Here is a 230,686-nt window from a genome sequence, read left to right as displayed (position 1 = left end):
GCCAGGAAATAACTGGGTATGGTTGGCGATGTTGTCGTGATAAATTTCGAGGAAGTGCTGACGTTTTTGTTCCAGTTCATCGCCTTCCAGTTCGGGAAAGGCCAGTTTAGTCATTGCCAAGCCGCCTTGGGAGACGGTTTTGCGGATATCTTGATAACGTAACTGAGGACGGCCGAAATCGCTGAGTGTGCGGTTCAAAGCGTAGGCGAAGTCGTAAGAGGTATCCAGCAGGGTACCGTCCAGATCAAATAAGATGCATTCTGTGGTGTTCATTGATTATTCCGCTTTCTGGTAAGCAAGCAAGTAGTTGACGTCGACGTTTTCGGTCAAGCCGTAACGGTTCAGTAGCGGATTGAATTCGATGCCGCTGCTGTCGCGTAGGTAAAGATCGGCTTGGCGGGCCATTTCGTCCATTTCGGCCGGCGTGATGAACTTTTCGTAGGTGTGCGTGCCTTTTGGTACCAGGTTCATGATTTGTTCGGCGGCGAAAATCGCCAGCAGATAGGCTTTATAGTTACGGTTCAGGGTGGAGAAAAACACCCATCCGCCCGGCTTAACACAATCGGCGGCCGCTTTAATGATGGCGGCGGGATCCGGTACATGTTCCAACATTTCCATGCAGGTGACGATGTCATGAGATTCCGGGTTGTTTTGCGCATATTCTTCGGCGGCAATCAGTTGATAGTTCACTTTGACGCCGGAATCCAAACCGTGCAGTTTGGCAATGGTCAAGACCTCGTCCGCCAGATCGATTCCGGTCACTTCGGCACCCGCTAACGCCAGCGATTCGGAAAGAATGCCGCCGCCGCAACCTATGTCTAAAATGCTTTGTTTTTCAATTGATTGGTGTCGCCTTATAAAGTCTAGTCGAAACGGGTTGATTTTGTGCAGGGCGCCAAACTCTCCCTCGGTGTCCCACCAGGTGTTGGATAGACGGTTGAAGTTATCCAGTTCCGCTTGGTCGGCGTTACCTTTGTGAAAAGTCGATTCGGTCATAGTCTCTCTTTCGTAACCGGTTTTGCTAAGTGTTTGTGTTTCTCTTGGTTTCATTGTTCAGGCTTGCAGGCCAAGCTTGATGTTGATGAAAAAAGAGTCCGGTAACAGGCACAAAACGGTTGTTTTTAACTTTGAAAAAATAAGTCCAAAATTATACCTTTTTGAGCGGGTTTTGTCGGTCTAAATTCTTGAGTAATCTTTGGGTGGCTATAAGAGCTTTAAATAACCTCAAAAAGTTGATGGTACGGCGTTGAATGCTTGCTATTAATGTCGCTTTGAGCGAAGAATTTGAGTATAATGACGGCTTTAATTTGGTTAACAAATAGATTGGATGATTGATGTCTGAATTTGCACGTGAAATTATACCCATTTCGCTCGAAGATGAAATGGAGCAGTCCTACCTGAGCTACGCCATGAGCGTTATTGTAGGGCGAGCGCTTCCCGATGTAAGAGATGGTTTGAAACCGGTTCACCGTCGCGTTCTATACGCAATGAATGAATTGAGTAACGATTACAACAAGCCTTATAAGAAGTCGGCACGTATTGTCGGTGATGTAATCGGTAAATATCATCCCCATGGGGATACCGCAGTATATGACACGATTGTTCGTATGGCGCAGCCTTTCTCGTTGCGTTATATGTTGGTTGACGGGCAAGGTAACTTCGGTTCGGTCGACGGCGACTCGCCTGCCGCGATGCGATATACCGAGATTCGTATGTCGAAAATCGCCCATCATTTGTTGGCCGATCTTGATAAAGAAACCGTTAATTTTGCTGAAAACTATGACGGTTCCGAGTCGGAGCCGGTCGTACTTCCTACCCGTATCCCTAATTTGTTGGTCAATGGTTCTTCCGGTATCGCGGTGGGGATGGCGACCAATATTCCTCCGCATAACTTGAACGAAACCGTTAATGCGTGTTTGGCTTATATTGAAGATCCCGATATCGATATCGCCGGATTGATGGAGCATCTGCCGGGGCCGGATTTCCCGACTTACGGTATTATCAATGGTACTAAAGGGATTCGCGAAGCTTACGAAACCGGTCGAGGCCGAGTTCAGATTCGTGCTAAAACCAGTGTCGAAACCGACAAAAATGGTAAGAGTCAGATTGTCGTTCATGAAATTCCTTACCAGGTAAACAAGGCACGCTTAATCGAGCGTATTGCTGAACTGGTTAAAGAGAAGAAGATTGAAGGTATTACTGCGCTGCGTGACGAGTCGGATAAAGACGGTATGCGTATCGTTATCGAGTTACGACGCGGTGAAGTACCAGAAGTCATTATTAACAACCTGTACAAGCAAACGTCTATGCAGACGGTATTTGGTATTAACATGGTTGCCTTGATTGATGGTCAGCCTAAGTTATTGAATCTTAAGCAGGTTATTGAGGCGTTTGTTAAGCATCGCCGCGAAGTAGTGACTCGACGTACGATTTTTGAATTGCGTAAGGCTCGAGAAAAAGCACACATCTTGGAAGGTTTGACGATCGCGTTGAATAATATCGACGAAATGATCGAATTGATCAAGGCGTCTCCAAGCCCTGCGGTCGCTAAAGAACGCATGCTTGAGAAAGCCTGGCCGGTCGGGAATGTCATCGACTTTCTGGAACGTGTCGATATGAGCGACATCCGTCCGGAAGATTTGCCGGAAGGTTTTGGTGCGGACGGCGACGCTTATAAGTTGTCTCCTGCACAAGCGCAAGCGATTTTGGAAATGCGTCTGCACCGTTTGACCGGGTTGGAGCAAGATAAGATTGTTGAAGAGTACAAAGGCTTGATCGAGAAGATTGCCGAGTTCTTGGAAATTCTTAGAAATCCGGATCGTTTGACCGAAGTAATCAAAGAAGAATTGTTGGAAGTAATCGAGTCGTTCGGTGACGGGCGTCGTACCGAAATCGATTTCAGTTACCAAGATTTGGATGCGGAAGATCTGATCGCGGTCGAAGACCGAATCGTGACTTTGTCGCAAGACGGTTATATTAAAACGCAGCCGTTAAGTGATTATCGAGCGCAAAAACGCGGCGGGCGCGGTAAGTCTGCAACGGCGATGAAAGAAGAAGATGAAGTAGGTCAGCTATTCGTGGCAAGTACGCACGATATGTTGTTGTGCTTCTCGAACCGCGGTAAGTTGTACTGGCAAAAGACCTGGCAGTTGCCTTTGGCGAGCCGAGGAAGTCGCGGTAAGCCGATCGTGAATGTTTTGCCGTTGGAAGAGGGTGAACACATTACTTCGGTATTGCCGGTAGATGAGTTTGACGATGAGCGTGTGGTGTTTATGGCGACGCGTAATTCGGTCGTTAAGCGTGTCGCACTTAAAGATTTCTCTCGTCCGCGTGCTAACGGTATTATCGCCGTAGACTTGTTGGATGACGACGAGTTGGTCGGTACCGCCTTAACCGACGGTGAGCAGGAAGTCATGTTGTTCAGTAATATCGGTAAGGCGATTCGTTTTAAAGAGAACGATGTTCGTGTGATGGGTCGTACTGCCCGTGGTGTTCGCGGTATGAAGTTGCCGGAAGGTGCTCATGTTATCAGTATGCAGATCGCTAAACCCGATTCACTGATTCTGACGGCAACCGCCAACGGATTCGGTAAGTGTACGCCGGTGGATGATTATTCGACCATTAACCGTGGTGGACAAGGTGTTATCTCGATTAAGACCACCGAACGTAATGGTGACGTCGTTTCTGCCGTTTCGGTTACGCCGGATCAAGAGATGGTCTTGATCACCAATAAGGGAACGTTGGTAAGAACCCGTGTTGCTGAGGTTTCGGTTGTCGGTCGTAACACTCAGGGTGTGAAGCTGATTAATGTCGGTAAGGGCGAGCAGGTTGTCGGTTTGGCTGTTGTCGACCTCGAAGAAGAGGACGAACTGGAGATGGAAGGTGTCGAGGGCGAAGTTAATTCTTCTGCCGAGGAATCCGTTACCGAAACTCCGGTTGTAGACGAACAGGCGGATGAACCGGGAGAGTCCTGATCTATCCATTTAATTTTGATTAAGATAGGGCGACTCCATTTGTGGAGTCGCCCTGTTTTTGTTACCTAGGAAAAAAATAGAATGACACGTGCCTATAATTTTAGTGCCGGACCGGCTATGTTGCCTGAAGCGGTAATGACGAAAGCCGCCGGTGAGTTTTTGAACTGGAATCAGACCGGAATGTCGGTGATGGAAATGAGTCACCGCAGCAAAGAGTACATGCAGGTAGCTCAGCAAATGGAAGCCGACTTACGTGAAGTTATGGCGATTCCGGATAATTATAAGGTGTTGTTCATTCATGGCGGCGCATCGTTACAGTTTGCAGCGATTCCTTTGAATTTAACCGAGGAAGGCGATACGGTCGATTACATCAATACCGGTGTTTGGTCTACCAAAGCGATTAAAGAAGCAAGCCGTTACGTGAACGTTAATGTCGTGGCAGATGGCGGCGGAGACAACCCGACCGCGATTCCGGATCGTTCGGAATGGAAGTTCAGTCCGGACGCCAAGTACATTCATTTGTGTGCGAACGAAACCATTACCGGTCTTGAATTTCAAGAAGACGATCTTGAGTTCGTATTTGCTCAAGGCAAGCCGGTCATCGCCGACATGTCGTCCAATATCATGTGCCGCGAGATCGACGTCAGTAAGTACGGTATGATCTACGCGGGTGCGCAGAAGAATATCGGTCCGGCCGGGCTGGCGATTGTTATCGTCCGTGAAGACCTGGTGGGGCAAGCGCGTGACATGACGCCAACCCTTCTTAACTGGCAGACTTATGCGGATAACGAGTCTATGTTCAATACGCCGGCGACTTTCGCTTGGTATTTGGCCGGTCTGGTGTTTGCATGGATCAAAGAGGTTGGTGGTGTTTCCGAAATTGCCAAGGTCAATCAATCGAAAGCACAAAAATTGTATGACTATATTGATTCAGCGGATTTTTATCACAACTGCATTGTTCCGCACAACCGTTCCTGGATGAATGTAACGTTCAGCTTGAAAGATTCGTCTTTGGATGCAAAATTCCTGGAAGAGTCAAAGGCGGCCGGTTTGCTGAGTTTGAAAGGGCACAAGGCATTTGGCGGTATGCGTGCCAGTATTTATAATGCGATGCCTGAATCGGGTGTGGATGCATTGATCGAATTCATGCGTAAATTCGCAGCTGAAAACGCTTAATTTTAAAAATAAAGAGTGGGACCGGGTCAGGCAATATGACAGAGCAAAACACAGAGCAGCAGCAACTAACAGAAATTCGCAATAAGATTGATTTGATCGATCAACAGATCCAGGAGTTGATCGGCCAAAGAGCGGCTTGCGCGCAGAGAGTTGCAGATATCAAGACTCAGGGCGGGAAGGTTGAAACCATCTTTTACCGCCCTGAACGAGAAGCTCAGGTGTTGCGTGCGGTAAAAGAGCGTAATACCAGTCTATTGCCCGATAATGAAATGGCTCGCCTGTTTCGTGAAATCATGTCTGCCTGCCTGGCTTTGGAACAGCCGATTTCAGTCGCTTATTTGGGGCCGGAAGGCAGTTATTCTCATGCGAGTGTGATTAAACAGTTCGGATCGTCGGCACACCCCGTAGCGGTTTCATCCATTGAAGAAGTGTTTGCTACGGTGGAGAAGGGTGAAGCGAATTACGGGATCGTGCCGGTTGAAAACTCGTCTGAAGGCGTGGTCAAAAATACCGAAAACGAGATGATTCATACCGGATTGACGATTTCCGGCGAGGTGGATTTAGCCATCCATCACTGCCTTTTGTCTAAAGGTGGCGATATTGAGAAGGTGCGCAAGGTTGTAGCGCATAGTCAGGCTTTGGGGCAGTGCGAGCACTGGTTGAAAAACAATATGCCGTGGGCGGAGTTGGAAGCGGTGGATTCGAATGCATTGGCCGCAAAAATGGCGCAGGAAGACGATACCTTGGCGGCGATCGCTTCCGAACAGGCGGCGCAGCTGTATGGCCTGAAAATACTGGAATCGCATATTGAGGACCGTCGCGACAATACTACAAAGTTTTGGGTGGTCGGCCGTGAAAGTACTCAGCCGAGCGGTCAGGACAAAACGGCAATGATTGTTTCCATTCCGAATAAATCCGGTGCTCTGTTGGAATTATTAGCTTGTTTTGCCGATCGCAATATCAGCATGACACGTATCATTTCCCGTCTATCGACCGATAAAAAATGGGATTATCTGTTCTTTATCGATATTTTGGGTCATCAGGCAGACGAAAACGTGGGTCAAGCGTTGGAAGAAGTGAAAGCGAAATCTTCTTTCTTTAAACTGTTGGGTTCCTATCCGGTTTCCCCGTTTGAAGCTTGAAGAGGGATTGCTTGAATCAGATACGGCCCAATATAAATAAATGCAATATAAATAAATGCGATCAATGCGCCCGAATCATATTGATGCCTACCCGTTAGTCAATAAACTCTTATCGAGAATTTAATATATGAAAAACGCTTCTAGTCAGTTTTGCGATGTCGTTCAGCCTCAGATTTTAGGGATTCATCCCTATATCCCGGGCAAGCCTGTGGAAGAATTGCAAAGAGAGCTTGGGTTAACCAAGGTGACTAAGTTGGCGTCCAACGAGAATCCGTTGGGTGCCAGTCCTAAAGTGTTAGCCGCCTTGCAGGCAGGTTTGAGCGAGATCGCACGTTATCCCGATGGTAGTGCCTACCGTTTAAAGCAGGAGTTGGCGGGTTTTCTTTCGGTCGGTAGTAATCAGCTTGCGATCGGTAACGGATCGAACGAATTATTGGAATTGGCTGCTCGTGTCTTCGCCGGTCCGGGTGACGAAGTCATTTATTCCCAGTACGGGTTTGCGGTTTATCCGATTTCGGCTCAGATTGTCGGTGCAACCGGTGTCGAAGTGCCCGCGAAAAACTGGGGGCATGATTTGCAGGCGATGCTTGAAGCCGTGACGGATAAAACTAAGATGATTTTTATCGCGAATCCGAATAATCCGACGGGAACGGTATTTGGCAAGCAGGAGTGGGAGGAATTTATCTCTCGAGTGCCTGAGCGTGTAGTGGTTGTTTTGGATGAGGCTTACTTGGAATTTTGCGAGTTTGACGGTTATCCGAACGGTATGGATTATATCGAGCGTTATCCGAATTTATTGGTTTCAAGGACATTCTCAAAAGCGTACGGATTGGCGTCTCTACGTATCGGATATATGGTTGGTTGTGTCGAGATAATTCAGTATATCAACCAGTTAAGAGAAGCATTTAATGTTAACCATTATGCTCAAATCGCTGCGATTGAGGCCATTAAGGATCAAGATTTTGTACGCCGGAGTGTCGACGTCAATCGAAACGGGATGAAGCAGATATGCGATGCTTTAACGGAACTTGGTGTTGAATGGATTCCATCCAGTGGTAACTTTGTTTGCGCGCATTTTGGCGATCAGGCCAAACAAGTTGATCAGGCTTTGTTGCAACAGGGTGTGATTGTTCGTCCATTGGCGAATTACGGCATGAGCAAAACTTTGCGTATTTCAATTGGAACGCATGAAGAAAATCAGCATTTTATTGATGCTTTGAAAACTATTTTGAATGAATTGAACGTAGCTTAAGCGACGAAAGAATTAAATGAAATTAAATAAAATAACGGTTGTCGGAGTCGGATTGATTGGCGGTTCGTTTGCCAAAGGGGTGAAGCAGGCTGGCTTGGTCGGTCAGGTTGTCGGTTTCGGACATAATGAAGATAATTTGAAATTGGCCGTCGAATTGGGCGTGATCGACAGCTATTCGACCGATATATCGGAAGCAGTCGGCGACAGTGATCTGGTCATGTTAGGCGTGCCTTTAGGGGCAATGGCGCCTGTATTGGAATCGATGCGTCCATACCTGAAACAGTCAGCGATTATCTCCGATGTTGGCAGCTCTAAAATGAGTGTGATTGACGCGGTTCGTGAAGTGTTTGGCGAGTTGCCTGTTAATTTTGTCGCCGGTCATCCTATCGCCGGTAAAGAAAAAAGTGGCGTCACCGCCGCTACGGCTGACTTGTTTGTGGATCATAGAGTGATTTTAACGCCGACCGACGAGACCGCTGACGAGGCCGTTCAGATTGTCGGTGATTTGTGGCGGGCATTGGGGGCGAATGTGGTCAACATGGCGCCGGATTATCACGATGAAGTTTTGGCGGCAACCAGTCATCTTCCGCACTTGTTGGCTTTTAGTCTGGTGGAGTTGTTGAATGAGCATCCGGAGCTGGGCAATGTTTTTCAATATACGGCAGGCGGTTTCAGGGATTTTACCCGTATCGCTTCAAGCGATCCGGTTATGTGGCGAGATATCGCGGTGAATAATTCCGAAGCAATCGCTAAGTGGTTAAAGCATTACCAGCAGGCACTGACCGAGTTGATTCATCTGGTCGAGGGTAAGGATGCAGATGGTTTGTATCACTTATTTAATGAAGCTAAACAAGCTCGCGACCTCCATATTGTGAATAAAGATAGATAATCTAAACAGTTTTAATTATTAAAGAAAAAAGAAAAGCTTATGGCAAACGTAAAATTCATCGTTCAACCTGGAGGCCGCATTCAAGGCCGCATTCGTGTGCCGGGAGATAAGTCGATTTCCCATCGTAGTATTATGCTGGGCGCTATCGCGGAAGGCGTCACGACTGTGACCGGCTTTTTGGAGGGCGCGGATGCACTGGCAACCTTACAGGCATTTAAGGATATGGGGGTTCAGATCGAAGGCCCAGATAACGGCAATGTGACTATTCACGGAGTTGGTTTGCGTGGTTTGAAAAAGCCTGAAAAACCGATGGATATGGGGAACTCCGGGACCTCTACACGTTTGTTGGCCGGTATTCTTGCCGGACAGGATTTTGATTGTGAATTAATTGGCGATGCTTCTTTATCCAAGCGTCCGATGAAGCGCGTGACGGATCCGTTGGCCGAGATGGGGGCTAAAATCGAAACCGCCGAAGGCGGGACTCTGCCAATGAAAATATTCGGTCACGGCCAGACTTTAAAAGCGATCGATTATGTTTTGCCGATGGCGAGTGCGCAGGTTAAGTCATGTGTATTGCTGGCAGGTCTGTATGCGGAAGGTGAAACGTGCGCGGAAGAGCCTGCTCCGACTCGCGATCATACCGAACGTATGTTAAACGGGTTTGGGTATGAAGTGGTTTCTACGAAATTAGACGAGAACCGCACAAAAGCATGTCTGCAAGGCGGGGGAAGCTTAAAGGCGCGTCATATCGATGTGCCTTCCGACATCTCTTCGGCGGCGTTTTTTATGGTTGCTGCAGCGGTTTCAAAAGGCTCTGATTTGGTGATCGAGCACGTCGGAATGAATCCGACGCGTACCGGTGTCATTGAAATTCTTAAATTGATGGGTGCCGATATTACTTTGGAAAATCCGCATGAAGTCGGTGGTGAGCCGGTTGCGGATGTACACATAAAATATGCTCCTTTAAAAGGGATCGAAATTCCGGAAGCATTGGTGCCTTTGGCGATCGACGAGTTCCCTGTATTGTTTGTCGCTGCGGCGAGTGCGGAAGGGCAGACTGTTTTAACCGGTGCGGAAGAGCTGAGGGTTAAAGAGTCCGATCGTATTCAGGTTATGGCGGATGCGTTGCATACCGTGGGTATCGATGCCCAGCCGACCCCGGACGGTATGGTCATTAACGGCGGTCAGCAAATAGTTCAAAACGGTGAAATTCAAAGTCACCACGATCACCGTATTTCGATGGCGATGACGGTGGCCGGTTTGAATGCGGTATCCGAAATCGTGATCGACGATTGTGCCAATGTAAATACCTCTTTTCCGACGTTCCTCGATTTAATTAATCAGGTTGGTATGCAGGTTAAAGCGGTTGAGGAAAACTAAATGACAGTTCAGCAACAATCGATTCCGGTTATTACGATTGACGGGCCAAGCGGGGTAGGAAAAGGCACTCTGGCTCAGTATTTAACCTGTAAAACCCGTTTTCATCTGCTGGATAGCGGTGCAATTTACCGTGCGTTGGCCTATGGTGTAGTAAAGCACGGCCTTGAATTGGATGATGTGGTTGCGTTGCAGGCAATGGCGGAAAAATTGCCGGTGGAGTTTGTCGCGACCAGTATTCTTTTTGAAGGTGAGGATGTGACTTCAAAAGTGCGTACGGAGGAGGTCGCTGCGGTGGCTTCTAAAGTGGCTTCGATTCCTGAAGTTCGTTCGGCACTGTTGGCGCGTCAACAGGATTTTGCACAGGAGCCGGGATTGGTTGCGGACGGGCGTGATATGGGGACGGTGGTTTTCCCCGATGCGGCGGTAAAACTGTTTTTGACGGCTTCTGCCGAAGTAAGAGCAGAAAGACGTGTTAAACAGTTGAAAAACCAAGGAGTTAGTGCTAACATTAATCAAATAACTCAAGACATTAAAGAAAGAGACGAGCGGGATTCAAATCGTTCGGCTTCGCCTTTAAAGCCTGCGGATGATGCAATTATCATTGATACCAGTGATATGGACATTGAGCAGGTATGTCGTGAAGCGGAAAATCTTCTGTGGGAACGGGGCATTTTAAGTTGATGTCTTGATAAACACTACTTATTATTAAGTGGTTGAAATAAAAGAGTTTATTGATCCTTGTTTTGATTTCAAAACAAGGATTTTGTTTTTTCTGTCGATTGTTTGGGAAATCGACAATTGTTTAACTGACCCGATTGTTTTTGGAAACCCCAATTCGAAATTGATAGTCGGCTATGTACAACTATTGGTACTTTATCCATGAGTGAATTATCTTTCGCTGAATTATTTGAAGAGTCTTTAGAACAAGACAGATTTAACACAGGTTCTTTAATTGTTGGAACCGTTGTCGGCATCGACAAAGAAACCGTTTTAGTAGACGCAGGTATGAAATCTGAGTCCGCTATTCCTAAGAGCCAATTCTTAAACGCTGAAGGTCAACTTGAAGTTGCCGTTGGTGATGAAGTAGAAGTTTTCCTTGAGTCTCTAGAAGACGGAATGGGTGAAACTCGTTTGTCACGTGAAAAAGCTAAGCGTGCTAAGACTTGGGATCGTCTTGAAACTGCTATGGAAGATGGCGAAGTTGTTATGGCTTTCGTTACTGGTAAGGTTAAAGGTGGTCTAACGGTTGATGTTGACGGTGTTCGTGGTTTCCTACCTGGTTCACTTGTGGATGTTCGTCCGATTCGCGATTTCGGTTTCCTTGAAGGGAAAGAAGTTGAGACTAAACTTGTTAAGCTTGATCGTAAGCGTAACAACGTGGTTGTTTCTCGTCGTGCCGTTATTGAACAAGAAAACTCTGCTGAGCGTGAAGCGCTTCTATCTAACATGGAAGAGGGCAGCGTTCTTAAAGGTATCGTTAAGAACCTTACTGACTACGGTGCATTCATCGATCTTGGTGGTGTTGACGGTCTTCTACACATTACTGATATGGCTTGGCGTCGTGTTAACCACCCATCTGAAATCGTTCAGGTTGGTGATGAGATCGAAGTTAAGGTTCTTAAGTTCGACAAAGAGCGTAACCGCGTATCTTTAGGTCTTAAGCAGCTTGAAGAAGATCCATGGGCAGATATGGTTGCTCGTTACCCAATCGGTGCTGAAGCATCCGGTAAGGTTGCTAACATCACTGATTACGGTGCTTTCATCGAAATCGAAGATGGTATCGAAGGTCTTGTTCATACTTCTGAATTGGATTGGACTAACCGTAACATCCACCCATCTAAAGTGGTTCACTTGGGTCAGGAAGTTCGCGTTAAGATCCTTGATGTTGATCAAGAGCGTCGTCGTATTTCTCTATCTATCAAACAGTGTACTGTTAATCCTTGGGAAAGCTTCTCAGCGACTCACGCTAAAGGCGACAAGATTTCCGGTAACATCAAATCAATCACTGACTTCGGTATCTTTATCGGTCTAGACGGTGGTATTGATGGCTTGGTTCACTTGACTGATATCTCTTGGAATCAGACTGGTGAAGAAGCGATCCGTGAATTCAAAAAAGGTGATGAGCTAGAAACGGTTATCCTTTCTATCGATCCTGAGCGTGAGCGTATCTCTTTAGGTCTTAAGCAGTTGGAACAAGATCCATTCGGTCAGTTCGTGGCTGATAACGGTAAAAACAGCATCGTTGAAGGGACTGTTAAGTCTGTAGACGAAAAAGGTGCTGTTATCGATCTAGCTCCTGAAGTTGAAGGTTACTTGCGTGCTTCTGAGTTGCTTGAAGATACTCGTGATGCATCTTCAGTGCTTAAAGAAGGTGATAAGGTTTCTGCGAAGATTACTAATATCGACCGTAAGAACCGTTCTGTTTCACTTTCTATCAAAGCGAAAGAAGCTCAAGAAGAAGCTGATGCGATCAAGGATTACACTGGTCAGCAGCCTTCTGCAGCAAGCACTTTAGGTGATCTTTTCAAAGACAAAATGTAATCTGGCAGTAACGGCCTAGCCAATAGGCCGTTGTGTTTGTGGCTTTGTTTTTTGAAGTCACATTTTGGTCTTTCTGAACATTTATTTTCATAAAATTTAAGTGTTCAGATTTATTGGAATCTCTCTTTTTCGAGAATATAGATAATAAGAGCATTATCGTATGACCAAGTCAGAACTTATTGAACTTATTGCAAGAAAGCAGACTCAGTTTAGTCAGAAAGATGTTGAGATTGCAGTAAATAAAATTCTCGATTCTATGATTAACACCTTGTCTCAAGGTGAAAGAATTGAAATTCGCGGTTTCGGGAGTTTTAGTCTGCATCATAGAAAAGCTAGGATTGGCCGTAACCCTAAAACGGGTGAAACGGTTAGGTTGTCGGATAAGCGCGTACCGCACTTTAAGCCTGGAAAGACTTTAAGGGAACGTGTCGATTCTTCAAAAGATACAACCGATATCATAGTTTAATTTAAAAAAGGGGCGCCATTCGGTAGCCCCTTTTTTATTAATCCTCTATAATTTCCCTATCCTTCCGATAGAGACTTTCCACAAAATGTTCAAAATAATTTCTTTAATGGTGACCGCACTTTTTCTAGTGACAGGGGTTGCTCTCGGTGTATTGAATCCGCAGTTGGTTACGATTGATTTATTTTGGTTTCAGCAAACTATTGCATTAAGCGTTGTTATGGCGGTCGTGTTTATCGCCGGTATGTTGATGGGGTCGGCAATTATGTTGTTTCAGGTTACCCGTCTAAAGTGGCGATTGTCACAACAGAAGCGTGAAAATCAGAAGCAGGCGGATCAGGTAATACAGTTAAAGAAAACCCATGCGCGTTCTATGTCTACTTTAGATAAGAATCGTAATGCATTGATTCAAAAAGATAAATAATAGGTTTAATAGATGAGTTTGGTTCAAGGTAAAAATGTAGATCCTAAGGTATTGGTTGCTTTGGATTTTGATAATGCGGATTCGGCGATCGAGTTTGTTGATCAGTTGGATTCCGACTCTTGCCGTTTGAAGGTGGGTAAGGAGTTGTTTGCCGTTGCAGGTCCTGAGTTTGTAAAAACTCTGGTTGAAAGGGGGTTTGATGTATTTCTGGATTTGAAATATCACGATATTCCTAATACAGTGGCGAAAGCTGTGCAGGCAGCGGCTAGATTGGGTGTGTGGATGGTCAATGTGCATGCTTTAGGCGGGCGTAAAATGATGCAGGCCGCTCAGCAGGCCTTGAACGAGATGGATGCGGAACGTAAGCCGTTACTGATCGCTGTGACGGTTTTGACCAGTATGGAGCAGGCGGATCTTGAAGAAGTCGGCTTAAGCGGATCACCTAAGGATAATGTATTGCGTTTGGCTAAGCTTGCTCAAGACTCAGGCTTGGATGGTGTGGTCTGTTCCGCTCAAGAAGCGGCCGAGTTGCGTCAAGCTTTGGGAGGATCGTTTTGTCTGGTCACTCCGGGAATCCGACCTGCCGGCAGTGATGTGAATGATCAGAAGCGCATTATGACGCCGAAAGAGGCTATTGAAGCGGGTTCAAGTTATTTGGTTGTGGGTCGCCCGATCACTAAAGCCGATAATCCGCTTGAAGTTTTACGTGCCGTTAATCAGAGTATCAGTTAGTCGGATTGGGGCTAATGGCCTAAATTTCGTATATTATTACCTGTATTGATTTTAAGTATTTGAATCTTGATGGGTATTCGGTTATAATTCGCGCCTTTCAGACTAAGTGTTTGAATTTCCTTGTCTCACCGCGCCATTTTGGCGACGGGAGACTGTATTATCATCCATAAGGAGAATATGAATGCGTCATTATGAAGTCGTATTTCTAGTGCACCCTGATCAAAGCGAACAGGTTCCTGCAATGCTAGAGCGTTACCGCGCCCTTATCGAACAGTCTGGTGGTCAGATCCACCGTTTAGAAGACTGGGGTCGCCGTCAACTTGCTTACCTTATCAACAAGGTACACAAAGCTCACTACATTCTAATGAACATCGAGTGTAACCAAGAAGCACTTGATGAACTTGAGAATGCTTTTTACTACAACGATGCAGTTCTTCGTAGCATGTTTATCAAGCGTAAAGAAGCCGTTACTGAGCCTTCTGTTATGGTTGGTAAAAAAGATTCTAAGGAGTAAGAGATGGCTAGAAGCTTTGGAAGAAAAAAATTCTGTCGTTTTACAGTAGAAGGCGTTAAAGAGATTGATTACAAAGATTTAGATACTTTGAAATCTTACATCACTGAAACAGGCAAAATTGTTCCTAGTCGTATTACTGGAACAAGTGCTAAGTATCAGCGCCAATTAGCAGCAGCAATCAAACGCGCTCGTTACATTGCTTTGTTGCCATACACTGATCAACACAAATAATTTTGAAGATATAGAAATTAACAGGTAGCACATGCAAGGAATCGCAAAATTTGTCATGAAGGGGCCGATGCAGGCCCTGATTGCAGCGGTTCTATTTTCTGCATTAAGCGTGTGGATTGCACCTTTCGGCTTGATCGTCGGTGCAGTCATCGGCCTAGTTACCCTGAGAGTCGGGGTGATCGACGGCTTAAAGCTACTCGTATGGAGTATGCTGGCAAATGTTGGATTGACCGTATTGATGACTGGTTCCTTTTTACCAGCTTGGATTTCGGTTGTTGAATATATGTTGCCGGTTTGGTTGATGGCGGTGGTATTGAGAAATACCAACTCATTGGCTTTGTCATTACAGTTGGCAATGGTTTTAGCCGGTTTGGGAGTGGTTGCGTTACATTTGCTCGTTCCCAATCCGGCTGAATGGTGGATGGACTTGTTTAACCAGCAAGTAAAACCAATGTTGGAAGCTTCTGGTGTTGAATATCAACCCGATGCAATTTCGGCATTCGCAAATATGGTAACCATGCTTTTAGCGATGTTTGCCGTTGCGCTTTGGTTTTCAATTTTGGTCTTGGCACGTTGGTGGCAAGGCAACTTGTACCATCCCGGGCAGTTCCAGTCTGATTTTTATCAGATGGCGTTACCTAAATCGACCGCTTATGTCGCTATTGTTTTAGCGATTGCCGGATTGGTTTCGGGGACGGGGTACGGAATTGTCTACGATTTGTCCGGTGTAATGGTAGCCGGTTTGATGTTTCAAGGCTTGGCCATTGCGCATCAGACGGTTGCCGTAAAAAAACTCCATAAGGCGTGGTTGGTGACATTGTATGTACTGTTGTTTCTGTTTCCTCAAGCTATGCTGATACTCGCAACCATTGGTTTATTGGACATTTGGATCAATTTTAGAAACCGATGGGAGCAAGAATAAATAAAGAGGTTTAAGCTATGAATGTTATTCTGCTTGAAAAAGTACAAAACTTAGGAACTTTAGGTGACCAAGTTTCAGTAAAAGCTGGTTATGCGCGTAACTTCCTTATTCCACAAGGTAAAGCTAAGCCAGCCACAAAAGAGAATGTTGCAGAGTTTGAAAAAATTCGTGCCGAGCTTGAAAAAGCGGCTGCAGCTGAATTGGCGGTTGCTCAAGGTGTTTACGAGAACCTAAACGGCCAAGTTGTCACAATCGAATCGGTTGCTGGTGATGAAGGTAAGTTGTTCGGTTCTGTGGGTACTCAGGATATCGCGGATGCTTTGGCAGCTGCAGGTTTCGAAGTTGCTCGTCGCGACGTTCGTATGCCTGAAGGTGTTTTGCGCCACGTTGGTACTTACGAAATTGATGTTCAGTTGCACACTGATGTAGTTGCGTCAATTACAGTTGAGATCAAAGCCGCTCAGGAATAATTTCCTCGACTTTTGTCTTGATGAAAAGCGACGGTGCGTTTTGCACCGTCGCTTTTTTTTTGATTAAAATTTTGTCGTTTTTCTTTTCTTTTTGTCGCCGGTTATTTTTCGGGCGCATAAACATTTCATCTGTACATTCCGCTATAATATCGCTTTCTCAATTGTGAATACCTTAATACAGGTGAGTATGGATTCAACAAACACCAGACAAATTTCAGGCTCGGCTCAGAACGCAACCGATGCCTTGTTTAAAGTTCCTCCGCATTCCATCGAGGCTGAACAGTCTGTGTTAGGCGGGTTGATGCTTTCGAATGATGTGTTTGAAGACGTTGCGGTGGTTGTGAATGCGGGCGATTTTTACACTCAACAACACAAAGCGATTTTTAGTGCTGTTGTCGAATTGAGCCGTAATAACAAGCCGTTTGACTTGGTTACCGTCGTTGAGTATTTGTCTTCGGTTGGTCAACTTGACTTGGCCGGCGATAAAGAATATCTTGCCGAGTTGGTCAAAAATACGCCGGGATCCGCCAACATTCTTTATTACGCTCGAATTGTGCGTGATAAGTCTATTTTGCGCAGTTTGATTCAGGCAAGTAACGAGGTTACGGAAACTGCCTATTTTCCGCAAGGTAAAGATATTCGGGAGATTTTGGATATCGCCGAATCCAAAATCATGTCGATTGCCGAACATGGCGAAGGTAAAGAGCGCCAGTACAAAACCATGGACGTTCTTTTGGAAGCGGCCATTAATAAGATCGACGAACTGTTTAATACCGAAGGTACCATTACCGGACAGGCGACTCATTTGACGGAGTTTGACGAAATCACTTCCGGTTTACAGAAAGGTGACCTGATCATTGTTGCCGGTCGTCCGTCGATGGGTAAAACAACGTTTTCGATGAACATGGCGGAAAACATCGCCACTAAAAATAATACGCCGGTCGCTGTATTCAGTATGGAGATGCCGGGCGAGTCCTTGGCGATGCGTATGATCAGTTCGATCGGGCGGATCGACGCCGGACGCATGCGTACCGGTAAGTTGCAACAGGAAGACTGGCCGAAACTGAACAAAGCCATTAACGTCTTGTCTCAGGCAAAGGTGTACATTGACGATACGCCTGCATTAATGATTACAGAGTTGCGAGCTCGCGCTAGACGTATCGATAAGGATATTCGAGACTTGCAGCGTAAAGAGGCGATTAAAGAAGGCGTTGAAAACCCTGAATCCAAGGTGACCGGTTTAGGCTTGATTGTCGTGGATTACCTGCAATTGATGCGAGGATCCGCGGGTGCGGAAAACCGAGTTAACGAAATTTCGGAAATCTCCCGTGGTTTGAAGGCTCTGGCAAAAGAGCTTGAGATTCCGGTTATTGCGTTGTCGCAGCTGAACCGAAGCCTGGAACAGCGCCCCAATAAGCGTCCGGTTATGTCGGATTTACGTGAGTCGGGTGCGATCGAGCAGGATGCCGATTTGATCATCTTTATTTATCGTGACGAAGTTTATAACAAAGAGAGTGAAGACAAAGGCATCGCTGAAATCATTCTCGGTAAACATCGTAACGGTGCTCTGGGGACGGTTCGTCTGACCTTTATCGGAGAGTACACCCGTTTTGAAAACCATGCCGCTTACGCTCCTGAAGATGCGCATTATTAAGTTAGGAGTCGTGACATATGTATCGCCCCGCTAAAGCGTATATCCACTTGCCGGCCTTGCGGCACAATCTTCAGGTCGTGAAGAATCTTGCGCCGCAAAGTAAGGTGTTGGCAGTGATTAAGGCGAATGGTTACGGTCACGGTATTAATCGCGTCGCACATCAGTTTAATTCTGCGGACGGTTTTGCCGTGGCGTGTATTGACGAGGCGATCGTCTTGCGACAAAAAGGTTTTTTACACCGTATCTTGTTGCTGGAGGGGTTGTTTTCGGAAGCCGAAATTCCGCTGGTTTATCAACATCGTTTGGATTTGGTGGTTCATTCATTCCACCAGCTTGACTGGTTGCTAAACTCCCAATATCAGGCTGCAATCAATGTTTGGGTCAAAATTGACAGTGGAATGCATCGTTTGGGGTTTGATCCCGAGGACGTCAGTGGCGTTGTCGAACAGCTCGAACAGAGTGATAAAGCGTTTCAGATTCATTTGATATCACATCTGGCTTCGGCAGATGAATCCGAAGCGTTCACGATGAAGCAGATCGACTGTTTCGAATCGACAACCAAAGTGTATTCTTATCCGAAAAGTCTTGCCAATTCTGCGGGTCTTCAAGAGTTTAAACAGGCTCAGTATCAATGGGTACGCCCGGGTATCATGTTGTATGGTGCCGGACAGTGCGAAAGTTGCCATCCACATTTAAAACCGGCGATGACGTTGGTTTCTGAAATTATCGGTTTGAAAAAAGTCTCTAAGGGCGAATACGTCGGTTATGGCAATACCTGGCAGGCGGAGCGGGATACGGAGGTAGGGATTGTCGCTATCGGTTACGGCGACGGTTACCCGCGTCACGCACCAAGCGGCACGCCGGTTTTGATCCATGGGCAGCGAGTGCCTTTAATCGGCCGTGTTTCTATGGATATGATCTGTGTCGATCTGACCGATCTTTCTAAAAAGGCGCATATTGGCGACGAGGCGATTCTTTGGGGGGATAAATCCCTGAGTGTCGATGAGATTGCCGAATGTGCCGGAACCATCGGGTATGAATTACTTTGCGGGATTACCCAGCGGGTTCCGATTATTGAAGTTCAGTAAGTTCGTTAGAGTACGGCGGGTAAGAGTGTGTCTGAGTTAAAAACTGAAAAAAAACGTTTTGAAATCAAGTCGATAGACAGTGGTTATGACGGTTTTTTTAAAATCGATTTGATTGATTTTAAACACACTCTTTATCAGGGTGGCTGGACGGGCAACATTCGCCGTGAGTTGTTTGGGCGTGGTCAGGCTGTTGTGGTTTTGCTGTACGATCTGAATAATCAAGTTGCCGTATTGGTCGAACAGTGCCGTGCAGGCGCTTTGGGTCATGCACATGCATCCGGTGAAGCCGAACAGGCCTGGTTGTTGGAGCCGGTTGCCGGCATGATCGATTTGGGAGAGAGCGCCCAGCAGGCGGCCTATCGTGAAGCTCGTGAAGAGGCGGGTGTGACGCTCGACAACCTTGAATATGTTTGTCAGTTCTATCCAAGTCCGGGTGGAAGTGATGAAATCCTGCATCTGTTTGCCGCTGAAATAGATAGCGCTGATTTGCCTGAATATGCCGGATTGGCCGAAGATCACGAAGACATAAAAATCGTTCGCTTGCCTTTTAACCAGGCGAGACAGCAATTACTGCAAGGTCAATTTAATGTAGCCAGCACTATCATTGGATTGCAGTGGCTGCTTTTTCAAAAACTGGGCTTAGCAAGCTCGAAATAATTACGGATATTGCGATAAGTCTATGTTTTGTTTATTTAAAAACTCTCACATCAATCCCGCTTTGAATCGGTATGTGATACTCGTTAGTTGGTTGGGTGTGGTTGCCTGGCTCTATTTTGCTTTTGTTGAGAAAGAGCTGGTAATGAAATTATTTGAAGGTCAGGCTATCATGGTCGACCTGTTATTAGGCATTCCATTGGTGCTCATGCTTGCCGTTGTGGTTTATGCCACGATCTACTGGTTTATTAAGCTGCTGATTATTTATTTGCTTCCTCATGCAGTGGTTCCGGCAGATCAAGGTGAATTGCCCGATTCGCTGGAGGATCAGGCGAAATTGGAAGAGGAGTTCGGTCAGGAATATTGGCGTCAGATCGATGAATCAAATAAAGAGTCGATGCCGGACAACAGCGCACCATCCATGCCGGTGATCGAACCCGACGCGGAGCAGAAAAAAGATTCTCATAAGTCTGTGGAGTCGGAAGAATCCGTTCAAACACTTACCAATCAACATAAATCCTGATTATGAGTTTGGCTCGCCAGCTGCTGGATGAAAGCAAGCTTCTGACTAAGTTGGCTTTGCCGATTTTTTTTGCTCAATTGGCGTTAACCGCCTTAGGGGTGGTTGATACCATTATGTCCGGTTGGGTTGGTACCGATGACCTGGCGGCCATTGGTTTGGGGTCCAGTATTCTATTGCCGGTCTTTATTTTCTCGACTGGAATCTTATTGGCGTTGACGCCATTGGTGTCTAAGCAATATGGCGCCGGCAATCCGGCTGCCGTTACCCGTTATTTTCATCAAGGCCTATGGTTGTCCATCCCTTTGGGAATCATTTCACTCACCGTGCTGATGAACTTGGAAGGTATTTTGGTTTGGTTGGAGTTGTCGAAACCGGTTTACACTCTGACCGACGATTATTTGTTTTATATTGCTTTCGGAATGCCCGGAATTGTTTTATATCAGGCGTTACGTTTCTTCTGGGAAGGTTTGGGTACGACCTTGCCTTCTATGTGGATCAGTTTTATGGCATTGGTGGTGAACGTGCCCCTGAATGCATTGTTCATTTACGGCTACGGGATCGTCGAACCGATGGGGGCAGCGGGTTGCGGCGTGGCCAGTGCGATCTCGATGTGGTTGATGTTTGCAGTCGGTCTTGTCTATGTCATGCGCGCTTCGCTTACACGTTCCCTGGTGCACTTCAAGCAGCTGCGTTGGCCGGTATGGAAGCAGGGCGTTGCTGACATTTTTAATCTTGGCGTTCCTAACGCTTTGGCGCTGATTTTTGAAGTCAGCCTGTTTAGTTTTATTGCCCTGTTTATCGCCCAGTTGGGTGCGGTGGTGATTGCCGGACACCAGGTGGCGATCAGCATTACATCGGTTACTTTCATGTTGCCGTTAAGTATCGCCATGGCGATTACCGTTAGGGTCGGAAAAGGATACGGTGAAAACAATCAACAAGCTGTTTTAATCAGTTTGTACGCGGGAATTGGTTTTGCCGCTTTGCTTGGTTTTGTGATGTCATTGTTTACCTATCTACTGCGCGATCAACTGGTTGCCGTGTATTCAAAAGACAACGAAGTGATGTTATTGGCAAGTATATTATTGGTGTATGCTGCCTGTTATCAGGTCTTTGATGCCGTTCAGGTTGCTTGTGCCGGCGGCCTGAGAGGGTTGCACGATACTCGAGTGACAATGGTGGTGACCTTTATTAGTTACTGGGGAATCGGTTTGGCCGGTGGTTATGCTTTGGCGTTTACGAATTGGTTTACCGAAACGCCGATGGGCGTACAAGGGTTCTGGTTCGGTATCGTGATCGGTTTATTGCTGGCGGCCATTCTATTGTTGTGGCGTTTAAAAGGGCAGTTTTATGCACGTTTCCATTGATCAGGAAAGCGATCGAAAGGCGATGTGTCCATGTGGTTCGGGCAAAGTCTACGGCGAGTGTTGCGAACCGTTGCACGATGCCCGAGCGTATGCGCAAACAGCGGAACAACTAATGCGCTCGCGCTATACGGCTTACGTTAAGCGTTTATCGGATTATTTGAAGCAAACTTGGGCGGAATCCACACGACCCGACGAAATCGATTTTGAACCGGGATTAAGCTGGCAGAAATTGACGATTCTGAAAACCAAAAAAGGGCGCCCCAAAGATCAAAAAGGCTGGGTGACGTTTTGTGCCGAAAATCAAGTCGGCCTTGAGCGGTTCAAAATGACCGAAAAAAGTGAGTTTATTCGTGATTCTGACGGTCGTTGGGTGTATCTGTCAGGCGAATTTGAGGATTAGGTTTGGTGAGCTGATTAGCCGGATCGTTATTTTTCTTCTTGTTTGGATTTGGCATCGTCGTGACGGAAAAAACGGTATAACCACCACATGGCCAAGCCTACGATCAGGATTGAAATGCCAAGTAAGCTTAAGGTCAGAAGCAGGGCGGAACCAATGTTGTCTAAATCCAGCATTTTTTATCAATCCTTGCGTTTATGATGTATCTTTTTACGATAAAGCATTTTACAATAAATTCTAATTTTGACTCGGATATTGTCTTATTTTTATGGCGCAAACAATCTCAGAACTAGAAAAAGAACGTGCTGAATTATTAAAAGCGATTGAAAGCCAAGCACAAAACATCTCATCAAATCGTTCTAGCGAAAAAAATAACGAAACTGGCCATTCATTAAATGATTGGTTAAATGCTGCAGAGGAAGTTATGCCCAGTACCAAACCGTCATCAAGTTCCACAGCCAGTGCCACTAGCCATTCAACTGCGTCGGCATCTAAACCGGCTCCGAGTAAAACTTCTTTTTTCGGTATCATCATTTTACTTTCGGTTTTATTGACCATGCTTGGTGTGCTGTACATTGCCTACACCACAATCAATAAAGAGCTGAAATCCGTTATTGAAGTGAAAGAAAGCAGTCAAGCCGAAACCCAGCGTTTGCAGCAATCGATGGACGAATTGCAACAAAAACTGGTTACCGGCGGCAAGCCTGAACTGTTCACTGCACTTGAACAGCGAGTTATGGATCTTGAAAAGCAACTGGATGATATTCAACAGCAACAGCAGGCGTTGTTGGCAAGACTGGATTCTATGCCGACACAATTGCCATCTGCCAAGGATGCAGGCGTCGTGGCATCGGTTGTTACCGAAAAGTCGGATTCGGAAGCGGTTGAAGAGAATGCCGGAGTTGTTTCTGAAGCCAAAGATAAAGTGGTGACAGAGTCAATTTTAGATGAAAAATTAAAGAGTTACACTTCGAAGTTAGAGCAACGTATTGACGAAAAGCTTGAGATTATTTTGAGGCATTTGACCAAAGATGATCCTAAGACCGAATTAAGCGAGCAGGTTCTACTGAATGCGGATAAGGATAATGCAAAAGCACCGCAAGAAAGTGTTGTCGTTGAAGAGAAAGTTGAACAGCCGGTTGAGCCGCAAGCCCCTAGTTTGGAAGTTCCGCGTATTGAGCAACCGATTGTAAAACTGGTTGATGAGATTGCCGAGCCCAAGCCGGCTGAAATCGATACTAAACCGCTTGAAGCGTATAGTTCGGATGAGAAGTGGTTGTTGGAACAGCCGGCTCAGTATTATATTTTGCAGTTGGCGAGTATGGTGGAAAAAGACACTTTAATGAGTATGGTTAAACAAAAAGGTTTGATGGATACTCGAATCGTCGTTCAAAAACGTTTGGATAGCGTTCGTTATGTTTTGATTACCGGTGGCTATGCAAATAAGGCCGATGCTGACAAGCGATCCAAAGAGATTAAGCAGCAGTATGGGATTTCTCCATGGGTTCGCAAGGTCAAAGACTTGACCTCTAAATTGCCTTAATCGAGAGTTTAATCGAATCTTCTGAAATCAACCGTGTTTGACTTTAAATTATGTTTGAAAAGGAATGATTTAAAGTCTGGTTGCCATGGTCAGCCGGCTCTTCTGGGGCCGGTAAGAGTGGATCACTCTAATCACATCCGTTGATGGGATTTATTTGTATCTTTCTTCTCTATTCAGCTTTTCTAGGCGCTGAATATTTACGTCATTTCCCAGAATTTATTTCAATAACAAACGATTACGTTTTATTGTTGGTTGGCTGCTTAAGCCGGTTTTTGATTCATTAACGGTAGTTCAACCGTGAATTTCACGCCGGGTAAGGTTTGTTGCGAGTCTAGAAATATGTTTTCCGCATAGACGTTACCATTATGGAAGTCGGTAATCAGTTTGACGATGTACAGACCTAATCCCAAATGTGCTTGATCGTCCTGGTTAAGCGTTCTGATTGATGTCATACCGTCAAAGATCTGTTTTTCATAACCGGCAGGCAGGTTTGGGCCGCTATTTTGAACGGCGATGCTGATCATACGATTTTGTTGGCGGCAAGTGACTTCAATCGGTCTTTTACCGTCGCTGAAATCTTTCGCATTACTTAATAGTTTGTCCATGAGCTGTTCGATCATGAATCCGTCGCCTAATACCATCGCATTTTTAGGAATCCAGTTTTGGTATACGAGTTGGTATTCCGGGTGCAAGGTCGCACTGTTTTTTAGATAGTGTTCCAACATTTCGCCAATCGGGAAAGCTTCCGGTTCCTGTTGGTTCAAACTGTCTTCGATACTGGTCGCTTCGGAAAGCGAAGCTATGATCTGTTTGAGTTGTACTACCGCATGTTGCGCGTATTCCAGTTGGGTGTTTTGAGTCTCTTCTTCCAGTAAGGTCAGAGCCATGGAGAGCCGGTTTAAAGGATTGTGCAATTCGTGTCTTAAGGTTTTGGGCAATTGCTTTAGATACCGCTCGTAAGCCGCCAGCTGCCCAAGCATCTCGTGAATATGATGGCGTAAATCGGAAAGTTCGTCGTTGTAGAAAAAGCGCTGAGAGCGATCCGGAAAAACATGATCCTTGAGTCGACCCTGCAAATTGAAAGTTCTTTTAACGTCGTTATCGAGTCGTAATATACGGTTGGATACGGAAGCGGTGTGAAGAATCGCGCCAATGGTGACGATTAGGAAGATCATAGCCCCAATTCCCATTAGACGATAGAAATAATCGAGGGTGTCGCTGAATAAGGTTTCCATTTTCTCTTCGAGAACCAAGCCGCCGATAATGTTGTTTTTAAACATTAGCGGTGTGGCCGACATCAACGATATGGGTTGCTGATTTTTATCCATACGATATTGTTGAATGGTTTTACCTTGCAAGGCGTTGACGATCAGGTTTTGTTCCGGTGTTCGGCTTTGAGGATATGGGTAGGGTAGAGAGTAGGGGATGACTGTGGCAAAGGTTTTTATCAAAGTTTTACCGATCGCGGTAAAGACGTCTTGTTCGTCGATGCTGTGATCGGTTTCCGGCAAGTTCCCGACGACATAGGTCGTACGGCCGTATTCATTAACAATCCATAAAACAGAGTTTTGCAGGTTTAGGTGCGTCAGATGAGTCGGGTTCCCCGATTGAATTTGCAGAGCCCAAAGATCAGTACGGTTTTGTAGGATCAGAGCCAGGTTTTCAACGGTTTGTTTTTGTACGATCGCCTGATTATTTAAAAGCAAACGATGTAGGTCGATAGCGAATCGATAAGCTAGAAATGGCAGAAATGTCAGGAATAACAACAAGATAAAGAATCTTGTTCTTATAGATAGTCGGAGGTTTAATGGCTTGAAAGGCATTGAACTCTAGCTGCCGTTTCTACGGATGATGGCCCGATCGATACGTTTAGTCATCTTTGTTTTGCCAGCTGTAACCACGACCGTATTCGTTATGAATCAGGTTGAATTCAGGAGTGATTTTCTTAAACGCGTTACGGATTCGACAGATGTGTGTATTGATGGTGTTGCGTTCAACCACGCCTTGTGTGGACGATTGAAGGCTGTCATAAGTGACTACACCGCCTTCGCCGCTGGTTGCGAATTGTTTTAACATTTCAAATTCGGTTGCGGTTAAATCCAATGGTTTGTTGTGCCAGTATGCTTTGTACTGATTAGGAACGATTTCCAGGTTCGGAATCAATGACTTTTCTGTATTGTTGGCCGAAGCCTCTTTTGACGGTGTTGTAATTCTAAGTAGGTTTTTGACCTTGACGATTAATACGTTCAGGCTGATCGGTTTTGGCAGATAATCGATTGCGCCTAAAGCGTGACCGGTATAGATGTCGAATTCCGACTGTCTTTCCGACAAGAAAATAATTGGAATAGGCTGGTTATAACTGAGCAAATGTTTGGCCAGATCAAAACCGCCATCCATCTCTCGTCCAAGAATAATATCGGATATGACAAGATCCGGTAAGGTTTGTTCGAAGTACGCTTCGGCAGAAGGGCGGTCGGCAAAAGAGACGACTGAAAACCCCTGTTGCTCAAGTGCGGTTACCAGGGTTTCTCTTTGAATGGAGTCGTCTTCGATGATTGCGATTTTGTAATCTGTATTTTGCATAAAACCCTTCACCTTAAATAGCTGAAATTTCAAACCACCTGAATTCGTTGATCTTCTGTTTCGATTAACGAATGTATTGGAAGTCTAGAACTTGCATGTTCATAATAAGTCCGGCATCCTGAATTGGCAATACGATTGCATCTTCATCGGATTCGTTGTGGTGAGAGTGCCACCAGCCCGGAGGCGTTACAAATACGGAACCCGGAGTCCACATCGCTTTGATCGGATCGACGATGTTACCTTCTTCGTCAATTTCTTTACCGATTAAAGTGTAAGTATTTGGGCCGGCTGAAACGCAGTAATCCAGTGCGATCGAGTTGTGACGGTGCGGCTTTTGCATCACTCCGGCAGGCAGTGCGTTATATAAAGACCATAGCGTATGCGTCAGTGTCATGGTCAATGGAAAGTTCGGGTTGGAAAGCAAAATCCCGGTTCTGTTACGACCGATTGCTTCTTTTCGTACTGCTTCAAGTTCGTTGTTTAGACGTTCTTTGGTGTAAAGAACCGGTGTGAATTTCTCTTCGCTTGGTTGTACGCCTAAATACTTCAAGAGTGGAGCATCATGAACCCAGTAAATAGCGGTATCGGCGGTTGCGCTGTGAAGTGCGTCCGGTACGGCCGGTAGTGTGAAAAGATCGCCTTCATTCCATTCGATCGTGCCGTGCTTCATTTGGGTTTTCCCTGAGCCGCGAATCACGTAGAACATTTGCGAAGTAGCTTTGACGTCGGTTTTGATAGTTTCGTTTGCGCAAATACGAATGAAGTTAGCCATTAAGTTAGGCGAAGTAGCAGGGTACTGAGTTTGGATCTGTGCAGATAAATCGAATGGAATGACTCGTGTTTCACCTTGTTCATGCAGTTCGCTAGCGTAAGCGATGACGTCGATTTTAGGCATCGGAGGGTTGACCGCGGACATATACTCTTTAAAGTCTGCTTGCTGTTCCCACTGTTGCTGGGCGACTTGTTGAACTTGTTCTACATTCATTCGATTCATGTTTTTAAACACCTACTGAAATTGAGTTTAAATAAATAAGTGTGGATTATAGTGCGAGACTCGGGAAAAATCACCCGAGTTAATGTGTGGTTAAATGGGCTCAAAGTTTAAATTTATTGAGTTTTTTGCGTTCGCTGGACGATGGAATACCGAGTGATTCACGGTATTTTGCAATCGTTCTGCGGGCGACGCTGATCCCTTTTTCACTTTCCAAAAGCTCCATTAATTTACTGTCGCTTAGCGGTTTTTTCGCATCTTCTTGGTCAATTAAGCCTTTGATGTGGGCTTTAATGGCAATGGCCGACTGATCGGCGCTGCCGTATTGGCTGACACCGGAAGAGAAGAAGTATTTTAATTCAAACGTTCCACGCGGCGTTTGGATGTATTTTTGGTTGGTCGCACGGGAAATAGTCGACTCATGCAAATTGAGATGTTCGGCAACGTCACGCAAAACCAGCGGCTGCATTGCCAATTCGCCTTCTTCAAAGAAAGCTTGTTGTTTTTCTACAATAAAGCTTCCTACCTTAAGTAAGGTCTCACCGCGGCTATGAATGCTCTTAATCAGTCCTTTCGCCTCAATCAGCTGTTCTTTGATTTTTTTGGACTGCTCCGTATCGTCTAAGGTTCCGGCCAACTCAATATAGGCGCTGTTCACCTTTAATCGCGGGAAAGCGTCGCTGTTAAGTTCTACTAACCAGCCTTCCTTGGTGCGCTTCAGGCGCAGATCCGGGATGATGATTTCGGAGTTTGTAGATGAAAAGTCGCGACCCGGTCTTGGGTTCAGCGATTGAATCAGTTTGAATAATTTGGTCAGTTCTTCGTCGTTCAAACCATATAGCTTTTTGATGCGTTTGTGGTCGTGGAAAGAAAGCCAATCAAAGTGTTCCGAAATAAGCTGTCTGGCCGTTACCACGTAAGGAGTTTGCTGCATATTCATCAATTGCAACAATAAAGATTCTTGTACGCTACGTGCGCCAACGCCCGTCGGCTCAAACTGCTGAATGATGCCGAGCACGGTTTCCAGCATTTCCAAATTGAATTCGATTTCTGGATACTGATTTTCCAGTGCCTGCAATAAGTCCGGGAGCGGGGTGGTTAAATACCCTTCATCATTGATATCGTCAATGATGAAGTCTGCAACCAGGTCTTGATTTTCGTCCCATACATAGATGTCCGATTGCCAATAGAGGTGGTCGTGTAAGCTTTTTTCTTCAGAGGTGTAGTTTTCTGCACTGACGTAGTCGTCGGAAGACTGTGTGGTTTTACCGGATGAGTAATCTGAATACACTTCGTCCCAGTTACAGTCGATTTCTAAGTCTTCAGAAATTTTGTCGTTGGTGTTGATGTCTAGCGGTTGCTCGTCGCTGAGTTCGGTGTTTGCCGATATAGGTTCTTCGCGGTTCTCGCCGAGCAGTTCGTCTTCGGAAAGTCCGTCGTCTTCGACTTCAAGCATGTAATTGGTTTCGAGCGTTGCCTCGACGGTTTGCTGTACCTCAAGTGCCGAATATTGCAGAATCTTAATTGATTGCTGTAGTTGCGGCGTCAGCTTAAGCTGTTGACCAATATTAATTTGTAAACCAGGCATCAGTGCCATTCAGTTGAACTCCAAATTACATCTAAAGTAGGGTGTTTAAAATTTTCCGGTATAACATTGTTTAGCTTGGTTATATTTGGCTTTAGGTGAGAAAAGCCAGCTAGTAAAATACTGCAAGTTAACGATATAATAATCTAAAATTAAATAAAAGGTAACGATTGCTATAAGGTTTGGCGCGATTTTTGAATAAAAAATGAATGTCCTATATCTTATATACAAACAAATACTTACCTGTGTGATTTAATATATGCTGATAAATACTTAATAAATAAATGCTTAATAATTAAATAGTTACTTAATAAAGAGATGGCTCACGGGAGGAGTTGTATGTCTATTAAACAAGAAGCGCATCAGATTGTTGATGAGTTGGCGGAAGATGCAACCTGGAATGACTTGGTAAAGGCGTTATACACGAATAAAAAAATTACGATCGGTATGACGGATATCGAAGTTGTACAGGATGAGTTGACGGATGCCGACATCAGTGCTGTGATGGCGCGTCTTCAGTCTTCAAGTTCAACTCCGGACGACATGCGTAATACCAAAAAGTACAACCCGAGTAATAGCATTACCGCCAGTTGGGTTTTGGTTGCATTAGCACCGTTGTTGTTTATTTCGATCTTGCTGGCACCGGTTTCTTACTTTTTGGCCTTAGCCGGTATTTTTATGGGTGCGAAAGCATTAACCGAAAAAGCCGAGCATGCATGGTACCCAATTCTGGTTGGTGTAATCGAATTGATCTTGTTTGTCGGGTTGCCGATTATCGGTTCTTAATTCGAGAGTCGAAACGACAGCGAGTAATAGAATCATGTAATAACCCAAGTTTTGCGTGAGAATGATAAGCCGGGATTTTCCCGGTTTTTTTATGTCCATTGAAAGTTAATAATGATCATGTTGTAAATTTGGGTTGGGTTGGTACTAAATGAAGAAACAGGCTCTGGAGTCGGTTTAGCGGGGTTTGTTGTTGCGTATGTAATTTTTATACATTCGTATAATATATATTATGTTAAATTGGAGATTTGCTTAAAATGGCGTTGGCGGCCTCTTCTTCTGTTTGGTGAAAACTGAGATGCTACGAGTTTTTTATTTTGGTGTGTTTTAGTACTTTGGTTCGGATGATTTTTTTTAATACGAGGATCTATCCGAAACTAAACAAGCCGGTTCGGTTTCGGATATTTGGCGTGAAATTGAATGAGATTTTCCTGGATGGATTTTCTCTAGGTATGATCTTCATAGCCTGATGGCTATTGTTTTAGGAATTGATGATACTCAAAACATTTTCCGGCGGTCTGCCGATAACGGCCTGATTGTCAATTTTGACGATCGGCCGTTCAATTAACTTTGGATTGTTTACCAGGATATCCAGCCATTCGTCGTCACTCCGGTCGTCGTTTTTGTCTAAACCCAGTTCCTTGAATAAACTTTCTCCAGTGCGAGTGATTTCTATCGGCTTTTTAGCCAGGAGTTCGCACAGTTGTTTAAGTTCTTCTTTGCTTGGTGGCGTGTCCAGATAACGAACTTCTTGAATCTCAAGATCGTGTTCTTGCAGTAGTTCCAAGGTGTTTCGGCTTTTTGAGCAACGTGGATTGTGATAAATGGTCGCTTGCTGGGTCATGACTTATTCATTCTCGCTCGGTTTCGAATCTTCGTTGGTTTCGCTGTCTAAACGCTTGCTTAGCGCGCTTTCCACTGCTTCTATACGAGATTTGCATAGCTGGTAAGCACGTGTCGCTTCATCTACCATTGGAACCAATTCGTCAATATCGACTTCTTGGGTGTTTGATAGTTTCTGGGCAATTTCTTGGAGTTTGGCGTAGTTGGCCTTGAAACTTTCTGATGTTTGACTCATAGGAAAAATCCTCTATCTATTAATCTGTTCTGTATGGAATCGATAAGTTTATTGGTTTGTATTCGGTTCAATGACGGCATCGGGTTTTACTTCCGCAGAGACTTCGCCGTCTATAAACTGGAGTTTAAGGTGCCCTATTTCTTTGGCCTGTTCGGCTGTTTTAACGGGTTTTCCTTGATCTGTTTTGGCGATGACAAACCCTCGGTTCAGCTGGGTTTTCGGTCCGGAACTGAGGATGAAGGCAATCCACTGAATGATTTGGTCGTGTTGGTATGCTACGCTGCGTCGGGCTTCATTCAGTACAGCCGCTTGATTCTGTTCGAGCGTGACTTTTACGGTGTCGACCTGTTTGATCACCGCAGTGTTAATGTTCTGATGTAATTGTTCAAGGCGTTGTGCGGTTACTTGAAGTTTTTGCTGGCCTTGTCTTTGTAGCTGGTACTTCAAAGGCTCTAGCTTGTCTTTCCAGAAATATAAACAAGCTTGGCTATTGGTTTGCAGTAAATGATCAAACTGTTCCAGCTGGTTTTCAAGTTGTCTGACTTTGAGACGACTGGCCTGTTCGATTTGTATCCAGTTCTGCTTCGCTTTGTGCGCTTGCTGGAAGATGTGATTACGTATATCTGCAATCACTTTACTTGGCGTGTCGTAACGAGTATGTGCCACTTCGTCGAGAATGGTATTGTCGCGCTCGTGCCCAATCCCCGTTAATACCGGTAGTTTAGATTCACAGATCTTTCTGGCGATCGGATAAAGATTAAGCATGTTTAAGTCAAGCTTGGCACCGCCGCCGCGTAAAATCACCAAAGCGTCGAACGGGTTGGCTGCATGCAGGGATTGAATGGCGTCAAATGCGGCCAACATTTCCGTTTCCACCTGATCACCTTGAAAGGCACTGTAGAAGTATTTGAATTCGCACAGCCCGGCTTGTTGCAGTGCATCGGCATCGGCTCTAAAGTCGCCTAAACCGGCCGCGGCCGGTGGAGCAATGACCGCTACTCTAAAGAAGTCGTCTGCCAAAGTAAGTTGTTTGTTGAGTTGGTATAATTTCTCTGAAATCAATTGCTTACGAATTTCATTTAGGTTGGCTTCAAGCTCGCCTAGTGTGAAGCTCGGGTCGATGTCTTGAATGACTAATGAAAAACCGTACTGTTCGTGAAAGTTTACTTCTGCCAGAAGGAGTACTTTCTGTCCCACGGCCAGTTCGCTTCCTGTTTCCAGCTGGAAGCGCCCTAACAAACGTTCTACATGCGATTGCCAGAGCATCGCGCGACAACTCGCTAAGGTTTGTCCTTGAGAGTTGGTTTCGGAAAGTTCCAGATAGAGGTGTCCGCGATTGCGGTTGATGTTGGCGATTTCGGCAATTACCCAGAGGGCGCCGGGAAAGCTTAGACGTAACGCAGACTGGACGTTTCTCAGTACAACCGAGAGTCGAGCACCCTTTTGTTCTTCTTTTAATAAGTCGCCCTGTTGAGTATTTTGAGGCTGGATGGCCGCCTGTTGTTCCAAGGGCAGCCAGCGATCGAACAATTCCAATTGGTCGGCAAGTTCGTTGGGCACATACCATTTACGGCTCACGCTATCCCAGCGTGCGCCTAATGATTTAGCTTGGTCTTTTTCCTTGAAGGGGACGTCTAAAAAAGTCATAGCGTGGTATTTTGCCTTTCTTCCATGCGAGCAATTTCTGCGGTAACCAATTGGTATGCCTGTTCCAGAACCTCAATCCCCGCCTCTTTCATGAATGCATTTTCCGAGAGGTGTCTGCGCCATAAACGGCCGCCAGGCAGTCCATGAAACAATCCTAACATATGGCGGGTGACTTGGATAAGCTTGCCCCCCTCCATAAGATGTTTTTCAATATAGGGTTTCATTTTCTCTATAACGTCCGCACGACTCGGAGGTGTTATATTGCTTCCGTAATAGAGGCGATCCACTTCGCTTAATATATAAGGTTGTTCGTAAGCCGCCCGTCCTAACATGACGCCGTCTACGGCTGGAAATTCCTGGTATGAATCCAAATGGAGCAATCCAGCTTCAAGGGTCTTGATGCCGCCGTTGATAGCGACTTCCAGTTGCGGAAATTCGGATTTAATCCGATGTACCCAATCGTAGTGCAAAGGCGGAATTTCGCGGTTCTCTTTGGGTGAGAGCCCTTGTAGCCACGCTTTACGGGCATGAATGATGACGCCGTCGACATCCGCTTCAACCAAGCTTGCAATAAAGCTTTGCAGGCTTTCAAAATCTTCTTGGTCGTCGATGCCGATCCGGCATTTGACCGTGACCGGGACTTCCTTAACAGCCGATTTCATTGAAGAAACCGCTTCTGCCACGATGTGCGGGTGGCCCATCAAGCAGGCACCGATCATATTGTTTTGCACGCGATCGCTTGGGCAACCGACATTCAGGTTAATCTCTGAATAACCCCACTCTTCCCCTAGTCTGGCGCACGTTGCCAAGTCTTTAGCGTCACTCCCTCCCAGTTGCAAAACGACAGGGGCTTCTTCCGGGTTGTGCCCTAAAAAACGCGGCAGATTATCACCGTAAATAATAGCTCCGGTTGTGACCATTTCTGAATACAGCCAAGCCTGTTGAGTTAGTTGGCGATGAAAATAACGACAGTGTTTGTCTGTCCAATCGAGCATGGGGGCAACTGAGAAGCCTTTGGCACTACTTGTGTAAGAGTTTAGAGCCGGCGTTGTTGAAGGGTTCGTGTTTTGCAATTTGAGGTTACTTCTTGTGTTTGGGTGGGTTTTTCATTTTAACTTCCATTTGAAGGTCAAACAGATGTTTTGCGTTATGCCGGTTATTATAATCGTTTAAGCTTAAAATGACCTCTTCCCTATTTTTTAACAGGCCAAAATCGTGAGTCTATCGGTAATTTTATATAAAAATGTCCGTACAGAATGCATGGAATGGCATCTAAATCCTGCCAAATGGGTTTAATTCACTATATTGTCGTAAAAAATATGGATTCTATTGGCTCAGGCTATAAAATAAAACCATCTTTGAATTAAACACTGAAATTGACCGTACATGACTAAGGCAACCGAATTATTTAAACTGCTTTTTAAGGCAAACGAATTGACTGGCACTCAGTTGGAAAAATGCCAACTGGCCTGCAATATTGCTCTTGAAGCGCAAAATTTGCCTGAAAAAACGATTGTCAGAAGTGTCGATGTCGCAAAAATTCTTTCCGAGCTGAAGGTGGATGCCGATACTTTGATCGCCACCCTCTTGAGCGATGGTAATGTAGCGGATTTTTACGACCTTGAATATATTAAAAAGCATTTCGGCAGTTCTACTGCCGAGCTGGTTGACGGTATTCGTTGCTTAAACCAATTTAAAGAGCTGGATTCTCCTAATCGTTCGGATGTTCAGAATGAACGTCTGAGACAGATGTTGTTGGCGATGACCTCCGATATCCGCATTATGATCGTGAAGCTGGCCTACCGTGTCGCCCGTTTACGTCATTTAAAATTTGAAGAGCCGAGCGTCCGTAAGCAGATCGCCGAGCAAACCCAGTTGATTTTTGCGCCTTTGGCTAACCGTTTGGGGATAGCGCAACTCAAATGGGAATTGGAAGACCTTTCTTTTCGCTTTCTGGAACCCGATCAATATAAAGAAATTGCCCAGCAGCTCGATTCGAACCGTTTAGGTCGCGAAGCCTATATTGACTCGGTTATCGAAGTTTTAAGAACCCTGTTGGAATCTCAGAATATCGAAGCCAAGATTACAGGCCGGCCTAAACACATTTATAGTATTTGGAAAAAAATGCAGCGTAAGAAGCAGCCGATTGATGAGCTTTTCGATCTGCGTGCGGTGCGAATTTACGTTGATTCGATCAAACAGTGTTATGAAGTATTGGGGTTGATTCATAGTCATTGGAGTTATATCAAAGAAGAGTTTGATGACTATATCACCTCCCCTAAAGATAACGGTTACCAGTCGATCCATACGGTGATTTTAGGTCCGGAGGGGAAAACGGTCGAAATCCAGATTCGTACTTTCGAGATGCATCATCATGCCGAATATGGGGTGGCGGCACACTGGCGCTATAAGGAAGGCAATAAAAAAATCGATAAGAACTTGGAAACCAGTATTGCCAATGTTCGCCAGTTGCTTGAAAACGCCGATGATCCGGAGGTATTTAAAGAGATTAGTACCGAGCTGCAAAGCCAGCATATCTATGTGCTGACTCCGCAGAACGAAATCATGACGTTGAGGCAAGGATCCACCCCGTTGGATTTTGCCTATACAATTCACACGGAGCTTGGGCACGGATGTCGCGGTGCCAAAATCAACGGCCGTATTCAACCATTGACGACGGTGTTGAAAACCGGCGACAAGATTGAAATCCTGTCGGTTAAAAATGGTGCGCCGAGTCGTAATTGGTTGAACCCTAACTTGGGTTATCTCAATAGCAGTAGCGCGCGTACTAAAGTAAAAGGTTGGTTTAACAAACAGAATAAAACCCAGAATATTCAAGCGGGTGAAACCCTGTTCAACCGCGAGATAAAACGTTTGCATGCCACTTCGGTTAAGCCGAAAGTAATCGCTCGCCGCTTCAAATACGAGACTGAAGAGGATCTATACGAAGCGATTGGTAAGGGGCAGATCAATGAACGTCAATTAGCGAATGCGATTCAAGAGAAGCTCAAGCCCGAACAGAAGTCTTTACGTTTTAAAGGACTTCAAAGACCTGAGCCGATTCCTGAAGGTCAGCAAGTATATGTAGTCGGTGCGACGCAATTAAAAACCAATTTGGCCCCCTGCTGCGAGCCTAAAAAAGGCGATGATATCGTCGGTTATGTCACACGTGGCCGTGGTATTACCGTGCATCGCAGTGACTGCCCTAATATGCTGAACCTGACTCATGAGGAGTTGCAGCGTATTATCGAAGTTTCCTGGAATTACGTTGAGGCGGACAGACGTTGTTTTACTGCCGAGCTCTCTATCATGGCGTTTGACCGTAAAGGTTTGTTGCGCGACGTCATGTCGGTGTTAACGGATTTGGATATTAACTTGATTAATTCTGAAACCCATACCGACAGTAGTGAACGTACGGTATCAATGAAGTTGACGCTTGAAGTTGATCCCGGGACGCAACTGGGTGAAGTGTTGGATCATATTGAACGAGTTCAAAACGTGGAAAGTGCTTCAATTTCAAAGATTTAACCTATTGTTCTTATTTTTCTTCTAAACGGTGAAGAGTAGTGTTGAACTTAGATTGTTTGTTCGTATGTTACGGCAGGCTGTCTTCACTGATGAAAATGGTGGTTTGTTCCCCTCTTACGGTTGCAATAGGTAAGTCCATTCCCGATAGCCATTGTTTGACAGCCTCTTTTTTACCGGCTCCGGTTACGATTTTAAATAGATATCTGCTGTTTCCCAAGCATTGAGCTGACAAGGTTACTCTTTCAGCCGGTGGTTTTGGCGAGTCGAATTCTGTTTGAACCAGTTGCGAGGCTTCCGCCTCGTGACTGTGTCCCGGAAACAGGCTGGCCGTGTGTCCGTCCTCACCCATGCCAAGCATCACGACGTCGAATACGACGCCTGAAACGATTTCTTCATAAGCTTGAGCCGCTTTCTTTGCTCCGAGTTCGGCGGGCATATAGTGAATTTGGTTTTGAGGGATTCGACTGTGTTTTAACCATGTTTCGTACAGTGCCAAACTGTTACGTTCAGGGTCGTTAGCAGGCAGGCAGCGTTCGTCCCCCATATAGATGTGCCACTTTGACCAATCTATCATCTTTCCATCAGGCGAGTTTTCAAGCTTAGCTAATAGACTATAAACTTCGAGAGGAGTTGTACCGCCGGCCGTGACGAAGTGAAAAGCTCCGTTTCGTTCTATGGATTCCTTAGCCACTTCGCAAACGGCTTCAACTGTTTTCTGCGCGACTTTAGACGCGCTGTCGAACAGTTGCCAGTTGGAAGGTAAGGAGTCATACTTCATGCTTGTCCTCGTCAGGCTCGTCATTATGACGCCATTCCTGTTCGGGATGATCGAACAGTTTGTTGGCGTCTTTCGGTCCCCAGCTTCCGGACGGATAAGTATCGATATAGCTTGTATTGGACGCCCAGGCTTGGATGACGGGATCGACAATGCTCCACGCCGCTTTCACTTCGTCGTAGCGTAGGAATAAAGAGCGGTCGCCTTTGATGACATCAAGCAATAATTCCTCATAAGCGTCTACGGTGAAACCTTCTTTGTGGCTAAGACTTGCATCCAGGCTGACTTGGCGCGTATCGATCTCTAAACCGGGCTGTTTTGCAGTCATCTCTACCTTGATGCTTTCTTCAGGCTGGATGTTGAAAATAATCCAGTTAGGTTTCATTTTCTTGACCTGGGAAGCTTTGAAAAATTGTTGTGGAGGATGTTTAAAGCAAATTGAAATCAGGGTTTGGCTTTTAGGCATGTTTTTACCGGTTTGCAGGTAAAAAGGCACGCCTTCCCAGCGCCAATTGTCGATATACAATTTTAGCGCGGCATAAGTCTCGGTAACGCTCTCTTCACTAACGCCCTCTTCTTCCAGGTAGGATTTCACGGCTTGACCATGAATGGTTCCTTTACCGTACTGGGCGCGGTAGGCCTGTGCATTGACGTTCTTTTTCAAGATCGGTCGGATCGAATTCAGGAGTTTTACCTTTTCGTCGCGTAATGCCTCGGCATCCATTGAGGCCGGCGGTTCCATGGCCACCAGTGCAAGAAGTTGCAAAAGGTGGCTTTGTATCATGTCGCGCATGGCACCACTGGTATCGTAATAGCCTGCTCGGCTACCTACCGGACGGTCTTCGGAATGCGTTATTTGGACGTGATCGATGTAATTACGGTTCCAGAGCGGTTCCATCAATAAGTTGGCGAAGCGGAAGACCATGATATTTTGTACCATGCCTTTTCCGAGGTAATGGTCGATGCGATAGGTCTGTTCTTCAGTCAAATAGTGGTTAAGCTGGTATTGAAGTGCTTTAGCGGAATCAAGATCGTATCCGAACGGTTTTTCAAGTACGACGCGCTTCCAACCTTCCGATTGATCCAGCAGGTCTGCTTCACCGAGGTTTTTGACGACGGGGCCAAAATCCGAAGGGCTCATGGATAGGTAGAAAGCCATGTTTGAAGACCAGCCTTTTTCGGAGATGAATGACTTGAGTTCCGGGTAGCGGCTTTTATTGTTGGTGTCCATTTTAAAATAGGACAGGCGTTGGGCGAATTTAGCGAAAGTGGCTTTGCTTATACCGCCCCGAGCCGTTTTTTCAACGGCTTCGAGAATTTTTTGTTGCCATTCGGTGTCGGTAATCTCGCGGCGACCGATAGCGACGATGTTAAGGTCGTCGGCGAGGCGTCCTTCCGTTTCCAAGTGATAAAATGCGGGCATTAACTTGGTTAAAGAAAGGTTTCCGGTTGCACCGAAGATGATATAGGTACAAGGTATGTTGTTGACGGGCATAGATGTTTATACCTCGTAACTTGTAGAGCTAATATTTCCGCCGGATTGAATCCAGTCGGTATGGAAACGTTCGCCTCTTGGCGCGTCTACACGTTCATAAGTGTGTGCGCCAAAATAATCACGCTGAGCCTGAAGCATGTTGGCAGATACGGTTTCGCTACGATAACCGTCGAAGAATGCCAGAGCGGAGCTTAGGGCCGGTGTTGGAATGCGCTGCTGGATGCCGAAGATAATCGCTTCTCTCCAGTTGGATTCGGCAGCTTTAATGGCGTTTTCAAAGAAACTGTCTTGCAGTAGGTTTTGCAGGTCAGGCACTTCGTCGAAGGCGCGTTTGATTTCACCCAAGAAAGTACTGCGAATAATACAGCCGCCACGCCACATCAAGGCGATTCCGCCATAGTTTAAATCCCAAGCATAAGCTTTAGCCGCTTCTTTCATCAGCATGTAACCTTGCGTATAGGAGATGATTTTTGAAGCGTATAGGGCGTCGTGAATGGCTTGCAGAACCGTTTGTTTATTGTCTAGTGTCGGAGCTGGCTGGCGAGGATAAATTTTAGAGGCTGTAACCCGTTCTTCTTTTAAAGAAGAGAGGCAGCGAGCATAGACGGATTCGGTAATCAGGGTCAAAGGAACCCCCATTTCCAGGGAGTTGATTCCCGTCCATTTACCGGTTCCTTTCTGTCCTGCGGCATCGAGGATTTTATCGATCAGCGGCGAACCGTCTGCGTCTTTAAACGTCAAAATGTCGGCGGTAATCTCGATTAGGTAGGAATCCAAAACTCCTTTATTCCATTCCGCAAAAACCTCATGGCACTCTTCGGGCGACATTTTCAGCCCTTCACGCATTAATTGGTAGGCTTCTGAAATAAGTTGCATGTCGCCGTATTCGATACCGTTGTGTACCATTTTGACGTAATGTCCGGCGCCTTCGTCCCCTACCCAGTCACAACAAGCTTCGTGATCTACATGCGCCGCGATGGATTGGAAGATCGGTTTGACAGCCTCCCAGGCAAGTGGATTTCCGCCGGGCATGATCGATGGACCGTTACGAGCGCCCTCTTCTCCGCCGGAAACGCCGGTACCGATAAAGAGAATCCCTTTTTCTTTGAGTGAGTGTGTGCGGCGGGTTGAGTCGATGTAAAGCGAATTTCCGCCGTCTATGATGATGTCGCCTTGGTCAAGCAGCGGTACAAGTTGATCGATAAACGCGTCGACAACGTCGCCGGCTTTAACCATAAGCATCACTTTGCGAGGTGCTTTCAACGAATCGACAAGTTCTTGTAGTGAATAGGTGCCGATAATCGATTTATCGGACGCTTCTCCCGCTAAAAAGTCGTTGGTTTTTTCTGGACTGCGATTGTACACCGCTACGCTGAATCCGTGATCAGCCATGTTTAACACCAGGTTTTGTCCCATGACTGCGAGACCAATTAATCCAATATCCGCTTGCGACATAATCACTCCGTAAGATTAGGTTGAAAAATCATTGTAACCGCGGTTTATGACAGAATGATTGTAAAAACATACGGGCAGCATGATTTTTCGTTATTTATTAGTTTGTTGAGACTACAACGTTGTAGGTGGGAGTTCAGTTGGAAAGTTTACTGATGTTTTTTAGTTTAACAGTCGGAAGTTTTAAAGGCTAGAAATAAAAAAAGCCCACGTAAAGTGAGCTTTTAGTATGTGGCGTCCCGTAGGGGAGTCGAACCCCTGTTACAGCCGTGAAAGGGCCGTGTCCTAGGCCTCTAGACGAACGGGACAGATTGTTTGTTAGCATCTCAGCTAACAGTCGGTTGAATTCAGTAATGCTGGCCTAATAGCCTGATTTCAACCCACTTAAATATGGAGCGGGAAACGAGGATCGAACTCGCGACCCCAACCTTGGCAAGGTTGTGCTCTACCGCTGAGCTATTCCCGCATAATGGCGTCCCGTAGGGGAGTCGAACCCCTGTTACAGCCGTGAAAGGGCCGTGTCCTAGGCCTCTAGACGAACGGGACGCATTGTAAAAGCGACTTTTAATTTCTTAAAAATCTAAACTGAAATGCCTTTCAGTTTGGTGAAGTTCTCGCTACCGAACTTCGTGAACTATATTATCAACTTGGTGGAGCTAAGCGGGATCGAACCGCTGACCTCAACACTGCCAGTGTTGCGCTCTCCCAGCTGAGCTATAGCCCCTCGAGCTGATGGGTGCGTATTATATAGATATGCTGGGAAGCGTCAAGACTTTATTTAAAAAAATATGACACTTTTTTAGCAATTTTATCGAACTTACGTTAAGTGTTTGATTTTAGGTTTGTGGAAATGGTGGGTTCGCTTAGGCAAGTGAATATTTCGATTAATTTTATTCCGGTGAAGATGCTTTTATTTGCCCTGAGAGTCGGGGTTGATTGCTCGGGTTAAAAATAAAAAAAAGGGGCTTTCACCCCTTTTTATCATTCAATGACTGAATAAACGAGACCTTAGCCGATCGGCTATCGTTTATTTATTCAGTATTAAGAAGCCTCTTTGCGTGCTTCGATGAAATTCAATGCAAGATGAATACGTTCAATGCTGCGTGATTTTCCGATCAGTTGGGCCGTTGCATCAATGGCGGGTGACTGCCCTCCTCCCGTGATGGCAACACGTAGCGGCATCCCGATTTTACCCATGCCGATTTCAAGTTCTTCGGTTGTGGCCTGAATTGCCTCGTGAATCGCTTCCGCTTTCCAGTCTTGAATGGCTTCCAGTTTAGTCAGTAGAACTTTTAAAGGTTCTTCCGCAACCGGGCGAAGGTGCTTCTTAGCGGCCCCCTCTTCAAAGGTTTCAAAATCGTTATAGAAATACGTCGCAGATTGGGCCATTTCTACGAAAGTCTTGGCACGGTCTCTTAATAGATCCGCAACATCGGCCAAATCCGGTCCTTGAGATAGGTCGCATCCGTGCTGAACCATAAATGGTGCAAGGTGTTTGGCTAAATGTTCGGCCTTCGCCATTTTAAAGTGCTGTTCGTTGATCCAGGTCAGCTTGTCGCTGTTGAAGGTCGACGGAGAGCTGTTTACCGAGTCTAAATCGAAAAATTCTACCATTTGATCGATCGTGAAAATTTCTTGATCTCCGTGTGACCATCCAAGACGTACAAGGTAGTTCAATAAGGCTTCAGGTAGGAATCCTTGCTCTTTGTATTGTAAAACGCTGACGGCACCGTGGCGTTTCGATAGACGGCTTCCGTCTTCTCCTAGTACCATCGGGATGTGAGCGAATTTAGGCACGTCGGCACCGATTGCTTTATAAAGGTTGATCTGGCGCGGTGTGTTATTTAGATGGTCGTCTCCGCGAATAACGTGAGAAACGCCCATATCCCAGTCGTCAACGACCACGGTCAGGTTGTAAGTCGGCGTACCGTCCGATCGGGCGATAATCAGGTCGTCTAGCTCTTTGTTGCCGATAACGACTTTACCTTTGACCATATCGTCGATGACCACTTCGCCGTCAATCGGGTTTTTAAAACGGATAACCGGTTCGACTCCGGCAGGTGGTTCTCCGGTGAAATCACGGTAACGACCGTCGTAACGTGGCTTCTCCCCTGCCGCTTTTTGCGCTTCTCGCATGATGTCGAGTTCGTCGGGCGTTGCGTAACAGTAGTAAGCTAACCCTTTTTCGAACAGCATATCGATCACTTCTTTATAGCGTTCGAAACGGTGAGTCTGATAGAAAGGCCCTTGGTCATAATCAAGACCTAACCAGCTCATACCTTCAAGGATAGCGTTAACAGACTCTTCAGTGGAGCGCTCCAAGTCGGTATCTTCAATTCTTAAGATGAAGTCACCGCCAAGTTTTTTGGCATATAACCATGAAAACAGGGCCGTTCTTACCCCACCAATGTGTAAATAGCCCGTTGGGCTAGGCGCAAATCGAGTACGAATCACAAAAAGTTCCTTAAAGGTATCTCAAAATAAAGGCCTATTATAAACGCTCGAAGATTAAATCTCACGACTTGATGATGTGCATTATCAATAGACCTGACAATAAACTGATAAATAAAGTAACAAGGGCGAATATTGAGATGCTGGCGGCATATAAAAGTGAACTGTCGAGTATTTGAGCCATGTATTGGGTTGCATAGCCAAAGGCGGCTAAAGGATAAACATAAGCCCACCCTGCCGTCGTTAACCCTCCTCCGATAAAGTGTCGTGCCGACACAAACCATAAAAGAAACATGAAGGCCGCGAAGCTATACAACATCCAGGTCAACATTGGCAGATCACTTTCCAGTGGTAGATAAAAAGCCAGATCGGGTTCGATTAAAAACAGCGAGGCAATCGTGGCCAGGGACGGCGGCGCCAGAAAGATAAACAAGCTGGGACGTAGAGAGGTTTCGAGGCTGGATTCGAAAAACAGGCGGTAAAACTGGCTGACGGCAAAGCTGAACCAGATTAAGAGACCGGCTGAAAAGTAAAGCCAGAGTAATTCGCTCCATATCGGCCACGCTTCAAGTTGTTGTTGGCTAAACAATGTCGAGCCGGAAATGACAACGACGAAGTTACCGGATAATAGAATAAACCAGGTCGGTTTGTGATTTTGGATCGGAACGCTTGGCTCGAAGATCCAGCGGTTGATGAGCAGGCCGTTGAGTACGGTATGCAAAAACACGACACTGAAATATGCGCCGTATAGCCAGGTTTGTTGAGTGGCGGTGAGTGTAAAGGTTTCCTGTATGGTGACGATGCCCAGTATGAGGGATAACGTAATTGAGGGAAACAAGGAAACCTGAAAGCTGTTTAGCCATTCCGCCTTAAGTTTTTGGCGGCTTGGCGTGAAAAATCCGAACAGGAAACCGAGGCTGACGACAATCAGCGCAATCCAACCGTACCAGAGTAACCAGTCGACATAGAATATCTTAATCCCCAACATACTTTCGAGGTGACGGCCGTTTAGCACGCTTCCAAGCAGTCCCATCGGGATACCGAAAAAAATGACTGAAGGTGAAAAGCGGATTTTCATCAGGCTCTCGTATTAAATGACTGTCGGGTTACGGTTTTATTGGTCGATTACATTAACCGATCATGGTTTTGCCGCGGCAAGGATTTATTTAATGTTTAGATTATGATTATAAGGCGAGTCTTATATGGTTCAATCTATATTAACCTTAAATTAAACGTATAATAAATTTCAAAAGATTTTACATCCTATCGGGCTAAGTCAATATTCAGTATGTTTCAGAAATTAGTATTACAATCTGCGGAATTTCCTATCAGTCTGTTCGGCGTCGTTGTCGGTTATCTGGGGTTGGCGTACGGTTACCAGTTGTTGGAACGGAATATGGGGTTCGCTTGGCCCATAAGCGAGCTGTTGTTATTGATTGGTGTTTTGTTGTTTATCGCCTTTACCTTTACTTACTTTCTAAAGTTGTTTTTTCATTTCACGCGTTTCGTAAACGAATTGAAAGGCGCATCTGAAGGAAATTTCTTTTCCAGTATTAGTATTAGCATGATTTTGTTGGGTGTTATGTTCCAGCCCCTTTCCGAAATAGGATCAATTGTGTTCTGGAGCGTCGGTTCGATTCTGCAATTCGTGATTACCATTTACATAGTGAGAAACTGGATTTATCAGACGCATTGGCAGGTAACCGATTTGAACCCCGTCTGGTTTTTACCAGTCGTGGGGGTGTTGGTGATCCCCTTGGGATTGCCGCAATTCTTACCGGTTGAATTGGGATGGTTCTTTTTAAGTATCGGCCTGATTTTCTGGCTGATTCTATTCAGCTTGATTTTATACCGACTGTTTTTTCATCCGCCACTGGCTTCTTATCTTGAGCCGACCCTGTTTATTTTGATTGCGCCGCCTGCTTTAGGGTTTTTATCTTATTTGGCGTTGAATGTGCCTTTGGCTTCGGATGGTGCGCTGGAAGTGGATCTGGTTGCACGTGTTTTGTTTTATACCGGTCTGTTTTTGAGTTTTTTACTGTTAAGTAAAACTTTGCGTTTCAGTAAAATTCCATTCAGTTTAGCTTCCTGGGCGAGCGTTTTCCCTTTAACCATGATGGCCGTCGCCAGCCTGGTCATGTTTGAGCATTTAAACCTTGTTTTTTACGGTTATTTGGGCGGATTGTTATTGTCACTGTTATCGGTATTGGTTTTACATTTAACGCTGATGACCTTTTTGGCCTGGAAACATCAATCGCTTCATATTATGAGTAAACAATCTTAACTTTTGAGTATTGCATTATGTCCAACCCCGCTTTACAGAACCACTCTTCGAGTATTGAATATAGAATCATTCCCGCCGATCCAAACGGACATTTGTTTGAAGTCGAATTGACGATCCCAAGCCCTACCCAACCGATTCAAACGGTTTCGTTGCCAAATTGGATTCCGGGCAGTTATTTGATTCGCGACTTTTCCAAACATCTGATCGGTCTTTCTGCAATCGATGTCGAGCAGAATCCACTGCATGTGAGTTCGGTGGATACTTCAACCTGGGAATTTGCCAGTGACGGTCGGCCTGTGACGTTGAAGTACCAAGTGTATGCGTGGGATTTATCGGTTCGCGGCGCTCATTTCGATCAAAGCCATGCATTTTTCAACGGTACGTCGGTTTTTTTGGCTGTGGACGGTCAAAGGGATCAGGGTTGCCGGGTTGAAATTTCTGCGACGAACTTTTGTCGCGAGCATCGCTGGAAAGTGGCTTGTGGCATGCCCCGTGTCGACATCGATGAATCGGGTTTTGGATTTTACCAAGCGGATAGCTATTCATCTTTAATCGACTACCCGGTAGAGATGGGAGATTTCGTCGATATTCATTTTGAAGCTTGCGGTATCCCACATAGAATGGTGTTGACCGGTGTTTTTGAATGCGATACTGAACGTCTAAAACAGGACTTGGTTAAAATTTGTGAAACCGAAATTTGTATGTTCGGTGGTGCTCCTATGGAAAGTTACCTGTTTCAGGTTATGGTGACGGGAAGTGATTATGGCGGTTTGGAACACCGCAATTCCACTGCCTTGATGTGTAGCCGAGACGATCTGCCCTATCCGGGAATGCAGGAAGCGACGGATGGATACTTACAGTTTTTGGAGTTGTGCAGTCACGAATACTTTCATTTGTGGAACGTCAAGCGTATTCAGCCTAAGGTATATCAAGAGTCCGATCTGAAAGAGCCAGCTTACACCAATCAATTATGGTGGTTCGAGGGAGTGACCTCTTATTACGATGCGTTGATCTTGTTACGGGCGGGTCTTATCGATCAGAAAAAATATTTGCAATTGCTAGCGGAACAAATGACACGTGTCTATCGTATGCCCGGGCGTTTGCATCAGTCGGTGGCGGAATCCAGTTGGTTAACCTGGACTAAGTTTTACCAACAGGACGAAAATGCACCGAATGCAATTATCAGTTATTACACGAAAGGCAGTTTGATTGCGTTAGGTCTGGATTTATTGATTCGCCAACGCACGCAACATCAAAAATCACTCGATGATGTCTTGTTACATTTGTGGCAGTTTTATGGCAAAGCGGGTGTCGGTTTGGATGAGTATCAGATTGAATCGATTTGTTCGCTGGTCAGCGGAGTGGATTTGGAAGACTTTTTTAAAAGCTATCTGTACGGCACTCAAGATTTACCGTTTGAAGATTTGTTTAAGGCCGAGAATATCGAGTTTAGTTTGCGCGGTGCCACGACTCTGAGCGACAAAGGCGGTGAGACGAAAGCCGAAGTATTGCTGTCAAATCTAGGTGCCAATGTAATCGATACCGAGCACCAAACCGTGAAGTTGACGCATGTTTGGAATCATCAACCTGCTTATCAAGCAGGATTGGCGGCTGGAGACGAAATTATCGCGCTGAATGGTTTGAAAACCGCGAACGCAGCTTCAATCGAAAACCGTTTGAAACGATTAAATCCTCAGGGCGAATTGCCAGTCTGGGAGTGCCACTATTTTAGAAGGGATGAATTGAGAAAAACACAGATTCAATTGGCGCCGGCGCTTGAAGATCGTGTGCAATTGAATTTGGATGCAAATTCTTCATCACTTTGGTTGGAAAAACAAAATATGACGACAGGAACGGATGAATGAGTTCTGAATTACAAGAAAGATTACACGCCATAGAAATCACCCAAGCTTTTCAGGACGATGTGATTGAGGCGTTGCAAAAGACGGTTGCGCAACAACATCAAGAAATTCAGACGCTGCAAACTCAGTTGCGTTTACTGTCCGAATATTTAAAGACGTTGCGTGAAGAAGGAATCAAAGACCCTACCCAAGAAGTGCCTCCGCCTCACTATTGACCGAGTGGAATCCGTTGATCGCTTCTCTGGCGAGTTGGTCTGCGATAAGGTTGCCGGGTGTGTTTTTATGGCCTTTGACCCATTTAACGGTGACCTTTAGAGTATTCGTCAGATGCTCCAAGCGCTCCCATAGCGAACGGGATTCAACCGGACGACCGGATTTATGAATCCACTTTTGCTGCCGGTATTGGCGGATTTTGTAATCCAATCCTTCGATTAGGATTTTAGAGTCGGTAAACAGTTGGATCGGAATGTCGTTTTGTGACGATTCGCGGATGTGCTCAAGCGCATGCACGGCGGCTTGTAGTTCCATTTCTAAACTTGAGGTGTGGCGTTGCCAGCCCGAGAATCGTTGATGTTGATTGTTTTGATCGATAATGACGACACCCCAACCGCCGATATCTTGTTTCGCGACATAGCCGCCGTCGGTGTATACCGCCAGGTGTCGCATAGGTTCGGGATTCAAGTTATATAGGTTGTTGGAGTGGTTTGAGGTCAAATTGCCCATACCACCATTCTAATCAAATTAAGTGGTAAATCAAACAGATCGATAATTTTCATTGTTTAATACCAGGCGATGTCCGGATGTCGTTGGTGTTTTGTTTGAAGAACTACTCGGATTATTCTATTAATTGGAGTTTTATGGAAGCTTATTTAGGTTTATTTGCCGTTTCGTTCCTTGCTGCGACATTGCTTCCCGCTGCTTCCGAAGTCATGCTGACCGGTTTGCTGGCTTCGGGTTACGATCCTTTTATGTTGTGGTTGTGTGCCACCTTGGGCAATAGCTTGGGATCGGTGGTGAATTATGCGTTAGGACGTTATTTTTTACACTATCAAGACCGTAAATGGTTCCCTTTCTCTGGTAATAAACTTGAGACCAGCCAAGTTTGGTTTAAACGTTATGGAGTATGGTCATTGTTGTTTGCATGGGCTCCGGTTTTTGGAGACTTGTTGACGTTCATTGCCGGTATCATGCGGGTGAATTTTGTCCTGTTCGTTTTGTTGGTCTCTATAGGAAAAGGCGTCAGATATGCCGTTTTGCTTGGTGCGTTCCATGTTTTTACAGCGGGATGATTAAGTGAGTAAGAAATTTAGATACATGGTCCGTTTGGTAATTTAGTATGATGTCTTAATGAGTAACGAATCAGTAATGATTAGAATGAAATTATGAAAAAAATTATCCTTTTAGCCATTCTCGGATATTTTGCGTGGGATTACTTCAAACCTGTACCTCCGGTTGAGTTGCCTCCAGGCGAAGAAGCATATAATGAACCTCAACAGCAGAATCTCGCTTATCCGGATACGTTTAATTTCAAAAACCATGAAATCACTGCAGTCGCCGACTTTGAAATCGAAGCCAAGGTGCTTAGTCAGGAGAGGTATTATTTAGATCGCGCTTCTAAATTGTCACCGGTTGATTTTGTATTAGGTTGGAAAGCAATGTCCGATCAGGAAATTGTGAATAAATTTACTTTTAATCAGAGTGTGAGATGGTACAACTGGTATAGCAAAGTTCCCCCTATTTCTAAATATTATGTAATGATTCAAACCGCGAATGTTCATTTGATTCCCTCTAACGAATTCATTGCCGAGAAGATAAAAGCGGTTCGTACCGGAGAGGTTGTCCATATGGTCGGAAAGCTAGTAAATGTTCAAGGTAAAGACGGTTGGTTTTGGAAAACGTCCCTAAGTCGTTCGGATCATGGTGATAATGCGGACGAAATTCTCTGGGTGGAGGATATCGAAGTGACGAAGACGGCGGAAAAAGCTGCGTCGGCTGATTAGTGAGGGAATGGTAAAAGGCTCAATCCTATGATTGAGATTTTTGCTGAGTTTATAGCGTGTAAAAAAGCCGCGCAAGAATTGTTAATTTCTTGCGCGGCTTTTTTGTTATAAGCGAATCTATATGGCAAAAATGCCGTTATAACTTGCTTAAGTCGTGAATCGTGCGTTTTTTGCCCATCAACGCTCGTTGTGCGGAACGGGAGTTTTTAACAAACTTCTTTTTATCGGGTGCTGTATTTTGACGCAGATCCGGGCGCGGTTCTTCGGGCAGATCGACGCTCTTTAATAGCTGGTTGACCTGTTTCCATGTCAAAGCTTCTGTTTTTCCTTTACGCAAGTTTCTAGGCAGTTGGAATTGTCCGTAGCGAACGCGTTGCAAGCGACTGACCTGAACACCTTGAGATTCCCACATCCTACGGACTTCTCTGTTGCGCCCTTCTTTGATGGTGACCCTGAACCAGTTGTTCATCGATTCGTCATCGGATTTAAAGCGACTGATCTGTTCAAATTTTGCCGGACCGTCATCCAGCACGATGCCGGCCTTAAGCTGATTGATGACTGAATCCGGTACTTCGCCGAAGACTCTGACTAAGTATTCGCGCTCCACTTCAAAAGAGGGATGTGCCAGGCGATTGGCCAGTTCACCGTTGTTGGTCAAAATCAACAGGCCACTGGTATTCAAGTCCAAACGGCCGATACTGATCCAGCGACCGTTAAAAATACGTGGCAGTTGGGTGAAGATGGTATCACGACCCTTCTCGTCGCTACGGGTACACAGGCGCCCTTCCGGTTTATTGTATAGGATGACTTGTGTTGGTTGCTTGGCTAAACGGGTCGCTTTAACGGCTTGATCGTTGACTTGAATTTGATCCTTTTCCGTCGCTCTGTCGCCTAGTTGAGCCGTTCGTCCGTTGACTTTAACCTTACCCTGAGAAATCATGGTTTCAATGGCACGTCTCGAACCATATCCGGCTCTGGCTAGAATTTTTTGTAACTTTTCATCTGTTGTGTGATTCATAACAACACTCTGTATTAGTAAATCATGACTTAGTGGAGACCCACTAGGCTATAAATTAATTGCTGAATAAAGGTATACGGCCCAATCAATATCGGCGTCAAAAGCCCCATCACCATCAATACGATTAGAATGATAAAACCGAAAGGCGCTATGCGGTTGTATTGCCACGCCAAACGTGGAGAAAGTAGTGCGGAAACGACGTGACTGCCGTCTAAAGGCGGAATGGGTAATAAGTTAAGCACCAATAGAATAAGGTTGATGCTGACTCCCGCCAGGCCGCTATAGGTTAAAAATAAACCTACTTCCGGCACGGAGCTCTGTATGGTTACGCCAATTTTGATGACGATCGCCCATAGGATTGCCATGATTAGATTGGAGAACGGTCCTGCCATGGCAACCCAAGCCATGTCGTGACGAGGGCGTTTGAAATTGCGCGCATTGACCGGAACCGGCTTAGCCCATCCGAAGATGAATCCGCCAAGCATTAGTAACGCTAAAGGGACGACGATCGTACCAATCGGATCGATATGCTTAATCGGATTAAGTGTTAAACGCCCAAGCATACGGGCAGATTGATCCCCGAATTTTGAAGCCGCCCACCCATGCGCCACTTCGTGAACCGTAATTGCGAAAATAACCGGTAAGGCCCATACGGCGATTTTTTGAATGAGGGTGAGTTCGTTCATGCGTCAAAAGCTCCTTGTCCTTGGCGGACCAGAATAGGTTCTTCATCGGTGAAATCGATAATGGTGGTGGGTTCGAAACCGCTGAAACCACCGTCTAAAACAGCATCTAAAGCATGTCCGAAATCTTCGCGAATTGTCCAGCCATCGGTCATAGGATGTTCCTCACCGGTTTTAATCAAGGTAGAACTTAATAGCGGCTTATCAAAATAAGAAAGCAGTGCATTGGCTACCGTATTGGGGGTGACTCGAAGACCGATGGTTTTTCTTTTGGGGCTTTGCAGGCGCCTTGGTACTTCACGGCTGGCCGGGAGGATAAAGGTGTAAGGTCCGGGTAAGTAGCTTTTTAAATAACGGAATTGAGTATTTCCGACTTTTGCATATTCGGACAGATTGCTTAAATCGCGGCAAACCAAAGTCAGGTTGTGATCTTCCCCTACACCACGGATCGCACGAATGCGTTTCGCTCCCTCGCTATTATCAAGTAGGCAGCCTAATGCATATCCGGATTCTGTCGGATAGGCGATAACCCCACCTTTTTCAAGTATTTCAACGACTTGTTGAAGTAGTCTAGGTTGAGGGTTGTCGGGATGGACGGAAATATATTGACACTCTTTGCGCACGGTAATGTTTATACTCGTTGTTAAAAGCTGACTAAGTTTGGAAGAAGCGTCTTTTGAACACCGCTTCGCAATTATCATTGAGCGCTATTATAGCACTTACTGTTGAGTACGTGCGTGCGTAAACCGGTGTGAAAATGACTGTCGATTTAAAAAAGGGGGTTAGGATAGAGTCTTTAGCGGATTTCTGAAATGTTCCCAAACCGGTCGGCATTGATCAGGCAAAGGCGCTAACCATCCTAGGCCACGCCAATTGTGCTCGGGGCGATGAAAATCCGAGCCGACGGAAGCCAATAGTTCGTAGCGCTGGGCGCGTTCAGCCATGCCGATGATTTCGGAAGACGGTCGAGGTTGATTAACGACTTCAATCCCACGTCCTCCGGCGGCAATGAAATCCTCTATGAGGCGGTTTAATTTTCGGCTGGTGAACTTGTAGATGCTCGGATGCGCGATGACGGCAATACCATTGGCCTGTTTAATCCAATTCACTACTTCAACCAGTTCCGGCCATTCACTTTTTACGTAACCGACGCGTCCTTTTTTTAGATACTTATCAAAGGCTTGTTGTGAATTTTTGACGTAATTCTGTTGGATTAAGAGTTGCGCGAAATGTCCCCTTCCGACTACGCCGTCCTGTACCTGCTCAGCTAATAATGCAGCCAGATCGAGTTTGCTGAAATTGGGACGGGATGAGAGTTTTTCGATCATCGCGTCGGCACGTTGTTGTCGTAAATGACGGATGTTTCGTAAGCCGTTCTGCAATGTCGGGTGATCGTGATCGAAATCCAAACCGACGATATGGATAGTGTGTCCTTGCCAGTCACACGAAGCCTCGACACCACTAATAAGCCGGATGTTTTTTTGGCTAGCGTATTCTAAAGCGTCGCTGTAACCCTGCGTGGTGTCATGATCGGTGATTGCCAAAGTGGCAACATCGTATTGAACTGCAAGATCTATCAGCTGTTGGGGTTTAAGGGCGCCGTCGGAGGCCGTGGTGTGACAATGGAAATCGACTTTCATAAGGGGATTCAGGACTACTTTCTTTGCGACTGTAAAATAAATTTTAGGAATGTTTTTGTCTTTGCTTTTAATCTGCTCCAAACGCGGCTAGAATCGTGGATAATTAACGTTTCGAATTATGTTCGATAATATGTTCAGCAATCGGTTTAAGCAATCGACTGAATTAACTTAACACAAATAAAATAAAAGTATTCATGAAACTACTATTCGATTTATTCCCCGTCGTTCTCTTTTTTATCGCGTATAAGATGTATGACATCTATGTCGCAACGGCGGTGATCATTGTCGCCACCATTCTCCAAGTCGGTTATGTGTTCCTCAAACATAAGCGCATTGAAAAAATGCATGTGATCACGCTGGTATTGATTTTGGTATTGGGTGGACTCACGCTGGCGCTTCAGGACGAGGATTTTATTAAGTGGAAGCCGACGATCGTCAACTGGGGCTTTGCGCTGGTGTTTTTGGGCAGTCACTTTATCGGCAATAAACCGATTATCCGCCGAATGATGGATCAGGCGATACATTTGCCTGATGCGATCTGGACAAGACTGAGTTTGATGTGGGTCGTTTTCTTCTTGATTTCGGGTATCGTCAATTTATATGTCGCTTTCAATTACGACACCGATACGTGGGTCGACTTCAAGCTATTTGGTTTGATGGGGATGACCATTGTCTTCATCTTGTTGCAAGGTCTTTATATCAGTCGCTATATCCAAGAATCGGATTCCGAAGCCGAAGCCGATAAGTTGCTGGATGGCGGTGAAGTCACCCACGATATGTCGTCTGTCGATAAGGAAGACGAAGTTTCCGGTAACAATAAGAGATAAGTAAAGCTCTGCTACGCAGAATAAAAAGGAAATATTTCATGCTTTATTCGATTTATGCATTTGATGTTGAAAATAGCCTGCCTTTGAGACAACAGGCCCGCCCTGCCCATATTGCCCGTTTAACGGCTTTAAATGAGGCGGGTAAATTGATTTTGGCTGGCCCAAACCCAGCTGTAGATAATAATGATCCGGGTGAAGCCGGATTTAGCGGCAGTTTAATCGTTGCTGAATTCGATTCTTTGGAACAAGCGCAGCAATGGGCTAATGCCGATCCTTATTTAGAGGCCGGCGTTTATGAGAAGGTCATTGTTAAGCCGTTTAAAAAAGTTTTACCATAATTCTTTCAATTGAAAATTGAGGTGCTGTATGAGTAATCTAGCCTATTTGATTCCGACGCGTAACCAAAAGCTGCATCTTCATCCGACGGATCCTGTGGAGTTGGTCGAAGAGGATTTTGTGGAAATTCCTTTGTTGGGGTGGACGTCTGCCGGTGAACCGATTCAAATGGAACTGGATTACGATACGGTGTCGGTTCCTTCCGCAATGGTTAAGAAAGAGACTTTTGCATTACGCGTCAAAGGTAATTCGATGATCGAAGAGAATATCGAAGACGGGGATATTGTCATTATCGAACGTCGCTCCAATGCCGAAAACGGCGAATCGGTGGTGGTTCGAATCAATAATGAAGAAGTGACCATGAAAAAATTGTATATCGAAAAAAGCGGTGTACGTTTGCAGCCTGCCAATCCGGATATGGAACCGATCATTCTACGTAACGAAGAAATCGAGATTTTAGGTATCGTTACCGGGATTTTGAGACAGCCATGAGCCCGATCTTTTCCGGTAAAGAAGAGATTCAATTATTCATCAGCGGCGGCACCATCGATAAAGATTATGATGCCGTTCTAGGCGAATTGATCTTTCCTGCGACCCACATTCCCGAATTGCTCTCCGAAGCCAACAGTACCCTGCCGATAACGGTGGACGTATTGATGCAAAAAGACAGTTTGCAGATGGATCAAAATGATCGCGAAAAAATCAGTCAAGCCTGTCAAGATTCTGCATGCGCTAAAATCGTGATTACCCACGGTACCGATACCATGGTCGAGACGGCTCTTTGCTTGCTGGCCAATCCGGACTTGGTGGATAAGACCATTGTATTGACCGGAGCCATGCGTCCTTACAAGCTTGGGAAATCCGATGCCGCCTTTAACTTGGGCGCCGCTTTAATGGCGGTGCAAACCGCTCAAGCCGGTGTTTTTATCTGTATGAACGGCCACTTATTCCGCGCCGATCAGGTACAAAAAAATCGCTCAGCCGGTTTATTTGAATCCCGTTAATTGATTGCAGTGAAAACCGGTCACCTTTCAGACATGTTTATTGTCGCTTTCGTAGTTGTTGATTAATGAAAATCATCCTTGCCTATATTTCTATCGTCATAATTTGGACCACTACGCCGCTTGCGATCAAATGGAGCGGCGAAACCGATTGGTTATTTGGTGTAGCGGCGCGTACTGCATTGGCCGCCCTATTAATTCTGCCAATCTTATGGTGGTGGTCAAAACAGCGATTTTCATTTTCATGGCCGGATATCAAGGTTTATCTGGCTGCGAGCATTCCTATTTTAGGCGGTATGACGTCGATGTACTGGGCATCTCAATATCTGCCGTCCGGTTGGATTGCGATTTTATTTGCATTAACTCCTGTGGTGACCGGCATTATGGCGCACTACTGTTTGCCGAATAGCCGTCTAACGTTGAAAAAATCGTTGGGCGTGTTGATCAGCTTGGCCGGATTGCTGGTTATCTTTACTCCCAACCTAAAACAGCAATATGTACAAATGCAGGTTATCGCCATTTTAGTGGCGATGCTTTCGGTTGTTTTCCATTCTTATGGCACGGTGCTAGTCAAACGTCTTAATCATCAATTATCGGCCGTTCATGTGGTTGTCGGCGCTTTATGGGTGACGGTTGTCGGTCAGTTTTTGATTGCGCCAGGAACCTTGTTTCATTGGCCTGATATCGGACTTCGTGAAAGTTCCGCGATTATTTATGCGGCTTCGATCGGATCGGTCGGTGGTTTCTTATTGTATTTCTATCTATTGAAAAATGTTGAGGCGATCAAGGTCGCATTGATTCCGGTAATTACTCCGGTGTTTGCTTTGTTATTAGGCCATTGGCTGAATCACGAGGTATTAAATGCAACGGTATGGTTTGGAACGGCTTTGGTGATTTTGGGCTTAGTAATTTTTGAATGGCGTTTTCAGGGTGTCTGGCGACGAAGATAAAGATTCAAAGCCGAACTGGCTGTCCGGCTTTAAATGCATTAAAAATCATATTGTTAGGGTGGTTTTGTTAATTCGGTTTGTAGGCGGTTAACAAATCAATAATGACTGACCTTAAAGTGATTTACAGTGGTTTTACCACTCTAAACCACGTAAATATTTAAACATTAGTCGAGCCGATTTCGGCGGTTTGTTGGTTTCCTGCTCTTTCTTGGCATTGCGAATCCACTGGCGTAACTGCTGGCGGTCCGCCTGAGGGTAGCGATCCATGAATTCACCGAGGGCTTCGTCGCCTTCAGCAATCAAACGGTCTCGCCATTTTTCCAATTGTTGGAAATGGGCGTTTTGCTGTTTGGTTCTGGCTTCAATTTCGGCTAATTTGTCTTTGATTTCAACAATCAACGGCTCGTTTTGACGAAGATATTTACCTAAAAACAATTTTTGGCGCTTGATTGCCGGCCCTTTATCCATGGTTTTCAATAAAAGAACGGCTTGTTCGAATTCGCTAGGCAACTGTAATTTTTTAATTTCAGTTTCCGTCATCGCCGCGATTTGTTCACCTAAATCTGTGACGGCTTGAGCCGCTTTTTTGATCTGTGTACGGCTTTGAAATTCCTCTTGTTCCCAATCCGGAATTTCCGTAGATGCCTTGATACGGCCGACGTTACGTGGTCTAACCATTATTTTCTCCCATCATTTCTAGCCACTGCTCTTCGCTTAACACCGTTACGCCCAATGATTCCGCCTTGGTCAGTTTCGATCCAGCTTTTTCTCCGGCAATGACGAAGTCGGTTTTGGCTGAAACGCTACCGGTGACAGTGGCGCCCAGAGCTTCTAATTTTTGTTTGGCCTCGGTGCGGCTGCCTTGTTGTAAGGTTCCGGTTAAGACGACTACTTTACCATTAAAGGGGGAATCTTGCTCGACCTTCATCTCTTGAGGCGTTGGCCAATTAACACCCGCATCCAGCAAACCATTAATAACTTCAAGGTTATGTGGTTGTTTAAAGAAGGTTAGGATGTTTTCGGCAACCACTTCGCCCACATCTTGAATGGAGATGAGTTCTTCCATATTCGCTGTTTGCAATTGATCAAGTTCTTTGAAGTGTTGGGCGAGGTGCTTAGCGGTAACCTCTCCTACTTCGGGAATGCCTAAGGCGTAGATAAAGCGTGCAAAGGTGGTCTGTTTGGATTGTTGAATGGCGTCGACGACGTTTTGCGCCGATTTTTCCGCCATACGATCCAGACTGCTCAACTGAGGAATACTCAAATTAAAGAAGTCGTCCGGGTGTTTGACCAAACCTGCATTCGCTAACTGATCAATGAGTTTATCGCCTAAACCTTGAATGTCAAAGGCTTTGCGGGAGACGAAATGCTGTAAGGCGCGCTTGCGCTGTGCCGGGCAAAATAGACCTCCTGAGCAACGATAAACCGCCTTGTCGTGTTCTTTGACAACTTCCGAGTTACATTCAGGACAAAGCGAAGGCATTTCAAATAACCTGGTGTCATCACTGCGTTTAATGAGAACCGGTCCGACGACTTCGGGAATGACATCCCCTGCACGGCGAACAATAACGGTATCACCTATACGGACGTCTTTGCGACGAATTTCGTCAAGGTTGTGCAAGGTGGCATTGGAGACGATAACCCCACCTACGGCTACTGGCTTAAGACGGGCGACCGGGGTTAAAGCACCGGTTCTACCGACTTGGATTTCAATATCGAGTAAGTCGGTCCAGACCTCTTCCGCCGGGAATTTTCGGGCAATTGCCCAGCGCGGAGCCTTGGCCGTAAAGCCCAGAGTGGGATAGAATTCGATGCGATTGACTTTGTAGACGATACCGTCGATTTCATATGGCAGTTCAACACGTTTGGCTTTGAGTTTATCGTAATACTCGGCCATGCCATGAGTGCCGACAACAACCTCTGCATCCGGGTTGGTCGGCAGTCCCCAGGTTTTAAGCTGTTGCAGAATTTCGCTATAGAGCTCGGGCAGCTGCCATTCTTCGCTGACCTCTCCCCAACCGTAAAGATAGAAGCTAAGATGGCGTTGCGCAGTGATTTTCGGATTAAGTTGTCTTAAGGTACCGGCTGCAGCGTTTCGAGGGTTGGCAAAGGCTTTTTCGCCGTTTTCGATTTGGGTTTGATTCAGTTGCTCGAAAGTCTTTTTAGACATGAAGACTTCGCCGCGCACTTCGAGAATCCGAGGCCAGCCGTTGCCGAGTAACTTTAGAGGAATCGACTGAATGGTACGGATGTTGTGCGTGACATCCTCTCCGGTCGTTCCGTCGCCACGAGTGGTCGCCTGATGAAGGCGCCCGTTTTCATAACGTAGGTTAATCGCCAATCCGTCCATTTTAGGTTCGGCGGCATAATCGATCATTTCGATTTTGGGTAAGCGTTCCAAAACGCGTTTCTGGAACGCGTCCAAGTCTTCCTGGCTAAAAGCATTGTCCAGCGAAAACATCGGAACTGCATGCGTAACTGAAGTGAATCCCTTTAACGGCTGATCTCCAACACGTTGAGTCGGGGAGTCTTCGGTAACCAATTCGGGGTGTTCTTGTTCCAATTTAACCAGTTCGCGATAGAGTAAATCATATTGGGCGTCACTGATTTGAGGGTTGTCGAGGACGTAATAAGCGTAGTTGTGTTGTGCGATTTCATCGCGTAGCGCTAAGATTTGTTGTTCAACTGAATTCATGGTGGTGTTTAGTCTAAATGCCGGAAGTGTGATGGGTGAAACGCTTCGCCCGGAACGATTGTTCGGACGAAGGAATTAAGTTATAGCGGTTCGGATTCGTATTCTACAGCTGCGTCACGCATGGCTTGAAGATCGGATTCTTTGATTAAGTGGCGCTCCATATTGTAGAGGCGTCCATTCAATCGCTGCGATAATTTACGTGCCATCATGATTAAGTCATGCATGGCTGCCGGTGCACGCTTTGTCGTTGGAAGCTGTAAGATCAAAGCCAATCCCGGTGTGGTGTAGTTATGTAAATTTTCGGTCGGGAAAGTACCTGGTTCGAGAATGTTGGCTACTCGAATGATTTCGTTGCCTTTGTTATCCGTTGTCGCGTAAATCTGGCCGGAAGTGTAACTTAAGCCGACACCAAGCAGCGCTTGGTTAACGGTATCCATACTAAATTCTTGGCCTGAACCGCCGGTACTCAATACCAAAAGCGCAAAAATTTGCGGCTCGGTTTTTTCGCCCTTTGAAATGCCGGGAGAAATCCCTTCCTTTTCTTTCGGGATGCCGAAGTTTACTTTGCTATCGACATCGGGCGCCATGCCGACTTCATCAAGTGTGTACAGTTCTTCCACTTCCAATACGTGATGTTTAGGGCCTTTCGTTTCGATATTTGTGTCGGCTTCGGGAGTAGGTTCAGGGGGCTGTGGAGTCGGTTCGACTTCAAACTCATCCCCAAACGGCAAACGCGCTTGATTTTCAGGAACGCCTGGTTCTTGAATTTGTAAACGTGCCTCGGTCTGCGGGGACAGAGCTTCGTGCTGTTCGCTTAATGCATCCAGGACGCTTTCAGATTCGCGGCTATCGGCGATTTGCTCCGCGGCATCCAGATTGATGGTTTGTTCGGTTGCTTGATTGGCGGGCGTGGGCTGTGGTTGTTGTTCAGCCTGATCTTTGGATTTAATTTGTCGTTTTTTACTTAAAAAATAAAGTACCGCAATGACAATCACTGCAAACACCAGCAAGACTTGCTGTAACTCATTCATGAAAACGGCTCCAAAATATGCGTCTTAATCAATTGCTCTCGAAACGGGATGAGATGTATTAAATAATTTAAGATTGTACCTTTTATATGCACGGAATTTCCAGTTAAAGTCAGCTAAAATTCGGTTCAATCGATATGATTTGTTAAACTGCCGTCAATTATTTAGAACGATTTATTTCCGGTTAAAGCTAAGCGCTTGAAAGTAACTGTTTTTTTAATGGCTTGAACGTTTGGTACGACCTTTCCCCTGAAATTTGGATGATGATATGACCTTACAACAAACGGAAGCATTCGATGAATTGATTCTCGGCTTGGATATTGGTACGAGCGGGATACGCGGCAGTATCGTTTCTGTAAGAGTCGAAAAAGAAAGGAATTCATCGAATTCTCATCGAGAATTGTGGAGCGATAAGGTGGAACTACCGTTTCCCGAGAAAAACGACTTAAATCGCCAAAGTGTGCAGGATGCGGAATTATGGTCTGAGGCATTAGCGAGTTTATTCGACAAAATGTCAGCTTCTCCCTATTGGAAAAATATCCGGCATATCGTTGCGGATGCTACTTCGTCGACCGTATTGCTCTGCGACGTTCAAGGCAAGCCTTTAACCAGGGCGATGATGTACGACGATCAACAGGCGCGAAACGAAGCGGAACTTGTCAGCGAAGCGGTCAATCGCGCCGGAGTCGAAACCGGTGCATTGGGAGCAAGCTCGACTTTGGCTAAAGTCATTTTTTTAATGCGGTCAACGCAGTGTAAGTCGGTTAGATCTTCGGATGTTTTGATCTGCCATCAGATCGATTTTATTAATTGCTGGCTGACGGGCCAGAGCGGCATAACCGACGAAAATAATGCGCTTAAATTAGGCTATGACTCGATTAACCGTTGTTGGCCGGCTTGGGTTGAGAATTTGATCGTTAAAACCGCACAGGAAAACGCTATATCGGTAAAGCTGCCTAAGGTCATTTGCCCCGGCGAGTTTTTGGCGAAAATCCAACCGGATTTAGCGAAACGTTACGGGTTGTCGGACGAAACGCAAATCTATGCTGGAACGACCGACAGTATTGCTGGTTTTTTGGCCTCCGGTGCTTCCGAAATTGGTGACGGCGTAACTTCTTTGGGGTCAACTATCGCACTTAAATTGATTTCGGATAAACCGATTTTTAATGCGGAATATGGTATTTACAGTCATCGATTGGGAGATTCCTGGTTGGTTGGCGGTGCCTCAAATGCCGGCGGAGCGGTCTTACTCGAGTTTTTTCCACTTGAAGAAATCAAACAACTGATCCTGGCTTTGCAAAAGCTGCATCTACCTAACGACCAGGATTTTTATACAGATCGGTATTACCCCCTTCTCCGCCCGGGAGAGCGATTTCCGATTGCGGACGGTCAAAAGCAGCCGCAATTGCCCGGTCCGGCAGTTAACGAAAATAGCACTTTGAATGAAAAGGCACGGTTTTTATTTGGGTTGTTGCAAGGTCTCTGCTATATCGAAGAACTCGGCTATAATCGCCTGCATCAAATGGGAGCAAGCCGTTTGCGACGAATTTACAGTGTCGGAGGCGGAACGCAGAATGCAATTTGGCAACACTTAAGGCAGTTGTTTTTACCGGTTGATCATCAAAAACCGATTTCCTTGGATGCGTCTTTTGGGGTGACCCGTTTGCTTAAAAATATTAAAAACCATGAATGATAAGAACTTAAAAAATAAAGGAATGTTGTATGAGTCATTTATCCACACAAGCTTTAATTGAATCTTTAAATAAAGGCGCAGTGGCGTTTGAAACGGTCATGCAAACGATCGACGCCGAATATGAGTTTACGCCTACCCGGTTCACAAATGGCGGAGTGGTCAGTGAAGCGAATACGAATAACGGTTCTTGTAAGATTTTTGCATTTGCAAAATTAAACGGGCTTTCCGAGCAAGCAACGCTGAACGCATTTGGAGATTATTACACGGTGGACGTTCTTCAGCATCCGGAGGGGCAAGACCATCAGAATATTCGAAACTTCATGCAAACGGGTTGGAATGGGATTGAATTTGATGGTGTGGCTTTAGTTAAAAATGTATAAGACCGCTTGAGTCCTAATCGCAATTTACTGAAAGCAATGATATAACCAAGGTCGGTTGAAGAGGATTTTGGTTAAAGGTAGCAAAATCACCATCTTAGGTGATTTTGCAATAATGGTTACAACGCAAATTTAATTCGCGTGTACTTTTTTGACTAATTCCAAATCAAGGTAGTCATGGCCATGGTGATCGCCGGCGATAACTTCAAACGCAAGATTTTCTTCACCCATGTGATCCAGTACTAAATCCGCATCGCTGAAATCGTCTTCTTGAGTGTAGTCGTTAATCGTAATGATGGTCTTAACGTTTGCACCCGTTGAAGATTTAATACCGTTTGCAGAATCTTCAAACGCGATCGCTTCTTCCGGTTTTAAGTTCATTTGTTCTAAGGCCCAGTCGTAAATGTCCGGTGCCGGTTTTTTAGCCGGAACGATATCACCCGCTGCAATAACTTCAAACCAGCTTTCGGAATCCGGTCCTAAAGTGCTTTCCAAAAGTGCGGTAACGTTAGCCGGAGTTGTTGTGGTGACTACCGCCATGCGCATGCCGCTTTCACGTGCTTCGTTGATCAAACGTTCAACACCCGGACGCAGAGGAATCGCCCCTTCTCCCAGTAATTTGGTGTAGAAGTCAGTTTTAGACTCGTGAAGCCCTTTTACAAATTCGTCGAAGTTTTCAGGTTTTTCAAAGTCGGTATTGAATTTATCCAGATAAAAACGAATGCGCTCTTTTCCGCCGGTAACGGCAAGCAATTCACCGTAAAGGGATTCATCCCAGTTCCAGTCTAACCCAGCCTTCTCGAAAGCCAAGTTGAATGCTACGCGATGTCCGTCTTTTTCGGTGTCCGCTAAGGTACCGTCGACGTCAAATAGTAGTGCTTGTAAAGTTGCCATAAGGATTGTTCCCCTAGTACTTGATAAAATTGGTAAAGAATTCTGATAGATATAGGGTCGAATATCAAGTAATACAAGTTTTTAATTCCAGAAATTAAGACTTTTTAAGATTGCATACAAAAAAATTTGCTTGTTGAGCCTTTCGAAACCTGCTATAAAATGCGGTTAGGATTATTTTTAATAAGACTATGAAAAGCCGTTCCTCGATTTTCATAATTTTTATTAAAAGTCTAAAACAAAATAAATAGATAAACTAATACGACAAAAAGACCTCGTCTTTTTGGGAGAAAAAAGATGGATATTCAGACAGACTTTATTGAGGACTACCCAGCCTATCAGCCAGAAGAAGGTGAAGAATACATGAGTCCTAACATGTTGGAGCATTTTAGAAAAAAACTGCTTGCATGGAAGATGCAATTGATTGAAGAAGCTAACTCAACGGTTTCTCATTTGCAAAAAGATTCTGAAACTCCTGCGGATCCTAACGATCGTGCTTCTCAGGAAGAAGAGTTTGCTTTAGAACTTCGTACGCGTGATCGTGAAAGAAAATTGATTGCTAAAATCGACAAGTCTCTAAAAGACATTGAAAGCGGTGAGTACGGTTTTTGCAAAATGAGTGGTGAGGAAATTGGTTTGGCACGTATGGAAGCCCGCCCTACTGCGACATTAACGGTTGAAATGAAACGTAAACAAGAAATTCGTGAGAAGCAAGGCGTTGCCTAATCGGTTTCGGTAACGACGTTCTTGATAAGCCAAGTCATGTCACTTGGCTTTTTTATTTAATCTTCTAATAAAGTGCCTATTTTGAATACAGAACAACTTATTGACAGTCTGTGTTTGCCAGATAGCTATCCCCACTCCGTTGAAGTTATTACAACCATCGAAACCCATATTTCTGTGGTTTTTTTGACTGGCCCATACGCCTATAAACTTAAAAAACCGGTCGATTTCGGTTTTTTGGATTTTACCCGCCTAAGCGCACGTAAAAAGTTTTGCGAACAGGAGTTGCGTTTAAACCAACGTACCGCACCTAATCTCTATCTTGATGTGGTGCCGCTTTACTTGACGGCGGATCGACAGGTAACGTTTGAAGCGGATAAAGCGGTCACACAACCGGCCGAACCGATCGAGTACCTCCTTAAAATGAATCAATTCGATCCGAATGGCGTTTTAGGGCGTTATTTACAGGATAACGATTTAACTTCACAGCAAGAAAAGCAACTTGCCAAGCAGATCGGTCAGTTGCATTTAAATGCGCACCAGGTGGATAACAACTCTCATTTAGGTGAGCCGGCGACCATTTTGCAGCCGATGTTGGATAACTTTCCAACGCTATTGGAATATTGCACTTCTGAATATAAATACCGCTTGGAAAATCTACTCGATTGGACGCACCAACGTTATGCCGATCTGAAGCCTGATTTGATTAAACGCAAAAAAGACGGTTATGTGCGCGAGTGTCACGGCGATTTGCATTTGGATAATATCACTCTGATAGACGATCGCCCTACGCTGTTTGACGGCATTGAATTTAACGACGAATTTCGTTGGATTGATGTTATCAGCGATTTGGCTTTTTTATTGATCGATCTGGATTTTCGGGATAGACAGGCCTTAAGAAGACGTATTCTGAACGATTATCTCAGTCTGACCGGTGATTATGAAGCCGTGAAACTTTTACGTTTCTATCAAGTCTATCGGGCATTGGTGCGCGCTAAGATTTCTGCATTGAGACTTCGGCAGATTCCACAGAATACCATTGAATATCAACACTATAGAAAGATTACCTTGCAGTATATTGAACAGGCTGAAGGTTACGCTTTTGCTCCACATAGTAACAAGTTGATTGTCTTGCAAGGAGTGTCCGGCTCGGGTAAGAGTCATTTTGCAGAGCAGCTTCTTAACGAGTTGGATGCTTTGGTTATCAGTTCGGATATCGAAAGAAAACGCCTCTATGGTATCTCCCCTACCACTCGGGTTTCGGATGAAGAAAAGGCGGCACTATATTCCGTTGATATGAGCCGTAAGACCTACGATAGGTTGTTGCAGTTGGCGAAGAACCTCCTAAAGCAACGTTCGGTTATTGTTGATGCCACTTTTTTGAAAGCGGAACATCGAGCTCCTTTTTTAGAGATGGCCCGTGAACTTGGTTGCGACCCTTTTTTGATTTATATCGAAACCGATATCGATACGGCCTTAACCGCTATACGACAGCGCACTCTTGAGAATCACAGCCCTTCCGATGCCGACGAAAACGTGATGCAACGTCAGTTACAGTATCTCGAACCACCACTTGATGTGGAACGGGCATTAACGTTGTCTGCCGAAGCTTTGCGAAAGCATTTTCCTCAAAATCAAATTCAAGAATTTCTGCAACTGCCGATAACCTGATAAACAAAACTGACATTCAGTTTTGACGAATTATTTTCGGTTAATTAGGTAACAAAACATTATGCGTCGACAGTTGATAACAGCGTTGGTTTTTTGCATGTTGACGGCGACATCAATATCGTCGGCCAATGCCGCTGAACCGGAAGCGGCTCGTGACCTGAGCAAGGTGAAACTTCTTGGGCTTCAGCTCTCTTCGGCCGATTTGAATGTTGTACGTAAGCATTTATGGGATATTGGCGGCTTTCAGCAGGCGCGTTCCACCGTTCGACAGCGTAACATTGACAAGTTTTTTACTTGGTCGCGTATCCGCGACAGTTATTATGTTGAGTTTCGTTACAATAATGCCGGAAATATCACGTCTGTGAGAAGACTTTTCCGCCCTTACTCAATTGAAAATAGTAACCGACGTAGTGCTATTTCAACAAGGGATGTCGCATTGGAATTGATTCCCGAAATCGGTCAACCGATGCAGGTCGAGAAGAAAGGTTGGGGAGGCACTATGACGTATTCCAGTTATCGCTGGGAAGATGATAATATAAAGGTTGTGGTCGATCGTGAAGGTGGAGAAAGTTTGGGGAATGTATTCGTTGAATACACGGTAAAAACCCAATCATCTTATGAAGTTGCTCAAATTGGCCAAAATTAAATCAAGTACGAAACCTGACGGTAAAAACAGATGAATATTCAAAACAATCCGGCGGCAATAGCGGTAGGCGGTATTAATAAAGGGTTTGAACGCCTAGCGGACAATACCCAGAAAATCGTAAACCCGCAAAGTGGTCAGCAAGTCGAAGCGTTGGTAGACAATACCCAGGTTGAAAAGCAAGTTCAAGCTTCTACGAAAGCGCTTAAAACCTATGACGGTATGATTGGTACTCTATTGGACGTGATGGCGTAATATTGTAGTTACCGAACCTGGGATCGCGGGTTTCACCTTTTATCTTCTACCCTTCTTTCAATACGGCCTGATTGATAAATTCAATGACATCAGACATGGCTTCCTGGCAATGTTCAAAAGCATGACTGCCGTTTTCGAAAACAATCGTTCTATGTTTTTTATCGCCTGTTCGATAGGTATCTAATGCCTGTTGATAAGGGATCACTTCGTCTCCCTTATCCAGAAGAAGCAGGCTTTCTATATCGGGAACCGGTTCGGCGTAATAACCGGACAACGCATTGCGGTAGGATTGATCGATCAAGATAAGTTCATCGGTATGTGGATTTCGATGTTCGCCCAGATAATCGTTAAACAAACTGCTTGGATCAAGCGCCGGATTGATCATGATGTAAGGTACCCGGAACTGCTGCGCAAGATACTGGGCATAAAAGCCGCCCATCGAAGAGCCCATTAAAAACCAGGGTTGTTTGGAATCCGGAAGCCCCGTTTCGTATAGATAGTTTGTTAAGTAATCGATACTCTGTGTCGGGTTTTGCATCGGATAGGTCGGCGTCATGAGCCGGCAAGATAAGTTTGAATGCGTAAATAAGGAAACGTCTTGTAATTGACGTTTGAACCACTGCCCTTTCTGACTGTTTCCGCTGCTTAAAAAGCCGTGTAGATAGACGCCATTGCACTGCCGCATTCTGTTAAAATTTCCTTATGATTAAAACACCTAAAATTGTTCAACGTCCGTTTTCGTCCGAGGTCTATTCAGCTTGTAAAGAATTAGGGTTGTCGGATATTCAAGCCAGATTGGTTGCACAACGTACCGATAGCAACGAACAGTTGTCGGAAACGGTTTTTCCTAAATTAAAACACATTCAACATCCCAACGCGTTAAAAAACTCTCAACAGGCCGCACAGCTAATTGCCGATGCCATTCAGTCCGAGGGTGCCATTGTATTGGCGACGGATTACGATACCGACGGCGTTACATCAGCATGGGTTGCGGTGACGGCATTGGTTGAATTTTTTAAGGTGCCGCTCGAGCGTGTCGTTCATGTGATTGGCGATCGAAAAACAGGTTACGGCATCACCGATGAGGTCTGTGAGCGTATTCTTGCGATTGAAGAGCCGATTGCATTGGTGATTTCGGCGGATCAGGGTTCCAGTGATGAACCGAGGATACAGCGTTTACGACAAGCCGGTATTGATGTTTGCGTTACCGACCATCACCAGATGCCGGTAGAGGGTGTGCCTCCGAGTGCGGTGTGTACGGTAAACCCGCAACAGGAAGGCTGCGAGTACGATAAAACCATTGCAGGTTGTTTCGTAATTTTTCTGGTGATGACCCAGGTACGACAAGTATTGGTGCAGCGCGGTTATTTAACGCCCGACAGCCCTACTCTAAAAGCCTTGTCGATGAATGTGGCGCTAGGAACGATTGCCGATAGTGTGAGCTTGAAAAGCCCCAATAACCGTGCAATCGTGAGTGCGGGATTACAATTCATCAATCAGTTCGATCAACCCACCTGGTTGGCGATGCAGCAGCTGAAAGATAATCAGGGTGCACCTTTTAATGCCGAGTACTTGGCATTTCAAGTTGCAACCCGTATCAACGCAGCTAGCCGTGTCAGCGATGTAACCACGGCTTACCATTTTTTAACGGCCCAGACAGTGGACGAAGCCAAGCATTATCTGGATCAGTTGGATGCGGATAATCAGGATAGACGCAGTCAACAGCAGGTGATGTTGGAAAACGCCCAGCAAAAAGCGAGCGGTTTGTATCATAATCAAAAATACAGTTTAGCCGTTGCACTCCAAGGCAATGCCGGTATTCAGGGGATTATAGCTACTCGGATCGGCGAACGGTTTGGCTTGCCTACGGTGATCCTGACCGATTTGGAGGACGGTTATCTTGCAGGTAGCGGGCGTGCCATCGTCACAGACGTCGATCTCCGGGATGCATTTCAGTGGATGTCCGAACAGGACGGGGATTTGTTTCGTTCAATGGGTGGTCATAAAGGGGCCGCCGGTTGCATGATTCCGATTGAAAAATACCCGGTGTTTGCGGAACTTTTCGAGCAAGCCGTTCAGAATCAACTTGGTGACACCCCGCCGGTACCGTTGTTGGAAACCGATGGTCAACTAGACGATCACGAGTTGGTTCCTGAGTTGATTGAGCATTTGGCTTTATTGGAACCTTACGGACGGGAATGGCCACAACCGAGCTTTTCGGGTGAGTTTGAAATCGTCCAACTTAAAGAAGTCGGTCACACGAAAACCCATCTGTCATGCCGGTTACGTACTCCGACCGGTAAAACTTTACAAGCGATTTACTTTAACGCCAAGCAGCATGAAGAAGAGATTTTGCCTTACCGACCCAGAGATCGTGTAACGTGTGTCTATCAGCCCAGCTTAAATCATTTTGGCGGGCGTACTCAGTTGCAGTTACGTTTGCAGTGGATGCAAAAAAGTTGAATTAATCTTTAAGCAGATTTCCCGTCCGGGTTATTAACTGTGTTCAGTTGACCTGAACGGGGTTCGCTTCTTTAATCCCTCTCCTATTTGTCTTTTCGAGCACCTTGCCCATACCCGTTGGATTTTCGAATATAATCTTCTTAATTCTTTTAAATTATAAGATCTTGGAGAGGTATTTCATGAGTCAATCAAATTCGGGATTGCAGAAGTTACAGTATTTTCCCGCCAGTTTTTTCGGCATGGTCATGGGCATTGTCGGGTTGAGCATTGCGTTAATCAATTCGGATGCCATGTTTGCGTGGAGTTTGGTGGCAGGAGAAGCCATACTGATGTTTTCAGTGGTATTGTTCGCGGTGCTCTTGGCTAGTTACCTCTATAAGATTTTGCGTTTCAAAGACGCGTTTTGGGCGGAAATGCGCCATCCGATTAAAATGAATTTTATCCCTACCATTTCAATTAGTTTGCTTTTGCTGAGCGCCGCGTTCTGGGAATTGGAGCAAGTTAAAACGTCATTCAATCTTTGGTTGTTGGGAGCTTCACTTCAGTTGGTATTGACCTTGTGGCTGTTGTATAATTGGATATATCACGACTTTTTCAAAATCGAGCATTCCAATCCGGCATGGTTTATTCCCATCGTAGGGAATATCGTTGTACCGATTGCAGGGGTTCAACACGTACCTGAGGACATTAGTTGGTTCTTTTTTGCAATCGGAATCGTGTTCTGGCCTCTGTTGAAATCCGTTTTGTTATACCGTTTGATTTTTCATCCGCCTATTCCCGATAAATTGATGCCGACTTTGTTTATTTTCATCGCTCCGCCAGCCGTCGGTTGTGTCTCGTATATGGCGTTGAATCACGGCGAAGTCGATGCCTTTGCCCGTATCCTTTATTTCTTCGCGTTATTCTTTACCTTGTTTTTACTGTTTTCGATCAATAAATTCCGGAAATTGAATTTTGCTTTATCCTGGTGGGCTTATACGTTCCCATTGGCGGCAATGGCGATCTCTTCTTTGGTGATGGGCAACGCTTTACATAGTAACGGTTATTTATGGATAGGTGCACTTATCATGGCTGGTTTGGCGGTGATGATTGTTTGGCTGTTTTATAAGACGTTGATTGGGGTAGCGAACAATAAGATCTGCTCTCCTGATAATTAAAACCGAACCGTTCTTAAGGTAATAAAAAAGCCCATAAATAAATGGGCTTTTTTATGTGTTTACCGGAAGCAATAACGCTTTTTAGAGTCGATTTTTGAAACGCCAGAAACGTTTTAGATGTTGAGGCTGAATGTGATAACGGTAACCGTCTCCCAACTCCAACAAAAGGGAATGAATCTGTTTGTTTTTCAATGCTTGTAGCAAAGGTTGCATCCATTGACTCTCCAGCCATTCGAGCGTATCCAACCAATCTTCCAGTGTCATTTGCTCAAGTTTTCGGTGAATCACATCCGGCATGAGTAAATGTTGTTCGGCAGTGTCCAACGACCATGCGTGCTGATTTTCAGGAAACGGCTTTGAATCGGCATTGCACAGTAACGCCATAGAATGTAAATAGCGATCGTTTGACCAAATCAGTGCATCTTTACGTTTTACAATCGTTTCAGGTGTTAAACGCCCTTCTCCCCAAAGCCATACGCCGTTGATTTCGGGCATTCCTTGAGTACGGCGCTCTTCATTGACGGGATGGTTAAAGAACAACATAGAGGCTTCGTTTAATAATTGGCGCCAATATTGTGCCGCATTGCCCGTCGGGTTTTTACCTTCTATAGATTGATAGCATACCGATTCTAAAGAGTGGGTGTGTAAGTCTATCGGTTGCTTGATTCGCAGAAACCAATCAATGGGGGTGCCGTATTCAATACTGACTCGATCTTGTTCGAAATGCTGGTTAAAGCTTGTGATCAAGGCTTTGGCTTCGACTTCTGTAATCGCTAAGTCTTTACCTGGAATCAATATCAATGTATCGCGATCGGGAACCATTTGTACCGGATCGATTTTAAGCCAGTAATCTTCGTCAGTGAAATCTTTAATCAGTTGCGAGGCTAATGTGGCAGCAATCGGTAAGGTTTTGGGTTGATGAAACAGTTGACTGGCCGTACTGAAAAAATCTCGGTTTTGCGTCTTGCCGATTCCGGTTTGCAGCGGATAAACGTCGCCCTTTTTTAGTAGCGTCTGTAAAGCCGGAAAATTGCGGCTATTGAAGTTGTCGCCAGCTTCTTCGAATCGTTGTGGATGCAATAATTCAGGAAGCCAGAAAGTCACAGCTTTAGACATAGTTGTTTAACCTTTATATGGCATAGTTCGCTTTTTTTACGAACTGAAAGCGAATGTTTAATATCCGGTATATAGTAAAAAACCGGGTTTCCCCGGTTTTAAGTTGCATGACTTAATTGATGTACTTTATTGAAAAATAAAGCCTTATCCAAGAAAGTTCAAGATTTCCTGTTCAATGTCGTTTTTGTCTATTACGGTCGACTGACTGATTGGTTGATCAAACAATGCCTGAATTTTAGCAGGAATTTTAACCTGGGCTTTTTCTGCAATGATCTTCAAAGCATCGATGTCATGTAGACCGGTTTCGCCAGAAATCGCATTTGCGATGACCGGAGAGAACTTGGTCCATTCGGCCGTCGAATATACGATGGTTTTCAACGATGGTTGTTTACGACAAGTATCATAAGATTTAAAGCAGGTCGCCGTGTGAGGATCCATCAGGTAACCGTCGCTAAACGCTTGTTTGATGTAGGCTTCCCCTTCTTCGTCCGTACAGAAATCGGCCGAGAAAATGCTTTGGATTTTAGCAACTTCATCTGCGTTTAAAGCGTAATATTTGTCTTTATCCAGTGCGAACATCAGTTCTTTAGTTCGTTCCGCACCGAACAGATCGAACAAGATTCGTTCAATATTGGATGACTTCAAAATATCCATAGCCGGTGATGTGGTTGGAATGACGTCCAAATTTCTTAAATCGTATTCACCGGTCTGGATGAATTTAGTCAAGACATTGTTGCTGTTGGATGCTATTAAAATCTGTTCGACCGGCAAGCCCATTTTGTAAGCGTAGTAACCGCCTAAAGCGTTACCGAAGTTACCGCTAGGTACATTCAGGTAAACCTTGTCACCTAGCTTTATTGCGCCCTGACGGATCAGTTCAAGGTAGCTGTGAACGTGGTAAATGGTCTGAAAAATGATTCGACCGAAGTTAACCGAGTTAGCCGCAGAAAGAGAGATTTGGTTCTCTTTTAATTTTGCCTTGAATGAATCCGAAGTCAACAGCATTTTCAGTGCGCTTTGGGCGTCATCGAAGTCACCTTTAATCCCGATAACCTTTAGGTTGTCCGCGTCTTCGGTCACCATCTGTAAACGCTGAACATCCGATGTACCGCCTTCCGGATATAAGCAGGCTACTTGAACGTTTTGTTTGTTTCTAAAGGTATCCAAGGCTGCCGGACCGGTATCTCCGGAAGTGGCCGCTAAAATAAGGTATTTTTCGTCGCGGGCTTGAGCGATTGCCGAAAGCACAGTACCAAAAGGCTGCAGTGCCATATCTTTAAATGCACGTGTCGGGCCGTGATACAGTTCGCTAACATAAAGGTCTTCTTTCACCTTAACGACCGGAACCGGGTTTTTAGGGTCGTCAAACTGGTCGTATAAGTTTAGGGCTTGAGTGATGATCGACGGTTCGATGTCGATTTCGAACTCGTCTAAAATCGCCGCGGCTAGGGTTTTATAGTCAGAGTTAAGGTGCTTTTCCAAAAATGCCAAACCAAGCTCAGGTAAGGTTTTTGGTGAGTAAAGGCCACCGAAAGATGACATTGGGCTCAGGATTGCCTGAGAAAAAGTGATCTCTAATGGAAATTGACCGTCGTTGCCACGTGTTTCAATAAAGTTCATAAGGAGAAGTCCAACACAAAATATTTAATTAGCGGGAATTATACAGATAATTCAAATTTATCTGTAAAAAAGCCAGTTGAAACCGGCTTTTATATCGTAAGGTTTTGGCGGTTAACCTAATGAATCCACACGGATTCGCATGATCTCACCGTCGATTTCATCCAATGCTTGCAGGGATGCCAGGGCAGTGTTCATATCGGCTTCCTTGACGGTATTGGTAATCATGACCAAAGTCGCATCATTCTTATTGCTCTTACTCGGTTCTTGAAGCATGTGTTCAACGCTGATGTTGAATTCGGCAAGAATGGTTGTGATCTTAGCCAATACACCGGCATGATCCAGAGCAAAGCAACGAATATAGTAAGCGGATTCAATCTCGTCGATAGAAACCACCGGAGCCTGTTGAAGTTGATCGCCTTTAAAGCCCAATGCAGGAACGCGGTCTTGCTGAGGCTGATCCTGCCAACGGATGACGTCGATAATGTCTGCAACTACCGCACTGGCCGTTGGACCCGCACCTGCGCCCGGACCGTAATACATTGTCGGACCGACGTGATTACCGTAAGCCATGACGGCGTTCATCACACCATTAACATTGGCGATCAAAACCGATTTTGGAACCATGGTCGGGTGTACACGCAGTGAATAACCGTTTTCTGTACGACTGGCCATACCAAGATGCTTGATTTCATACCCTAGCTGGCTGGCAAAGCGAATATCGTCCGCAGAAATTTTGCTGATCCCTTCGGTATAAACTTTGTTGAATTGAAGTTCGATACCAAAAGCGATCGACGCCAAGATAGTCAGCTTATGGGCAGCATCGATTCCTTCCACGTCAAAGGTAGGATCGGCTTCCGCATAACCCAATTCTTGAGCGGTCTTAAGTACGGTAGCAAAATCGGCACCCGGCTGTTTCATTTCCGTGAGGATGTAGTTACCGGTTCCGTTGATGATACCTGCAACCCATTCAATTTGGTTTCCGGCAAGACCTTCACGCATCGCCTTGATAATCGGAATGCCTCCGGCAACCGCAGCTTCATAAGAGACGATCACGTTATGTTTATTTGCTAATGCGAATAACTCGTTACCGTGTTCGGCAATCAGTGCCTTATTGGCGGTTACGACGTGTTTACCGTTTTGAATTGCGGTTTCCAGTAACGTTTTGGCAAATTCTGTTCCGCCCATCAATTCGACGACGATGTCGACGTCCTGATGGTTGACGACATCCATAGGCTGATCCGTTAATTGGATATCAGCCGTATCGACGTTTCTCGGGCGGTTTAAATCACGAACAGCGATGATGGAAATTTCAATCGTCTGGCCTAAACGTCGTTGAATCTCTGACAATGACTCTTGCAGGATTTCAACAGTACCGCCACCGACGGTACCTAAACCTAATAGACCTAATTTGACTGCTTTCATTTCGCTTGTTTCCTGTTTGTGTATTTTTTGCAGAGTGTGTGTTGTTTAATCTTGTTTGATTAAGCCGTCTTTACGGAACATATCGCGAATACCGCGAATCGCCTGACGGGTGCGGTGTTCGTTTTCGATTAAGCCGAAACGGACGTGGTCGTCACCGTAGTCACCGAAACCGACTCCCGGAGAGACGGCCACTTTGGCGTCGGTCAGCAGTTTTTTGGAAAACTCGATCGATCCCATCGACTTATACTCTTCAGGAATCGGTGCCCATACGAACATGGTCGCCTTAGGCGGCGTGACCTTCCAGCCGATAGAGTTTAATCCCTGGCACAGTACGTCGCGACGAACCTTGTACATGTCGCAGATTTCCTGAACGCATTCCTGCGGGCCTTCAAGTGCCGCGATTGCCGCAACCTGAATTGGCGTGAATGTACCGTAATCCAGATAGGATTTCATACGTTTCAGTGCGTTGACCAAAGTCGGGTTACCGACCATGAAGCCGACGCGCCATCCTGGCATGTTATAACTTTTGGACAGCGTATAGAATTCAACCGCGATGTCTTTAGCCCCTTCAACTTGAAGAATGGACGGCGCTTTATAACCGTCGAATACGATGTCGGCATAGGCTAAATCGTGAATGACCCAAATGCTGTGTTCCTTGGCGATCGCTACGACTTTTTCGAAGAACTCCAACTCAACGGTTTGGGTGGTCGGATTTCCAGGGAAGTTCAGAACCAACATTTTAGGTTTTGGCCATGACTCTTTAATGGCTTTTTCCAATTCGTCGAAAAAGTCGACTTCCGGTGTCATGCGTACATGACGAATATCCGCACCGGCGATGACGAAACCGTATGGGTGAATCGGGTAAGCCGGGTTAGGAACCAGGACGGTATCCCCTTTGTCGACTGTGGCCATCGCCAGGTGGGCAAGACCTTCTTTGGAACCGATGGTGACAACGGCTTCCGTATTGGAATCCAAATCAACATCGTAATTTTTTTTGTACCAGTTACAGATCGCTTTACGTAAACGCGGAATTCCTTGTGAAACCGAGTAACGGTGCGTGCCTTCACGTTGTACAACTTCAATTAGCTTATCAACGATATGCTTAGGCGTATCTTGGTCAGGATTCCCCATACCAAAATCGATAATATCTTCCCCTCTTCTACGCGCTTCGGCTTTTAATTCACCGACAATATTGAACACATAGGGTGGAAGTCTTTTAATTCTCTGGAACTCTTCTATCACGAAATTTAGCCTTCTGTGAGCCACGCAAAAAAGCGTTAAAATAGAAATTTTTTATAAACGACTAATGATACAGAAACATTTTGTTTCGTCAATTGATAATCATCAGATAAATCCGCTTTAATAGCGGATTTGTGGCGAATGCTACGTTATACTTTAAATATCCAAAACGAGACTGAATTTTATGAAATTTACCGAGCATCGCGACTCAAATGTTTATGCGGTTAAGCGTTACGAACCCGGAACGGTCAAAATCAATGATCAGACCATTCATGAAAGTTGTTATCTGAACCAAAAAGAGTTGATTAAAGATTGGGCATGCAAACATATCAGTGAGCTTGAAACCGAGCATTTGGATCAATTACTTGCTCTGCAGCCGGAAGTTATTATTTTGGGAACCGGAGAGCAGCAAGTTTTTCCGGAGCCTCGTCTATTCGCCTATTGCGCCCAAAAAGGAATTGCTTTGGAGGTAATGAATAATATGGCCGCTTGTCGAACTTATAATGTATTGACGACCGAAGATCGGGAAGTGGTTCTTGGCTTAATTATGGATGCCGTAACCAATTGATATCACAGGATTAATTTAATCTCTGGTGTTCGATTGGATTAATTATCTAAAGAGTTGTTTCGCGTCCACTTTCCTGCCACGATAACGCGCTTCAAGATAAAGTTTCGGTCGGTCGGTTTCCCCGCTTGCTCCAAGCGCCGCGATGGTTTGCCCCGACTTTACTTTTTGCCCTTCTTTGACCAGTATACGGCTGTTATGAGCGTAGGTACTTAAATAGCCGCTTGGGTGTTTGATCATGACGAGAAGGCCGAAATGGGAGATGCCGTCGCCTGCATATACCACCTCGCCCTCTTCAACCGATTTTATCGGTAATCCGGGTACGCCGTAAATTTCCAAAGCATTCAAGCCTGAAGGATCGCGTTTGTATTGATATTGTAGTTTCGGATCCATCGGCCAATTCCATGAAGCCATTTGTTTTGCTTTTTGAGAACGTTCAAAATGCTTTTGCGCCGTGGAACCGTTTTGGGGAACAACCAGTTTCTGGTTTATATGAATCGTATAGGGCGGCAAGAGATCGTTTGCATAGGCTAACTGATTCATGTTGACTCTGCATTTAACCGCGATTTGACTTAAAGTGTCGCCACTGCGCACTTTGTAAACCTGGCCGCATTGCGACGATCCGTTGGTTCTTGTATGCGGACCTTGCTCTAGATGCAAGTAGTTTGAACTGGGTGTGCTTGAGCAACCGGAAAGCATTAATAAGCTGGAAAAGGCGGCTACCGAAGCCGCGATCAAAAAATTCGGTTTTGAGATTGATCTATCGTTTTTTGAAAATTCAAAAGCCATTGTCTCGCCGTTGTTACGTGAGTTTTATTACAAGATATAGAGCAATCAGGCCGACTGCCAGCCAACCCAACCAATCAATCCACTGTCGTATTTTTTCTTCATAGCGCTCTCCGCCGACTTTCATGACCCAAGCAACCAAAAAGAAGCGAGCGCCTCGTCCGACGAATGAAGCGATTAAAAAAGGTAATAGAGCCATGTTAGTGGCTCCGGCCGTGACTGTAAATAGTTTATACGGAATAGGACTGAAACCGGCGGCAAAAACCACCCAAACACCGTATTCATTGAAGAACTCTTCAACTTGATGGTAGCGGGCTTCGTAGCCCAATGTTTGAATTGTCGGCCAGATGGCTTCCAAGAGCCAAAAGCCGATGGCATAACCTAAAAGCCCACCCAGTAAAGAAAATATCGTGGTAATCCAGGCGTAGTGGAAGGCTTTTTGCGGTTTGGCTAGAGCCATCGGCATTAGCATGACATCGGGCGGGATGGGGAAAAAAGAAGATTCAGCGAAACTCATGCCACCTAAGTACCAAGGGGCTTTCGGGTGTTTAGCCCAAATTAGGGTTTTATCATACAGGGTGGAAAATAAGCTCACTCTTCAATTCCTTGTTTCATGGGAACAAATAAAACCTCTCCAAGACAGGTCTTTTTGACACCGGTTGAGGTTTTAACGAATCCGTATAAAAGTTGTTGTTCCTCGCCGATCGGCATCACAAGGCGCCCGCCTATCTTAAGTTGGCTGATCAATTCTTCCGGTAGTTTTTCGGGGGCTGCCGCTGAAATGATGCCGTCAAAAGGTGCATTGGATGGCCAGCCCCAATGCCCGTCACTTAAATCAAATTGAATATTGTCAAGATCCAGTGATTGGATGACCGTCTGTGCTTTACGGGTAAGCGGTTCAATGCGTTCTACACTGAATAGTTGTTTGACCAAGAGTGACAATACGGCAGTTTGATAGCCCGATCCGGTACCGATTTCAAGGACTTTATCCATTGGGTAGTTTGCAGTGTCCGCCAGCAACCACTGTGTCATGGTGGCGACGACAATAGGCTGTGAAATGGTCTGACCATAGCCGATCGGTAAAGCGGTATCTTCGTAAGACCGAGTGCCCATCGCTTCGTCGAGGAAAAGGTGTCTTGGTACCACACGCATGGCATTAAGCACGCGGTGGTCCGATATGCCCAACTCCATTAGCCGGCGAATAAGGCGGTCTCGGGTTCGCTGCGAAGTCATTCCCACGCCTTGGTTAAATTGAAACGCGCTGTTGGGGTATTCGGCTGGTTTGGAGAGTAGTTGTTCGGCCAGGATACTATTTAATGTTAAGGATTCGTGTGTGCCCATTGTTGTAATGTTTCCATCATCTCATAATGACTAAGGTCGATTTTAAGCGGTGTAATAGACGCATAACCCTGTTCTACCGCGTGAAAGTCCGTTCCCTCGCCCGCATCGGCTGCGTCGCCTGCAGGTCCGATCCAGTAAATCGGCTTGCCTCTCGGATCGGTCTGTTTAACGACCGGTTCCGAGCAGTGGCGCTTACCTAAACGGGTGATTTTGATGCCTTGAAGTTCGGTAAGCGGAATATCGGGCACATTGATGTTGATAATGGTGTCCGCACTGATCGGTGGAAGCTGGCTTAAGAATTTAATCAGGACATGTGCTGCCGTTTCGAAATGTTGGTCTCCGCAGAGCGAGACGGCAATCGATGGCTTACCTAAGAAGCGCCCTTCCGTCGCTGCGGCAACCGTCCCTGAATACAAAACGTCATCGCCCATATTGGCGCCGTCGTTAATGCCCGATATGACGATATCCGGTTGAAAATCCAGTGCGCCGTTAATCCCAAGATGGACGCAGTCCGTTGGGGTGCCGTTAACGCTGAAAATTCGGCAGTTGGCGTGCGGGTCGTCGCTAGTGGATTGGTTTTGAATGCGTAAAGGTTCCAATAAAGTTAACGAGTTACTGGCGGCGCTTCGATTACGATCCGGAGCCAGCATGACCAACTCTTTAAATTGGACTTGTTTTTGCAAAGTTTCAAATAAAACCCTAATACCGGGGGCTAAATAGCCGTCGTCATTGGAGAGAAGAATGTTCATCAGGTAAAATAACCTATTTCGAAATTTTTATAGTATGAAGATTATATAGTGTCTAAGTTGTCAGCAGAAGATAAATCCTTATTTACTGAAGCGATGGATGGAGTTAAACCGCTCAATCAAAAATCCAAGGTATCGCAGCAGCAGTCGGGGTTACAGCGTGTACGTTACCATCAAACGATAAAAGGCATCAAGCAAAAGCAACGACAGGTCGAGTTAACGGTTGACGTCATTGAAAATCATGACGGTAGTTCAACAGTAGGCGCTTTTGAAAGTTTGCTGTATCACCGTAAGGGGTTACGCCTCCAAGATTTAAGTCGTCTTAAAAAAGGCGAGTTTCCGATCGAGGCCGAGTTGGATTTACACGGTTTGACTGAGCAGGCAGCCGATGAAACTTTGCAGGCATTTATTCATCGTTGTTACCACGCCCATAAGCGTAGCGTCCTTGTCATTCACGGCAAAGGATATAATTCCGAAACCGATGCGCCGGTATTGAAGAACCTCGCAAATATGCGTTTAAGACAATTAAAACAAGTTATCGCATTTTGTAGTACTCAGCCGAAAGACGGCGGAACGGGAAGTGTTTATGTGTTGTTAAAAGCGCACTGATCTGATTTCACTTTAATAACAAATGGTTAGGTTGGATTTGTGTTTGAGTCTGGAACTTTCTTTTTTATTGTTTGAAAGTGTTTTAAGGGGTATCGGACGTACTGTCTTATTTGACCGAATCGTTGACATGTGATGATTTGGTTTCAATCACTTCGATAAAAACTTCATCTTTAGCGATCATTCCCAAGGTTTGTCGAGCCAAGGTTTCTACCGCGCTATTTTGCGTCTGCAAATCCTTAACTTGCTGCGATAGCTCGGCGTTTAGCCTTTGCTGTTCAGCTAATTGATTTTCAAGTTGGGTGAGTTGATTCTGTAAACTAAAAAGCTCGCCGATTCCTCCGTTGGAGGAAAGTAAGCGAGCTAATAGAATCACGATGATGAGCCCAAGGACAAGATAAAGACGTTTCATAGAACTTCTTGTAACTTACGGGTACATGAACTCATCAAATCGTTCTGTTTATTTCAAGTTGTAAAATGCAGCTTTACCTGGGTAAACCGCTTCATCACCTAAAGCTTCTTCGATGCGAATCAACTGGTTGTATTTAGCGATACGGTCGGTACGCGACAAAGAACCGGTCTTGATTTGTCCAGCGCCTGTTGCGACTGCGATATCAGCGATAACTGTATCTTCGGTTTCACCTGAACGGTGAGAAACAACAGCGGTATACCCTGCTTTTTTAGCCATTGCGATGGCTTCGAAAGTTTCAGTCAAAGTACCGATCTGGTTGATTTTGATCAGGATAGAGTTAGCGATTCCCTTTTCGATCCCTTCCTTAAGGATTTTAGGGTTGGTTACGAACAAGTCGTCACCGACGATCTGCAAACGGTCGCCGAACTTTTCAGTTTGCAATTTGAAACCGTCCCAGTCTGATTCGTCCAAACCGTCTTCGATAGAGATGATTGGGTATTTGTTAACCCATTCGCCTAGGAAATCGACCATTTCCGCAGAAGTTAAAGTTTTGTTTTCAGAAGCCAGGAAGTATTTCCCATCTTTATAAAGTTCGGAAGACGCAGCATCCATGGCAATCATAATGTCTTCGCCAGCTTTATAACCGGCTGCTTCGATTGCTTCAAGAATAACGGTAATCGCTTCTTCGTTTGATTTAAGGTCAGGTGCAAATCCACCTTCATCACCAACAGCGGTGTTGTAACCTTTATCGTGCAATACTTTTTTCAACGCATGGAAAACTTCCGCACCGTAACGAATCGCTTCGGACATTGAAGGTGCGCCAACCGGCATGATCATGAATTCTTGGAAATCAACCGAGTTATCAGCGTGCTCACCACCGTTGATGATGTTCATCATTGGTACCGGCATCTTGTAGTCGTCGGTCTTAAGGTAAGCGTATAAAGGCAAACCTTTTGATTTAGCCGCCGCTTGTGCAGTAGCGATAGAAACAGCCAAGATTGCGTTTGCGCCAAGACGACCTTTGTTTTCGGTACCGTCAAGTTCGATCATAGTGTTATCGATGTCAGCTTGGTTGGTTGCATCTTTACCGATAAGAGCGGCTTTGATTTCAGTGTTAATGTTATTAACCGCAGTTAAAACGCCCTTACCACCAAATTTGGACTTGTCTCCATCGCGTAGTTCAATCGCTTCGCGTGAACCGGTAGAGGCACCAGATGGTGAAATACCACGTCCGAAAGAACCATCTTCCAAATAAACATCTGCTTCTACGGTAGGATTACCACGTGAATCGATCACCTGGCGCGCTTTAATATCTTTAATTAATGACATTCTTTTTTCCTGTTTAACTAAAATTTTTTGTATCTGTTATTTTAAAACGGTTATATAACAAAAGGATGACAATTTATAGGGTTAAATTGTGTTTTCTATAAAACCTTCCGATTTTACCAAGTCATCAATCTGTTTTAGGGTCGTTAGTAACGGTTTTAAATTTCCGATCGGCCACATGTTAGGCCCGTCACTTAACGCCTTTTCAGGGTTCGGGTGAGTTTCCATAAATAAACCGGAAATCCCGACGGCGGTTGCTGCACGAGCCAACACCGGAACCATTTCCCTTTGTCCGCCTGAAGTGCTTCCCTGCCCGCCCGGCTGTTGCACCGAATGAGTGGCGTCAAATACGACCGGGCATCCGGTACGGCGCATGGTTGATAAACCGCGCATATCTGAAACCAAGGTGTTGTAACCGAATGAGGTTCCACGGTCACAGACCATGATATTGTCGTTGCCGACTTCACGAGCTTTGGCGACGACCTGATCCATATCCCAAGGCGCTTGGAATTGCCCTTTCTTGATGTTGACCGGTAATCCCTGGCTGCAAACGCGCTGAATAAAGTTAGTTTGGCGAACCAAGAATGCCGGCGTTTGTAGAACGTCTACGACATCCGATACTTCTTCAAGCGGGGTATCTTCGTGAACGTCCGTTAATACCGGTACGCCGATCTCGTCTTTTACTTTTTGAAGGATACGTAAACCTTCTTCGATGCCTAAGCCGCGAAAGCTGTTGGTTGAAGTGCGGTTTGCTTTATCGTATGACGACTTGAAAATGAATGGAATCCCCAGTTCATCGGTCATCTCTTTTAGTTGGCCTGCGGTATCGAGAGTAAGTTGCTCAGATTCGATAACACATGGGCCGGCAATCAAAAACAGAGGCTGATCAATGCCAGCTTCAAAGTGACATAATTTCATAATCAAGCTTCCTGAGATTGTTGGTGTTGGTTAGCCGCTTCGACAAACGCAGTGAATAAAGGGTGACCGTTACGTGGTGTAGAAGTGAATTCCGGATGGAATTGACAGGCTACAAACCAAGGGTGCTCAGGAATTTCAATGGTTTCGACCAAAGTTCCGTCTTCGGAACGTCCGGCAAAAACCAAGCCCGCTTCTTCAAGTTTGCTAATGTAACCGTCATTGACTTCATAGCGATGACGATGGCGTTCGTTGATTAAGCTGCTGCCGTAAATTTCTTGGATTTTTGAACCCTCGTTCAAACGACAGTTCTGGCTTCCAAGGCGCATGGTTCCACCAAGATCGGTTTCTTCGTCGCGTTGAATTTTTTCGCCGTTTTCGTCTGTCCATTCTGTAATCAGGGCTACGACCGGATGCGGCGTGTTCGGGTTAAGCTCGCTACTGTGAGCATCTTCCAGTCCCGCGACGTGACGAGCGTATTCAACCACCGCCATTTGCATTCCAAGACAAATTCCAAGATACGGAATTTTGTTCTCACGAGCATATTGAATGGCTGAAATTTTACCTTCTACACCACGTTCGCCGAATCCGCCAGGCACCAAAATAGCGTCCATATACTGGAGACATGAAGTATCGGTTTTTTCGATTTCTTCAGAGTCGATATAGTGAATGTTCACTTTCGTCTTGGTATGAATTCCGGCATGGATCAAGGCTTCGATCAACGACTTGTATGCTTCCGTCAGGTCAACGTATTTACCGACCATGGCGATCTCTACAGAGCGCTTAGGATTTAGTTGAGCACTTACAACTGCATCCCAGTCGGACAAATTAGGTGCCGGCAGATCCAATCTGAAACGGTCTACAACTAAATCATCCAAACCTTGTTCGTGCAGCATGCGAGGAACTTCATAGATCGTTCTTGCATCCAAGGAGTTAATAACTGCCTTCTCTTCAACATTGGTGAACAGAGCAATTTTGGTTTTTTCGTTTTCCGCCAACGGAATTTCAGAACGACAAATCAAGATATCCGGCTGGATACCGATTGAGCGCAATTCTTTAACCGAGTGTTGGGTCGGTTTGGTTTTGACTTCGCCGGCTACCGCAATGTAAGGAAGTAAGGTCAAGTGCATGAACATGGCGCGGTCGCGGCCGACTTCAATGCTTAATTGACGGATCGCTTCGAGGAAAGGAAGGGATTCAATATCCCCTACCGTTCCGCCGACTTCAACCAAGGCGACATCATAACCTTCCGCAGCCTTAAGGATGCGGCTCTTGATTTCGTCCGTGATGTGCGGAATGACCTGAACGGTACCGCCAAGGTAATCGCCGCGACGTTCTTTACGAATAACTCGCTCGTATACCTGGCCCGTAGAAAAACTGTTACCTTTGGTAAAGTGTCTTTGAACGAAACGTTCATAATGCCCTAAATCCAAATCGGTTTCGGCACCATCGTCAGTAACGAAAACCTCCCCGTGTTGAAACGGGCTCATCGTACCTGGATCGACGTTAATATACGGATCCATTTTTAACATACTGACTTTTAGACCGCGCGCCTCTAACAAGGCCCCTAATGAAGCAGCCGCAATACCTTTACCTAAGGAAGAGACTACACCACCTGTCACAAAAATAAATTTAGTCATTTATTCACACTTTATTGAAAGGTTGGAAATCAAGATTTTGATGTTTCAGAATGGAAGCGAATTATAGCCTAATAGCGCCTATCCATCAATGTAATTTAGTTATTTAACGGGCTTATCCGCAGCTCTGACAATTTCCGGACGGCCCTTTTTTCATCAGCAGTTGTTTTGTTGCTATAAGATGAATCATATCGTCATCTAAGGATAATGCAATGGTTTCGTTCTCATGTTTATGTTTTTGTTGAGAACTTTGATTTTCCTCGGGTAGAAACGAGGTTCTCATTCCCCAAACACAGAGCATTTGATCGTCCAGACATAATACCGGCCAAAAAGGTCTGCTCCATGGCGGAATGCCTTGGCCTTGAAACCATTTCTTTAAGCTGTTTCGATTTAATTCGTCAGAATCTTGGATGTTACGCACGGTTAAACGCTCGCGGTTTTGTTCATACCAGTGTTTAGGTAGATTCAATGTGTACTGTCCGCTGTCACTCGAATTTCGTTTGATATATTCTTTTAGAGTGGAGATCTTAATGGAATAATCCTTATAGAAATCAATGAAATAAAAAAGTTTCTTTCGGTATAGCCTAAGTTCGCCGCAGGCCAGTTTTAAACTCGCTTTGGTTGTTGGCTGCTGAAAACAGTGTTTGTCGATCCATTCAAGTTGTTTAACACCAAGATTGATGTTGCAGACCGTATCGCTCCAGTGACGTAAAACATTCTTCAATGCAATCCAATCAAGGTGTTGATAGCGGTTTAAATCGATACTGTTAATGCCGTGTTTGAATGTTTGAAGCTGCTGTTCCGCAAAACGCTGCAATAGGATTTGAGCCTCTTGCAAGTGTTCGGCCGAACGTTCTATTTGAGAATCGATATTGATCCAGCTCCCTCTGAATTCAGGAAGAATTCGGTGTCTAATCAAGTTTCGTCTGAATTCAATATTTGCATTGCTCGGATCTTCAATCCAATCTAGTTGATGTTTACGTGCATAAGCCAATATCTCTTCATACGGCACTTTGAGAAACGGTCGGAGATGATAAGCATGAGTCTGATTCGAAATAACGATTGTTTTTTTATAGGGCATGGCGGATAAGCCGTTTACGCCCGATCCGCGGGTCAAGTTTAATAAAAAAGTTTCGGCTTGATCACGTTGATGATGCGCTGTCAGTAAGAGGTCCCCCTCTTTTAAACATGACGTTAATGCATCATAGCGTCGTTTTCTGGCAACCGCTTCGATCCCTTGTCTTTGAGTCTGATCGATATTGACTTTGATTGAATGAAACTCGATCCCATGCTGTCGGCAAAATTCAAGACAGTGTCGGCTCCACTGATCTGCTTGGGGCTGTAGCTGGTGATTAATATGAACGGCATACAGTTTTTGCTTGAAAGCGGGAATCTGTAAGAGAGCATGAAGCAGTACGGTCGAATCGAGTCCGCCGCTGTATGCAACTAGAAGATTTTGTCGGTCAGAAACTTGAGTCTTGAAACGTTCAATTTCGGATGCTAAAACTGGAAATGAATCGATCACGAAACGCCTCTAATAAGCCATGCTTGAAAACAAAAAAATCACCGGGGGCCTGCCGGTGATTTAAGGGGGTTGTTTAGTTGTATAACCGATTGATATACGATTTGTATAAAAGAATCGATTAGTAAAACATGGATGTCTTGCAGCGATTAGGCTACGTCAAAATTTCCGTAATCCATATAACGTTGATAACGGTTAGCTAGAAGTTCGTCTGTAGCCACATTGGCAAGTTGGCTTAGCTGAGCATTTAACGCATTCTTTAAACTAGCTGCAGCAGCCTTAGGGTCACGATGAGCTCCACCAAGTGGTTCCTGAATGATTTCATCAATCAAACCTAACGACTTCAATCGAGGTGCTGTGATTCCTAGTGCTTCAGCGGCATCTTTTGCATTGGCGGCATTTTTCCATAAGATAGACGCACAACCTTCCGGAGAAATAACGGAATAGGTACTGTACTGCATCATCATAGTAACGTCGCCAACACCAATGGCCAAAGCACCACCGGATCCCCCTTCACCAATTACCGTACAAATAATCGGTACGCGCAATTCAGCCATTTCAATCAGGTTTCGGGCAATCGCTTCACTTTGTCCGCGCTCTTCGGCATCAATTCCAGGGTAAGCCCCCGGAGTGTCGATGAAAGTAACGATCGGCAAATTGAATCTTTCCGCCATTTTCATTAGACGTAACGCTTTGCGGTACCCTTCCGGGCGTGGCATACCAAAATTACGTTTGATTTTTTCTTTGGTGTCGCGCCCTTTTTCCTGTCCGATAACCATTACCGGTTGGCCGTCCAATCGTGCTAAACCGGCAACGATAGCTAAATCATCGGCGAACGCACGATCTCCGTGCAGTTCTTTAAAATCTGTAAATATTTCTTTGATGTAATCAAGCGCGTAAGGTCTTTGCGAGTGTCTTGCCAATTGCGCGACTTGAACGTCACTCAGATTTTTGAAAATAGACTCAGTTAGATTTTTACTTTTGGTTTCCAATGCAGCGATCTCCTGGAGAAGATTCATGTCAGCGCCATCAAGGTGGCGAAGCTCGTCAATTTTGGCTTCTAATTCAGCAATAGGCTGCTCAAAATCTAAAAAATCTAATTTCATTCCTAAATTCCATAAAGTGATATGAATAATTGGCCTATTTTAACAAACTTCATTTTTATGTGCTGTATAAGACCGTTTTTTTTTAATTAGATGCTTTTATCACACCTCAAATCCCTTTAACCCTATAGGTTATGGGTAATATTTCAAGGTCGGTTTTGCTATAATGTCCGGCCTTTGAATTCCATAAAGTTGTCGGTATGATGAAATTCATGAGTAAAATCAATCGATAACAGCGAGCTATTTACTAATTTAGGAAACGATCTACCATGAAAAACATCCCTTTAATGATGAGCGGCGTCGTCTTGGCCGGTATTTTAAGTACCGGTGCTTTGGCGGAAGATAAGTACGGTTTGCAAGGTGCTGGAGAACTCGGCTATACAAATACAACCGGTAACACTGAAAGTTCGGCTGTTTACGGTGCACTTAAGGTGAACTACATTCAAGCCAAATACGAGTTTAAATCGAATTTCGAGATTAATAATAAATCCGAAAACGGTGATCAAACTCAGGAACGTTTTGTCGCCGATCTTCAGTACAACCGTTTCTATAGCCAAAATAGAGACTATTACAGTTTTGTTCAGGGGCGTTTTGAAAAAGATAAATTTGCCGACTTGGATCTTGATTCGTTATTTACCGTCGGTTTAGGTAAAACATTTATCAAAGATGAAAAAACATTACTTAAAGCGGAAGCCGGTCTCGGTTACCAGTTAACCGATTACATCGTAGCAGACGATGTGGAGCAAACGATCGGGCGCTTGAAAGGCGAATACGCTTACACCTTTAATCAGCACGTTAAATTCACACAGGACGCGATTGTGTATGGTGGTGGCGAACAGACCAAGATAGAAACCAATACCGGTATCAAAGTGAAAATGGCTGAAAGACTAAGCTTGAAGGCTGCTTATCAATACCGTAGTAATAGCGATCCTGCCCCTGGCGTTAAAAAAGAAGACACTCAAACGATCATTACGTTAATGTATGACTTTTAAGTAAGCGCTTTAAGCGTTAGAAATGCCTAGATTCATAGGCATTAATAAAAAGCCACAAATTGACTTGTGGCTTTTTTATTTTTGAGATAAATGGCCATTGTTCGATTAGCCGCTATCCTTTCCCCATCCATTTAGAATGGATTATTTTATTAAACGAAACGTTCTTGTTTGACCTGTCGGATACGATCATAGATTTTCAGCATGGACTGATGTCTTTCGGATTGCAGGAAAATATCTAAACCAATGGGTTCTCCAAAGAAAATCTCATCACCTGTAATGTTTTTCATCACTTTGTCAGTCAAATCACTTCCGAATAGACTCGTCATAGTTGACTGATTGATTGAGTCGGAAGCGTGCATTTCTAACGCGAATTCGAAAGCTTTATAGCGCACACCCCAATGGCTTACGGGATCGACAAAGTACAAGGATTCTTGTACCGATTCCAATGCCGCACCGTGATTACCTGCCGCCAATGCCAACCAGAAACGTAAATCGGCAACTTTGAGCTGTGACCAGAAACTACCCGGATCGGGCATCAAGCCGATTAATGAAGCGATTCCTTGGTGTTCGCTTAATCCTAAAGCATCAAGCTCATCTAAATGCTCGTCGAAATCCGTCGTCGCGTCCAGGGATAACAGCAAATCACGTAAATTGCGACCGACATTCTGATTGCTTTGAACCAGCTCGTCGCAAGGATAGATTTCGGACATGCCCGGTACAATTATGCGGCAAGACGGAAAGTCGTAATGTTCATACTGTGCGACATAGACATCGGTTCCTTGGCGCTGGACTAAATCAACCAGGCTTTGCCACTGCTGTTGTGTCGTTCCTGAAAAATCCCAATCATGGAATTCATAATCAGCCGAATCGGAAATGAAGCGGGCGTGAATCAAACCGCTAGAGTCTATAAAGTGGTTTTCGATATTCTCATCTTCGGCAACGGCATCTTCGTCGAATACCGGCGTCTGAAACCCGTCTAAATTTCCGAGTTGACGACCTTGTAGCGATTCGGTCAAGGTTCTTTCCAAGGCGACTTCAAAAATAGGATGCGCGCCGAAAGAAGCAAAACAGCGACCGGTTTTTTGTTCGAACAAAGTTACGTTAATGACGGGAAAATGTCCGCCTAAAGATGCGTCGCGCATGGATACTTCGATACCTTCGCGCTGCAATGCTTCCCTGGCCTGTATAACGGTATGAAAGCGTGCAATGACCGACTCCGGGATTTCGGGCAAACATAGGTTTTCGCGCATGATTTTATTCTTAACCCAACGCTCGAATACTTCGGATAAGCCCTGGACCTGCGCTTCCAAATGGGTGTTCCCTGCCGACAGACCGTTACTGGCATAGATGTTACTTAGCAGGTTCATCGGGAAGTATATGCTTTCACCGGAACTGACTTGCGTTAACGGAATCGCTCTGATTTCGTCGTCGGTGTGGTTGAAACTGAGCAAGTCTTCGGCCTGATAATCCTGGTCGGGATCGTAAAACTTCCAAAGCTTCGAGCTTAGACAGTTTTGATAATTTTCTAGGGGAAAACGTTTTTCATCCGGGTAGTACAACCAACTTCCGGCATTTTCCAGAGCGTTGTTTTCCAGCCAATAATCCGAAAAGAAATAATTAGTAGATAAACGTTCGATAAACTCGCCGAGAGCACTGGCTAAGGTCGCCTTTCTGCTTGTCCCTTTTCCGTTTGTGAACAGGCCCGGACAATTTTCATCGTAGATATGCACCGAATAGACATTTGATACGGGGTTTAACCAAGAAGCTTCAACGATATCAAAACCTGCATTACGCAAAATGTTCTGCATATTTTCGATAGAATTTTCCAAGCAGGCGTCCTTGCCTTTGATAAACGTTAATTCACTCATTGAGTCTATTTCCTTGATTTGGTTGCTTTAAGCCAATCCGTATTTAAAATTATGCTGATATAAATTTATTTTGTAAGTAAAACTGTTTAATCTGAGTAGAATGAATATTGTGAATCGTTTTCATTAAAGGGGGCTTAAAATGAAAAACCAAAACACACATCTTGCATTGACGCTCACCAGCAGTCTTGTCTTTTTTTCCGGATCTGCATCAGCCGAGCCGCATCCCGGTAAAATATTACTTGATAAAGCTCAGTGCATGAAATGCCATGAAGCTAAACCGTTTAATCCATCCAAAACAACCAGCTATCCCAAATTGGTCAAAGCAGTTACTTTTTGTAACGCTAATTTAAATACCGGATTTTGGGATGAAGAAGTAGAAGAAATCGCAGATTATCTGAATCAAGAATATTATCATTATGAAAAACAATAGGCTTGAATCATTCTGATGAAGCTTAACGGGGCTGTTAATAACAGCCCCTTTTTTTTTCCGTCCTTTTTAACGCGCGCCGGTTAAAAAAGCAGGATTCTTTTAATTCTAACAGTAATACGCTATTTCTTATTTATCCCGTTGTAATTGAGATAAGTTTTGCTTCATGGCTTTTAAGGTATCCGGATCAGCCTCTTCGACTCCGTCTTCGTAAAGTTGATCTTTTGAATCACTGACGATTTTATCAATCGCTTCGATCAAAAAGTAATAACGGGTCGACTTTTCAATTGCTTTCCAATCCCTTTGTTTTGCACGCCATAATTTTGCAAGTTGGTTGTCTTCTTTAAATAATTTCAAAATTGCTTCGAGCGCTTGATTCAATGGAGCAATGGTTTCAAAGGGCATTAACGGTCTGCCGTATTCACCATAAAAACTTTGTCTTTGAAGCATGCTGAGTTCAAAAGCCGGGACCATATCCTCAAGACCGGCAGTTTTTGCTTCGCGTTCTGCCCGTTTCAGTCTTTCAATCGTCAACATCGGAGCGTCTGATTTCCAACGACCGAACACGATATACAGGTTGTTACGTTCGATAAAATAGTGTTTACCAACATCCAGTTTCATTATGTTTTTTTGAGAGACGGCATACTCCAATTGCTTGGTATCCAATTTGGTCGTATCTTTCCAGACTTCCCAGCCGGAGCCTAATCCTTGGTCTGTTTCTTTGCTGATCGGAACACAAGAAGAACCATAGTCGTGCCCTTCTACATAATCCAAAACCGCAAGTTGATAGTCGCCGTTTTTAAGCTCTTTGGTTACCTTGCCGACAATGAATGCATCGTCTTTGATATTGGGTTGGGGGAAAGCGACAAACACGGTTTCACCCACCGAAAAATGTCCGGCATAGACATTGTTGGCGGACAGTAAACAAAATACGGTAAGCACCGCCAAATGAAATTGGCTTGATTTTTTATATAGGTAACCCAGCATGGTTGCTCCTTGTAGATTGGGAAATACGCTTACTCGTCCAACTTGACCGACAATACATCGCAATGCGCTCTATGGAGTACACTATCGGTTGTCGAGCCTAGCAGCCGTTTCCAGCCGGATAAACCGTATTTACCCATGACGATTAAATCTGCGTCTAATTCTTCAGCCGTTGAGACAATCGTATCACTGGCAATTCCGTTAATGACCTTGGCGTGTTTCAGCGAAAGTCCGGACTGCTCCATTAAATGCTTCAATTTGTGGTTTGCATTATCCATGATTTTTTCGGTTAATTCTACGTCCCACACACCGGGAAGTCCGGTGACTGCCACATCCTCCAAAACCGGATAGGTCGGAATTTCTACGACGTGAATGACATGGATGGATGCGTTGTAAATTTCCGCCAACTGCATCGCCCGTGCTAAAGCGAAATCGCTGTGTTTTGAAAAATCGACCGCAACGAGAATGGTTTGATAATTATGCATTTTGCACTCCTGTTCCTATGGTATTAGGGTGAGTTTATTCACAATAACTGTGGATAAAATTGTGTGTAAGCAATGGTCAAATCAAAAAAATCCAATAAACTCTTAAACTTCTCTTCACCTGCTTATTAAATAAGCAAATGCGGTTAATCATTCGCTTTAGCACGGCGTTGTTCAATGGTTTCTGCCACATCATTTCTAAGATAGACCGGTAAAGGTACTTCTTCTGTAATGGGTTTAGCCATCTCCGGTTTTAAATTCGCTAAATGAGCAATCGATCCCGCACGCGGAAGACTTTCGTTCCACTCTTTAAATAGTCCGGTTACATTAGGATAAGCGTCTAGTATATCGCCGTATGCATGACATTGATTTAATTCCGGCAAGGCTTTTATTCTTTCGATTGTCGCCGTTTCCGATAGCATACATGGCGCACCGGCTTCCCAATTTGCGGTGTCGGTTTTGTATACGCCGGTTTGCAGATAGATTTCCTGCATTCTAGCATCCATAAGCGCAATCCAGTAAACCGGTTTTGACGGGTCTTCATGCGATTTTGAGATGACATCGGAATAACACATGGCTTCCAAAGATGAAATACCGATAACCGGCTTGTTCCAACCCAGTGCCAAACCTTGAACAACGCCTGCGGCAATACGAACCCCGGTAAATGCCCCCGGACCTTCTCCGAAAGCCAAATAATTGATGTTTTCGTGAGAAAGCCCGGTTTGTTGCAGCACTTCGTCGACCATTTCGAGTACGCGTTGCGCATGTTTTTGGGGAAGCATTTCAAAAACCTCTGTGATTTCTCCATTATGAAGTAAGGCGACCGAACAAGCTGCGGTTGAAGTTTCTATGGCTAAAATCGTATTCATAAAGCGTGGTTTCCTAAAAGCGCGTTAAGCGAAAGTATTAATTCAATAGTTCTAAGGTAAATGCCAAAATTGTTATTGGTGTTTATAGTTTCCGGTTAATCATTGAGCGGCTAGCTTGTCGATGGCGACCTGTGGTTCGTAGACCCAGGGAAAATCCGGTAAGCTATCTCGAATAACCGCTCCGTAGCCCTTACTGCTTAAACGTGGATCACACAGCATCAGTACCCCAGTGTCCTGAACGTCACGAATTAACCGCCCCGCTCCTTGTTTCATGGCAATAACGGCTTCGGGCAATTGAAAGTGTACAAAACCATTCAGTCCTTTTTCTTTCAAATAAGCCTCTCTTGCTTGAACGATGGGATCGTCCGGCGGAGCGAACGGAATACGGTCGATGATAACCAGTTTCAACGCTTCGCCTTTAACGTCGACGCCCTCCCAGAAACTACTGGTACCTAAGAGTATCACGTTGTCCAGCGATTTGAATTGGTTAAGCAACGTCAGTTTGGGGAGTTCGCCTTGAACCAATAATTTACCCTGCCAGTGTTGCTTGAGGATACTGTAGGCTTCTTGCATGGCACGATGGCTGGTAAATAACATAAAGGCCCGCCCTTCGCTGACTTTTAATAAAGGCCACGCGGCGCGAAGACAGATTTTTATATAATTTGGATCTCTCGGATCGGGTAAGCCGATCGGATGATAAATCACACCTTGAGTTTTATAGTCGAACGGGCTTGGCCATTGAACGGTTTTTGCATCCATAAGCCCTAGACGATTGGCAAAATAGTCAAATTGATTACGAACGCTTAACGTGGCGGAAGTAAATAGCCACGCACCGCCGATCTGCTCCCGTTGTCGACTGAAAGCTGCTGCGACACTCAGAGGGGTTAGGTTGAGTTTAAAGCGTGCCTGCGACGATTCAATCCAGCGTATTTTGTTTTCTGCATTCGGATTGCTCCATTCTGCCAGCTGGGTTTCAAAATCTTTAGTGCGCTTATAAACAGCCGTCAGCTGCTTCCCTCGTTCGGCAACCACTTTCAAGCTATCGGCTAAGAAACCAAGTTGGTTTTTCAACGCCTTAAGCATGGCCTGAAAACCAGCCTCTTGCTCAAGCTGTTTCCATGTCCAGCGTTTTTCCCATTTACCGAGTGATTCGTTAAAGAGTTTAATCTGGTCTTCAAACTTAACCGCTAAATCCGAAATTTCCTGACTGTCCGGAGACTCCAACTTTTGGGCGTGTCGAATATCGCGTACAAGCTCTTCAAGCTGACCGCGCGTAATCGAAAAGCCAAGGAACTGAGCCGCTATATCAGGCAACTGATGCGCTTCATCGAAGATATAAACATCCGAGTCCGGTAATAATTCGCCAAAACCTTGTTCGCGTAAAGCCAGGTCGGCACAGAAAAGGTGATGGTTAACGACAAGAATTTGAGCTTCTGTGGCTAATTCTTTGACTTTTGGATAAAAACAGCCGGATTCGGACAGGCATTCAGCCGCCTGACAAAATTCCAGTCTTGCCGTGACTTTTCGCCAGATGGAATCATTTTCAGAAATACTGTCCAGCTCGGCACGGTCTCCCATTTTGGTTTTTTCGGACCAGTCACGAATTAAGGAGAGTTTTTTCCAATCTTCTTTGCTGTGTTGTTCGGTCGTTTCTGTGATTTCCAGACGTTGCGGGCACAGATAATTATCGCGCCCTTTTAGAAGCCGTGCTTTACCTTTAACCTGACAGGCTTTAAGGAGCGTTGGAAGGTCTTTTTGGATTAACTGTTCTTGCAGGGTTTTGGTTGCGGTGGAGATGATGATTTTCTTGCCCGAAAGCAGTGCCGGAACCAAGTAAGCAAATGTTTTACCTGTTCCCGTTCCTGCTTCGGCCAATAACGTAGATTCGTTTTCGATTAAATCAGCCACTTCATGCGCCATATCAAGCTGGGATTGTCGAGGAGTGTAACCTTCGACCAATTCGGAAAGGCTTCCGTTTTCTCCCATTACTTGCTCAATGCTCATGGTTTGTTTTGATTTTGTTTTTTCAACCATTACGACGGCGCGGCCTAAAATTAATATGATAAAAAGAAGATTATACTGAATCGATACTTGAATGTTTGAGTTCTATCCACTCAATAATTGGTGAACAAAGGAAAAAGAAAGATTATTCCTGCCGTCTTAGTTCTTAAATAAGCTAAAATTCTGCCGTAATGAATGAATAGCAATGCCGTTTTTCTTATTTGCGTAAAAAAAGGGCTAAAATTTAGGGGTTTTGGCTGAATATACTAGACAAATTGACGAAGAAGCGTTAGAATCCGCAACTTCAAATTTGAGCTAAAGTCATTTTTTGACTTTGAATATTCGACCATAATTATGGAATTGTAAAAATGAAAATTTTATCATCATTAAAATCAGCAAAAACGCGTCATAAAGATTGCCAAGTTGTAAAACGTCGCGGAAAAGTGTACGTAATCAACAAAACTAACCCTAAATTCAAAGCACGTCAGCGTTAAGCACGGCTTTAATCGGGTAAGAAAAGGCGCACTGATCATGCGCCTTTTTTATTGCCTATAAAAAAGCCTGACAAGCAGGCTTTTGTTTGAGTCGTTAAGCTTGAAACAGCTTTTTATCAACCATAGTGATTGTTTCAACAATCAGATCGGTATCTACCTTTCCAATAAAGTAGTCCGCACCCATTTCCAAAACTTCACGCTGGTTATTGTCACTGGTCATTGAGGTATGAACAATGATGGGGAGATGACGCGTTTTAGGGTTCAGTTTTAACTCTTTAATGACCGTGTGTCCGGATGCTACCGGCATTTCTAAATCGGTAAACACCATGGATATGTTATCCAGTGATTCCAAACTGCCTATATAGTCGAGCAACAATCGGCCATTATCAAAACTTTTATGCTTGAGCTTAAGGTTGTCGAAAACCATTCCCATGTATTTTTGAATCGCCTGACTATCTTCCGCAAAAAGGACAGTTTTTTCATACACTTGTGGGCTGAATTGAACCTGTTTCTCAGAATTTTTGATGTCTTTTGCAGAAGCGAAAATCTTCTCGGCCATTGTCGGCATGGCTTCGATAAGCAATTTCTCGATATCTAAAATAAAACAGAGGGTTTCACTGTTGTCTAAATAGGTATGGTTAATGATCTGATTGGTATTAACATCAACTTTGTAATTTCCAGCAGGATGGATATCCGTCCAATTCTTCTCTTCTACACCATGAATATGCGAGACGCGCAGGCCGACAAAGATATGACTGAAGTCCGCGACGATAATAATCGATTTTTCGCGTTCCTCATCCGTCATATCAAACCCCATCCATTTCGGTAGGTCGATGACCGGTAAATACACCCCTCGTAGTTCTATCATCCCCTCTACTAAAGGATTTGCATCCGGAATTGGAGAAATCTCATAAGCACGAGCTTCCAGCACTTCACGAACTTTGAATACATTTAGACCATAATATGGCGGCGGAACTTCACTGCGTGGAAATTGCACCTGAAAAATCATCAGGCTCAATTGATTGTTTTTACTTAATTGGGCCGTTTTTTCAACCTGTTCTAATGTCGTGCTCATCTTTGTACCCTTAAATGGTCATTGTTTTACGCAAAGCTAAAATTTAATATACGCCTAGAATAAAGGGGTTTTTTAAATTAGTAAATAGGAATTTATGCCGAAAAGACGGTAAGTAATTTATATTGGTGTTTTCGTAATTTAAATAAGGTGATTTTAATCGCTTTCACAGTAATTTTTAATTGGTTTGAACGATTTTCGGTATCCGCCGATCAAACCGAATTTTTCAATGGCGGCCAGATGACTGGCCGTAGGGTAACCTTTGTGTTGTGCGAAACCATATTCAGGAAACAGTTTGTCCAACTCCATCATCTGTTGATCTCGATACACTTTGGCTAAAATCGAAGCCGCACTAATTTCCGCGACTTTTGCATCTCCCTTAACAATCGCTTCACACGGATATGGCACACCGGGGCAGCGATTTCCGTCTACCAGAACGATTCCGATATCATTAACTTGATCGGCAACTTCATTTACGGCTCTACGCATGGCCAGCATCGTAGCGTGCAAAATGTTTAATTCGTCAATCTCTTCCGGCGAAGCGCTGCAAATGGCATAAGCCAAAGCCTGTTGTTTGATTTCCACGGCTAGTTGATCGCGTTTCGATTCGGATAATTTTTTTGAATCCATTAAAGCCAGGCGACAATCCGGAGGAAGGATGACGGCGGCAGCAACAACTTCACCGATCAGTGGCCCACGGCCAACTTCATCAACCCCTACTCTATAACCTGACGATAAAGAACGGGTTATATCGCCTTCGTCAAAAAGGGATTGTTGTTGCATGCTCAAGGTAATTTAGCCCAATTTACAATGGCTTCGAGAGCTATTTCCGAAGCGTTTTGTTTAAGTTGACGGTGCTGTAACTCAAATGCTTCGATCTGTTTATTTCTCAAAGGTTGGTCAACTACCAGACGGCCGAGATGTAATGCAATTTTTTCGGGGGTCGCTTCATCCTGAATCAATTCTTTCACTATCGTTTTACCGGCAAGCACGTTTGGAAGGCCGATCCATTGTGTAGTAGCCAGTCTTTTCATGATCCAGTACGAAATCGGATGCAGCTTAATCGCTAAAACCATAGGGCGTTTCATGAGAGCGCTTTCAAGGGTTGCCGTTCCGGAAGTAACGATGACTTGATCACAAGCTTCAAGGACTTTATTGGCATTTTGATCGATAAGCTTTATTTTCAAATGAGGTGCATATTGATCGATAGATTGCCGAATACGTTGCTTTGCTCGGTCGTGAATGCACGGAACGATAAACTGCATTTCAGGATATATTTCAGAGAGTTTTAAAGCCGCTTGAATGTACACATCCGCCATGCGCTCAATTTCCGCCATGCGGGAACCCGGCAGGATGGCTGTAACTTGAGCATTTAACTCTAAGCCCAGTTCCGCTCTGGCTGAAGGTTGATCCGGAGTTAAAGGATAACGGTGTGCCAGTGGATGCCCGACAAATTGGACAGGAATTTCGTAGCGGTGGTAATATTCCGGCTCGAAAGGAAAAAGAACCAAAACACCGTCGACACTTCGTTTAATCTTTTCTAAACGCTTTTCTCGCCACGCCCAGACGGAAGGTCCTACATAATGAACGGCTGTTATACCCTTCTGTTTTAGTGTCGATTCGACTTTAAAGTTGAAATCGGGCGCATCAATTCCAATAAATACATCTGGTTTGAGATCAAGTAATTTTGTAATCAGTTCCTTACGGATTTTGAGCAAAGAAAATAGGTGTTTGAGAACTTCAAAAAAACCCATTACCGAAAGCTTTTCAATCGGGAACCAACTGTCGAAACCTTGGGCGATCATTTTAGGGCCGCCAATGCCTACAAAACGTGCATTGGGGTATCGTTTTTTAAAACTGGCAATCAGGTCTGCCCCGAGCGTGTCACCGGATGCCTCACCCGCTACCATTGCGATAACGAGTGGTTGATCGGTGGAGTCTATATCCGGAAGGATTGTTGAATTATCTGACAATGCCACGATTAGAGGTTTGTAGGAAATGAATTAAGGAATCCAATGTGCCGGAATCGTCGTTGTATGATTTCAACTCTTCTATCGCGATCGATAATTTATTGCCGGTGCGATATAAAGAACGATACGCCTTTTTGATCAGATTTGTCTGCTCCGAACTAAAGCCTCTGCGTTTTAAGCCTTCTTGGTTAATGCCTCTTGGCTTAGCAAGGTTACCGGAGACAATGACGAAGTTAGGCACATCTTGGTTAACGACACTTCCCATGCCGCAAAAACTATGCGCTCCAATCTGGCAAAATTGATGTATCAAAGTATAACCACCTAAAATTGCCCAGTCATTAACGGTGACATGTCCGGCTAAAGCGGTCGCATTCGCAAAAATACAATGATTTCCGACCACACAGTCATGAGCGATATGGACGCCGGCCATCACCCAGTTATCATCTCCGATAAGGGTTTCACCGCGATCCTGTATCGTCCCACGGTTGATCGTAACATTTTCACGAAATGTATTTCCGTCACCGATGACAAGGGTGGTGGCTTCTCCGGCATACTTCTTATCCTGAGGCGCTGCACCGATATTGCCGAATGGGAAAAAATGATTGTTTTTTCCTATTACAGTCGGTCCTTGGATGACAACATGCGATTCCAGAACGGTTCCTTCGCCGATGGTAACGTCGCCTTCAATTACGCAATAAGGACCAATTTTAACGTTATCGGCAATATTTGCATCAGGGCCAATAATTGCAGTCGAATGGATCAATGTTTAAACCTTTCTTTCAGCACACAATAGATCTGCGGAAGCGATAACCTTACCGTCTACTTTAGTGATACATTCGAATTTCCAAATACCACGTTTATTTCCAAGGGTTTTAACTTCAAAGTCTAAACGATCCCCTGGAACGGCCGGTTGTCTAAAACGGCAATTGTCGACAGCGGCCAGATAATACATTGAGGTGCCATCCGGTTTAACGCCTTGGCTTCTAAACGCTAAAATACCGGTACATTGTGCCATCGCTTCAATGATCATTACGCCTGGCATGATCGGGTTGTTTGGAAAGTGGCCGGTAAATTGCGGTTCATTAAACGTCACGTTTTTATACGCTTTTAATGATTCGCCGGAAACGAAGTCGGTTACTCGATCGACCAAAAGGAACGGGTAACGGTGCGGTAAATATTCAAAAATTTCTTTAACTTCCATCATGTTTTCATTATTTCCAAAGTTATCAATTATCAATACAAAATTTGTCAGACGTTAATTCGGTGAATTTTCTTTAAGCAATTTCAACTCATCTTCCAATGATTTGATTTTTTTTGCTATTTTATCGAGTTGTCGGGCTCTTACACTATTTTTTTGCCACTCACCTGCCGCAATCGCCGGAAAGCCGGCATAAACCCCCGGTTCGTTTAAGCTATGGGTAACACCGGCCTTTGCCATTATATGGGTCCCGTCGGCAATACTAATATGTCCTGCGAAACCAGCTTGTCCAGCTATTGTGCAATGTTTTCCGATGATTGTGCTCCCTGCGAAACCAGCTTGCCCCGCAATAGCTGTGCCCTCACCCAACTGTACATTGTGCCCGATCTGGACAAGGTTATCGATGATGCTGTTATCAGCAATAACAGTATCTTCAATCGCACCGCGATCGACCGTCGTATTATTTCCGATTGAAACGTGATCGCCGATTACGACTTTTCCGATCTGAGGTATTTTAACCCACTGTCCACGGTAGTTAGCCCACCCAAAACCGTCACCACCAATGACCGCTCCGGATTCTATGGCTGTGTAGTTGCCGATTTTACAGGCATGCATAATAACGACATTAGGCGCTATGCGACAATGCATTCCAATCGTTACATCTTTACCTAAATAACTTCCGGCCATAATGACGGTGTCATCACCGATTTTAACGCCGTCTTCAATCACGACATTAGCATGTATGCTAACGTTTTTACCTAAAGAGGCCGTCGATGAAACGATTGCCGAGTCGTGTATTCCAGGCTTGAATTCAGGCTCCGGGTTTAAAAACTGCGCAACTTTAGCGTAAACATAATATGGGTTATCGACGATTAAACAGGTTTGTTGGCAGTATTCGGCATGGGAGGCATGCGAAATAACAACCGAAGCCTGAGTGGACTTAAGTTCATGCAAACGCTTCTTGTCGGATAAGAAAGAGATATTACCCTTGGTAGCGTTTACAAGACTTGCAACCTGGTTTATTTCTACCGTGTCAGTACCTCGTACCTCAACAGCGATCCCGGCTTCTTTTAAGTAATCAACAATAGCCTTTAGCTGCATTTCTTACCTTTCTCGCAGATCTACTTGTTAAAATCGGCGCGTTGTTTCTTACTGACGTCCTGGAGATGTTTTAGAACGTCCTGAGTCACATCTAAGCGATTGTTTGTGTATGCGATACCTTCGTAAAGAATCAGATCAAATCCTTGCTGTTCTCCGATGGTTTTAATCGCATCGTTAACCAGAGTTTGAAGCTTGGCTAATTCTTCATTGCGACGCAAATTTAGTAATTCCTGAATATCATTACGACGGCGTTGAATTTCACGTGTCATCATGCCCACTTCACGCTCTTTAGCCATTTTTTGGCTCTCGCTCATAACGGCTTTATTTTTTTGATACTCATTTTGTTTCTTTTCAAGTTTACTGGCTAAGGATTTCAATTCAGCTTGCTGTGGTGCGAATTCCTTTTCCAGGTTGGCACTCGCCTCTTTCGCCTGAGGTGCTTGTTCAAGCAGTAGCGCTACATTAACTACGCCTAATTTTGCAGACGTTTCAGCCTGCGCAAATAGCGACATCGTCATCAATGAAGTGATTAAAAAGAACTTTGAAAGTTTTAACATGTATCCATCCTGCTTCATGTGTAATTCTTCTTATTGTAATTTAGTGGCGGCTTACAACGGAATGCCCAAATTAAATTGGAAGGATTGTAATTTATCATCCTTAGTATAGTTGAGCGGTTGTGCGAAACTGAATGCCAGAGGTCCTACCGGAGTAATCCATGAAACACCGATCCCTGCCGAGGTTCGCAATTCACCAACTTCTATATCATTTACGTCCGCAAAGACGTTACCGGCATCGTAAAACATACTAATGCGCATATTACTTGAGTCGTCAATGAACGGCATAGGCATAACTAGGGCAAAAGTGGAAACGACACGAGAAGTTCCGCCAATAGGTCGGCTGCTTCCATCAATCACGCTATCATAGTGCGCCCCTAGCGAGTTAGGTTCATATCCTCTAACCGAGCCAATACCCCCAGCATAAAAATTCTCATAAAACGGCAAACTTTTGTAATTACCTAAACCATCGCCGTATGCAAGGCCTAGCTTAAGCTTCATTGTGAAGTTTTCCGATAGAGGATAATACCACTTTTCATCCATAAATAATTTGTAAAAAGAGACGTCGGATGAAATTGGAGCGACTACTTGTCCTGAAACACTGAAGGATTGTCCTTTACTTGGGAAGTAGTAAGAGTTTTTGGTGTCGTAAGTCCATCCCATGCTTAAAATGGCCGACGTACTGTTATCGCCCTGTTCCGCAATATAGTCGGTACAGATATTAAATCCATCGGCACAAACTAACGTCTGGTCGTTCAATTTCAAGCCGTAATTGATTCGGCTGTATTCACTTAATGGATAGCCTAATGAAAAACGAACACCGAAGTTATTGGTTGTATAGTCGGAAACACCCAGTTGTTGGGCATCAATTTCACTTAAATAAAATCCACCACCAAAACTGACGCCATCAGGTGTGAAGTACGGATTGGTCATTCCGATATCTGCTGTTTTACGAGCGCTGGACGTACTTATTTTAAAGTCTAGCTGATTACCACTTCCGATAAAGTTACGTTCGGAAACACCTATATTAAAACTGGCACCGTCTACCTGAGAGAAACCGACACCGGCAGTAAACGACCCGGTAGATTGTTCTTCGACTTTGATTACCAAATCCACCTGATCTGCCGAGACCTGTTTGGTATCAATATTTACCTTGGTAAAATAACCTAAGCGATTTAAACGCGTCGTCGATCTTCTTACTTGTGCTAACGAGTATGGTGCACTTTCTAGTTGACGCATTTCACGGCGAATAACGTAATCTCTGGTACGAGTATTCCCTTCGATATTAATTCGACGCACATAAACACGATTTTTCGGGTTGACGTCAAACTTGATATCGACGGTTTTGGCTTCCTTGTTCAAATCCGTTTCAGGTTTAACCTCGGCGTAGGCATAGCCTTCTTCACTTAAACGATCACGAATAGCATTCAGACTGCTGATAACATCGCTACGAGAGAATAAATCGCCTACTTTTGTTTTTTGCAATTTTGCCAATTCTTCGGCGCTTAACTTAGTATCCCCGGTATAACTGACGTTACTGACCGTGTACTGTGGACCTTCTGTCATGTTAATCGTAATGAACACTTTGGTTTTATCGGTTGAAAGACTGACTTGCGATGAGCGGATTTGAAATTCGGCGAAACCTCTATCCATATAGTAAGACTTCAAGGTCTCGATATCCGCTTGCAGCTTCTGCTTTGAATATTTATCGGCACTGCCGAAAACGGCGCTCTCTGATAAAAGTAACAACGATTTTAGACGATCGTCAGCGTAGGTGTTGTTGCCGACCAAATGAATGCCGCCGATTGTTGCAGGCTCACCTTCTTCGACTTCAATTTTCAAGCTGACTCGGTTACGTGGCAGTTCCTGTGTGACGATCTTTACTTCGGCCGCATAATAGCCTTGGTTCTGATACTGGCGTTTCAAATCAAGAACAACACGATCTAACTGCACCTGATTGAATATACGACCCTTTTTGATCCCCAACGAACCTAGAGACTCCATGAAATCATCGGTTTCAATCAATGAGTTACCTTCAATTTCAATTTCCGCAACCGATGGTCTCTCAACGACTTTAATGACTAGAATACCCGGCTCGCGCTGGTATAAAGATACATCTTTAAAAAAGCCGGTTTTATATAGCTGCTGTATACTTTGTTGAATCAAGCGTTCATCGACATCTTGGCCGATGACGACCGGAAGATAACTGTTAATGGTTTCAAAACCAATTCGTTGTGAACCTTCTACTTCGATCTTATCGACAGTGAACGCGTATCCTGCACTTGCGTTTAACGTTAAACCAAGTATAAGACCACTCATAACACCATATTTAGAACGCTTGTTTTTCATATTAACCATCTGTAATTCTTAAAATGTCGTTTGTCAACGCAAGTACCGTTAACCCAATAATCAATAATAGACCAATTTTTTGTCCTATCATCATGGTCGATTCTTTTACCGGCGACCCCTTTATCATTTCGACTATATAATAAATCAAATGACCACCGTCTAATACAGGAATGGGCAATAAATTCAAAATACCCAAACTTAAACTCAAAAGCCCCAGTAAGCCAAGAAATGAGATAATACCACTTTGCAGAGCCTGCCCAGAAAATTGTGCGATGCTGACCGGCCCTGAAAGATTCTCTACACCGATTTCACCGAACAGCATTTTCTTCAACATCACCAAACTCATATCAATCAAATCAAGACTTTTTTGAAGTCCAAGACTCAACGAATCAATCATGCCGTATCTTACTGTCGATAGATAAGGCTGCATATAATCCGAAGAGACTTGAAGCCTGACGCCTAAATAACCGGCGATCTCACCCTGCGAATTTTTATGATGCGTTACTTCTACTGTTTTAAATATGAGTTGATCATTACGTTTCAGACCGACGGAAACGGTTTGATCCGGTATTTTGGACACAGTCTGAATGAGAGCTTTCCAATCATCGATCGGAGTGTCGTCGATCGACAAAATGGTATCACCGCTCTGTAAACCCGCCATTTCAGCTGGACTGCCAGAAGCGATTTGTCCGACTATAGCCGGCATGGAAATGCTGATTGGTTGGAAACCAAGCGTTTTAGGCCAGTTCTGTTTCTGGTTGTTGAGATCAAGGTCACGTAATGACACGCTAGGGAGTGTGCGAACTTCTTTGGAAACAAGTCCTTCAAGTTTTAAGGAAATCGTTTGTTTTCCGTCCACCAAAGCCATTAATAAAGTTTCGTTGACAGACGACCAGGATGAAACCGGTTGATGATCCACTTCTACCACCAACCAGGCTTGATTTCTATTTTCCGGCATGGCCGCATAAAGCGCTGTAGATGGAATAGGCTGTTCAAAAATCGGCTTCATACCGGTAATACCGATCATATACGTTGCGGAAAATACCAGCCAAGCAAAAATAAGATTAACCACAGGACCAGCTGCTACAACCGCAAAACGTTTGTATACGCTTTGACGACTGAAAGAACGATCTAAATCTTCAGGGGCAACCGGCCCTTCGGATTCATCGACAAACTTGACGTATCCGCCCAAAGGAATCATTGCAATCTGGAATTCGGTTTCCTTTGTTTTCTTGCTCCAGATCGTCTTCCCGAAACCGATAGAGAATTTCAATACTTTAATGTTGAACCAGCGGGCAACCTGGTAATGCCCCCACTCGTGAATAGTCACCAAAATACCGATGACGATTATGAATCCTAAGATCGACCAAAGAAACGTCATTGCGCCGCTGTCCCTAAAGACCAGAGTATGTAAAACCATGGCAAAGCAATCAATAAACTATCGATTCTATCCAGTATGCCGCCGTGACCGGGCAAAATATTCCCGCTATCTTTGATGTCGGCTTGGCGTTTCAAAACACTTTCGAACAAATCCCCCATTACCGATAATAAGGCTATGATCGCCATTAACGCCGCAAACACAATGAATGAAACGTTTAACTGGGGCTGAAGCCAATAAAGTGCAAACAAACTGATTATAAAAGCCAGTGCCATACCGCCCCAGACGCCCTCCCAGGTCTTGCCGGGACTAACAAACACGGCCAGTTTGGTTTTACCGAATCGGCGACCGCTAAAGTAGGCGCCGGTGTCCATAGACCAAACGACAAACATGCTCAGCAACAATAATTCGGCCGAAAACAGTTCGCGGAAACGAATGGTAATGACGGCAAACAAAACGATACTTAGCCAGCCCGCCAAAAGGATTAATTTAGAAGAGTGAATTCCATGCGTACCTTCGTTTTTCTGGTAACGAATCACAACCAGAAACATAACAAAAGTTTCTAGAACGGTTAAGGCATATAACCATGCAGGGGCGATAATCTGCAAAGCCAAATAAGACAGGAGCAAAGTAGACAGTGAGTAAGCCGCCTTTAGACCGAATGACTTAACTCGAGCGAATCCGGACCATTCCCACGCAGCGATTATAGAAATAGCCAATATCAATATTTGCCATAACGTTTCGGAAGCCTTGAATAAGGCAGCCACTGCAACAATCGCTAAAATGAGAGCGGTGATAACACGTTGTTTTAACATTATTTCACCTGATCGCCGGTTTTTCCGAATCGACGTTCACGCTGTGTGAAGGAGGAAACTGCTTCATCAATACTGGATTCATTGAAATCCGGCCATAAGGTATCGGTAAAGAAGAATTCAGTGTAAGCCATCTGCCAAATCAAGAAATTACTGATACGTTGTTCACCGCCGGTACGGATCAACAAATCAGGTTCCGGTAAATCTGCCAAACAGACATAACCACTGAGTTCGTCTTCCGTTAACTCTACGATGTCTTTGTCCGGATTGGCGGCATGCCACTTTTTTACCGCTTCAATCATATCCCAGCGGCCGCCGTAGTTAGCGGCGATATTGAGTGACAAGCCGGTGTTTTCCGAGGTCCGCTCTTCCGCTAGTTCGATATGAGCCTGTATCTCTTCGTTAAACCCTGTACGGTCACCAATGATCCGCAGCTTGACGTTGTTTTCGTCAAGTTTGCTCACTTCTTTCTGTAGTGCCTTAAGGAAAAGCCCCATCAATTTATTAACTTCATCTTCCGGGCGACGCCAGTTTTCGGTACTGAAAGCAAACAAAGTTAGAGCTTCAACCCCCAGTTCCGAGCAGTGAGAAACAATCCGTTTTACGGCATTCAAACCTTTTTGATGCCCAATAAAACGCGGCAATAGGCGTTTTTTTGCCCAACGGCCATTACCATCCATAATGATGGCAATATGCTTTGGAATCGTAACGTGTTGATTTTGTTCTTTAAGCAAAACAAACCCCAAGGAAAGAGATATAAAAAACGGCCAACAATAATAGCGCGCGTCTATTATTAAAAGGCCGTTTTATGAAAAAACCAATAGATTATGCCGTAAAACGGCATAAATATCGACTTAAATTTCCATTAAGCTTGCTTCTTTATCCGCAAGAGCTGCGTCAATTTTAGCAACGATTTGATCCGTGATTTTTTGAATTTGTTCTTCCGCTTGGCGAGATTCGTCTTCGGTAATTTCTTTATCTTTTAACAGAGATTTAATATCGCTGTTGGCATCACGACGAATATTGCGTACCGCAACACGAGATTGCTCGGCTTCATTACGCGCCACTTTGATAAAGTCGCGACGTCGTTCTTCGGTTAAAGGTGGCATTGGAATGCGAATCAAATTCCCCGTTGTAGAAGGATTGATACCCAGATCCGAAGTCATAATTGCCTTTTCAACGACAGAAACCATTGGCTGCTCCCAAGGTTGCACGGTTAAGGTACGTGCATCTTCAACATTGATATTGGCTACCTGACTGATCGGAACTTCAGAACCGTAATATTCGACAGTAATCGAATCTAGAATACTAGGATGAGCTCGACCGGTACGGATCTTAGCAAAATTAGCCTCTAAGTTTTCAAAAGATTTCTGCATTCTGCTTTTAGCATCTTCACGAATTTCATTTATCATTTTCTATTCTCCTGAGCTTACCAAGGTGCCTTCGTCTTCACCTTGAACAATTCTTATGGCGGCATGATCTTTAAACATATCAAAAACCCGGATCGGCATATTATGGTCACGACACAAAACAAAGGCCGTCATATCCATGACCTGTAAGTTTTTCTGTATTACTTCATCATAAGTCAGTGTTAAATAACGTGTTGCAGAAGGATCTTTGACAGGATCGGCCGTGTAGATACCATCAACCTTAGTTGCTTTAAGCACGATATCGGCATCAATTTCAACACCGCGTAGAGCAGCAGCCGTATCTGTAGTAAAAAAAGGACTTCCCGTTCCTGCTGCAAAAACCACGACTTGACCGGCTGCCAATTGCTTCTTAACTTCGTTGGCATTAAAGCCGCTGGACACGCCTTCAATAGACATCGCAGAATAAACAATCGAGGACATGCCTTCACTTTCAATCACGTCACGTAGAGCGATCGCATTAATTACGGTCGCCATCATCCCCATATGGTCGCCCGTCGTACGCTGGATTCCGGCACCTTGAATTTGAGCACCGCGGAAGATGTTACCGCCACCGACGACAATCCCGACTTCAACTCCTAGATCACGCAATGCTTTCACTTCTCCAACTACCTGCTTTAAAGTGTCTGCGTCTAAACCAAACTCCCCTTTTCCCATCAGTGCTTCACCACTAAATTTTAAAAGAATGCGTTTGTATTTTAATGCCATGATCTATATTCCTTACTGAGTTGATAGCGTAAAACGTTTTGTAAGCGATACTTTAATGGAATCAAGTTACCGTTTACAAAAAATTTTACATACAAAAAAGCCACAGCGGACTTATTGGGATTTAACCCAATAGAACCCGCTATGGCCTTAAGAAAGAAGGTTGATTAACCAGTTACTGCTTTTGCAGCCGCAGCTACTTCATCAGCAAAGTTAGTTTCTTCAATCTCAATACCTTCACCTACTTCCAAACGAATGAAGCCGCTTACAGATGCATCATTTGCTTTAAGTAGTTTTTCAACCGTCTGGTCAGAATCTTTAACGAAAGGCTGACCTAACAAAGTGATATCTTGCAAGAATTTACGCATACGCCCTTCAATCATCTTCTCGATGATTTCCATTGGCTTACCGCTTTCTTGTGCTTGTTCGATTTGGAACTTACGCTCTTTTTCAACCAATTCTTGATCAACGTCATCAGCAGAAACCGCAGTTGGTTTCAATGCAGCAACGTGCATAGCAACGTCACGAGCAAGTTCTTCGTTACCACCGGTCATATCAACGATAACACCGATCTTTTCACCGTGCTGGTACTGACCGATCTGACCGCTTGTTTCAACCAATTCAACACGACGAACAGTCATGTTTTCACCGATTTTAGCGATTAGTTCGCGACGACGTTCATCGATTGTTTTACCGTTAGCCATGGTTTCACCCATCAATGCTTCGATATCGGTAGTCCCTTTTGCCAAAGCAATTTGCGCGATTTCGTTAGCGAAATCTTTAAACTCGTCACCTTTAGCAACGAAATCCGTTTCACAGTTAACTTCTGTGATGACCGCTTTTTTCTTGTCGTCAGAGATTGCAATTGCGATAACACCTTCAGCAGCAACGCGCCCGGCTTTCTTGTCTGCACCAGCCATTCCTTTCTTACGTAGGAATTCGATCGCTGCATCCATATCACCGTCAGTTTCAGCTAACGCTTTTTTACAATCCATCATACCTGCGCCAGTCATTTCACGCAGTTCTTTAACCATACCAGCTGTAATTGCCATTTTATAAATCCCTTATCTAAATAGAATTCGTTGTCATTAAAAAGGCCTGGGTTTACCAGGCCTGTTCAAATTATTCAGCCGCTTTTTCAGCCGCTTCTACGAAATCGTCGCCTTCAACAGCAGTCGTAATTGAGTTTTTACCTTCAATTACAGCGTCTGCAGCTGCTGATAAGTAAAGCTTGATTGCACGGATAGCATCGTCGTTACCTGGAATAACGTAATCGATTCCTCGTGGATCGTTGTTTGTATCAACCACACCGATAACTGGAATACCTAGGTTTCTAGCTTCCTGAATGGCAATAGATTCATTACCGGTATCGATTACGAAAATCGCATCAGGCATAGCGCGCATATCTTTAATACCGCCCAAAGAAAGTTCTAGTTTTTCTTTCTGACGTGAACGCTCAAGCGCTTCTCTCTTAGTGATCTTCTCGAAAGTACCGTCTTGCTCTTGAGTTTCAAGTTCTTTTAAACGCTTGATAGATAGCTTGATGGTTTTGAAGTTTGTCAACATACCACCTAACCAACGGTGGTTAACGTATGGCATACCACAACGTTGCGCTTCTTCAGCAACGATGTCACGCGCAGCGCGCTTAGTACCAACAAACAATACTCTACCTTTGTTTGCAGCGATGCCACCGATCATGTTCAATGCATCGTTGAACATCGGAAGTGTTTTTTCCAAGTTAACGATATGAATCTTGTTGCGAGCACCAAAGATGTACTCACCCATTTTAGGGTTCCAATAACGTGTCTGGTGTCCGAAGTGAACACCTGCTTCTAGCATTTGGCGCATTGTAACTTTAGCCATTTTTTTCTCCAAATTGGGGTTAAGCCTCCGTTTCCCCATAAAACGAACTCGAAAGACCAATAAAGGTTTTCCAGCACCCCGTTTTATGTCTCGGTAAACGTGCGGATTTTCTGTTAAAATTCCTTTCATTCCGAAAGGCGCGGCATTTATATCATATTCCCGCAATTTTAACAATTTTAATTTAAAAATAATCCCGTGAAATTCAGCGATTTCCAAGGAAAGTGATCAAACCATGACGATTAAAATCAAAACCGCAGACGAGCTTCAGAAATTAAGAGTGGCCGGCCATTTGGCTGCCGAAGTATTAGAGATGATTGAGCCGCATGTTGTGCCGGGTGTTTCTACGGGTGAACTCAATGATATCATGCATAACTATATGGTAAACCAACAAGGGACGATTCCTGCGACCTTGGATTACCACGGATTCCCAGCTTCCAGCTGTATCTCCATCAACCATGTCGTCTGTCATGGCATTCCCGATCATAATAAAAAGTTAAAAAAAGGCGATATTGTTAATATTGACGTCACCGTTATCAAAGACGGCTACCACGGTGATACCAGTCGAATGTTCGAAGTCGGCGAAGTGAAGCCATTCGCTCACCGCCTTTGTCAGGTTGCGCTTGAATGCATGTGGTTGGGTATCGAACAGGTCAAGCCTAATGCCACTTTGTATGATGTAGCCTTCGCCATTCAACAGCATGCAGAAAAAAATGACTTTTCGGTCGTAAGGGAATATTGCGGCCACGGGATCGGTGAAGATTTTCACGAAGAACCTCAAGTGTTGCATTACGCCGCTCCCGAATTGAAAAAAATCGTACTTAAGCCAGGAATGGTATTTACGATCGAACCGATGATTAACCTGGGACATTCGGCGGTCAAGCTATTGGGCGATAATTGGACCGTAATCACCAAAGACAGAAAACTTTCTGCGCAATGGGAGCATACATTGGCCGTCACTGAGGACGGTTATGAAATATTCACCATGCGTAAAGGCGAAAAACCGGTTTTACCTTAATTCACTTTAATCGTTAATGCGGGATAGTCCAGAGCCCGCCTGCAAAGGTCAAACAATCCAATTATGAGCGAGCCAATGAACGCAGTACGCCCTTCAGTTCCGAGTTTTATTAAGGTATTAGAAAACAGCGACAAACCGATTGAAGCGATTAAAGCCGGCCGGGAAACCCTAAAGCTTTTTCTCGAATATCAATTCGACCAATTCGACCAGGGCTCGGCCGTTGCCGAATTGGTAAAGGAACGTGCGACGTTTATCGATCAAATCCTTAAAAAAATCTGGCAGCACTTCATCCCCCAAGAGGTCAACGCCAGTCTATTGGCCGTAGGTGGTTACGGGCGCGGCGAACTGCATCCCTACTCCGATATCGATGTATTGATCTTAATTTCCGAACCCGGGCAGCATGACGAACGGTTTTCTAAATTCATCACTTTCTTGTGGGATCTGGGGTTTGACGTCGGTCACGCCTTACGTACGGTCGACGAATGCGTGACAGCAGGACTGGAAGATGTCGCTACCGCTACCAATCTGCTTGAATCACGTTGGATTAGTGGTGATTACAGTTTGTTCGAGCAAATTACCGCTTTATGGAAGCGGGACGATTTCTGGCCGAGTCAGGCTTTCTTCCAGGCAAAATTTGACGAGCAACAGGCTCGTCACCGTCGATTCAATGACACCACCTATCAGCTTGAACCGAATGTTAAAGAGAGTCCCGGTGGCCTTAGAGATATTCAAACGATTTATTGGGTGGCAAAACGTCACTTCAAAGCGTCCTCCATCAATCAGCTCGTACAGAACCAATTTTTAACGATTGAAGAGTACCGCGAACTTGAAGCGGCCTATAAATATTTGAACAGAGTGCGTTTTGCGTTACACCGCATGAAAAAACGACGTGAAGACCGGCTGCTATTTGATCACCAACAACACATTGCCGAAAGCTTTGGTTATCAAGATAACCCGGAAAAAATGGCGGTCGAGCAGTTTATGAACAGCTATTACCGTAATGTACAGAGCGTGGTTAAGGTTAACGAAATCCTGTTGCAACATTTTCGTGAAGAAATCTTTAATACCAGTGAACAGGAAGTTAAGAAAGTCAATTCACGTTTTAAAATGGTTAACAACTATTTGGATATTCAATATCCAACCGTGTTCAAAACCTTTCCGACCGCCCTGCTTGAAGTATTCCTTATATTGCAGCATCACCCGGAGATTGAAGGAATTCGTTCGCACACCATTCGTTCGATAAGAGACAATCTGCACCTGATCGACGAGGATTTTCGCCAGGATCCAATCAATAAAGCCCTGTTCATTGAAATTTTCAGGCAGCCTAAAGGTGTGAACGCCGCAATCAGAAGAATGCATAGCTACGGAATACTCGGTGCTTACTTGCCGGTTTTTGCCAAGATTACCGGTCTAATGCAATTTAATATCTTTCACGCCTATACGGTAGACGACCATACGATCCTGGTGATTCGTAATCTACGTCGCTTTTTCATCGATGAATACGCCTATGAATTTCCGACTGCACATCAGATTGCTAAATCCATCTGTAAGCCTGAAATCCTCTTTTTAGCCGGTTTATTCCACGATATCGCCAAAGGTCGCGGCGGTGCGCATGAAGTGCTCGGGGCGGAAGACGCCAAATTGTTTTCACAGCAACACAACTTGTCTAAAGAAGACGGTGACATGCTGAGCTGGCTTGTTCGTCACCACTTGGACTTCTCGGGCATTGCCCAGAAAAAAGATTTAAGCGACCCTGCCGTTATCCAGTATTTTTCGGAACTGGTGGAAGACCATAATCGTCTTGATTATCTCTACTTATTAACCGTGGCCGATGTTTGTGCAACCTCCGATGAGGTTTGGAACGATTGGAAGAATGCACTGTTCCTGGAACTATACAATGAAACCTCAAGCGTGCTTGACGAAAGATCCAGCACACCTAAAAACCGTGCCAAAAAAGCACTTCAAGCTCAGGAAAAAGCGAAAGAAATCCTCGCTAAACGCGAATTAACCTCTTCCGATTATCAACCTTTCTGGGATAGTTTGAACAAAACCGAATTCTTTAGCCGCCAAACGCCAAGTGATATTGCACGCATCACTAAATGGCTTTATCGATCTGATTTGTCGTTGACTCATATTCACCTGCAAAACCAAACGCAGCGGGGAGCAACCGAGCTATTAATTTATATGCCGGACCGTGACTTCCTATTTGCGCACATCACTTATGCGTTAGACAAGTTGCACTTGAACGTCATGGAAGCCAGAATCTATTCCACTGCGCAAAATATGACGCTCGTGATTTTATATATTCTGGATAATGAACTGCACAGTATTTCCGATAAAGAAATGCATCGAGCGATCGTCGATAAAATTAAGCAACAGTTAGCTCAACCCGATATTGATCCTGCGGAGATGCGTCCTTTATTGAATTCACGCCGGATTCGTTGCTTTGAAACCCCAACTGAAATTATCTTTAATAAGATCAACAAACACCTTACCGAACTGACCATCAATACCAAGGATATTCCCGGGTTGCTGTCGCGTATAGGGTGCGCTCTTAAAAGCTGTAACATCCGCATTCACGATGCCAAGATCAATACGGTCGGAGAAAAGGCGGAAGATGTATTTATTATCAGCGACACTGAAAACCGCGCCATTACGGAACAGCATCAAAAAGACGAGTTGACCGAAGCCCTATTGAGTTTGATTGAAGAAGACGCTTCTTGTTCGTAGTTCGTGAAAAACCCAACGGTTACATTGTTGGGTTTAATAAACAGGATTTTTGCTGCACATAATCGCAAGATTTCAGGCCGGTTTATATTCAAAAAGTTCAAAAGCATTGTTATCCAAGTCTTTGACAAACAAAGCTTTTCTTCCCGACTTGCTTTCTGTGTAAGTGGCGCCCGACGTTTCGAGTTTTTTTATGTAATCGGCAATAGAATCGACCCTTAAGGCAAAATGGTAATCACGTCCGCCATGAGCGGGCCTTGTTGTGTTTTGGTTCGGGTTATCCAATTGCATGATATGCAGGCTCTGTCCGCCGTACAGATCCAGCCAATATCCTGGAAAGCCGAGATTTGGACGATCCAGACAAGACAATCCCAATAACGATTGATAAAACGCCAGTGAAGCCTCTGCATCTTTCACGATGATACTGATATGATCCAAGCCTAAAACCTTTGCCATACTATCCCTTTTATTTAGAATTCCTGAAACCTGTTGGCATTGGATGGTGCCAAACTGGAAAACTTTACCATCAATCGTAACGAATTCACGATTTATTTAATGCGGCACGAACGTACATCCAACCCTAAAGATCGGGGCAATATCTGTGTCGTGAGGAAGTGTAATTGTTGTAGTGGGCGTGTCAAGGAGACATTTGGAAAAGAGATGACTACCCAGCCGGAACGGTTGGGTAGTGAACTGTTGAACAGTATAGCGAACCGGCTGTTTTGCCGGCGTAAAGCTTTCTTTAATCGTTGCTGTGAAGTGTCGTGTTCAAACCGCCCCACAAAGTACCGTCGGTTACGATTGCTTCAACCGCACCGGTTTGACTGTGGCGTCTGAATAACAATTTAGATTGTCCGGACAACTCACGTGCAGAAACAATAGAACCGTCAGGCATTTTAACCTTGGTACCCGCCGTCAAATACAGACCCGACTCAACGATACAATCGTCGCCTAGAGAAATTCCCAGACCGGCGTTCGCTCCCAATAAGTTTCGTTGACCCATTGAAATGACTTGCTTTCCGCCACCCGACAAAGTTCCCATAATTGATGCGCCACCACCGATATCGGTATTCTCACCAACCACAACACCGGCACTAATACGGCCTTCAACCATCGAGTTACCCAAAGTTCCCGCATTGAAGTTTACGAAGCCTTCATGCATAACCGTTGTACCTGGAGCCAAGTGTGCACCCAATCTGATGCGGTCGGCATTACCGATACGCACACCTTCCGGAATCACGTAATCCGTCATGCGTGGGAACTTATCGATAGAAGTCACATTAAGGTGATGCGCTTCACCTGCAATCGCTTCGCGTAAGTTTTCAACTTCAGCAGGCAAAACCGGGCCGGCACTCGTCCAGGCAACGTTCGACAATAGGCCGAATACACCGTCCAAGTTGATTTCGTGCGGCTTGTAAGCACATTCCGACAATAAATGTAGACGAAGGTAAGCGTCTTCGGCCGATTTCGGTGCGTCGTTAACCGAATCGATTTCAACCGTAACAAAATCACTTTTAATCAAACCAACTTGTAAAGCCAAACAGTTACGGGCAATTTCTTTATTTGAACGCGGAAACCACACATCCAAGGTTGCGCCAGTTTTAGTATCGCTATAACGATGTCCGATTCGTTTAATTGTCATAATGCTACTCTCTTAATAAACGTTACAAAAAATCAAACAGAAGTATACATGCTCTTGAGTGGAACAGAGAACAAATCACATTTAAAATTACTAAAATTGACCCAATATAACCGTCTCGAATCTAATTAATCATACAGCGAGGCGAATTAGTCACATAAAAATGACGATAATTCACCCGAACGATTGGCCTGATCGTGTTCCAATGTTTGGTCGTTTTTATGACTTGTGGGCGGCAATGTTTCTGAAAATGCTTTAGAATTATCCGCAAAACGTTGCTCTAGTGGTACGAGTGACGACTTAAAATATGAAAATTAGGATTAATATGATTTTATACGGTATTCCAAATTGCGACACAGTGAAAAAGGCGCGTAAATATTTAGACGAACATCAAATTGACTACCGTTTTCACGACTTCAAAAAAAACGGACTTTCCCAAGAAACCATTCAGGCTTGGCTAGAGTTGCAACCCATTGAAGTTCTGGTAAATAAACGCAGTACCAGTTGGAAGCAATTAACCGACGACCAGAAAACCGGTTTAATGGACCAATCCGATCTTAGCGTGTTAAGCGATATACCTACATTGATCAAGCGTCCAGTATTACAAGTCGACGACCGAATCTTGGTCGGCTTCAAATCCGACGAATATCAAACTTTGATTTCCTAAACAAATGAATACGGTTTGAAAGTGGTATGTGTATAAATTAATTTTCTTATCATATCTTTGACGAAAACCGTAAAATAGCCGCTTAAAACAAAAACAGAGTAAATCATGTCCGAAACCATTGCCCTAGCCCAACAACTCATCCAAATCGATTCGGTAACGCCGGACGATAAAGGCTGCCAGAATTTGATTGCCGATTATTTAAGCCCGTTAGGCTTTAAAATCGAATCGATGCCTTTTGGGGAAGTGTCTAATCTTTGGGCTAGAAAAGGAGATCAAGGGCCGTTCATCGTTTTTGCCGGGCATACCGATGTCGTACCGACCGGTCCGGAAACAGCCTGGACCTACCCGCCCTTTTCCGCTCACATCGAGGGTGATTTGCTCTACGGACGCGGCGCCGCGGATATGAAAAGCAGCATCGCCTGTTTTATGGTGGCCTGCAAGCGATTCATCCAAGAAAATCCGCAGCACAAAGGCTCAATCGGATTTTTAATCACGAGTGACGAAGAAGGCCCTGCCGTAGACGGAACAGTCAAAGTCATTGAGACGTTAGAAGCGCGTAACGAAAAATTTGAATATTGCCTTGTCGGTGAACCTTCCAGCTCTAATAAGTTAGGAGATTCGATTAAAAACGGACGTCGTGGCTCTTTAAGCGGACATTTAACCATTAAAGGCGTTCAAGGTCATATTGCCTATCCCGAGCTTGCGGAAAACCCGATCCATACCTTTGCACCCGCTTTGGAACAATTAGTACACCTTCAATGGGATCATGGAAATGAGTATTTCCCTCCGACCTCATTTCAGATTTCCAACATCAATGGCGGAACCGGTGCGACAAATGTCATTCCCGGCAACTTGGAAGTGTTGTTCAACTTCCGTTTTTCTACCGAACATACCCCGGATACACTGAAAGAAGGTGTTCATGCCGTTTTGGATCACCACAAACTGGATTACACGTTGGACTGGAATCTCTCCGGATTGCCGTTCATTACGCCTGCGAACGGAGAGTTGATACAGGCGGTCAAACAAGCAACCAATAAAGTACTAGGTTATACACCTGAATTGTCGACCGGTGGCGGTACGTCAGACGGGCGTTTCATTGCCACGACCGGCGCCCAAGTCATTGAACTTGGCCCGATAAACGCCACAATCCATAAGATCGATGAAAATGTCAGCGTTACGGATCTGAACAATTTGACCGACATTTATTATCAAACCCTGATTAACTTGCTCAAGTAAGTGAAATTTAAATGTTCAGCGAATCCGAACTCCCCTCGTCTATCCAGTATCTGATCATCGGCTTACAGCTTATCGCATTAGCCGTATTCCTGTACTTTGTGTGGCCATTGGTAAAATCCGAGCGCTGGAAAGAGAAATTCGTTGATAACAAACAAGCGCTCTCGATCATCATCGTATTTATCTTTATATTGATTTTCGTTGTTGGTTTAGGCGCGTTTTTCGATGCTTTTTTCCCGGTTGAGCGTTTGGATACTCCTGCAAATTCACGTTAACAAACCGTTCCGAACTATCACTTACTCTATTCCTATACCCCCTTATCCCCGACCCTAGTATTTACGTTTTATTACGCGTAGAATTGAACCTACCTCAAATCTTATTTTAGGAATTTACGCTCATGTCAGACGCTCAAAAAATTGCCAACTCGGTTTTAGGTCAAGATTTAACCATGGAGGATTGCGAAGTATTGGCTCCTGCAGTCGAAACCCGTCAATTGAAAAGTGGGGAAATTCTATATGAAGAAGGTAGTCAGGACGATACCTTGTACATTCTCATAACCGGAAAACTTGAAGTGGTGAAAATGCTTTCCTCCGGTGCGTCGGTTCATATCGACGTCTTAAAAGAAGGCTCCATGAGCGGCGAACTGAGCTTCATTGACGGTGCGAGCCATTCTTTACATATCATTGCCAAAAAAGACAGTGAAGTTTTACTGTTGCATCGCGAACGCTTTGAAACGTTAGTTGAAAGTCATCCTTTAGTGACCTTCCACGTTATGCGTTCGATTTTGCGCTATTCACATACTCTACAGCGCAAAATGAACGCCAAATACCTGGAAATGCATCGTATGGTGCAAAATCAATATACCGCACAGTATTGATCCGGTTCCGTCAGGATTTAACGTTCAATAAAAAAGGGCTTTAATAGCCCTTTTTTATTTATGCATTATGGGTATTACGTTGATTTTCTTTGGGTGTTAAATATATAAACCCCGTACGCGGCCAATACGCCTGCTACCATTAGCCATACACTATCCGAGGTTACCAGATTGGTCGCAAATACGATCATGATGGCAACCGGAGAAACCCACTTTAAAACCCATAAAAACCATTTCATAAGATCTTGATTTAAATCGATTTCCATTTGACGCTGCGAAGAATTTAAAACCCAGGCGACGAAAATCGAAGTCAGCAAACCGCCTAAAGGCAACATGATATTGGCCGTAATAAAATCGACACTATCAAAAAAGGTACGTTCCCCCAATAGGTGAAAACCAGACCAGTCGTTAAACGACAAGACAGATCCGAAACCGAATAACCAAATAACCAAGCCAATAATCCAGGCGGCATGCAGCCTTTTTATTCCCCAGTTTTGTTCAAACCAACTCACCACGGGTTCAAGCAACGAAATCGCCGAACTGAGTGCGGCTACGACGACAAATGCAAAAAACAGAGTTCCAAAAAACCAGCCGCCGGTCATCTGACCGAATGCAATCGGTAACGTCTGGAATAAAAGGCCCGGACCGGCCGATGATTCCATACCGTTCGCAAATACAATCGAAAAAATTACCAGCCCCGCCATTAACGCGACCAACGTATCGGCAAAGGCAATCCAAATACCGGCTTTCACAATGGAGTATTTTTGCGGCAGATAGGAACCGTATACCATCATGACCCCTAAACCGATACTTAAGGTAAAAAAGGCGTGCCCCATCGCAATCAATACCGACTCCCAACTTAGCTTGGAAAAATCCGGAGAAAACAGGAACTCGAAGCTCCGTCCGAAATAACCCGTGGTCGACGCATAACCTAGAAGAACCAACAAAATCAAAAATAAGCCCGGCATCATCCAACTGATGGCTTTTTCCAAACCGCTTCTAACCCCTTTTGAAACGATTAAGACAGTGACCAAAGAAACTAGGCTATGCCAAAACAATAACTCATATGGATTCGCCAATAAGCTTTCGAAATGGCTGCCGACATCCACTGCCGAAATACCGATAAAAGCACCTTTCAGGCTGGCGAAAAAATAAGAGACCGCCCATCCGGCGATCACCGTATAAAAAGAGAGGATCAAAGCGCTGGCCAAAACGCCGTTCAGCCCCAATAAAAACCATAAACGACTAGCAGAATTTTCATGCGCCAACGTCGCCATTGCTTGGACCGGATTGGCCCGTCCCGCCCGTCCTAAGGCGATTTCAGACAATAACACCGGAATACCGATCAACAAAATACACGCCAGATAAACCAACACGAAAGCCCCGCCGCCGTTTTCTCCGGTGATATAAGGAAATTTCCAGATATTACCCAAACCGACGGCGGAACCGATCGCCGCCATGATGAAGATGGTTTGATTTGACCAACCTTCGGTAGAAAGTTTCAGTTGACTCATGTATCTTCCTTTATAATTGTATTTTTTAACAGATTATAGCAAAGACCCAAATGCACATTCAGGCCAACTACTCACTTAAAAAACACAACACTTTTAAGATCGATGTGAAAGCCCAATACTACGTCGAGATCAGCCGACAAAGTGACATCGCTACGCTGCGTTCCGATCTGACGCTTGCCTCATTACCATGGCGTATAATCGGTGGCGGAAGCAATATGTTGTTCACTCATGATATCGAAGGTGTCGTGGTACATTGCGGTTTTAAAAAAATGAAAGTGGTTAAAACCGACGACGACAACGTTTGGCTTTCGGTCGGCGCCGGCATGAGTTGGCACGACTTGGTGACTTATACGGTCGAGAATAACTTATGGGGTTTGGAAAACCTGGCCCTGATTCCAGGCACTGTCGGAGCAGCACCGGTTCAGAACATCGGTGCCTACGGAGCGGAAGCGCGCGACGCCATCACCCGAGTACAAACCTTGAATCTCTATACCGGTCAGCGTACCGAATTTCGCAATGCGGAATGTAAATTTGGTTACCGTACCAGCATTTTCAAGCAGGAACTAACCGATAAGGTCTTGGTGCACCGTGTCACTTTCCGTCTGCGTAAACTGCATGCAGGTAACCCAAACTTGGTTTTCGAACCACTCAGAGAAGCGCTGTCGGATGTTCCAAAATCCGAATTAACCCCCAAAATGATTTACGACGCCGTCATCAAGATCCGCCAAGAACGCATTCCCGATCCGGAAATATTCGGAAATGCAGGCAGCTTCTTTAAGAATCCGGTGATTGATCCCGAATATTTTGAAGAGATCGTTCAAGACTTTCCGGATATGCCGCACCACAAAATGCTGGATGGAAACTACAAGATTCCGGCGGCGTGGCTTATTGAGACGGCTAACTGGAAAGGTCAGCGCAACGGAAAGGCGCGAGTTTCAAGCAAACATGCGCTTATATTGGAAAATTTAGGCGGCGCCAAAGGCCAAGATATCGTCGAATTAGCGCAAATGGTTCAGGATGCCGTTGATCATAAGTTCGGTATTCACCTGGAGCCGGAAGTAATCATCATCTAAGCCAATCTAAGGCAACATACCTGTTTACCGACTATCCCCCAACCTATTTCAACGCATAAAAAAACCAACGAAGTTGCTTAAATTCGCAAACAATCGTTGGTTTTAATTTTCCCCAAAAAAACGTCAATAACCGACGTTAAACTTTCTGAACGGATTCGTTTTCGAATCTAATCCCTTCATGACGATCTTGAATTCCTTGGGTTTCCAAACTGGATTCAATATGCAAGGTGCGAGTAGGAAATGCAATTTCAGCTCCCTGCTGCGCGATAATTTCACTGACTTTCAGCAAAACGTCCTGTTTTATTTCGTGAAAACGTATCCACTCAGTCGTTTTAGTAAACGTGTAAATGAAGAAATCCAACGATGAAGGGCCGAACTTGTTGAAGTTAACAATCATGGTTTTAGTGTTATCGATTTCTTCGTGATCGATCAACATCTGTTTAACCGCATCGGTAATGGCCTGCATTTTATGCACATCGACATAACGTACGCCGACGGTTTCATAAATACGTCGATTGGTCATTCGAGACGGGTTTTCGATGGCGATATTCGAGAAAACCCCGTTAGGAATATACAAAGGACGTTTATCGAATGTGCGGACCGTCGTCATACGCCAGCCAATCTTCTCGACCGTACCCTCCAGCTCTCTATCCGGAGAACGAATCCAGTCTCCGACAGTGAACGGCTTATCCAAATAAAGCATGAGTCCGCCGAAAACGTTCCCTAACAGATCTTTGGCGGCAAAACCGATGGCGATCCCCCCCATTCCACCGAAGGCAAGAAGACCGCCCATACTCACACCGAAGGCGTTTAGGAAAAACAACGTCGTTAAAGTGAACGCCAGGAGTTTGATGATTTTTGCCATGGCCTCGACCGTTACTTCGTCAAGTCGATCATCTTCTCGTGCGTATTCTTTTAAATGCGCTTCAAGACGGTGCACTAAACGGATCACGTACCAACCGAATGACAATGTTAATACGGTCGACTTGAACGATTGGATATACGGCACAATGTCGACATAGACGTTGAAGTGCGTAATGATCGTCGTCATGGTCAGAACGGTACCATTGACCCAGATAAAGAATGAGGCAGGTGCTCTGGCGGCATCCACAAAACTATCAAGCCAAACCTTCTCTTTTTTTACAAGTTGGTTATGAAGCAGTTTTAGTAAAGCGCGCTGAACCAAGTCAATGACGGCGGTGACTAATAAAATCCCGGAAACAATCAGAATCCAGACATTACCGCCAAAGAGAATAACCAGGTCACTCCAGGTTTGCATTGCCCATTCCATTAAATTAACTCCTGTTGTTCATATGATTGATTTAATCCGTCAATAACCGCAACCGCCGCTTGCCATAAAGGATGGTAAGGCAGTTTCAAATAATCCGCTCTCTCATGGGCATGTAAACGAATAAGCCTTGCATGAGACAAAGGACCGGCGTGCCAATTGACCTTGGTTAAAACTTCATCCGCGGCCATCGGATCATTACAAACCAACACTAAATCGCAACCGGCCTGTAGTGCCTTAAGGACACGTTCGGGCGCGCTTCCAAACTCCACAGCCGCGCGCATACTCATATCGTCACTGATAATGGCACCTTCAAAATGGCATTGCTTACGCAGTACGGTTTGCAGCCAGTGAGAAGAAAATCCGGCCGGCAATGCATCCACCTTAGAATAAATAACATGTGCCGGCATCACTGCGTCAACGCCATTTTCGATCAATGTCAAAAACGGTTGCATATCTTTCTGTTGAATTTCTGCAAACGGTCTATCATCCACGGCGGTTTCGGTATGTGTATCCGCTTCGATAAAACCATGTCCCGGGAAGTGTTTGGCAACGGATGCCATTCCCGCTTTGCGCATTCCCGCCATTAGGTGAAATCCTAATTGACCGACGGTAACCGGATTCATCGCAAAAGCCCGATCGCCGATAACCTTACTGCCGCCGTAATCGAGATCCAGAACGGGCGCAAAGCTAAAATCGACCCCGACGGAAAGCAATTCGGTCGCTAGTAACCAACCAATCTTTTCGGCGGCGTCGTAACTCTGTTGGGGGTTTTGTTCGTGAAGCTGCCCTAATACACGCATTGGCGGGATTTTAGTGAAGCCGGAACGGAAGCGTTGTACCCGGCCGCCTTCGTGATCCACGGCAATTAACAGGCGAGGATGACGCAACGCATGAATGGATGCGGTTAAGGCTTTCAACTGCTCAACCGATTCAAAATTACGACTGAATAAAATGACCCCCGCCACTAATGGATCCAATAAACGTTCGGCTTCATGTGGCTGGAGAATCGTCCCTTCGATATCCACCATGACGGAACCTAGTGACATCGCTTTGCCCGCTGTTATGTTCATATCTGCCCTTTCGATAAATTTGCGGCTATGATACAGAAAACTTCGCATTATGTGAAATCTTCAAATGATTGTCATACTGGATTCGTATATTAAAATGTCGAAAGAAGAGAATGACAGGAAAAAAGCCATGGCAAAATTGATCGGCATCGCCACTCACTCAACCTCAAAAGGTCCCATTTCAACTCACGAACACATCCACGTCAGCAAAGAAAGCGGACTGGAAAACGATTACCAAGGCGCGAGAAGACGCGAAACTCAAGTAACTCTGCTCTCTTACAAACGCTGGCAAGAAGTCTGCAAACAGCTTGGTGCGGATATTGACTGGACCGAACGACGAGCTAACTTACTGATTGACGATATGGACTTTGATGAAAGTATGATCGGTCAACAGGTTCAAGTCGGATCGGTATTACTTGAAATCACCAAAGAAACCGATCCATGCGCGAGAATGGAAGCACTGCAACCGGGACTTAAACAAGCCCTGACGCCTAACTGGTACGGCGGAGCACGCTGTAAAGTATTACGTGAAGGCGAAATCAAATTAGACGATAACGTCAGTTTGCTAAAGCGTTTCTAGTTTAGAAACGGGATTCAATATTCAATTACGATTGTGACGAGCTTTGACATCCAAATAGTCGCGCCATTGGTCACCAATCAAATTCACCGCCAGCACCACCAACATCAGGGCAATTCCCGGAGCCAATACCAAATGCGGCGCAACCAGCAGGTAGCGAGTTCCTTCCTTGATCATGCTTCCCCATGAAGCGTCGGGAGGCTGAACCCCTAATCCCAGGAACGACAATCCGGCTTCCGATATAACCGCCCCGGCGATCCCAAAAGTTGCTTCAACCCCTAAAGGCGCCAACAACAAAGGAACGAGATGTCTGAACAGGATCAGCCAGGTGGGCACGGCCAAGGCTCTTGCCGCCAATACATGCTCACGGCTGCGCAAACTCAGGGTTTGTGCTCGAGCCAATCTGGCATAACCGACCCAGCCGACAACCACCAAAGCAAACACCACATTTTCAATTCCCGGCCCCAATATGGCGGCTAACGCGATCGCTAATAAAAGACCGGGAAAGGCCAGAAACACGTCGATGATTTTGGTGATGACTCGATCCGTCCAACCGCCCATGTAAGCGCTATAAACACCAATGGTCGTACCGATAATGGATGAAAAAAAGACGACGCCTACGGCGACGAATAGAGAAGTTTGAGCGCCTAAAACAACTCTTTCCAATACCGGCCTTCCGAGCTCGTCCGAACCCAATAAGACTTGACTGTTTGGAGACATCAGCAGTTGTGACAACACCACTTCGTCGGCGTGGTCGCCAATCCAGAATCCAGCCAACCCCATTAACAGCCAAGCGAATACGATAGTGTAACTGAGATAACGTAACATCAATTTGCCACCCGTATTCTCGGATCCAACCAAGCATAGACCAATTCAGTCAGACCGTTCACTGTGATATAGGCGATACTGATGATTAAAATACATCCCTGTACCACCGGATAATCGCGGCGCTGAATCGACTCAACCAGCAACTGACCAAGCCCCGGCCAATCAAACACGACCTCTGTGATGACGGCACCCCCTAATAACGTACCCAGTTGCAGGCCTAAAATCGTCACGACCGGCAGTAAGGCGTTCGACAGTGCATGCCGACCGTACACCCAAGAATTGCTCAAGCCTTTCGCTTTGGCGGTTCGAATATAGTCCTCATGCAACACCTCTAACAAGGAAGCACGGAGCATCCGTGCAAGTATGGCAGCCAAGGCCGTACCCAAAGTGACGGCAGGCAAAACCCACGATAAAGACTGATCCGCTCCACTGACGGGGAACCAGCCTAAACTCAACGAGAACAGTAAAATCAACATCGGTCCGAGCCAGAAATTGGGAACCGAAACGCCTATCAGTGAAACCGTCATAGACAAATGATCGGGCCATTTTCCGGCTCTGAGCGCCGCCCAAATACCCAATGGAAATGCAAGCAAAACGGCAATCAACAAGGCCATTAGGGCCAATTGCAGGGTCATTGGAAAACGTTCGCCGATTAACGACGTAACCGGCTGCTGAAAAAACAAGGACTCTCCGAGATCGAAACGGCTTAGACCCACCAGATAATGCCAATACTGAATCCATATCGGTTGATTTAGCCCCAACTGGTTTCTTAAAGCCGCTTCGTCCGCCGGACTTGCCCAGTCGCCAAGCATGACGGCAACCGGATCACCCGGCACCAGGTGAATTAAAAAGAACACCAGCGTTCCTACGATCCAGGAGACAAAAATGACCGAACCGAGGAGGCGTAAAAGATAGACGATCATAGTTTTATGTCCACTTCTGTACCGGCTTCAATTAAGTCGAAAAGTTCGATGATGTCGTGATTACGCATACGGATACAGCCATGGGATTTCGGAATCCCCATAGGTTCGCTGTCTGGTGTGCCGTGTAAATAGATATAACGCTGCATGGTGTCTACCCGACCTAAGCGATTGATGCCTTTTTCCTTACCGGATAGCCAAAGAATTCGACTTAAAATCCAATCACGCTCCGGATTAAGTTCGCCTAGCTGAGGGGTATAAATCTCTCCGGTAGGACGACGCCCTACCAGAACACTGTTTATCGGCAGTTCGGCACCGATTTTGGCGCGTATGATATGTTTTCCCAACGGAGTTTTACCGGAGTTTTTTTCGTTACCGACACCGTTCAAACCGGTACTGACCGGATATTCTCGGACAAGATTTCGGCCGTTGAACAAGCTTAAGGTTTGATCCTGTATGGAAACTGATATTGAATACGACAAAAGATTCTGCTGCTTTAGTATTTACGGTTTTAGTATTTTCATTAGGCGTTTAAATCTGACTTGAACACCCTTTCCGGTAAGACATTCTACCCTTGATTGCGTGTGCTTTGAAACGGAATATGCACTCTAATTCAACGGTCGAAAACAATCCATACGCTCAACCTGCGAGGAGAGGTTAAGCCGTTTAACCGAATTGACGGTGAAATTGCCTGATACCGAACCAGAATAACACGGTGCCGAGCGCAAACAATTCAAGTAGTGGTAACCACATCAAGTCAAGGGTCGCTCCTTTTAGAATAATACTGTAACCGATGTCGATGTAATAAGATAAAGGCGATAAAAACATCAAATACTGCTGAAATTCCGGCATGGATTCCCGTGGCGTCCAAGTACCGGAAAGCAACAGCATCGGCATCAACAACATAAACGAAACCATCAACGCTTGTCCCAAATTACGGCTCACACTGGAAATGAACAAGCCGAGTCCCGATACCGCATAAACAAACACCATCGTGACCAGGAAAAAGGAAAATAAACTACCGCGGAACGGAACCTGGAACACCGTGCCGACAACGCCGAAAATACACAATGCGACTCCGATGAGAATAATGATCTCCGCCGCGATGATTTTAGGAAGCAGAATTTGAAACGGCGATAAAGGCGCGACCGATAATTGCTCTATAGTGCCCCTCTCCTTTTCGCGCACGACAATTGCCGCCGGCAGGAAGAGAGACAACAACGTAATCACCGTCATCATTTCCGAGATAGGCATGAACCAGGTACTTTTACCCTCCGGGTTGTATCGAATCTTTTGGCGCTCTTCCACAATAGGGGCTTGAATTGTTCCGGGATCGACAATTTTCATATTTCTCAGCATCCATTGCTGATTGTATTGCGCATTGATCAAACTGGAATAACTGCTCCCCAAATTCCCTAAAATGATATTACTGGCATCCAATTGCAACTGAATCGACGTTTGCTGCTGCAAGAGCAGTTTTTTTTCAAAATCTTCCGGAATATCGAAAACGCCTAAGACCTCCCCCTTATCCAACATCTCATTTGCCTGTTGTTGTGTTTCAACCTGACCAAGTACATTGAAATAGGGTTGTTTAAACTGGCTTATCCATTCACGGGAAGCCTGCGACCGGTCGTGATCCATAAATACGACGGGAGCATTGTTGAGATCCATGGTGACGCCTGAACCGGCAATGAAAACTTCGACGGTAAAAAACCAAACCACAGCAAACACCAGCACGATATCGCGCGAGAATTGCAACAACTCCTTTTTGGTCAAAGCGAATATTCGCAACCACCAAAGCCGGTTCATGCCTTCACCCTCTTACGAAAACGCCAAACGGCCAAACTCCATAAGACCACCGCATGCAGAGCTAAAACCATTACATTGGTACCCAGCTCAGGCCACCCTTGCCCCTTAAGAAAACTGCCCCATACAATGTTAAGTTGATACATCGCCGGCAAAAGGTGAGCCTCCAGCTTGGCTCCCGCTTCCATGGAGTTCACCGGTATCATCAGCCCCGACATCATCATCCCGGGAATCATGGTGCCCAATAAGGTGATCAATGCTGCCGCCGCTTGGGTTTTAACCAGTATGGAAACCAACATGCCGATACCGGTCGAACAAGCCACGTAAAGCAGAGAGGCGACCAGATAAAGTACCGGATCGCCTTTGAACGGTACGCCGAACAATACCAGCGCCATCCAGGAGAGCACTAATAGATTCAAAAACGAAATCGCCACATACGGCAGGATTTTACCGACGATAAATTCGGTACGGCTAACGGTTGAAGCATAAATATTGAAGATCGAACCGCTCTCCTTTTCCCGTACAACGCCCAGAGCGGTCAATACGGCCGGAGCCATTAGCATCACCAGCATAATCATCCCGGATCCTGTCGACCAAAGACTGCTCATTTTCTCGTTGTACAAATAACGCGTTTCTAACGTAACCGGCGCCAACAATGCATTGATTTCGGTTTCGTTCATACCTTGCTTTTTAGTCAACCACTGCTTCATCAACTGTTGGTTGTAATCGGCATTGATGGCCGAGACATAGCCACGAACCACTTTGGCTTGATAGGTAAACAACCCGTCGATCACCGGTTGGACTTGAACGCGTTTACCGGCTAATAACTTTTCCTGAAATCCGGGAGGAATGACCAGTATGAAACGTATCTTATTTTTCACCATCAACGGTTCAGCCAAGCTTTCGTGTTCTTTACTGCCTTTGTAATCGAAATAACGGGAATCGATATAACGGTGCAGATAATCACGGCTCTGCTGGCTTTGATCGTAATCGACCGCGACAAAAGGAATCTTCTCGACGTCCATCGACAAGCCAAACCCCAACACCACCATCATCATGACCGGAATGAGAAATGCCATTGAAAGATAGAGCTTATCGCGCCAAATTTCAATCACCTCTTTAACCGCTACCGTTTTAACTCTTGACCACTTCATGAAGCCTCCCTAACCGTCACCGTAGTGCTCTCTGAATCAGCGGTATCGTGCGCCTCGATAAAGTGAATGAATACATCTTCCAAAGAAGGCGTTAATAATTGAACGTCTCGTATTTCAATCCGTTGTCCGTTCAATACATGCTCTATTTCTATCCGGGTCTGATCGGGATTCAAGGAAAATAAATGCACTCGTTTACCGAATAAGGAAACCTGCTCGAATTTTGATTTCTTTAGAATCGCCATAGTCTCATAAGGCTGGTCGACCTTAATACTGATGACTTTACCTAGAATGTCTTGAAGCTCTTGTCTCAAAGCATGCGGACTTCCTTGTGCCACCACTTTACCGGCTTGCATTAACGCCAGTTTGTCGCAATGTTCCGCTTCGCTCATATAGTGAGTGGTCACCAAAATCGCTACACCCTTGAGTTTCGCTAATGAAACCAGTATTTCCCAAAACTGCTGTCTCCCTAACGGATCGACCCCCGACGTCGGCTCGTCAAGAAACAGCACCTTAGGTTCATGCAATAACGCACACCCCAATGCCAGACGTTGACGCAACCCCATCGGCAAACGCCCGGCCAAAGTGTCGGTTTCGGATTGCAGACCGCCCATAGTCAACGCCCAATGAATGCGCTGCTTTAATTTATTTCTGGAAACGCCGTAAATTTGGCCGTAAAGCTTGAGGTTTTCGTGTACCGTCAAATCTTCATACAGCGAAAACGATTGCGACATATAGCCAATCTTTTCTTTGATTTCCATGCCGGATTCATGCAAAGAAGTCTGTGATATTTGACCAAAGCCGTGAGAAGGCTTAAGCAGACCCGTCAGCATTTTAATGGCGGTACTTTTGCCGGCACCGTTGGCACCGAGCAAACCGAAAATTTCACCTGCTTTGACGCTAAAGCTGACCTCATCGACGGCAACGAAATCACCGAAAAATCGACTTAGACTATTGGCTTCGATCATTAACTGCCTGTTGTCGAACTGAGGTGTGTCGTCAAAATGATCTACGTCGTTACTGCCGTTTGATAACGCTTCATCGAACTCCCGACGTTGCCATCGATCCAATAAACCGATAAACGCATCTTCCAGTTCGATCGGATGAATCGATAACGCGCTGGTTAATCCATGTTCCTTTAATAGATCCGTCAAAATTTGTTCGAAATGCGCTTTAGACATATCCAGAGCAACAATGCGCATGGTTTCTCCGATTATTTCGACCTGAGAAAACATGGATTTGAGTTGTTTAAAAAACGTCAACGCTTCAGCACAATGACAGATACCTACCCAGCCTTGAACGTCTTGCAGAATCGAATCGGGTTCCCCTTGTGCCAGAACACTGCCTTCATAAAAAAACGATAGATTTTGAAAGCGTTCGGCCTCATCCATATAGGAAGTGGAAACTAAAGCCGTCATGTGTTCGTGCCGTACTAAATAGGACAGGATCTCCCAGAAATCGCGTCGGGAAACCGGATCGACACCGGTGGTCGGTTCGTCCAGAATCACCAATTCCGGTTTATGAATTAAGGTACAGACCAAGCCCAGTTTCTGCTTCATGCCGCCGGAAAGGTTTTTCATCGGCCGATCGCGAAAGGCGGTCAATTGCGTCATATCCATCAACTGCTGTTTACGTTGCTCCCGTTCTTCTTTCGGAACGTCGCGAAGGTCTGCGAAAAAATTGATGTTTTCTTCAATGGAAAGTTCGGGGTATAGATTCAACCCTAAACCTTGTGGCATAAAGCCGATTCTTGATTTGATGGTTTCGGCCGCCTCTTCCGAATCCAGCGTGTGACCAAAAACTTTAACGTCACCGGAATCGTAACTTAAAACTCCGGCAAGCATTTGCATGACACTGCTTTTTCCGGCGCCGTCGGGGCCGATCAATCCATAGATTTCTCCGGATTTGATGTTTAGGTCGACCGATTTGACGGCAAGTTGTTTTTTATAAGACTTGCTGAGTTGCTTGACTTCGACAACGAGTGACATGAAATCGTTCGCTATTGAAGTTGAATGTAAGCATCGGCGGGCAATCCAGGAGTCACCCTGTGTTGCGGGTTATTGTCCAGATAGAGCTTGATCGTATAGACTAATTTAACGCGCTCCTCCTGCGTTTGCACTTCTTTAGGCGTAAATTCCGCTTGCGAGGAAATATATCTAATTGAGGTCGTAAATGGTTGATCCGGCAAAGAATCCAGATACAGATTCGCTTTGAGCCCTAAATGAATTTTTCCGATCTTGTTCTCCGCTATATATCCCTTCAAGTAAATCTGATCCAAATTAACGATATCAAACAGACCGGTCCCGGCATTGATGACTTCACCGGTATTAATCAGCTTGGTCATAACGACACCGTCAATCGGAGAACGGATTTTCATATCCTCCAGCAAACTCATGGCTTCCATTAGATTGGCTTGCGCCTGTAAGGTCAAAGCTTTGACCGCTTCGGTCTCTTCGCGTTTTGCACTTAATTGCTCCCAACCCAATTTTGCCAAATCAAGTGCTTTTCGGGCCTGCTCTACAGCAGTTTGTGCCGTGACCGTTTGGGCATGCAAGGTTTTCAAATTCAAAGCCGCACTTTCAACATCATGTTCCGATACCGCTTTTTTCTTTAATAGATTCTGCATCCGCTTCAAATCTACTTTGGCCTGCTCTTCACTGGAATAAGCAGCTTTCAAAGCGGCTTCGGCATGGGTCAACTGGGCTTGGGAGGTTTCGATTTGCAGCGGAGTCTGTTTTTCAAATACCGATAAGCCGGTCTTTGAAGCCTTATAATTCGCCAAAGAAGCGCCGTAAGCGGCAGCGGCCTGCGTTACTTTCGCCCTAATCTGTGCATCGTCCAGAACGGCCAGAACCTGCCCTTTTTTTACCTGATCCCCTTCCGCGACTTTCACCTCGAAAATCTTTCCGGCCACTTTCGTCGACGCTAAGTGATGTTCGCCCTCTATCCGGCCGCTAACTTTAATTAAATTATCAGGAATACTTGCAGGACGGGAATGAATAAAACCATAAATAGCGGCGGCAAATAGTACTAAGACAACAAAAATACTCAAGCGGGTTTTAGTTTTGGTTTGCATCGGCAACTCCACTAGGCAAAAAGGACTTATCGGTACTGACAAGTTATAAAATCTTATTGCCTAAAAGTATACCAATATACGGATATATTAAGTGGATTTTATAAAATGATTCGCTTATATACCCTTACCTGAAACGCCGCCCTTCAACCCCTTGTCAAATATGACTTTTAATCAAATTTCCAGCCAATCCGATTTAAACGAAAATGAAGTATAACGTTCGCAATGAATGCGTTCCGACCAGGCATGAATTCCGGCCTTACGCATCAATTGCTGAACGAACAAACGATCGTCCGGCAATTGCTCCCAGACCGAAGGTAAAAAAGTCGCTCTTCTTAGACCGTCACTGATAATCAACCCATCCTGCTGCGGACGCAACTGCGCCAATAAATCTTCTATCGTAGGGAAACTCCCCATCGCCTCGGGCGGAGTTAAAACCGATATTTCGACATTAAGCCGCTCAGTCTCAACCTGCTTAACCGGATTGAATCTTGGATCTCTAAAAGCCGCATTGAATGCGTTTTGAGATACGTCTTCGATTAGAGGACGGATCGCTTCAAGGCTCCCGATACAACCACGTAACTGATCGTCCATATTCAACGTAACGAAACACGCCTGATCGACATTCAAATGAATCAGTTCTTCCGGCAATCCACCGGGCTCAATCGGTTTATGAGATCCTGTATTCACCCCGTTTTCAATACTTTGTTTAGCCACCGTCAGAAGGTAGTTCTGTTCCATGTCAGAAAAAGCCATTTATACGCCCTCCTCATAAATCGCCCAAGTACCGTAACCGACGACACGTGACTTGTCGCCTGCCGTATCACCTGAATTAATCAACTTAAGCTGTTGAATATCAATAGGAAACTTATCTTTAAGCGCAAGCAACCCCTGAATACCTTTATAACCGCAAGCACGTTCACCGTTCAAGTTCTTCCAGTCGGCATGTGTGATCATAAGAGCTGTTTCATGATCGATTTGTCTCGCTTCTTCATAAGTATGAAAGTGGCTTAGATCGCTGCTGATGACAAAATACACACCTTCCTGCAGCCACAAATACTCCAATACCTGCTTAACTTCCTCCGGTGAGGCATTCCCATTCAACATTGGCAAAACTCTTGCCTCCGGAAACAAGTGTTTGATGAATGGAAAATGTACTTCTAAACTGTGTTCGTGCTGCTGGGCGTAATTTGAAACGGTGACTTGCTTGAACTGCGTCAATATTGAATCTCGCAAAGCCGTATCGATCTCAAGAGCCCCCAAAGGCGTATCGACGGCATCGAAATCGACCGTGGTGATACCGTGAAAACCGACTCTGTGAGCCGGTCCCATAACGACAATCGTTTTAATGAAATCGGCGGCGTCTTGCCAACAAGCGTAACCCGTCGCTGCGGCTTGACCCGAATAAACATAGCCGGCATGCGGTACGATTAACGCGCGTGGAATCGATGAACGGCTTTGCACCTCACCAGATCGATGTGTACCGGTCTCCGGAAGCCAATCGGAAAACATGCGGTTAAGCTGTTCGGCTTGCTGCGGATAAAACATTCCTGCAACCGCCGTTTGTCTAACGTTGCCTGATGAAAACATAAAATCAAACCTTGAAATATTAATAAGTTACAACCATATATATGCATAATATATTAAGTTTTCAAGGTAACGAAAAATGAAAAATGTCGATTTAGAACATCCCTCCGTCATACCGGTGGAACATTGGCATCGACTCGATAACGATCTGATTCAATGCGACTTATGTCCACGCGAGTGTACGCTTCGCGAAGGCCAGCGCGGCTTTTGTTTCGTGCGCGGGCGTAAAGATGACAAAATGTGGTTGACCTCCTACGGGCGTTCCAGCGGTTTCTGTATCGATCCGATAGAAAAAAAACCGTTGAATCATTTTTTGCCCGGTTCCGCTGTGCTTTCGTTCGGTACCGCCGGCTGTAATTTGGCCTGCAAATTCTGCCAGAACTGGGATATGTCCAAAGCCCGCGACATGGACCGCCTGCTTGATCAAGCCGATCCGGAAGCTCTGGCGTTAGCGGCTAAAAAACATCATTGCGCTTCTGTGGCCTATACCTATAACGATCCGGTGATTTTTTACGAATACGCGATCGACACCGCCAAAGCGTGTCGTGCACACGGTATCAAAAACGTTGCCGTCACCGCAGGTTACATTAGCGAAGAACCGCGTAAAGAGTTTTTTAAGTGGATGGATGCTGCCAACATCGATCTTAAGGCGTTTAACGATACGTTCTACGAGAAGCTGACCGGTGCAAAATTACAACCGGTATTAGATACGATCGAGTATGTCGCCAATGAAACCGATTGCTGGTTAGAGTTGACCACGTTATTGATACCGGGGGAAAACGATTCTCCGGAAGAGATCAAAGCCATGAGCGAATGGATTATCGAACACTGCGGCGACTCGGTGCCTTTACACTTTACCGCATACCATCCCGATTACCGTATGATGGATAATCCGCCAACGCCTGCTTCCACTTTGGAGATGGCCCGGGATATTGCGATGCAGACAGGCTTGAAATATGTCTATACCGGCAATGTGATTCACCCTGAAGGCCAAGCGACCTATTGTCCGCAATGCCATAAAAAAGTGATTGGCCGTCAATATTACGAAATTAACGAGTGGCATCTGGATCATGGACAGTGCGACTATTGTCATGCCTCCGTTGCAGGCGTGTTCGAAGCGCAAGCGGGTACGTGGGGAAATAAACGTTTACCGATCCGTCTCAATAACGGTTAAACCCCACATGATCTCTCGACTGAAAATTTTCTAAACTGGCTTGGTTGAAGTAACGCGATCAGCCTGCCATTCAATCTTTATTTGACTCTGGAATTATTTAAGTGAAAATATTAAATAATTCCATGGTTTATCAATTCGACTTGCCTGTCCGATTCCGTTATTATCATCCCTTACATGTCCCGCTCTCCTGCTCGTTTTTCTTACCTTTTACATCAACGCTAATCATAAAAATAGTGATAACAAAAATAAGAATGAGCACCAATATCAGCACGACTAATAAGGGTATCAATAAAACCTATCGCTACGCATAAATACAATCAGTTTAAAATGGAAAAAACTCCCCCTTTCGGGTGAATGCTTTTGGTTAGCACGCTTCTTACAATAGGTTCCAAGTCAATTCAAAACGTTTACGAAGCGACTTGAACATTATTTGTTGTGCCAAACTTGTTGCGAAGCAAGGACGGAAAGCCAAGGATCTTACCCAGTAAGATAGCCGGTTGCCAAATAATAAGCAGTTAATATAATCACCTGTCTTATTAGTCTCTTCCCTCATTTTTGTGCCTTCAACTTTTAAATTGTCAATTTTGCTTTACCGCAGCCTAGTCGATTACTTCAAGATTTAGACTGCTTACGACTTTAAAAAGGAAGGTTATAAATGAAACACATTATCTTAAAAACAACCGTTTTATCTCTTGCTCTTTTAGCGGCGAACACTTCAGCACATGCTGCTGGCGGAAAATGGAACAATGACACCACCAGCACTACAACGACGACATCAACCGCTTCTCAACTAACGGCTTTTGAAAGCACAAGTTTGAAGTTCATGCGTGAGGAAGAAAAACTAGCTCGAGACGTCTACCTGACGCTGTACAGCCGCTGGGGTGTACCGATTTTCCAAAATATTGCCGACTCAGAGCAAACCCATACAGATACCATCGCTTCTCTTTTAGAGAAATACAATATCGAAGACCCGGTTAAAACGGAAGAGATCGGGGTGTACACGGATCCAGCTTTCACAGCACTATACGGCGCTTTAGTCGAAGCGGGATCGCAAAGTTATGAAGCGGCCTTAATGGTTGGGGCAGAAATCGAAGAATTGGACATTGCCGATATCAGCGAGCAACTTAACGTCATCAATAAAACGGATATTATCAACGCATACAATAACTTATTGAAAGGTTCGCGAAACCATTTAAGAAGTTTCTACGAACTGATCGTGCAAGGTGGGTTTGAATACGTTCCGACCCACATATCTCAAGAAGAATTTGATGCGATTGTCGAGTCGGATAGCGAAACCGATAACGTCAACACCACATCGACAAGTGGTGGAAAAGGTAGAAGATAAACGTGACTGGATTCAATCGATAGTCGAAAACATCTTACCGATTAATGCGGCCAAAGGCTCAGCCTGAAAGGTCGCATTTCTTTTTATAAATGCTTTGAACATTCTGCTTAACAAGCCAGTTTTCACCGACTTGTTATCAGGCTTGTTTGGTTACCTTCAACAACCCGTCCATACGCCCGTCTGCAAATAATCGATAGCCCGAAACGCCTTTTCTGTGCACGCAATATTGATCTTCGTACCAAAGAGGCAACGTCGCCAAACTCTCTTGCAAATGCACCTGTAATTGCCGATAGGTTTTCGCCTGATCGTCCAAATTCTGCTGTGAAGCTGCCAGGCGAATCAGTTGATCCGCAACTGGATCCCGATAACGTCCACGGTTGGCGCCATTGGGAGGAATCGCATTGCTATCGAATACATACTGAAAAATATCGGGGCTTTTCACGCCGACCCAAGCCAGGCTATACATCTGAAAACGGCCCTGCTTGATATCGCTGTAAAATGTCCCCCAGTCGTAACTCTGGATTTTCAGTTGAATGCCGATGTTTTTTAATTGCGACTGGTAAATCGTGGCCAATCGAATTCGGGTGGGATCGTTTGAAGTCTTGTAGCTCAGTTCGATCATACCGTCGGAATTAATCGAGTCGGCCGGTATTTCAACTTGCTTTAACAATGCCTTAGCTCGCTGCGGATCATAATCGTAACCATGAATATCAGCCACACCACACCAATGCTCCGGCACCAATAAACCGCCGGCCAAGCGTGCGTGGCCGTTAAACAGAGCGTCAATGACGGCCTGGCGGTCGATTCCCATAGCAATCGCCCGACGCATTGCCGGTTGTGACAGCAAATCGTCTTCAAAGTTAAAACCGATGTAACCAAAATTGGTGCCGTTATGCCAGTCAACCTGTAATTCAGCTTGTTTTTGACAGTATTCGACCAATTCAGGAGAAAGGTCATTCTGTACGATATCCAATTCGCCTTTCATCAACTTCAACACTCGAACCGTTGCATCCTTAACCGGGATGAATTCCAATCGAATATGATCGTTTCGATTCAAAATCAGCCGCTGTTCGTCCATGGAGACAAAATGACATGGACCTGAACCGATTGGCTGTTCATGAAAGGGATGCCCCGACTCCATCAGTGATTTAGGCAAAATACCAATGACTAAACGACCGACAAATAGCGGATCGGGTTGCTTAAGTATGAAATCGACCTGCTTGGAATTAACAACCGAAACTTGACGAATATTCTTCAAGGAACCTTGATGTGCGGAACCGAAATCGGGATCAAGTACACTTTGATAAGTGGCCGCCACATCATCGGCAGTCAAAAGATCGCCATTATGAAACCGACTCTCTTGTCGCAAACTAAAACGAAAATGCGTCAAGCTAATCTGCTCCCAATCTGCCAGATCGGGTTGTGGCTGGAAACGTTCGTCGAAATCAATTAACTGGCGATACAGTAATCGATTGATGCGACTAGACAAAGCATCGGTCGCCTTTCGCGGGTCAAGCATTCTGACTCGAGTATTAATTCCCACCCGGATAGCCTGCAACGAATCGCCTTGCTGGCATCCGCTTAAACCGGCTAAGGCACCCGAAAAGGAAGAGAGCAAACCCGCTTTTACTAATGTTCTTCTATTAAAGCGCGTCTTCATCTCACCCTTGAACGTTTGTGCATTATGAACATGGAAACCCGAATGAATTAATTAGGATTGGTCAGTAACGCGTCGTAAACCGCCAAATCATCCGCCTTCAAGTCACCGACCGTGGCTTCAAGATTTAAACGATTCAATACTTGGGCATGTAGCGCTTCGACTAAATTACGACGGGCGTTATAGAAGTTCGAACGTGCCGTTAAGACTTCCAATAAGCTTTGAAGGCCAACCTTATAACCCTCTTCCGCCGCTTCCAGAAATGCCTGATTGGATTTAACCGCTTCACGCAGTGCGGAAATCAAACTGGCCCCTCTTTCGACGCTGCGCACCTGTATTCTGGCATTTAAACGCGCCTGTTCACGACTGTCGCGCAACCCTTGGAATGCGGATTGGTACAGATATCTAGCCTGTGTCACCTGAGATGTCGTCGCACCTCCGGAGTAAAGCGGCAGGGTCACGCTAACACCAATGCTGGTATTGGTTCGATCGGAATAGGTACCGCTATAACCTGAATCAAAATTTGAATAATCCGTCTCGGTTACCTTGGCCTGAAGACCCGCGCTAAACCAATGACCGGACTTTTGTACTTCGATCTCTTCGGCCGCGCTTTCCGCTTGCGCTTCAAACTGTTTAACCGATAAGTTGTCTTTCTGTGCCTTATTTTCCCAATCCGTGATTTCCAATAACTCTTTCGGTAAATCCACTTGCAAAGCCAACACCTTCAAACTTTCAAGCGACTTACCGGTCAGCTTCATCAGCTCTTCATAAGCAACATCCAGCGCATTTTCGTAACTGATGCGATTTGATTTAGATAAGTCGTAACTCGACTTTGCCTGCAACACTTCGGTACGGCTAGCCAAACCGACTTCGGCCGACGCTTTTGCACGTTCCCACTGAGATTTATCGGACTCTTCCTGCGCCAAACCGAGTTTGACGTCTTCCTGGGCCAACAGAACCTTGAAATAAGCATCCGCGGCTCGCACGATCAAATCCTGTTCAGAAGCTTTAATCACATATTCGGCCTGCTCTAAGCTGAATTTAGACTGAGTATAACGTGCCCAGGAAGCGTGATCGTACAAGGACTGATTAAGCGTCAGGGATAGACTGCGGGTATCGACATCGCCGGCATCGGCAGGTAAATCACTGTCGTTAACAAAATAAGAGCCGTCGGCTTGAATTTGCGGCAATAATGCCGCTCGTGCCGTGGTAACCACTTGCTTGTTAGCTTGATAAGTTGCGCGTTGCTGGGCAAGGGTTGCATCATGCAACACCGCCATTTGGTATACGTCCAACAAACCGACGCTCTGCCCTGCTTGAGCCGGTGCGACCAGAGCGCACAACAAGGTTGCCGGAACGAACTTCTGCCATGGAAAGCTACAGTTTCTCATCTTCACTCCAATCTTTAAAAGGATACTTGCTTAAGCTGATGTTATAAAAACGCGCCACTTCTGTCACCTCTTGGCCGGCCCATTCAGGTAAGGCGACCGAATCTTCCTCGGTTTCCATCTCGACCTCGGCGACCACTAAACCGGCGTTATCACCTAAGAATTCGTCGATTTCCCAAGTATGATTGCCGTACTTCACCAGATAACGAATCTTTTCGATGACCGGACCGACGGTTAAGGTCGCCAGCATTTTTTTGGCGTCTTCGACCGGAATCGTAAATTCGTATTCATCACGACTCAGGCCGATTTCAAGGCTTTTAATATTCATATTGGCGTGATCGCCTTCCAGACGAACCCTTACCGAACTTTTAGCGGATGCATCGGAAATGTCGTTTAGATACCCCTGAGCGAAGTGGGTTTGCTTAAAAGCATGCTTTTTCCACTCCGAGTTTTTTAATAAAAATTTACGTTCAATTTCTCTAGCCATGAGTTTCCAATACAAAATTAACCATATACGCCGGTAGACAAATAACGATCACCGCGATCGCAAACGATCGTTACGATCACCGCATTTTCGACTTCTTCAGCGACTTGCAGTGCCGCCGCCAGGGCACCACCGGATGAAACACCGCCGAAAATCCCTTCCATGCGTGCCAAATCGCGCATCGTCTGTTCGGCTTTTTGTTGAGACATATCAATCACACGATCCACTCGTGTTGCCTCATAAATCTTAGGCATATATTCGGCAGGCCAACGACGAATACCCGGAATTGCAGCGCCGTCTTCCGGCTGAACGCCGACAATCTGTACGTTCGGATTCTGCTCTTTCAAATACATCGAGGTTCCCATAATGGTTCCGGTCGTACCCATTGCGCTGACAAAATGAGTGACGTTCCCCTTAGTGTCCCGCCAAATTTCCGGCCCGGTGGAATAATAGTGCGATAAAGGATTATCCGGGTTGGAAAACTGATCGAGAACGATGCCTTCACCACGTTGTTGCATGGCGATTGCAAGGTCTCGTGCACCCTCCATTCCCTGTTCGGGTGACACCGTAATTAACTCGGCGCCGTAAGCCGCCATAGAGGCTTTACGTTCCATGCTCATGTTATCGGGCATGATCAACTTCATCTCGTATCCCATCAGGGCTGCGGCCATTGCCAAAGCAATTCCGGTATTACCGCTGGTCGCTTCGATTAACGTATCGCCGGGTTTGATTTCGCCGCGCATTTCAGCCTGTTTAATCATATGAATCGCAGGACGATCCTTTACGGAACCGGCAGGGTTATTACCCTCAAGTTTCGCCAAAACGATGCTGTTGGTTTCCGGATTGACCATACGCTGCAACTTAACCAAAGGGGTATTGCCGACGAAATCCATTAGACTTTTATACTGCATTGATATTTACCATCTTGCCGCGATCTCCCGCCAATATTGCCGTATGCAAACAGCAATGGCGCTTTAACGATCGCCCGTGAAAACAATGGGATTTATTATGACATTCATTCAAGGTTCTGACATCAATTTCTGACGTATTTACTTAGGTTTTAACGCTTTTCAAATAACTGAATGCCGTTTTGAAACCAAAGAATTGGTTTTACTAAAAGAAAGATAACGAACCTGTCATCTTATTCAAGGTAACCATCCAGCCGTTTATACCACCCTTTTAGCCAACGGGATTCATTACGTTCGGGCGGTGCCAATTGCGTTCGAAGCAACAAACGCTGCTTGGCGCTCTGCACAAACAAAACAAGGATTTTTTCGTTTGACTCAGGCAAGTTATTTATCGAAGGCATCTGCTGTAAAACCGAAACAAGCCCCCACGATTCCCCTTGATAACGTTCTTTATCGTTCAACCCTATCCCTTTGAAATTAAAGTAATCGATGGTGGCAAACATCCCCTTTCGAAAAGACGTCACCCGGTCAAGCTTTGCTTGAATCTCCTGTCGTTGAGTAATCTCCAAGCTAGCAATTTCTTGTCGCCAACGCTGCTGAAAAGAAGAAACGATAAACTCCGCTTGCTGTGCTTTCGTCTTCAACAGCCAATCTCGAAGCAGGGTTAAATCCGGCTCGGACCAGGCTTTTTCGAATTGCAATTTTGATTGCCAAGGTGCTTTAAACGGCTTGAGGTTTTGCATCCATTGCGGCGCAGGATGTGTTTTAGAAACAAACCGCACCATCTGAGGAAACGTTTCCGTAAACGGTGGATTCACATTTTCGGGAAACCAGATGAAATGACCGATTCCCATAGAAGGGAATTCTTCTCCTTTCCCCCAGTGAGTCAAATATTTAGGCAATCCCGCGCATTCGTTTTGATAAATACGCTCGCCGATCCAAGCATAATCTTCCGCCTTAAGGCGGTTAGACAACTCTCGAAACTCGGAAGAACCGGAAAAGTCCGCCAATTTCAATGGAACGTTAGAATCCGCCTTAACGGAATGACCCGTCATCACGATCGATACAATAACGAGCAGACGTGTAAAGCGTTTAACTGACCACATAATCTTCAAGACGATTAAACGTTTAATTTAGAAGCGAAGACACCACTCATATTCTTAATCATGCCCAGGTACATTTCCGGCAATTCTTCGACAACCGAATTCTGAACGCAATCTAGCTTTAAGAGATTTTCCGACCACTTGACCAGTTTAGGGGTGTCGGCAAGTATATCGACGCCGCTGAAACGTTTGATAAAGTCGATACGCATGAACATCGGGGCGTAGGCCGCATCGATCATATTAAAGGCATCGCCGTTGAAAAATTCATGACCCGAATGCGCTGCTTCCAATTGCTTGAGTTTACTTTCAATCACACTTTGCTTTTCAAGCATAACGGCTTCTTCTTTCGAAGTCGTCATCGCATGCATGGCAAATAAGATATCAGCGCCAAAACTGATCCACGCACGGTTTTTGGCTTTAACCAAAGGGTTGCCCGGCTGTAATGAAGGCGGTGTAATCTCGTCCACATACTCCTGAATGACAGAGGATTCGAATAGCACCTCGTCGCCGACTTTCAACACCGGTACCTGCCCCAAAGGCGAGATTTTCGCAAACCACTCGGGAGGATTGTTCAGGTCAATATAAGTAATGTCAAAATCAACGTCTTTTTGTTTTAACACGATGACCGCTCGCTGAACGAAAGGACACAGTTTAAAGCTGATCAGTTCCAATTTAGGTCCCATACAACCTCCTCTATGATCAATGAATGGATTCATCATACCGACTGAATTCACATTTGCAACGCGGGCCACTTTAAATTCAAACGAAATAGATTGAAATCAATTTTTCCGTGATTTTTACGTCTACGGGACACGACCCTATAAACAAAAAAGCACCCGTAAAAGGTGCTTTAAATAAATTGATCACTTCGCGAAGTTATAACTCAAAGACGGCATCATATCTTGTCGGCATGAACCAGTTCTTTGAACTTTTCGTATAGCGTCTCATGATCTTCGACGCGTTCGGGATCGGTTATGATACAGTCCAACGGGCACACGCTGATACAGGTCGGCTGATCATAAAAACCGACGCATTCGGTGCACAGGTCCGGATTGATTTCATAGATTTTTTCGCCCATCGAAATCGCTTTGTTCGGACACTCCGGCTCACACATATCGCAGTTAATGCAGCCTTTGATGATTTTAAGAGCCATCTAAAACCGTTTCCTTAGGCACGTTTGGCCGCGGCGCGCTTTTCAGCGTCCTTGGCGTCCTGTTCCTGCTTGGTCTTTTTAGCTGCGGCATCGCGCTTGACGTCTCCGCCCCACGCTTCGTTACGCATCACCAAACCGAATTTCAATACGTCGATGTCCAGATCCTTGAACGGATTCGGGATTCTGACCAACCAACCGGAACCTTTCGCACAATCGACCACTTCGTCATGATGCGTCTGCATGTGATCCAATACCATGGTGACGTTACCGGCCGGGCTCATGATTTCGATCGAGTCACCGACGCAGAACTTGTTCTTGACGTCGATTTCCAACAAAAAGCGCCCGTCGCGTTCAAGCACATCGACCACTTCTCCGACAAAACGCTGGCGATCCGACTTGGAAACGCCGTATTCGTAATTCTGATATTCGGAATGTACGTGACGACGCAGGAAGCCTTCGGTATAGCCACGGCTAGCCAGGCTTTCCAGGTCCGCCAACAAGTTTTGGTCGAACGGTTTTCCAGCCAAGGCGTCGTCGATCGCCTTACGATAAACCTGAGCGGTACGGGCAACATAATAATGCGACTTGGTACGGCCTTCGATCTTCAAGGAGTGCACGCCCATTTCAACCAATTCAGGAATCAACTCGACTGCACGCAGGTCTTTAGAGTTCATGATGTAAGTGCCGTGTTCGTCTTCATAGGCCGGCATGTACTCGCCCGGACGCCCTTCCTCTTCCAGCAACATGACCTGCTCGGTTGTCTGACCGACACCCAGAGTCGGTTCCACCGCCGCAGTTTCTGCACCGGTCAAATCAGTGATATTGGAAACCTTTTCCACCGGAATGCCGACGATATCGCCGCTTTCGTCTTCCTTACCTTCATAGGTGTTGTAATTCCAGCGACAAGCATTGGTGCAAGTTCCCTGGTTGGCGTCACGCTTGTTGATGTAACCGGAAAGTAGGCAGCGACCTGAATAGGCGATACACAAGGCGCCGTGAACGAAAACCTCGATTTCCATTTCCGGAACTGCTTCACGGATTTCACGGATTTCCTGCATCGACAGTTCGCGAGATAGAACAACACGGCTAACGCCCTGGTTATACCAGAACTTGACCGTCGCCCAGTTGACCGCATTCGACTGTACGGACAGATGAATTTCCTGCTCCGGATAAGCTTCATGCACCATCGCAATCAACCCCGGATCGGACATGATCAAGGCATCCGGCTTCATCGCAATGATTGGTGCGATGTCTTTCATATAGGTTTTGATTTTGGAGTTGTGAGCCGCGATGTTACTCACCACATAGAACTTTTTACCAAGTTCGTGGGCACGCTTGATCCCCTTCTCCAAAGTCTCTTCGTCAAACTCATTATTACGCACACGCAGGCTGTATCTCGGCTGCCCGGCATAAACCGCATCAGCGCCGTAAGCAAAGGCGTATTCCATGTTCTTCAATGTGCCCGCAGGCGAAAGTAGCTCCGATTGAACCGGTGGCTTAAGGTTGTCTGCTTCCAAGGCAAAACTCCTAAAATAATCAGTTTGAAAATAAAGACGGGTATTCTACACCAAGTCGGATAATTTTTCCTGCCATAACAAGCGTTTATCTTCCAGTTTTAAACGCGCGTTCGCAGGACTGGTTGACGGCAATGTGATGAACCGGATTTCCTCCGGTAATATCTGCTTACCGAGTACATGCCTTTTAAAAAGCGCTTCCGCCGTTTTTCCATTAAAAACAATGGCTTTGATATGGGGATGCTTTTTAAAAATCCAACTAAAATCGTTTGCGGCCGGATTTTTTATTGCAGAATCCAGACTGCCCTCACGAACACAAGAACCAAGCACGTCCCATAAAAAGATACCTAATTCGTCTAACGCCCGCTTTTTTTCAGCAACCGTATGCAGATCTCGTCCCACCATTGAACCGATAATCGGCCAAAAGACATTTCTAGGATGCGCATAATAAAATGCTTGATTGAGTGATTCGACACTCGGCATCGTTCCTAAAACCAATACCTTGGCTGATTTCGGTTCAATCGGCAAAAACCCTTCGCAATGAGACATTCCGCATTGGCTCCTGTTTTTAAAATGATTACGGGTTAAGAAATTAAAGTCAGAGGATCATACCTACCGAAAAGCCGTCGACACAGCACTTTACCAAACAGCTAAGGAAAATCGCCACCAATCATGCCGATAATAACCTTAAAATTTACTATGCAATTACACTTCTCTTGTTTATACTAAATCTCAGTTAACACGATGTTATTTCTGGGATTTTTTTACATTCATCGCTTGCGACAAGGAAATTCAGTGAACGCGTTTTTTAAGGCACTCTATATTAACCTTTTCACCGCAAACTTGCCTTACAGCAATTCGCAAGATTATCGAAGACTGGTCATGGTGAATGTCTGCCTTTATCTTTCCAGCATCACCCTACTTCTTTTTGCATTTTTCCACACTTACGTTTTTGATTACGGTAAAGCTCAAGTGGCTCTAATCGACATAATCGGTGCCGTCGCCACAGGCTATGCAATCTATGATTTGCGTCGCAGCAGCAATGTCGATCGGGCTGCTCTTCTAGGCACCATCAGCTTAATTGTTTTTTTCCTGACTTTTTTCCATATCAACCAAAATGAGAGTTTCGGCCTAATCTGGAGTGTATTTTTTCCAATCTTTGCAATTACCGTAAATGGTGCCCGGCTCGGTTTACAGATCACCGTCGTTTTTTACCTAATCCTTTTCGGTATGGCCTATAACGCGCTCGGCGTGTGGCAAGACGGCCAATGGGATCTGGCAGGTTTATTGAGATTGATTATTGCATCATCGATTCTCACAATCATCATCTATCTTAACGAAGTCGCCGTTGCCAATGCCAAACAACAGGAACAACAGGCGAGAGATGAATTAAAGCATCTCTCTTGCATGGATGAATTAACGCAAATTGCCAACCGTCGTGAGATCAACAACATTCTTCGCAACGAAATCCTGCGAGCACAACGTTATCGACATAATCTTTCATTAATCCTGTTTGATATCGACGACTTCAAACAGATCAACGATCAGTACGGCCACTTGGCCGGTGACAGTGTCTTACAGGAAATTACCTGTATTATAAAAAACAATATCAGAAATACTGACAGCGTCGGACGCTGGGGCGGGGAGGAATTTTGCTTAATATTACCGGAAGAAAAGCTGGATTCCGCGTTGGTTCTATGTGAAAAAATACGTGCGGCCATTGAAAGCTATGATTTCGAATCCATCCACGAAAACATCACTTGCAGTTTCGGAGTTGCGGAATGCAACGGTAGAGCAAATTGTGCCGATCAATTGATCCATAATGCCGATTCGGCACTTTACCAAGCTAAATCCGAAGGTAAAAATACAATCATTACCTATAATCCCGAGAAGCCTTTTGCATTTGAACAAAAGCAACTCTCTCTATAAATCACACGACCATTTAAACAAACGATCCTTCAAGATAGATTCAAAACCGAACAATACGCTGTTCGGTTTATTTCCTTTTTCTAACAATTGCTAATTGCCTTTAATGTAATCCAATACCGATTCTTAGGACGCTAGAAATGGTGTATTTTGAATTTGTAACCGATCAAGCTGATATACACTTTGGGTAATACATCATTGCGCGTCCCCGCATTGTCATCGATTGAATAAATTTTCATATTTACGGAAATAAAGTGAAATGAATGAAGAAGTGGGCTTGATACCCCAAACTAAAAAGGCCGCTTTAAAAAGCGGCCTTTAGAAATAAACTGAGAAATTCCGGATTAATCAGCCTAGTTCAACGTAAGAGGATTCCTGCGGAACAAACTCCTCTACCGGTCTGGCCCATAAATCATATTCATCCGCGGCGACAATTTCGACTTTGACAAACTGCCCTGGCTCTAAGTGAAAGCCGTTTTCGATAAAGACTAAGCCGTCAATTTCCGGAGCGTCCGCCATCGAACGTGCAATCGCACCTTGATCGTCGACTTCATCCACCAATACCTGCATCACCTTACCGATCTTGGCCTGCATCTTCTCGGCACTGATACGCTGTTGAGTCTGCATAAAACGATCGAAACGGTCTTGCTTAACCTCATCTGGAACTTGCTCGGCAAGCTCATTGGCGGTCGCACCTTCAACCGGCGAATATTGGAAACAACCCACACGGTCCAATTGCGCCTCTTCAAGAAAATCCAACAAATCCTGAAATTCTTCTTCCGTCTCTCCAGGGAAACCGACGATGAACGTGGATCGAATCGTTAAATCCGGTACGGCTTCACGCCATTTTTTTATGCGTTCCAAGGTTTTTTCGACATTACCCGGACGCTTCATCGCCTTCAAAACACGTGGATTGGCATGCTGCAACGGCATATCCAAATACGGGAGAATCTTACCCTCCGCCATTAACGGAATCACTTCTTCCACATTAGGATAAGGATAAACATAGTGCAGACGAACCCAAAATTCATTCACTCCACCTAATTCCCCAAGCGCTTCCGACAGTCCAACCATAGAGGTTTTCGTCGGACGACCTTCTGCGAAATCGGTCTTGTATTTCACATCCACACCGTAGGCGGCGGTATCCTGAGAAACCACAAGCAATTCTTTCACCCCCGCCTCTTTTAGGCGCTTGGCTTCGGCAATGACATCTGCAACCGGTCGACTGACTAAATCGCCGCGCATCGAAGGAATAATGCAGAATGTACAGCGATGGTTACAGCCTTCCGAAATTTTTAAATATGCATAATGCTTCGGGGTCAACTTAATGCCTTGAGGCGGAACCAAGTCGGTGAAAGGATTATGTTGCGGCGGTGCAATTGCCTTATGAACGGCTTTGACAACTTCTTCATATGCCGCCGGACCGGAAACCGCCAAGACTTTAGGATGAACTTCCAAAATCTGATCTTCTTTCGCTCCAAGACAACCCGTCACAATCACTTTGCCGTTTTCTTCCAACGCTTCGCCGATTGTATCCAAAGATTCCTGTACCGCACTGTCGATAAAACCGCAGGTGTTGACGATCACCGTATCGGCGTCTTCGTAAGAGTTAGTCAGACGATAACCTTCCGTACGTAACTGAGTCAAAATACGCTCGGTATCGACTGTGGCTTTAGGGCATCCTAAACTGATAACACCAACGGTAGGCTGTGACTTTGACATGATTTTTCCCGACTAAATAGACTGCCGCCATTTTACCCGAATTTTATTTTCCAATCAGCTTAGGTTTAAGCTTTTCTCTGATTAATTAGGCTTATCAAACCAACTTTAGTCGCCATAAGGTCTCTTATAAAAATCAATACACGCCCCCTTTAACATAAAAGTAATAAAAATTATTCTCATTAGCATTGACTTTATCATAAAGGCCGTTAACATATGCAAATACAAATTATTAACATTTAGATTAACGGAGACAAATATGAAAAAACAAGCTCTTTCAACAGCAGTACTAATGGGCGCAATGGCCTGGAATCCAACATCGATGGCGGGTGAAAACCTGCTTGGTTACACCGCAGGTGCAGAACCTCTTCCTAAGGGAGCGCTTGAGTTCTACCAGATTTTTATCCAGCGCTCAGACAAAGGCCAAGGCGAATACACCGCTTTGGACAGCATTACAGAGCTTGAATATGGTTTCACCAACCGCTTCTCCGGTTCAGCGGCTTTGATTGCCCGTTCGGTTGATACCAACGGCCTTATCATCGGAGGTTATCTACCCGAGGAAAAAAACAACGGACTCACCCTTTCAGGCATAGAAGGTAAATTGAAATACAGTTTCCTAACCCCGGCTCTCGACGATATCGGACTCGCGACCGTTGTTGGATTTGAATACGACACCATCGATAAGCATTCGGGGCAAGACAAGGATACGCTTTCAATCACCCTTGATTTGTTGCTGCAAAAATACTTCATGGATGCACAGCTGGTCTGGTTAGCGAATGTCGGAATGGAAAGTACACATGCTAAACGTGCTGCAATCAGCGGCATTGACGATGAGGAAATGTGGCCAACCGTTCCTGAAATGGAAATAGGAACCTACGTCAGTACCGGCCTATCTTACCGCTTTGCGCCAAACTGGTCCGTCGGAGCGGAAGCCATATACGAACAAGAACATGAAACCGAAGTCGGGCAAGAGCGCTGGTCGATATTTGCAGGACCGTCTATTCATTATGGCGGTAAACATTTCTGGTCAACACTGACCTATTTACCGCAGATTTCAGGCGGCGGAGAAATGTATGACGGACAAACCGATGATGATCTTCACTTAATCGAGAAGACCAAACAGGAAATCAAATTCAAGATCGGCTACAACTTCTAATAGCGTTCATTTCAAACTAGCCTTGTTTTCAAAATAGGAGACAGGGCTGATTTTATTTACAGGGTGAGTTATGAAAACCATTAATCCATTCTTCCTGCTACCGGTTGCGGCAATCACCTGCCCAGCCTACGGCATACAATATCTGAGTACCGAACAGGCACAGCAGGTTCTGTTCACTCATGCTACCCAATTTATGGAAAGCTCGATCGAGTTGACTGAAGAACAGCGTGATCGCATCAAAGAGATCAGTGATGTCCGCCAGCGTTGGAAAAAACAACAAGCCTGGAAAGCTTATGAAGGCGACAAATTTGTCGGCTGGTTTATCATCGACAAAGTGATTGGTAAGCACGAATTTATTACCTATGCCGCCGCTATCTCTCCCGAGGGAGACGTTTTGGGCATTGAAATCATGGACTACCGAGAAACCTACGGTGGCGAAGTCAATGAAGCGCACTGGAAAAAGCAATTTGTCGGCACAACCATTAGCAGTCCGCTGAAATTGACACGCGATATAGAAAACATCAGCGGAGCCACCCTTTCCTGCCGCAATGTCACTAACGGCGTGAAACGCCTTCTTGCTTTGCACGAAGTGGTTTTGAAATGATTCTACAAGGCAATATACATAAACGCATGAAGCCTCTTTTAGGGACATTTGTTGAAGTCGGCATAGTCACCGAAGAGGACTCTAACGCTTATCGAAACCTTTTTAACCAGACCTTTTCCGTCATGGAAAATATGCAAAACCAGATGAGTTTCCACGATCGAGACAGCTCGCTTTCCCGGTTAAACCATGCCAAGGGTGAATGGGTGGAGTTGCCGGAAGACACGCTACGCGTCATCGAATACGCTAAACAGCTTTACCGGCAAACCGACGGATTATTCAACTGTACTTTGGGTGGCTATCTGGTCAAACGCGGTAAATTGCCCGACCACTTCGATTTCGACTATCAAGTTAACGGTTCCGCCGATGAAATTGAAATTGAAAATCATCGCGCCCGATTAAACGCCCCGTTCCTGTTGACATTGGATGGTATCGCCAAAGGGTACGCCGTCGATAAGGCCGTCGAATATATGCAAATGCAAGGCATCACCTCCGGTTGGGTCAATGCAGGTGGAGACTTGAGAGTTTTCGGGGACATTGAAATGCCGGTCTATCAGCGTAGCAATGAAGGTTTGAGCCACCTGATCAAACTGAAAGAAAATGCCTTGGCTACTTCGGAAGTCAATCAGTTTAATCGTTATGACTGCCCTTCCCACATCATCAATAATCAGGGAGAGTGGCCGGACGATTGCATTATCAGCGTTCGCGCTTCTCAGGCCTGGCTGGCCGATGCATTGACTAAGGTATTAGCGCTGGTACCGTATGCACAACGGAAAAAAATCGCCGGACGATTTGATGCCTGTTTCTGCCAAGTAACGGACAAGCCCTCTATTGATAAATCCGTTACAGAATCCAAACCATCAAGCTACATGAGTCAAAATACAATATGAATGGTTATCCCAAGTTATTCTTACCTTTACTAATGTTGATCGTCACCACCCTGTTTATTAGCGGTCTATTACTAATACCCTCTTTTTTAACCTTTAGGGTGCAATGGGATGTCGAATGGCTGATGGAATCCGTACTCAGCAGTGGCGACCTTAGAAGCTGGTCAACGACTATTCACGCGATTACCGGCTGGATAATGATCTGGATAATCGGTTCACTCTGGTCTTTGCACATGCGCTCACACTGGCGCCGCAATGAAAACCGCCGAAACGGCTTGGTGTTTTCTGCCTATTGGGTATTACTGCTGGCAACCAGCTTAGGAATCTATTATTTCGGCGACGAGTTCTATTCCGAATACAGCAGCATCATTCATGTTTTACTTGGACTGGGTCTACCGATTATTTTCGGCCTGCATTATCGGCATGGCAAACAAGCTTTGGCCAAGCGAAATCAAACCAACGGCGTCGTTCAACCCGCCTCACTCAAATAAAAAAGGATATCGATCTCCCGGCTTGTCGTCATTTATTAAAAACCCGAAATGCGGTCGTACGGCCAACGCCTGTTATAATACGCGCCGGCCGTAAATTAACGTTGCACCTAAAACCAGAGTATAATTGTAGGATTCTCTATACAATGACTACTTAATAAATGACGCAAACTCGCACACTTGGATTTTTAATCGCCCTTTCACTATTCCCGCTTTTTTGTTCTGCTGAAAGTTCAACCAGAATACTAACATCCTCTTCGCATGAAGCCCCGGACTTTAAAAGCATTAAAAACGTCAAACAAAAGAAAAAAGCTTTTTTTGACTATCTGGAACCCTTTATCGTACAAGCAAACCAAGCCATATTGGAAGAGCGCCGATTCATTAAATCATTGAACTTCAACAAGTTAAGTATCTATCAGCGTAGACAGGTTGAACAACTGGTCGAAAAATACCGTCTGAAATATAAAGAAATCACTCCGCAAACACAGAGCACCTTACTCAAGAAAATTGACATCATTCCCAGCTCGCTTGCTTTGGCTCAAGCTGCAAACGAATCGTCTTGGGGTACTTCCAGATTTGCCACTCAGGCAAACAACTATTTCGGACAATGGTGTTTTGAAAAAGGGTGTGGAATGGTGCCGCTAAGACGGCCTCACGGAAAATATCACGAAGTAAAAAAATTCCAATCGCCATTACAATCGGTTAAAAGCTATATGTTGATGTTAAACAACCACCCGGCTTTCAAACCGTTCAGGCAGCTGCGTTTGAAAGCACGCCAACAGAACAAACCCGTTAACGGTTTGGCTTTAGTCGACGGGCTTGAACCTTATTCGGCGCTGAAACAAGAATATGTCAAAATCATCGCTTCGATGATTCGAGTGAATAAGCTGACGCTATTGGATAGTTAAGTGGAAGTTAAGTTCACTTAAATGTCGGTCGAATGGCGTGCCAAATCCTGGATTGGTGCGCCATAAGTAATAAACCGCTTTTAAAAGGTTTATAAAGACGGAATATCGTCCGATGGATAAGGCAGCGACGTTTCTTCCTGAAGTTCTTCGTGAAACTCTTCCACCTTCTCTTCGGCAATATCGCTACGTGCGAACTTGGCGACATGGAATAACGCTTCACCTTCATTGACCAACGGCATCTTCATCTGTCCGATGACAATACCGCTACTTGGTGAATAGACTTCCACCTCCATCTCACCGAAAGGATCGGATACGACGCCGATTAACGTCTTATTGGCATACACTCGAGTTCCGTCGACAACTAAAGAACGGAAAATCCCACTGTGAGGTGCCCGCACCCAAAAGCTGGAACGTGCCAAAACCGGTTGAATCTTGCGGTCTATTTTTCGTCTGGACTTCGGTAGCATTTCAAGGTGTCGCAACACATTGATGATCCCTTTAACACCGGCTCGAATCGACACTTCATCAAAACGCAACGCTTCTCCCGCCTCATACAACAAAATAGGGATTCCTTTTTTGACGGCGGCAGCGCGTAATGAACCATCCCGAAGATTCGAATTCAGCATTAGCGGAGCGCCGAATGCGACGGCCATACCGCGAGTGATTTCATCATCTAAATTGGCCCGGATCTGAGCCAGATTGCTGCGGTTAATCGCTCCGGTATGCAGGTCGATACCGTGGGTCGACTTCATGACAATCTCATTCATGAAAATGCTGGCCAAGCGACCGGCGATGGAACCGGAACTCGAACCGGGAAAGCTGCGGTTCAAATCCCTTCGATCGGGTAAATAACGGGTATGGTTGATAAAGCCGTGAAGATTGACGATGGGCACGGTAATCAACGTCCCTTTTAAGCGTTGTAAAGACTTAACCTTGAGCAGTCGGCGAATAATTTCAACACCGTTCAGTTCGTCACCGTGAATCGCTGCACTAATGAATACGACGGGGCCATTTTGTCGGCCGCACCAAACTTGCACCGGCATAATCAACTCACTGTGCGTATAGAGCTTCCCTATTTTGAGATCGATGGTTTTGCGCTCACCCGGATTAACCGTCGTTCCACCGATGGTAATGGACTGATTACGCTTCGGCATTTAGCCATGTCCTTTGGTACGGGTGCGGTTTGATTTTTTGCTCGCATGCTTTTCCATAAACTCAATGATCATGCCGGCAATATCCTTACCGGTAGCCCCTTCAATCCCTTCCAATCCAGGAGATGAATTGACTTCCATCACGACCGGTCCATGATTGGAACGCAGCAAATCAACACCGCATACATTCAGCCCCATAATCTTAGCGGCATTGACCGCTGTGGCACGCTCGGCCGCCGTGATTTTAACCAGATTAGCCGAACCGCCCTGATGTAAATTGGAACGGAATTCACCTTCTTTTCCTTGACGCTTCATTGCTGCGATTACTTTACCGCCAACCACAAAACAACGAATATCAGCGCCGCCCGCTTCCTTGATAAATTCCTGAACCAAGATGTTCGCTTTTAAACCGTTGAACGCCTGAATTACACTGGTTGCGGCCGAATGCGTTTCCGCCAATACCACTCCGACGCCTTGCGTTCCTTCCAATAGTTTAATCACTACCGGCGCACCGCCAACCGTTTTCAATAAGTCGTCGACGTCATCCGGAGAGTGTGCAAATCCGGTCACGGGCAACCCCACCCCTCTACGGGACAACAACTGCAAACTTCTCAACTTATCGCGTGAACGGGTAATGGCAACCGATTCGTTTAATGGAAAGACATTCATCATTTCGAACTGTCTTAAAACGGCTGTACCGTAAAAAGTGACGGATGCGCCAATACGAGGAATCACCGCATCAAACCCTTCCAGAATCTGCCCTTTATAATGGATTTCCGGGTTAACGGAATTGATATTCATATAACAACGCAGTGCATCGATAACTTGCACTTCATGCCCGCGACCCTTAGCCGCTTCGACAAGTCGCTTGGTTGAATATAAATTAGGTCCTCTGGAGAGAATGGCGATCTTCATTATTTCTTTCCTTGCAAAAATGATTTGTTGGGGTTGACGATCAATCCCGCTTTACGTAAGGCCGTGCGTCCTAATAACATCTTAAACGCCATGGTATCCCGACTGGTTAATGAAATTGGAATCTTCAAACTGTGTTCGCCGATTTTGATTTTAGTGTTGATAAAATAACGCTGTGTAATGTTTCCGCCAGAATCGCTGACGGAACGAAAATCTTCGACCTTTGCTTCGCATACTTGAACTTGAGTTAAGTCCTTTTCATCGATGTGGATCGAAAAGCGTACCCATAACTCACCTTTTTTTTGAAAAGGCTCTACTTCAAATGCATGCAGTGCCGAATTTTTTGCACCGGTATCCACTTTACACTTTAAGCGTTTAATTCCTAAATCAGGGAAACTAACCCATTCACGCCAGCCGACTATTTCAGACATTAAACATACCTTTACTAATTTCTTGTATCTCTCGAAAAGTTCGCCGTAATTTCGAATCACGGTTTGCATTTACCGGTTTTAGATATCCTAAAACATTTCAAAGCCGTTAACTCGTCAAAGTGTGTACACTTACTCTTACAATACTAGCAGAATCCCTTACGAAACATAAGAAAACAGAAAATTTTATAGAGATAAAACGCGATTGAAAGCCATTTCCTTGAGCACGCTAAGAACCAATCAGTCCGGATTAAAATGGTAAAAGAACAAACCACTCCGATGAGGCGGAAGTTTAAGGTATTTAATACTAAAATGGCATTAAAATATCATCATCCGAGACAAAAAATATTCGGTTTTCGGTATTGATTTAAATTCATTTTAAAAGGCGTATTTGATGCGACGTATAATTTTTTGGGCAGGCGTACTGATTTTTTTCTGTGTTGTTTCATGGTTTGCATTCACGGCTTTGTTCAACGATAAAAGCGACGTCACTACGACCGTGACTGAAACGGTACAAACTACCGGACTACCTGAAAGCTCGAAAACCTATGCGCCTGTAGTGATCCCGGATAAAACATCGGCCATTAACGACAAAAAAGCCGCGGTTACACCAAATTCAAAGCAAACGCTTCAAAAGCCTTTAAATCTAGAAATTGGCGATACCAGTAAGCCAACCGAATCCTCAAGCGTATCGGAAGTTGGTCCTGTACAACCCGCTCCCGAAACGACCGTAACCAACTCACCGGAAAACACGATTCTTCTAGACGGCACCCAGCCCAAAAAAGACAAATTGCTTTACGGTTATGAAGGCAAAGACAAGGACGACAACGTAAACCTGATGATTGGCGTTCAAAAAGACGACGTCACCATTAAAAGCGGCATCAAAAAAGGCGAAGATCAAACAGACGTCCAATCTATTGAAATCGAAGTTAAGCTGCCTAAATAACCACATCGAATCAATGTTGAACGACTTTAGCCTTACCGCTCTTCGTTAATCCACGACAAACAGTCATAAAAATAAACCATAAGCCATTGAAATTAATTATTTTTAATCAAAAACAGACTACGGTAATATAAAAGCGAACTTACAACCCAATCTTTCGGACAAGGGGGCGTCATGGCTTTTAAAACCGTTTTACGCACACTGAGTTTTCCTATTATCTTCTCATTTGCTTTCCCATTTGCAGTCCATGCAGAACCAGCCAAACAGGCTGAACAGAGTAAACTTAAGGTCAACATTACTCCTAGCATCGGCCGTTTCACGGTCATGCATAACGGCCAACCGGTCACCGTCATGCGTAATCAAGATGCCGCCAACAAAATCATCGACGATTATGCACTTACTTCCCGCTCGTGCCCGCCGTTTTGTATCCAACCTTTCCAACTATTGCCCGGGGTGACAACCATCGGCGAACTGGAAATGATCCAATTTTTGAAACAAAAAGCCGCAGGTGATAAAAACCTGCTGATTATCGACTCTCGTACACCGGACTGGGTTGCAAAAGGCACCATTCCAAGCGCGACCAACATACCATGGACTCAGCTCCATCGAGAATCATCCAGTTATGAACCTTTGGTAATAGAAGAAATATTAACCGACCGGTTCGGTGCCAAAAACGAGGACGGCATCTGGAATTTCGCCCAAGCGAAACAGCTGGTGTTGTTCTGCAACGGTCCATGGTGCGGACAGTCGCCGACCAACCTCATAGCCTTAGTCAATATGGGCTACCCGGCACACAAGTTGTTTTGGTATCGAGGGGGCATGCAGTCTTGGAATTCTTTGGGACTGACCACGGTCAAACCTTAAATAAATCGAAGGCAAACTCACGTGATTGTGAGTTTGCTTTTCAAACAGTCAGATCCCGTTCGAAAAAACGGATTTTTAGTTCGCTCTGCATAGTCGTTATCCAGATTTCACCGGGGGTCGCCTCGAATACCATTGGATAAGCAAGCCAAGCCCCGTTGCACGACGCGACAACTATCGGTTCCGACCAGGTATCACCATCGTCATCCGAAAACCGAACCGACAGTTCCTCACGTTGCCACGAGGCAGCCACTTCGGAAAATAATCCTGCCCGTCTCGGCGTCGTAGCTTCACCCTGCTTATAAAGCTGGTTATAGGTCAGCATCAATCGCCCGGAATCCAATCGGGTCAGCATGCCTGGCGAACTCGAAGCCGCCAATCCCGGTTCAACATGCGTCCAGCTGAAACCCTTATCGTTCGAATAGGCATGCCAAAACCAGTCCCGGTTAGTACGGATGCAATACCACAAGCGTTTATCCTTTAACTCAACCAAGGTTCCTTCGTAACAACCGCCGTGATGACCTTGCCCGCCGATATCGAGCCGGTTACTGGCTTGCCAGGTTAGTCCGTCGTCATCAGATCTGAAACTCAAGGCGTAATGCCGCCCGTTCTCATAATCCAGATTCTGCGCGGATACAACGATTTCACCGCTTTTGAGCTGAATGATCGTGGTGGTGGCCGCCGCATAACCGGTTTGGATGCGAATCGGTTCCTCCCAGGTTCTGCCGCCGTCAGGACTGCGCATGATCCAGTGGAATAGCCACGAATTCTTAGTCGGCTTATTGGTTTTGCGATGCCAATTGAAATGCCGACGGCCGGTATTGACGAAAGACAACAGAATGACACCGGATTCAAGGCAAATCAGCGAACGGGAATCGTCGATGGAAAAATCGTCCGAATCGAAAAGCGGCCAAGCCTGCCAGGTTTGACCTTCATCTTGGGAGATATGAATTTGATTCGCGTCGAATCCGACCAGTTCTCCTTGCCGGTTACGCACAAAAGGCCCGGCAAGGCCGTGGTCGGATGGAGTTATTTTTTCATGCAGATAAACCGGCACATCGGTAACCGGCGCCAGTTTGAAGTCCAGTTGAATCTGCTCGTGTTTGATCAGATTCATAGATCAGAACGGCTTAACCACCACCAGAATCAGGATGATAGTCACCAGGACAAGCGGAATCTCATTCGCCCAGCGGTAGTAGATACCACTATGATTCAAATGTCCTTCCTGCATTTCTTTCATACGCGCTTTGGTCCACATGTGATAGACCAACAACAGGATCACGAAGACGATCTTGGCGTGCAACCAACCCATGCCTTCTGCAAGAGGAAAATACGCTAACCAAAGCCAAATCCCCGTCCCGATCGCCAACATCATCATGATGGTCATGAAACCGTACAGTTTTTTGGCCATGATCGCCAAACGTGTCACATCTTGCCCTGCTTCCTTACCTTCCACAAAGTGAACGAAAATGCGCGGCAGATAAAAAATACCCGCCATCCAGGACATCATGAAAAGAATATGAAACGTTTTTAACCACAGCATAGATTTTCCTCGAAAAATGTCAAAAGTTCGCAGTTTGCGTTCTGTATCTGTATCATAACGTTTTTGAAACGAATTAAAACTCTCAAATTAGGAAAAAACCATGTCTATCCAAAACGATAAAGTCGCCTTAATCGAATATACATTGACGAATGAAGCGGGCGAGACTTTAGACGCTTCCAACGGTAACCCTCTAGCCTACCTACACGGGCACGGCAACTTGATTCCAGGATTGGAAAAAGAGTTGGAAGGTAAATCGGTTGGTGACAAATTTACAGCGACCATTCCGGCTGCAGACGCATACGGCGAGCGTGTCGATGCATTGGTACAAACCGTTCCAAGCAGCATGTTCCAAGGAGTTGAAACGTTGGAAGTCGGTATGCGTTTCCAAGCACAATCCGAACAAGGTATGCATTCGGTTGAAATCACTGCGGTTGACGGTGATCAGGTAACGGTTGACGGCAACCACCCACTAGCGGGTATGCCTTTGACGTTTGAAGTTGAAGTAACCGGTTTGCGCGATGCGACTGAAGAAGAGTTGGAACACGGCCACGCTCACGGCGAAGGCGGACACCACCACTAAGCTTTGTATTAAAGCTTTCAAACGGGCGAACCGACTTCGCCCGTTTTCCCACCAATTTCAATCCGACTTCAATCAAATCTTCCCGATTGTCTATTCGCATTCAACAATTTAACACTTCCATTTAATCGATGCCTCGGCACCGAAAGCCGAACACACTTGTCAGCTCGATACATATCGGAAATACGGTTGCCGAATTGATGGTTTTAGAATTAGACTCAAACGATTATTTATCAATCGCTTTCCATGTATTCTCGTCCGAAGTTCGCCCTCTCAAAGGCATCACCCACATCTGATACAAAGAAGTAAAAAGCATAAATGCCGATGCCATACTGTATCCGAAGCCCCCGATAATGACCAGGTAGGCAAAACTTGGATTTAGTTTAGTCAGCCACCACGATGCGATATCGATAATCAAAAACGCAAACGGAATGAAAATAATCACCGCTTTCAACCAAGGCTTAATACCGACCGCCATCGAAAAAATAAAGCCGATAAAAAAGAAAATAAAGGCGATGCCAAATAAATGGATATGAGAGACACGGGTCAAAGCAGTCACTTCGGCACCTTGATCGACCTTTGCGATCTCTTTCATTTGCTTAAAATCCGTCACATTGGGTAAGGTGGGAATATGGGCATGACAAACTGCACACTTGGCATCCACAATCGGCTTAATGACTGGTTGCCACTCGGCTTCAGGTGCTCCGTTTCGAGCCCATTTGATTAAGGTAAGATTCTCTTCCGGGGTGGCTTTGTCTTTCATCGAGCCGTGAAGTTTGCTTTCCAGCTTGGAACCTTGACGATTACCGTAGTAACTGTAAACGATATCGTCTACCGAGAGACCGAACTTGCCGTCGGCCATGCCATGCGTCAACATGATCTGAACACCGGCCATCATCAGCCCGATTCCGGTAACCAAAATATACCCAGTAAACAGGGATTTAACCGACAAAGACAAACTGGGTAAATTAATCCAGGAGGTTTCTTTCATGGCGCGTCTCTCACAATCAAGATGTTTCGTCTATAGTATCGAAAACCGTATTGCTTGGGGCAAGAAGTTCTTAATTTTATTAAGGTTTATTAAGTTGATCTTTAACTCACTGTGAGGTTGCTTTTGACAACTCAAATCCTATTCTTGAATTAAGGTTTTTCCATCAAATAATCTTCGTAGTCCAACTCACCGTTATCAATCACCACGGGAATCGCGGTAATGCCGTATCCCGCCTTTTTCATCGAATCGGATTGCCCTGAAACCAACGGATGCCATTCCGGCAAAGGTTGGCCGCGATAAATCAATCGGTAGGCACAACTATCCGGTAGCCAATCAAATTCCGCCACCCTTTCCTTAGTGAGCTGAACGCAAGTCGGGACATTAATCGAGCGATTGGCGTAATCCGAACATTGACCTGTTTCCAGGTTGGAATAACGACACACGACTCGCGTATATACAATCTCGTCGGTATCCTCGTCCTGCAACTTGTTTAAACAGCATAAACCGCAACCGTCACACAAGGACTCCCACTCTTCCTGCGTCATGTCATCCAGGGTTTTAACTTCCCAAAAAGGGGTTTCTTGAGTGAGATTCCGGTCTTTCATAATTAAATATACTTTTTTAAATTAAACTTTAACAAATTGTTTTTATTGAACTTTCAACTTTTAAACTGTTCCCACGGAGTTTGCCAAGCGGTTAATATTGCTTGGCACTCCGACGTCACAAAACGCCGACCCTGCGTAGGAGCACAGACAAATTGATAGGCTGCCCCATACAGTTCAAACTCAACCGCAAAGGCGTGCAAATACCCGCGATCTTCTTGTTTTGCGGCTTCGGCATTGGCATAACGCCCATCGCCGCAAATCGGAGCGGAAAGGCTCTTAAGCGCGACGCGAATCTGATGCGTTTTTCCCGTAATCGGCTTCAATAGAAAGAGACGCTCGCCCGGTTGAATCGACGTACTGATGAAACGGGTAATCGCCGGATTCTCCATCGACTTTCCGAGCTTCCAACATCCCCTTCGGGCTGGCAGCATATCCCCTTTAATCAGACCCTGTTTCTTTTTGGGCTTTTGATCGGAGATCGCCAGATAAAATTTTTGTACCTCGTGCGCCTCAAACAAACGTTGAAACGCCTGTGCCGTCGGTTTATTCAAAGCAAACAGCATCAAACCCGACGTCATCTTATCCAGACGATGAACCGGGTAAAGTTCTTCAACTGCAAGTTGCTGCTTAAGCAGCACCACCAGCCCTGCCGAATCTTCCGAATGCACATTCAAGCCAGCAGGCTTATCGATAACCACAAAATCCCGGTTTTGAAACACGATTGGAATTGAATTTTTAAAATCCACGCTTATGACTCGCTTTTAATCTTTTCGAATGACCGGGTTAATCGCTGCAAGACTTATGACTAAATCGCTGAGGTCTCCATCATTCAGAACAAAGACTAAAGCGCTTCAAGCAATTCAAACTCACTGGCAGCCAATACCTTGCCGTTAACAATCAATTCAATGAAGTGGGTTCCGGCATAATAGCGACGTGTCGTAATCGGTTTAAAGTCATGCTGTTTTTGAAAATGTCTATTTTTATCAAGGTATTCGCCCTCGGCAATTTTAAAAACCTTACGGTACGGCTTAGGGCCTTTTCTCAAAAACGTGAGCGCGTATTCTAGCCGTAATCGACCCAAGCTACCAGCCGCACTGCTTAAACTGAAATTAAAACAGAAACGTTCCCCGATTCTAGCCGAACGATCCGTCTCCCAGTGTTCGATTAAACCAAAGTCGGGGGAAGAGTAACCGACTAACGCCAACGCCTGGGGATTCGCCTGTTTAAGTAGCGTCCTCAGTGCATGTTTGATAATCCAACTCGTACTTGCCGGCATCTCCTCAATCAAACTCTGGGAGATCCACCGATCAAACAAATCCAGCACCCACTGAGGCTGTGTCTTAGTAAAGTCGTTAAGCAGATTCGCGACACTCTTTCTAACGTAGGCACTGGAATCTGTTTTCAAACTTTCGATTATCGGCAATACGCAATCGGGATTGTCTTCAACCCACAACAAACGCGAAGCCCAGGGCAAACGGGGACGAATGCCTTCACTGGACAAACGGCGTAAATGCTCGTTATCACTCTTGGCCCACTCTTGCATCACCCGTAAGGTACGTTGCGGTTCTTGTTTCAAAAATTCGCGTATCGCAAATTCAGACGTACTCCCACAGGTTAAAAACCCTAATGCCTCTATGGAAGTATCATAATCACTCAAACCGTATTGCCCGACATAATCCGCAAAGATGAAATGGAACAGTCCGGAAAAGTTCACCGAAACTTTTTGCAGAATGTCTACCGTTTGCGAAAAAGGTAAATCCAATGATTGGTGTATTGCCGTACTTAAATGACGCACACGTTCCATAAGCGAACGATCTTCCCAGCGTTCGTCATACACCAACCCCATAAATCGTGCGCGGTTAAATTCGGAATATTCCAAAGCGATCCGGTCCGCTAAGTTTTCAATGGTTTTGCGATCAAAAACCGACTTTAGCAAATTTGACATACGATATATCTTTTAAATTTCAACCAGTTAAAACCAATAATTAACAGAACAATTCCCGAAACGAAGTTGGCACGGCAATTGATATAAGCATACTGAAAACGTTTAAAACATGCTTGAAGCGTCAATAATCTGACACTTCCCGTCTCTATTGATAAGGAGCATAACATGGCACAAATAAGTACACAGCAAAAAGTCCAAACTTGCCTGGAGTTCATTGACGAGCAGTTTGACAATCAATCCGAACAGACCATCAAAATCGCCGAACTGATTATCGACGACATTAAGGAGCTAACCCAGGCTTACCCCGCCGCACTTAGAAGCGGTGAACTTAAACAACACATGGAACGTGTCAGAAATACCCAAATGAACTGGGTCAATCAACTGCATGACATTATCCAGGAGCAGAATAATCGCGATTTGAATAACGAAGTTCTGCACGCCCTGCAAAACTTCATGAATACACTTAACCACCAAACGCTGGAACAGTCGAAATTACAACTTCCACCCGCCATGGAATCCCGAGTGAACCATCCTAACGATTATCTGGAACCCAACGAAATCGACCTGCTGCTCGGCCAACAATCCCTATTTGATAGCGTTCGCCATTGAGCCCATCGGATTCTTAAAATCTTTCCTTTATTTAATTCCCCGAATAACACTTTTGCAGGTTGTTTTTTCGGGGAAGACTCCTCATACTTTGCTTAATTCTACAAATCATTAAGAGCTTCTTTTTACAGTGTTATTAGATAACCTGATCTATCTCGCATTCTTAATCGGCATCATCAGCGCCGTCTCGTTACCTTTAGGCGCTCTGACCACGTTATTTTGGACTCCGGGAGATCGAGCCATTGCCTGGTTGATGGCATTCGGAGGGGGTGCCCTGCTTTCAGCCGTGACTATCGATTTATTCGCCCCGGCGATCCATAAAGAGTTGTTTCTCGAAGTGTCGCTCGGTGCAGTTATCGGCAGTCTGTTTTATTTGCTGCTCAACAAACAACTCAACGAAAAAGGCGGATTTTTAAGAAAGACCGCAACCACGATTCAATATTTCAGAACGCGTCAGAATCGCCGCGGCCGGCAGCTTGCTCAATCCTTAAACCGTTTGCCCTTTTATTCCAAACTACCGGAACACGACCGCAAGCAAGTATTGCAGAAAGTAAAAACCGTACACCTGAAAGCCGATAGCATTATCCATCACCATGGCGACATCCAAAACCAATTTTATATCATCCATAAAGGTCAAGTTAACTTACGCGATCCTAACCACGACCTGAAAACCTTTATCGAGTTAACGACGCAAGACGCATTCGGGCGTATGGCTTTTTTCAACAGCATGCCTAATGCGACGTTGGCACAAGCCAAAACCGATGTTTCCCTATGGACCATCACCCGTAAAGACTTTAACGCCTTGCTGAGTGAGACCGACAATTTAGCAAAAATCTTATTAGACTATTACCGCAACGATACTGAACTAAGACATTACCTACAAACCCGCCACTCAATGAGTCCGGAACAAAGCGAAGAACACATTCAATTTATAATCGAGTTGATTGAATCGCAACAACGTCTTCCGGATACCAGAGAGCCGCGCAACATGCTCTCACAGGCAATCCAGCGTTTACAAACAACCCACCGATTCGGACTGTTTGATAATTGCAATGAAATTATGCAGACAACGATTGCCGGTAAGCTAAAGTATCGCACCCTGCGAGCCGGACAAGCGATATTCAGCAACCGCAGTGTTGCCGATCAACTCTACTTACTTGAATCGGGCCGTGTCGAATTGATTGACCCGAAAGTCAGAAATGAACAGTTTGAATCCATCTCCCCCGGCGATTTCTTTGGCGTGATGGCGTTTGTCGTCGGCGGTAAACATGCTACCACCGCCATAGCCGATACTGATGTAAGCTTTTGGGTTCTGGATAAAAAGGATTTCCTCGAACTGCTGTCGCAGATCGATCCGTTGCATACACGACTTAAATCTTACTTAAAAACAGAAAACGTTCACCAATACCTTATCCAGGAACAAAAGTTGCCCGAAAGCCGAGCGCAAAAGTGGACAAAACAAACCATCAAGCACCTGTTACCGGGCCAGCTGCCCTCACTTACCGACTTTGCGCCCCACCTCTATCACCACAAAGCCGCCTATATGGCTATCTGGTTAGGGATATTACTGGACGGCATCCCCGAGTCTTTAATGATCGGCTCGCACATGACCGAAGGACACATGATCAGTATGAGCTTGGTGGCTGGCTTGTTTTTGTCTAACTATCCGGAAGCATTGTCCAGCTCGGCAAGCATGCGCGAGCAAGGCATACCGTTCAGGCAGGTATTGCTTGCTTGGGTATTCTTGATGGTAATGACCGGAATTGGTGCCGCCATCGGCAATATCGTACTTGACGGCGCTTCCGCTTCGACCTTTGCGTTAATAGGCGGAATCGCCGGTGGTGCAATGCTAACCGTTATTGCCGAAACCATGTTGCCCGAGGCGTATGTAAAAGGCGGTTCGGTCATCGGATTCATTACCCTGATCGGTTTTTTAACCGCGATTATGTTTAAAGCCTTCGATACCGCAATGTAGAATAAACCACATGCAAGACTATCAAGTTGAATTTCATCAGCGCATTGCCGACTTCTCGCCTGAAGAATGGAACGCTCTGGTTACGGATAACAATCCGTTCGTACGCCATGAATTTTTAGACGCACTTGAACGACACAAGTGTGTCAGTGCAGAGTTTGGCTGGATACCGCACCATATCGGTATTCGCCATGACGGTCAATTGATAGCGGTCATGCCCCTGTACGAAAAACACAACTCGTATGGCGAATTTGTATTCGATCACAGTTGGGCCGATGCTTGGCAAAGAGTCGGATTGTCCTACTTCCCCAAACTGGTCACATCCGTTCCCTACAGTCCGGTTGCCGGTCCACGCTTTCTAATTTCCCATCGTTATTGCAGAGAAAATTTGCAAAGCCTGATTGTGCAACAGGTACAGACATTTGCTTTGACCAACGGATTCAGTGGTTGGCATTTTCTATTCGCCAATGAAAGCGAACAGTCCTGGCTATCCAATCAAGATGACTTTTACACTCGTCACGACTGCCATTTTCACTGGTTCAACCGCCAATACACCTATTTTAACGATTTTCTAAACGCATTGACGGCCAAAAAGCGTAAGAACATCAAGCAAGAACGTAAAAGTATTGAAAAAGCAGGGATTAATTTACGCGTACTCGACGGCCACACAGCCAGCGACGAAGATTGGCATTTATTCAGCCATTTTTACTATAAAACCTTTACCGAAAAGTGGAGCACGCCAACACTTAATGAAGGCTTCTTTAAGTCAGTGGCAAAAGCCCTACCGGAACAAACCGTATTGGTCATGGCGGATGACGTCAATGGCCGCTGCATTGCCGGGGCATTGATGTATCGAAGCGACAGTGTCCTCTTCGGACGTCACTGGGGGTGTATCGAAGAGATAAAAAACCTGCACTTTGAAGCGTGCTATTACCAGGGAATCGAATACGCCATTCAGCACAAGCTGGAACGCTTTGAACCAGGTGCGGGAGGCGAACACAAAATCGCCAGAGGTTTCATCCCTGTCGAGACGATGTCATCTCATTGGGTAAGTCCGAATCCATTTCCGGAAGGCTTGGCTCAATTTGTCGTCGAAGAAAGAAACGCCATAGAAAACTACATGGCAGAATGTATGGAACACTCGCCTTACAAAGAGTGACTCTTTTAAGAAAAAAACGAATGGGTATAAAAAAAGGGGCTGAAAAGCCCCCTTCTTATAGTTTTAGGATAAGTCTTTTATTGAACTAATCCAGTTGTACCGCTGGTAGTACCTGAAACCGAATCTGTACTAGAAGTACTGTCCGTTGCAGCGGTTGCAGTGGTTGCATTGATAATGGCCTGCATCGCACTCAAGTTAAATGGCTTGAACACGCCAGTCTCAACAGAACCGTCCGCAGGCAAGCTCTCATCCAAGCGATAATCGTTAGTACCGTCGGTTGTGAAAATCTGATATTCAACCTTAAGGACACCATCATCAGAATGCGCGCTTGGAATCGCAAGATATGGCGTGACATTATCAGCCAAAGTACCGGTTAGAATGTTACCCAATGTCATCTCGGTATTCGCTAGACACGTTGCGTTTCCAGATGTGGCATAAGCATTTTCATCGTACTTACAAGCAGAAACCACTTGGGTACCGTCTGTAGCATTCGTTTTGACATTGAACTTAAGCTGTTCTTCGCTCCACGTCCATTGGTTAATCATATCAGCACGCAAAGTCGCGTCCTTATAGAAGTCACCAAACGTATAGCCGCCGAACTGGTAAGGATCAACTACTTCACAGGCATATTCGTCGCCGGTTGAAGTAGTGTCAAGTGTCGGACACAATGTCGCAAAATCGGCAACCTGGCCGATATTACCCATGTGTAAAGCCGGAGTTTCACTGTAAGCGAACTGGTAAACATAGTCACCTTCCGCAAACGTTACACTTGTGTCAGCCCCATCATAATCTTCAGCCGCTTTTTCAATGTCCATTGTTTTACCTGCCAAAGACATCTTAGCCACACTGAACACCTGCAACTCGTTACCGTCAGGAGTCGTAAATGTAATCGAACCATCCGCATTCTGGGTTACAGGCATGCTAGCGATGTAATCATCCGGTGACTGAGCCGCCAAACGGGTTGCAACTTCCGCTTCGCTTTGAAGACCTAGGAAAGACTGTACATCCACTTTTGCTTGATAGAACGCATCCTGCAACATACCCATGACTTCAACCATTGGTGTTTTTGTCGTTTCGGTTGTACCGGCTTGCATCATTTCTTGGTAACGCAAGTTCATGAAGACCGCACCACCCGCGTTAATAGCTTCAACAGGAGTGATTGTCTCAGAAGATTCCAACAGCGCAAACTCTTCTTTCGAGTCTTCATAATCCTGGTCAGTCATAGAAGACAGCGAAGAATCATCGGTTTCGTCCGATTTAGTGTCAGCGAAATCAATATCGACTTCACCGTTATCTTCAATATGGATCTTGGCTGCAGAGTAAATCGAAGGCAACTGGGCGCTAACTGCATTGGCAACGATCAATTGAATTTTCTTGGCATCTTCTTCCGTTAGTTGCACACCTTGGTTCTGCAATGTGGCTGTCAATGTTTCAGTGAATGTCGCCAATACACGTGCGACCACCTGAGCGGTCTGGTGAATGACTTTATAGTTTGCATCACCGGCTTTACCCGCTTCAATGAAGTTTTCATACAAATCTACGTCATTATCGGCAGTAACACCTAATTCACTTTTAACGCTTGCTTCCGCCTGTTCCGGAGTCATGGAAGGATTTAATTCGAGTTTTGACTGAATCATTGTCGTAATCGGACTTACAAATTCAGGTTTACCAGCCGGTGCGGAAAGCACATAGTCTTTAACGACTAAACCGACGCCGTCCACCGCTTTGATATCGCTATCGACGGTTTGACCGGCGATCACCTTAGCGATCACTGCAGCACTGGCGATTTGCGCCGCTGTCGCATCTAATGAATAGTTACCGTCGGCATCGGTCGTCGTGCTCGGTTCACCTGCATCACATAATTTGTTTGCATTCAAATCAAGACAGACCTCTGCACCCTCAAGATAACCATCGGCAACCACACCGGTTACCAAACTGCTGCTTCCACCACCGGTAGTAGATCCACCACCGCAAGCTGTCAATCCTAATGAAGCAGTAAACATCGCCGTCCAAATGGCCTTTTTGTTCAAACTCATCCTTATCACCTTTTATTAAAATATGAATTATTCGTTCGGCCCAAAAGAATTCCTTATCTCTTCGCCAAAGCGTTTTTTATATGCAAATTTAATACTAAAGTACAATACTAAAAACCAACAGAGTAAATATTCTTTACACCCCTAAAATTCATAAAACTGTCACAAAACCACCGACATAAAAAAACCCGGCATAACCGGGTCTTAATTTCTAAATATCGAATAGTTTCAATGACTTTCAGGTAAAACCAAGTTCAATTCCAACACTTCGAAACCGTCTGCTTCATCAACCGAAATCTGCAACTTGTCCTGATCAATATCGACATACTTAGCAATCACTGCCAAAATTTCTTCACGCATTTTAGGCAAATAATCCGGAGTATTACGCTCGGAACGCTCATGCGCCAATAAGATCTGTAAACGATCTTTAGCCACATTTGCGGACTTCTTCTTTCTTTGTCCAATAAGATAATCGAGTAATGCCATTCTTTACTCCCTATTACTTGCCAAACAATTTTTTGAACAGGCCTTTTTTCTCAACCGTTAAGAAGCGGTGTTCCACTTCTTCGCCCAAGAAACGATCCACCACATCATTGTATGCCTGTGCCGCTGCGGAGTTTTCATCAAGAACGACCGGAGAACCGGCGTTAGACGCGTTCAACACATCTTCGGATTCCGGAATCGCTCCCAACAACTTAACATTCAGCAGATCAATTACGTCTTCCACCGACAACATTTCACCGGTTTCGACGCGAGCCGGATTATAACGAGTCAATACCAAGTGCTCGACAATCGGTTCATCGCCTCTTTCGGCGCGTTTGGATTTGGCTTGCAAGATGCCCAAAATACGATCTGAATCGCGTACAGAAGAGACTTCCGGGTTTGTCACGATCAGGGCTTCATCGGCAAAATACAGTGCCAGCTGTGCACCCTTTTCGATACCCGCCGGTGAATCACAAATAATATAATCAAAGCCGGCTTCTTTCAGGTCTTCAATGACTTTCTCTACACCTTCCAAAGTCAAAGCATCTTTGTCGCGGGTTTGCGATGCCGCCAAAATATACAGATTCGGTACGCGCTTGTCTTTAATCAAAGCCTGCTGCAATGAAGCTTCACCCTGTACAACATTGACGAAGTCGTAAACCACCCGACGTTCGCATCCCATGATCAAGTCCAGGTTACGCAATCCCACATCAAAATCGATGACCGCGACCTTATAACCTTTTAAAGCCAATCCTGTTGAAAAACTTGCACTTGTGGTGGTTTTACCCACGCCTCCCTTACCGGAGGTCACTACGACTACACGAGACACTCTGACTCCTTTATCATCTAGCAGTTAGATGGTGATATGTTTCTAAATATTGTTTCTAAATAATTTTACTTAATTATAGTAGTTTAAAATTTAATTGCTCGTTCATTAACGAAACTTCGACGAATCCGGTTTTATACTCCGGCAAAATGTCTTCGGACAGCTGGTAAAGTCCGGCGATGCAGACCAATTCCGCATCGATTTTCTGTGCGAAAATACGCGAAGTCGTCTCTCCTTGCGAACCGGCGAACACCTTGCCACGAATCGCACCGTACACATGAACGTTACCGTCGGCGATAATCTCCGCACCCGGATTTACCGACCCCATTACGATCAGATCGCGATCTTTTGCATAAACCTGCTGTCCTGAACGTACGGAGTGGTTAATCACCATCGCCGTTTTCAATCCGCCCTGTTCTTCGACACCGGTCTTCTCCGCCTTCTCTTTAGAGCGTTTTTTTGCTTTCACCTCGTCGGTAAAAACGGCTAAACCGGCATAGTTCGCTTGTTCTTTAATCGCTTCGTCCTGAGTGCGAATACCGATCGGAATCATCTGTTTCTGATGCAACAGCTCTACGAGCAATGCTAAAAAGGTTGGGTCGAGATTTTCGACTTCCGGTTCCAGTACCACCGGAATACCGACAAAGAAATCAGGCGCCTGACTGACCTTGGCTTCCAAAGCTTGCTTGGTCTGTTCGATATCGTTACTGAAAAGTTTTAAAACCGTTAATGAAAGAATAGACCCTTTAAGATCAATGACTTTATTCATAATGATATTTTTAATCTCTGAAAAAGGTTAAGAGGCTTCTATGAGCAAAGCAGTCTACTAGAGCCTTCCAAGCCTGTCAATTCGGGCTTTAAGCATTGCATGAAAATCGCAAAAACCTTATCGAAATACAGAATTATTCTTTATATTTGAAGTTATGAAATCCGGTATACCCAATATTGGGGTAGAAAACAGATGGGCTGGTTTTGCTTATGCGGCAGCATTAGTTATCAGTATCAACTGCAAATTGAATCTGATGTGTGTGGTGATTCAATCTTTACGGAATTAATCAGAGAGGTCGGAACGAATCGGTTTGATAACCTCAACGTAATGAGTATAAAGAAAGAACAGTCCCACTGTCAGTAACGCAATGGAATAGCGCCCTATCCAGTCATGGACGATGTGAAACAGATCGGGATGGTCGATGACAACCAGAGTAACCAATAGCATACGTAATGTATTAATCGCCAATAGAGCAAAATAACCGATTAACACCCACTGGATTTTACTCTTCCAGAATGTTGGATAAGCCAAAATTGCGGCAAGTAATAAGAGAAAAGGCGTCAATCCGTTGCACTCGTGCAGAATCTTCAAATGAAGACCGTTTGCCAGCAACAGAGTATCTGCCTGAAGTCGAACCGGAAGATCAAATCCCGAAACCCAAAGCTGTGTAATGCTGATGGTCAATTCGGTTTGCAGCTGATTGACGATAAAAAAAGGGCTAAGCCCCTCAAAAAAGACCAAAAAAAAGAGCGATCCCACCCAGATGCCATAGCGTATAGCAAAGCCTAACATCTGAATGGGTCGCCCTTTATGGTCACTTTCTGTTTAATCGTTTCAGCGATTAATTATTTAGAAAGTTTTCTGCGCGCAACCAAAGCACCCAAGCCCAAGAAACCAAGAATGGTTGCCAATAAGCTGGTGTTATCGTAAGCGCTGAAACCGCTGCTGCTAGAGGCAACATACTGGTCTAAAGTAGTCGGTGCTTCGTTAACCGTTTCCATATAACCTGGAACCGTCTGTTCAGTTGCTTCTATCGGAATTAAACGCAATGTAAAAGTAGTCGCATCCGGCGTTAACGTTAAATCGCCTAAATCAACAATGTAACTCAAACCTAAGTTAACCGTATCTTCGATACCGCCAACATAATACTGAGAGTTAGCCGCCCAAGTTGCCAAGACATCCATGCTAACCGGCGCATAGTTATCCGCAGCGCCTTTCAACCACTGATAATCAGCTGCGGCCGTATTTGGATCATCGCCCCACCACGCAACCAATTGATCGTCGGTATCAGGGTTATTATCAAAATCGTAGAAAATACCCTGTGGCTGATAAATGCTTGGTAACCAATCACTTCCGAACAATGTATGGTAAGTTGTTCCCATTACACCGGTTGAAGCGATTTCATTCTTTTTCACGTCCGTTGTTTCTGCTGCATAGAACCCGGCTCTGGCCGTGTTGTCGAAGAAGCCTGGCTCATGATGTGAATCACCCGGACCAAACAATCCTGACGAGAATGCCGCCATATCAGGTGCATCCCAAATATCGCCGCCACCGTCTTTTTCTCCGACGCCGTCAGACAAAGCAACAGCCGTAGCACTAGCCGATTGTGTAAATCCGGCACCCACACCCGTACCCACCTGAACCTTGAAACCGGACAAATGTTTACCTGTATAGTTATTCAACTTCTGTAGAACCATATAGATTTGCGAATTGGCAGTGTTATCTACGTTAAACACCAAATCGATTGAACTGTTCAAAGATGCAGGCAATGCACTGACTTTAAAACGCTTATGCGTCTGGAACGCACTATCACACATCGTTGGGTTTGGATAAGCCGAATCTAAGAAACCGTCCGACATAGTCGCTCCTGCCGGAAGCGTTTTGATACCGTCAACATAATCCGGATCGTCGGAAAAACGGTGATAAGCCGTACTCATGATACAGCTGTACGGCTTACCGTTGTTCATGTAAACGTCAGCCAAATCCGTATCAGTCAACACTTTAACGCCCGCAGGCTCACCAACCGGCCAGACTTTACTTGCTAATTTTGCCGTTGGGGTTCCGACACCATCGTTGACTTCATTGTAAAAAGTATCACCGTCGACCATAGCGGAATAAGTACCACTGGTTGCGTCGTATGATTTTGCAAGCTCGGCACCGGTTTCTGCATCCACAATTTTAACGGTTTGATTATCCAGGTTCATACCGCCGAAGCCGAACTGAATCGGGTTATATTGATCAAACGTAAAACCAGTAACACTGGCGCCCTGTGTACTAATGTCACTGTTCTGAATACCTTTGATGATATCAGCCTGTGCCGTTGATGCTGCCGCCAAACAAGCTGAAGCAATCACGCTCAGCTTAAATAATTTCGTTTTTTGCATAACTTACTCCGTACGGTTCTAACTTAGGAAATCAACTTCAAACGCATCATCAATAAATTAAACTAAGTAAAAATACTAACAATGTTTGTGTGGTTTATGATTTAGTATAAACAAATCCTAATGTAGTTACATCCCCCATTCGGGGGAATTTAAACTAAATCAGTAGATATTTTTAACTATCTTGATATTTATCAACAAGGACAAATTTTTTTTGCTATCTTTTTAAAACTAAATCCACATAATTTATGATAAATAAATAGGAAATTCAGGTACTATTTTCGATGCAATCTCAATCTAAGAATCTTTCAAACAGCCCCTGTTCATCAGAAACCAACCTATTTACTGACACGGATCTTTTGCAAAAAATCACACATATTCAAGCCTGTTTGATTTACGGTCATAATTTACAAGCCATTCTTAAAACAGAAGTACCGTTTATCACAGAAACCACAGAAAGCCAGATTATGGCGATCTGCTTGAATCAAAAAGACAAACTGCAATTCGAATTTGTATTGGACGCAAAAAAGCAATTAGTCAAAAACCTGAAAAAACTAAACGTCACACCTAATCTGCTCAACCTAAATACCTTCGCGGATCATCATCGAAACGAAATGCTTGAAGAAGGAAGCTATTTAAAACTGAATTCTCTACAGGAATTTTTTGAAGGCGCCTTAGATGTAGGAAAATGCCAACAACTTGAGCTGGCCCTCCACTTCGAATTCGCAATCATCCTGCCGATATTTAGTTACGAAGCAAAAAAAATCGGTTACAGCATTTTCTTATTTCAGAAAAACCAACACGCCAATCTGGTTAACCTCAAGAAAATCAATACGCTATTTCAAACGATTATCCAACCGTTATACGCAGAAGACACGAAAACATTCCATTCAAAATGTAATCGTGTCTGTACTGAAATGCCGATGCTCACCGGCACGGAGAAGCGTATTTTAAAATTGTTACTGCAAGCTAAGAGCTACCCCAAAATAGCTGACGAACTCAACATCAGCTTAAATACAGTCAAAACACATATGAAAAACATTTTCAGCAAATATGAAGTCCATTCAAAACTGGCTTTGTACAACAAAATCAAAGGCAACAACTTTTAACCCGATTGTCAATCTTCCCTTAGCACTCTCAACAAAATACTATATATCTATATACAAAAAAGGCCCGGTTAAAAACCGGGCCTCATGAGTTTAATTTCAATCCTATTCAGGAACTTAGCGCTTAGAACCGCCGCCACCGCCTGCTCGGTTCATAGAACCGTTTGATCCCATTCCACCGTCAAAACTACGATTCATCGGGCGATTTGTACTGCGATCGCTTCTATTACCGTCTTGCGTACCGTCACCGATTCGATCTTGGTTCTGTTTTTCATAACGGTATTCATAAGTATTCTTATATTGCTTCTGCTGCTGATTTGCCTTTGGCGCGTCAGGCCCTACACGCTCTTGCGTATTCAACTGAATCTGTTGTTGTGTTTGTGTCTGCGTTTGTGTGCTTTCTGCTGCTTCAGCCACCGCTGTCGTGCCAGTCAATACAACACCAATCATTCCAACTTTAATCATATCTTTAATAGTCATGTTCTCACCTTCTATTGGTAGTTTATGGAAGATTCCATTTGTTCTTTGAAGATATAATAAATGGGAAAAATTCACACGTCAACATAAAATGTAATTTTTTCACATATAAAATAGCGCATAGAGCACTACAACGTAATTGAAAATGAATTGATATTAAGTAAGTACAAATGAAACAAACAATTTACGAGGATACAGCGAAGCCTATAACAAAGGTACAAAGCATGTTATTGATGAAATAGAGTCTTGATGCTAACTAACGCAAAGAAATAATCCGAGGATCAGAAGAATTGAAACTAAAGGGATTCTTAATGTTCAAAGAGTTTTATTGAGAAGTTTTCAGTTCTTGATTCAAGAATGAATGGTGCCCAGGGCCGGAGTCGAACCGGCACAGTGTTTCCACCGGGGGATTTTAAGTCCCCTGCGTCTACCAATTTCGCCACCTGGGCATATAGAAAGTACCGCCGTACTTTATGCAATGTTCTTGTCAATTTACTTAGAGGGGTAAATTGGAGGCGGAACCCGGAGTCGAACCGAGGTCCACGGATTTGCAATCCGCTGCATAGCCACTCTGCCATTCCGCCATATTGGAGCGGGAAACGAGGATCGAACTCGCGACCCCAACCTTGGCAAGGTTGTGCTCTACCGCTGAGCTATTCCCGCTGATGAGGGCGTATTATAGGGGTTTCCCGTTTAAGGTCAAGCAATTTTACAAAAGAATCGAGTTTTTTAAACACAAAGGATAAAAGGGAAATACCGCTTATAAACCCAAATATCGACTAAGTATTTGATTCCGTTGAACGAATGATCTCAGGCAAAGCCGCACGGGTATATTGCACCCACGTCACCACAGTCAGAAACGCAGCAAAGTACAACATAGGGAATCCAAGCGCGCCCCAATCAACACCCCACAGCTCGCCGCCGTACAAAAGCCAAGTTAAAGCGGCTAACTGGGAAGCGGTTTTGATCTTACCTAGTTTAGAAACCGCAACGACTTCACGTGCATTATTTTCAGCCATCCACTCACGTAGCGCCGATATCCCCACTTCTCTCATCATGATGAGAACCGCCGATATGATGACCCAGATATTATCGTGATATTCCGCAGCAACGACAATCAACGCCGCAGCAACGATTAACTTATCCGCGACCGGATCCAAAAAAGCACCTAACTTACTGTCGGATCCCAATTTACGAGCCAAGAATCCGTCAAACCAATCCGTTATCGCTGCAATCATAAAAGCCAGGCCAGCCCAAAAACGGGCGTCTTCGATTGGAGCATAATAACAAATTAGAAATACGGGAATTAAAACGACTCGAGACCAAGTCATCATCATAGGAATGGACTGAACATTCATCTTCAAAATGTTTCTCTTAAAAATTTAAACTAGAATTACAAACTCAACAACGCAAATAATACTATCACGTTTAAATGAGTTTAAGCCGCTAAAACGTCCTCTAGCCACATAATAACCATTTTTTTTAAATGCTCTCAATTAAAAAACGATTAGCTTCCTTTAAACCCAATAAAAATACTTAAATACTGCCGTGAAAAAAGTCGTAAATCGACTGCGCTTTTTCCAAGCTAATGCCTTTTACTTTCGCTAATTCCTGTACCGATGCATTTTTGATTTCGCTTAAACCGCCAAAATGCAAAAGCAACGTCTTACGTGTCTTAGGCCCGACACCGTCAATCGATTCAAGGCTGGAAGACGTTTGGGCTTTTGTACGTTTGGCCCGATGCGAAGTGATCGCAAAACGGTGCGCTTCATCACGAATGTGATTAATCAAATGCAAAGCGATATCGTCCGACTCCAAATCGATGCCTTCGTCGTTATAGGGTGTATAGAGGATTTCCAACCCGGCTTTACGCCCTTCTCCTTTCGCAACCGAAACCAAAGGAACCGACTCTAGATTCAGTGACTTCAAAACGTCGATTGCCTGATTAAGCTGCCCTTTACCGCCGTCCACCACAATCAAATCCGGCAACCGTCCCTCTTCTTTCTGAATACGGCTATAACGACGCTCCAAAGCCTGATGCATGGCCGCATAATCGTCGCCGGACTGAATGCCCTGAATATTGAATTTTCGGTACTGCTGTGTATTGGGCACGCCGTCCGTAAACACTACGCAACTGGCGATTGTGTGGCTGCCCTGGGTATGACTGATGTCGAAACATTCCATCTGCACCGGCGGCTTGGCCAAAGCCAACACTTCCTGTAACGCCTTAACACGTTCGAACTGGGTCGCTTTTTGACCCAAGTGCTGTTTTAAACCGGTAATGGCATTCGTCATCGCCAATTGCACCAAACCTTTGGCTATTTGCTGCACCGGTTGTTGAATTTTGACCTTAAGCTGACGTTTCTCAGACAACCACTTCTGTAAAAGTTCTTGTTCTTCCAGCTTAATCGGCAGCAAAAGCACGGCAGGTACCGGATGACTTTCATAGTGTTGTGTAATAAATGCCGACAGAACCGCCGATTCATCGAGCTGCTGCTCCATCCAATCGATGTGTTTAGGGTAAAAGTGTTCACTTCCCCATAGATTACCGCCGCGATACATCATTAAACACACACAAACCTGATTGGCCTGTTCTGCGATCGCTAAAACATCCATATCTTGTGCGCCGGGCTGATTAATTAAATGCTGACTTTGAATAGCACGCAATGCGGCTATTTTGTCTCGATAAACAGCCGCTTTTTCAAAATCCAAATTTTCGGAAGCCGATTCCATATTGCGTCCGAGTTCGTCCACCACATCGAAACTTTTACCTTCTAAAAACATTAATGTATGACGCACGTCTTCGTCATAGTCTTCTTTGGTCACCAGTCCATCGACACACGGGCCCGAACAACGCTTGATCTGATATTGCAAACAAGGACGCGAACGATGATTGAAAACGCTTTCAGCGCATTGTCGAACCGGAAAGATCTTCTGTAAAGCCTGTAAAGTCTGGTGAACCGCCGACGCATTCGGAAAAGGACCGTAATATTTTCCGACACGGCGTTTGGCACCGCGATGATAACTCAACGATGGAAAGGTTTTACCTGTAGAAACAAAGACATAAGGATAAGACTTATCATCCCGGAACAAGATGTTATATTTGGGTTTAAGGCGCTTAATCAAGGTGTTTTCCAAGATCAACGCTTCACTTTCGGTATCGGTTACCGTGACTTCGATATAGGCCACTTGAGCGACCATCGAAGCTGTTTTGATCTCTTCGTGAGACTTTTTGAAGTAGCTTGAAACCCGGCGTTTTAAATTCTTGGCTTTGCCGACATAAATCACCTTCCCTTTTCCGTTGTACATACGGTAAACGCCCGGGCGTTGGGTTAGCTGTTTTAAAAACGCTTCAATATCGAATGCATGCACCGCTTGTTCCGGCACTTCGGTTTCGCCGGATTCCGGGCGCTCAGTTTTTTCGAGATTCGGTTGGGTCATAAGTATTTACAAGGTAAAATGCTTTTCGTAAATCAACATTATAAAGGATAAGAGATGGAACAAGGTCCACAAAACGACCCTCAAGGCTTTAAACGTCTGGCGGGCGCAGTCGAATCTTTAGTCAAACAAGAACGCTGGACGCGTCGCTTTGCCAATATTCTTAAATTGGCGGTGACCGGTTATATCGTCTTCTTTATCTATACCGCAATCAACAGCACGAACCAGTTCAAAGAACTGGACAGCGTCACGACGGGCGAACACGCAGCCATCATTAAACTTGAAGGCGCTATCATGCCCGGTTCAAAAGTCAGTGCCGAAACCTTGAATCCGCTTTTAAACAAAGCCTTCTCCAACCCTTCAAGTAAAGCGGTCATCATCCAAGCCAATTCGCCTGGCGGTAGTCCGGTGCAATCGGCCTTGATCAATGACGAAATCACCCGTTTGAAAAAGCTATACAACAAACCGGTTTATGTCGTTGTCGAAGACCTTTGTGCTTCCGGCTGTTACTACATTGCAGTTGCGGCTGATAAGATTTACGCCAATAAAGGTTCTATCGTCGGTTCTATCGGTGTTCGCATGGATAGCTTTGGTTTCACCGGTCTAATGGAAAAAGTGGGAATCGAAAACCGCTCTATGCATGCCGGAGAACACAAAACGTTTATCAACCCGTTTGCACCGGTTGACGAAGAGGGCCGCAAATTCTTCCAAGAACGTGTACTTGAACGTACCCATCAACAATTTATTGCCGCCGTACGTGCAGGACGCGGTGACCGCATTAAAGAAAATGACCTGACCTATACCGGATTGGTCTGGTTGGGTGACGAAGCGGTCGAGAACGGTTTAATCGACGGATTGGGCGATATGGGTTCCGTTCAGCGTGACGTTGTCGGCGTTAGCCGTAGTCGTGTTTATGAAGCCGATAAATCCTTATTTGAAGAGTTAATGGGAGACATCAGCAGCGAAACTTCAAGCAAGTTATCCCTATATCTTATGTCGCTCAAATAATATCGAGTTTCATATTCGGCGCTTAAACTTTAACAATTTAAGCGCCACTCCACACTTTTAGACCCTTCCACAAGCAATTCACATACAATTCAGATGCAATTTCAAAGAGATATACCCATTAACTCATATCAACATTACGGATTTAAGTGATATAATTCGCGGCTTATAGTCCATCAGAAGATTTCTTAAGGCGGAAAATGCAATCTTCCAAACGGTTAAGCCTGATCATCTCGATCGCAATCTTTGTAATGGTCAGCGCCATCAGCATTCTGTTTAATTACTACAATTACAGCTCCCAGAAACAGCGCCTGATCGAATACATCAGTACGGAAGAAACAAACAGTTTCAACTCCAGTAAGGCCGCCTTAAACAATAACGCACAAACGATTTTCAGTACCGTTGTTTTCAAGGACGATATCTATCGAAACATTGCCGATGCCTATCATGGTTCAAGCAAAGTGCGCGCTGAAAAACGTCATGAATTATTGGTAAAACTCTACCCTACCTACCAGTTATTAAAAACCAATAACATTCGTCAGCTTCATTTTCATCTGGCGGACGGCAGCAGCTTCCTTCGTTTCCACCGCCCAAAAATGTTCGGAGACCAACTCTACGAACGTCGCTACAGCATCAGTCGAGTCGACCAAACTCACGCGCCGGTAGAAGGCTTTGAAGAAGGCACCATCGTTAACGGCTATCGCCACGTCTACCCGATCATTTATAAAGACGAATACGTCGGCAGTGTCGAAATATCTTTCTCCATAGAGGCCATCTTCAATTCGATCATTCACGATCACAAAGAATTTTTCGGTTTACTGCTCCATAAAAGCGTAATCGAAAACAAAGTACTGTCCGAGGAACAGCGCAAAAACTATCAGCCTTCGAGTATATTGAAAGACTTCTTAGTCGATAAAAACATCCAAAGTCAAACCCAAAGCACCCTCTTTGAAAACACGACGCGCTCCAGAAAGCCGATTACGCAAGATAAGTTAGCCGAACTACATGCTGCAGTCCGAAAAGAGGTCGGCGAAAAATTTAACTATAAGTGTGAAAATTACCGCTTTGTCGCCAAGCTAAAAGACGAAGAATACCTTATCAACTTCTTCCCTTTAAAAAACATTCAGCGCCAACTGGTCGGATACATCGTCAATTATCAGGCGCAACCCGGGCTCCAGATCTTGTACCTGAATTTCATTCATAACACCGTGATCATCGGCACCCTATTGCTGATTATCAGTGTTCTGATGTACTTCTATCTTTCGAATAAAATTACTCGTCATCGTCAATTGAATAAAATGGCGAAAACCGACAACCTAACGGGAATCTTCAACCGAGCCTCGTTTAAAGACGCCCTAAAAGACAACATTAAGCTGAGTCGACAAACTCAGGCACCTTTAAGCATGATCTTTTTCGATATCGATTTCTTTAAGAAAATCAATGATAACTACGGCCACTTAATCGGCGACAAAGTGCTTCAAAAACTGGCCACTGTTGTTCAAGACGGCCTAACCCATACGGATATTTTTGCACGTTGGGGTGGAGAAGAATTTGTCATTTTACTCCCGGATACCGACCTTTATCATGCGGCCAAAGTAGCGGAACGCTTAAGAAAAAAATTAGAGTCGTTACAAGGTTTCGACTTCAATGTTACGTCAAGCTTCGGCGTTTCATGTTTACAACCTAACGATACGGCCGATACCTTTATGCATCGTGTCGACGGATTGCTATACCAATCTAAAGAGCAAGGTCGAAACCGCGTGACCGCCAAAAGTACTTTAACGTTTGAAGATTAACTTAATGAGAACTTCTCGAGCCGCTCGTTAACAATATTGCCAATGGATACATAGGCAAATACACTTTTCTCCAGACATAAAAAAACCGCCTGACGAAAACTCGTCAGGCGGTTTTTCATTTAACCGATTTCGCTTTGCGTATTACGCTACGGCAACACCGATGTCAGCCAAGTTCTTAGGCGATTCGACTTCGTAGTCCGCCATCTCGTCAAACTGCAAGTAACGGTAGACTTCATCACCCATAGTGTCCAGCATGCCGACGGCATCCATATACTCCTGAATGGTCGGAATACGGCCCAATACCGAGCAAACCGCTGCCAACTCGGCAGAACCGAGATAAACGTTTGCGCCGTTACCCAAACGGTTCGGGAAGTTACGGGTTGACGTAGAGAATACGGTCGCGCCATCAGCAACACGCGCCTGGTTACCCATACACAATGAACAACCCGGCATCTCGGTACGTGCGCCGACCTTACCGAAGATGCTGTAGTAACCTTCTTCGATCAACTGGCGTTCGTCCATTTTGGTCGGCGGTGCAATCCATAGACGAGTCGGTACGTTACCCATCTGCTCAAGAACCTTACCGGCTGCTCGGTAGTGACCGATGTTGGTCATACAAGAACCGATGAACACCTCATCAATCTTGGTGTTTTCAACTTCGGACATCAACTTGACGTCATCCGGATCGTTCGGACAAGCCACGATCGGTTCTTTGATTTCGTTCAAATCAATTTCGATTACGGCCGCATAATCCGCATCCGCATCCGCTTCCAACAACTCTGGGTTATCGATCCAAGCCTGCATCTCGTCACGACGACGCAATAAAGTACGGGCATCCTGATATCCGTTCTCGACCATCCAGTCAATCAAAGCCATGTTCGACTTCAAGTATTCGATGATCGGCTCTTCGCCCAACTTGACCACACAACCATTCGCAGAACGTTCGGCGGAAGCATCAGACAATTCAAATGCCTGCTCGACCTTAAGGTGTTCAAGACCTTCGATTTCCAAAACACGGCCGTTGAAGACGTTCTTCTTACCTTTTTTCTCGACGGTCAAGTGACCTTCCTGGATTGCCTGGTAAGGAATCGCGTTCACCAAATCACGCAATGTGATACCCGGCTGCATCTCGCCTTTGAAACGTACCAGAACCGATTCAGGCATGTTCAACGGCATCACACCCAAAGTCGCGGCAAATGCAACCAAACCGGAACCGGCCGGGAATGAAATCCCGATCGGGAAACGCGTGTGCGAATCACCACCGGTACCGACGGTATCCGGCAACAATAGACGGTTCAACCATGAGTGAATAACCCCGTCTCCCGGACGCAATGCAACACCGCCACGGCTTGTCATGAAGTCAGGCAATGAATGCTGTAATTTAATATCGACCGGCTTAGGGTAAGCAGCGGTATGACAGAAAGACTGCATCACCAAATCCGCAGAGAAACCTAGACAGGCCAACTCTTTCATTTCGTCACGCGTCATCGCGCCGGTAGTATCCTGAGAACCGACCGTTGTCATGTGAGGTTCGCAGTACATACCTGGACGAACACCCTCGATACCACACGCTTTACCGACCATTTTTTGAGCCAAGGTATAACCGTGCGCCGCTTCGGATTTATCTTGCGGACGCATGAATACGTCTGAAGGTTCCATTCCCAAAGCCTTACGTGCTTTGTCGGTCAAACCGCGACCGATGATCAACGGAACACGTCCGCCCGCACGAACTTCATCCGGCATGGTGTCAGGTGCCAACTCGAATGTCGAAATGGTTTCGCCGGCTTCGTTGGTAATTTTTCCTTCGTATGGGTAAATCGTGATCACGTCACCCATATTCATTTTTTCTACGTCACACTCGATTGGTAATGAACCGGAATCTTCAGCGGTATTGAAGAAGATCGGAGCGATCTTACCGCCAAGCACCACACCGCCCTGACGCTTGTTTGGAACGAAAGGAATATCGTCACCGAAAAACCACATTACCGAGTTCATTGCAGATTTACGGGAAGAACCGGTACCGACGACGTCACCCACGTAAGCAACTGGATGCCCTTTCGCTTTCAAAGATTCGATCGTACCGTCCACGTCATCCATTCTTGCCGCCAACATCTCTTTGGCGTGCAACGGGATATCAGGACGTGACCAAGCCGCCGTTGCAGGAGAAAGATCGTCCGTATTGGTTTCGCCTTCCACCTTAAATACAGTAACGGTAATGCTCTCAGGCATTTTAGGCTTGTTCGTGAACCACTCGGCATCCGCCCATGACTTCACAACCTGCATGGCGTAATCATTGGTTTTAGATTTTTCGACAACATCGTGATACGCATCGTAAACCAATAATGTTTTAGACAACGCAACAACCGCCGCTTCCGCAACCGCTGAATTCTTGCTGTCCAACAGTTCAATCAAAGGCTGAACGTTGTATCCACCCAGCATCGTTCCCAATAGGAAAGCCGCTTTTTCAGGCGCGATCAAATCAACCTTAATATTCTCTTTTGCGACATCAGCCAAAAAACCGGCTTTTACATAGGAAGCTTCGTCAACACCCGGCGGTACGCGATTACTTAATAGATCCAAAACAAATTCTTCTTCGCCCGCCGGCGGATTCTTAATCAACTCGACCACTGCGGCGGTCTGTTCCGCATCTAATGGAAGTGGCGGAATTCCTTGCTCTGCTCTCTCAGCAACATGTTGACGATAAGCTTCTAACATACATACATCCTCAAAAAATAAGTTTGCCATATTTTACCACACAGAAAGTAAAACGCTTAAGCCACTCGCCCCTCAAACAAAAAAAAATGATTCTGGATGTAATGACTGAGTAAAAGCTTATAGGACGGTATTTATCGTAATGTTTTTAAAACAACAAGTTAAGTACTTCAACCCGGATCCTTAGCACTCGTTAGGAGTACAAAACCAGGCTCATCTATCATCCAGTCTGACTGTAACAAATCTAAATCAGTGCAGATGAACAGGTTGGAGCCCTTCCCATAGCAACATTGCTAACAACCAAACATTAAGAGCAACGATAATAATGGTCGCTGTCCAAGCGGTGATTTTAGTTTTCAGATCATTCACCAAATCGCCCATCAACTGTTGATTGGATGTCATCATCACTAACGGAATCACTGCAAAAGGCAATTGCATAGACAGAATAACCTGCGACAACACCAACAAAGTTAAAGGTTTAGTGCTCAACAAGATCGCTATTGCGGCCGGAATCATTGTTGCTAAACGGATATAAACGCGGATTTTTAGAATATTGATAGGCCGTTTTTTGAAAAAGGATTCAAAAACAATTTGTCCGGCCAAGGTTCCAGTCGCCGAACTCGCCACACCGGATGCCAGCAAAGCAATCGCAAACGTCAAAGCGGCCGATCCGCCCAATAAGGGTCCAAGCGTGTGATAAGCCTCGTCAATATCGGTTATCAACAAACCCTTCTCATGAAATGCCGCCGACGCCATAATTAAAATCGATGAGTTAACGATCCAGGCAGCCGTTAACGCCAGTACCGTATCCCACTTCATCAATTTGTAAAATCGTTTCAAAGCTTCGCCGGCCGCACTTGCCCGCGTCGTCACTTGATGAGAGTGTAAATACAGATTGTGCGGCATCACGGTCGCTCCTAAAATCCCCATCGCAATAAACAGCGCCGTAGTATTCATAATCGTATCGTTAGGCACCGCCAATGCTTTAGCGACTTCGGTCCATTCGGGCTGCGCCAACCACAGTTCAACAACGTACCCTAGTCCGATCGTCGCCACAAAAGCGAAAATCGTCATTTCCACCCAACGGAATCCGAATCGTTCCAACCACAAAATCAATAGTACATCGAATATCGTTAAGAATATGGCCACAACCAAGGGGATATCGAACAGCAGGTTAAGAGCGACCGCCACCCCTAAAAATTCAGCCAAATCCGTCGCCACCATTGCCAGAGCGGCAGAAGACAGCAAAAAAGTTCCTCCCTTCCCCGGATATTGAGCACGAATCAACTGCGCCAGGTTTTTACCTGTTGCGATACCGAGCTTTGCACTCAACAACTGCATTAAAATTGCCACGAGCGACGCGAGTGTGATCACCCATAACAGATCATAACCATAGCGCGATCCCGCCTCGATCGAGGTCGCCCAGTTCCCTGGATCCATATACCCGACCGAAACCAGAAAGGCCGGGCCTAAAAAATACCAAAAAGAACGCGGCCTTTGCATCTGTTCTGCTGCTTGAACATTCATAATATTGCTTCTTGAATAGTGATCCACTCTCTTTTCAAACCTTGCCGAATTCAAGCAAGATTCCCTTTGTTTTTGGGCTTAATTTAATTCTTAAGGATCAAAATTTAGCCAAGACTAATTTTTTAATTAACTTTAGCAATTTTTTTCGTACTTAAAATGAACACAACATGAACACAACATTGAAGAGATAGACCAGACGTTAAAGAAAGCTTGAATCGACCATTTAAAACCGCTTTAACACCCTTAGACAGGAAATGGTTTTAACTCGGAAACTCCCACTATTTTTAGAAATCCAAACCATAAAATACGCCATTATTTTTTAGATATATAAGCGTTTTCTCCTTCTCCGCAAAAAGGTGGATTTTTGCGATATAATACCGCGCATAAAAATATTGATAAGGAACTTAGGATAATGCAACTTTCAGAATTGACCGCAATTTCTCCTGTTGATGGCCGTTACGGGTCACGTTTGGACAATCTAAAAGAGGTTTTCAGCGAATACGGCTTAATCAAAAACCGCGTTAAAGTGGAAGTATTTTGGTTACGTATGCTGGCTAACCACCCTGGTATTCCTGAAGTTCCACCGCTAAGTGCCGAAGCGGAAAGCCACTTAATCAAATTGGTGGACGAATTCACTCTAGAAATGGCGCAGCGCGTTAAAGAGATCGAACGCACCACTAACCATGACGTTAAAGCGGTTGAGTATCTAATCAAAGAACAATTCGGCGACAATGCCGAACTGAACGCAATCAGCGAATTCGTACACTTTGCCTGTACTTCCGAGGACATCAACAACCTGTCTTATGCGTTGATGCTGAAAGACGCCCGTCAGGACATCATCATTCCTGAAATGGACAAACTGATCTCCCGAATCGTAGAGATGGCTGAAGAAATGGCAGACATCCCAATGATGTCACGTACTCATGGTCAACCAGCCTCTCCGACAACAGCCGGTAAAGAATGGGCTAACGTCGCCTACCGTCTGCAACGTCAAGCCAAGCAGCTGATGAACGTTCAGATCATGGGTAAGATCAACGGCGCGACCGGTAACTACAACGCTCACCTTGCGGCCTACCCTCAAGTCAACTGGTATGAACTGTCGGAACAGTTCGTTCAAAGCTTAGGTTTGGCATGGAACCCGTACACCATTCAGATCGAACCGCACGACTACATTGCCGAATACTTCCACGTAATGCAGCGTTTCAACACCATTCTGATCGATTTCGACCGTGACGTTTGGAGTTACATCTCAATCGGTTTCTTCAAGCAAAAAACCGTTGCAGGTGAAATCGGCTCTTCGGCAATGCCGCACAAAGTTAACCCGATCGACTTCGAAAACTCCGAAGGTAACTTGGGTATCGCCAATGCGATCTTCGATCACCTGGGTCAGAAATTACCGATTTCTCGCTGGCAGCGTGACCTGACCGACTCAACCGTTCTACGTAACTTGGGTGTCGGTGTTGCACACACTATGATTTCCCTACAAGCAACCATGAAAGGTTTAAGCAAATTGGAAGTCAATGCAGAAGCAATGGCACAAGATTTGGATAGCAACTGGGAAGTATTAGCGGAAGCGATTCAAACCGTCATGCGTCGTTATGGCTTCGAAAAGCCATACGAAAGACTAAAAGACCTGACTCGCGGTCAACGTGTCAACAAAGAGATCATGCAGAACTTTGTCGACGGCCTGGAAGGTCTTCCGGCAGAAGCGAAAGAATATCTACGCAACCTGACGCCGGCGACTTACATCGGTAACGCGGCTCAGCAAGCGGCGAACATCGAATTGGCGATCACCATGCTAAAAGGTCGATAAGCCAACCGCTTTTCGAACGCATTCAAAACCCACCAGGCCTGGTGGGTTTTTTTATTACTGAAACAAAACAATTTCATTAGGAATCGCATCATGATTCAGTTTCAAGACATTGATTTAAATACTTTTCTATCCGAATACTGGCAAAGAAAACCGTTAGTGATCCGTAATGCCCTGCCCGGTTTCGAATCTCCGGTTTCCGCCGAGGAATTGGCCGGCCTGTCGTTGGAAGAAGAAGTCGAAAGCCGCATTGTCATTCAGCACGGCGAACAGGATTATCAACTCTTGAAAGGCCCGTTCGACGAATCGACCTATGCCGAATTGCCGGAACAGAACTGGACCCTGTTGATTCAAGGGATGGATCGTTTGATTCCTGATGTCACCGACGTACTCAATGATTTCGACTTCCTGCCGCGCTGGCGCATCGACGACATCATGATCAGCTACGCCACCACCGGCGGCAACGTCGGCCCACACTTCGACCACTACGACGTATTCCTGCTGCAAGCGGCCGGAAAACGCCGTTGGCAACTGACCGCACAAGACTGTTCCGAAGACAACTACATCCAAGGCGTAGACCTGCGTTTGATGAAGACGTTTAAGGTCGAAGAAGATTACGTGTTTGAAGCCGGTGACATCCTTTATCTTCCACCCAAATGGGGACATCACGGCATTGCGCTGGACGACGAATGTATGACCTATTCCGTCGGCTACCGTACTTACCGCGGCCAGGAACTTTGGGACAGCTTCGGCGACCACCTTTCGGAGATGGGCGCTTTCAAAGACCTGTACATCGACCCGCAATGGCAAGAAAACCTGAAACCGGGCGAAGTGACCGATGCCGCAGTCGATCAGGCTCAGGTACTATTACAGTCCATCCTGCAAGACCGAGCGCTGCTCAAGACCTGGTTCGGCCGTTTTGCCACCCAATTAGATCAAGTAGCTGCACAACAGTTGCCGGAACCCCTAACCGAAGAGGAAACGCCGTCTATCGAAGACTTCGCAGGGGCCCTGATGATCGAGAACGGCCTCATCAAAGACCCGGTCTGCCGCTTCGCCTATACGGAAACCGATGAGACGCCGGTGCTTTACATCAATGGTGCCATCTGGAATGACTTCGGCGCCCAGCCGGACTTCCTCCGCAAGCTTGCCAACCAATCTTTCCTGACACAGGAAGACTTAAGTAAGATGGCATCGAACCAAGGCAATCTAGAACTGTTGTTTGATCTTTGGAAACTGCAATATTTGGTGTTTATTGAATAATACTTTTAAATAAAAGGAGGTTACTCTGATGTTGAAACGTCTGTTGTCATTATTCATTGCGTTCCACGCCTCCTTTGCTTTTGCCCAGAATCCGGTTGAAGATCGAGGTCTGTCTTCCTTATTCACCGAACAAGGCTTGAACGGCACAATAGTACTTTCATCCCTTAAAACCCAACAAACCTATGTTCATAACCTCCAAAGAGCCGATAAGCACTTTACGACGGCCTCTACCTTCAAAATTGCCAACACCCTGATCGCACTCGAAGAAAATGTGGTAACGGATCAAAACACGCCATTCAAATGGAACGGCCACCATTATGAAATCGGCTCTTGGAATCAAGATCAAACACTTAAAAGCGCATTTCAAGTCTCCTGCGTCTGGTGCTATCAAATCATCGCTGAACGAGTAGGTATGCCAACCTACCGGCATTACTTTAAAACCATGAATTACGGCAAGTTAAAAGACGGATTGCTGGACACTACCCGCTTCTGGTTAGACAGTTCTTTAACCATAAGCGCCAACGAACAGATCGACTTTCTAAAACAGGTCTACGACCGCACTTTCCCATTCAAGGATTCAAGCTACGATACCTTAAACGCAATCATGCAGGTTGAACGAACGCCGGATCATACTATTTACGCCAAAACCGGCTGGGCGACAAACGCACATCCCAATATCGGATGGTATGTCGGCTGGGTGGAAACGAAAGAAGATACTTGGTTTTTTGCATTGAATCTTGATATTGAAAAGATGGATAAACTTTCGTTGAGAAAGGATATTCTTAGAAAAGCGTTATTTTTAAAACAAATTTACCCAAAGCAGTAAACTAGAATTCATATAAAAAACCGAGCAATGCTGCTCGTACCTCAAATTTAGCCAGGAAAGCTTTATGGACAATTTTAGGCTAGAACGCTTCATCAAAGCCCAACAAGACACCTACGCAACGGCGCTTGCCGAATTACAGGCGGGACGTAAGCGTTCGCACTGGATGTGGTTTGTGTTTCCGCAGATTGACGGTTTGGGGCACAGCGAAACCACGATTTTTTATTCGATTAAAAGCCTGGACGAAGCCAAGGCCTATTTAGACCACCCTATCCTGGGTGCACGTTTAATTGAATGTACCCAAGCAGTTATGGCGGTTGAAGGTTCCACTCTGCTGGAGATTTTCGGCAAGCCGGACAATAAAAAATTCTGTGCCTGTATGACGTTATTTAGAGTAGTAGCGGAAGATAAAAGACTGTTTGAAGCGGCTATCGAGAAATACTGCGGCGGCCAACCAAACGAAAAGACATTGGCGGTTCTTGAAACCCTCACTTAATTCCGTTTAAAGACCGTCACCGTTCTTTAGAATTAAAATCGTCCGTAGAAGAATGCGAATCCTTTATAGAGTTAAGACCGCCTTGGCATATGTGGTCTTATCCATATCAGCGACTTCTGCCGTGATTACTACGGACTGACTGAACAAATCTTTTAATCCGTCGACAATACTCTGAGTAAGTCGTTGCTTTTGCAATGTGGTCTTACCTGCATGAATGCGACATTGGATATGTATAAAACCGGAATCCGTCAAACCGAGTTTATAATGCTGCACCGGATGAGATCTGACTTTTATGTTTTCCTCATCAAACAACATCGTGGACTTTACGACATCAAACACCTTTGAAATCATAGCGTTGATCTCGCTTTCCGAGACGTTATCTTGACTGTATTCGATGATGATATGCGGCATAGAATGACTAACTTATTGCTGGTTAAAACTATCTGATTCAGTCATAAAACCGAACAGGCCTGCTTAAAATACAAATCGAAAATAGTGACTCCGTTACAAGAGCCACTCAGTTTTTTACCGGTCTAGTTAAAGGGTAAATACTTCAAAACCGTTATCAGTCACAATCTCTTTCATTCCGCTATGGGTCAACACGGCAGACGAAGATTTTTCAGGATGCAAATAACGTTCGGCGACTTCTCTCAACTCTTCGACCGTTGCCGAAATGACACCTTCACGATACGCCATACGCACATCGTGAGTTCGACCATATAAGCTTTGATAGAACGCTTTCTTGGCTTCACCGGCCGGAGAGCCTGGCTTATCCATCGCACTGATGACGTTCAAGATCGCTTCGTCGACTTTGGCTTGAGTCATCTCGGCACTCATCAACCAATCCTTGGCTTTGGCAAAATCACCGTAGGTTTCCATCAAACGCGGATCGCGGTACGAATAGAATACAAACGCCGCCGCTTCGGCGTTAAATGTCGCTCCACCGCCATAAGCACCGCCTTTCTCGCGAATTGCCGAATGCAGGAAGCCGTTACGTAAACAAGCACCTAATACCGCCAGTTTCGGTGCATCTTCGTGATCTGCCAATACGGCCGGGAAAGCTTGGGCACAGAAATTAACTTGCGTACTGGTAACCCAAGCTTGTTTAATCGACTGTCTCGAAGTCTCGAGCTTGAATTTCGAATCGGATTTCGGATCGGCCACCATGTTCGTCCATTGATTCTGCATACCGGCAATCGCCTGTGATTTACCGGCTTCGTCAACGACCAACAAAGCTTGTTTGGGCGCGGCCTGCAATTTGGCCTGAATAGCCTGCATCTGCTCGGCAAAGGCTTCAAGCTCACCGTCGCCTTTCAGTTTTTCATGAATTTGTTTAATAAACTGAATACCGGCAAAACCGCTACGATCAAATTTCCACTTTGCCATCGGCGTAAAGTTTTGCGTTGCCGCCATCATCGCCAAGCCGTGACCGTTTCCGGTAATACCATGATCGACACTGGCACGAACCTGGCCGACCAAGTCCTTGATACGCGCTAATTCGTCAAAACGCGCCATATACAACGTATCTTCAATCAAACCGGCTAACTCTTGCTGGTTACGATTTAAGGCCTTAGACGACAGAATATAGTGGCTATGACAATCGTCCGGCTGACCGATTTTAGAATGAATCGCCGAACGCGCCGAAATACCGCCGGAAACCGCCGCTTGATGTTCCTGGGTTTCGATGTAACTGCGCCCTGCACTTCCGACTTCGGTGATACAAGTATTAAACAAAGGCAAAATCGCTTTTTCGTTGTCGGACAGCTCCGGCATATCGATCAATACCTGCTCGTACACCAATCCGTTGGTTCCGCACTCGTAAGCCGCCAACGGCAATTTGCCGATTGAGAGTGCTTCTCCGGTCATAGTCTTGATATCAGCCGGAATATCCTCTTTCGTCACTTCTGGCAGAATGTCGGCATCGTCGATCTGTTCTTGACGCGCTTCCAAGGCAAATGCCTGGTCGATAATCGCCTGCTTTTCTTCATCAGACAAACCGGCCTGAATTTGTGCCAACTTGGCTTTTTCAATCTCTTCTTCGCGTTTAGCCAGTTCGGTATCCGGCTGCAAGCATAGACGAACGCGGTGCGGATTATCCAACAACCAAGATTTGACCAGACCCGGAATGAATTGAGGGTCTTTGATCTCTTCTTCAAGTTCTTTCAAAGCTTCGTCGACATCCAACAAAGCGATCGGATCACCGTCGTGCAAAGCACCCGGCAAGGCATGAAGAATCAACTGTAAGCCGTATGGATAGCTGTCGCCACCGACTTCACGTTGCGACAACTCCAACTGGTGCAACATCGCTTCCAGTTGATTCTGATCGATTCCCTCATCGGCAATACGTTGCAGTTCGTTTAAAATCAATTCCTGAACCGCTTCGGCATTTTCGGATTCCGAGCCTTGAACTCCTACGGCAAACACCATCTCTTTATTGGATTCTTCCAAACCGCACAAAGGCGAAGGCGCGCTAGCCAATTCGGTCTCTTCCAACACTTTGCGCAACGGTGATGCACTGTTATCCAATAACACCGAAGTTAATAGATGACCTTTCAACACCTCTTTAGGGTCTTTGTTCTCGCCAAGCAACCAACCTAGAACAATATGTGTTTTATTGCTGGTATCTTCTTCATCCAATGCATAAACACCGTCCACAAATTGAGGTTCCGAAAAACGTTCCTCCAAACCAACGTGAATCTGCGGAACCGGCGAGTCGAAACGCTTAAGCCCCAATTCTTCAAACTGTGTCTGATGTTCGATTGCCGAAATATCGCCGTATGTCATAAACACCGAATTGGACGGATGATAATGCGCCTTATGAAAATCAACCAATTGCTGATAACTCAAATTCGGAATATCGGTCGGTTCGCCGCCGCTGTTATAGTGATAGGTATTAGTCGGGTACAACGCTTCCGTCATACTTTGCCACAAACGCGAAACGGGCGAACTCATCGCCCCTTTCATTTCATTGAATACCACCCCTTTATAAGTCAATGGCGAGGATGAATCATCCATGGTTTCAAATTCGAAACGATGCCCTTCCTGGGCAAAATCCAATGGATCGATATTCGGGAAAAACACGGCATCCATATAGACTTGCAACAAGTTCTGAAAATCTTTACGGTTTTCGGTCGCGAACGGATAAGCGGTCCAGTCACTTGATGTAAAGGCGTTCATAAACGTGTTTAAAGAGCGGCGGATCATCATAAAGAACGGATCGCGAACCGGGTATTTTTCACTCCCGCACAATACGGTATGTTCCAGAATATGCGCGACCCCGGTGGAATCCATCGGGACGGTGCGTAATGTGACTAAAAATACATTCTGAGGGTCATCGGCCGCTAAATGGTAATGGGTGGCACCGGTTACCTTATGCCGATAATGTTCGACGGTTAAATTTAAGGTGTCGATCTTGTGCTGACCTAAAAACTCAAATGCAGGATGCGATTTAGACATAGATAGTTCCAAAATATATTTTTAGTAGAATTCGAATGAGTCATTTATAGGGCTTACTTAGCCATAACTCAAGTGATAAAAAGGGCCATTTGAAATGGCCCTTTTAAATCAAACACTTGTAACGCAAAAAGCGTTATCAGGCATCTGCGTCTTTCATAGAAAGCTTAACGCGTCCTTGCTTGTCGATATCAGTCAACTTCACACGGATTTCCTGACCCTCTTTCAGGTAGTCTTCAACGTTCTCGACACGCTCTTCAGCGATTTGAGAAACGTGAACAAGACCTTCACGACCCGGCATATAAGCCACGAACGCACCGAAGTCGACAATTTTCTTAACGACCGCATCGTAAGTTTTACCGATTTCAGGCTCAGCCGTGATTTCAGCGATACGTGCTTTAGCAAGGTTTGCAGACTCTTCATCGGAAGAAGCGATTTTAACGTTACCGTCGTCATCGATCTCGATTGTACAACCGGTCTCTTCCGTCAACGCACGAATAGTCGAACCACCTTTACCGATGATTTCACGTACTTTCTCAGGTTTCACTTTTACCATGAAGAAACGAGGCGCCGTACCGGCTACATCGGTATTTGACGAACTGATCGCTTTCGCCATTTCGCCAAGAATGTGCAAACGTCCTTCCTTAGCTTGATCCAATGCGATCGTCATGATCTCTTCGGTGATACCGTTGATCTTGATATCCATCTGCAATGCAGTGATACCTTGGTCGGTACCGGCCACTTTAAAGTCCATGTCACCCAGGTGATCTTCGTCACCCAAGATATCCGAAAGAACGGCAAAACCGCTCTCTTCTTTGATAAGACCCATTGCGATACCGGCAATCGGCGCTGCAATCGGCACACCGGCGTGCATCAAGGACATTGACGTACCACAGACCGACGCCATTGAGCTTGAACCGTTCGACTCGGTGATTTCAGAAACAACACGGATGGTATAAGGGAATTCTTCCGCCGTCGGCAACAAAGCCGCTACACCGCGACGCGCCAACATTCCGTGACCGATTTCACGACGTCCAGGGCTACCGACACGACCACACTCACCGACCGAAAACGGAGGGAAGTTATAATGCAGCATGAAACGGTCACTGTAAGAACCGGTTAAGTCGTCGACCATCTTAGCGTCTTTTTCAGTACCAAGCGTCGTGACCACCAAAGCCTGAGTCTCACCACGGGTAAACAAAGCAGAACCGTGAACCTGAGGCAATACACCTACTTTACAGTCGATATTACGGACGGTTTTACCGTCACGACCGTCAATACGTGGTTCACCGGCGATGATACGACCGCGAACGATGTCTTTTTGCAACTTACCGAACATGCCTTCGATGTCTTTTTCATCAAAACCTTCCGGGTTTTGTTCAGACACGGCTAATGCTTCAATCGCTTTTGATTTAGCGGCATCCAAAGCACTGTAACGATCCATTTTATCTGAAATCAAATACGCGGCTTCAACGTCGCTACGAATCAAATCGAATACCGCTGTTTTTAATGCTGTATTCTCTTCAGACGGCTGCCAATCCCAAGTCGGCTTACCGGCTTCTTGAGCGAATTCTTCAATAGCGGTAATCGCTGTTTGCATCTGCTGATGACCAAACATAACCGCGCCCAACATGACTTCTTCAGACAACTCGGCCGCTTCCGACTCAACCATCAATACGGCGTCTTTAGTACCGGCGACACTCAATTCCAAATCGGAATCTTGAAGTTCTTCGGAACTAGGGTTTAACAGATATTCTTCATTACTGTAACCAACAATCGCCGCACCGATCGGACCATTAAACGGAATACCCGAAATCGCTAGTGCAGCCGATGTACCCAACATGGCAGGAACTTCTGTTCCCACTGTCGGATCCAATGCGATCACGGTCGCAATGATCTGCACTTCATTCAAGAAACCTTTAGGAAATAGAGGGCGAATTGGACGGTCGATCAAACGCGAGGTCAACGTCTCTTTTTCAGAAGGACGGCCTTCTCGCTTCAAGAAACCGCCGGGAATACGGCCGGCCGCGTAAGACTTTTCTTGATAGTTAACGGTTAACGGGAAAAAATCCTGTCCTTCTTTAGCAGACTTGGCAGCGACGACCGTTACCAATACACGGGTATCTCCCATGCCGATAATTACCGCACCGTCAGCTTGACGTGCAACTTCTCCAGTCTCTAAAGAAACTTGATGCTTTCCATATTGAAAGGTTTTGGTGATTTTAGCCATACAGCATCATCCTCATGATAAAAACAGATCTGCATCTCGGCTGAAACCTGAATCCCTAAACATAAAATGATTTTAACGCTTAGGGATCCAGGCTCTTGGTTTACAGCCCATACAGAATAAATACGATAAAAAAACGAATATTAAAACCCGTTCATTCTACCTCTTATTCAGAGCCAAACCAGCTGTTTTTTTATAATTTTTTGGCAAAAAAAAACCCTGCAAAGCAGGGTTTTTTTAGTCTTCAAACGAGTCGATTACTTACGTAAACCTAGACGCTTGATGATGCTTAGATATCTTTCACCATCTTTCTTGTGAATGTAATCTAGAAGCTTACGACGACGGCTTACCAAACGTAATAAACCAGTACGAGAATGGTTGTCTTGTTTGTGCTCTTTGAAGTGCTCAGTTAGGTACTTGATACGGTGAGTTAGAAGTGCGATTTGTACTTCCGGTGAACCTGTATCACCTTCTGATGTAGCGTATTCTGCAACGATTTTTGCTTTAACTTCTGCGTTAAACATTACTTTTTTCTCCATAGGATCGGTTTTAATTAAAAATCAACTTCCACAACCGATGATAGAAGCTGAACTCGAGTATTTTACGGATTTACCGGTAACATTCAACAATAATTTGCACTTTACACAAAAAATCAAAGACTTAATCTAAAAAATCCGCAATGTAATAAATTAACGCTTTCCGAAACCGTGAACGTAATTTTCCAAGGCATTGATGTCATCGCCCATGTGGCGAATCAACGTATCCAAACTAACGATCGCGTTTTCAAGGATATTTACCGCAATATAAGGCTCTTCGACTTTTAAGCGGTCGTACATAGGGCGTGTCAGGATCAATAACTTGACGCCCTTCTTACATGCAGACATTTTCAGGTTACGCGGCTTACGGTCAAAGAAAGACATCTCACCGATCAGGCTTCCTTCACCCTGCTTACCGACTTCCGCTGCTTCGGACCCTGTACCGCTGATGAACTGAACCTTACCTTCGATCACAAAACCTAGGGAATCACCCACTTCACCCGTATCCGAAATAATGTCACCACCTTCATAATTCTTTTCTTGTAAAAAGGTGATCAACTTTTCGACGTCATCGCGAGTCAACGACTCACAAATCAAGTGGCTCTGGAAAAAGTTGAATAATTCTTTGGCTGTCATACTTATCATAAGGTCTCCACAATCTATATCAAATCTAGACGGCCGTCCGTGGGTTTTGCGCAATAAAAGAAGCGACCGGACGCCCGTCGGGCAATGTGTCTATTTTATCAACAATCACCGAAAAATCCGCAAAAACTTGCTCTAGCTCGCCCGGTTTTAAAAGGAAGTTAGGGTTTTTAGGTGAACCGAACGCTTCTGCACCTTCGGCAAACGTTTGGAATACAATCCAGCCGCCGGGCTTGACCAACGACTTTATTTGCGGAAACAAGTCACGATTCAAGAAACGTATAATTACAACTAAATCAACGGGTTCAGCAGGCAAACAACCGTCTTTTTTTAAATCGCAACATTTCCATTTAACGGCCGCACCCGAACGATTTGCCAATTGCTTAGCACGCTTAATGACACGGTTTTCCTGATCAATTCCGGTTACCTGCCAGCCTTGCTTAGCCAAAAAAACGGCATCACGTCCTCCGCCGCAACCTAAATCAACCGCCGTCGGCCTAAGACTCTTAACGTCCAGATCGATCATGTCGGTAAATTCTTGAAGCAAGCTACTTGGCGACCATAACCGTTTTGACTGCGCTCCGCTCACCCAAGCATCCGGCAACTCATCCTGCCAACGTTGCAAATCCGCTTCATCGTTTACAACCAGGGAACCCATAACTTGATAGTCTTTGCCGTGCAAAAAAATGGAAATTTCTTCAATCGCCCCTTCGTGACCAATCAAAAAAAACTGGGCCGGTGAAGCCGGCAACTCATTCAGCAATTCAGGTAAATCCTGCCAAGCCATCCAAGTGGAATCTTTGATATGTGACGTCTTGAATTCTTCAAAGCTGCGCAGATCCAAAATGCCGTCGGCTTTATCAAACAACATTAATTCAATTCCTTTGGATTTTCGCCGTTAGCCGTCGTTTGCGATTCAAGATTGAATACACGTTTCGGCTTGAGAAGGTTTTTATCGGCCTGCCACTCTCCAACGGCAAAAAACACGCCCTGATCGTCGTAAAACCGTACTAACTGAGTTTGCGGCTGTTCTAAATCCAATTTTTGACCGTGTTTGATTAAATCCGTTTGTTCGGCATTCAAATCAATACGCTGAAGATGCGCCAAAGCGATATCCAACGGTTGCAAACAGGCGTGTTTTTGCTGCTCGATCTCTTCAAGGGTTAACATATCGTCACCCGACAAACTGCCGGTCTTTGTACGGTGCAAAGCGGTTAAATGTCCGACCGTTCCTAACGCTTTGGCAATATCTTCACCCAAAGTACGTACATAAGTACCTTTGGAACACAACACATCAAAGACAAGCTGGTCGTCGCTAAAGCTAACGAGATTAAGTTCTCTAATCGTAATAGGACGAGTAGGACGATCGATTTCAATGCCCTTGCGAGCATAATAATAAAGCGGCTTGCCCTGGTGCTTCAACGCGGAATACATCGGCGGAAGCTGTTCGATATCTCCACGGAATTTTTCCAAAACCGCTTCAATCGATTCGACGCTCATTTCAGGCACCGGAAGGGTTTTGATAATTTCGCCTTCGGTATCGCCCGTATCGCTTTGCTCGCCCAATTTCAAAGTAGCGGTATAACGTTTGTCGGAATCAAGCAATAGACCGGAAACTTTGGTCGCTTCACCTAAACAGATCGGCAACAGACCGGTTGCAAATGGATCTAAAGCTCCGGTATGACCACCTTTTTTAGCGTTAAAGACTCTCATGACCTGTTGCAGGATGCCGTTTGAAGAAACGCCTGCGGGCTTATTCAACAATACAATACCGTTGATATTCTCTCTTGGAGGACGTCTGTATTGAGTCATTTACTTATTCAACGCCCTATTGATCAAATCTTCGATATAAGCGGCATGTTCCGGTGCAGAGTCATAATAAAAACGCAAGTTAGGCACAATACGCAATTTCAAACGGCTCCCCAACTCGGTTCTTAAAAAGCCTTTTGCTTTTTCAAGCGCCTGAAGTACATCGGCGACTTCCGGATCGGATTCATTATGGCCGATTAATGCAAAATGCACCTTTGCATGACTCAAGTCTTTGGACACCTTGCAGTCGGTCAAATTGATTTTTTGAAAACGCGGGTCTTTAGCTTCTCTTAATAGCAATTCGGCCAGTGTTTTCTTGATTTCTTGTGCAACCCTGGTTGGGCGGCTGAAGTTTTGTTGATTCATATTTGTGAATTCTCATAAAGCGAAAATGCCCCATCAGGAGCATTTTCGTAATTCGTGTTACAGCAGAGCTTGCCGATCTGCTGATTTTTTAACACTCTTTTAGTACGGTTCAATCGATTATTAGACGATTAATCTAGAGTACGCTTAACTTCAACGCGCTCGTAACATTCGATTTGGTCACCGACTCTAACGTCATTGTAGTCCTTAACGCCGATACCACACTCGATCCCTTTCTGGACTTCCTGCACATCGTCTTTAAAGCGACGTAGCGACTCAAGGACACCTTGGTAGATAACCACGTTATCGCGTAGAACGCGGATCGGGTTGTTACGCTTAACGACACCTTCGGTAATCATACAACCGGCAATCAGACCGATCTTCGGCGCTTTAAACACGTCACGAACATCCGCCACACCGACGATATCTTCTCTGAAGTCAGGAGCCATCTTACCTTCAATCGCACGTTTAACGTCATCGACGATTTCATAGATAACGCTGTAATACTTCAAGCCGATACCTTCACTGTCGATCAAACGCTTGGCCGTTGCATCCGCACGCACGTTGAAACCGACAATCAATGCATCCGAAGCGATCGCCAAGTTCGCATCCGTCTCGGAGATACCACCTACACCGCTTGATACGATAGTTACTTTAACTTCGTCGGTAGACAATTTAGTTAGCGCGTCGGCAATCGCTTCAATAGAACCTTGTACATCCGCTTTCAATACCACGTTGATGTACTGCATATCCCCTTCGGCCATCTTATTGAACATATTGTCCAACTTGGCTTTCTGTTGACGTGCAATCTTAAGTTCCTTGAACTTACCTTGACGGAAAGTAGCCGCTTCACGCGCTTTACGCTCGCTTTCAACGGTAATCATCTCGTCACCAGCAACCGGCACGCCGGAAAGACCCAGGATCTCAACCGGAATGGAAGGACCTGCAGAATCAACCATCTCACCGGAATCGCTAACCAATGCACGAACGCGACCGTATTCCATACCGCACAGTGCAATGTCACCCTTCTTCAAAGTACCGGATTGAACCAATACCGTAGCAACCGGACCGCGTCCTTTATCAAGACGGGATTCGATAACAACACCTTTAGCGTGACCTTCCGTCGGCGCTTCAAGCTCCAACATTTCGGATTCAAGCGAGATCGCATCCAATAGATCGTCGATCCCCATTCCCGTTTTAGCGGAAACCGGAACAAACTGAACACTACCACCCCATGATTCAGGAATGACTTCTTCGGCAACCATTTCCTGCATAACACGGTCGGCATTAGCCGCTTCTTTATCCATCTTGTTGACGGCAACTACAATGCCGACACCGGAAGCTTTCGCGTGTTGAATCGCTTCTTTGGTCTGAGGCATAACACCATCATCCGCAGCGACCACGATAACGACAACGTCGGTTACCTTGGCACCACGAGCACGCATCGCCGTAAAGGCCGCGTGACCAGGAGTATCGATGAAGGTAACCCCACCTTTATCGGTATCTACATGATAAGCACCGATATGCTGAGTGATCCCGCCGGCTTCACCGTGAGCGACTTTCGCCTTACGGATATAGTCAAGCAAAGAGGTTTTACCGTGGTCAACGTGACCCATAATAGTAACAACCGGCGAACGGTGAACCGTTTCACCGTGATATTCCTGGCTTGTCACTTCGTCTTCAATCGTCACTTCGTTGAATGCGACCGGCTTATGCCCCATCTCTTCAACGATCAACATAGCCGTTTCCTGATCAAGTACTTGGTTAATGGTAGCCATCGTTCCCAAGTTCATCATCATAAACTTAATAACTTCACCGGCTTTAACCGACATTTGATCCGCTAATTCAGACAGTTTGATACTTTCAGGAATCTTAACTTCTTTGATGACCGGCGCAGTCGGCTTCTGGAAAGCATGCTCGTTTTGTTGCGGCTTCTGACGCTCAGGCTGCTGTCCTTTACGCTTTTTCAAGCGACGCAAATTATCTTCACCGATTGATGATTTCTTCTCTTTCAGCGCTTTCTTGTTACCTTTAGGCTCTTCTTTCTCAACTTCTTGATGACGAGATTTCTTGCCTTTTTTTGCAACTTTAGAGTGATCTTCTTTCTCAGGAGGAGGCGCGACGACTTCAATCACATCCTCAACTTCCGGCGTTTCAGCAACCGGTTCAGAAGTGGTTGAAACCACTTCTTGTGATGTGCCGATCTCTTCTGTTGAAGTTGTTTCCACCACCGCATCTTGTTCTTGCGCTACTTCTTCAACTGCAAGCACTTCTTCAACCAATTCGTTATCCTGGTTCTCTTCCGCTTGCTCTAGTTCAGGCTTCTTAACGTAAGTACGCTTCTTGCGCACTTCCACGTTAACGGTACGTTTACCGGTACCCGAACCGGACGAAAGATTTAAAGTCTGCTTGCGACGTAACGTAACTTTTTTAGGCGCTTCGTCACTCGACTCGCCATGCAAGCTTTTCAAATACGCCAATAAAGTGCGTTTTTCATCGTCAGAAATGTTATCTTCCGCACTTTTACCTTTCACGCCGGACGCTTCCAGCTGTGAAAGTAATTTTTCTACAGAAAGGTTGAGTGTTTCCGAAAACTGTTTTATCGATACTTCTGCCATTGAAACTCTCCCTTATTCAAACCATGGTGCGCGTGCTTTCAAAATCAACTCACCTGCTGCGGTTTCATCTAAACCAACAAACGCTAATAATTCATCGGTATCTAGCTCTGCTAAATCTTCTTGTGTGATTACGCCGTTAGATGCCAACTGTTTTGCCATCTCAGGCGTCATACCTTCAAGCGCCAACAAATCATCCGCCGGTTCAGCTAAAGCGGCTTTTTCTTCATTCGCAATTGCCTGAGTCAACAACGCATCTTTCGCACGCTGTTTCAATTCGGCAACGATATCTTCGTCAAACCCTTCAACTTCCAACATTTCAGCAGCCGGAACATAGGCAACTTCTTCAAGTGAGGTGAAGCCTTCCGACACCAATACTTCCGCCATATCTTCATCAACGTCCAATGCGTTAACGAAAGTGGCAATCTGATCTTTCGACTCGGTTTCGTGTTTAGCCGCCATGTCCGATTCTGACATCACGTTCAATTCCCAACCGGTCAACTCGGAAGCCAAACGAATGTTTTGTCCGTTTTTACCGATCGCTTGCGACAACTGTTCGTCGATAACCGCTAAATCCATTGTATGGCGATCTTCGTCAACCATGATCGATGAAATCTCGGCCGGCGCCATCGCGTTAATGACAAACTGGGCATCGTTTGCGTTCCACAACACGATATCGATACGCTCGCCGTTCAGTTCGTTCGTCACGGCCTGAACACGACCACCACGCATACCGACACAAGCACCGATAGGATCAAGACGCGGATCGTTGGCACGTACCGCTACTTTCGCACGGAAACCTACATCACGAGCCGCACTCATGATGTCAATCAAGTCATCGCTGATTTCAGGTACTTCAATCTTGAACAATTCGATCAACATCTCTTTACAGGCACGAGACATGAACAATTGAGCGCCGCGAGGACGGTAAGTCACTTCCTGCAAATAAGCACGTACGCGATCACCGATACGGAATGTTTCGCGGTTAATTAATTCGCTACGAGGAATCACGGCATCAACGTTGTCACCCATATCAAGAATGACGTCGCCGCGGTCGATACGCTTAACCTGACCGGTCATGATTTCACCAACACGCTTGCTATACTCTTCAACCACTTTCTTACGTTCTGCTTCACGTACTTTCTGGATGATGACTTGCTTAGCGGTCTGAGCACCGATACGACCGAAATCGATCGACTCCATCGGCTCTTCGATGAATTGCCCGACTTCAATATGCGGATCGACGTCAACTGCGTCCATCTCACGAATGTACCAACCTACGTGATCTTCGATCAAAGCGTCATCTTCGATAACTTCCCAACGACGGAAAGTATTGTAATCACCACTGTGTCGATCAATCTCAACTCGAGCATCCAACTCATCGTTATGACTTCTACGAGTAGCCGTGGCCAAAGCGGTTTCGATCGCTTCAAAAATGATCTCTTTTTCTACACCTTTTTCATTTGCCATGATTTCGACAATGGCTAAAACTTCTTTACTCATTATTCACTCGCTCTAAATAATTTGGATGTCAGTTATATTAAAAATCAACAACTAAATTTGCTTTATCAATCATGTCGAATGGAATTTCATACAGTTCTCCATCCACTTCGACTTCAATTCCTTCATCGCTCACCTTCGTCATCGGTCCGGTAAACTTCTTACGACCCAGGACGGAGGAAACTGTTCTTAAACGCACCTTTTGTCCCTGGTAACGCTTAAAATGCTCCGGCTTGATCAAAGGACGATCCAAGTCTGGAGATGAAACCTCTAGCATATAGGCATTCGTAATAGGGTCTTCCACGTCCAATACCGCGCTCAACTGGCGACTGATATCAGCACAATCATCGACCGTAATGCCCGACTCCTTATCCACAAAAACACGCAGAGTCGAATGACGCCCGGCCGGCATATACTCAATGGCCCAAAGCTCAAACCCCATGGTTTCAATGGTAGGCTTTAATAACTCTTCTAACTTTTTCTCTAAAATCACACAGTTACCCGTTTGTTAGGTTTACCCAATGCAAATAACAAAAAACCCCGTAAAAACGGGGTTTTTAAAAATTTAAGCCGGCGTTTAAAGACATTTAAAACACCTCTTAATCAAAACTTTTAAAAAATCTGCGCAAACAATACACCTTTGAATAAAATTTGTCAAGAAAAATACCTAGTTACGATTCAAAACAAAACCCCATCCAAATCACCTAGTTTGTTGTAATTTAAGAAAAATCAAGGCCGTCATCAATGCATCACTGAACGCGTCGTGCTGTCCTAAATTCGGAATATCCAAACGCTTCAAGATCGAATCGAATTTTAAATCGATATTTGGTTGCGCAATGGAGTGACTCACCTCCCGCAAACGCTTCTGATAATACAGCTCGGATACTTCAATCTGAGAATTGGGCAAACGGATGCCAAGCCAACCCGACACCACTTGATTAACCATCGCCACATCGAACTCCAGATAATACCCAACCAACGGATAACCCTGAATAAAATGCAAAAAGTCATGAATGGCCTCACGCTCCGATTTGACTTCGCCGCCGACCTCGTCGAGATCGACATTACGAATCCGGTGCACGGCAATACTTTCGGGGCTAATCGGACGATCTTGCTCAATCAATAAATTCAAAGCATGACTGGTCAGAATCTGATTCCCTTGTATCTTAATCGCACTCAAAGAAATGATTTTGTCGTTTTTAGGGTTCAGGCCAGTAGTTTCGCAGTCAAAACAGATAAAGACATCATCACGGTCGGGTTCTGAAAACAGAAACTCATAATTACGGTCTTTCAACTTATTAAACTGACGTTTACGCCGCCAGTTTTGCCACCGGGCAAGCATCACATTACCTCATGCAGCTTAAAATGCTTTTGCAACCGACGCTTAAAGTCATCCACCACTGTAAACGCCTGCTTTAACAAGTCCTGCTGCAAATGACTCAAATTCTGAAGATCGATAAAATTATCCAACTCATCATCCTTGCGCCCCTGCATTCGTTGTTGCAACATGGCATCAAGGCGCAAGCCGTGGAAATAATTCAAGGTTTCCCCCAATTCGATACCAAAATCCTGCTCCAAAACACCGGCATCCATTAAAGCCTTAATACGCCAATGCGTATTCGTCTGCCTCAACCCAGCCTCCAACGCATAACAACGCACCCCATGCACAATCGGAAAAATCCCGCTTTTCTTCAGGTCGATCCGTTCTTGTCCGCCACTTTTATCCGTTCGCAAACCACCGAAAAAACCGATCGGGGTTTCGAATTGCAGAGCGGTTTTAGCAAAGTGTCTCAAAAATACGGGATTATCGCGCAAACGCTTAAACAGCACGTCTTGCACTTCAGCAAGCATCGCCTCTTCACCCGTAATGGTCTGCGCATCGTACAAAATGGAAATATACATAAAGCCGTCTTCACTCGGACGATCAAACCAATTTTTTAATTGAGAGGAAAAATCGGCGATCGACTGGCGCCACATCGGATTGGAAACCATGATTTCGCCCTTACACGGCGGAAAACCGATTTCAATCAACGCATGACTAAACTCTTTTGCCGACTGCGCCAATCGGACCTGCTCTTCTTCACTTAATCCGTTAAACAAAATTGCATTATCTTGATCGGTTCTTAAGACCTGTTCAGAACGGCCTTCGCTCCCCATTACCAACAATGTGATTTTGTCTTGAATGGAAGACGGTACATACAAACTAAACAGTTTCGCCATTAACTTACGGTGGAGTTCATTGACCAGCTTGGCGATATAATGGGTTTTGATTCCCTTTCTCTGCAAATTAACCACCAGATCATCAATCTGTTCGGCGACACGTTTGAAATCACCGACACTCTCTGCCTGGTCGATTTTAATCAAAGCCAAACCGGACTGATTCGCAAACAATCCCATTAAATCTTTTTGCGATAAAAATCCGATCAAACCTTCATCGCTACGGACGGCTAAACGATCTATCTGAAATTTCGTCATTTTTAACAACGCATTGAAAAGATAGTCGAATTCATGCACCGTGATCAAAGGGCCGTTGGCAAAATCTTTCAACACTGCGCGCTCATTAAAATCACCCGCCGCGATGATCTTTAAAATATCCGTCGAAGTAACGATGCCGTAATCATAGACCGCTTCCTTAAGGTCAACGACGCAAGCATCCGACTGTACCTCGACCATTCGCTCCACTGCCTGCTGCAAAGTGACGGAACCGTCGAGTAGCACTAACGGCTTAATCGGCGCAGAACAAACCGTATCCATCATCACTTCGGTAGAGGTCATCAGCTGCATCGACTGATGCAGCGCATCCAACTTTTCAACAATGGTAGATTGAAAGTGCTGTTTAAATAACGGTTGCGTCTCTAACAGCTCGGTAAAAACCGCTACCGGTAATCGATAAAGAATCGATTCTTCCAACACTTTGAATTCGCGAACGTCTTGCTCGGCATCGGCACTTAACACCGCCTGCTCGCCGAAATAACTTCTAATCGCGTACTGGGTCACTAAATCGCCTTCCTGATACTCGGCGACTCGCCCTTTGATAATAAAATAAAGAAATGCACTTTCCCGTCGATTCACCTCAACGACCGAATCCACGGGGAAATACACTACATCCATTTGGCTTGCCACTTCCTGTAAGACTGAATTAGACAAACGATCAAACGGCGGGATGCTTTCCAAAAACTGTGACTGTTGCTCTATCGCCATACCAGAACCTTAAAATTGAGAAATGAAACAAAAAAAGGGCTATTACGCTTTGCATAATAGCCCTTTTAACTTCAATCTTTAGGGAAATGTACAAATCTTCGCATCATTGCACACCCCCCTTCAGAATTGCGCCACTTAGTGTTCAGAAGCGCCTTCTGCACCAATTCCCGTTTGAGAACGGATGAACTGTGCTTCGAAGCCTTCAAGATCTTCTTTAGCACGTGCAGACTTATCGGTAATCGAGAAGAACCAGATACCGACAAATGCAATCACAACCGTAAACAACGCAGGGAACTTGTAAGGTACGATCGCTTCACCCATTCCTAGGATTTGCGTCCATACAACCGGTCCAAGGACAACCATGACTACCGCAGAGATCAGACCTAACCAACCACCGATTACGGCACCGCGAGTCGTCATCTTGCTCCAGAACATAGACATGATCAATACCGGGAAGTTAGCAGATGCTGCAATCGTGAAGGCCAACGCGACAACGAATGCGATGTTCTGATCTTTAAATCCGATACCGAACAAGATTGCCAAACCACCGATAACCAAGGTTGCGATTTTAGCCACTTTGGTTTCTTGCGCTTCAGTTGCGTTAGGGTTAACCACGTTTGCATAGATATCGTGAGAAAGTGCAGAAGCACCCGCTAACGTCAACCCGGAAACAACCGCCAGGATGGTTGCAAAAGCAACCGCTGAAATGAAGCCTAGGAACCAGTCACCACCAACAACGCTCGACAAGTGGATCGCAGCCATGTTGTTACCACCGACCAACTTAGCACCGTCGAAGTACTCGGCACCGACAATCAAAGCAACCGCACCGAAACCGATGATGAATGCAAGGATATAGAAGTAACCGATGAAACCAGTTGCATAGAATACAGATTTACGTGCTTCTTTCGCATCCGGAACCGTAAAGAATCGCATCAGGATGTGCGGAAGACCAGCTGTACCGAACATCAAAGCAATACCTAATGAGATCGCGTTAATCGGATCGGAAACGAAACCGCCTGAATATAGAATATTCATGTCGCCGCCACGGTTTTCAACCGCAGTCTTAAACAGAGTTTCAAAACTGAAGCCCATTTGATACATAACCGCCACGGCAATAAATGTCGCACCGGAAAGTAATAGAACCGCTTTGATGATCTGTACCCAAGTTGTCGCCAACATACCACCGAATGAAACATAAGCGATGATCAAGATACCAACCATGACTACCGCATAGTTGAAATCCAAACCGAACAATAGTTCGATCAATTTACCGGCACCCACCATCTGGGCGATCAAGTAAAGGATAACAACCGCAACCCCACCAAATGCCGCAAGAACACGGATTGGAGTCTGTTTGAAACGGTAAGCAGCAACATCGGCAAACGTATATTTACCAAGGTTACGTAGACGCTCAGACATCAAGAACAGGATGATCGGCCAACCGACAAGGAAACCGATTGCGAAAATCAACCCGTCATACCCTTTAAGGTAAACCATACCGGTAATACCCAGGAATGATGCCGCAGACATATAGTCACCGGCAATCGCCAAACCGTTCTGAAAACCGGTGATACCGCCACCAGCTGCATAGAAGTCTTTAGCGGATTTAGTACGTTGAGCCGCCCAATAAGTGATGTAAAGCGTTAAACCGACGAATACCACGAACATAGAGATCGCAGCCCAGTTAGTCACTTTTTCGGCAGGTGCCGCAACATCTATTCCTGAAGCGATTGCAATTGGAGCAACTGCTAAAGCCAATAGGCCAAATAATGCCTTTTTAAACATACTCATTATTCAACCTCTTTCTTGATTTGTGCCGTTAGTTCGTCAAAATCCGAATTGGCTTTGCGTACGTAATAACCAGTCAACAAGAAGGCGAAAATAATGATACCAACACCTACCGGGAAACCGATCGATACATAACTACCACTTACGATCGTGGTAAAGAATGCCGGGTCGAACGCCAACAATAAAATATAACCGTAGTAAACCACCAGCATGGCAATCGAAAGTTTCCAGGCTAAACCTGTACGCTCTTTAACCAGCTGTTGATACTGCGGAAGATTCTTAATCTTCTCAATCTTAGCTTGATCCAAAACTACTCTCCTCTGAGATTTTCTCTGTAAATTCGGCTTTTGCTCCCACAAAAAGCCTCCCTATTATGTAGGTACTACACCCAAACCTGAAATAAGAATTACTTATTCAAGACAAAATATATTTGGGGGCGAAAGTTTAACATTTTTAATTGCAAATATTGGCACATTAGCACCCGCAATCCCCCTATTTAAGCGCATTCTTCTTTTATCCCAAAGAAATCAAGTCGTTAAACAAAAAAACCCAAACCGGGCTGAGCTGTCCGGTTTGGGTTTCAGTTGATTTTCGGGCGGTTATCAAAGACCACCCTAACCTTCTTTTGCCAATAAAACGATTATTTATTCTGGAACTGTTCCAAAATAGATGGATCTTCTAGAGTAGAAGTATCCTGAGTAATCTGCTCACCTTTGGCAATCGTTCTCAATAGGCGACGCATAATCTTTCCTGAACGCGTTTTCGGCAAGTTAGTACCGAAACGGATATCGTCCGGTTTTGCAATCGGGCCGATTTCCTGAGAGACCCAGTTACGCAATTCTTGAATCAAAGCATTACGCTCTTCACCGTCCGGAATATCTACGTTCAGCACCACAAACGCGGCTACCGCTTCCCCTTTAACATCATGAGGACGTCCTACAACCGCCGCTTCCGCCACTTTAGGGTGAGAAACCAATGCAGATTCAATTTCCATGGTTCCCAAACGGTGACCGGAAACGTTCAAGACATCATCGACACGTCCCAGAATCCAGAAATATCCGTCCGCATCCTTATGCGCACTGTCGCCCACCACATAGAAAGGCTTACCTTTCAGCGGGAAGTATGTATCGCGGTAACGTTGTTCGTCACCCCAAATATTACGAATCATTGATGGCCACGGCTTCTTAATCACCAACAGACCACCGTCGTTGTTTTCAAGCTCGTTACCTTCTTCATCCAAGATTGCTGCATCGATACCAGGCAGAGGTAGAGTACAAGAGCCCGGCTTTAACGGTGTAACAGGGAAAGGCGCGATCATGTGTGCACCGGTTTCCGTCTGCCACCAAGTATCGATGATAGGACATTCTCCGCGGCCGATTACCTCGTGATACCACATCCAGGCTTCCGGATTGATCGGCTCACCGACCGTTCCAAGAATTCTTAGTTTTGAAAGATCATATTGTTTAGGCAGGTCGGCACCGAACTTCATCAAAGCACGAATCGCTGTCGGAGCTGTGTAGAAAACAGTTACACCGTGATCTTGACATACTTGCCAGAAACGGCCCGCATCCGGATAAGTCGGAACACCTTCGAACATCAACATGGTCGCACCGACTGAAAGCGGTCCGTATGCCACGTAGCTGTGACCTGTGATCCAGCCCACATCGGCCGTACACCAAAATACATCGTTATCGTTTAGGTCAAACATCCATTCGTTCGTTAGATGTGCATTCAGAAGGTAACCACCGGAACTGTGCTGAACCCCTTTAGGCTTACCGGTAGAACCGGAAGTATAAAGCAAGAACAACGGGTGTTCGGAATCGACCGGCACCGGCTCGTGATAGTTGCTCATTCCCGCTTCCGCATCCATCCAGTCGATGTCGCGCCCTTCCATCATCGGTACATCGTCGTCGGTACGCTTATAAACAATCACCTTTTTCACTTGTTCGCAATCGTGCTCAAGCGCCTTATCGACCGCAGTTTTCAAAGGAATCGACTTTCCGCCGCGACGACTGCCGTTTGTGGTGATAACCAATTTAGCACCGGCATCCACGATACGGTCACGTAAGGCTTCAGCCGAAAAACCACCGAATACGACTGAGTGAATCGCACCGATGCGGGCACAAGCCTGCATGGCAATGACCGCCTGAGGAATCATCGGCATGTAAATTACAACACGATCACCCTTGGTGATGCCTTGCGCCGTCAGAGTATTCGCAAAACGACATACCTGATCATGTAATTCTTTATAAGTGTGATGCTCTACGTCGCCTTGATCACCTTCAAAAATAATCGCCAGCTTGTCGCTCTTAGTGTTCAAGTGGCGATCGATACAGTTATAAGAAACGTTTAACTCGCCGTCTGAAAACCACTTATAATGCGGCGCATTACTTTCATCCAAACCAACCGTAAAAGGCTTGGTCCACGTCAGCTTTTCTTTCGCCAAACCTGACCAGAATCCAACGTAGTCAGCAGCGGCATCCGCTCGCATTTTCGCCAGTTTTTCTTCGGTAATCGCAACGCTCGATTTAATGGCGTCACTTGGCTGGAATACTCGGCTCTCTGTTAAGATCGACTCGATATTAGACATGGATACACTCTCTTTTATTTGTATTTTTTACAGGAATTCGGGGATGTGCTTTATGTAAGCATTAATGTGCAAGAAGTTTACCCTCCTGAACCGGAAAGTTAAAGCTTCTGGCCTTAATTTTCTTATAATAAAATCTTATAGGCGCTCATCCGGCAATGAAATCAAACCTGAATGAGGTCCCTGCAAGCTAAAAGCGGAGGATACTTCTTATTTGATCGCCCAAAGACATTCCAATCAGACCGGTTTATACGACAGGACTAATATACATGCGTGCTTTCATTGCAATTCCCATCGATGCGAATACCACTAAGAAACTAACGGAAATCACAAGCCGGTTAAAAAACACGGATTGGGGAGAAAAAATAATCTGGTTTCCAGAAGAAAATTATCACCTAACCTTGCACTTTCTTGGCGGCAAACTGGAACCGGAAAAAGTTCATGCGATAGGGAAAGCCATGTCCGGCTGGTTTGCCGAAGGCATGAGTTTCTTCGAAGCCGAGATTCAACAAATCCGTTTATTTCCAAGCGAACTTCACCCACATAGTATCGTCGCTTCACTTGATGCCACTTTATTGCTGCAGTATCTTGTACGCGAGATTCAGGAACAGCTTAAACCTTTCGGCCTAAGCAAAGCCAAACAGGCGTTTCGCCCCCATATCAGCCTGGGTCGGATACCTAAAACCCTTGAAATCGAAAATATTCATTTCTCAAAAGAGTTACACCACTTAGATGACGTATGGTTGACCGTCGATCAAATCACCCTTTATCAAAGTGAATTAACCGATCACTCCCCCATTTATACACCATTACAGAGTATATGGCTGGAACGTTATAGTTAAAAAGGTAACCAACAGACGCGCCGGTTACAGACTTGAAAGCAAACCACGATCAAAGACCTTAAGCCTTAGGAAATCAATTCAAACGCACTTATTCCTGACTTAATAAAGCAATGACCTCAGCCACATTAATCGGCTTGGTCAGATATCGATCGAAACCGATTTCCAACCCTCTATCGACATCTTCAATCATGGCATTCGCCGTCAGAGCATAAAATACAGTTCCGTTCTCTCGCAATTCAGGAAGCTGTTTCAGCAAAGGCAATAATTCATCCCCATTCATACCTGGCAGGTTGATATCAATAAACATAATGTCTGGCACGATCTTTTTGGCCTCTTCCAAACCTAGTTCGGCGGTATTAGCAACCGTCAGAGACACACCGTCCAACGTTTCGACAATGTCTTCCATCAAGCCAATATTCGAAGGGTTATCCTCGATATAAAGCACTTTTTTATAATCCACTTTTTCGACGAAAGGCGTCGATGTCGTGTCATGGCTAAACTCATTCAAAATGGTATTACTCAACTCACGATTAACGGCCTGTTCCCGATCGATCAACGGAAAAGCGAACCAAAAATCGGAGCCGATGCCTTGTTCGCTCTCCACTCCGATCTCGCCCCCTTGCCTTTCAACCAAGTCTTTGGCAATGCTCAAGCCGATCCCGCTTCCTTCGATATTCGAATTCTCATGACCCAACCGGTTGAATGGTTCGAACAACCGCTTCAACTCTTTACGGGGAATCCCCAAACCGGTATCTTTTACATGAATGCGAATCCAACCTGCACCGTCTTTATCAAACGTCTCCACATACACATAAATCTCGCCCTGATCTTTATTGTATTTGATGCCGTTACTTAAAAAGTTCAGCAACACTTGCTTAATACGAGTGTAATCCGCATTGATGAAGTGATCTAAGTTATCGCCGTTAGTGCAATGTAATTTAATCTGTTTTTGCTTTGCCAAAGCCTCGACCATATGTAAGGCATCCACAATCAACTCTTTAAGATTAACCGGCTCCAAACTCATATCCAGATTACCGGATTCTATCTTAGCCAATTCAAGAATGTCGTTAATCAACAATAATAAATGACGGCCACTCCTGGTGATATTTTGCAATTGCGATTTCTGCTTTTCGGATAAATTAGAGAATTCCAACAACTGCGCAAAACCGATAATCGAGTTTAATGGCGTTCTAAGTTCATGACTCATACTCGATAAAAACTGGGATTTTGCCTGATTGGCTTTTTCCGCAACTTCCTTGGCGGTCTGCAAAGACTCTTTCAACTCAATCAACTGGGTAATATCTTCCTGAATCGAAAGATAATCGGTCACTTCACCGTTCAAATTGGCGATCGGCAGGATATTAACCGTCACGAAATAAGCCGAACCGTCTTTAGCGCGATTCTTGATTTGTCCCTTCCAAGGCCGTTTACTTTCGATCGTCATCCACATATCTTTAAACAACTCGGGAGACATATCCGGATGACGAACCAAATTATGCGACTTCCCGATTAATTCTTTCGAGCTGTAGCCGCTGATGCGCTCAAAAGGTTGATTCACATACACGATCTTGCCGTACAAATCGGTTTTGGAAACAATTAGAGAACTATCAATCGCTTGTTGTTGATATTGCAACGAATGGATCAGGTCTTCGGTCTGACGCAACAGGATATTGAACTGTTCGGATAGACGGCCGATCTCGTCATCGCTATTGATTTTTACGGAGGTACTGTACTCTTTACTTGAATTGACCTTTTTAATCGTTTTTTCAAACACCGCCAATGGGCGGATCACACTGCGTTTCATCACCATCAGCAACAGACCCGATACCGACAGAGTACTCAGTAAAATAGCGCCGAGAATATAAATGGCATCAACATTTCTCTGCCAGACTCTTGCGTAATAAACATCCAATGGAATTGAAACCGCGTGCACGGCCAAAATATGATTGCCGTAATCTAAAATCGGCTGGGTATAAACCAATCGATCATTCAAGAAATAAAGATTATCGGTTCGAATCTGCTTTTGAATAAACACGAATCCAGCCATTGGCGAAGCGTCGAAATAATGAGCTTTTCCAATGGTAAACTCCCGCCCGTCGGAATCAATTTGATTCGACTTGGAGGAAAAGAGCGCGTAGTCCACCTGATGCGCATGAAACGATTCGACCACGCTGCGTAAACCTTGTGAAATAGCCACGAAACCGATCACTTCCGACTCATCATCCAAGGAATAAATCGGCTGAATATTGATGACACGAAAATGACTCGCCGCCCCACCGATATTAATCCCGGAGATTGCTTGTCCGGTTTCAACCGCTCGTTTCACTAAATCGTGTTCGGTTAGATCCTGATTATAACTGTCGAGTTCAAAGGTTTTTACTAAAGAGCGGCCGTCAGCCGTGATGATGTGAGCTTGAATATTTTTAAAACGGGTTTTTTGTGCATACTCTCGATTGATCAATTGCAGTTCGGAAATAATGGGAGCGCGCTCTTCAAACAGCAATGCATTCCTGATAACCGTATTTTGCGCATAGGCAATTGCAATGGAATCGCCGATATCGATTTTCTGTTTGATCTGTTCGTTTAAGACTCGGGATTCTTGTTCAATGAAATTTTGCCTGACGATGTCTTCATGATATTGATTGAGGATCATGATCAATGGAAAACTTAACACGACCAAGCCGAGCAAAGTAGCGATCGAAACCCATAAAGGGGTTTTCAATAAAGTCGAGTTTTTTAAATGCACTTTCGGTACGTTCAATCTCTACCCCCTACACTCCATTAGGAAACAATACCCATAGCCGACTGATGAAACGTGACAACCAGCGGATATAATAACCTGACTTGTCTTAATGATTTAATGCATTTTTCAACCATTAACATGCTTATAAGCGTCCATCCCTGCTGAATTAACCAAAACTAATCCGTTTTCGCCTGCTCAACCAAACAACGCTGCGCAGAACACACCCGGTTTCTTCCGGCAGACTTAGCTTCGTAAAGGGCCACATCTGCAGCGTAAAACATCGCTCTAGGCGTCGATTTATACCCCGATACACCAATGCTCACCGTTAATGAAAGCAAGTGCTCGGAAAACTGCTGTTCGCTCAAGGTCTTTCTAAACTCTTCACAACGTGCATTCACTGCATCGATATCTGTGGAATTAAATAAAACGCCGAACTCTTCTCCGCCTAAACGGGCAACGCTAAGCACATCGGAAAACTGCTTTTTCAAACAATCCGCAACCATTTTAATCGCATCGTCACCCACCAAATGACCGTATTGATCGTTAATCTGCTTGAAATAATCAATATCGATAATAGCCATACTCATGGAAGAACGAACGGCATTCGCTTCCAGTTGGCGCTGAAATTCGCGACGGTTACTCAACCCCGTTAGAGAATCGGTACTCGCTTCTTCCTGTAGTTCGATTTCAACCCGTTTCTTCTCTGTAATGTCGCGAATAATCCCAAAAGCCCAGCGTCTTTGCTCTACCTCAAAAGCCGTCAAACTTAATTCAACCCAGATTTCGGTTCCGTCTTTTCTTAAAGCTTCTATCTCGACGATTCGGCCCAGGGCATTACCCTGTCCACTATCCTGAAATTGTTGAAATGCTCTATTCGAAATAGCTCGATGCCGTTCGGGGGCAATATAATCATGCATATTCTTACCGACCATAAAATCCGAAGAATAGCCGAATAGCTTTTCTGCCGCTGCATTCCAGAAATAGACCTGACTATTCGAGTCGACAATGACAATCGCATCATGCGAAGCATTAATCACCGCCTCGTAGATCGACTGATCCAGCAGTTTCTCATGATTGCTCATATACTTCTCACATCACCACTTCCGGTCGCCATCCTTGGGACCTAAGGGCTTCAATAAGTTCGTCATCAGGGAAATAGACCACTCCGTCGGCCGTTTTCATCTGTACGTTAGCCAGCTGATTTTTATAATCGACCACAATCGGCAACCCGCTATCACGCTGATAAGCACCTAGCAACACCTTAAGTTCCTGAATCCGATTCATATCCGTGGAAGCTTCGTCGACAAACAATTTCAAAGCACGCGCTTTTTCGATTCGTGCTTCGGCAAGACTTACGACCTGTTCGGCATCGAGTTTAATACCGCCGTTAAAGGTATCTTCACTTACCTCGCCGTAAATCATTACGACCATATCTTCTTTTATATGATCCTTAATCGATTCAAATACGGCCGGACGCATCACCACTTCCAAACGTGCGGTTTTATCGTCAATCGCCATAAAGCCCATACGGTCTCCGCGCTTAGTGATTTTAGCCCGTAAACCGACCACCAATCCGGCTGCCCATTTCTTCTGCCATTTTTCGGGTCTTAAACTGGCTAACGAAGCGCCCACCAATTGATCAAGTTCTTCTTTATAGATATCGATCGGATGACCGGTCACGTACAACCCCAAAGTCTCTTTTTCGCCCTTAAGACGCAACTTTTCGGTCATTTCCGGCACATCAAGCAATTGAGTACTTCCGGTCTCTTCAACCGACAACATTTCACCGAATAAATCGTGCTGTCCCAGCTCTTCGTTTTTCTGCTGCTGCTCGGCTTGCTTTAAAGCCATCGGAACACTTTCAAGCATTGCATTACGATTGTCATGCAAACAATCCATAGCACCGCAACGAATCAAGGCTTCCAACATTCGACGATTAATTTTCTTACCAACCCGCAAGCAGAAATCGAACAGGTCTTTGAAGTCGCCGTTGGTGCGGCGCTCTTCAATCATTCCTTCCAGGGCGGCTTCACCCACCCCCTTAATCGCACCCAAGCCGTAATTAACGGTACGTTGCCCGAACGGTTTGAAATGCACATCGCCGGTATTGACGTTAGGCGCCAGCACTTCCAAGCCCATCGCATAACACTCATTGACCATATGCACGACCTTGTCGGTGTTATCCATATCGGACGATATCTGTGCCGCCATGAATTCAGCAGGATAATGGGTTTTCAGCCAGGCGGACTGATACGAAACCAACGCGTACGCCGCCGAGTGGGATTTGTTGAAACCGTAACCCGCGAACTTCTCAACCAAATCGAATATCTTCATCGCCAGGTCGCCGTCGACACCGATGCTGATCGCCCCGTCTTTAAATACCGAGCGCTGTTTCGCCATCTCTTCCGGCTTTTTCTTACCCATCGCACGACGCAGCATATCGGCTCCGCCCAGCGTGTAGCCGGCAAGAACCTGAGCAATCTGCATAACTTGCTCCTGGTAAAGAATAACCCCGTAGGTCGGCTCTAGAATCGGTTGCAGCGATTCGTGCTGATATTGCGGATCCGGATAGGAGACCTTCTCTTTACCGTGCTTACGGGCGATGAAGTTATCCACCATCCCCGATTCCAACGGACCCGGACGGAACAAGGCAACCAAAGCGATGATATCTTCGAAACAGTCCGGTCTCAGACGTACGATCAGGTTCTGCATCCCGCTGGATTCCAGCTGGAAAACCCCGGTGGTCTTACCGGTTTTGATCAGGTCGAAAGTAGCCACATCATCCAGCGGAATACGGGCGATATCGACAAACCCTTCATCGCCCGGCTGTTTGTTTTCGTTGATCGACTGTAACGCCCAGTCGATGATCGTCAAGGTTCTCAAGCCCAAGAAGTCGAATTTGACCAGACCGGCGGTTTCAACATCGTTTTTATCAAGTTGAGTAACGACACTGCTGCCGTCCGGTTCGCACAATACAGGACAGAAATGATCCAGAGGCTTCGGCCCGATGACCACCCCACCCGCGTGCTTACCGGTGTTACGAACCGTCCCTTCTAACTTGAGCGCAAGCTCCAGTAGCTGACGTGCATCTTCGTCATTGTCGCGCTTGGCCTGCAGGTCTTCCTCTTTTTCGATCGCGTCCTTGAGCTTGATCCCCAGTTCGTTAGGAATCAGCTTGGCGATACCGTCGACCACACCGTAACCGAGCCCCAAAACACGCCCCACGTCACGCACAACCGCTTTCGCCGCCATGGTACCGAACGTCACGATCTGGGAGACGTGATCCCGTCCGTAATGACGAGAAACGTAGTCAATGACCTCGTCTCGTCGATCCATACAGAAGTCGACGTCGAAATCGGGCATGGATACACGTTCCGGATTCAGGAAACGCTCGAAAAGCAGGTCGTATTGAATTGGATCCAGATCGGTAATTTTAAGAGCGTAAGCCACCAAGGAACCCGCACCGGAACCACGTCCCGGTCCGACCGGAATCTGGTGATTCTTACCCCATTGAATAAAGTCGGCAACGATCAGGAAGTAACCCGGGAATCCCATCTGCAGGATAATGTCGAGTTCGAACTTGATACGCGCATAGTACTCTTCTTTCTTGGCCGCATAGGCGTCCGCATCCAAGTGGCCGAACAGGAACTGCAATCGCTCCTCAAGCCCTTTATGACTCTCCTCGACAAAATACTGATCCATCGTCATACCTTCCGGCACCGGGAAATCCGGCAGGAAATAGGTACCCAAGGTCAAATTCAAAGAACAACGTTTAGCGATCTCTACAGTGTTTTCGATCGCTTCCGGCAAATCGTCAAACAGAGCGACCATCTCTTCGCTGCTTCTGAAATATTGTTCTTCCGAATATCGTTTCGGACGGTTCGGATCTTCCAAAACATAACCGTCATGGATACACACCCGAACCTCATGCGCCTCAAAATCCTCAGCAGAAGCAAAACGTACATCATTGGTGGCCACTACCGGTACTTGGTAACGCTGAGCGACTTCGACCGCTCCTACGATATAGGCTTCTTCACCGTCGCGACCGGTACGAACCAACTCCAAATAGAAGCGATCCGGGAAATTCGCATGCCACCACTTCATTCGGGTCGCAACCAAATTCGGCTTTTCCGCTAGGATCGCAGAACCGATATCCCCTTCGCGCCCTCCCGAAAGTACAATCAAACCCTCGTTATATTCAGTCAGCCACTCACGCTTGATCAAAGCGACCATGTCATTTTGAAATAACTTTTGATTCTTCAAGTAACCCATTGAAATTAAATGGGAAAGATTTAAATATCCCTGCTCATTCTGACACAGCAAGACGCACTTGAATACGGATTCATCATTGTCCTCGACCCACACTTCCGAACCGATAATCGGCTTTACTCCGGCGCCAATTGCAGCGTTATAAAATTTAACCAATGCAAACAGGTTGGACTGATCCGTCAAAGCGATCGCAGGCTGTCCGCCTTTCTGAGCCAGACTCACCAGCGGCTTAATACCCAATGTACTATCTACAACGGAATATTCTGAGTGGACATGTAAATGAACAAATGAAGTCATAAAATACTTAACAAACCGAATCGAACGTGAATAAAATGAATTGTGATATTCTACCGTCTCACCCCATAAGATTGGATAAAAAGATTCCAGAAATATCATTCTGCAACTTCAATATAACTGTTAACTATGACTAAAATGCCTTTTTGGCTTGACCCCAAGCCCGTTGTTTTTCCACCCACCCATCTTGCCTTGTCAGACCCCGACGGCCTGCTTGCCATGGGCGGTGCACTTACACAGGAATGGATACTCCAAGCCTATTCGAAAGGAATTTTTCCATGGTTCAATCCGGACGAACCCATCCTATGGTGGAGTCCTAACCCACGTAGCGTTCTTTTTATTGAAGACCTTAAAATTCGTCGCAGCTTGCGTAAAACGATCAAAAAATTAGCGAACATGCCGGAGTTCAAAGTAACGCTCGATCGTAATTTCGTTGACGTCATGCAGAATTGCGCATCCATCGAACGCAAAGATCAGGCCGGAACCTGGATCACAGACGAAATGCTGCACGCTTACACAAAGCTCCATCAAAACGGCCACGCCCATTCCGTCGAAGTCTGGATGAACGACAAATTAGTCGGCGGACTTTATGGAATCGCGATCGGAAAAATGTTCTTTGGCGAATCCATGTTCGCCAAAACCACCGACGCTTCAAAAATTGCCTTGGTGGCGCTTGCCATGCAATTAAAAGCCTGGGGCTTTACCATGATCGACACTCAGATAAAGACTGAACATCTGAAAAGCATGGGGGCCGGCCTTATTTCTCGCACGGTTTTCGAAGCCCTATTGCAACAACAGATTCAACAACCTTTTGAAGCGAAAACCTGGCAAATGGAGATCGATTGGATTGCCGCTGCAGTGGCACATAGCTACTATCAAAACGCCATCAATGAAGCTTGATCCGTTTAGGCAAAACATCACTTTTAAGCCGATCAAAAACTTTATCGCCCGCCACTGTCGCCGGCGATGATTTTTGCAGTAAAATGAATCTATCTGCTATGAAAGCATATTAAAGGTAATTGCCATGTATCAGCATCCGGGTAAACGACCGATCTACCTTAGCTTATGGAAGTTTCATTTTCCGTTGAATGCATGGTTATCCGCCGGACACCGTATCAGCGGCATGTTGTTATTCATCTCTCTGCTTGGCTATCTCGCACTGTTCAACCTGATTATCCTAAACGACAACGTTACCCTGGAAAGCATTCGAGACCACTGCTTTATCCGTTGTTTAAATTCGATATTCTGGACCTCGTTGAGTTACCACTGGCTAACCGGATTGCGCCACCTTTTGGCAGAACACTTCACCCGCGCCGACGCCTACCAAAAGATCAACAGTCATTCTGTAAGTTTGCTACTTCTAAGCTTATGGGCTCTGTTAAGTGTATTTATCTTTATACAGGCATGGTCATAATGAATTTAAATTCTCTCAGCGGAAAAAAAGCCCATATATGGCAACGCTTCAGTGCCGTGTATTTATTGATTTACATTCCCTTATTGGCTTGGCAAGTCCTGACATTTCCCGAGCATGAAAGCATGAAACACCTTAGTCGCACCTTGATTCTGCCTCAATATCTATTCCCAAGTTTAGGTGCCCTATTTTTAATCGGCATCCACAGCTGGATAGGATTACGCGACATCCTGATAGACTACACACCGCGTGAACGAACGTTATATTGGCTCTGGGGGTTACGCTGGCTACTTATTGTAATCAGCCTTGATTTACTCTGGCTACTTGTATTGTTTTTCATGCCTCATCACTAAGGGAATCGCATGACAAATTTCACCCCATCACCCGATTCGCTTAAAACCGAACACTTTGATGCGCTTGTCGTCGGTGCCGGTGGCGCCGGTATGCGTGCCGCTTTGGCATTGACCGAACAGGGACATAAAATCGCCATGATTTCCAAAGTATTCCCAACGCGTTCGCATACGGTAGCCGCTCAAGGTGGAATAAACGCCGCTTTAGGCAACGTCACGCCCGATCAATGGCAATGGCACATGTACGACACCATCAAAGGCAGTGACTACCTGGGCGATCAGGATGCCATCGAATTCATGTGCCAGGAAGCTTCGGAAATCGTTCGTGAACTAGAGCATTTCGGCGTTCCCTTTTCGCGCTTGGACAACGGTAAAATCTATCAACGGGCATTTGGCGGACAAAGCCAGAACTTCGGCGAAGAGCAGGCTTATCGAACCTGCGCCGCAGCCGACCGAACCGGCCACGCTATACTGCAATCGCTTTATCAGCAGAATCTACGTGCCGGAACCACCATCTTCGAAGAATTTTATGCACTGGATTTGATCAAAAACCGCGACGGTGAAATCGGCGGCTTACTGATCATGAACATCCAGACCGGCGAATACCAAATTTTAGAAAGCGAATTTGTACTACTGGCTACCGGCGGTGCAGGTCAGGTTTTCCGCAACAACACCAACGCCAGCATCAATACCGGTGACGGCCTGGGAATGGTTTTGCGTGCCGGTCTGCCATTACAGGACATGGAGTTTTGGCAGTTTCACCCGACCGGCGTTGCCGGCAAGGGTATGTTGATTTCCGAAGCGGTTCGCGGTGAGGGAGGCGTTTTACGAAATGCTTCCGGCGAGGCGTTCATGCAGCATTATGCACCGCACGTCAAAGACTTAGCCTCACGCGACGTGGTTGCACGGGCCATCGCCATTGAAGTCCAGGAAGGACGCGGATGCGGACCCGATGAGGATTATGTCCTGCTTGATTTAACCCATTTACCGGATGACATCATCAAACACCGTTTACCCGGAATCCGCGATATCAGCTTAACCTTTCTCGGAATTGATCCGGCAAACACGCCCATGCCTGTTTTTCCTACCTGTCATTACATGATGGGAGGGATTCCCACCGACCTTACAGGCCAAGTTATTTCTCCCGACGAGAACGGTAGGCAACAAACGGTCAAAGGTTTATTCGCGATTGGAGAATGTGCCTGCGTGTCGGTTCACGGCGCAAACAGACTGGGCGGCAACTCACTTCTCGACATTATCGTATTCGGCCGCAAAGCGGCGCAAACCATCAGTCAACAACTTCAGACCCTAGAAAAACAATCAAACTCGGAACTGAATTTAAACCCTCTTCTTGATCGTATACACTGCTGGCAGAAACCGGCCAAAACAAACAATCAAACCGCTTCGGTCGGAACCATTAAAAACCGCCTGCAAATCATTATGGAAAAAGGTTGCGGCGTGTTTCGCACGGAAGAAAGCATGCGCCAGGCATTGCAGCAACTTGAACAGCTTAAGCGGCAACTTGACGAAGCAACCTTATTAGATCATAGCCATATCTTCAACCTGGAACGTCTTGCCGCCTACGAATTGGAAAACCTTATGGGAATCGCCTTTGCCACGGTTCATTCCGCATTGGCACGTCAGGAAAGCCGTGGCGCCCATTCACGAATCGATTACGAGGATCGCGACGACGAACAGTGGCTAAAACACACTTTGTACTTTTCTAACGAACACCAACTGCAGTACAAAGCAGTCAACCTACAACCTAAAAACCATCCGGGCTTCACACCCAAAGCACGTATTTATTAAGGGCAACGGAGGTCAATTAAGATGGAATTCATAATCAGTCGTTACAATCCTGAAACCGACTCGGAACCATACGATCAGCAATTTCATCTGAGTGATGCTGAAATCACTACGGACATGATGCTATTAGAAGCCTTACACAAAATTCGCCAGCAAGATCCCAGCTTAAGTTTCCGCTTTTCTTGCCAGGAAGGGGTATGCGGGTCGGACGGCATGAATGTTAACGGCCGCAACTGCCTTAGCTGCATCACCCCGCTCTCCTCGCTCGAATCGCCGATTGTGATCAAACCGCTGCCCGGCTTGCCTATCATCAAAGACCTGATCATAGATATGGAGCTGTTCTATAAACACTACCGGGAAGTGCAGCCCTACTTACAAACGACGGAACTCAACCCCGAACTCGAGCACCTGCAGACTCCGGAACAACGCGAGCAACTGGATGGCGCCTACGAATGTATCTTATGCGGCTGCTGTTCGACAAGTTGTCCGTCTTTCTGGTGGAATCCGGATGAATTTCTGGGGCCGGCCGCGCTACTTGCCGCAAACCGTTTCGTCATCGATTCACGCGACATTGAAACTAAAGAACGTTTGCAACAATTGGACGATCCGATGAAAACTTTTCGCTGTCGACACATCCAAAACTGTACGGCGGCTTGTCCGAAAGGATTGAATCCAAGTCGAGCGATTCAAGAACTGAAATCGATGATTGTCAAAAATGAATGATTCTCTTATTTCAAATGACGAACAGACTTGGCTGAAACGCATGCAGTTCCTATGCAAGCGCGGAAACCTGGAAACCGAACTTCTGTTGAGTGCTTTCGTACCGACACTGGAAAACGCTCCGCGGGAAAAGAAACTTCAATTTGAAAGTTTGCTACAGGAATCAGACCAGAACCTCTTTAACTGGTTACTGGCAATCCAAACGCCGACTACGGCCTCAGGCCATATCCCCGAGCATTATCAGGCCATAATCAATGAAATCCGTAACAATTATTTGATTTAAAAACAATAAATTGGTATAATCCGCGCAAATTTTTATTCTAAGGATTTACCTAGGCTTATGGCAAAACAAGATGTTATTGAATTTGATGGTGTAGTTATCGAAACGTTACCGAATACCATGTTTAAAGTAGAATTAGAGAATGGCCACCAAATTTTGGCGCACATCTCTGGTCGCATGCGTAAAAACTATATCCGAATTCTTGCGGGCGATTCAGTTAAAGTTGAACTGACTCCTTATGACCTAACCAAAGGTCGTATCACTTACCGCGGCAAATAATCCAGATAAAAAACAAACTAAAAAAACCACCGGAAACCATTAAAAATGATTCCGGCGGCACGGCCTAGAAAAATTTGGATTAAAGATTAAAAAAGCCCGCTTATCTAAAGAGATAAGCGGGCTTTTTTATTGGTTTCAATCAGCAGATTTAAACAAACAAACGTTCCATCACCCTATACACAAGCTTCAACAACCCTGTTCGTTTTTGCGTCTTGGCGGCTCGACATTACATCGAACCATCACCATCCTACTGCTCTACCTGAAAGACAAGTTCCTCGTTCTCGCAGTCGATTACAAGTTTTCCACCATTTTGCAAATCACCAAACAATATTTTATCTGCAAGCGGCTGCTTAACTTTCTCTTGAATCAAACGACTCATCGGACGGGCTCCCATTAGCGGATCATAACCGTGCTTAGCCAACCAGGCACGAGCATCATCCGTGACTTTCAAGGTCACCTTCTTATCTTCCAAGGACTGCTCCAAGGCGTAGATAAACTTATTCACCACGGAAGCCATCGAATCTTCAGAAAGTCGATTGAACTGGATTACCCCATCCAGACGATTGCGGAATTCCGGAGTAAAGACCTTTTTCAACTCCGCCTCGAAATCCATCGTATGATCTTGAACCGTAAACCCCATACTGGAACGTGCCATCTGCTCGGCACCGACATTGGAAGTCATGATCAAAATCACATTACGGAAATCCGCTTTACGGCCGTTATTATCGGTCAAGGTACCGTGATCCATTACCTGCAATAAGATATTAAACACATCCGGATGCGCTTTCTCTATCTCGTCCAGCAACACAACGGCATGCGGCTGCTTATTCACCGCCTCGGTCAATAAACCGCCCTGGTCGTAACCGACATACCCAGGAGGCGCACCAATCAGGCGCGATACCGTATGTCTCTCCATATATTCGGACATATCAAACCGCAACATCTCAACACCCAGGTGTTTAGCAAGTTGCTGCGTCAATTCGGTTTTACCCACCCCGGTCGGCCCGGCAAACAAAAAACTGCCGGTAGGCTTATTCGGATCACCCAATCCGGAACGCGCCAACTTGATGGCCGAGGTTAACTGGTCAACCGCATGATCCTGACCGAATACCACTCGCTTGAGGTTATCCCCCAAGTCGTGCAATTTATCTTTCTCTTTTTGAGTAATTTGCGATACCGGTATGCGTGCTATACTTGCAACCACACTTTGAATTTCGGCAACGCCAATCTGCTTTTTACGCTTGCTCGCTACCATTAAAGCCTGTTTAGCTCCGGCTTCATCGATTACGTCGATCGCCTTATCCGGAAGGTGACGATCCGTGATGTAACGCGCCGACAATGCCACCGCTTCCTTCAAAGCAGGCAAAGTGTACTTAACATGATGATGCTCTTCATATTTATCTTTAAGCCCTTTCAGAATTTCGAAGGCTTCTTGAGCACTCGGTTCTTTCACATCCACTTTTTGAAAACGTCTTGCCAAAGCACGATCTTTCTCGAAAATTCCACGATGCTCTTCATAGGTCGTTGCTCCAATGCAACGAAGCTTTCCGGACGACAATGCAGGCTTCATTAGATTGGAAGCATCCATCGCACCACCCTGAACGGCACCGGCACCAATAATCGTATGGATTTCGTCGATAAACAGAATCGCATGCTCATGCTGTTCCAACTCTTTCAGCAAACCTTTGAATCGTTTTTCAAAATCCCCACGATAACGCGTGCCGGCAAGCAATGCCCCCATATCCAAACTGTAAACCACCGCATCCAACAGTTGTTCCGGAACCTTTTGATGAACAATTTGATACGCCAATCCTTCGGCAACAGCCGTTTTACCTACACCCGGCTCTCCGACCAATAAAGGATTGTTTTTACGGCGACGACTTAAAATTTCCAACGTCCGATTCAATTCCCACTGACGTCCGATAATCGGGTCGATCTTACCTTCCTCTACGGCCTGATTTAAATTAGTGGCAAACGACTCCAACGGACTCTTATTCTCGCTACTCTCGGCAACGCCTTCGCCTTGCTCGCTCCCGTCATTTGACGGCATACTGTATTCGTCGGAATCGCTGGCGGTAACGCCATGAGAAATATAACTGAGCACATCTACCCGATCGACACCATTACTTTCCAATAAATACACGGCTTGAGAGTCTTGCTCCGAAAACATTGAAGCCAAAACATGCAACCCCGTCACTTCCGGATAGCCATTTGACTGCACCAGATAAATTGCCCGCTCGATAACGCGTTGGAAACTCATGGTCGGCTGCAACTCGTCCGGTTTACGGCTCACCATCTCGGATTCCAAAAACTTTTCCAGTCCCGCTTCAATCTGATTTACATCGGCTCCGCACGCACGCACTGCCTCTTGAACTTCCGGCAAGCCCAGCAACTCAAGTAACAAATGTTCCAAGGTCACAAACTCATGCTCGTATTCATGAGCCACACTAAAGGCATTGCTTAACGTCATTTGTAGTTCTTTACTTAACACGATCAAGCCACCTCTAACTGACACATTAATGGATGTTTATTCTGGCGGGAAAAGCGGTTTACCTGCTGAACTTTCATCTCCGCCACTTCTCGGCTGTATACGCCGCATACACCTTTACCATGATGATGAACCGCTAACATAACTGCACTTGCTTTTGCCTCGTCCAAACCGAAAAAACGCATTAAAACCTCCACGACAAAATCCATCGGAGTGTAATCGTCATTCAATAGCACCACCTGATAACGTTTCGGCGGCTTCACTTTGGCTCGAGCCGCTTCTAAAAGCAGGTTGCCATCATCATAATCTTGAGAATGAGACATAACTAAAAATCTTTACTTCTTATGTTTGCAGTTGTTTAGCAGAGGCTGTAAACACCCCTACTCTAAAAATATTACGGAATGATTTTATGAATCTTCATAAGGCCATATTGTAGCCTTTTCAAGAGAGGTGAGGAAACTATGGTTTGAAATTGTTTAATCCGAACGGTAATCATTCCGACATGAACGGATTGGCAAATAGATAAACGTCAAGCAGCGATTAAACGTGCGTAAAGGTGACCGGCCTGTCCGGTTTCGTCAGAGGGCAATCCCATATTATCAATACGGATAAATGTATCGGGCGTATAATTCGACGGCACTTTAATGGAAACCGAACCGCTCGGCGCTTCGAGCTTAATCTGGTTACCTTCCGTCAATAAAGGTTCGGCGACATTGAACGTACCATAGATATCGGCACCTTCCAACTGCCACTTTATGTTGTCGTTTTTAATTTCAAAACGGACTAGAAAGTCGCCGGGCTTACCGCCGAACAAACCGCTATACCCCATTCCACTCAAAAGAAACGTTTTACCCATTAATGCCTCACGGGTAAATTTCATTTTGACTTTCAGACTTGGAATATAAAACGACTGCAGACGAAGCAGGCGAATCGCATATCTCAAAGTTAACGGATAGGTGATCAAACGGTCTTTACCATCGATGGGACGGTGCGTTCGGTAGCCATTTGAAGAATAAGAGGTTTTATCAGAGGATTTCTGTTTAGCTTGCGTTTTTTCACGCGTTGCGGACGTCTCGTCAAAAGGATTTTGACTAAAGTGCGCACGGTTTCTTAACTCAAAGTCGCGCCAGTAAGCATCCCGGTATTTGCTTAGGATTTCGTATGCCTCGGCAACTTCCTGGAATTTCTTTTTTGCATCGTGAAGTTTTGAAACATCTGGATGGTATCGACGGGCTAATTTACGGTAAGCCTGTTTGACGGTTTTAGGACATGCCTCTTTATGAATACCTAAAACGGCAAAATAATCAATATTTGAATTATATGGACGATTCAAACTAGCCATTCAATAAGTCAATTCTCAAGTAAGAGGTAAAGTCACTGTTATGCCGAAAGATCGTACTATCGGCGCCAAAACTAAATCCATTCTAACGTTAATTTTTGAAAAAAAAAAGTAAATCTCTATCAAATACAGGCTCTTTGACAAAACCCCATAAATGACTGTAAACACTGCCATCTTTTAAAATCAGGCCTGCCACTTCAGCCAATGGTTTGAGACACCTACTTCAAAACATTTAGTCCCACAATCAAACGCGCTTATATGTACTTTCAATTCTCATTTTTTGTTGAAATAATCACAAAATTATTCTCAAATTAGCGATAATAGCGCAGTTTAAACAAAGGAGGAATCCTATGAGTATTGACCAAACATTATTGGATCGTAGTGGCGCAAAGTGTGAACTGTGCGGCGCTGAAGAGAACTTAAGCACTTATGAGGTCGCACCAAGCGACGAGAGCATTGTCGTCTGTCAGACCTGTAAAGAGCAGATCGAATCTCCCGAAAAAATGGATTCGAATCACTGGCGCTGCCTTAACGACAGCATGTGGTCTCCCGTCCCGGCCGTTCAGGTAATGGCTTACCGCCTACTGCATCAATTACGCTCGGAAGGCTGGCCGCAAGACTTGCTTGACATGATGTATCTGGAAGAAGACGTCAAAGCTTGGGCCGATGCCGGTTTAACTTCGGACGATGAAGATTCGATCGTTCACAAAGACAGTAACGGTACGATTCTTCAAGAAGGCGACAGCGTCACTTTAATTAAAGACTTGGATGTTAAAGGTGCGAACTTTACTGCAAAACGAGGCACCCTAGTCAAAAACATTCATTTAACCGACAACCCGGAACATATCGAAGGGAAAGTCAACGGCACACAAATCGTGCTGGTAACGGCCTACCTGAAAAAGTCCAACTAATAAAAAACCGCCTTACGGCGGTTTTTTTTAACTCTCTACCTATCTACTTATCTGCTTATCTTGATAAATAAAAATGCTTTAAGCAAATGAGTGCGGCAAATAAGTCCGTATCTCCTGGGGAGACAGGGAGACAACGTTTTTATCCAATGTGAAAGCTACGTGCTTGGTCAACCTTGTCGAAAACGATTGGCGCAACTCTCCCAAAAATGCCGGTGCTGCCACAACAAACAATTTCTCAAATTTATTCTGGTTCAACTCGTCGCAAAGATGGCTCGAAACCGATTTAGCAAAATTCACTTCTTCTTGTTCTTTCGGACTAACTTCATCGGTATAGACATGCCCACCTGCACCTTGTACTCCATTCGCTTTACCCGGTAAGTCACTATCCATTTCCTGCTCATGCAAACGCCCTTCCGGATGGGCCAGAGTTTCGATTTCAATCAATTCGGCTACTGAGTTTTCGGCTGTAAAAATACGAGCACGACTGCTGTCTGCTACAAGAATCCACACTGGTTTCATAATTAACACCTCAAGAAAGTATTTGTTAATCAAACTATTACCTAAATTATGGGTAATGTTTTTTCATTCTACGCTTATGAAATAAAAAAGAAACCGGCATTTGACTAAACGCCTGTTTGCGACTTAATCAAAAGCCGCATTGTGGAACAAACAGACAGCCATGTTATGGCTTAAAAAAGAAAGAGATGGTGCTTAAACTAACCGCTTATTGACACAGACACGATTTCTACCGGCTTTTTTGGCGATATAAAGGGACTCGTCGGCCGCTTGAAACATCGTATTGAAATCAACGATCAATTCATCCTCTTCAAAGTCGGCATCACCTAACAACTCCATTAAATGATGACCTTTATGTTTATCAACACTGCAAACACCGATAGTAACACTCATATCGATGCCGTCCGGCTTCAATTCGGCAGCCTTATTACGCAACTGCTCGGCCTTAAAACACGCTGATTCATAACCACAGTTAGGCATTATAATGACGATTTCATCGCCGCCGTAACGCACCGATACATCAAGTGGATGGCTATTTTTTCGTACAAGCTCTCCAAGCTGGGTTAAAACGACATCCCCCGTCGTATGACCATGCGTATCATTGATTTGTTTAAAATAATCAATATCAATCACACATAACGCAATGGATTCACTTTGAATCAAAGCTTGTTTTACCAATCTTTCACCAAACTCATCAATATAATGACGGTTATTCAAGCCGGTAAGCGGATCCAAGTTCACTTTATTATGCAGGGCTTTCTGTGAAGCGACGGAAGCATCCAGCTGCTGCTTATTCATAATCAAATTAATCGCACGTGCCAGGAAGTCCGTTTCATGAAAAGGCTTGGCAATGAAATCGCCGGCACCATGCTTTAACACATACACCTGACGTAACAAATCATTCCAACCCGATACTGCAAGAATGGGCGTATTGCGAATTTCTTCACGCCCCTGTCTAACCAGATGGATTAAGCCAATGCCGCTAATTTGACCTTCCAGAACCAAGTCGGTAACCATTAAATCAAAATGCTGTTCTTCCAATATTTCCGCAGCCGCCTCACCGCTTTTAACATGCACCACACTCCAACCCGCATTTTCCATAATATGACGAGTATAGTCCGCCGTACTTTGGGTATCTTCAACGTAAAGCACCTTAGCCGAAATTTTTACCGTTGCATAAAACAGTAAACTTTTCATTGCCCGCTTAAGATTTTTGAAATCCGATTTTACAAAAATCTCGGTAAATCCGGCATCGTAAGCTTGTAGCTTAAACTCTTTAGTGACATTAGAAGTGATCAAAAACTTTGGAATAGACTGCAGTCGGTCGATTTTATTGATCGTTTCCAAAAAATCGAAACTGTTCATGTCGCCTAACTCGTGTGCGACACTGATGGCATTGGGCGTTTCATGTTTCAAGTACTCTAATGCTTCTCTTGCATTACTGGCTTCAAAAATCGAAATACTATCGTTACTTAACAGTTCATTTACGACTTTTCGATAGATCGCAGAGGTATCAACAATCAAAATATTCATTATGAAATTTACTTACTATTTACTGGGGTATACATACTAACAGATTATATCCCATCCTGAAACACAAAAAGCCAAACTGAACGACTATTCAGATTGGCTTTCTACTTTTGAATCAAACCGAATTTATCAAAAGAAAAACCGGAGCACCTCACCCATCTAGAATGAATTAAATAGACGATAAAACTGCATTGAAGGTTTTACTCGGGCGCATGGCCTGAGAAACCAATTCCGGGTTCGGCTGATAATATCCACCGATATCAACGGCACCGCCTTGAACGGAATTCAACTCTTCTACGATTTTCGATTCGTTTGAAGCCAACGCTTCGGCTACCGGTTTAAAAGTAGCTTGCAATTCAGCATCGTCCGACTGGCTGGACAATTCTTGCGCCCAGTACATCGCTAGATAAAAATGACTTCCACGGTTATCGATCTCGCCCACTTTACGCGAAGGAGACTTATTATTATCCAAGAACTGACCGGTCGCTTTATCCAATGCATTCGCCAATACTTGCGCTTTAGGGTTATTGAAATTAGCCGCAAGATGTTCAAGCGAAACGGCCAAAGCCAAAAACTCTCCCAATGAATCCCAGCGTAAATGATTTTCGGCCAAAAATTGCTGTACATGCTTTGGAGCCGAACCACCGGCTCCCGTCTCAAACAAGCCGCCGCCGTTCATCAATGGGACGATAGAAAGCATCTTCGCCGACGTCCCTAATTCCAAGATCGGGAACAAGTCCGTCAAGTAATCGCGTAACACGTTACCGGTGACCGAAATAACATCTTTACCCTCTTTCACGTGGCGCAGTGTAAAACGGGTCGCTTCTTCCGGCGACATGATATGGATTTCCAAACCGGTTAAATCGTAATCCAACAAATATTTATTCACTTTCTCGATCAATTGATGGTCGTGCGCACGATTTGTATCCAACCAGAAAACAGCCGGAGTACCGGTTGCACGTGCGCGATTCACCGCTAATTTGACCCAATCCTGAATCGGCGCGTCTTTGACTTGACACATACGGAAAATATCACCTTCCTCAACCGACTGTTCCAACAAGGTATTGCCTTGAGCATCGACGACTCGGACCGTTCCATTGCCGTTGACTTGGAAAGTCTTATCGTGTGATCCATACTCTTCCGCTTTTTGAGCCATCAACCCGACATTAGGAACCGTTCCCATGGTCGTCGGATCAAACGCGCCGTGATGCTTACAGAAATTAATTGTTTCTTGATATACGCCTGCATAACAACGATCCGGAATTACGGCCAAAGTATCTTGCTGCTTGCCGTCTTTGTTCCACATTTGGCCTGACGAACGAATCATCGCCGGCATGGACGCATCTACAATCACGTCGCTTGGTACATGTAAGTTGGTGATTCCTTTATCCGAATCGACCATAGCGATATCCGCGTGAGACGCCATGACCGCTTGAATATCGGCTTCGATTTCAGCCTTTTTATCCGCAGACAAAGATTGAATCTTACTGTAAACGTCACCTAAACCGTTATTTGGATTAACCCCCAAGTCGGCAAACGTTTGAGCATGCTTGTCGAACACGTCCTTGAAGAAGACTGTAACGGCCTGACCGAAAATAATCGGATCGGAAACTTTCATCATAGTCGCTTTCAAGTGTAGCGAGAACAAGATCCCCTGCTGCTTCGCTTCTTCCATCGCTTCGGCCAGAAATGTACGCAGTGCTTTCTGACTCATGACTGCCGCGTCGATAATTTCGCCTTCCTGTAGAGGTGCAACCCCTTTTAATTCGGTTGCTTCGCCATTTTCACCGACAAATTCAATTTTAAATTCCGTCGCTTCATTCAACGTAGTGGATTTCTCGGAACCATAAAAATCGCCTGTCGACATATGGGCCACATGCGACTTCGATTCAGCAGACCAAGCGCCCATCGAATGTGGGTTCTTTTTAGCGTAGTTTTTGACGGAAGCAGGCGCGCGACGATCCGAGTTACCTTCACGCAAAACCGGATTTACCGCACTACCCAATACTTTGGCGTAACGCGATTTAATCTGTTTCTCTTCATCCGTCTGAGGTTCGGCCGGATAATCCGGTACCGCATAACCGTGCGATTGCAATTCCTTGATGGCTGCAATCAACTGAGGAATTGAAGCACTGATATTCGGCAATTTAATAATGTTCGCTTCCGGAGTGGTCGCCAGCTCACCTAATTCAGACAAGGCATCGCCGATTCTCTGTTCTTCGGTCAGGTATTCCGGAAAGTTAGCGATGATACGCCCAGCCAATGAAATATCGCGAGTTTCAACCGCAACACCGGCCACACCGGTAAAGGCTTCGACGATCGGTAATAGAGAGTAGGTAGCTAATGCGGGTGCTTCATCCGTTAGGGTATAAATAATTTTAGATTGTTCTGTCATGTGAATTCCTGAATTATTCGCCTCGACCTTGAGAACTTGGTTCAATTAAAAATGTTAGAATGTTAAATATTCTAACCCACTCGCCTTAGAAGTCCCAAGAAACTTAAGAAAAGCATTCATGAGTCAAATTCTTTTATTCAACAAACCTTTTAATGTCCTCTGTCAATTTACCGACGACCCTCAATACCAGGATCAAAGAGAAACCTTGGCAAATTACATTAAAATGCCCGATTTTTATGCTGCCGGCCGCTTAGATCGAGACTCGGAAGGACTACTACTCTTGACCGACGACGGTAAATTGCAACATCTAATATCCGATCCAAAGCATAAATGGGCCAAAACCTACCTGGTTCAAGTGGAAGGCGAAGCCACAGTACAAGCCGTTAAACAATTGCAGCAAGGCGTTAAACTCAAAGACGGAATGACAAAGCCCGCCAAAGTAAAAAAAATCAATCAACCGCAATGGCTTTGGGAAAGGACTCCTCCGATTCGCGAACGCAAAAACATTCCGACCAGTTGGCTTGAAATCACAATCAGCGAGGGCAAAAATCGCCAAGTTCGAAGAATGACAGCGGCCGTTGGCTTTCCGACACTGCGCTTAATTCGTACCCGTATCGGTGATTTTCAACTAAAAAATTTACAACCGGGCGAAAGCCAATTAATCGAGTATTGATAACCATTTTAAATAACGGGCACGTCTAACGAATGCCGTTCGTTATAATCCCGTTATCACATTAGAATCCATAATGAATTTATTGGGCCGAGTTTGCTAAAATACGCTTATGAAAGAAAAATCTAAAACCAAAGTTATCGTCGGCCTGTCCGGTGGCGTCGATTCATCCGTGACCGCCCTTATTCTCAAACAACAGGGATACGATGTCGAAGGCCTGTTTATGAAAAACTGGGAAGGCGACGACACCGAAGACTACTGCCCTGCTGCGGAAGATCTCAAGGACGTCATGTCGATTTGCGAAAAGCTCGACATCCCTCTACATATCGAAAACTTTTCCAATGAATATTGGGATCGTGTATTTGAACACTTTCTGGAAGAGTACAAAGCCGGCAGAACCCCGAATCCTGACATCCTGTGCAACAAGGAAGTTAAATTCAAGGCGTTTCTGGATCACGCCTTGACGCTTGGTGCCGACTTTATCGCAACCGGACACTATGCACGCATACATCGGGACGAAGACGGCACCTGCCATTTATTAAAAGGATTGGATGATAACAAGGATCAAAGTTACTTCCTCTATACCTTGCAGCAGCACCAGTTGAGTAAATCGATGTTTCCGATCGGAGAACTGGAAAAGCCTTATGTCCGCCAACTGGCCGAAGAAGCCGATCTGATTACCCATGATAAAAAAGACAGTACCGGTATCTGTTTTATCGGCGAACGTAAATTCAAAGACTTTTTACAACGTTTCATCCCGGCGCAACCGGGTGATATTATCGACGATAATGGCAACGTAATCGGTCGCCATGAAGGCCTGATGTATTACACCGTCGGACAGCGCAAAGGCCTAGGAATCGGCGGCGGCCACGGGCAAGACAACTCGCCGTGGTTTGCTGCGGACAAAGACCTGCAAACCAACCAGCTGATTGCCGTGCAGGGTAAGCAGCACCCTTTATTGCAGCACCGCTATGTGATCGCCAATACATTGGATTGGGTTTCGGGCCACTGCCCTGCTTTAAACACACCGCTTAAAGCTAAAATACGTTATCGTCAACAAGAACAACCCTGCCAAATCATAGAGAGCGCCAACGGAGAGATCGTGGTACAGTTTGACGAATCACAAACTGCCGTTGCACCAGGGCAATCGATTGTATTTTATGACGGAGACGATTGTTTAGGAGGCGGAATTATCGACCAACGCCTTCACGAACTTTCGGAACGCAAACTTTAAAGGTCGACGTCCATTGACAGTCGCATTTAATTAACCGGAAAACTTTATGTCTAACTATACCGATCATGACCGTGCCGTTGCCCTTATTGGGATTTACCAAAGCGCCAAGATGGTCTACGATTTAGCAACAACGGGAAAAACCGACGAGTCGGCTTTTAAATCCAGCATTAACTCCCTGTTTTGCGATCAACCTAAAGACACTTTAGATGTTTTCGGAGGCAAAGCCGAGAACATACAGCTCGGCGTCAATACGCTCTTGGCTCAAATGAGTTCGGATCAGGCCATTCAAAACCGCAACGTTGAAATCACACGATACGTCCTGAGCATGATTATTCTGGAAAAAAAGCTTAACCAAATTCCTGATATCATGAATCAAATCTACAACATGCTTGAAACCGCGAAAACTCAACAGAATCATTTCGGTGAACTGCATGATAACGTCATCGCGTCACTGGCACGTACCTATACGGAAAACATTAGTAACGTCAGCCCACGCGTCATGGTCAACGGAAAGCACGGCCATTTACAAAATCCTGCCATTGCCAACAAAATCCGCGCCCTATTATTAGCCGGCATTCGCGCCTCGACCTTATGGCGTCAAGTCGGCGGAACACGCTGGGGATTAATCTGGTCGCGCAAAAAATATTTGCGTGCGGCGCAAGCCTTATCGAGACCGGATCACAACCAGGAACCGCCAAGTTACTTCAACCCTGACTTGTAGAACTTATTCAGATTAAAATAAGGAATGAATATGCAAATTATTGTTGAATCCAATCCGTCGCAACAGACTTTAGAGCAGCTCGGAGTTGATAGCTGGGCGATTTGGGAAAAAGAAGTCTCTCAGTTCACGGTAAACTGAATCGCCACTAAAATCCTAGAGACTTTTTAGCCTCATTTCGTACCGCTTCTCGTACTCAACTGGTGAAAGTTGGTTGTTCGAAGAATGACGTCGTTTGGGATTGTAAAACATTTCGATGTAATCAAAAATGTCTTGGCG

General features: G+C 45.2%; 219 protein-coding genes, 7 tRNA genes and 1 riboswitch (1 of these 227 cut by a window edge). Of the genes, 88 read left to right on the top strand and 138 right to left on the bottom strand.

What is annotated here, in order from left to right; translation table 11 throughout:
* Positions 1–273 carry the start of an HAD family hydrolase gene (locus ABY044_RS01130; protein ID WP_373017277.1) on the bottom strand. Its footprint begins 417 nt before the window's first position, so only the first 273 of its 690 coding nucleotides appear in the window; it begins with the start codon at positions 271–273; its stop codon lies beyond the left edge, outside the window.
* Between the two features lie 3 nt (positions 274–276).
* A complete protein-coding gene (gene ubiG / locus ABY044_RS01125) occupies positions 277–996 on the bottom strand; it encodes a bifunctional 2-polyprenyl-6-hydroxyphenol methylase/3-demethylubiquinol 3-O-methyltransferase UbiG (protein WP_373017295.1) in 720 nt (239 codons plus the stop codon).
* 338 nt (positions 997–1,334) lie between these two features.
* Between ubiG and gyrA the strand changes: the two genes are divergently transcribed.
* The 21 genes from gyrA (at position 1,335) to ABY044_RS01020 (ending at position 21,793) form a co-directional block, all read left to right on the top strand.
* Positions 1,335–3,974 carry a DNA gyrase subunit A gene (gene gyrA / locus ABY044_RS01120; RefSeq protein ID WP_373017275.1) on the top strand — a complete coding sequence of 880 codons (2,640 nt, stop codon included), beginning with the start codon at positions 1,335–1,337 and terminating at the stop codon, positions 3,972–3,974.
* Between the two features lie 81 nt (positions 3,975–4,055).
* Complete coding sequence (gene serC, locus ABY044_RS01115) at positions 4,056–5,150, top strand: 3-phosphoserine/phosphohydroxythreonine transaminase (RefSeq protein WP_373017273.1); 1,095 nt, start codon at positions 4,056–4,058, stop codon at positions 5,148–5,150.
* Positions 5,151–5,185: 35 nt separating this feature from the next.
* On the top strand, positions 5,186–6,292 hold the full coding sequence (gene pheA / locus ABY044_RS01110) for a prephenate dehydratase (protein ID WP_373017271.1): 1,107 nt from the start codon (positions 5,186–5,188) through the stop codon (positions 6,290–6,292).
* Between the two features lie 127 nt (positions 6,293–6,419).
* Complete coding sequence (gene hisC / locus ABY044_RS01105; protein WP_373017269.1) at positions 6,420–7,544, top strand: histidinol-phosphate transaminase; 1,125 nt, start codon at positions 6,420–6,422, stop codon at positions 7,542–7,544.
* A 16-nt stretch (positions 7,545–7,560) separates the two neighbouring features.
* Complete coding sequence (locus ABY044_RS01100) at positions 7,561–8,433, top strand: prephenate dehydrogenase (RefSeq protein WP_373017267.1); 873 nt, start codon at positions 7,561–7,563, stop codon at positions 8,431–8,433.
* A 39-nt stretch (positions 8,434–8,472) separates the two neighbouring features.
* Positions 8,473–9,813 carry a 3-phosphoshikimate 1-carboxyvinyltransferase gene (aroA, locus tag ABY044_RS01095; protein ID WP_373017265.1) on the top strand — a complete coding sequence of 447 codons (1,341 nt, stop codon included), beginning with the start codon at positions 8,473–8,475 and terminating at the stop codon, positions 9,811–9,813.
* A complete protein-coding gene (gene cmk / locus ABY044_RS01090; protein WP_373017263.1) occupies positions 9,814–10,494 on the top strand; it encodes a (d)CMP kinase in 681 nt (226 codons plus the stop codon).
* Between the two features lie 198 nt (positions 10,495–10,692).
* On the top strand, positions 10,693–12,354 hold the full coding sequence (gene rpsA, locus ABY044_RS01085) for a 30S ribosomal protein S1 (RefSeq protein ID WP_373017261.1): 1,662 nt from the start codon (positions 10,693–10,695) through the stop codon (positions 12,352–12,354).
* Positions 12,355–12,514: 160 nt separating this feature from the next.
* The gene (locus ABY044_RS01080) at positions 12,515–12,820 is read left to right on the top strand and encodes an integration host factor subunit beta (RefSeq protein WP_373017259.1); all 306 of its coding nucleotides are present in this window, start codon (positions 12,515–12,517) and stop codon (positions 12,818–12,820) included.
* Positions 12,821–12,905: 85 nt separating this feature from the next.
* Entirely contained in the window at positions 12,906–13,241 is a 336-nt protein-coding gene (locus ABY044_RS01075) for a lipopolysaccharide assembly protein LapA domain-containing protein (RefSeq protein WP_373017257.1), read from the top strand.
* Between the two features lie 12 nt (positions 13,242–13,253).
* Positions 13,254–13,973 (top strand): orotidine-5'-phosphate decarboxylase, encoded by a 720-nt coding sequence (pyrF, locus tag ABY044_RS01070; RefSeq protein ID WP_373017255.1) that lies wholly within the window; start codon positions 13,254–13,256, stop codon positions 13,971–13,973.
* 181 nt (positions 13,974–14,154) lie between these two features.
* A complete protein-coding gene (gene rpsF, locus ABY044_RS01065; protein WP_279418691.1) occupies positions 14,155–14,487 on the top strand; it encodes a 30S ribosomal protein S6 in 333 nt (110 codons plus the stop codon).
* Between the two features lie 3 nt (positions 14,488–14,490).
* On the top strand, positions 14,491–14,718 hold the full coding sequence (rpsR, locus tag ABY044_RS01060) for a 30S ribosomal protein S18 (protein ID WP_178863828.1): 228 nt from the start codon (positions 14,491–14,493) through the stop codon (positions 14,716–14,718).
* A 31-nt stretch (positions 14,719–14,749) separates the two neighbouring features.
* Positions 14,750–15,640: a DUF2232 domain-containing protein gene (locus tag ABY044_RS01055; RefSeq protein WP_373017252.1), complete on the top strand. Its 891-nt coding sequence runs from the start codon at positions 14,750–14,752 to the stop codon at positions 15,638–15,640.
* A 17-nt stretch (positions 15,641–15,657) separates the two neighbouring features.
* Positions 15,658–16,110 (top strand): 50S ribosomal protein L9, encoded by a 453-nt coding sequence (gene rplI / locus ABY044_RS01050; RefSeq protein ID WP_373017250.1) that lies wholly within the window; start codon positions 15,658–15,660, stop codon positions 16,108–16,110.
* Between the two features lie 187 nt (positions 16,111–16,297).
* Positions 16,298–17,764 (top strand): replicative DNA helicase, encoded by a 1,467-nt coding sequence (dnaB, locus tag ABY044_RS01045; RefSeq protein ID WP_373017248.1) that lies wholly within the window; start codon positions 16,298–16,300, stop codon positions 17,762–17,764.
* Between the two features lie 17 nt (positions 17,765–17,781).
* Positions 17,782–18,852, top strand: coding sequence for an alanine racemase (gene alr, locus ABY044_RS01040; protein WP_373017246.1), 1,071 nt, complete (start codon positions 17,782–17,784; stop codon positions 18,850–18,852).
* A 27-nt stretch (positions 18,853–18,879) separates the two neighbouring features.
* Complete coding sequence (locus tag ABY044_RS01035; protein WP_373017244.1) at positions 18,880–19,509, top strand: NUDIX domain-containing protein; 630 nt, start codon at positions 18,880–18,882, stop codon at positions 19,507–19,509.
* A gap of 142 nt (positions 19,510–19,651) precedes the next feature.
* Positions 19,652–20,029, top strand: coding sequence for a hypothetical protein (locus tag ABY044_RS01030; protein ID WP_373017242.1), 378 nt, complete (start codon positions 19,652–19,654; stop codon positions 20,027–20,029).
* Positions 20,030–20,031: 2 nt separating this feature from the next.
* Positions 20,032–21,393: an MATE family efflux transporter gene (locus tag ABY044_RS01025; protein ID WP_373017240.1), complete on the top strand. Its 1,362-nt coding sequence runs from the start codon at positions 20,032–20,034 to the stop codon at positions 21,391–21,393.
* Positions 21,377–21,793: a YchJ family protein gene (locus ABY044_RS01020; protein ID WP_373017238.1), complete on the top strand. Its 417-nt coding sequence runs from the start codon at positions 21,377–21,379 to the stop codon at positions 21,791–21,793. The genes ABY044_RS01025 and ABY044_RS01020 overlap by 17 nt, the downstream gene beginning before the upstream one ends.
* Positions 21,794–21,819: 26 nt before the next feature.
* Here the strand turns inward: ABY044_RS01020 and ABY044_RS01015 are convergent, their stop codons facing one another.
* Complete coding sequence (locus ABY044_RS01015) at positions 21,820–21,966, bottom strand: hypothetical protein (RefSeq protein WP_373017236.1); 147 nt, start codon at positions 21,964–21,966, stop codon at positions 21,820–21,822.
* Between the two features lie 61 nt (positions 21,967–22,027).
* Positions 22,028–22,366: a hypothetical protein gene (locus ABY044_RS01010; protein ID WP_373017234.1), complete on the bottom strand. Its 339-nt coding sequence runs from the start codon at positions 22,364–22,366 to the stop codon at positions 22,028–22,030.
* Here ABY044_RS01010 and ABY044_RS01005 point away from each other — a divergent pair.
* Positions 22,347–23,333, top strand: coding sequence for an SPOR domain-containing protein (locus ABY044_RS01005; RefSeq protein ID WP_373017232.1), 987 nt, complete (start codon positions 22,347–22,349; stop codon positions 23,331–23,333). The genes ABY044_RS01010 and ABY044_RS01005 overlap by 20 nt on opposite strands.
* 260 nt (positions 23,334–23,593) lie before the next feature.
* Here ABY044_RS01005 and ABY044_RS01000 read toward each other — a convergent pair whose 3' ends face one another.
* The 4 genes from ABY044_RS01000 to ABY044_RS00985 all read right to left on the bottom strand — a co-directional run bounded on the left by ABY044_RS01000 (position 23,594) and on the right by ABY044_RS00985 (position 28,504).
* Positions 23,594–25,102 (bottom strand): ATP-binding protein, encoded by a 1,509-nt coding sequence (locus ABY044_RS01000; RefSeq protein WP_373017230.1) that lies wholly within the window; start codon positions 25,100–25,102, stop codon positions 23,594–23,596.
* 100 nt (positions 25,103–25,202) lie between these two features.
* The gene (locus ABY044_RS00995) at positions 25,203–25,916 is read right to left on the bottom strand and encodes a response regulator transcription factor (protein WP_373017228.1); all 714 of its coding nucleotides are present in this window, start codon (positions 25,914–25,916) and stop codon (positions 25,203–25,205) included.
* Between the two features lie 64 nt (positions 25,917–25,980).
* Positions 25,981–26,910 carry a hypothetical protein gene (locus tag ABY044_RS00990; RefSeq protein ID WP_373017226.1) on the bottom strand — a complete coding sequence of 310 codons (930 nt, stop codon included), beginning with the start codon at positions 26,908–26,910 and terminating at the stop codon, positions 25,981–25,983.
* Positions 26,911–27,010: 100 nt separating this feature from the next.
* Positions 27,011–28,504, bottom strand: coding sequence for an RNA polymerase factor sigma-54 (locus ABY044_RS00985; protein WP_373017224.1), 1,494 nt, complete (start codon positions 28,502–28,504; stop codon positions 27,011–27,013).
* Positions 28,505–28,831: 327 nt separating this feature from the next.
* On the opposite strand from ABY044_RS00985, the gene ABY044_RS00980 reads away from it, so the two are divergent.
* Positions 28,832–29,278, top strand: a complete 447-nt coding sequence (locus ABY044_RS00980; protein WP_373017222.1) for a hypothetical protein — start codon at positions 28,832–28,834, stop codon at positions 29,276–29,278.
* 478 nt (positions 29,279–29,756) lie between these two features.
* Here ABY044_RS00980 and arsC read toward each other — a convergent pair whose 3' ends face one another.
* Genes arsC through dusA form a run of 4 tightly spaced genes read right to left on the bottom strand, consistent with a single transcriptional unit; the run spans position 29,757 to position 33,073 of the window.
* On the bottom strand, positions 29,757–30,119 hold the full coding sequence (gene arsC / locus ABY044_RS00975) for an arsenate reductase (glutaredoxin) (protein WP_373017220.1): 363 nt from the start codon (positions 30,117–30,119) through the stop codon (positions 29,757–29,759).
* 3 nt (positions 30,120–30,122) lie between these two features.
* Positions 30,123–30,353, bottom strand: a complete 231-nt coding sequence (gene xseB / locus ABY044_RS00970) for an exodeoxyribonuclease VII small subunit (RefSeq protein WP_373017218.1) — start codon at positions 30,351–30,353, stop codon at positions 30,123–30,125.
* Positions 30,354–30,401: 48 nt separating this feature from the next.
* Complete coding sequence (gene xseA, locus ABY044_RS00965) at positions 30,402–32,000, bottom strand: exodeoxyribonuclease VII large subunit (RefSeq protein WP_373017216.1); 1,599 nt, start codon at positions 31,998–32,000, stop codon at positions 30,402–30,404.
* Positions 31,997–33,073 (bottom strand): tRNA dihydrouridine(20/20a) synthase DusA, encoded by a 1,077-nt coding sequence (gene dusA / locus ABY044_RS00960; RefSeq protein ID WP_373017214.1) that lies wholly within the window; start codon positions 33,071–33,073, stop codon positions 31,997–31,999. The genes xseA and dusA overlap by 4 nt, the downstream gene beginning before the upstream one ends.
* A gap of 313 nt (positions 33,074–33,386) precedes the next feature.
* Between dusA and ABY044_RS00955 the strand changes: the two genes are divergently transcribed.
* On the top strand, positions 33,387–35,528 hold the full coding sequence (locus ABY044_RS00955) for a bifunctional (p)ppGpp synthetase/guanosine-3',5'-bis(diphosphate) 3'-pyrophosphohydrolase (RefSeq protein ID WP_373017212.1): 2,142 nt from the start codon (positions 33,387–33,389) through the stop codon (positions 35,526–35,528).
* A 67-nt stretch (positions 35,529–35,595) separates the two neighbouring features.
* Here ABY044_RS00955 and pgl read toward each other — a convergent pair whose 3' ends face one another.
* From pgl to ABY044_RS00910, 9 genes are all read right to left on the bottom strand, one after another.
* Positions 35,596–36,306: a 6-phosphogluconolactonase gene (gene pgl, locus ABY044_RS00950; protein ID WP_373017210.1), complete on the bottom strand. Its 711-nt coding sequence runs from the start codon at positions 36,304–36,306 to the stop codon at positions 35,596–35,598.
* The gene (zwf, locus tag ABY044_RS00945) at positions 36,296–37,798 is read right to left on the bottom strand and encodes a glucose-6-phosphate dehydrogenase (RefSeq protein ID WP_373017208.1); all 1,503 of its coding nucleotides are present in this window, start codon (positions 37,796–37,798) and stop codon (positions 36,296–36,298) included. Before zwf ends, pgl begins: the two co-directional genes overlap by 11 nt.
* 6 nt (positions 37,799–37,804) lie before the next feature.
* Positions 37,805–39,253 carry a decarboxylating NADP(+)-dependent phosphogluconate dehydrogenase gene (gene gnd, locus ABY044_RS00940; RefSeq protein ID WP_373017206.1) on the bottom strand — a complete coding sequence of 483 codons (1,449 nt, stop codon included), beginning with the start codon at positions 39,251–39,253 and terminating at the stop codon, positions 37,805–37,807.
* Between the two features lie 229 nt (positions 39,254–39,482).
* Positions 39,483–39,558 (bottom strand) — tRNA-Glu (locus tag ABY044_RS00935).
* A gap of 83 nt (positions 39,559–39,641) precedes the next feature.
* A tRNA-Gly gene (locus tag ABY044_RS00930) sits at positions 39,642–39,716 on the bottom strand.
* A gap of 4 nt (positions 39,717–39,720) precedes the next feature.
* Positions 39,721–39,796, bottom strand: a tRNA-Glu gene (locus ABY044_RS00925).
* A 102-nt stretch (positions 39,797–39,898) separates the two neighbouring features.
* A tRNA-Ala gene (locus tag ABY044_RS00920) sits at positions 39,899–39,974 on the bottom strand.
* Between the two features lie 317 nt (positions 39,975–40,291).
* Positions 40,292–41,704 (bottom strand): glutamate--tRNA ligase, encoded by a 1,413-nt coding sequence (gltX, locus tag ABY044_RS00915; RefSeq protein WP_373017204.1) that lies wholly within the window; start codon positions 41,702–41,704, stop codon positions 40,292–40,294.
* Between the two features lie 61 nt (positions 41,705–41,765).
* Positions 41,766–42,779 carry a hypothetical protein gene (locus ABY044_RS00910; RefSeq protein WP_373017202.1) on the bottom strand — a complete coding sequence of 338 codons (1,014 nt, stop codon included), beginning with the start codon at positions 42,777–42,779 and terminating at the stop codon, positions 41,766–41,768.
* Positions 42,780–42,989: 210 nt separating this feature from the next.
* On the opposite strand from ABY044_RS00910, the gene ABY044_RS00905 reads away from it, so the two are divergent.
* The 3 genes from ABY044_RS00905 to ABY044_RS00895 are packed head-to-tail and all read left to right on the top strand — an operon-like array spanning position 42,990 to position 46,062.
* Positions 42,990–43,985 (top strand): SLAC1 anion channel family protein, encoded by a 996-nt coding sequence (locus tag ABY044_RS00905; RefSeq protein WP_373017199.1) that lies wholly within the window; start codon positions 42,990–42,992, stop codon positions 43,983–43,985.
* A gap of 17 nt (positions 43,986–44,002) precedes the next feature.
* The gene (locus tag ABY044_RS00900; RefSeq protein WP_373017197.1) at positions 44,003–45,850 is read left to right on the top strand and encodes a M61 family metallopeptidase; all 1,848 of its coding nucleotides are present in this window, start codon (positions 44,003–44,005) and stop codon (positions 45,848–45,850) included.
* Entirely contained in the window at positions 45,847–46,062 is a 216-nt protein-coding gene (locus tag ABY044_RS00895; RefSeq protein WP_373017194.1) for a SlyX family protein, read from the top strand. Before ABY044_RS00900 ends, ABY044_RS00895 begins: the two co-directional genes overlap by 4 nt.
* Here the strand turns inward: ABY044_RS00895 and ABY044_RS00890 are convergent.
* Positions 46,031–46,570 carry a ribonuclease H gene (locus tag ABY044_RS00890; RefSeq protein WP_373017192.1) on the bottom strand — a complete coding sequence of 180 codons (540 nt, stop codon included), beginning with the start codon at positions 46,568–46,570 and terminating at the stop codon, positions 46,031–46,033. The genes ABY044_RS00895 and ABY044_RS00890 overlap by 32 nt on opposite strands.
* 134 nt (positions 46,571–46,704) lie before the next feature.
* Between ABY044_RS00890 and ABY044_RS00885 the strand changes: the two genes are divergently transcribed.
* Entirely contained in the window at positions 46,705–47,136 is a 432-nt protein-coding gene (locus ABY044_RS00885) for a YqaA family protein (RefSeq protein WP_373017190.1), read from the top strand.
* A gap of 93 nt (positions 47,137–47,229) precedes the next feature.
* A complete protein-coding gene (locus ABY044_RS00880) occupies positions 47,230–47,847 on the top strand; it encodes a hypothetical protein (RefSeq protein ID WP_373017188.1) in 618 nt (205 codons plus the stop codon).
* A 136-nt stretch (positions 47,848–47,983) separates the two neighbouring features.
* On the opposite strand, the gene rluB is transcribed toward ABY044_RS00880, so the two are convergent.
* From rluB to ABY044_RS00860, 4 genes are all read right to left on the bottom strand, one after another.
* Positions 47,984–48,865, bottom strand: coding sequence for a 23S rRNA pseudouridine(2605) synthase RluB (gene rluB / locus ABY044_RS00875; protein ID WP_373017186.1), 882 nt, complete (start codon positions 48,863–48,865; stop codon positions 47,984–47,986).
* Between the two features lie 29 nt (positions 48,866–48,894).
* On the bottom strand, positions 48,895–49,551 hold the full coding sequence (locus tag ABY044_RS00870; RefSeq protein ID WP_373017184.1) for a site-2 protease family protein: 657 nt from the start codon (positions 49,549–49,551) through the stop codon (positions 48,895–48,897).
* Positions 49,548–50,171, bottom strand: coding sequence for an L-threonylcarbamoyladenylate synthase (locus ABY044_RS00865; protein ID WP_373017182.1), 624 nt, complete (start codon positions 50,169–50,171; stop codon positions 49,548–49,550). Before ABY044_RS00865 ends, ABY044_RS00870 begins: the two co-directional genes overlap by 4 nt.
* Positions 50,172–50,330: 159 nt before the next feature.
* Positions 50,331–51,188, bottom strand: coding sequence for a PHP domain-containing protein (locus tag ABY044_RS00860; RefSeq protein ID WP_373017180.1), 858 nt, complete (start codon positions 51,186–51,188; stop codon positions 50,331–50,333).
* Positions 51,189–51,436: 248 nt separating this feature from the next.
* Between ABY044_RS00860 and ABY044_RS00855 the strand changes: the two genes are divergently transcribed.
* The 5 genes from ABY044_RS00855 (at position 51,437) to ABY044_RS00835 (ending at position 54,302) form a co-directional block, all read left to right on the top strand.
* Positions 51,437–52,015 (top strand): septation protein A, encoded by a 579-nt coding sequence (locus ABY044_RS00855; RefSeq protein WP_373017178.1) that lies wholly within the window; start codon positions 51,437–51,439, stop codon positions 52,013–52,015.
* A gap of 38 nt (positions 52,016–52,053) precedes the next feature.
* Positions 52,054–52,353, top strand: a complete 300-nt coding sequence (locus ABY044_RS00850; RefSeq protein ID WP_373017176.1) for a YciI family protein — start codon at positions 52,054–52,056, stop codon at positions 52,351–52,353.
* A gap of 28 nt (positions 52,354–52,381) precedes the next feature.
* Positions 52,382–52,843, top strand: a complete 462-nt coding sequence (gene lexA, locus ABY044_RS00845) for a transcriptional repressor LexA (RefSeq protein WP_373017174.1) — start codon at positions 52,382–52,384, stop codon at positions 52,841–52,843.
* Entirely contained in the window at positions 52,840–53,355 is a 516-nt protein-coding gene (locus ABY044_RS00840) for an asparaginase domain-containing protein (RefSeq protein WP_373017172.1), read from the top strand. Before lexA ends, ABY044_RS00840 begins: the two co-directional genes overlap by 4 nt.
* Positions 53,356–53,420: 65 nt before the next feature.
* Positions 53,421–54,302: a DMT family transporter gene (locus ABY044_RS00835; protein WP_373017170.1), complete on the top strand. Its 882-nt coding sequence runs from the start codon at positions 53,421–53,423 to the stop codon at positions 54,300–54,302.
* 132 nt (positions 54,303–54,434) lie between these two features.
* On the opposite strand, the gene yjgA is transcribed toward ABY044_RS00835, so the two are convergent.
* The 3 genes from yjgA to ABY044_RS00820 form a co-directional block, all read right to left on the bottom strand.
* Complete coding sequence (gene yjgA, locus ABY044_RS00830; RefSeq protein WP_373017168.1) at positions 54,435–54,980, bottom strand: ribosome biogenesis factor YjgA; 546 nt, start codon at positions 54,978–54,980, stop codon at positions 54,435–54,437.
* Positions 54,973–56,997, bottom strand: coding sequence for an NAD-dependent DNA ligase LigA (gene ligA / locus ABY044_RS00825; protein WP_373017166.1), 2,025 nt, complete (start codon positions 56,995–56,997; stop codon positions 54,973–54,975). The genes yjgA and ligA overlap by 8 nt, the downstream gene beginning before the upstream one ends.
* Positions 56,998–57,077: 80 nt before the next feature.
* Positions 57,078–58,028 carry a cell division protein ZipA C-terminal FtsZ-binding domain-containing protein gene (locus ABY044_RS00820; protein WP_373017164.1) on the bottom strand — a complete coding sequence of 317 codons (951 nt, stop codon included), beginning with the start codon at positions 58,026–58,028 and terminating at the stop codon, positions 57,078–57,080.
* Positions 58,029–58,293: 265 nt separating this feature from the next.
* Between ABY044_RS00820 and ABY044_RS00815 the strand changes: the two genes are divergently transcribed.
* Both ABY044_RS00815 and ABY044_RS00810 read left to right on the top strand, forming a co-directional pair.
* A complete protein-coding gene (locus ABY044_RS00815; protein ID WP_373017162.1) occupies positions 58,294–59,718 on the top strand; it encodes an FGGY-family carbohydrate kinase in 1,425 nt (474 codons plus the stop codon).
* A 29-nt stretch (positions 59,719–59,747) separates the two neighbouring features.
* Positions 59,748–60,098 carry a HopJ type III effector protein gene (locus tag ABY044_RS00810; RefSeq protein ID WP_373017160.1) on the top strand — a complete coding sequence of 117 codons (351 nt, stop codon included), beginning with the start codon at positions 59,748–59,750 and terminating at the stop codon, positions 60,096–60,098.
* A gap of 129 nt (positions 60,099–60,227) precedes the next feature.
* On the opposite strand, the gene ABY044_RS00805 is transcribed toward ABY044_RS00810, so the two are convergent.
* On the bottom strand, positions 60,228–60,989 hold the full coding sequence (locus ABY044_RS00805; protein ID WP_373017158.1) for an HAD family hydrolase: 762 nt from the start codon (positions 60,987–60,989) through the stop codon (positions 60,228–60,230).
* Between the two features lie 294 nt (positions 60,990–61,283).
* Between ABY044_RS00805 and dksA the strand changes: the two genes are divergently transcribed.
* The 4 genes from dksA (at position 61,284) to ABY044_RS00785 (ending at position 64,278) form a co-directional block, all read left to right on the top strand.
* Positions 61,284–61,712, top strand: a complete 429-nt coding sequence (gene dksA, locus ABY044_RS00800) for an RNA polymerase-binding protein DksA (RefSeq protein WP_373017156.1) — start codon at positions 61,284–61,286, stop codon at positions 61,710–61,712.
* An 81-nt stretch (positions 61,713–61,793) separates the two neighbouring features.
* Positions 61,794–63,380 (top strand): AAA family ATPase, encoded by a 1,587-nt coding sequence (locus tag ABY044_RS00795; protein ID WP_373017154.1) that lies wholly within the window; start codon positions 61,794–61,796, stop codon positions 63,378–63,380.
* Positions 63,381–63,441: 61 nt separating this feature from the next.
* A complete protein-coding gene (locus ABY044_RS00790) occupies positions 63,442–64,026 on the top strand; it encodes a hypothetical protein (protein ID WP_373017152.1) in 585 nt (194 codons plus the stop codon).
* Between the two features lie 30 nt (positions 64,027–64,056).
* Positions 64,057–64,278 carry a hypothetical protein gene (locus ABY044_RS00785; RefSeq protein WP_373017150.1) on the top strand — a complete coding sequence of 74 codons (222 nt, stop codon included), beginning with the start codon at positions 64,057–64,059 and terminating at the stop codon, positions 64,276–64,278.
* A 46-nt stretch (positions 64,279–64,324) separates the two neighbouring features.
* On the opposite strand, the gene ABY044_RS00780 is transcribed toward ABY044_RS00785, so the two are convergent.
* The gene (locus ABY044_RS00780; protein WP_373017148.1) at positions 64,325–64,963 is read right to left on the bottom strand and encodes a YqiA/YcfP family alpha/beta fold hydrolase; all 639 of its coding nucleotides are present in this window, start codon (positions 64,961–64,963) and stop codon (positions 64,325–64,327) included.
* 17 nt (positions 64,964–64,980) lie between these two features.
* On the opposite strand from ABY044_RS00780, the gene ABY044_RS00775 reads away from it, so the two are divergent.
* A complete protein-coding gene (locus ABY044_RS00775; RefSeq protein ID WP_373017146.1) occupies positions 64,981–66,741 on the top strand; it encodes a DHH family phosphoesterase in 1,761 nt (586 codons plus the stop codon).
* A gap of 179 nt (positions 66,742–66,920) precedes the next feature.
* Positions 66,921–67,898: an SLAC1 anion channel family protein gene (locus tag ABY044_RS00770; RefSeq protein WP_373017144.1), complete on the top strand. Its 978-nt coding sequence runs from the start codon at positions 66,921–66,923 to the stop codon at positions 67,896–67,898.
* 81 nt (positions 67,899–67,979) lie between these two features.
* On the opposite strand, the gene ABY044_RS00765 is transcribed toward ABY044_RS00770, so the two are convergent.
* The 4 genes from ABY044_RS00765 to alaC form a co-directional block, all read right to left on the bottom strand.
* Positions 67,980–69,014, bottom strand: coding sequence for a hypothetical protein (locus ABY044_RS00765; protein ID WP_373017142.1), 1,035 nt, complete (start codon positions 69,012–69,014; stop codon positions 67,980–67,982).
* A gap of 144 nt (positions 69,015–69,158) precedes the next feature.
* The gene (thrC, locus tag ABY044_RS00760) at positions 69,159–70,634 is read right to left on the bottom strand and encodes a threonine synthase (protein ID WP_373017140.1); all 1,476 of its coding nucleotides are present in this window, start codon (positions 70,632–70,634) and stop codon (positions 69,159–69,161) included.
* 111 nt (positions 70,635–70,745) lie between these two features.
* Positions 70,746–72,056, bottom strand: coding sequence for a homoserine dehydrogenase (locus tag ABY044_RS00755; RefSeq protein ID WP_373017138.1), 1,311 nt, complete (start codon positions 72,054–72,056; stop codon positions 70,746–70,748).
* A gap of 45 nt (positions 72,057–72,101) precedes the next feature.
* Positions 72,102–73,298, bottom strand: a complete 1,197-nt coding sequence (gene alaC / locus ABY044_RS00750) for an alanine transaminase (protein ID WP_373017136.1) — start codon at positions 73,296–73,298, stop codon at positions 72,102–72,104.
* Between the two features lie 181 nt (positions 73,299–73,479).
* Between alaC and ABY044_RS00745 the strand changes: the two genes are divergently transcribed.
* Positions 73,480–73,863: an Mth938-like domain-containing protein gene (locus ABY044_RS00745; protein ID WP_373017134.1), complete on the top strand. Its 384-nt coding sequence runs from the start codon at positions 73,480–73,482 to the stop codon at positions 73,861–73,863.
* A 42-nt stretch (positions 73,864–73,905) separates the two neighbouring features.
* Here ABY044_RS00745 and ABY044_RS00740 read toward each other — a convergent pair whose 3' ends face one another.
* From ABY044_RS00740 to surE, 4 genes are all read right to left on the bottom strand, one after another.
* On the bottom strand, positions 73,906–74,649 hold the full coding sequence (locus ABY044_RS00740; RefSeq protein ID WP_373017132.1) for a peptidoglycan DD-metalloendopeptidase family protein: 744 nt from the start codon (positions 74,647–74,649) through the stop codon (positions 73,906–73,908).
* Between the two features lie 13 nt (positions 74,650–74,662).
* A complete protein-coding gene (locus tag ABY044_RS00735; protein ID WP_373017130.1) occupies positions 74,663–75,241 on the bottom strand; it encodes a YqaA family protein in 579 nt (192 codons plus the stop codon).
* Positions 75,238–75,879, bottom strand: a complete 642-nt coding sequence (locus tag ABY044_RS00730; RefSeq protein WP_373017128.1) for a protein-L-isoaspartate(D-aspartate) O-methyltransferase — start codon at positions 75,877–75,879, stop codon at positions 75,238–75,240. Before ABY044_RS00730 ends, ABY044_RS00735 begins: the two co-directional genes overlap by 4 nt.
* An 86-nt stretch (positions 75,880–75,965) precedes the next feature.
* A complete protein-coding gene (gene surE / locus ABY044_RS00725) occupies positions 75,966–76,736 on the bottom strand; it encodes a 5'/3'-nucleotidase SurE (RefSeq protein ID WP_373017126.1) in 771 nt (256 codons plus the stop codon).
* Positions 76,737–76,784: 48 nt separating this feature from the next.
* On the opposite strand from surE, the gene ABY044_RS00720 reads away from it, so the two are divergent.
* Positions 76,785–77,342: a Smr/MutS family protein gene (locus ABY044_RS00720; protein ID WP_373017124.1), complete on the top strand. Its 558-nt coding sequence runs from the start codon at positions 76,785–76,787 to the stop codon at positions 77,340–77,342.
* 106 nt (positions 77,343–77,448) lie between these two features.
* Here ABY044_RS00720 and ABY044_RS00715 read toward each other — a convergent pair whose 3' ends face one another.
* From ABY044_RS00715 to ABY044_RS00690, 6 genes are all read right to left on the bottom strand, one after another.
* Positions 77,449–77,751 (bottom strand): septum formation initiator family protein, encoded by a 303-nt coding sequence (locus tag ABY044_RS00715; protein WP_373017122.1) that lies wholly within the window; start codon positions 77,749–77,751, stop codon positions 77,449–77,451.
* A gap of 48 nt (positions 77,752–77,799) precedes the next feature.
* A complete protein-coding gene (eno, locus tag ABY044_RS00710; protein WP_373017120.1) occupies positions 77,800–79,080 on the bottom strand; it encodes a phosphopyruvate hydratase in 1,281 nt (426 codons plus the stop codon).
* An 81-nt stretch (positions 79,081–79,161) separates the two neighbouring features.
* On the bottom strand, positions 79,162–79,995 hold the full coding sequence (kdsA, locus tag ABY044_RS00705) for a 3-deoxy-8-phosphooctulonate synthase (RefSeq protein ID WP_373017118.1): 834 nt from the start codon (positions 79,993–79,995) through the stop codon (positions 79,162–79,164).
* Positions 79,996–79,997: 2 nt separating this feature from the next.
* Entirely contained in the window at positions 79,998–81,632 is a 1,635-nt protein-coding gene (locus tag ABY044_RS00700; protein ID WP_373017116.1) for a CTP synthase, read from the bottom strand.
* A 112-nt stretch (positions 81,633–81,744) separates the two neighbouring features.
* On the bottom strand, positions 81,745–83,154 hold the full coding sequence (gene tilS, locus ABY044_RS00695; protein ID WP_373017114.1) for a tRNA lysidine(34) synthetase TilS: 1,410 nt from the start codon (positions 83,152–83,154) through the stop codon (positions 81,745–81,747).
* 146 nt (positions 83,155–83,300) lie between these two features.
* Complete coding sequence (locus ABY044_RS00690) at positions 83,301–84,257, bottom strand: acetyl-CoA carboxylase carboxyltransferase subunit alpha (protein ID WP_373017112.1); 957 nt, start codon at positions 84,255–84,257, stop codon at positions 83,301–83,303.
* Between the two features lie 266 nt (positions 84,258–84,523).
* Between ABY044_RS00690 and ABY044_RS00685 the strand changes: the two genes are divergently transcribed.
* On the top strand, positions 84,524–85,246 hold the full coding sequence (locus ABY044_RS00685) for a YdiY family protein (RefSeq protein ID WP_373017110.1): 723 nt from the start codon (positions 84,524–84,526) through the stop codon (positions 85,244–85,246).
* Between the two features lie 149 nt (positions 85,247–85,395).
* On the opposite strand, the gene ycaO is transcribed toward ABY044_RS00685, so the two are convergent.
* Positions 85,396–87,114, bottom strand: coding sequence for a 30S ribosomal protein S12 methylthiotransferase accessory factor YcaO (gene ycaO, locus ABY044_RS00680; RefSeq protein WP_373017108.1), 1,719 nt, complete (start codon positions 87,112–87,114; stop codon positions 85,396–85,398).
* A 139-nt stretch (positions 87,115–87,253) separates the two neighbouring features.
* On the opposite strand from ycaO, the gene ABY044_RS00675 reads away from it, so the two are divergent.
* Positions 87,254–87,544 carry a hypothetical protein gene (locus ABY044_RS00675; protein WP_373017106.1) on the top strand — a complete coding sequence of 97 codons (291 nt, stop codon included), beginning with the start codon at positions 87,254–87,256 and terminating at the stop codon, positions 87,542–87,544.
* Positions 87,545–87,670: 126 nt separating this feature from the next.
* On the opposite strand, the gene ABY044_RS00670 is transcribed toward ABY044_RS00675, so the two are convergent.
* The 4 genes from ABY044_RS00670 to ABY044_RS00655 all read right to left on the bottom strand — a co-directional run bounded on the left by ABY044_RS00670 (position 87,671) and on the right by ABY044_RS00655 (position 91,910).
* Positions 87,671–88,528 (bottom strand): hypothetical protein, encoded by an 858-nt coding sequence (locus ABY044_RS00670; RefSeq protein WP_373017104.1) that lies wholly within the window; start codon positions 88,526–88,528, stop codon positions 87,671–87,673.
* A 29-nt stretch (positions 88,529–88,557) separates the two neighbouring features.
* Positions 88,558–89,010, bottom strand: coding sequence for a universal stress protein (locus ABY044_RS00665; RefSeq protein WP_373017102.1), 453 nt, complete (start codon positions 89,008–89,010; stop codon positions 88,558–88,560).
* 143 nt (positions 89,011–89,153) lie between these two features.
* On the bottom strand, positions 89,154–89,876 hold the full coding sequence (gene tsaB, locus ABY044_RS00660) for a tRNA (adenosine(37)-N6)-threonylcarbamoyltransferase complex dimerization subunit type 1 TsaB (RefSeq protein ID WP_373017100.1): 723 nt from the start codon (positions 89,874–89,876) through the stop codon (positions 89,154–89,156).
* A gap of 99 nt (positions 89,877–89,975) precedes the next feature.
* The gene (locus ABY044_RS00655) at positions 89,976–91,910 is read right to left on the bottom strand and encodes an ATP-dependent DNA helicase (protein ID WP_373017098.1); all 1,935 of its coding nucleotides are present in this window, start codon (positions 91,908–91,910) and stop codon (positions 89,976–89,978) included.
* Between the two features lie 335 nt (positions 91,911–92,245).
* Between ABY044_RS00655 and ykgO the strand changes: the two genes are divergently transcribed.
* A complete protein-coding gene (gene ykgO / locus ABY044_RS00650; protein ID WP_084205718.1) occupies positions 92,246–92,371 on the top strand; it encodes a type B 50S ribosomal protein L36 in 126 nt (41 codons plus the stop codon).
* A gap of 94 nt (positions 92,372–92,465) precedes the next feature.
* Here the strand turns inward: ykgO and ABY044_RS00645 are convergent, their stop codons facing one another.
* The 15 genes from ABY044_RS00645 to rpsB form a co-directional block, all read right to left on the bottom strand.
* Positions 92,466–93,446 (bottom strand): chemotaxis protein CheW, encoded by a 981-nt coding sequence (locus ABY044_RS00645; RefSeq protein ID WP_373017096.1) that lies wholly within the window; start codon positions 93,444–93,446, stop codon positions 92,466–92,468.
* Between the two features lie 153 nt (positions 93,447–93,599).
* Positions 93,600–94,226, bottom strand: a complete 627-nt coding sequence (gene rnhB / locus ABY044_RS00640) for a ribonuclease HII (RefSeq protein ID WP_373017094.1) — start codon at positions 94,224–94,226, stop codon at positions 93,600–93,602.
* A gap of 2 nt (positions 94,227–94,228) precedes the next feature.
* Positions 94,229–95,422: a lipid-A-disaccharide synthase gene (gene lpxB, locus ABY044_RS00635; protein WP_373017092.1), complete on the bottom strand. Its 1,194-nt coding sequence runs from the start codon at positions 95,420–95,422 to the stop codon at positions 94,229–94,231.
* The gene (gene lpxA, locus ABY044_RS00630; protein ID WP_373017090.1) at positions 95,406–96,176 is read right to left on the bottom strand and encodes an acyl-ACP--UDP-N-acetylglucosamine O-acyltransferase; all 771 of its coding nucleotides are present in this window, start codon (positions 96,174–96,176) and stop codon (positions 95,406–95,408) included. The genes lpxB and lpxA overlap by 17 nt, the downstream gene beginning before the upstream one ends.
* A 3-nt stretch (positions 96,177–96,179) precedes the next feature.
* Positions 96,180–96,617, bottom strand: coding sequence for a 3-hydroxyacyl-ACP dehydratase FabZ (gene fabZ / locus ABY044_RS00625; protein WP_373017088.1), 438 nt, complete (start codon positions 96,615–96,617; stop codon positions 96,180–96,182).
* A gap of 51 nt (positions 96,618–96,668) precedes the next feature.
* On the bottom strand, positions 96,669–97,712 hold the full coding sequence (lpxD, locus tag ABY044_RS00620) for a UDP-3-O-(3-hydroxymyristoyl)glucosamine N-acyltransferase (protein ID WP_373017086.1): 1,044 nt from the start codon (positions 97,710–97,712) through the stop codon (positions 96,669–96,671).
* Positions 97,713–97,732: 20 nt separating this feature from the next.
* Positions 97,733–98,269: an OmpH family outer membrane protein gene (locus ABY044_RS00615; RefSeq protein WP_373017084.1), complete on the bottom strand. Its 537-nt coding sequence runs from the start codon at positions 98,267–98,269 to the stop codon at positions 97,733–97,735.
* A 51-nt stretch (positions 98,270–98,320) separates the two neighbouring features.
* Positions 98,321–100,585 (bottom strand): outer membrane protein assembly factor BamA, encoded by a 2,265-nt coding sequence (gene bamA / locus ABY044_RS00610; RefSeq protein ID WP_373017082.1) that lies wholly within the window; start codon positions 100,583–100,585, stop codon positions 98,321–98,323.
* A 31-nt stretch (positions 100,586–100,616) separates the two neighbouring features.
* Positions 100,617–101,996 carry an RIP metalloprotease RseP gene (gene rseP, locus ABY044_RS00605; RefSeq protein ID WP_373017080.1) on the bottom strand — a complete coding sequence of 460 codons (1,380 nt, stop codon included), beginning with the start codon at positions 101,994–101,996 and terminating at the stop codon, positions 100,617–100,619.
* Entirely contained in the window at positions 101,993–102,808 is an 816-nt protein-coding gene (locus ABY044_RS00600) for a phosphatidate cytidylyltransferase (RefSeq protein ID WP_373017078.1), read from the bottom strand. Before ABY044_RS00600 ends, rseP begins: the two co-directional genes overlap by 4 nt.
* Complete coding sequence (gene uppS, locus ABY044_RS00595) at positions 102,808–103,485, bottom strand: polyprenyl diphosphate synthase (protein WP_373017293.1); 678 nt, start codon at positions 103,483–103,485, stop codon at positions 102,808–102,810. Before uppS ends, ABY044_RS00600 begins: the two co-directional genes overlap by 1 nt.
* Before the next feature lie 174 nt (positions 103,486–103,659).
* Positions 103,660–104,217, bottom strand: a complete 558-nt coding sequence (gene frr, locus ABY044_RS00590; RefSeq protein ID WP_373017076.1) for a ribosome recycling factor — start codon at positions 104,215–104,217, stop codon at positions 103,660–103,662.
* Positions 104,218–104,220: 3 nt separating this feature from the next.
* Positions 104,221–104,940: a UMP kinase gene (pyrH, locus tag ABY044_RS00585; protein ID WP_373017074.1), complete on the bottom strand. Its 720-nt coding sequence runs from the start codon at positions 104,938–104,940 to the stop codon at positions 104,221–104,223.
* A gap of 164 nt (positions 104,941–105,104) precedes the next feature.
* Entirely contained in the window at positions 105,105–105,989 is an 885-nt protein-coding gene (gene tsf, locus ABY044_RS00580) for a translation elongation factor Ts (RefSeq protein WP_373017072.1), read from the bottom strand.
* Between the two features lie 70 nt (positions 105,990–106,059).
* Positions 106,060–106,800 carry a 30S ribosomal protein S2 gene (rpsB, locus tag ABY044_RS00575; RefSeq protein WP_373017070.1) on the bottom strand — a complete coding sequence of 247 codons (741 nt, stop codon included), beginning with the start codon at positions 106,798–106,800 and terminating at the stop codon, positions 106,060–106,062.
* A gap of 232 nt (positions 106,801–107,032) precedes the next feature.
* Between rpsB and map the strand changes: the two genes are divergently transcribed.
* Both map and glnD read left to right on the top strand, forming a co-directional pair.
* Complete coding sequence (gene map / locus ABY044_RS00570; protein ID WP_373017068.1) at positions 107,033–107,815, top strand: type I methionyl aminopeptidase; 783 nt, start codon at positions 107,033–107,035, stop codon at positions 107,813–107,815.
* A 75-nt stretch (positions 107,816–107,890) separates the two neighbouring features.
* The gene (gene glnD / locus ABY044_RS00565; RefSeq protein ID WP_373017066.1) at positions 107,891–110,545 is read left to right on the top strand and encodes a [protein-PII] uridylyltransferase; all 2,655 of its coding nucleotides are present in this window, start codon (positions 107,891–107,893) and stop codon (positions 110,543–110,545) included.
* Positions 110,546–110,617: 72 nt separating this feature from the next.
* Here glnD and ABY044_RS00560 read toward each other — a convergent pair whose 3' ends face one another.
* Together ABY044_RS00560 and ABY044_RS00555 are read right to left on the bottom strand one after the other, a co-directional pair.
* On the bottom strand, positions 110,618–110,998 hold the full coding sequence (locus ABY044_RS00560) for a VOC family protein (RefSeq protein ID WP_373017064.1): 381 nt from the start codon (positions 110,996–110,998) through the stop codon (positions 110,618–110,620).
* A gap of 286 nt (positions 110,999–111,284) precedes the next feature.
* Entirely contained in the window at positions 111,285–112,184 is a 900-nt protein-coding gene (locus tag ABY044_RS00555; protein ID WP_373017062.1) for a DapH/DapD/GlmU-related protein, read from the bottom strand.
* 304 nt (positions 112,185–112,488) lie between these two features.
* Between ABY044_RS00555 and ABY044_RS00550 the strand changes: the two genes are divergently transcribed.
* From ABY044_RS00550 to ABY044_RS00535, 4 genes are all read left to right on the top strand, one after another.
* A complete protein-coding gene (locus tag ABY044_RS00550; protein ID WP_373017060.1) occupies positions 112,489–112,848 on the top strand; it encodes an arsenate reductase in 360 nt (119 codons plus the stop codon).
* A gap of 105 nt (positions 112,849–112,953) precedes the next feature.
* The gene (gene dapE / locus ABY044_RS00545) at positions 112,954–114,084 is read left to right on the top strand and encodes a succinyl-diaminopimelate desuccinylase (RefSeq protein WP_373017058.1); all 1,131 of its coding nucleotides are present in this window, start codon (positions 112,954–112,956) and stop codon (positions 114,082–114,084) included.
* An 11-nt stretch (positions 114,085–114,095) separates the two neighbouring features.
* A complete protein-coding gene (locus ABY044_RS00540; protein WP_373017056.1) occupies positions 114,096–114,356 on the top strand; it encodes a hypothetical protein in 261 nt (86 codons plus the stop codon).
* 122 nt (positions 114,357–114,478) lie between these two features.
* A complete protein-coding gene (locus ABY044_RS00535; protein ID WP_373017054.1) occupies positions 114,479–114,958 on the top strand; it encodes a Crp/Fnr family transcriptional regulator in 480 nt (159 codons plus the stop codon).
* 74 nt (positions 114,959–115,032) lie between these two features.
* On the opposite strand, the gene ABY044_RS00530 is transcribed toward ABY044_RS00535, so the two are convergent.
* Complete coding sequence (locus ABY044_RS00530) at positions 115,033–116,469, bottom strand: sodium-dependent transporter (RefSeq protein ID WP_373017052.1); 1,437 nt, start codon at positions 116,467–116,469, stop codon at positions 115,033–115,035.
* A 50-nt stretch (positions 116,470–116,519) separates the two neighbouring features.
* On the opposite strand from ABY044_RS00530, the gene murB reads away from it, so the two are divergent.
* Positions 116,520–117,542 (top strand): UDP-N-acetylmuramate dehydrogenase, encoded by a 1,023-nt coding sequence (murB, locus tag ABY044_RS00525; protein WP_373017050.1) that lies wholly within the window; start codon positions 116,520–116,522, stop codon positions 117,540–117,542.
* Positions 117,543–117,678: 136 nt separating this feature from the next.
* Here murB and ABY044_RS00520 read toward each other — a convergent pair whose 3' ends face one another.
* Both ABY044_RS00520 and nagZ read right to left on the bottom strand, forming a co-directional pair.
* Positions 117,679–118,833 carry a mechanosensitive ion channel family protein gene (locus tag ABY044_RS00520; protein WP_373017048.1) on the bottom strand — a complete coding sequence of 385 codons (1,155 nt, stop codon included), beginning with the start codon at positions 118,831–118,833 and terminating at the stop codon, positions 117,679–117,681.
* Positions 118,833–119,903 (bottom strand): beta-N-acetylhexosaminidase, encoded by a 1,071-nt coding sequence (nagZ, locus tag ABY044_RS00515; protein ID WP_373017046.1) that lies wholly within the window; start codon positions 119,901–119,903, stop codon positions 118,833–118,835. The genes ABY044_RS00520 and nagZ overlap by 1 nt, the downstream gene beginning before the upstream one ends.
* Before the next feature lie 127 nt (positions 119,904–120,030).
* On the opposite strand from nagZ, the gene ABY044_RS00510 reads away from it, so the two are divergent.
* Positions 120,031–120,480: an MOSC domain-containing protein gene (locus ABY044_RS00510; RefSeq protein WP_373017044.1), complete on the top strand. Its 450-nt coding sequence runs from the start codon at positions 120,031–120,033 to the stop codon at positions 120,478–120,480.
* A gap of 21 nt (positions 120,481–120,501) precedes the next feature.
* On the opposite strand, the gene ABY044_RS00505 is transcribed toward ABY044_RS00510, so the two are convergent.
* From ABY044_RS00505 to amrB, 9 genes are all read right to left on the bottom strand, one after another.
* Positions 120,502–121,305: an ABC transporter permease gene (locus ABY044_RS00505; RefSeq protein ID WP_373017042.1), complete on the bottom strand. Its 804-nt coding sequence runs from the start codon at positions 121,303–121,305 to the stop codon at positions 120,502–120,504.
* On the bottom strand, positions 121,305–122,228 hold the full coding sequence (gene nikB / locus ABY044_RS00500; RefSeq protein WP_373017040.1) for a nickel ABC transporter permease: 924 nt from the start codon (positions 122,226–122,228) through the stop codon (positions 121,305–121,307). Before nikB ends, ABY044_RS00505 begins: the two co-directional genes overlap by 1 nt.
* Positions 122,225–122,707, bottom strand: a complete 483-nt coding sequence (locus ABY044_RS00495; protein ID WP_373017038.1) for a L,D-transpeptidase family protein — start codon at positions 122,705–122,707, stop codon at positions 122,225–122,227. Before ABY044_RS00495 ends, nikB begins: the two co-directional genes overlap by 4 nt.
* 184 nt (positions 122,708–122,891) lie before the next feature.
* The gene (locus tag ABY044_RS00490; protein ID WP_373017036.1) at positions 122,892–124,034 is read right to left on the bottom strand and encodes an ABC transporter permease; all 1,143 of its coding nucleotides are present in this window, start codon (positions 124,032–124,034) and stop codon (positions 122,892–122,894) included.
* Positions 124,031–125,185: an ABC transporter permease gene (locus ABY044_RS00485; protein ID WP_373017034.1), complete on the bottom strand. Its 1,155-nt coding sequence runs from the start codon at positions 125,183–125,185 to the stop codon at positions 124,031–124,033. The genes ABY044_RS00490 and ABY044_RS00485 overlap by 4 nt, the downstream gene beginning before the upstream one ends.
* Positions 125,182–127,170: an ATP-binding cassette domain-containing protein gene (locus ABY044_RS00480; protein ID WP_373017032.1), complete on the bottom strand. Its 1,989-nt coding sequence runs from the start codon at positions 127,168–127,170 to the stop codon at positions 125,182–125,184. The genes ABY044_RS00485 and ABY044_RS00480 overlap by 4 nt, the downstream gene beginning before the upstream one ends.
* An 11-nt stretch (positions 127,171–127,181) precedes the next feature.
* Positions 127,182–128,258 (bottom strand): HlyD family secretion protein, encoded by a 1,077-nt coding sequence (locus tag ABY044_RS00475; protein WP_373017030.1) that lies wholly within the window; start codon positions 128,256–128,258, stop codon positions 127,182–127,184.
* Between the two features lie 171 nt (positions 128,259–128,429).
* On the bottom strand, positions 128,430–129,011 hold the full coding sequence (gene amrA, locus ABY044_RS00470; RefSeq protein WP_373017028.1) for an AmmeMemoRadiSam system protein A: 582 nt from the start codon (positions 129,009–129,011) through the stop codon (positions 128,430–128,432).
* A complete protein-coding gene (amrB, locus tag ABY044_RS00465) occupies positions 129,012–129,845 on the bottom strand; it encodes an AmmeMemoRadiSam system protein B (protein WP_373017026.1) in 834 nt (277 codons plus the stop codon).
* A gap of 76 nt (positions 129,846–129,921) precedes the next feature.
* Here amrB and amrS point away from each other — a divergent pair, with 76 nt between their 5' ends.
* Entirely contained in the window at positions 129,922–131,016 is a 1,095-nt protein-coding gene (gene amrS / locus ABY044_RS00460) for an AmmeMemoRadiSam system radical SAM enzyme (protein ID WP_373017024.1), read from the top strand.
* Positions 131,017–131,443: 427 nt separating this feature from the next.
* A riboswitch (cyclic di-GMP riboswitch) is annotated at positions 131,444–131,521 on the top strand.
* A gap of 150 nt (positions 131,522–131,671) precedes the next feature.
* Positions 131,672–132,361: a DUF2202 domain-containing protein gene (locus ABY044_RS00455; protein WP_373017022.1), complete on the top strand. Its 690-nt coding sequence runs from the start codon at positions 131,672–131,674 to the stop codon at positions 132,359–132,361.
* 136 nt (positions 132,362–132,497) lie between these two features.
* Here ABY044_RS00455 and ABY044_RS00450 read toward each other — a convergent pair whose 3' ends face one another.
* The 9 genes from ABY044_RS00450 to ABY044_RS00410 all read right to left on the bottom strand — a co-directional run bounded on the left by ABY044_RS00450 (position 132,498) and on the right by ABY044_RS00410 (position 141,117).
* Entirely contained in the window at positions 132,498–134,021 is a 1,524-nt protein-coding gene (locus ABY044_RS00450; RefSeq protein ID WP_373017020.1) for an ABC transporter substrate-binding protein, read from the bottom strand.
* 47 nt (positions 134,022–134,068) lie between these two features.
* Positions 134,069–135,409: a TolC family outer membrane protein gene (locus tag ABY044_RS00445; RefSeq protein WP_373017018.1), complete on the bottom strand. Its 1,341-nt coding sequence runs from the start codon at positions 135,407–135,409 to the stop codon at positions 134,069–134,071.
* Positions 135,396–135,893 carry a CYTH domain-containing protein gene (locus ABY044_RS00440; RefSeq protein WP_373017016.1) on the bottom strand — a complete coding sequence of 166 codons (498 nt, stop codon included), beginning with the start codon at positions 135,891–135,893 and terminating at the stop codon, positions 135,396–135,398. The genes ABY044_RS00445 and ABY044_RS00440 overlap by 14 nt, the downstream gene beginning before the upstream one ends.
* 17 nt (positions 135,894–135,910) lie before the next feature.
* Complete coding sequence (gene cysM, locus ABY044_RS00435) at positions 135,911–136,801, bottom strand: cysteine synthase CysM (protein WP_373017014.1); 891 nt, start codon at positions 136,799–136,801, stop codon at positions 135,911–135,913.
* Between the two features lie 230 nt (positions 136,802–137,031).
* Positions 137,032–137,904 (bottom strand): hypothetical protein, encoded by an 873-nt coding sequence (locus ABY044_RS00430; protein WP_373017012.1) that lies wholly within the window; start codon positions 137,902–137,904, stop codon positions 137,032–137,034.
* A gap of 14 nt (positions 137,905–137,918) precedes the next feature.
* On the bottom strand, positions 137,919–138,584 hold the full coding sequence (locus ABY044_RS00425) for a glutathione S-transferase family protein (protein ID WP_373017010.1): 666 nt from the start codon (positions 138,582–138,584) through the stop codon (positions 137,919–137,921).
* A gap of 212 nt (positions 138,585–138,796) precedes the next feature.
* On the bottom strand, positions 138,797–139,054 hold the full coding sequence (locus tag ABY044_RS00420; RefSeq protein ID WP_373017008.1) for a YfhL family 4Fe-4S dicluster ferredoxin: 258 nt from the start codon (positions 139,052–139,054) through the stop codon (positions 138,797–138,799).
* A 14-nt stretch (positions 139,055–139,068) separates the two neighbouring features.
* A complete protein-coding gene (yegQ, locus tag ABY044_RS00415; RefSeq protein WP_373017006.1) occupies positions 139,069–140,571 on the bottom strand; it encodes a tRNA 5-hydroxyuridine modification protein YegQ in 1,503 nt (500 codons plus the stop codon).
* Between the two features lie 45 nt (positions 140,572–140,616).
* Complete coding sequence (locus ABY044_RS00410; protein ID WP_373017004.1) at positions 140,617–141,117, bottom strand: DNA-deoxyinosine glycosylase; 501 nt, start codon at positions 141,115–141,117, stop codon at positions 140,617–140,619.
* 246 nt (positions 141,118–141,363) lie between these two features.
* Between ABY044_RS00410 and ABY044_RS00405 the strand changes: the two genes are divergently transcribed.
* A complete protein-coding gene (locus ABY044_RS00405) occupies positions 141,364–142,497 on the top strand; it encodes a GGDEF domain-containing protein (RefSeq protein ID WP_373017002.1) in 1,134 nt (377 codons plus the stop codon).
* A gap of 345 nt (positions 142,498–142,842) precedes the next feature.
* On the opposite strand, the gene rimO is transcribed toward ABY044_RS00405, so the two are convergent.
* Positions 142,843–144,216 carry a 30S ribosomal protein S12 methylthiotransferase RimO gene (gene rimO, locus ABY044_RS00400; protein WP_373017000.1) on the bottom strand — a complete coding sequence of 458 codons (1,374 nt, stop codon included), beginning with the start codon at positions 144,214–144,216 and terminating at the stop codon, positions 142,843–142,845.
* 256 nt (positions 144,217–144,472) lie between these two features.
* Here rimO and ABY044_RS00395 point away from each other — a divergent pair, with 256 nt between their 5' ends.
* From ABY044_RS00395 to ABY044_RS00375, 5 genes are all read left to right on the top strand, one after another.
* Positions 144,473–145,369: a DUF6662 family protein gene (locus ABY044_RS00395; RefSeq protein ID WP_373016998.1), complete on the top strand. Its 897-nt coding sequence runs from the start codon at positions 144,473–144,475 to the stop codon at positions 145,367–145,369.
* Between the two features lie 70 nt (positions 145,370–145,439).
* Complete coding sequence (locus ABY044_RS00390; RefSeq protein ID WP_373016996.1) at positions 145,440–145,973, top strand: FMN-binding protein; 534 nt, start codon at positions 145,440–145,442, stop codon at positions 145,971–145,973.
* Positions 145,970–146,860 carry an FAD:protein FMN transferase gene (locus tag ABY044_RS00385; protein WP_373016994.1) on the top strand — a complete coding sequence of 297 codons (891 nt, stop codon included), beginning with the start codon at positions 145,970–145,972 and terminating at the stop codon, positions 146,858–146,860. Before ABY044_RS00390 ends, ABY044_RS00385 begins: the two co-directional genes overlap by 4 nt.
* Positions 146,857–147,348, top strand: a complete 492-nt coding sequence (locus ABY044_RS00380) for a hypothetical protein (RefSeq protein ID WP_373016992.1) — start codon at positions 146,857–146,859, stop codon at positions 147,346–147,348. The genes ABY044_RS00385 and ABY044_RS00380 overlap by 4 nt, the downstream gene beginning before the upstream one ends.
* Before the next feature lie 158 nt (positions 147,349–147,506).
* Positions 147,507–148,253 carry a glucosaminidase domain-containing protein gene (locus tag ABY044_RS00375; protein ID WP_373016990.1) on the top strand — a complete coding sequence of 249 codons (747 nt, stop codon included), beginning with the start codon at positions 147,507–147,509 and terminating at the stop codon, positions 148,251–148,253.
* Positions 148,254–148,342: 89 nt separating this feature from the next.
* Here the strand turns inward: ABY044_RS00375 and ABY044_RS00370 are convergent, their stop codons facing one another.
* The 3 genes from ABY044_RS00370 to ABY044_RS00360 are packed head-to-tail and all read right to left on the bottom strand — an operon-like array spanning position 148,343 to position 150,747.
* Positions 148,343–149,407 carry a succinylglutamate desuccinylase/aspartoacylase family protein gene (locus ABY044_RS00370; RefSeq protein ID WP_373016988.1) on the bottom strand — a complete coding sequence of 355 codons (1,065 nt, stop codon included), beginning with the start codon at positions 149,405–149,407 and terminating at the stop codon, positions 148,343–148,345.
* Complete coding sequence (rimK, locus tag ABY044_RS00365; protein ID WP_373016986.1) at positions 149,408–150,319, bottom strand: 30S ribosomal protein S6--L-glutamate ligase; 912 nt, start codon at positions 150,317–150,319, stop codon at positions 149,408–149,410.
* Complete coding sequence (locus tag ABY044_RS00360; protein ID WP_373016984.1) at positions 150,319–150,747, bottom strand: ATP-dependent zinc protease; 429 nt, start codon at positions 150,745–150,747, stop codon at positions 150,319–150,321. The genes rimK and ABY044_RS00360 overlap by 1 nt, the downstream gene beginning before the upstream one ends.
* A 391-nt stretch (positions 150,748–151,138) precedes the next feature.
* On the opposite strand from ABY044_RS00360, the gene ABY044_RS00355 reads away from it, so the two are divergent.
* Both ABY044_RS00355 and ABY044_RS00350 read left to right on the top strand, forming a co-directional pair.
* Entirely contained in the window at positions 151,139–151,690 is a 552-nt protein-coding gene (locus tag ABY044_RS00355) for a hypothetical protein (protein ID WP_373016982.1), read from the top strand.
* Between the two features lie 171 nt (positions 151,691–151,861).
* Positions 151,862–152,551, top strand: a complete 690-nt coding sequence (locus ABY044_RS00350; protein WP_373016980.1) for a rhodanese-like domain-containing protein — start codon at positions 151,862–151,864, stop codon at positions 152,549–152,551.
* A 40-nt stretch (positions 152,552–152,591) separates the two neighbouring features.
* Here ABY044_RS00350 and ABY044_RS00345 read toward each other — a convergent pair whose 3' ends face one another.
* Positions 152,592–153,665, bottom strand: a complete 1,074-nt coding sequence (locus ABY044_RS00345) for a sialidase family protein (protein ID WP_373016978.1) — start codon at positions 153,663–153,665, stop codon at positions 152,592–152,594.
* Positions 153,666–153,668: 3 nt separating this feature from the next.
* The gene (locus ABY044_RS00340) at positions 153,669–154,091 is read right to left on the bottom strand and encodes a CopD family protein (RefSeq protein ID WP_373016976.1); all 423 of its coding nucleotides are present in this window, start codon (positions 154,089–154,091) and stop codon (positions 153,669–153,671) included.
* Positions 154,092–154,191: 100 nt separating this feature from the next.
* On the opposite strand from ABY044_RS00340, the gene slyD reads away from it, so the two are divergent.
* Positions 154,192–154,671, top strand: a complete 480-nt coding sequence (gene slyD / locus ABY044_RS00335; RefSeq protein ID WP_373016974.1) for a peptidylprolyl isomerase — start codon at positions 154,192–154,194, stop codon at positions 154,669–154,671.
* Positions 154,672–154,894: 223 nt separating this feature from the next.
* Here slyD and ABY044_RS00330 read toward each other — a convergent pair whose 3' ends face one another.
* The 4 genes from ABY044_RS00330 to ABY044_RS00315 form a co-directional block, all read right to left on the bottom strand.
* Positions 154,895–155,659 carry an elongation factor-1 alpha gene (locus ABY044_RS00330; protein ID WP_373016972.1) on the bottom strand — a complete coding sequence of 255 codons (765 nt, stop codon included), beginning with the start codon at positions 155,657–155,659 and terminating at the stop codon, positions 154,895–154,897.
* A gap of 149 nt (positions 155,660–155,808) precedes the next feature.
* Entirely contained in the window at positions 155,809–156,264 is a 456-nt protein-coding gene (locus tag ABY044_RS00325) for a YcgN family cysteine cluster protein (RefSeq protein ID WP_373016970.1), read from the bottom strand.
* Positions 156,265–156,317: 53 nt separating this feature from the next.
* On the bottom strand, positions 156,318–157,010 hold the full coding sequence (locus tag ABY044_RS00320; RefSeq protein ID WP_373016968.1) for a TIGR01621 family pseudouridine synthase: 693 nt from the start codon (positions 157,008–157,010) through the stop codon (positions 156,318–156,320).
* A gap of 95 nt (positions 157,011–157,105) precedes the next feature.
* Positions 157,106–158,209, bottom strand: a complete 1,104-nt coding sequence (locus tag ABY044_RS00315; protein ID WP_373016966.1) for a DNA alkylation repair protein — start codon at positions 158,207–158,209, stop codon at positions 157,106–157,108.
* 165 nt (positions 158,210–158,374) lie between these two features.
* On the opposite strand from ABY044_RS00315, the gene ABY044_RS00310 reads away from it, so the two are divergent.
* From ABY044_RS00310 to ABY044_RS00300, 3 genes are all read left to right on the top strand, one after another.
* Positions 158,375–158,818, top strand: a complete 444-nt coding sequence (locus ABY044_RS00310) for a hypothetical protein (protein WP_373016964.1) — start codon at positions 158,375–158,377, stop codon at positions 158,816–158,818.
* 127 nt (positions 158,819–158,945) lie between these two features.
* Positions 158,946–160,790 carry a cyclic nucleotide-binding domain-containing protein gene (locus tag ABY044_RS00305; protein ID WP_373016962.1) on the top strand — a complete coding sequence of 615 codons (1,845 nt, stop codon included), beginning with the start codon at positions 158,946–158,948 and terminating at the stop codon, positions 160,788–160,790.
* Between the two features lie 10 nt (positions 160,791–160,800).
* Positions 160,801–161,946, top strand: coding sequence for a GNAT family N-acetyltransferase (locus ABY044_RS00300; protein WP_373016960.1), 1,146 nt, complete (start codon positions 160,801–160,803; stop codon positions 161,944–161,946).
* Between the two features lie 77 nt (positions 161,947–162,023).
* Here ABY044_RS00300 and ABY044_RS00295 read toward each other — a convergent pair whose 3' ends face one another.
* The 6 genes from ABY044_RS00295 to ABY044_RS00270 form a co-directional block, all read right to left on the bottom strand.
* Positions 162,024–163,982 (bottom strand): hypothetical protein, encoded by a 1,959-nt coding sequence (locus ABY044_RS00295; RefSeq protein WP_373016958.1) that lies wholly within the window; start codon positions 163,980–163,982, stop codon positions 162,024–162,026.
* 225 nt (positions 163,983–164,207) lie between these two features.
* Positions 164,208–164,465, bottom strand: coding sequence for a cell division topological specificity factor MinE (gene minE / locus ABY044_RS00290; RefSeq protein WP_373016956.1), 258 nt, complete (start codon positions 164,463–164,465; stop codon positions 164,208–164,210).
* 13 nt (positions 164,466–164,478) lie between these two features.
* Positions 164,479–165,291, bottom strand: coding sequence for a septum site-determining protein MinD (gene minD, locus ABY044_RS00285; protein WP_373016954.1), 813 nt, complete (start codon positions 165,289–165,291; stop codon positions 164,479–164,481).
* Between the two features lie 73 nt (positions 165,292–165,364).
* Positions 165,365–166,057: a septum site-determining protein MinC gene (gene minC, locus ABY044_RS00280; protein ID WP_373016952.1), complete on the bottom strand. Its 693-nt coding sequence runs from the start codon at positions 166,055–166,057 to the stop codon at positions 165,365–165,367.
* 282 nt (positions 166,058–166,339) lie between these two features.
* Entirely contained in the window at positions 166,340–166,849 is a 510-nt protein-coding gene (locus ABY044_RS00275) for a hypothetical protein (RefSeq protein WP_373016950.1), read from the bottom strand.
* A gap of 53 nt (positions 166,850–166,902) precedes the next feature.
* Positions 166,903–168,441, bottom strand: coding sequence for a choice-of-anchor F family protein (locus ABY044_RS00270; protein ID WP_373016948.1), 1,539 nt, complete (start codon positions 168,439–168,441; stop codon positions 166,903–166,905).
* 281 nt (positions 168,442–168,722) lie between these two features.
* Between ABY044_RS00270 and ABY044_RS00265 the strand changes: the two genes are divergently transcribed.
* Entirely contained in the window at positions 168,723–169,547 is an 825-nt protein-coding gene (locus ABY044_RS00265) for a helix-turn-helix transcriptional regulator (RefSeq protein ID WP_373016946.1), read from the top strand.
* 114 nt (positions 169,548–169,661) lie between these two features.
* Here the strand turns inward: ABY044_RS00265 and ABY044_RS00260 are convergent, their stop codons facing one another.
* The 6 genes from ABY044_RS00260 to uvrC all read right to left on the bottom strand — a co-directional run bounded on the left by ABY044_RS00260 (position 169,662) and on the right by uvrC (position 173,462).
* Positions 169,662–170,024 carry a hypothetical protein gene (locus ABY044_RS00260; RefSeq protein WP_373016944.1) on the bottom strand — a complete coding sequence of 121 codons (363 nt, stop codon included), beginning with the start codon at positions 170,022–170,024 and terminating at the stop codon, positions 169,662–169,664.
* Between the two features lie 359 nt (positions 170,025–170,383).
* A tRNA-Leu gene (locus ABY044_RS00255) sits at positions 170,384–170,470 on the bottom strand.
* Between the two features lie 61 nt (positions 170,471–170,531).
* Positions 170,532–170,605 (bottom strand) — tRNA-Cys (locus ABY044_RS00250).
* Positions 170,606–170,609: 4 nt separating this feature from the next.
* A tRNA-Gly gene (locus ABY044_RS00245) sits at positions 170,610–170,684 on the bottom strand.
* Between the two features lie 116 nt (positions 170,685–170,800).
* Positions 170,801–171,379 (bottom strand): CDP-diacylglycerol--glycerol-3-phosphate 3-phosphatidyltransferase, encoded by a 579-nt coding sequence (gene pgsA, locus ABY044_RS00240; protein WP_373016942.1) that lies wholly within the window; start codon positions 171,377–171,379, stop codon positions 170,801–170,803.
* A gap of 178 nt (positions 171,380–171,557) precedes the next feature.
* Complete coding sequence (gene uvrC / locus ABY044_RS00235; RefSeq protein WP_373016940.1) at positions 171,558–173,462, bottom strand: excinuclease ABC subunit UvrC; 1,905 nt, start codon at positions 173,460–173,462, stop codon at positions 171,558–171,560.
* A gap of 54 nt (positions 173,463–173,516) precedes the next feature.
* On the opposite strand from uvrC, the gene ABY044_RS00230 reads away from it, so the two are divergent.
* Complete coding sequence (locus ABY044_RS00230) at positions 173,517–174,467, top strand: S49 family peptidase (RefSeq protein ID WP_373016938.1); 951 nt, start codon at positions 173,517–173,519, stop codon at positions 174,465–174,467.
* A 197-nt stretch (positions 174,468–174,664) separates the two neighbouring features.
* Positions 174,665–176,260 carry a diguanylate cyclase gene (locus ABY044_RS00225; RefSeq protein ID WP_373016936.1) on the top strand — a complete coding sequence of 532 codons (1,596 nt, stop codon included), beginning with the start codon at positions 174,665–174,667 and terminating at the stop codon, positions 176,258–176,260.
* 141 nt (positions 176,261–176,401) lie between these two features.
* Here the strand turns inward: ABY044_RS00225 and acnB are convergent, their stop codons facing one another.
* Positions 176,402–178,975 carry a bifunctional aconitate hydratase 2/2-methylisocitrate dehydratase gene (gene acnB, locus ABY044_RS00220; RefSeq protein WP_373016934.1) on the bottom strand — a complete coding sequence of 858 codons (2,574 nt, stop codon included), beginning with the start codon at positions 178,973–178,975 and terminating at the stop codon, positions 176,402–176,404.
* A 246-nt stretch (positions 178,976–179,221) separates the two neighbouring features.
* Positions 179,222–180,499 carry an Nramp family divalent metal transporter gene (locus tag ABY044_RS00215; RefSeq protein ID WP_373016932.1) on the bottom strand — a complete coding sequence of 426 codons (1,278 nt, stop codon included), beginning with the start codon at positions 180,497–180,499 and terminating at the stop codon, positions 179,222–179,224.
* 412 nt (positions 180,500–180,911) lie between these two features.
* Between ABY044_RS00215 and purB the strand changes: the two genes are divergently transcribed.
* From purB to ABY044_RS00195, 4 genes are all read left to right on the top strand, one after another.
* Positions 180,912–182,312 carry an adenylosuccinate lyase gene (purB, locus tag ABY044_RS00210; protein ID WP_373016930.1) on the top strand — a complete coding sequence of 467 codons (1,401 nt, stop codon included), beginning with the start codon at positions 180,912–180,914 and terminating at the stop codon, positions 182,310–182,312.
* A gap of 90 nt (positions 182,313–182,402) precedes the next feature.
* Positions 182,403–183,572 (top strand): JmjC domain-containing protein, encoded by a 1,170-nt coding sequence (locus tag ABY044_RS00205; RefSeq protein WP_373016928.1) that lies wholly within the window; start codon positions 182,403–182,405, stop codon positions 183,570–183,572.
* Between the two features lie 28 nt (positions 183,573–183,600).
* Positions 183,601–184,398: a class D beta-lactamase gene (gene blaOXA, locus ABY044_RS00200; protein ID WP_373016926.1), complete on the top strand. Its 798-nt coding sequence runs from the start codon at positions 183,601–183,603 to the stop codon at positions 184,396–184,398.
* Between the two features lie 64 nt (positions 184,399–184,462).
* Complete coding sequence (locus ABY044_RS00195) at positions 184,463–184,891, top strand: DUF1810 domain-containing protein (protein WP_373016924.1); 429 nt, start codon at positions 184,463–184,465, stop codon at positions 184,889–184,891.
* 63 nt (positions 184,892–184,954) lie between these two features.
* On the opposite strand, the gene ABY044_RS00190 is transcribed toward ABY044_RS00195, so the two are convergent.
* From ABY044_RS00190 to acs, 16 genes are all read right to left on the bottom strand, one after another.
* Entirely contained in the window at positions 184,955–185,302 is a 348-nt protein-coding gene (locus ABY044_RS00190; RefSeq protein ID WP_373016922.1) for a 5-carboxymethyl-2-hydroxymuconate Delta-isomerase, read from the bottom strand.
* 126 nt (positions 185,303–185,428) lie between these two features.
* The gene (locus tag ABY044_RS00185; RefSeq protein ID WP_373016920.1) at positions 185,429–188,347 is read right to left on the bottom strand and encodes an insulinase family protein; all 2,919 of its coding nucleotides are present in this window, start codon (positions 188,345–188,347) and stop codon (positions 185,429–185,431) included.
* 136 nt (positions 188,348–188,483) lie between these two features.
* Positions 188,484–190,574: a polyribonucleotide nucleotidyltransferase gene (pnp, locus tag ABY044_RS00180; RefSeq protein WP_373016918.1), complete on the bottom strand. Its 2,091-nt coding sequence runs from the start codon at positions 190,572–190,574 to the stop codon at positions 188,484–188,486.
* Positions 190,575–190,828: 254 nt separating this feature from the next.
* Entirely contained in the window at positions 190,829–191,095 is a 267-nt protein-coding gene (rpsO, locus tag ABY044_RS00175) for a 30S ribosomal protein S15 (protein WP_373016916.1), read from the bottom strand.
* A gap of 165 nt (positions 191,096–191,260) precedes the next feature.
* Entirely contained in the window at positions 191,261–191,752 is a 492-nt protein-coding gene (locus ABY044_RS00170) for a Crp/Fnr family transcriptional regulator (RefSeq protein WP_373016914.1), read from the bottom strand.
* A 25-nt stretch (positions 191,753–191,777) separates the two neighbouring features.
* Positions 191,778–192,620, bottom strand: coding sequence for a methyltransferase domain-containing protein (locus ABY044_RS00165; RefSeq protein ID WP_373016912.1), 843 nt, complete (start codon positions 192,618–192,620; stop codon positions 191,778–191,780).
* The gene (gene truB, locus ABY044_RS00160; protein ID WP_373016910.1) at positions 192,620–193,561 is read right to left on the bottom strand and encodes a tRNA pseudouridine(55) synthase TruB; all 942 of its coding nucleotides are present in this window, start codon (positions 193,559–193,561) and stop codon (positions 192,620–192,622) included. The genes ABY044_RS00165 and truB overlap by 1 nt, the downstream gene beginning before the upstream one ends.
* Complete coding sequence (rbfA, locus tag ABY044_RS00155; RefSeq protein ID WP_373016908.1) at positions 193,562–193,924, bottom strand: 30S ribosome-binding factor RbfA; 363 nt, start codon at positions 193,922–193,924, stop codon at positions 193,562–193,564.
* 128 nt (positions 193,925–194,052) lie between these two features.
* Positions 194,053–196,539 carry a translation initiation factor IF-2 gene (gene infB / locus ABY044_RS00150; RefSeq protein ID WP_373016906.1) on the bottom strand — a complete coding sequence of 829 codons (2,487 nt, stop codon included), beginning with the start codon at positions 196,537–196,539 and terminating at the stop codon, positions 194,053–194,055.
* Between the two features lie 12 nt (positions 196,540–196,551).
* The gene (gene nusA, locus ABY044_RS00145; RefSeq protein WP_373016904.1) at positions 196,552–198,039 is read right to left on the bottom strand and encodes a transcription termination factor NusA; all 1,488 of its coding nucleotides are present in this window, start codon (positions 198,037–198,039) and stop codon (positions 196,552–196,554) included.
* A 37-nt stretch (positions 198,040–198,076) separates the two neighbouring features.
* On the bottom strand, positions 198,077–198,529 hold the full coding sequence (rimP, locus tag ABY044_RS00140; RefSeq protein WP_373016902.1) for a ribosome maturation factor RimP: 453 nt from the start codon (positions 198,527–198,529) through the stop codon (positions 198,077–198,079).
* Between the two features lie 207 nt (positions 198,530–198,736).
* Complete coding sequence (locus tag ABY044_RS00135) at positions 198,737–199,378, bottom strand: 3'-5' exonuclease (protein WP_373016900.1); 642 nt, start codon at positions 199,376–199,378, stop codon at positions 198,737–198,739.
* Positions 199,378–201,237 carry a putative nucleotidyltransferase substrate binding domain-containing protein gene (locus ABY044_RS00130; protein WP_373016898.1) on the bottom strand — a complete coding sequence of 620 codons (1,860 nt, stop codon included), beginning with the start codon at positions 201,235–201,237 and terminating at the stop codon, positions 199,378–199,380. Before ABY044_RS00130 ends, ABY044_RS00135 begins: the two co-directional genes overlap by 1 nt.
* Positions 201,238–201,372: 135 nt before the next feature.
* A complete protein-coding gene (locus ABY044_RS00125) occupies positions 201,373–203,028 on the bottom strand; it encodes a cation acetate symporter (protein ID WP_373016896.1) in 1,656 nt (551 codons plus the stop codon).
* Positions 203,028–203,333, bottom strand: a complete 306-nt coding sequence (locus ABY044_RS00120) for a DUF485 domain-containing protein (protein WP_373016894.1) — start codon at positions 203,331–203,333, stop codon at positions 203,028–203,030. Before ABY044_RS00120 ends, ABY044_RS00125 begins: the two co-directional genes overlap by 1 nt.
* A 332-nt stretch (positions 203,334–203,665) precedes the next feature.
* Positions 203,666–205,615, bottom strand: coding sequence for an acetate--CoA ligase (gene acs / locus ABY044_RS00115; RefSeq protein WP_373016892.1), 1,950 nt, complete (start codon positions 205,613–205,615; stop codon positions 203,666–203,668).
* 266 nt (positions 205,616–205,881) lie between these two features.
* On the opposite strand from acs, the gene thpR reads away from it, so the two are divergent.
* The gene (gene thpR / locus ABY044_RS00110; RefSeq protein ID WP_373016890.1) at positions 205,882–206,454 is read left to right on the top strand and encodes an RNA 2',3'-cyclic phosphodiesterase; all 573 of its coding nucleotides are present in this window, start codon (positions 205,882–205,884) and stop codon (positions 206,452–206,454) included.
* Positions 206,455–206,542: 88 nt separating this feature from the next.
* Here thpR and ABY044_RS00105 read toward each other — a convergent pair whose 3' ends face one another.
* The 3 genes from ABY044_RS00105 to dnaE all read right to left on the bottom strand — a co-directional run bounded on the left by ABY044_RS00105 (position 206,543) and on the right by dnaE (position 213,763).
* Positions 206,543–209,215, bottom strand: a complete 2,673-nt coding sequence (locus ABY044_RS00105) for an ATP-binding protein (protein WP_373016888.1) — start codon at positions 209,213–209,215, stop codon at positions 206,543–206,545.
* 158 nt (positions 209,216–209,373) lie between these two features.
* Positions 209,374–210,279, bottom strand: coding sequence for a GGDEF domain-containing protein (locus ABY044_RS00100; RefSeq protein ID WP_373016886.1), 906 nt, complete (start codon positions 210,277–210,279; stop codon positions 209,374–209,376).
* A gap of 7 nt (positions 210,280–210,286) precedes the next feature.
* The gene (dnaE, locus tag ABY044_RS00095; protein WP_373016884.1) at positions 210,287–213,763 is read right to left on the bottom strand and encodes a DNA polymerase III subunit alpha; all 3,477 of its coding nucleotides are present in this window, start codon (positions 213,761–213,763) and stop codon (positions 210,287–210,289) included.
* Positions 213,764–213,889: 126 nt separating this feature from the next.
* Here dnaE and aat point away from each other — a divergent pair, with 126 nt between their 5' ends.
* From aat to infA, 7 genes are all read left to right on the top strand, one after another.
* The gene (aat, locus tag ABY044_RS00090) at positions 213,890–214,660 is read left to right on the top strand and encodes a leucyl/phenylalanyl-tRNA--protein transferase (protein ID WP_373016882.1); all 771 of its coding nucleotides are present in this window, start codon (positions 213,890–213,892) and stop codon (positions 214,658–214,660) included.
* Between the two features lie 124 nt (positions 214,661–214,784).
* Positions 214,785–215,174 carry a succinate dehydrogenase, cytochrome b556 subunit gene (sdhC, locus tag ABY044_RS00085; protein WP_373016880.1) on the top strand — a complete coding sequence of 130 codons (390 nt, stop codon included), beginning with the start codon at positions 214,785–214,787 and terminating at the stop codon, positions 215,172–215,174.
* Positions 215,174–215,524: a succinate dehydrogenase, hydrophobic membrane anchor protein gene (gene sdhD / locus ABY044_RS00080; RefSeq protein ID WP_373016878.1), complete on the top strand. Its 351-nt coding sequence runs from the start codon at positions 215,174–215,176 to the stop codon at positions 215,522–215,524. The genes sdhC and sdhD overlap by 1 nt, the downstream gene beginning before the upstream one ends.
* A 9-nt stretch (positions 215,525–215,533) precedes the next feature.
* Positions 215,534–217,330 carry a succinate dehydrogenase flavoprotein subunit gene (gene sdhA, locus ABY044_RS00075; RefSeq protein WP_373016876.1) on the top strand — a complete coding sequence of 599 codons (1,797 nt, stop codon included), beginning with the start codon at positions 215,534–215,536 and terminating at the stop codon, positions 217,328–217,330.
* A gap of 21 nt (positions 217,331–217,351) precedes the next feature.
* The gene (locus tag ABY044_RS00070) at positions 217,352–218,050 is read left to right on the top strand and encodes a succinate dehydrogenase iron-sulfur subunit (RefSeq protein ID WP_373016874.1); all 699 of its coding nucleotides are present in this window, start codon (positions 217,352–217,354) and stop codon (positions 218,048–218,050) included.
* Positions 218,043–218,330 (top strand): succinate dehydrogenase assembly factor 2, encoded by a 288-nt coding sequence (locus tag ABY044_RS00065; protein WP_373016873.1) that lies wholly within the window; start codon positions 218,043–218,045, stop codon positions 218,328–218,330. The genes ABY044_RS00070 and ABY044_RS00065 overlap by 8 nt, the downstream gene beginning before the upstream one ends.
* 57 nt (positions 218,331–218,387) lie before the next feature.
* Complete coding sequence (gene infA, locus ABY044_RS00060) at positions 218,388–218,606, top strand: translation initiation factor IF-1 (protein WP_279418883.1); 219 nt, start codon at positions 218,388–218,390, stop codon at positions 218,604–218,606.
* A 247-nt stretch (positions 218,607–218,853) separates the two neighbouring features.
* Here the strand turns inward: infA and clpA are convergent, their stop codons facing one another.
* The 3 genes from clpA to ABY044_RS00045 all read right to left on the bottom strand — a co-directional run bounded on the left by clpA (position 218,854) and on the right by ABY044_RS00045 (position 222,436).
* Positions 218,854–221,097 carry an ATP-dependent Clp protease ATP-binding subunit ClpA gene (clpA, locus tag ABY044_RS00055; protein WP_373016872.1) on the bottom strand — a complete coding sequence of 748 codons (2,244 nt, stop codon included), beginning with the start codon at positions 221,095–221,097 and terminating at the stop codon, positions 218,854–218,856.
* A 2-nt stretch (positions 221,098–221,099) separates the two neighbouring features.
* The gene (gene clpS, locus ABY044_RS00050) at positions 221,100–221,417 is read right to left on the bottom strand and encodes an ATP-dependent Clp protease adapter ClpS (RefSeq protein ID WP_373016871.1); all 318 of its coding nucleotides are present in this window, start codon (positions 221,415–221,417) and stop codon (positions 221,100–221,102) included.
* A 206-nt stretch (positions 221,418–221,623) separates the two neighbouring features.
* Positions 221,624–222,436 carry a DnaJ domain-containing protein gene (locus tag ABY044_RS00045; RefSeq protein ID WP_373016870.1) on the bottom strand — a complete coding sequence of 271 codons (813 nt, stop codon included), beginning with the start codon at positions 222,434–222,436 and terminating at the stop codon, positions 221,624–221,626.
* A gap of 347 nt (positions 222,437–222,783) precedes the next feature.
* Between ABY044_RS00045 and ABY044_RS00040 the strand changes: the two genes are divergently transcribed.
* Positions 222,784–223,344, top strand: coding sequence for a PhnA domain-containing protein (locus ABY044_RS00040; RefSeq protein ID WP_373016869.1), 561 nt, complete (start codon positions 222,784–222,786; stop codon positions 223,342–223,344).
* A 78-nt stretch (positions 223,345–223,422) separates the two neighbouring features.
* Here the strand turns inward: ABY044_RS00040 and ABY044_RS00035 are convergent, their stop codons facing one another.
* The 3 genes from ABY044_RS00035 to ABY044_RS00025 all read right to left on the bottom strand — a co-directional run bounded on the left by ABY044_RS00035 (position 223,423) and on the right by ABY044_RS00025 (position 227,785).
* On the bottom strand, positions 223,423–223,863 hold the full coding sequence (locus tag ABY044_RS00035; RefSeq protein WP_373016868.1) for a host attachment protein: 441 nt from the start codon (positions 223,861–223,863) through the stop codon (positions 223,423–223,425).
* A 192-nt stretch (positions 223,864–224,055) separates the two neighbouring features.
* Positions 224,056–225,393, bottom strand: a complete 1,338-nt coding sequence (locus ABY044_RS00030; RefSeq protein WP_373016867.1) for a diguanylate cyclase — start codon at positions 225,391–225,393, stop codon at positions 224,056–224,058.
* A 166-nt stretch (positions 225,394–225,559) separates the two neighbouring features.
* Positions 225,560–227,785 carry an NADP-dependent isocitrate dehydrogenase gene (locus tag ABY044_RS00025; protein WP_373016866.1) on the bottom strand — a complete coding sequence of 742 codons (2,226 nt, stop codon included), beginning with the start codon at positions 227,783–227,785 and terminating at the stop codon, positions 225,560–225,562.
* A 118-nt stretch (positions 227,786–227,903) separates the two neighbouring features.
* On the opposite strand from ABY044_RS00025, the gene ABY044_RS00020 reads away from it, so the two are divergent.
* From ABY044_RS00020 to hflD, 3 genes are all read left to right on the top strand, one after another.
* Positions 227,904–228,458, top strand: a complete 555-nt coding sequence (locus ABY044_RS00020) for an rRNA large subunit pseudouridine synthase E (RefSeq protein ID WP_373016865.1) — start codon at positions 227,904–227,906, stop codon at positions 228,456–228,458.
* A gap of 109 nt (positions 228,459–228,567) precedes the next feature.
* Entirely contained in the window at positions 228,568–229,689 is a 1,122-nt protein-coding gene (mnmA, locus tag ABY044_RS00015) for a tRNA 2-thiouridine(34) synthase MnmA (protein ID WP_373016864.1), read from the top strand.
* A 46-nt stretch (positions 229,690–229,735) separates the two neighbouring features.
* On the top strand, positions 229,736–230,410 hold the full coding sequence (hflD, locus tag ABY044_RS00010; RefSeq protein WP_373016863.1) for a high frequency lysogenization protein HflD: 675 nt from the start codon (positions 229,736–229,738) through the stop codon (positions 230,408–230,410).
* 153 nt (positions 230,411–230,563) lie between these two features.
* Here the strand turns inward: hflD and ABY044_RS00005 are convergent.
* Positions 230,564–230,686 (bottom strand): IS3 family transposase (locus ABY044_RS00005; protein ID WP_373017291.1); only part of this gene is annotated, 123 nt, incomplete at its 5' end.

Source organism: Thiomicrorhabdus sp., from assembly GCF_041583835.1.
Taxonomy (GTDB): domain Bacteria; phylum Pseudomonadota; class Gammaproteobacteria; order Thiomicrospirales; family Thiomicrospiraceae; genus Thiomicrorhabdus.
Note: the sequence above shows the minus strand (reverse complement) of the source record. Positions and strands in the feature narration are given on the sequence as shown.

Bases quoted from the DNA above. Each gene is read 5' to 3' on its own strand.
- ubiG (WP_373017295.1), bottom strand. From the start codon at position 996: ATGACCGAATCGACTTTTCACAAAGGTAACGCCGACCAAGCGGAACTG.
- gyrA (WP_373017275.1), top strand. From the start codon at position 1,335: ATGTCTGAATTTGCACGTGAAATTATACCCATTTCGCTCGAAGATGAA.
- serC (WP_373017273.1), top strand. From the start codon at position 4,056: ATGACACGTGCCTATAATTTTAGTGCCGGACCGGCTATGTTGCCTGAA.
- pheA (WP_373017271.1), top strand. From the start codon at position 5,186: ATGACAGAGCAAAACACAGAGCAGCAGCAACTAACAGAAATTCGCAAT.
- hisC (WP_373017269.1), top strand. From the start codon at position 6,420: ATGAAAAACGCTTCTAGTCAGTTTTGCGATGTCGTTCAGCCTCAGATT.
- ABY044_RS01100 (WP_373017267.1), top strand. From the start codon at position 7,561: ATGAAATTAAATAAAATAACGGTTGTCGGAGTCGGATTGATTGGCGGT.
- aroA (WP_373017265.1), top strand. From the start codon at position 8,473: ATGGCAAACGTAAAATTCATCGTTCAACCTGGAGGCCGCATTCAAGGC.
- cmk (WP_373017263.1), top strand. From the start codon at position 9,814: ATGACAGTTCAGCAACAATCGATTCCGGTTATTACGATTGACGGGCCA.
- rpsA (WP_373017261.1), top strand. From the start codon at position 10,693: ATGAGTGAATTATCTTTCGCTGAATTATTTGAAGAGTCTTTAGAACAA.
- ABY044_RS01080 (WP_373017259.1), top strand. From the start codon at position 12,515: ATGACCAAGTCAGAACTTATTGAACTTATTGCAAGAAAGCAGACTCAG.
- ABY044_RS01075 (WP_373017257.1), top strand. From the start codon at position 12,906: ATGTTCAAAATAATTTCTTTAATGGTGACCGCACTTTTTCTAGTGACA.
- pyrF (WP_373017255.1), top strand. From the start codon at position 13,254: ATGAGTTTGGTTCAAGGTAAAAATGTAGATCCTAAGGTATTGGTTGCT.
- rpsF (WP_279418691.1), top strand. From the start codon at position 14,155: ATGCGTCATTATGAAGTCGTATTTCTAGTGCACCCTGATCAAAGCGAA.
- rpsR (WP_178863828.1), top strand. From the start codon at position 14,491: ATGGCTAGAAGCTTTGGAAGAAAAAAATTCTGTCGTTTTACAGTAGAA.
- ABY044_RS01055 (WP_373017252.1), top strand. From the start codon at position 14,750: ATGCAAGGAATCGCAAAATTTGTCATGAAGGGGCCGATGCAGGCCCTG.
- rplI (WP_373017250.1), top strand. From the start codon at position 15,658: ATGAATGTTATTCTGCTTGAAAAAGTACAAAACTTAGGAACTTTAGGT.
- dnaB (WP_373017248.1), top strand. From the start codon at position 16,298: ATGGATTCAACAAACACCAGACAAATTTCAGGCTCGGCTCAGAACGCA.
- alr (WP_373017246.1), top strand. From the start codon at position 17,782: ATGTATCGCCCCGCTAAAGCGTATATCCACTTGCCGGCCTTGCGGCAC.
- ABY044_RS01030 (WP_373017242.1), top strand. From the start codon at position 19,652: ATGAAATTATTTGAAGGTCAGGCTATCATGGTCGACCTGTTATTAGGC.
- ABY044_RS01025 (WP_373017240.1), top strand. From the start codon at position 20,032: ATGAGTTTGGCTCGCCAGCTGCTGGATGAAAGCAAGCTTCTGACTAAG.
- ABY044_RS01020 (WP_373017238.1), top strand. From the start codon at position 21,377: ATGCACGTTTCCATTGATCAGGAAAGCGATCGAAAGGCGATGTGTCCA.
- ABY044_RS01015 (WP_373017236.1), bottom strand. From the start codon at position 21,966: ATGCTGGATTTAGACAACATTGGTTCCGCCCTGCTTCTGACCTTAAGC.
- ABY044_RS01005 (WP_373017232.1), top strand. From the start codon at position 22,347: ATGCTTGGTGTGCTGTACATTGCCTACACCACAATCAATAAAGAGCTG.
- ABY044_RS01010 (WP_373017234.1), bottom strand. From the start codon at position 22,366: ATGTACAGCACACCAAGCATGGTCAATAAAACCGAAAGTAAAATGATG.
- ABY044_RS00995 (WP_373017228.1), bottom strand. From the start codon at position 25,916: ATGCAAAATACAGATTACAAAATCGCAATCATCGAAGACGACTCCATT.
- ABY044_RS00990 (WP_373017226.1), bottom strand. From the start codon at position 26,910: ATGAATCGAATGAATGTAGAACAAGTTCAACAAGTCGCCCAGCAACAG.
- ABY044_RS00985 (WP_373017224.1), bottom strand. From the start codon at position 28,504: ATGGCACTGATGCCTGGTTTACAAATTAATATTGGTCAACAGCTTAAG.
- ABY044_RS00980 (WP_373017222.1), top strand. From the start codon at position 28,832: ATGTCTATTAAACAAGAAGCGCATCAGATTGTTGATGAGTTGGCGGAA.
- arsC (WP_373017220.1), bottom strand. From the start codon at position 30,119: ATGACCCAGCAAGCGACCATTTATCACAATCCACGTTGCTCAAAAAGC.
- xseB (WP_373017218.1), bottom strand. From the start codon at position 30,353: ATGAGTCAAACATCAGAAAGTTTCAAGGCCAACTACGCCAAACTCCAA.
- xseA (WP_373017216.1), bottom strand. From the start codon at position 32,000: ATGACTTTTTTAGACGTCCCCTTCAAGGAAAAAGACCAAGCTAAATCA.
- ABY044_RS00955 (WP_373017212.1), top strand. From the start codon at position 33,387: ATGACTAAGGCAACCGAATTATTTAAACTGCTTTTTAAGGCAAACGAA.
- pgl (WP_373017210.1), bottom strand. From the start codon at position 36,306: ATGAAGTATGACTCCTTACCTTCCAACTGGCAACTGTTCGACAGCGCG.
- zwf (WP_373017208.1), bottom strand. From the start codon at position 37,798: ATGCCCGTCAACAACATACCTTGTACCTATATCATCTTCGGTGCAACC.
- gnd (WP_373017206.1), bottom strand. From the start codon at position 39,253: ATGTCGCAAGCGGATATTGGATTAATTGGTCTCGCAGTCATGGGACAA.
- ABY044_RS00910 (WP_373017202.1), bottom strand. From the start codon at position 42,779: ATGAAAATCCGCTTTTCACCTTCAGTCATTTTTTTCGGTATCCCGATG.
- ABY044_RS00905 (WP_373017199.1), top strand. From the start codon at position 42,990: ATGTTTCAGAAATTAGTATTACAATCTGCGGAATTTCCTATCAGTCTG.
- ABY044_RS00900 (WP_373017197.1), top strand. From the start codon at position 44,003: ATGTCCAACCCCGCTTTACAGAACCACTCTTCGAGTATTGAATATAGA.
- ABY044_RS00895 (WP_373017194.1), top strand. From the start codon at position 45,847: ATGAGTTCTGAATTACAAGAAAGATTACACGCCATAGAAATCACCCAA.
- ABY044_RS00890 (WP_373017192.1), bottom strand. From the start codon at position 46,570: ATGGGCAATTTGACCTCAAACCACTCCAACAACCTATATAACTTGAAT.
- ABY044_RS00885 (WP_373017190.1), top strand. From the start codon at position 46,705: ATGGAAGCTTATTTAGGTTTATTTGCCGTTTCGTTCCTTGCTGCGACA.
- ABY044_RS00880 (WP_373017188.1), top strand. From the start codon at position 47,230: ATGAAAAAAATTATCCTTTTAGCCATTCTCGGATATTTTGCGTGGGAT.
- rluB (WP_373017186.1), bottom strand. From the start codon at position 48,865: ATGAATCACACAACAGATGAAAAGTTACAAAAAATTCTAGCCAGAGCC.
- ABY044_RS00870 (WP_373017184.1), bottom strand. From the start codon at position 49,551: ATGAACGAACTCACCCTCATTCAAAAAATCGCCGTATGGGCCTTACCG.
- ABY044_RS00860 (WP_373017180.1), bottom strand. From the start codon at position 51,188: ATGAAAGTCGATTTCCATTGTCACACCACGGCCTCCGACGGCGCCCTT.
- ABY044_RS00855 (WP_373017178.1), top strand. From the start codon at position 51,437: ATGTATGACATCTATGTCGCAACGGCGGTGATCATTGTCGCCACCATT.
- ABY044_RS00850 (WP_373017176.1), top strand. From the start codon at position 52,054: ATGCTTTATTCGATTTATGCATTTGATGTTGAAAATAGCCTGCCTTTG.
- lexA (WP_373017174.1), top strand. From the start codon at position 52,382: ATGAGTAATCTAGCCTATTTGATTCCGACGCGTAACCAAAAGCTGCAT.
- ABY044_RS00840 (WP_373017172.1), top strand. From the start codon at position 52,840: ATGAGCCCGATCTTTTCCGGTAAAGAAGAGATTCAATTATTCATCAGC.
- ABY044_RS00835 (WP_373017170.1), top strand. From the start codon at position 53,421: ATGAAAATCATCCTTGCCTATATTTCTATCGTCATAATTTGGACCACT.
- yjgA (WP_373017168.1), bottom strand. From the start codon at position 54,980: ATGGTTAGACCACGTAACGTCGGCCGTATCAAGGCATCTACGGAAATT.
- ligA (WP_373017166.1), bottom strand. From the start codon at position 56,997: ATGAATTCAGTTGAACAACAAATCTTAGCGCTACGCGATGAAATCGCA.
- ABY044_RS00820 (WP_373017164.1), bottom strand. From the start codon at position 58,028: ATGAATGAGTTACAGCAAGTCTTGCTGGTGTTTGCAGTGATTGTCATT.
- ABY044_RS00815 (WP_373017162.1), top strand. From the start codon at position 58,294: ATGACCTTACAACAAACGGAAGCATTCGATGAATTGATTCTCGGCTTG.
- ABY044_RS00810 (WP_373017160.1), top strand. From the start codon at position 59,748: ATGAGTCATTTATCCACACAAGCTTTAATTGAATCTTTAAATAAAGGC.
- ABY044_RS00805 (WP_373017158.1), bottom strand. From the start codon at position 60,989: ATGGCAACTTTACAAGCACTACTATTTGACGTCGACGGTACCTTAGCG.
- dksA (WP_373017156.1), top strand. From the start codon at position 61,284: ATGGATATTCAGACAGACTTTATTGAGGACTACCCAGCCTATCAGCCA.
- ABY044_RS00790 (WP_373017152.1), top strand. From the start codon at position 63,442: ATGCGTCGACAGTTGATAACAGCGTTGGTTTTTTGCATGTTGACGGCG.
- ABY044_RS00785 (WP_373017150.1), top strand. From the start codon at position 64,057: ATGAATATTCAAAACAATCCGGCGGCAATAGCGGTAGGCGGTATTAAT.
- ABY044_RS00780 (WP_373017148.1), bottom strand. From the start codon at position 64,963: ATGCGGCAGTGCAATGGCGTCTATCTACACGGCTTTTTAAGCAGCGGA.
- ABY044_RS00775 (WP_373017146.1), top strand. From the start codon at position 64,981: ATGATTAAAACACCTAAAATTGTTCAACGTCCGTTTTCGTCCGAGGTC.
- ABY044_RS00770 (WP_373017144.1), top strand. From the start codon at position 66,921: ATGAGTCAATCAAATTCGGGATTGCAGAAGTTACAGTATTTTCCCGCC.
- ABY044_RS00765 (WP_373017142.1), bottom strand. From the start codon at position 69,014: ATGTCTAAAGCTGTGACTTTCTGGCTTCCTGAATTATTGCATCCACAA.
- thrC (WP_373017140.1), bottom strand. From the start codon at position 70,634: ATGAACTTTATTGAAACACGTGGCAACGACGGTCAATTTCCATTAGAG.
- ABY044_RS00755 (WP_373017138.1), bottom strand. From the start codon at position 72,056: ATGAAAGCAGTCAAATTAGGTCTATTAGGTTTAGGTACCGTCGGTGGC.
- ABY044_RS00745 (WP_373017134.1), top strand. From the start codon at position 73,480: ATGAAATTTACCGAGCATCGCGACTCAAATGTTTATGCGGTTAAGCGT.
- ABY044_RS00740 (WP_373017132.1), bottom strand. From the start codon at position 74,649: ATGGCTTTTGAATTTTCAAAAAACGATAGATCAATCTCAAAACCGAAT.
- ABY044_RS00730 (WP_373017128.1), bottom strand. From the start codon at position 75,879: ATGACTTCGCAGCGAACCCGAGACCGCCTTATTCGCCGGCTAATGGAG.
- surE (WP_373017126.1), bottom strand. From the start codon at position 76,736: ATGAACATTCTTCTCTCCAATGACGACGGCTATTTAGCCCCCGGTATT.
- ABY044_RS00715 (WP_373017122.1), bottom strand. From the start codon at position 77,751: ATGAAACGTCTTTATCTTGTCCTTGGGCTCATCATCGTGATTCTATTA.
- eno (WP_373017120.1), bottom strand. From the start codon at position 79,080: ATGTCATTAATTAAAGATATTAAAGCGCGCCAGGTGATCGATTCACGT.
- kdsA (WP_373017118.1), bottom strand. From the start codon at position 79,995: ATGAAATTATGTCACTTTGAAGCTGGCATTGATCAGCCTCTGTTTTTG.
- ABY044_RS00700 (WP_373017116.1), bottom strand. From the start codon at position 81,632: ATGACTAAATTTATTTTTGTGACAGGTGGTGTAGTCTCTTCCTTAGGT.
- ABY044_RS00690 (WP_373017112.1), bottom strand. From the start codon at position 84,257: ATGAAATTAGATTTTTTAGATTTTGAGCAGCCTATTGCTGAATTAGAA.
- ABY044_RS00685 (WP_373017110.1), top strand. From the start codon at position 84,524: ATGAAAAACATCCCTTTAATGATGAGCGGCGTCGTCTTGGCCGGTATT.
- ycaO (WP_373017108.1), bottom strand. From the start codon at position 87,114: ATGAGTGAATTAACGTTTATCAAAGGCAAGGACGCCTGCTTGGAAAAT.
- ABY044_RS00675 (WP_373017106.1), top strand. From the start codon at position 87,254: ATGAAAAACCAAAACACACATCTTGCATTGACGCTCACCAGCAGTCTT.
- ABY044_RS00670 (WP_373017104.1), bottom strand. From the start codon at position 88,528: ATGCTGGGTTACCTATATAAAAAATCAAGCCAATTTCATTTGGCGGTG.
- ABY044_RS00665 (WP_373017102.1), bottom strand. From the start codon at position 89,010: ATGCATAATTATCAAACCATTCTCGTTGCGGTCGATTTTTCAAAACAC.
- tsaB (WP_373017100.1), bottom strand. From the start codon at position 89,876: ATGAATACGATTTTAGCCATAGAAACTTCAACCGCAGCTTGTTCGGTC.
- ABY044_RS00655 (WP_373017098.1), bottom strand. From the start codon at position 91,910: ATGGTTGAAAAAACAAAATCAAAACAAACCATGAGCATTGAGCAAGTA.
- ykgO (WP_084205718.1), top strand. From the start codon at position 92,246: ATGAAAATTTTATCATCATTAAAATCAGCAAAAACGCGTCATAAAGAT.
- ABY044_RS00645 (WP_373017096.1), bottom strand. From the start codon at position 93,446: ATGAGCACGACATTAGAACAGGTTGAAAAAACGGCCCAATTAAGTAAA.
- rnhB (WP_373017094.1), bottom strand. From the start codon at position 94,226: ATGCAACAACAATCCCTTTTTGACGAAGGCGATATAACCCGTTCTTTA.
- fabZ (WP_373017088.1), bottom strand. From the start codon at position 96,617: ATGATGGAAGTTAAAGAAATTTTTGAATATTTACCGCACCGTTACCCG.
- lpxD (WP_373017086.1), bottom strand. From the start codon at position 97,712: ATGCAGCTAAAGGCTATTGTTGATTACTTAAAAGAAGCCGGGATCGCT.
- ABY044_RS00615 (WP_373017084.1), bottom strand. From the start codon at position 98,269: ATGTTAAAACTTTCAAAGTTCTTTTTAATCACTTCATTGATGACGATG.
- bamA (WP_373017082.1), bottom strand. From the start codon at position 100,585: ATGAGTGGTCTTATACTTGGTTTAACGTTAAACGCAAGTGCAGGATAC.
- rseP (WP_373017080.1), bottom strand. From the start codon at position 101,996: ATGACGTTTCTTTGGTCGATCTTAGGATTCATAATCGTCATCGGTATT.
- ABY044_RS00600 (WP_373017078.1), bottom strand. From the start codon at position 102,808: ATGTTAAAACAACGTGTTATCACCGCTCTCATTTTAGCGATTGTTGCA.
- uppS (WP_373017293.1), bottom strand. From the start codon at position 103,485: ATGGATGGTAATGGCCGTTGGGCAAAAAAACGCCTATTGCCGCGTTTT.
- frr (WP_373017076.1), bottom strand. From the start codon at position 104,217: ATGATAAATGAAATTCGTGAAGATGCTAAAAGCAGAATGCAGAAATCT.
- pyrH (WP_373017074.1), bottom strand. From the start codon at position 104,940: ATGGCATTAAAATACAAACGCATTCTTTTAAAATTTAGTGGTGAAGCA.
- tsf (WP_373017072.1), bottom strand. From the start codon at position 105,989: ATGGCAATTACAGCTGGTATGGTTAAAGAACTGCGTGAAATGACTGGC.
- rpsB (WP_373017070.1), bottom strand. From the start codon at position 106,800: ATGGCTAAAGTTACAATGCGCCAAATGCTAGAAGCAGGTGTTCACTTC.
- map (WP_373017068.1), top strand. From the start codon at position 107,033: ATGACGATTAAAATCAAAACCGCAGACGAGCTTCAGAAATTAAGAGTG.
- glnD (WP_373017066.1), top strand. From the start codon at position 107,891: ATGAACGCAGTACGCCCTTCAGTTCCGAGTTTTATTAAGGTATTAGAA.
- ABY044_RS00560 (WP_373017064.1), bottom strand. From the start codon at position 110,998: ATGGCAAAGGTTTTAGGCTTGGATCATATCAGTATCATCGTGAAAGAT.
- ABY044_RS00555 (WP_373017062.1), bottom strand. From the start codon at position 112,184: ATGACAATTAAACGAATCGGACATCGTTATAGCGATACTAAAACTGGC.
- ABY044_RS00550 (WP_373017060.1), top strand. From the start codon at position 112,489: ATGAAAATTAGGATTAATATGATTTTATACGGTATTCCAAATTGCGAC.
- dapE (WP_373017058.1), top strand. From the start codon at position 112,954: ATGTCCGAAACCATTGCCCTAGCCCAACAACTCATCCAAATCGATTCG.
- ABY044_RS00540 (WP_373017056.1), top strand. From the start codon at position 114,096: ATGTTCAGCGAATCCGAACTCCCCTCGTCTATCCAGTATCTGATCATC.
- ABY044_RS00535 (WP_373017054.1), top strand. From the start codon at position 114,479: ATGTCAGACGCTCAAAAAATTGCCAACTCGGTTTTAGGTCAAGATTTA.
- ABY044_RS00530 (WP_373017052.1), bottom strand. From the start codon at position 116,469: ATGAGTCAACTGAAACTTTCTACCGAAGGTTGGTCAAATCAAACCATC.
- murB (WP_373017050.1), top strand. From the start codon at position 116,520: ATGCACATTCAGGCCAACTACTCACTTAAAAAACACAACACTTTTAAG.
- ABY044_RS00520 (WP_373017048.1), bottom strand. From the start codon at position 118,833: ATGGAATGGGCAATGCAAACCTGGAGTGACCTGGTTATTCTCTTTGGC.
- nagZ (WP_373017046.1), bottom strand. From the start codon at position 119,903: ATGAACATAACAGCGGGCAAAGCGATGTCACTAGGTTCCGTCATGGTG.
- ABY044_RS00510 (WP_373017044.1), top strand. From the start codon at position 120,031: ATGGCAAAATTGATCGGCATCGCCACTCACTCAACCTCAAAAGGTCCC.
- ABY044_RS00505 (WP_373017042.1), bottom strand. From the start codon at position 121,305: ATGTTACGTTATCTCAGTTACACTATCGTATTCGCTTGGCTGTTAATG.
- nikB (WP_373017040.1), bottom strand. From the start codon at position 122,228: ATGATCGTCTATCTTTTACGCCTCCTCGGTTCGGTCATTTTTGTCTCC.
- ABY044_RS00490 (WP_373017036.1), bottom strand. From the start codon at position 124,034: ATGAACCGGCTTTGGTGGTTGCGAATATTCGCTTTGACCAAAAAGGAG.
- ABY044_RS00485 (WP_373017034.1), bottom strand. From the start codon at position 125,185: ATGAAGTGGTCAAGAGTTAAAACGGTAGCGGTTAAAGAGGTGATTGAA.
- ABY044_RS00480 (WP_373017032.1), bottom strand. From the start codon at position 127,170: ATGTCACTCGTTGTCGAAGTCAAGCAACTCAGCAAGTCTTATAAAAAA.
- ABY044_RS00475 (WP_373017030.1), bottom strand. From the start codon at position 128,258: ATGCAAACCAAAACTAAAACCCGCTTGAGTATTTTTGTTGTCTTAGTA.
- amrA (WP_373017028.1), bottom strand. From the start codon at position 129,011: ATGGCTTTTTCTGACATGGAACAGAACTACCTTCTGACGGTGGCTAAA.
- amrB (WP_373017026.1), bottom strand. From the start codon at position 129,845: ATGTTTTCATCAGGCAACGTTAGACAAACGGCGGTTGCAGGAATGTTT.
- amrS (WP_373017024.1), top strand. From the start codon at position 129,922: ATGAAAAATGTCGATTTAGAACATCCCTCCGTCATACCGGTGGAACAT.
- ABY044_RS00455 (WP_373017022.1), top strand. From the start codon at position 131,672: ATGAAACACATTATCTTAAAAACAACCGTTTTATCTCTTGCTCTTTTA.
- ABY044_RS00450 (WP_373017020.1), bottom strand. From the start codon at position 134,021: ATGAAGACGCGCTTTAATAGAAGAACATTAGTAAAAGCGGGTTTGCTC.
- ABY044_RS00445 (WP_373017018.1), bottom strand. From the start codon at position 135,409: ATGAGAAACTGTAGCTTTCCATGGCAGAAGTTCGTTCCGGCAACCTTG.
- ABY044_RS00440 (WP_373017016.1), bottom strand. From the start codon at position 135,893: ATGGCTAGAGAAATTGAACGTAAATTTTTATTAAAAAACTCGGAGTGG.
- cysM (WP_373017014.1), bottom strand. From the start codon at position 136,801: ATGCAGTATAAAAGTCTAATGGATTTCGTCGGCAATACCCCTTTGGTT.
- ABY044_RS00430 (WP_373017012.1), bottom strand. From the start codon at position 137,904: ATGTGGTCAGTTAAACGCTTTACACGTCTGCTCGTTATTGTATCGATC.
- ABY044_RS00425 (WP_373017010.1), bottom strand. From the start codon at position 138,584: ATGGGACCTAAATTGGAACTGATCAGCTTTAAACTGTGTCCTTTCGTT.
- ABY044_RS00420 (WP_373017008.1), bottom strand. From the start codon at position 139,054: ATGGCTCTTAAAATCATCAAAGGCTGCATTAACTGCGATATGTGTGAG.
- ABY044_RS00410 (WP_373017004.1), bottom strand. From the start codon at position 141,117: ATGTCTCATTGCGAAGGGTTTTTGCCGATTGAACCGAAATCAGCCAAG.
- rimO (WP_373017000.1), bottom strand. From the start codon at position 144,216: ATGTCAAAGTCACAGCCTACCGTTGGTGTTATCAGTTTAGGATGCCCT.
- ABY044_RS00395 (WP_373016998.1), top strand. From the start codon at position 144,473: ATGAAAAAACAAGCTCTTTCAACAGCAGTACTAATGGGCGCAATGGCC.
- ABY044_RS00390 (WP_373016996.1), top strand. From the start codon at position 145,440: ATGAAAACCATTAATCCATTCTTCCTGCTACCGGTTGCGGCAATCACC.
- ABY044_RS00385 (WP_373016994.1), top strand. From the start codon at position 145,970: ATGATTCTACAAGGCAATATACATAAACGCATGAAGCCTCTTTTAGGG.
- ABY044_RS00380 (WP_373016992.1), top strand. From the start codon at position 146,857: ATGAATGGTTATCCCAAGTTATTCTTACCTTTACTAATGTTGATCGTC.
- ABY044_RS00375 (WP_373016990.1), top strand. From the start codon at position 147,507: ATGACGCAAACTCGCACACTTGGATTTTTAATCGCCCTTTCACTATTC.
- ABY044_RS00370 (WP_373016988.1), bottom strand. From the start codon at position 149,407: ATGCCGAAGCGTAATCAGTCCATTACCATCGGTGGAACGACGGTTAAT.
- rimK (WP_373016986.1), bottom strand. From the start codon at position 150,319: ATGAAGATCGCCATTCTCTCCAGAGGACCTAATTTATATTCAACCAAG.
- ABY044_RS00360 (WP_373016984.1), bottom strand. From the start codon at position 150,747: ATGTCTGAAATAGTCGGCTGGCGTGAATGGGTTAGTTTCCCTGATTTA.
- ABY044_RS00355 (WP_373016982.1), top strand. From the start codon at position 151,139: ATGCGACGTATAATTTTTTGGGCAGGCGTACTGATTTTTTTCTGTGTT.
- ABY044_RS00350 (WP_373016980.1), top strand. From the start codon at position 151,862: ATGGCTTTTAAAACCGTTTTACGCACACTGAGTTTTCCTATTATCTTC.
- ABY044_RS00345 (WP_373016978.1), bottom strand. From the start codon at position 153,665: ATGAATCTGATCAAACACGAGCAGATTCAACTGGACTTCAAACTGGCG.
- ABY044_RS00340 (WP_373016976.1), bottom strand. From the start codon at position 154,091: ATGCTGTGGTTAAAAACGTTTCATATTCTTTTCATGATGTCCTGGATG.
- slyD (WP_373016974.1), top strand. From the start codon at position 154,192: ATGTCTATCCAAAACGATAAAGTCGCCTTAATCGAATATACATTGACG.
- ABY044_RS00330 (WP_373016972.1), bottom strand. From the start codon at position 155,659: ATGAAAGAAACCTCCTGGATTAATTTACCCAGTTTGTCTTTGTCGGTT.
- ABY044_RS00325 (WP_373016970.1), bottom strand. From the start codon at position 156,264: ATGAAAGACCGGAATCTCACTCAAGAAACCCCTTTTTGGGAAGTTAAA.
- ABY044_RS00315 (WP_373016966.1), bottom strand. From the start codon at position 158,209: ATGTCAAATTTGCTAAAGTCGGTTTTTGATCGCAAAACCATTGAAAAC.
- ABY044_RS00310 (WP_373016964.1), top strand. From the start codon at position 158,375: ATGGCACAAATAAGTACACAGCAAAAAGTCCAAACTTGCCTGGAGTTC.
- ABY044_RS00300 (WP_373016960.1), top strand. From the start codon at position 160,801: ATGCAAGACTATCAAGTTGAATTTCATCAGCGCATTGCCGACTTCTCG.
- ABY044_RS00295 (WP_373016958.1), bottom strand. From the start codon at position 163,982: ATGAGTTTGAACAAAAAGGCCATTTGGACGGCGATGTTTACTGCTTCA.
- minE (WP_373016956.1), bottom strand. From the start codon at position 164,465: ATGGCATTACTCGATTATCTTATTGGACAAAGAAAGAAGAAGTCCGCA.
- minC (WP_373016952.1), bottom strand. From the start codon at position 166,057: ATGAATAAAGTCATTGATCTTAAAGGGTCTATTCTTTCATTAACGGTT.
- ABY044_RS00275 (WP_373016950.1), bottom strand. From the start codon at position 166,849: ATGTTAGGCTTTGCTATACGCTATGGCATCTGGGTGGGATCGCTCTTT.
- ABY044_RS00270 (WP_373016948.1), bottom strand. From the start codon at position 168,441: ATGCAAAAAACGAAATTATTTAAGCTGAGCGTGATTGCTTCAGCTTGT.
- ABY044_RS00265 (WP_373016946.1), top strand. From the start codon at position 168,723: ATGCAATCTCAATCTAAGAATCTTTCAAACAGCCCCTGTTCATCAGAA.
- ABY044_RS00260 (WP_373016944.1), bottom strand. From the start codon at position 170,024: ATGACTATTAAAGATATGATTAAAGTTGGAATGATTGGTGTTGTATTG.
- pgsA (WP_373016942.1), bottom strand. From the start codon at position 171,379: ATGAATGTTCAGTCCATTCCTATGATGATGACTTGGTCTCGAGTCGTT.
- uvrC (WP_373016940.1), bottom strand. From the start codon at position 173,462: ATGACCCAACCGAATCTCGAAAAAACTGAGCGCCCGGAATCCGGCGAA.
- ABY044_RS00230 (WP_373016938.1), top strand. From the start codon at position 173,517: ATGGAACAAGGTCCACAAAACGACCCTCAAGGCTTTAAACGTCTGGCG.
- ABY044_RS00225 (WP_373016936.1), top strand. From the start codon at position 174,665: ATGCAATCTTCCAAACGGTTAAGCCTGATCATCTCGATCGCAATCTTT.
- acnB (WP_373016934.1), bottom strand. From the start codon at position 178,975: ATGTTAGAAGCTTATCGTCAACATGTTGCTGAGAGAGCAGAGCAAGGA.
- ABY044_RS00215 (WP_373016932.1), bottom strand. From the start codon at position 180,499: ATGAATGTTCAAGCAGCAGAACAGATGCAAAGGCCGCGTTCTTTTTGG.
- purB (WP_373016930.1), top strand. From the start codon at position 180,912: ATGCAACTTTCAGAATTGACCGCAATTTCTCCTGTTGATGGCCGTTAC.
- ABY044_RS00205 (WP_373016928.1), top strand. From the start codon at position 182,403: ATGATTCAGTTTCAAGACATTGATTTAAATACTTTTCTATCCGAATAC.
- blaOXA (WP_373016926.1), top strand. From the start codon at position 183,601: ATGTTGAAACGTCTGTTGTCATTATTCATTGCGTTCCACGCCTCCTTT.
- ABY044_RS00195 (WP_373016924.1), top strand. From the start codon at position 184,463: ATGGACAATTTTAGGCTAGAACGCTTCATCAAAGCCCAACAAGACACC.
- ABY044_RS00190 (WP_373016922.1), bottom strand. From the start codon at position 185,302: ATGCCGCATATCATCATCGAATACAGTCAAGATAACGTCTCGGAAAGC.
- ABY044_RS00185 (WP_373016920.1), bottom strand. From the start codon at position 188,347: ATGTCTAAATCGCATCCTGCATTTGAGTTTTTAGGTCAGCACAAGATC.
- pnp (WP_373016918.1), bottom strand. From the start codon at position 190,574: ATGGCTAAAATCACCAAAACCTTTCAATATGGAAAGCATCAAGTTTCT.
- rpsO (WP_373016916.1), bottom strand. From the start codon at position 191,095: ATGTTTAACGCAGAAGTTAAAGCAAAAATCGTTGCAGAATACGCTACA.
- ABY044_RS00170 (WP_373016914.1), bottom strand. From the start codon at position 191,752: ATGATAAGTATGACAGCCAAAGAATTATTCAACTTTTTCCAGAGCCAC.
- ABY044_RS00165 (WP_373016912.1), bottom strand. From the start codon at position 192,620: ATGTTGTTTGATAAAGCCGACGGCATTTTGGATCTGCGCAGCTTTGAA.
- truB (WP_373016910.1), bottom strand. From the start codon at position 193,561: ATGACTCAATACAGACGTCCTCCAAGAGAGAATATCAACGGTATTGTA.
- rbfA (WP_373016908.1), bottom strand. From the start codon at position 193,924: ATGAATCAACAAAACTTCAGCCGCCCAACCAGGGTTGCACAAGAAATC.
- infB (WP_373016906.1), bottom strand. From the start codon at position 196,539: ATGGCAGAAGTATCGATAAAACAGTTTTCGGAAACACTCAACCTTTCT.
- nusA (WP_373016904.1), bottom strand. From the start codon at position 198,039: ATGAGTAAAGAAGTTTTAGCCATTGTCGAAATCATGGCAAATGAAAAA.
- ABY044_RS00135 (WP_373016900.1), bottom strand. From the start codon at position 199,378: ATGCTTGCCCGGTGGCAAAACTGGCGGCGTAAACGTCAGTTTAATAAG.
- ABY044_RS00130 (WP_373016898.1), bottom strand. From the start codon at position 201,237: ATGGCGATAGAGCAACAGTCACAGTTTTTGGAAAGCATCCCGCCGTTT.
- ABY044_RS00125 (WP_373016896.1), bottom strand. From the start codon at position 203,028: ATGAGTATGTTTAAAAAGGCATTATTTGGCCTATTGGCTTTAGCAGTT.
- acs (WP_373016892.1), bottom strand. From the start codon at position 205,615: ATGTCTAATATCGAGTCGATCTTAACAGAGAGCCGAGTATTCCAGCCA.
- thpR (WP_373016890.1), top strand. From the start codon at position 205,882: ATGCGTGCTTTCATTGCAATTCCCATCGATGCGAATACCACTAAGAAA.
- ABY044_RS00100 (WP_373016886.1), bottom strand. From the start codon at position 210,279: ATGAGCAATCATGAGAAACTGCTGGATCAGTCGATCTACGAGGCGGTG.
- dnaE (WP_373016884.1), bottom strand. From the start codon at position 213,763: ATGACTTCATTTGTTCATTTACATGTCCACTCAGAATATTCCGTTGTA.
- aat (WP_373016882.1), top strand. From the start codon at position 213,890: ATGACTAAAATGCCTTTTTGGCTTGACCCCAAGCCCGTTGTTTTTCCA.
- sdhC (WP_373016880.1), top strand. From the start codon at position 214,785: ATGTATCAGCATCCGGGTAAACGACCGATCTACCTTAGCTTATGGAAG.
- sdhD (WP_373016878.1), top strand. From the start codon at position 215,174: ATGAATTTAAATTCTCTCAGCGGAAAAAAAGCCCATATATGGCAACGC.
- sdhA (WP_373016876.1), top strand. From the start codon at position 215,534: ATGACAAATTTCACCCCATCACCCGATTCGCTTAAAACCGAACACTTT.
- ABY044_RS00070 (WP_373016874.1), top strand. From the start codon at position 217,352: ATGGAATTCATAATCAGTCGTTACAATCCTGAAACCGACTCGGAACCA.
- ABY044_RS00065 (WP_373016873.1), top strand. From the start codon at position 218,043: ATGAATGATTCTCTTATTTCAAATGACGAACAGACTTGGCTGAAACGC.
- infA (WP_279418883.1), top strand. From the start codon at position 218,388: ATGGCAAAACAAGATGTTATTGAATTTGATGGTGTAGTTATCGAAACG.
- clpS (WP_373016871.1), bottom strand. From the start codon at position 221,417: ATGTCTCATTCTCAAGATTATGATGATGGCAACCTGCTTTTAGAAGCG.
- ABY044_RS00045 (WP_373016870.1), bottom strand. From the start codon at position 222,436: ATGGCTAGTTTGAATCGTCCATATAATTCAAATATTGATTATTTTGCC.
- ABY044_RS00040 (WP_373016869.1), top strand. From the start codon at position 222,784: ATGAGTATTGACCAAACATTATTGGATCGTAGTGGCGCAAAGTGTGAA.
- ABY044_RS00035 (WP_373016868.1), bottom strand. From the start codon at position 223,863: ATGAAACCAGTGTGGATTCTTGTAGCAGACAGCAGTCGTGCTCGTATT.
- ABY044_RS00030 (WP_373016867.1), bottom strand. From the start codon at position 225,393: ATGAATATTTTGATTGTTGATACCTCTGCGATCTATCGAAAAGTCGTA.
- ABY044_RS00025 (WP_373016866.1), bottom strand. From the start codon at position 227,785: ATGACAGAACAATCTAAAATTATTTATACCCTAACGGATGAAGCACCC.
- ABY044_RS00020 (WP_373016865.1), top strand. From the start codon at position 227,904: ATGAGTCAAATTCTTTTATTCAACAAACCTTTTAATGTCCTCTGTCAA.
- mnmA (WP_373016864.1), top strand. From the start codon at position 228,568: ATGAAAGAAAAATCTAAAACCAAAGTTATCGTCGGCCTGTCCGGTGGC.
- hflD (WP_373016863.1), top strand. From the start codon at position 229,736: ATGTCTAACTATACCGATCATGACCGTGCCGTTGCCCTTATTGGGATT.